217 protein-coding genes, 2 tRNA genes and 3 pseudogenes (2 of these 222 only partly in view) are annotated in these 221,795 nt (G+C 67.0%); 114 read left to right on the top strand and 108 right to left on the bottom strand.

Annotation, left to right across the window (positions count from 1 at the left end; translation table 11 throughout):
• The 3 genes from QF040_RS18250 to QF040_RS18240 all read left to right on the top strand — a co-directional run.
• Nucleotides 1–389, top strand: the 3' portion of a protein-coding gene (locus QF040_RS18250; RefSeq protein WP_429612231.1) for a hypothetical protein. The gene continues 208 nt to the left of window position 1, outside the view; the window shows 389 of its 597 coding nt (coding positions 209–597); its start codon lies off the left edge, out of view; it ends in the stop codon at nt 387–389.
• Between the two features lie 41 nt (nt 390–430).
• Nucleotides 431–946: a MarR family winged helix-turn-helix transcriptional regulator gene (locus QF040_RS18245; protein ID WP_429612230.1), complete on the top strand. Its 516-nt coding sequence runs from the start codon at nt 431–433 to the stop codon at nt 944–946.
• 131 nt (nt 947–1,077) lie between these two features.
• Complete coding sequence (locus QF040_RS18240; protein WP_429612229.1) at nt 1,078–2,322, top strand: acyl-CoA dehydrogenase family protein; 1,245 nt, start codon at nt 1,078–1,080, stop codon at nt 2,320–2,322.
• A 30-nt stretch (nt 2,323–2,352) separates the two neighbouring features.
• Here the strand turns inward: QF040_RS18240 and QF040_RS18235 are convergent, their stop codons facing one another.
• Together QF040_RS18235 and QF040_RS18230 are read right to left on the bottom strand one after the other, a co-directional pair.
• A complete protein-coding gene (locus QF040_RS18235; RefSeq protein WP_429612228.1) occupies nt 2,353–4,491 on the bottom strand; it encodes a LamG-like jellyroll fold domain-containing protein in 2,139 nt (712 codons plus the stop codon).
• A 227-nt stretch (nt 4,492–4,718) separates the two neighbouring features.
• Nucleotides 4,719–5,648, bottom strand: coding sequence for an amino acid ABC transporter substrate-binding protein (locus QF040_RS18230; RefSeq protein ID WP_429612227.1), 930 nt, complete (start codon nt 5,646–5,648; stop codon nt 4,719–4,721).
• A 361-nt stretch (nt 5,649–6,009) separates the two neighbouring features.
• On the opposite strand from QF040_RS18230, the gene QF040_RS18225 reads away from it, so the two are divergent.
• The gene (locus QF040_RS18225; protein WP_429612226.1) at nt 6,010–7,251 is read left to right on the top strand and encodes a hypothetical protein; all 1,242 of its coding nucleotides are present in this window, start codon (nt 6,010–6,012) and stop codon (nt 7,249–7,251) included.
• Nucleotides 7,252–7,277: 26 nt separating this feature from the next.
• On the opposite strand, the gene QF040_RS18220 is transcribed toward QF040_RS18225, so the two are convergent.
• Nucleotides 7,278–7,835, bottom strand: coding sequence for a MarR family winged helix-turn-helix transcriptional regulator (locus QF040_RS18220; RefSeq protein WP_429612225.1), 558 nt, complete (start codon nt 7,833–7,835; stop codon nt 7,278–7,280).
• A gap of 316 nt (nt 7,836–8,151) precedes the next feature.
• Here QF040_RS18220 and QF040_RS18215 point away from each other — a divergent pair, with 316 nt between their 5' ends.
• The 13 genes from QF040_RS18215 to QF040_RS18155 all read left to right on the top strand — a co-directional run bounded on the left by QF040_RS18215 (nt 8,152) and on the right by QF040_RS18155 (nt 20,514).
• Nucleotides 8,152–9,066 (top strand): LysR family transcriptional regulator, encoded by a 915-nt coding sequence (locus QF040_RS18215; RefSeq protein ID WP_429612224.1) that lies wholly within the window; start codon nt 8,152–8,154, stop codon nt 9,064–9,066.
• A gap of 147 nt (nt 9,067–9,213) precedes the next feature.
• Nucleotides 9,214–9,723, top strand: a complete 510-nt coding sequence (locus tag QF040_RS18210) for a type IV pilin protein (protein WP_429612223.1) — start codon at nt 9,214–9,216, stop codon at nt 9,721–9,723.
• Nucleotides 9,720–10,307 carry a pilus assembly FimT family protein gene (locus QF040_RS18205; RefSeq protein WP_429612222.1) on the top strand — a complete coding sequence of 196 codons (588 nt, stop codon included), beginning with the start codon at nt 9,720–9,722 and terminating at the stop codon, nt 10,305–10,307. Before QF040_RS18210 ends, QF040_RS18205 begins: the two co-directional genes overlap by 4 nt.
• Before the next feature lie 11 nt (nt 10,308–10,318).
• The gene (gene pilV, locus QF040_RS18200) at nt 10,319–10,732 is read left to right on the top strand and encodes a type IV pilus modification protein PilV (RefSeq protein WP_429612221.1); all 414 of its coding nucleotides are present in this window, start codon (nt 10,319–10,321) and stop codon (nt 10,730–10,732) included.
• Nucleotides 10,729–11,853: a PilW family protein gene (locus tag QF040_RS18195; RefSeq protein ID WP_429612220.1), complete on the top strand. Its 1,125-nt coding sequence runs from the start codon at nt 10,729–10,731 to the stop codon at nt 11,851–11,853. Before pilV ends, QF040_RS18195 begins: the two co-directional genes overlap by 4 nt.
• Nucleotides 11,854–11,964: 111 nt before the next feature.
• A complete protein-coding gene (locus tag QF040_RS18190) occupies nt 11,965–12,471 on the top strand; it encodes a pilus assembly PilX family protein (protein WP_429612219.1) in 507 nt (168 codons plus the stop codon).
• Nucleotides 12,468–16,232: a pilus assembly protein gene (locus QF040_RS18185; protein WP_429612218.1), complete on the top strand. Its 3,765-nt coding sequence runs from the start codon at nt 12,468–12,470 to the stop codon at nt 16,230–16,232. The genes QF040_RS18190 and QF040_RS18185 overlap by 4 nt, the downstream gene beginning before the upstream one ends.
• A gap of 31 nt (nt 16,233–16,263) precedes the next feature.
• Nucleotides 16,264–16,962: a hypothetical protein gene (locus QF040_RS18180; protein ID WP_429612217.1), complete on the top strand. Its 699-nt coding sequence runs from the start codon at nt 16,264–16,266 to the stop codon at nt 16,960–16,962.
• Nucleotides 16,959–17,501, top strand: a complete 543-nt coding sequence (locus QF040_RS18175; RefSeq protein WP_429612216.1) for a GTP-binding protein — start codon at nt 16,959–16,961, stop codon at nt 17,499–17,501. The genes QF040_RS18180 and QF040_RS18175 overlap by 4 nt, the downstream gene beginning before the upstream one ends.
• On the top strand, nt 17,498–17,908 hold the full coding sequence (locus QF040_RS18170; protein WP_429612215.1) for a roadblock/LC7 domain-containing protein: 411 nt from the start codon (nt 17,498–17,500) through the stop codon (nt 17,906–17,908). Before QF040_RS18175 ends, QF040_RS18170 begins: the two co-directional genes overlap by 4 nt.
• Before the next feature lie 47 nt (nt 17,909–17,955).
• Nucleotides 17,956–18,315, top strand: coding sequence for a hypothetical protein (locus tag QF040_RS18165; protein ID WP_429612214.1), 360 nt, complete (start codon nt 17,956–17,958; stop codon nt 18,313–18,315).
• Between the two features lie 220 nt (nt 18,316–18,535).
• Entirely contained in the window at nt 18,536–19,657 is a 1,122-nt protein-coding gene (locus QF040_RS18160) for an ABC transporter substrate-binding protein (RefSeq protein ID WP_429612213.1), read from the top strand.
• 107 nt (nt 19,658–19,764) lie between these two features.
• Nucleotides 19,765–20,514, top strand: coding sequence for a TerC family protein (locus QF040_RS18155; protein ID WP_429612212.1), 750 nt, complete (start codon nt 19,765–19,767; stop codon nt 20,512–20,514).
• Nucleotides 20,515–20,562: 48 nt separating this feature from the next.
• On the opposite strand, the gene QF040_RS18150 is transcribed toward QF040_RS18155, so the two are convergent.
• Entirely contained in the window at nt 20,563–21,570 is a 1,008-nt protein-coding gene (locus tag QF040_RS18150; protein ID WP_429612211.1) for an AraC family transcriptional regulator, read from the bottom strand.
• A gap of 186 nt (nt 21,571–21,756) precedes the next feature.
• On the opposite strand from QF040_RS18150, the gene QF040_RS18145 reads away from it, so the two are divergent.
• From QF040_RS18145 to QF040_RS18125, 5 genes and pseudogenes are all read left to right on the top strand, one after another.
• Nucleotides 21,757–22,548 carry an SDR family oxidoreductase gene (locus QF040_RS18145; protein WP_429612210.1) on the top strand — a complete coding sequence of 264 codons (792 nt, stop codon included), beginning with the start codon at nt 21,757–21,759 and terminating at the stop codon, nt 22,546–22,548.
• Between the two features lie 33 nt (nt 22,549–22,581).
• Nucleotides 22,582–23,820: a styrene monooxygenase/indole monooxygenase family protein gene (locus QF040_RS18140; protein ID WP_429612209.1), complete on the top strand. Its 1,239-nt coding sequence runs from the start codon at nt 22,582–22,584 to the stop codon at nt 23,818–23,820.
• Between the two features lie 14 nt (nt 23,821–23,834).
• Nucleotides 23,835–25,067: pseudogene (locus tag QF040_RS18135) on the top strand (styrene monooxygenase/indole monooxygenase family protein); the annotation flags it as partial.
• Nucleotides 25,044–25,571 (top strand): flavin reductase family protein, encoded by a 528-nt coding sequence (locus QF040_RS18130; protein WP_306881795.1) that lies wholly within the window; start codon nt 25,044–25,046, stop codon nt 25,569–25,571. The pseudogene QF040_RS18135 and the gene QF040_RS18130, both read left to right, overlap by 24 nt.
• A gap of 50 nt (nt 25,572–25,621) precedes the next feature.
• Complete coding sequence (locus tag QF040_RS18125; RefSeq protein ID WP_429612208.1) at nt 25,622–26,842, top strand: dienelactone hydrolase family protein; 1,221 nt, start codon at nt 25,622–25,624, stop codon at nt 26,840–26,842.
• 24 nt (nt 26,843–26,866) lie between these two features.
• Here QF040_RS18125 and QF040_RS18120 read toward each other — a convergent pair whose 3' ends face one another.
• Complete coding sequence (locus QF040_RS18120; RefSeq protein ID WP_429612207.1) at nt 26,867–27,898, bottom strand: LacI family DNA-binding transcriptional regulator; 1,032 nt, start codon at nt 27,896–27,898, stop codon at nt 26,867–26,869.
• Nucleotides 27,899–28,089: 191 nt separating this feature from the next.
• On the opposite strand from QF040_RS18120, the gene QF040_RS18115 reads away from it, so the two are divergent.
• The 3 genes from QF040_RS18115 to QF040_RS18105 are packed head-to-tail and all read left to right on the top strand — an operon-like array spanning nt 28,090 to nt 32,099.
• Nucleotides 28,090–29,442: a GntP family permease gene (locus QF040_RS18115; RefSeq protein WP_307645190.1), complete on the top strand. Its 1,353-nt coding sequence runs from the start codon at nt 28,090–28,092 to the stop codon at nt 29,440–29,442.
• 39 nt (nt 29,443–29,481) lie between these two features.
• Nucleotides 29,482–31,041 (top strand): gluconokinase, encoded by a 1,560-nt coding sequence (gntK, locus tag QF040_RS18110; RefSeq protein WP_429612206.1) that lies wholly within the window; start codon nt 29,482–29,484, stop codon nt 31,039–31,041.
• Between the two features lie 47 nt (nt 31,042–31,088).
• Nucleotides 31,089–32,099: a helix-turn-helix domain-containing protein gene (locus QF040_RS18105; RefSeq protein WP_429612205.1), complete on the top strand. Its 1,011-nt coding sequence runs from the start codon at nt 31,089–31,091 to the stop codon at nt 32,097–32,099.
• Nucleotides 32,100–32,119: 20 nt separating this feature from the next.
• Here QF040_RS18105 and QF040_RS18100 read toward each other — a convergent pair whose 3' ends face one another.
• Nucleotides 32,120–32,545, bottom strand: a complete 426-nt coding sequence (locus QF040_RS18100) for a low affinity iron permease family protein (protein WP_429612204.1) — start codon at nt 32,543–32,545, stop codon at nt 32,120–32,122.
• Between the two features lie 203 nt (nt 32,546–32,748).
• On the opposite strand from QF040_RS18100, the gene QF040_RS18095 reads away from it, so the two are divergent.
• Together QF040_RS18095 and map are read left to right on the top strand one after the other, a co-directional pair.
• Nucleotides 32,749–33,009: a ParD-like family protein gene (locus tag QF040_RS18095; RefSeq protein ID WP_307502368.1), complete on the top strand. Its 261-nt coding sequence runs from the start codon at nt 32,749–32,751 to the stop codon at nt 33,007–33,009.
• Nucleotides 33,009–33,800, top strand: coding sequence for a type I methionyl aminopeptidase (gene map, locus QF040_RS18090; RefSeq protein WP_429612203.1), 792 nt, complete (start codon nt 33,009–33,011; stop codon nt 33,798–33,800). Before QF040_RS18095 ends, map begins: the two co-directional genes overlap by 1 nt.
• A gap of 49 nt (nt 33,801–33,849) precedes the next feature.
• Here the strand turns inward: map and QF040_RS18085 are convergent, their stop codons facing one another.
• The 3 genes from QF040_RS18085 to QF040_RS18075 all read right to left on the bottom strand — a co-directional run bounded on the left by QF040_RS18085 (nt 33,850) and on the right by QF040_RS18075 (nt 36,864).
• On the bottom strand, nt 33,850–34,974 hold the full coding sequence (locus QF040_RS18085; protein ID WP_306881668.1) for a 3-deoxy-7-phosphoheptulonate synthase: 1,125 nt from the start codon (nt 34,972–34,974) through the stop codon (nt 33,850–33,852).
• Nucleotides 34,975–35,060: 86 nt separating this feature from the next.
• The gene (locus tag QF040_RS18080) at nt 35,061–35,780 is read right to left on the bottom strand and encodes a nitroreductase (RefSeq protein WP_429612202.1); all 720 of its coding nucleotides are present in this window, start codon (nt 35,778–35,780) and stop codon (nt 35,061–35,063) included.
• 82 nt (nt 35,781–35,862) lie between these two features.
• Nucleotides 35,863–36,864: a LysR substrate-binding domain-containing protein gene (locus QF040_RS18075; RefSeq protein ID WP_429612201.1), complete on the bottom strand. Its 1,002-nt coding sequence runs from the start codon at nt 36,862–36,864 to the stop codon at nt 35,863–35,865.
• Between the two features lie 137 nt (nt 36,865–37,001).
• Between QF040_RS18075 and QF040_RS18070 the strand changes: the two genes are divergently transcribed.
• Together QF040_RS18070 and QF040_RS18065 are read left to right on the top strand one after the other, a co-directional pair.
• A complete protein-coding gene (locus QF040_RS18070) occupies nt 37,002–37,997 on the top strand; it encodes a tripartite tricarboxylate transporter substrate-binding protein (RefSeq protein ID WP_429612200.1) in 996 nt (331 codons plus the stop codon).
• A 44-nt stretch (nt 37,998–38,041) separates the two neighbouring features.
• The gene (locus QF040_RS18065; protein WP_429612199.1) at nt 38,042–38,581 is read left to right on the top strand and encodes a DUF4863 family protein; all 540 of its coding nucleotides are present in this window, start codon (nt 38,042–38,044) and stop codon (nt 38,579–38,581) included.
• A gap of 10 nt (nt 38,582–38,591) precedes the next feature.
• Here QF040_RS18065 and gcvA read toward each other — a convergent pair whose 3' ends face one another.
• The gene (gene gcvA / locus QF040_RS18060; RefSeq protein ID WP_429612198.1) at nt 38,592–39,491 is read right to left on the bottom strand and encodes a transcriptional regulator GcvA; all 900 of its coding nucleotides are present in this window, start codon (nt 39,489–39,491) and stop codon (nt 38,592–38,594) included.
• Between the two features lie 101 nt (nt 39,492–39,592).
• Here gcvA and QF040_RS18055 point away from each other — a divergent pair, with 101 nt between their 5' ends.
• The 4 genes from QF040_RS18055 to leuB are packed head-to-tail and all read left to right on the top strand — an operon-like array spanning nt 39,593 to nt 43,771.
• Complete coding sequence (locus QF040_RS18055) at nt 39,593–40,591, top strand: Bug family tripartite tricarboxylate transporter substrate binding protein (protein WP_307645181.1); 999 nt, start codon at nt 39,593–39,595, stop codon at nt 40,589–40,591.
• A gap of 26 nt (nt 40,592–40,617) precedes the next feature.
• Entirely contained in the window at nt 40,618–42,036 is a 1,419-nt protein-coding gene (gene leuC, locus QF040_RS18050; RefSeq protein WP_429612197.1) for a 3-isopropylmalate dehydratase large subunit, read from the top strand.
• Nucleotides 42,037–42,061: 25 nt separating this feature from the next.
• Nucleotides 42,062–42,667, top strand: a complete 606-nt coding sequence (gene leuD, locus QF040_RS18045) for a 3-isopropylmalate dehydratase small subunit (protein WP_429612196.1) — start codon at nt 42,062–42,064, stop codon at nt 42,665–42,667.
• A gap of 24 nt (nt 42,668–42,691) precedes the next feature.
• Nucleotides 42,692–43,771, top strand: coding sequence for a 3-isopropylmalate dehydrogenase (gene leuB, locus QF040_RS18040; protein WP_429612195.1), 1,080 nt, complete (start codon nt 42,692–42,694; stop codon nt 43,769–43,771).
• Between the two features lie 84 nt (nt 43,772–43,855).
• On the opposite strand, the gene QF040_RS18035 is transcribed toward leuB, so the two are convergent.
• Nucleotides 43,856–44,401, bottom strand: a complete 546-nt coding sequence (locus QF040_RS18035; protein WP_429612194.1) for a MarR family winged helix-turn-helix transcriptional regulator — start codon at nt 44,399–44,401, stop codon at nt 43,856–43,858.
• 126 nt (nt 44,402–44,527) lie between these two features.
• Between QF040_RS18035 and QF040_RS18030 the strand changes: the two genes are divergently transcribed.
• Nucleotides 44,528–45,517, top strand: a complete 990-nt coding sequence (locus QF040_RS18030; protein ID WP_429612193.1) for a tripartite tricarboxylate transporter substrate-binding protein — start codon at nt 44,528–44,530, stop codon at nt 45,515–45,517.
• A 27-nt stretch (nt 45,518–45,544) separates the two neighbouring features.
• Here QF040_RS18030 and QF040_RS18025 read toward each other — a convergent pair whose 3' ends face one another.
• Nucleotides 45,545–46,003 (bottom strand): Lrp/AsnC family transcriptional regulator, encoded by a 459-nt coding sequence (locus QF040_RS18025; protein ID WP_306881680.1) that lies wholly within the window; start codon nt 46,001–46,003, stop codon nt 45,545–45,547.
• 110 nt (nt 46,004–46,113) lie between these two features.
• Here QF040_RS18025 and QF040_RS18020 point away from each other — a divergent pair.
• A pseudogene (locus QF040_RS18020) lies at nt 46,114–47,017 on the top strand (DMT family transporter).
• Nucleotides 47,018–47,051: 34 nt separating this feature from the next.
• Here the strand turns inward: QF040_RS18020 and QF040_RS18015 are convergent.
• From QF040_RS18015 to QF040_RS17980, 8 genes are all read right to left on the bottom strand, one after another.
• Nucleotides 47,052–50,180 (bottom strand): efflux RND transporter permease subunit, encoded by a 3,129-nt coding sequence (locus QF040_RS18015; RefSeq protein ID WP_429612192.1) that lies wholly within the window; start codon nt 50,178–50,180, stop codon nt 47,052–47,054.
• Nucleotides 50,181–50,202: 22 nt separating this feature from the next.
• Nucleotides 50,203–51,357, bottom strand: a complete 1,155-nt coding sequence (locus tag QF040_RS18010; protein WP_429612191.1) for an efflux RND transporter periplasmic adaptor subunit — start codon at nt 51,355–51,357, stop codon at nt 50,203–50,205.
• 277 nt (nt 51,358–51,634) lie between these two features.
• Nucleotides 51,635–52,180 carry an Rrf2 family transcriptional regulator gene (locus tag QF040_RS18005; RefSeq protein ID WP_013543247.1) on the bottom strand — a complete coding sequence of 182 codons (546 nt, stop codon included), beginning with the start codon at nt 52,178–52,180 and terminating at the stop codon, nt 51,635–51,637.
• A gap of 20 nt (nt 52,181–52,200) precedes the next feature.
• Nucleotides 52,201–52,899, bottom strand: a complete 699-nt coding sequence (locus tag QF040_RS18000; protein WP_307606710.1) for a Bax inhibitor-1/YccA family protein — start codon at nt 52,897–52,899, stop codon at nt 52,201–52,203.
• Nucleotides 52,900–53,056: 157 nt separating this feature from the next.
• Entirely contained in the window at nt 53,057–53,422 is a 366-nt protein-coding gene (locus QF040_RS17995) for a hypothetical protein (protein WP_429612190.1), read from the bottom strand.
• A 75-nt stretch (nt 53,423–53,497) separates the two neighbouring features.
• The gene (gene yccS / locus QF040_RS17990; protein WP_429612189.1) at nt 53,498–55,708 is read right to left on the bottom strand and encodes a YccS family putative transporter; all 2,211 of its coding nucleotides are present in this window, start codon (nt 55,706–55,708) and stop codon (nt 53,498–53,500) included.
• A 55-nt stretch (nt 55,709–55,763) separates the two neighbouring features.
• Entirely contained in the window at nt 55,764–56,459 is a 696-nt protein-coding gene (locus tag QF040_RS17985; RefSeq protein ID WP_429612188.1) for a response regulator, read from the bottom strand.
• On the bottom strand, nt 56,456–58,048 hold the full coding sequence (locus tag QF040_RS17980) for an ATP-binding protein (protein ID WP_429612187.1): 1,593 nt from the start codon (nt 58,046–58,048) through the stop codon (nt 56,456–56,458). The genes QF040_RS17985 and QF040_RS17980 overlap by 4 nt, the downstream gene beginning before the upstream one ends.
• Nucleotides 58,049–58,222: 174 nt before the next feature.
• Between QF040_RS17980 and QF040_RS17975 the strand changes: the two genes are divergently transcribed.
• Nucleotides 58,223–58,498 (top strand): hypothetical protein, encoded by a 276-nt coding sequence (locus QF040_RS17975; protein WP_429612186.1) that lies wholly within the window; start codon nt 58,223–58,225, stop codon nt 58,496–58,498.
• Nucleotides 58,499–58,542: 44 nt separating this feature from the next.
• A complete protein-coding gene (locus QF040_RS17970) occupies nt 58,543–58,827 on the top strand; it encodes a hypothetical protein (protein WP_429612185.1) in 285 nt (94 codons plus the stop codon).
• Here the strand turns inward: QF040_RS17970 and QF040_RS17965 are convergent.
• From QF040_RS17965 to QF040_RS17955, 3 genes are all read right to left on the bottom strand, one after another.
• A complete protein-coding gene (locus QF040_RS17965) occupies nt 58,788–59,471 on the bottom strand; it encodes a response regulator (RefSeq protein WP_429612184.1) in 684 nt (227 codons plus the stop codon). The two genes, QF040_RS17970 and QF040_RS17965, sit on opposite strands and share 40 nt — an antisense overlap.
• Before the next feature lie 19 nt (nt 59,472–59,490).
• Nucleotides 59,491–61,893: an outer membrane protein assembly factor BamA gene (gene bamA, locus QF040_RS17960; protein ID WP_429612183.1), complete on the bottom strand. Its 2,403-nt coding sequence runs from the start codon at nt 61,891–61,893 to the stop codon at nt 59,491–59,493.
• A 75-nt stretch (nt 61,894–61,968) separates the two neighbouring features.
• Complete coding sequence (locus QF040_RS17955; RefSeq protein WP_429612182.1) at nt 61,969–62,625, bottom strand: nuclease-related domain-containing protein; 657 nt, start codon at nt 62,623–62,625, stop codon at nt 61,969–61,971.
• 424 nt (nt 62,626–63,049) lie between these two features.
• Here QF040_RS17955 and QF040_RS17950 point away from each other — a divergent pair, with 424 nt between their 5' ends.
• From QF040_RS17950 to QF040_RS17940, 3 genes are all read left to right on the top strand, one after another.
• Nucleotides 63,050–64,207, top strand: coding sequence for a porin (locus QF040_RS17950; protein WP_429612181.1), 1,158 nt, complete (start codon nt 63,050–63,052; stop codon nt 64,205–64,207).
• 394 nt (nt 64,208–64,601) lie between these two features.
• Nucleotides 64,602–65,195, top strand: coding sequence for an ATP-binding protein (locus QF040_RS17945; RefSeq protein WP_429612180.1), 594 nt, complete (start codon nt 64,602–64,604; stop codon nt 65,193–65,195).
• A 73-nt stretch (nt 65,196–65,268) separates the two neighbouring features.
• Complete coding sequence (locus QF040_RS17940) at nt 65,269–65,796, top strand: hypothetical protein (protein WP_429612179.1); 528 nt, start codon at nt 65,269–65,271, stop codon at nt 65,794–65,796.
• Nucleotides 65,797–65,812: 16 nt separating this feature from the next.
• On the opposite strand, the gene ureG is transcribed toward QF040_RS17940, so the two are convergent.
• From ureG to QF040_RS17905, 7 genes are all read right to left on the bottom strand, one after another.
• Nucleotides 65,813–66,463: an urease accessory protein UreG gene (ureG, locus tag QF040_RS17935; RefSeq protein WP_013543232.1), complete on the bottom strand. Its 651-nt coding sequence runs from the start codon at nt 66,461–66,463 to the stop codon at nt 65,813–65,815.
• An 18-nt stretch (nt 66,464–66,481) separates the two neighbouring features.
• Nucleotides 66,482–67,162 (bottom strand): urease accessory protein UreF, encoded by a 681-nt coding sequence (locus QF040_RS17930; protein WP_429614668.1) that lies wholly within the window; start codon nt 67,160–67,162, stop codon nt 66,482–66,484.
• A 1-nt stretch (nt 67,163) separates the two neighbouring features.
• On the bottom strand, nt 67,164–67,781 hold the full coding sequence (gene ureE / locus QF040_RS17925) for an urease accessory protein UreE (RefSeq protein WP_429612178.1): 618 nt from the start codon (nt 67,779–67,781) through the stop codon (nt 67,164–67,166).
• Nucleotides 67,782–67,871: 90 nt separating this feature from the next.
• On the bottom strand, nt 67,872–69,590 hold the full coding sequence (gene ureC / locus QF040_RS17920; RefSeq protein WP_429612177.1) for an urease subunit alpha: 1,719 nt from the start codon (nt 69,588–69,590) through the stop codon (nt 67,872–67,874).
• A gap of 3 nt (nt 69,591–69,593) precedes the next feature.
• The gene (locus QF040_RS17915; protein ID WP_307648519.1) at nt 69,594–69,899 is read right to left on the bottom strand and encodes an urease subunit beta; all 306 of its coding nucleotides are present in this window, start codon (nt 69,897–69,899) and stop codon (nt 69,594–69,596) included.
• 5 nt (nt 69,900–69,904) lie between these two features.
• Nucleotides 69,905–70,504 (bottom strand): HupE/UreJ family protein, encoded by a 600-nt coding sequence (locus QF040_RS17910; protein ID WP_429612176.1) that lies wholly within the window; start codon nt 70,502–70,504, stop codon nt 69,905–69,907.
• A 24-nt stretch (nt 70,505–70,528) separates the two neighbouring features.
• Nucleotides 70,529–70,831 carry an urease subunit gamma gene (locus QF040_RS17905; protein WP_013543224.1) on the bottom strand — a complete coding sequence of 101 codons (303 nt, stop codon included), beginning with the start codon at nt 70,829–70,831 and terminating at the stop codon, nt 70,529–70,531.
• A 196-nt stretch (nt 70,832–71,027) separates the two neighbouring features.
• Here QF040_RS17905 and QF040_RS17900 point away from each other — a divergent pair, with 196 nt between their 5' ends.
• The 3 genes from QF040_RS17900 (at nt 71,028) to QF040_RS17890 (ending at nt 76,453) form a co-directional block, all read left to right on the top strand.
• Entirely contained in the window at nt 71,028–74,621 is a 3,594-nt protein-coding gene (locus QF040_RS17900; protein WP_429612175.1) for a hybrid sensor histidine kinase/response regulator, read from the top strand.
• Nucleotides 74,618–75,640 (top strand): response regulator transcription factor, encoded by a 1,023-nt coding sequence (locus tag QF040_RS17895; protein ID WP_013543222.1) that lies wholly within the window; start codon nt 74,618–74,620, stop codon nt 75,638–75,640. The genes QF040_RS17900 and QF040_RS17895 overlap by 4 nt, the downstream gene beginning before the upstream one ends.
• Before the next feature lie 144 nt (nt 75,641–75,784).
• Nucleotides 75,785–76,453, top strand: a complete 669-nt coding sequence (locus tag QF040_RS17890; RefSeq protein ID WP_429612174.1) for a hypothetical protein — start codon at nt 75,785–75,787, stop codon at nt 76,451–76,453.
• A 10-nt stretch (nt 76,454–76,463) separates the two neighbouring features.
• On the opposite strand, the gene QF040_RS17885 is transcribed toward QF040_RS17890, so the two are convergent.
• Entirely contained in the window at nt 76,464–77,384 is a 921-nt protein-coding gene (locus QF040_RS17885; protein ID WP_176659357.1) for a LysR substrate-binding domain-containing protein, read from the bottom strand.
• Nucleotides 77,385–77,487: 103 nt separating this feature from the next.
• Here QF040_RS17885 and QF040_RS17880 point away from each other — a divergent pair, with 103 nt between their 5' ends.
• Together QF040_RS17880 and QF040_RS17875 are read left to right on the top strand one after the other, a co-directional pair.
• Complete coding sequence (locus QF040_RS17880; RefSeq protein ID WP_429612173.1) at nt 77,488–78,744, top strand: threonine synthase; 1,257 nt, start codon at nt 77,488–77,490, stop codon at nt 78,742–78,744.
• A gap of 17 nt (nt 78,745–78,761) precedes the next feature.
• Entirely contained in the window at nt 78,762–79,742 is a 981-nt protein-coding gene (locus QF040_RS17875) for a Bug family tripartite tricarboxylate transporter substrate binding protein (protein ID WP_429612172.1), read from the top strand.
• Between the two features lie 18 nt (nt 79,743–79,760).
• Here QF040_RS17875 and QF040_RS17870 read toward each other — a convergent pair whose 3' ends face one another.
• Nucleotides 79,761–80,387: a helix-turn-helix transcriptional regulator gene (locus tag QF040_RS17870; protein WP_429612171.1), complete on the bottom strand. Its 627-nt coding sequence runs from the start codon at nt 80,385–80,387 to the stop codon at nt 79,761–79,763.
• 103 nt (nt 80,388–80,490) lie between these two features.
• Here QF040_RS17870 and QF040_RS17865 point away from each other — a divergent pair, with 103 nt between their 5' ends.
• The gene (locus tag QF040_RS17865; RefSeq protein WP_429612170.1) at nt 80,491–81,639 is read left to right on the top strand and encodes a threonine synthase; all 1,149 of its coding nucleotides are present in this window, start codon (nt 80,491–80,493) and stop codon (nt 81,637–81,639) included.
• A 24-nt stretch (nt 81,640–81,663) separates the two neighbouring features.
• On the opposite strand, the gene QF040_RS17860 is transcribed toward QF040_RS17865, so the two are convergent.
• On the bottom strand, nt 81,664–82,650 hold the full coding sequence (locus QF040_RS17860; RefSeq protein WP_429612169.1) for an ornithine cyclodeaminase family protein: 987 nt from the start codon (nt 82,648–82,650) through the stop codon (nt 81,664–81,666).
• A gap of 56 nt (nt 82,651–82,706) precedes the next feature.
• On the bottom strand, nt 82,707–83,015 hold the full coding sequence (locus QF040_RS17855; RefSeq protein WP_013543214.1) for a hypothetical protein: 309 nt from the start codon (nt 83,013–83,015) through the stop codon (nt 82,707–82,709).
• Between the two features lie 182 nt (nt 83,016–83,197).
• Between QF040_RS17855 and secA the strand changes: the two genes are divergently transcribed.
• The 5 genes from secA to QF040_RS17830 are packed head-to-tail and all read left to right on the top strand — an operon-like array spanning nt 83,198 to nt 90,576.
• Complete coding sequence (gene secA, locus QF040_RS17850) at nt 83,198–85,984, top strand: preprotein translocase subunit SecA (protein WP_429612168.1); 2,787 nt, start codon at nt 83,198–83,200, stop codon at nt 85,982–85,984.
• A 30-nt stretch (nt 85,985–86,014) separates the two neighbouring features.
• A complete protein-coding gene (argJ, locus tag QF040_RS17845; RefSeq protein ID WP_307597816.1) occupies nt 86,015–87,244 on the top strand; it encodes a bifunctional glutamate N-acetyltransferase/amino-acid acetyltransferase ArgJ in 1,230 nt (409 codons plus the stop codon).
• Nucleotides 87,241–88,116, top strand: coding sequence for an ATP-binding protein (locus tag QF040_RS17840; RefSeq protein ID WP_429612167.1), 876 nt, complete (start codon nt 87,241–87,243; stop codon nt 88,114–88,116). Before argJ ends, QF040_RS17840 begins: the two co-directional genes overlap by 4 nt.
• On the top strand, nt 88,113–88,574 hold the full coding sequence (locus QF040_RS17835) for a (deoxy)nucleoside triphosphate pyrophosphohydrolase (protein WP_429612166.1): 462 nt from the start codon (nt 88,113–88,115) through the stop codon (nt 88,572–88,574). Before QF040_RS17840 ends, QF040_RS17835 begins: the two co-directional genes overlap by 4 nt.
• A 55-nt stretch (nt 88,575–88,629) precedes the next feature.
• Entirely contained in the window at nt 88,630–90,576 is a 1,947-nt protein-coding gene (locus tag QF040_RS17830; RefSeq protein ID WP_429612165.1) for an acyltransferase family protein, read from the top strand.
• Nucleotides 90,577–90,596: 20 nt separating this feature from the next.
• On the opposite strand, the gene QF040_RS17825 is transcribed toward QF040_RS17830, so the two are convergent.
• The 10 genes from QF040_RS17825 to QF040_RS17780 all read right to left on the bottom strand — a co-directional run bounded on the left by QF040_RS17825 (nt 90,597) and on the right by QF040_RS17780 (nt 100,000).
• Nucleotides 90,597–90,809, bottom strand: coding sequence for a DNA gyrase inhibitor YacG (locus QF040_RS17825; protein ID WP_429612164.1), 213 nt, complete (start codon nt 90,807–90,809; stop codon nt 90,597–90,599).
• Complete coding sequence (gene zapD / locus QF040_RS17820) at nt 90,806–91,561, bottom strand: cell division protein ZapD (protein WP_306881716.1); 756 nt, start codon at nt 91,559–91,561, stop codon at nt 90,806–90,808. The genes QF040_RS17825 and zapD overlap by 4 nt, the downstream gene beginning before the upstream one ends.
• A 36-nt stretch (nt 91,562–91,597) precedes the next feature.
• Nucleotides 91,598–92,404, bottom strand: coding sequence for a hypothetical protein (locus QF040_RS17815; RefSeq protein ID WP_429612163.1), 807 nt, complete (start codon nt 92,402–92,404; stop codon nt 91,598–91,600).
• Between the two features lie 220 nt (nt 92,405–92,624).
• Nucleotides 92,625–94,118 carry an MBOAT family O-acyltransferase gene (locus QF040_RS17810; protein ID WP_429612162.1) on the bottom strand — a complete coding sequence of 498 codons (1,494 nt, stop codon included), beginning with the start codon at nt 94,116–94,118 and terminating at the stop codon, nt 92,625–92,627.
• 73 nt (nt 94,119–94,191) lie between these two features.
• Nucleotides 94,192–94,800: a dephospho-CoA kinase gene (gene coaE, locus QF040_RS17805; RefSeq protein ID WP_429612161.1), complete on the bottom strand. Its 609-nt coding sequence runs from the start codon at nt 94,798–94,800 to the stop codon at nt 94,192–94,194.
• Nucleotides 94,801–94,810: 10 nt separating this feature from the next.
• Entirely contained in the window at nt 94,811–95,776 is a 966-nt protein-coding gene (locus tag QF040_RS17800; protein ID WP_307597831.1) for a prepilin peptidase, read from the bottom strand.
• On the bottom strand, nt 95,776–97,008 hold the full coding sequence (locus QF040_RS17795; protein ID WP_306881721.1) for a type II secretion system F family protein: 1,233 nt from the start codon (nt 97,006–97,008) through the stop codon (nt 95,776–95,778). The genes QF040_RS17800 and QF040_RS17795 overlap by 1 nt, the downstream gene beginning before the upstream one ends.
• A 24-nt stretch (nt 97,009–97,032) precedes the next feature.
• Complete coding sequence (gene pilB, locus QF040_RS17790; RefSeq protein WP_429612160.1) at nt 97,033–98,766, bottom strand: type IV-A pilus assembly ATPase PilB; 1,734 nt, start codon at nt 98,764–98,766, stop codon at nt 97,033–97,035.
• Between the two features lie 113 nt (nt 98,767–98,879).
• Nucleotides 98,880–98,956 (bottom strand) — tRNA-Pro (locus tag QF040_RS17785).
• A gap of 51 nt (nt 98,957–99,007) precedes the next feature.
• On the bottom strand, nt 99,008–100,000 hold the full coding sequence (locus tag QF040_RS17780; protein ID WP_429612159.1) for a polyprenyl synthetase family protein: 993 nt from the start codon (nt 99,998–100,000) through the stop codon (nt 99,008–99,010).
• Nucleotides 100,001–100,183: 183 nt separating this feature from the next.
• Here QF040_RS17780 and rplU point away from each other — a divergent pair, with 183 nt between their 5' ends.
• From rplU to proB, 4 genes are all read left to right on the top strand, one after another.
• On the top strand, nt 100,184–100,495 hold the full coding sequence (gene rplU / locus QF040_RS17775; RefSeq protein ID WP_042578903.1) for a 50S ribosomal protein L21: 312 nt from the start codon (nt 100,184–100,186) through the stop codon (nt 100,493–100,495).
• A gap of 12 nt (nt 100,496–100,507) precedes the next feature.
• Nucleotides 100,508–100,768, top strand: a complete 261-nt coding sequence (gene rpmA, locus QF040_RS17770) for a 50S ribosomal protein L27 (protein WP_013543198.1) — start codon at nt 100,508–100,510, stop codon at nt 100,766–100,768.
• Nucleotides 100,769–100,839: 71 nt separating this feature from the next.
• Nucleotides 100,840–101,916 (top strand): Obg family GTPase CgtA, encoded by a 1,077-nt coding sequence (cgtA, locus tag QF040_RS17765; protein ID WP_429612158.1) that lies wholly within the window; start codon nt 100,840–100,842, stop codon nt 101,914–101,916.
• Nucleotides 101,917–101,994: 78 nt separating this feature from the next.
• Complete coding sequence (gene proB, locus QF040_RS17760) at nt 101,995–103,134, top strand: glutamate 5-kinase (protein WP_307597835.1); 1,140 nt, start codon at nt 101,995–101,997, stop codon at nt 103,132–103,134.
• A gap of 59 nt (nt 103,135–103,193) precedes the next feature.
• On the opposite strand, the gene QF040_RS17755 is transcribed toward proB, so the two are convergent.
• Together QF040_RS17755 and QF040_RS17750 are read right to left on the bottom strand one after the other, a co-directional pair.
• Nucleotides 103,194–103,796 carry a CNP1-like family protein gene (locus tag QF040_RS17755; protein ID WP_429612157.1) on the bottom strand — a complete coding sequence of 201 codons (603 nt, stop codon included), beginning with the start codon at nt 103,794–103,796 and terminating at the stop codon, nt 103,194–103,196.
• Nucleotides 103,735–104,412, bottom strand: coding sequence for an RNA pyrophosphohydrolase (locus QF040_RS17750; protein ID WP_429614667.1), 678 nt, complete (start codon nt 104,410–104,412; stop codon nt 103,735–103,737). Before QF040_RS17750 ends, QF040_RS17755 begins: the two co-directional genes overlap by 62 nt.
• A gap of 147 nt (nt 104,413–104,559) precedes the next feature.
• On the opposite strand from QF040_RS17750, the gene QF040_RS17745 reads away from it, so the two are divergent.
• Nucleotides 104,560–106,305 (top strand): proline--tRNA ligase, encoded by a 1,746-nt coding sequence (locus QF040_RS17745; RefSeq protein ID WP_429612156.1) that lies wholly within the window; start codon nt 104,560–104,562, stop codon nt 106,303–106,305.
• Between the two features lie 53 nt (nt 106,306–106,358).
• A complete protein-coding gene (locus tag QF040_RS17740; protein ID WP_429614666.1) occupies nt 106,359–107,039 on the top strand; it encodes a lytic transglycosylase domain-containing protein in 681 nt (226 codons plus the stop codon).
• A gap of 61 nt (nt 107,040–107,100) precedes the next feature.
• Here the strand turns inward: QF040_RS17740 and QF040_RS17735 are convergent, their stop codons facing one another.
• The 6 genes from QF040_RS17735 to hemA form a co-directional block, all read right to left on the bottom strand.
• Nucleotides 107,101–108,384: a hemolysin family protein gene (locus QF040_RS17735; protein WP_429612155.1), complete on the bottom strand. Its 1,284-nt coding sequence runs from the start codon at nt 108,382–108,384 to the stop codon at nt 107,101–107,103.
• A gap of 52 nt (nt 108,385–108,436) precedes the next feature.
• On the bottom strand, nt 108,437–108,946 hold the full coding sequence (locus tag QF040_RS17730) for a cupin domain-containing protein (RefSeq protein WP_429612154.1): 510 nt from the start codon (nt 108,944–108,946) through the stop codon (nt 108,437–108,439).
• A gap of 16 nt (nt 108,947–108,962) precedes the next feature.
• Entirely contained in the window at nt 108,963–109,289 is a 327-nt protein-coding gene (gene grxD / locus QF040_RS17725) for a Grx4 family monothiol glutaredoxin (protein ID WP_013543189.1), read from the bottom strand.
• 32 nt (nt 109,290–109,321) lie between these two features.
• Nucleotides 109,322–110,170, bottom strand: a complete 849-nt coding sequence (gene prmC, locus QF040_RS17720; protein WP_429612153.1) for a peptide chain release factor N(5)-glutamine methyltransferase — start codon at nt 110,168–110,170, stop codon at nt 109,322–109,324.
• A complete protein-coding gene (gene prfA, locus QF040_RS17715; RefSeq protein WP_429612152.1) occupies nt 110,170–111,258 on the bottom strand; it encodes a peptide chain release factor 1 in 1,089 nt (362 codons plus the stop codon). The genes prmC and prfA overlap by 1 nt, the downstream gene beginning before the upstream one ends.
• A 98-nt stretch (nt 111,259–111,356) precedes the next feature.
• Nucleotides 111,357–112,628 carry a glutamyl-tRNA reductase gene (gene hemA, locus QF040_RS17710; RefSeq protein WP_429612151.1) on the bottom strand — a complete coding sequence of 424 codons (1,272 nt, stop codon included), beginning with the start codon at nt 112,626–112,628 and terminating at the stop codon, nt 111,357–111,359.
• 112 nt (nt 112,629–112,740) lie between these two features.
• Here hemA and QF040_RS17705 point away from each other — a divergent pair, with 112 nt between their 5' ends.
• Nucleotides 112,741–113,019: a hypothetical protein gene (locus tag QF040_RS17705; protein WP_429612150.1), complete on the top strand. Its 279-nt coding sequence runs from the start codon at nt 112,741–112,743 to the stop codon at nt 113,017–113,019.
• Here QF040_RS17705 and QF040_RS17700 read toward each other — a convergent pair whose 3' ends face one another.
• Genes QF040_RS17700 through QF040_RS17685 form a run of 4 tightly spaced genes read right to left on the bottom strand, consistent with a single transcriptional unit; the run spans nt 113,020 to nt 116,218 of the window.
• On the bottom strand, nt 113,020–113,532 hold the full coding sequence (locus QF040_RS17700; RefSeq protein WP_429612149.1) for a GNAT family N-acetyltransferase: 513 nt from the start codon (nt 113,530–113,532) through the stop codon (nt 113,020–113,022). It lies immediately after the preceding gene.
• A complete protein-coding gene (locus QF040_RS17695; RefSeq protein WP_429612148.1) occupies nt 113,532–114,326 on the bottom strand; it encodes an ABC transporter ATP-binding protein in 795 nt (264 codons plus the stop codon). The genes QF040_RS17700 and QF040_RS17695 overlap by 1 nt, the downstream gene beginning before the upstream one ends.
• Complete coding sequence (locus QF040_RS17690) at nt 114,326–115,222, bottom strand: ABC transporter permease (RefSeq protein WP_306881734.1); 897 nt, start codon at nt 115,220–115,222, stop codon at nt 114,326–114,328. Before QF040_RS17690 ends, QF040_RS17695 begins: the two co-directional genes overlap by 1 nt.
• Nucleotides 115,223–115,237: 15 nt before the next feature.
• Complete coding sequence (locus QF040_RS17685; RefSeq protein WP_429612147.1) at nt 115,238–116,218, bottom strand: ABC transporter substrate-binding protein; 981 nt, start codon at nt 116,216–116,218, stop codon at nt 115,238–115,240.
• A 212-nt stretch (nt 116,219–116,430) separates the two neighbouring features.
• On the opposite strand from QF040_RS17685, the gene QF040_RS17680 reads away from it, so the two are divergent.
• A complete protein-coding gene (locus QF040_RS17680) occupies nt 116,431–116,901 on the top strand; it encodes an Lrp/AsnC family transcriptional regulator (RefSeq protein WP_176659845.1) in 471 nt (156 codons plus the stop codon).
• A 6-nt stretch (nt 116,902–116,907) separates the two neighbouring features.
• Here the strand turns inward: QF040_RS17680 and QF040_RS17675 are convergent, their stop codons facing one another.
• From QF040_RS17675 to ugpB, 6 genes are all read right to left on the bottom strand, one after another.
• Nucleotides 116,908–119,325, bottom strand: coding sequence for a DUF3772 domain-containing protein (locus tag QF040_RS17675; protein WP_429612146.1), 2,418 nt, complete (start codon nt 119,323–119,325; stop codon nt 116,908–116,910).
• Between the two features lie 62 nt (nt 119,326–119,387).
• A complete protein-coding gene (gene ugpQ / locus QF040_RS17670; RefSeq protein ID WP_429612145.1) occupies nt 119,388–120,134 on the bottom strand; it encodes a glycerophosphodiester phosphodiesterase in 747 nt (248 codons plus the stop codon).
• 3 nt (nt 120,135–120,137) lie between these two features.
• Nucleotides 120,138–121,145, bottom strand: a complete 1,008-nt coding sequence (ugpC, locus tag QF040_RS17665; protein WP_429612144.1) for a sn-glycerol-3-phosphate ABC transporter ATP-binding protein UgpC — start codon at nt 121,143–121,145, stop codon at nt 120,138–120,140.
• 3 nt (nt 121,146–121,148) lie between these two features.
• Nucleotides 121,149–122,000: a sn-glycerol-3-phosphate ABC transporter permease UgpE gene (ugpE, locus tag QF040_RS17660; RefSeq protein ID WP_429612143.1), complete on the bottom strand. Its 852-nt coding sequence runs from the start codon at nt 121,998–122,000 to the stop codon at nt 121,149–121,151.
• Nucleotides 122,001–122,039: 39 nt separating this feature from the next.
• Complete coding sequence (gene ugpA, locus QF040_RS17655) at nt 122,040–122,921, bottom strand: sn-glycerol-3-phosphate ABC transporter permease UgpA (RefSeq protein WP_429612142.1); 882 nt, start codon at nt 122,919–122,921, stop codon at nt 122,040–122,042.
• 98 nt (nt 122,922–123,019) lie between these two features.
• Nucleotides 123,020–124,333, bottom strand: coding sequence for a sn-glycerol-3-phosphate ABC transporter substrate-binding protein UgpB (ugpB, locus tag QF040_RS17650; RefSeq protein ID WP_429612141.1), 1,314 nt, complete (start codon nt 124,331–124,333; stop codon nt 123,020–123,022).
• 226 nt (nt 124,334–124,559) lie between these two features.
• Between ugpB and serA the strand changes: the two genes are divergently transcribed.
• The 3 genes from serA (at nt 124,560) to QF040_RS17635 (ending at nt 130,288) form a co-directional block, all read left to right on the top strand.
• Nucleotides 124,560–125,792, top strand: coding sequence for a phosphoglycerate dehydrogenase (gene serA, locus QF040_RS17645; protein ID WP_429612140.1), 1,233 nt, complete (start codon nt 124,560–124,562; stop codon nt 125,790–125,792).
• Between the two features lie 180 nt (nt 125,793–125,972).
• Nucleotides 125,973–129,851 carry a DUF3683 domain-containing protein gene (locus QF040_RS17640; RefSeq protein ID WP_429612139.1) on the top strand — a complete coding sequence of 1,293 codons (3,879 nt, stop codon included), beginning with the start codon at nt 125,973–125,975 and terminating at the stop codon, nt 129,849–129,851.
• Entirely contained in the window at nt 129,848–130,288 is a 441-nt protein-coding gene (locus QF040_RS17635) for an HIT family protein (protein ID WP_429612138.1), read from the top strand. Before QF040_RS17640 ends, QF040_RS17635 begins: the two co-directional genes overlap by 4 nt.
• Nucleotides 130,289–130,308: 20 nt before the next feature.
• On the opposite strand, the gene QF040_RS17630 is transcribed toward QF040_RS17635, so the two are convergent.
• Nucleotides 130,309–131,091, bottom strand: coding sequence for a hypothetical protein (locus tag QF040_RS17630; RefSeq protein WP_429612137.1), 783 nt, complete (start codon nt 131,089–131,091; stop codon nt 130,309–130,311).
• Between the two features lie 98 nt (nt 131,092–131,189).
• On the opposite strand from QF040_RS17630, the gene QF040_RS17625 reads away from it, so the two are divergent.
• The 19 genes from QF040_RS17625 to QF040_RS17535 all read left to right on the top strand — a co-directional run bounded on the left by QF040_RS17625 (nt 131,190) and on the right by QF040_RS17535 (nt 145,888).
• Nucleotides 131,190–131,603 carry a gamma-butyrobetaine hydroxylase-like domain-containing protein gene (locus tag QF040_RS17625; RefSeq protein WP_429612136.1) on the top strand — a complete coding sequence of 138 codons (414 nt, stop codon included), beginning with the start codon at nt 131,190–131,192 and terminating at the stop codon, nt 131,601–131,603.
• A gap of 158 nt (nt 131,604–131,761) precedes the next feature.
• Nucleotides 131,762–132,493 carry a bifunctional demethylmenaquinone methyltransferase/2-methoxy-6-polyprenyl-1,4-benzoquinol methylase UbiE gene (gene ubiE, locus QF040_RS17620; protein WP_093438975.1) on the top strand — a complete coding sequence of 244 codons (732 nt, stop codon included), beginning with the start codon at nt 131,762–131,764 and terminating at the stop codon, nt 132,491–132,493.
• Between the two features lie 33 nt (nt 132,494–132,526).
• Nucleotides 132,527–133,552: a Tim44 domain-containing protein gene (locus QF040_RS17615; protein WP_429612135.1), complete on the top strand. Its 1,026-nt coding sequence runs from the start codon at nt 132,527–132,529 to the stop codon at nt 133,550–133,552.
• 51 nt (nt 133,553–133,603) lie between these two features.
• Nucleotides 133,604–134,161 carry a ubiquinone biosynthesis accessory factor UbiJ gene (locus QF040_RS17610; RefSeq protein WP_013543166.1) on the top strand — a complete coding sequence of 186 codons (558 nt, stop codon included), beginning with the start codon at nt 133,604–133,606 and terminating at the stop codon, nt 134,159–134,161.
• On the top strand, nt 134,158–135,723 hold the full coding sequence (gene ubiB, locus QF040_RS17605; RefSeq protein ID WP_307502598.1) for a ubiquinone biosynthesis regulatory protein kinase UbiB: 1,566 nt from the start codon (nt 134,158–134,160) through the stop codon (nt 135,721–135,723). Before QF040_RS17610 ends, ubiB begins: the two co-directional genes overlap by 4 nt.
• 13 nt (nt 135,724–135,736) lie before the next feature.
• On the top strand, nt 135,737–137,185 hold the full coding sequence (locus tag QF040_RS17600; RefSeq protein WP_429612134.1) for a sodium:solute symporter family protein: 1,449 nt from the start codon (nt 135,737–135,739) through the stop codon (nt 137,183–137,185).
• 82 nt (nt 137,186–137,267) lie between these two features.
• Entirely contained in the window at nt 137,268–137,609 is a 342-nt protein-coding gene (locus tag QF040_RS17595) for an FmdB family zinc ribbon protein (protein ID WP_429612133.1), read from the top strand.
• Between the two features lie 10 nt (nt 137,610–137,619).
• Complete coding sequence (locus QF040_RS17590) at nt 137,620–138,252, top strand: DUF502 domain-containing protein (protein ID WP_429612132.1); 633 nt, start codon at nt 137,620–137,622, stop codon at nt 138,250–138,252.
• Between the two features lie 37 nt (nt 138,253–138,289).
• Nucleotides 138,290–140,098, top strand: a complete 1,809-nt coding sequence (gene aspS, locus QF040_RS17585) for an aspartate--tRNA ligase (protein WP_429612131.1) — start codon at nt 138,290–138,292, stop codon at nt 140,096–140,098.
• Between the two features lie 67 nt (nt 140,099–140,165).
• Entirely contained in the window at nt 140,166–140,447 is a 282-nt protein-coding gene (locus QF040_RS17580) for a type II toxin-antitoxin system prevent-host-death family antitoxin (protein ID WP_307502602.1), read from the top strand.
• Nucleotides 140,448–140,759, top strand: a complete 312-nt coding sequence (locus QF040_RS17575; protein ID WP_307698846.1) for a CcdB family protein — start codon at nt 140,448–140,450, stop codon at nt 140,757–140,759.
• On the top strand, nt 140,737–141,222 hold the full coding sequence (gene nudB, locus QF040_RS17570) for a dihydroneopterin triphosphate diphosphatase (protein WP_429612130.1): 486 nt from the start codon (nt 140,737–140,739) through the stop codon (nt 141,220–141,222). The genes QF040_RS17575 and nudB overlap by 23 nt, the downstream gene beginning before the upstream one ends.
• Complete coding sequence (locus QF040_RS17565) at nt 141,219–141,989, top strand: endonuclease/exonuclease/phosphatase family protein (RefSeq protein ID WP_429612129.1); 771 nt, start codon at nt 141,219–141,221, stop codon at nt 141,987–141,989. Before nudB ends, QF040_RS17565 begins: the two co-directional genes overlap by 4 nt.
• Before the next feature lie 73 nt (nt 141,990–142,062).
• Nucleotides 142,063–142,794, top strand: a complete 732-nt coding sequence (folE, locus tag QF040_RS17560; protein ID WP_429612128.1) for a GTP cyclohydrolase I — start codon at nt 142,063–142,065, stop codon at nt 142,792–142,794.
• Nucleotides 142,795–142,796: 2 nt separating this feature from the next.
• Nucleotides 142,797–143,219 carry a BLUF domain-containing protein gene (locus QF040_RS17555; protein ID WP_042579580.1) on the top strand — a complete coding sequence of 141 codons (423 nt, stop codon included), beginning with the start codon at nt 142,797–142,799 and terminating at the stop codon, nt 143,217–143,219.
• A gap of 15 nt (nt 143,220–143,234) precedes the next feature.
• On the top strand, nt 143,235–144,116 hold the full coding sequence (locus tag QF040_RS17550) for an EamA family transporter (protein ID WP_429612127.1): 882 nt from the start codon (nt 143,235–143,237) through the stop codon (nt 144,114–144,116).
• A gap of 12 nt (nt 144,117–144,128) precedes the next feature.
• Complete coding sequence (locus QF040_RS17545) at nt 144,129–144,950, top strand: DUF429 domain-containing protein (protein WP_429612126.1); 822 nt, start codon at nt 144,129–144,131, stop codon at nt 144,948–144,950.
• 133 nt (nt 144,951–145,083) lie between these two features.
• Nucleotides 145,084–145,281, top strand: coding sequence for a CsbD family protein (locus tag QF040_RS17540; RefSeq protein WP_206175166.1), 198 nt, complete (start codon nt 145,084–145,086; stop codon nt 145,279–145,281).
• Nucleotides 145,282–145,369: 88 nt separating this feature from the next.
• Nucleotides 145,370–145,888 carry a BON domain-containing protein gene (locus QF040_RS17535; protein WP_429612125.1) on the top strand — a complete coding sequence of 173 codons (519 nt, stop codon included), beginning with the start codon at nt 145,370–145,372 and terminating at the stop codon, nt 145,886–145,888.
• Nucleotides 145,889–145,982: 94 nt separating this feature from the next.
• Here QF040_RS17535 and QF040_RS17530 read toward each other — a convergent pair whose 3' ends face one another.
• The 6 genes from QF040_RS17530 to QF040_RS17505 all read right to left on the bottom strand — a co-directional run bounded on the left by QF040_RS17530 (nt 145,983) and on the right by QF040_RS17505 (nt 149,580).
• Nucleotides 145,983–146,546: a ferritin-like domain-containing protein gene (locus QF040_RS17530; protein WP_429612124.1), complete on the bottom strand. Its 564-nt coding sequence runs from the start codon at nt 146,544–146,546 to the stop codon at nt 145,983–145,985.
• Nucleotides 146,543–147,055, bottom strand: coding sequence for a hypothetical protein (locus tag QF040_RS17525; RefSeq protein ID WP_429612123.1), 513 nt, complete (start codon nt 147,053–147,055; stop codon nt 146,543–146,545). The genes QF040_RS17530 and QF040_RS17525 overlap by 4 nt, the downstream gene beginning before the upstream one ends.
• The gene (locus QF040_RS17520) at nt 147,045–147,425 is read right to left on the bottom strand and encodes a hypothetical protein (RefSeq protein WP_429612122.1); all 381 of its coding nucleotides are present in this window, start codon (nt 147,423–147,425) and stop codon (nt 147,045–147,047) included. The genes QF040_RS17525 and QF040_RS17520 overlap by 11 nt, the downstream gene beginning before the upstream one ends.
• 41 nt (nt 147,426–147,466) lie before the next feature.
• Nucleotides 147,467–147,844 carry a hypothetical protein gene (locus QF040_RS17515; protein WP_013543147.1) on the bottom strand — a complete coding sequence of 126 codons (378 nt, stop codon included), beginning with the start codon at nt 147,842–147,844 and terminating at the stop codon, nt 147,467–147,469.
• A gap of 54 nt (nt 147,845–147,898) precedes the next feature.
• Nucleotides 147,899–148,063 (bottom strand): DUF1328 domain-containing protein, encoded by a 165-nt coding sequence (locus tag QF040_RS17510; RefSeq protein ID WP_013543146.1) that lies wholly within the window; start codon nt 148,061–148,063, stop codon nt 147,899–147,901.
• Nucleotides 148,064–148,260: 197 nt separating this feature from the next.
• Complete coding sequence (locus tag QF040_RS17505; RefSeq protein WP_429612121.1) at nt 148,261–149,580, bottom strand: sensor histidine kinase; 1,320 nt, start codon at nt 149,578–149,580, stop codon at nt 148,261–148,263.
• Nucleotides 149,581–149,710: 130 nt separating this feature from the next.
• Between QF040_RS17505 and QF040_RS17500 the strand changes: the two genes are divergently transcribed.
• Complete coding sequence (locus tag QF040_RS17500) at nt 149,711–150,343, top strand: response regulator (RefSeq protein WP_007837167.1); 633 nt, start codon at nt 149,711–149,713, stop codon at nt 150,341–150,343.
• A 22-nt stretch (nt 150,344–150,365) separates the two neighbouring features.
• Here QF040_RS17500 and QF040_RS17495 read toward each other — a convergent pair whose 3' ends face one another.
• Nucleotides 150,366–150,761 carry a response regulator gene (locus tag QF040_RS17495; RefSeq protein ID WP_429612120.1) on the bottom strand — a complete coding sequence of 132 codons (396 nt, stop codon included), beginning with the start codon at nt 150,759–150,761 and terminating at the stop codon, nt 150,366–150,368.
• Between the two features lie 236 nt (nt 150,762–150,997).
• Between QF040_RS17495 and QF040_RS17490 the strand changes: the two genes are divergently transcribed.
• On the top strand, nt 150,998–153,010 hold the full coding sequence (locus tag QF040_RS17490) for an AsmA family protein (RefSeq protein ID WP_429612119.1): 2,013 nt from the start codon (nt 150,998–151,000) through the stop codon (nt 153,008–153,010).
• A gap of 4 nt (nt 153,011–153,014) precedes the next feature.
• Here QF040_RS17490 and QF040_RS17485 read toward each other — a convergent pair whose 3' ends face one another.
• The 3 genes from QF040_RS17485 to gpmA form a co-directional block, all read right to left on the bottom strand.
• Nucleotides 153,015–153,782, bottom strand: coding sequence for a HesA/MoeB/ThiF family protein (locus tag QF040_RS17485; RefSeq protein ID WP_429612118.1), 768 nt, complete (start codon nt 153,780–153,782; stop codon nt 153,015–153,017).
• 79 nt (nt 153,783–153,861) lie between these two features.
• On the bottom strand, nt 153,862–155,304 hold the full coding sequence (locus QF040_RS17480; RefSeq protein WP_041943962.1) for a S41 family peptidase: 1,443 nt from the start codon (nt 155,302–155,304) through the stop codon (nt 153,862–153,864).
• A gap of 105 nt (nt 155,305–155,409) precedes the next feature.
• The gene (gene gpmA, locus QF040_RS17475) at nt 155,410–156,153 is read right to left on the bottom strand and encodes a 2,3-diphosphoglycerate-dependent phosphoglycerate mutase (protein WP_013543140.1); all 744 of its coding nucleotides are present in this window, start codon (nt 156,151–156,153) and stop codon (nt 155,410–155,412) included.
• Nucleotides 156,154–156,258: 105 nt separating this feature from the next.
• Between gpmA and QF040_RS17470 the strand changes: the two genes are divergently transcribed.
• The 6 genes from QF040_RS17470 to nadA all read left to right on the top strand — a co-directional run bounded on the left by QF040_RS17470 (nt 156,259) and on the right by nadA (nt 160,605).
• The gene (locus tag QF040_RS17470; RefSeq protein WP_218104659.1) at nt 156,259–156,642 is read left to right on the top strand and encodes a rhodanese-like domain-containing protein; all 384 of its coding nucleotides are present in this window, start codon (nt 156,259–156,261) and stop codon (nt 156,640–156,642) included.
• Between the two features lie 21 nt (nt 156,643–156,663).
• A complete protein-coding gene (gene grxC, locus QF040_RS17465; protein WP_013543138.1) occupies nt 156,664–156,924 on the top strand; it encodes a glutaredoxin 3 in 261 nt (86 codons plus the stop codon).
• A 118-nt stretch (nt 156,925–157,042) separates the two neighbouring features.
• A complete protein-coding gene (gene secB / locus QF040_RS17460) occupies nt 157,043–157,507 on the top strand; it encodes a protein-export chaperone SecB (RefSeq protein WP_013543137.1) in 465 nt (154 codons plus the stop codon).
• A gap of 25 nt (nt 157,508–157,532) precedes the next feature.
• Nucleotides 157,533–158,567, top strand: coding sequence for an NAD(P)H-dependent glycerol-3-phosphate dehydrogenase (locus QF040_RS17455; protein WP_429612117.1), 1,035 nt, complete (start codon nt 157,533–157,535; stop codon nt 158,565–158,567).
• A gap of 21 nt (nt 158,568–158,588) precedes the next feature.
• Nucleotides 158,589–159,467: a carboxylating nicotinate-nucleotide diphosphorylase gene (nadC, locus tag QF040_RS17450; RefSeq protein ID WP_429612116.1), complete on the top strand. Its 879-nt coding sequence runs from the start codon at nt 158,589–158,591 to the stop codon at nt 159,465–159,467.
• Nucleotides 159,468–159,474: 7 nt separating this feature from the next.
• Nucleotides 159,475–160,605 (top strand): quinolinate synthase NadA, encoded by a 1,131-nt coding sequence (nadA, locus tag QF040_RS17445; protein ID WP_429612115.1) that lies wholly within the window; start codon nt 159,475–159,477, stop codon nt 160,603–160,605.
• 118 nt (nt 160,606–160,723) lie between these two features.
• On the opposite strand, the gene QF040_RS17440 is transcribed toward nadA, so the two are convergent.
• From QF040_RS17440 to QF040_RS17410, 7 genes are all read right to left on the bottom strand, one after another.
• Nucleotides 160,724–161,086: a 6-carboxytetrahydropterin synthase gene (locus QF040_RS17440; protein WP_306881764.1), complete on the bottom strand. Its 363-nt coding sequence runs from the start codon at nt 161,084–161,086 to the stop codon at nt 160,724–160,726.
• Between the two features lie 13 nt (nt 161,087–161,099).
• Nucleotides 161,100–161,738, bottom strand: a complete 639-nt coding sequence (gene queE, locus QF040_RS17435) for a 7-carboxy-7-deazaguanine synthase (protein ID WP_429612114.1) — start codon at nt 161,736–161,738, stop codon at nt 161,100–161,102.
• Nucleotides 161,735–162,583, bottom strand: a complete 849-nt coding sequence (gene panC, locus QF040_RS17430; protein WP_429612113.1) for a pantoate--beta-alanine ligase — start codon at nt 162,581–162,583, stop codon at nt 161,735–161,737. The genes queE and panC overlap by 4 nt, the downstream gene beginning before the upstream one ends.
• Nucleotides 162,584–162,604: 21 nt before the next feature.
• On the bottom strand, nt 162,605–163,501 hold the full coding sequence (gene panB, locus QF040_RS17425; protein WP_429612112.1) for a 3-methyl-2-oxobutanoate hydroxymethyltransferase: 897 nt from the start codon (nt 163,499–163,501) through the stop codon (nt 162,605–162,607).
• A 73-nt stretch (nt 163,502–163,574) separates the two neighbouring features.
• Nucleotides 163,575–165,146: an L-aspartate oxidase gene (nadB, locus tag QF040_RS17420; protein WP_429612111.1), complete on the bottom strand. Its 1,572-nt coding sequence runs from the start codon at nt 165,144–165,146 to the stop codon at nt 163,575–163,577.
• Between the two features lie 27 nt (nt 165,147–165,173).
• The gene (locus QF040_RS17415; protein WP_013543128.1) at nt 165,174–166,013 is read right to left on the bottom strand and encodes a segregation and condensation protein A; all 840 of its coding nucleotides are present in this window, start codon (nt 166,011–166,013) and stop codon (nt 165,174–165,176) included.
• A 71-nt stretch (nt 166,014–166,084) separates the two neighbouring features.
• Nucleotides 166,085–166,291, bottom strand: a complete 207-nt coding sequence (locus tag QF040_RS17410; RefSeq protein ID WP_013543127.1) for a DUF3460 family protein — start codon at nt 166,289–166,291, stop codon at nt 166,085–166,087.
• Nucleotides 166,292–166,360: 69 nt separating this feature from the next.
• Here QF040_RS17410 and QF040_RS17405 point away from each other — a divergent pair, with 69 nt between their 5' ends.
• A complete protein-coding gene (locus tag QF040_RS17405) occupies nt 166,361–166,837 on the top strand; it encodes an outer membrane protein assembly factor BamE (RefSeq protein ID WP_176659849.1) in 477 nt (158 codons plus the stop codon).
• Here QF040_RS17405 and QF040_RS17400 read toward each other — a convergent pair whose 3' ends face one another.
• Nucleotides 166,838–168,481: a SulP family inorganic anion transporter gene (locus tag QF040_RS17400; protein WP_429612110.1), complete on the bottom strand. Its 1,644-nt coding sequence runs from the start codon at nt 168,479–168,481 to the stop codon at nt 166,838–166,840.
• Between the two features lie 148 nt (nt 168,482–168,629).
• On the opposite strand from QF040_RS17400, the gene QF040_RS17395 reads away from it, so the two are divergent.
• The gene (locus tag QF040_RS17395; protein WP_429612109.1) at nt 168,630–170,351 is read left to right on the top strand and encodes an enoyl-CoA hydratase-related protein; all 1,722 of its coding nucleotides are present in this window, start codon (nt 168,630–168,632) and stop codon (nt 170,349–170,351) included.
• A 10-nt stretch (nt 170,352–170,361) separates the two neighbouring features.
• Here QF040_RS17395 and QF040_RS17390 read toward each other — a convergent pair whose 3' ends face one another.
• From QF040_RS17390 to QF040_RS17375, 4 genes are read right to left on the bottom strand one after another with little or no spacing between them, the layout of a single operon-like run.
• The gene (locus QF040_RS17390; protein ID WP_429612108.1) at nt 170,362–170,577 is read right to left on the bottom strand and encodes a hypothetical protein; all 216 of its coding nucleotides are present in this window, start codon (nt 170,575–170,577) and stop codon (nt 170,362–170,364) included.
• Between the two features lie 33 nt (nt 170,578–170,610).
• Nucleotides 170,611–171,762, bottom strand: a complete 1,152-nt coding sequence (locus QF040_RS17385) for a CaiB/BaiF CoA transferase family protein (RefSeq protein ID WP_429612107.1) — start codon at nt 171,760–171,762, stop codon at nt 170,611–170,613.
• Entirely contained in the window at nt 171,759–172,730 is a 972-nt protein-coding gene (locus tag QF040_RS17380; protein ID WP_429612106.1) for a Bug family tripartite tricarboxylate transporter substrate binding protein, read from the bottom strand. The genes QF040_RS17385 and QF040_RS17380 overlap by 4 nt, the downstream gene beginning before the upstream one ends.
• Before the next feature lie 38 nt (nt 172,731–172,768).
• Nucleotides 172,769–173,524, bottom strand: coding sequence for an enoyl-CoA hydratase/isomerase family protein (locus tag QF040_RS17375; RefSeq protein ID WP_429612105.1), 756 nt, complete (start codon nt 173,522–173,524; stop codon nt 172,769–172,771).
• 58 nt (nt 173,525–173,582) lie between these two features.
• Between QF040_RS17375 and QF040_RS17370 the strand changes: the two are divergent.
• Nucleotides 173,583–174,255, top strand: a pseudogene (locus QF040_RS17370) (GntR family transcriptional regulator).
• Between the two features lie 14 nt (nt 174,256–174,269).
• On the opposite strand, the gene metG reads toward QF040_RS17370, so the two are convergent.
• Nucleotides 174,270–176,369: a methionine--tRNA ligase gene (gene metG / locus QF040_RS17365; RefSeq protein ID WP_429612104.1), complete on the bottom strand. Its 2,100-nt coding sequence runs from the start codon at nt 176,367–176,369 to the stop codon at nt 174,270–174,272.
• 208 nt (nt 176,370–176,577) lie between these two features.
• On the opposite strand from metG, the gene QF040_RS17360 reads away from it, so the two are divergent.
• From QF040_RS17360 to QF040_RS17340, 5 genes are read left to right on the top strand one after another with little or no spacing between them, the layout of a single operon-like run.
• Nucleotides 176,578–177,609: an isocitrate/isopropylmalate dehydrogenase family protein gene (locus QF040_RS17360; protein ID WP_093438096.1), complete on the top strand. Its 1,032-nt coding sequence runs from the start codon at nt 176,578–176,580 to the stop codon at nt 177,607–177,609.
• 29 nt (nt 177,610–177,638) lie between these two features.
• Nucleotides 177,639–178,346, top strand: coding sequence for a phosphodiester glycosidase family protein (locus tag QF040_RS17355; protein WP_429612103.1), 708 nt, complete (start codon nt 177,639–177,641; stop codon nt 178,344–178,346).
• Between the two features lie 50 nt (nt 178,347–178,396).
• The gene (locus QF040_RS17350; RefSeq protein WP_429612102.1) at nt 178,397–179,083 is read left to right on the top strand and encodes a YceH family protein; all 687 of its coding nucleotides are present in this window, start codon (nt 178,397–178,399) and stop codon (nt 179,081–179,083) included.
• 48 nt (nt 179,084–179,131) lie between these two features.
• Nucleotides 179,132–179,374, top strand: a complete 243-nt coding sequence (locus tag QF040_RS17345; RefSeq protein ID WP_429612101.1) for a hypothetical protein — start codon at nt 179,132–179,134, stop codon at nt 179,372–179,374.
• Nucleotides 179,371–179,727, top strand: coding sequence for a hypothetical protein (locus QF040_RS17340; protein ID WP_429612100.1), 357 nt, complete (start codon nt 179,371–179,373; stop codon nt 179,725–179,727). Before QF040_RS17345 ends, QF040_RS17340 begins: the two co-directional genes overlap by 4 nt.
• Before the next feature lie 34 nt (nt 179,728–179,761).
• Here QF040_RS17340 and QF040_RS17335 read toward each other — a convergent pair whose 3' ends face one another.
• Entirely contained in the window at nt 179,762–180,247 is a 486-nt protein-coding gene (locus QF040_RS17335) for an Lrp/AsnC family transcriptional regulator (protein WP_429612099.1), read from the bottom strand.
• 82 nt (nt 180,248–180,329) lie between these two features.
• Between QF040_RS17335 and QF040_RS17330 the strand changes: the two genes are divergently transcribed.
• Together QF040_RS17330 and QF040_RS17325 are read left to right on the top strand one after the other, a co-directional pair.
• Entirely contained in the window at nt 180,330–181,499 is a 1,170-nt protein-coding gene (locus QF040_RS17330) for a M20 aminoacylase family protein (RefSeq protein ID WP_429612098.1), read from the top strand.
• Nucleotides 181,500–181,531: 32 nt separating this feature from the next.
• Nucleotides 181,532–182,737 (top strand): diaminopropionate ammonia-lyase, encoded by a 1,206-nt coding sequence (locus QF040_RS17325; protein ID WP_429612097.1) that lies wholly within the window; start codon nt 181,532–181,534, stop codon nt 182,735–182,737.
• A gap of 1 nt (nt 182,738) precedes the next feature.
• Here QF040_RS17325 and QF040_RS17320 read toward each other — a convergent pair whose 3' ends face one another.
• Nucleotides 182,739–183,932, bottom strand: a complete 1,194-nt coding sequence (locus QF040_RS17320) for a patatin-like phospholipase family protein (RefSeq protein WP_429612096.1) — start codon at nt 183,930–183,932, stop codon at nt 182,739–182,741.
• An 84-nt stretch (nt 183,933–184,016) separates the two neighbouring features.
• On the opposite strand from QF040_RS17320, the gene apbC reads away from it, so the two are divergent.
• From apbC to QF040_RS17300, 4 genes are all read left to right on the top strand, one after another.
• Nucleotides 184,017–185,108 carry an iron-sulfur cluster carrier protein ApbC gene (gene apbC / locus QF040_RS17315; RefSeq protein WP_429612095.1) on the top strand — a complete coding sequence of 364 codons (1,092 nt, stop codon included), beginning with the start codon at nt 184,017–184,019 and terminating at the stop codon, nt 185,106–185,108.
• Nucleotides 185,109–185,110: 2 nt separating this feature from the next.
• Nucleotides 185,111–186,058 carry a LysR family transcriptional regulator gene (locus QF040_RS17310; protein WP_429612094.1) on the top strand — a complete coding sequence of 316 codons (948 nt, stop codon included), beginning with the start codon at nt 185,111–185,113 and terminating at the stop codon, nt 186,056–186,058.
• A 141-nt stretch (nt 186,059–186,199) separates the two neighbouring features.
• Nucleotides 186,200–187,897 carry an OFA family MFS transporter gene (locus QF040_RS17305; protein ID WP_429612093.1) on the top strand — a complete coding sequence of 566 codons (1,698 nt, stop codon included), beginning with the start codon at nt 186,200–186,202 and terminating at the stop codon, nt 187,895–187,897.
• A 133-nt stretch (nt 187,898–188,030) separates the two neighbouring features.
• Entirely contained in the window at nt 188,031–188,378 is a 348-nt protein-coding gene (locus QF040_RS17300; protein WP_013543111.1) for a winged helix-turn-helix domain-containing protein, read from the top strand.
• A 13-nt stretch (nt 188,379–188,391) separates the two neighbouring features.
• On the opposite strand, the gene QF040_RS17295 is transcribed toward QF040_RS17300, so the two are convergent.
• On the bottom strand, nt 188,392–188,568 hold the full coding sequence (locus QF040_RS17295; protein WP_429612092.1) for a hypothetical protein: 177 nt from the start codon (nt 188,566–188,568) through the stop codon (nt 188,392–188,394).
• Nucleotides 188,569–188,744: 176 nt separating this feature from the next.
• Here QF040_RS17295 and modB point away from each other — a divergent pair, with 176 nt between their 5' ends.
• From modB to fdhD, 6 genes are all read left to right on the top strand, one after another.
• The gene (modB, locus tag QF040_RS17290) at nt 188,745–189,428 is read left to right on the top strand and encodes a molybdate ABC transporter permease subunit (RefSeq protein ID WP_429612091.1); all 684 of its coding nucleotides are present in this window, start codon (nt 188,745–188,747) and stop codon (nt 189,426–189,428) included.
• Nucleotides 189,429–189,460: 32 nt separating this feature from the next.
• Nucleotides 189,461–190,210: a molybdate ABC transporter substrate-binding protein gene (gene modA, locus QF040_RS17285; RefSeq protein ID WP_429612090.1), complete on the top strand. Its 750-nt coding sequence runs from the start codon at nt 189,461–189,463 to the stop codon at nt 190,208–190,210.
• The gene (locus QF040_RS17280) at nt 190,207–190,998 is read left to right on the top strand and encodes an ABC transporter ATP-binding protein (protein ID WP_429612089.1); all 792 of its coding nucleotides are present in this window, start codon (nt 190,207–190,209) and stop codon (nt 190,996–190,998) included. Before modA ends, QF040_RS17280 begins: the two co-directional genes overlap by 4 nt.
• A gap of 83 nt (nt 190,999–191,081) precedes the next feature.
• Nucleotides 191,082–193,433 carry an FdhF/YdeP family oxidoreductase gene (locus QF040_RS17275; RefSeq protein WP_429612088.1) on the top strand — a complete coding sequence of 784 codons (2,352 nt, stop codon included), beginning with the start codon at nt 191,082–191,084 and terminating at the stop codon, nt 193,431–193,433.
• The gene (locus QF040_RS17270) at nt 193,430–193,717 is read left to right on the top strand and encodes a hypothetical protein (protein WP_429612087.1); all 288 of its coding nucleotides are present in this window, start codon (nt 193,430–193,432) and stop codon (nt 193,715–193,717) included. Before QF040_RS17275 ends, QF040_RS17270 begins: the two co-directional genes overlap by 4 nt.
• Nucleotides 193,718–193,754: 37 nt before the next feature.
• Nucleotides 193,755–194,672 carry a formate dehydrogenase accessory sulfurtransferase FdhD gene (fdhD, locus tag QF040_RS17265; RefSeq protein ID WP_429612086.1) on the top strand — a complete coding sequence of 306 codons (918 nt, stop codon included), beginning with the start codon at nt 193,755–193,757 and terminating at the stop codon, nt 194,670–194,672.
• Here fdhD and mnmH read toward each other — a convergent pair.
• From mnmH to QF040_RS17240, 5 genes are all read right to left on the bottom strand, one after another.
• Complete coding sequence (gene mnmH / locus QF040_RS17260; RefSeq protein ID WP_429612085.1) at nt 194,606–195,676, bottom strand: tRNA 2-selenouridine(34) synthase MnmH; 1,071 nt, start codon at nt 195,674–195,676, stop codon at nt 194,606–194,608. The two genes, fdhD and mnmH, sit on opposite strands and share 67 nt — an antisense overlap.
• Nucleotides 195,677–195,713: 37 nt before the next feature.
• Nucleotides 195,714–196,511, bottom strand: a complete 798-nt coding sequence (phnE, locus tag QF040_RS17255; RefSeq protein ID WP_429612084.1) for a phosphonate ABC transporter, permease protein PhnE — start codon at nt 196,509–196,511, stop codon at nt 195,714–195,716.
• Nucleotides 196,508–197,299: a PhnE/PtxC family ABC transporter permease gene (locus tag QF040_RS17250; protein WP_429614665.1), complete on the bottom strand. Its 792-nt coding sequence runs from the start codon at nt 197,297–197,299 to the stop codon at nt 196,508–196,510. The genes phnE and QF040_RS17250 overlap by 4 nt, the downstream gene beginning before the upstream one ends.
• 32 nt (nt 197,300–197,331) lie before the next feature.
• Nucleotides 197,332–198,144, bottom strand: coding sequence for a phosphonate ABC transporter ATP-binding protein (locus QF040_RS17245; RefSeq protein WP_429612083.1), 813 nt, complete (start codon nt 198,142–198,144; stop codon nt 197,332–197,334).
• Between the two features lie 181 nt (nt 198,145–198,325).
• Nucleotides 198,326–199,180, bottom strand: a complete 855-nt coding sequence (locus tag QF040_RS17240) for a putative selenate ABC transporter substrate-binding protein (RefSeq protein WP_429612082.1) — start codon at nt 199,178–199,180, stop codon at nt 198,326–198,328.
• Nucleotides 199,181–199,290: 110 nt separating this feature from the next.
• On the opposite strand from QF040_RS17240, the gene selD reads away from it, so the two are divergent.
• Nucleotides 199,291–200,370, top strand: a complete 1,080-nt coding sequence (selD, locus tag QF040_RS17235; protein ID WP_429612081.1) for a selenide, water dikinase SelD — start codon at nt 199,291–199,293, stop codon at nt 200,368–200,370.
• A 150-nt stretch (nt 200,371–200,520) separates the two neighbouring features.
• Here the strand turns inward: selD and QF040_RS17230 are convergent.
• The 11 genes from QF040_RS17230 to QF040_RS17180 form a co-directional block, all read right to left on the bottom strand.
• Nucleotides 200,521–200,613 (bottom strand) — tRNA-Sec (locus QF040_RS17230).
• 11 nt (nt 200,614–200,624) lie between these two features.
• A complete protein-coding gene (selB, locus tag QF040_RS17225; RefSeq protein ID WP_429612080.1) occupies nt 200,625–202,520 on the bottom strand; it encodes a selenocysteine-specific translation elongation factor in 1,896 nt (631 codons plus the stop codon).
• A gap of 16 nt (nt 202,521–202,536) precedes the next feature.
• Nucleotides 202,537–203,751 carry a ferritin-like domain-containing protein gene (locus QF040_RS17220; protein WP_429612079.1) on the bottom strand — a complete coding sequence of 405 codons (1,215 nt, stop codon included), beginning with the start codon at nt 203,749–203,751 and terminating at the stop codon, nt 202,537–202,539.
• Entirely contained in the window at nt 203,717–204,577 is an 861-nt protein-coding gene (locus tag QF040_RS17215) for a phosphate/phosphite/phosphonate ABC transporter substrate-binding protein (RefSeq protein WP_429612078.1), read from the bottom strand. Before QF040_RS17215 ends, QF040_RS17220 begins: the two co-directional genes overlap by 35 nt.
• Nucleotides 204,578–204,589: 12 nt before the next feature.
• Complete coding sequence (locus QF040_RS17210) at nt 204,590–205,705, bottom strand: acyl-CoA dehydrogenase family protein (protein WP_429612077.1); 1,116 nt, start codon at nt 205,703–205,705, stop codon at nt 204,590–204,592.
• Nucleotides 205,706–205,747: 42 nt separating this feature from the next.
• Entirely contained in the window at nt 205,748–207,196 is a 1,449-nt protein-coding gene (gene selA, locus QF040_RS17205; RefSeq protein WP_429612076.1) for an L-seryl-tRNA(Sec) selenium transferase, read from the bottom strand.
• The gene (gene fdhE, locus QF040_RS17200; RefSeq protein WP_429612075.1) at nt 207,196–208,227 is read right to left on the bottom strand and encodes a formate dehydrogenase accessory protein FdhE; all 1,032 of its coding nucleotides are present in this window, start codon (nt 208,225–208,227) and stop codon (nt 207,196–207,198) included. The genes selA and fdhE overlap by 1 nt, the downstream gene beginning before the upstream one ends.
• A 10-nt stretch (nt 208,228–208,237) precedes the next feature.
• Nucleotides 208,238–208,861: a formate dehydrogenase subunit gamma gene (locus QF040_RS17195; protein WP_429612074.1), complete on the bottom strand. Its 624-nt coding sequence runs from the start codon at nt 208,859–208,861 to the stop codon at nt 208,238–208,240.
• A complete protein-coding gene (gene fdxH, locus QF040_RS17190) occupies nt 208,858–209,835 on the bottom strand; it encodes a formate dehydrogenase subunit beta (protein ID WP_429612073.1) in 978 nt (325 codons plus the stop codon). Before fdxH ends, QF040_RS17195 begins: the two co-directional genes overlap by 4 nt.
• A 3-nt stretch (nt 209,836–209,838) precedes the next feature.
• Nucleotides 209,839–212,916, bottom strand: a complete 3,078-nt coding sequence (gene fdnG, locus QF040_RS17185) for a formate dehydrogenase-N subunit alpha (RefSeq protein ID WP_429612072.1) — start codon at nt 212,914–212,916, stop codon at nt 209,839–209,841.
• A gap of 100 nt (nt 212,917–213,016) precedes the next feature.
• On the bottom strand, nt 213,017–213,307 hold the full coding sequence (locus tag QF040_RS17180; RefSeq protein ID WP_429612071.1) for a hypothetical protein: 291 nt from the start codon (nt 213,305–213,307) through the stop codon (nt 213,017–213,019).
• Nucleotides 213,308–213,499: 192 nt separating this feature from the next.
• Here QF040_RS17180 and QF040_RS17175 point away from each other — a divergent pair, with 192 nt between their 5' ends.
• Entirely contained in the window at nt 213,500–216,016 is a 2,517-nt protein-coding gene (locus QF040_RS17175; protein ID WP_429612070.1) for an ABC transporter permease, read from the top strand.
• A 107-nt stretch (nt 216,017–216,123) separates the two neighbouring features.
• Complete coding sequence (locus QF040_RS17170; RefSeq protein ID WP_429612069.1) at nt 216,124–217,605, top strand: AAA family ATPase; 1,482 nt, start codon at nt 216,124–216,126, stop codon at nt 217,603–217,605.
• On the opposite strand, the gene QF040_RS17165 is transcribed toward QF040_RS17170, so the two are convergent.
• Complete coding sequence (locus QF040_RS17165) at nt 217,577–218,473, bottom strand: LysR family transcriptional regulator (protein ID WP_429612068.1); 897 nt, start codon at nt 218,471–218,473, stop codon at nt 217,577–217,579. The genes QF040_RS17170 and QF040_RS17165 overlap by 29 nt on opposite strands.
• A gap of 109 nt (nt 218,474–218,582) precedes the next feature.
• On the opposite strand from QF040_RS17165, the gene QF040_RS17160 reads away from it, so the two are divergent.
• Together QF040_RS17160 and QF040_RS17155 are read left to right on the top strand one after the other, a co-directional pair.
• Nucleotides 218,583–220,115, top strand: coding sequence for an MFS transporter (locus QF040_RS17160; RefSeq protein WP_429612067.1), 1,533 nt, complete (start codon nt 218,583–218,585; stop codon nt 220,113–220,115).
• A 175-nt stretch (nt 220,116–220,290) separates the two neighbouring features.
• The gene (locus tag QF040_RS17155; protein WP_429612066.1) at nt 220,291–220,515 is read left to right on the top strand and encodes a SlyX family protein; all 225 of its coding nucleotides are present in this window, start codon (nt 220,291–220,293) and stop codon (nt 220,513–220,515) included.
• Nucleotides 220,516–220,532: 17 nt separating this feature from the next.
• Here the strand turns inward: QF040_RS17155 and trhA are convergent, their stop codons facing one another.
• Both trhA and QF040_RS17145 read right to left on the bottom strand, forming a co-directional pair.
• Nucleotides 220,533–221,219, bottom strand: coding sequence for a PAQR family membrane homeostasis protein TrhA (trhA, locus tag QF040_RS17150; protein ID WP_429612065.1), 687 nt, complete (start codon nt 221,217–221,219; stop codon nt 220,533–220,535).
• Between the two features lie 80 nt (nt 221,220–221,299).
• Nucleotides 221,300–221,795, bottom strand: the 3' portion of a protein-coding gene (locus tag QF040_RS17145; RefSeq protein ID WP_306880863.1) for a response regulator transcription factor. The gene runs 68 nt beyond the window's last position; the window shows 496 of its 564 coding nt (coding positions 69–564); the start codon falls outside the window, past its right edge; its stop codon occupies nt 221,300–221,302.

The raw sequence follows: 221,795 nt of genomic DNA, 5'->3' as shown, positions 1-221,795 counted from the left end.
AATCGGAAGGCATGGCGAACACGCTGGAGCGCCCGATCCGCGCCGAGAAGCTCCAGCAGTGGCTGCTGGACACAGGCCAGGAACTTCTCGAAGCGCGGCGATGGACGAGCCCGGCGGCGCTGGTGTCGGCGATGTCGCAGGAGCTTCTCGACTCGGCCCGCTTCTCGCTGTGCCGCTGGCCTCCGGCCGCCTTGATGGGGCGCAGCGAGTACAGCGACCGAATGGCGAATCTGCTCTGGCGGCGCCAGCTGAGTGCGAGCGAGTTGGCCGATCGCTGCGGGCAATCGGTTTCCCGCTGCGTGCGTTTCCTGCAGGCATTGCGCAACGCAGGCGTGCTGGAAGTGCATGCATCGCTGTCCGCGGGAAATTCCCAGCATCAACCCTTTTGATCCTTCTGATTCATATGCGCGCTTTTCCCGACGCGGCTGCCTTGCGCACCCCCCAATCACTGGACGACCTGCTCCTCTACCGGATATGGCGCGCGGCATGCGTGAGCAACGGCATGGTGACCCGCATGATCGAAGGCGGCTTCGGCATCACGCGCCGCGAGCTGGGAATGATCGGCGTGCTCGAGGAGCTGGGAGAGATCCCCGCCTCGAAGTTCGCCGAGCGCCTGCAGATGGACCGTGCGAGCGCTTCGCTGGCCCTGCGCAGCCTGACCGAGAAGAAGCTGGTGGAGCGGCGGCAGGACGCGGAAGACGGCCGCATCGTGCATGTGCGCCTGAGCTCCGCGGGCCAGCAACTCTTCGATGATCTGTTTCCACGTCTCTCGCAACTGAACGTCGATCTTCTCGATGGCATCGATGCCAGGCAACTCGAGGTCTTTCTCGACTGCCTGGAGGATCTCGAACTGCGCGGAAGCGAACTGAGCGAACGGGGCGTTGCGCGAAACAAGTACCGGCCGCCGATCGAGCGGCAGCACGCGTCGTTCGCGGCGCGGGCGTAGCGCCCGGAGACGCCGGCGCTTCCGTTGCGCTGAAGCTCCGTCATGCAGGAGACAGCCAGACGAGCCCGGGCCGGGCACCATGGCGCACGTCCATTCCTCGACACGCAACCCCGAACCCGGAAGACACCTGCATGGAATTCGCCTACACGCCCAAGGTCCAGGAACTGCGCACGCGCCTCGTCGCCTTCATGGACGCGCACATCTACCCGAACGAAAAGCGCCAGGCCGACGAAGCGCACCAGTCGTACCTGAACGCGCAGAAGAACGGCGGCTTCTACACCGGCCTGCCGCTCCTGGAAGAGCTCAAGGAGAAGGCCCGCGCGGCGGGCCTGTGGAACCTGTTCCTGCCCGAGACCGCGCATGGCGCCGGGCTCACGAACCTGGAATACGCACCCCTGTGCGAGATCATGGGCCGGCGCTACTGGAGCGCCGAGGCCTTCAACTGCAGCGCGCCGGACACGGGCAACACCGAGGTGATCGAGCGCTACGGCTCGGCCGCGCAGAAGGCGCGCTGGCTGCAGCCGCTGCTCGACGGAAAGATCCGTTCCGCGTTCGCGATGACCGAGCCCGCGGTCGCATCGTCTGACGCCACGAACATCTCGTGCAGCATCCGGCGCGAGGGCGACGAGTACGTCATCAACGGGCGCAAGTGGTACATCACCGGCGCGATGAACGAGCGCTGCAAGCTCTTCATCCTGATGGGCAAGTCCGACGCCGACAACGCCGATCGCCACCGCCAGCAGTCGATGATCATCGTGCCCGCGGACACGCCCGGCATCACGGTGCTGCGCGACATGGCGCTGGTCAACCACTACGACGCGCCCTTCGGCCACCCCGAGGTGCTGTTCGAGAACGTGCGCGTGCCGGTGGACAACATCCTGCTGGGCGAAGGCCGCGGCTTCGAGATCGCGCAGGGGCGTCTCGGGCCGGGGCGCATCCACCACTGCATGCGCATGATCGGCATGGCCGAGTCGGCGCTGGAGATGATGTGCGAGCGCGTGGTCTCGCGCGTGGCCTTCGGCAAGCCGCTGGCCGAGCAGGGCGTGTGGCGCGAGCGCATTGCCAAGAGCCGGATGCTCATCGACCAGACGCGCTGGATGGTGCTGCACGCGGCCTGGCGCATGGACACGGTGGGCAACAAGGTGGCGGCCAAGGAGATCGCGATGATCAAGGTGATCGCGCCCAACAACTGCATCCAGGTGATCGACGACGCGATGCAGGCCTTCGGCGCGATGGGCCTGAGCCAGGACACGCTGCTGGTGAATTTCTGGGCCTATGCCCGCCACCTGCGCATGGCCGACGGCCCGGACGAAGTGCACCGCAACGCGATCGCCAAGCACGAGCTCGCGGGGTATCGTCCGAAGCAAGAGGCCTGAGGCCCTCAGCCTCTCGCTGGCCCAGCCGCATCAGGCGCGGGCCAGCGCAGCAATCTCTGCCGCGCCGAGCGCGCCGCTGTAGAAGCGCAGATCGTCCACCCGTCCCTGCAGATCGGGGTCTTTGGCAAACTGCGAATGGCCGAGCCAGTTCTGCGTCGTCTCGCCCAGGTCGGCGGGCGTGAGCGTCATCGCTGCATTGGTACCGGCGACGGCGCCGTCCACGTACAGCGTCCCGAGCGTGACCGACAGGGTGACCGCGACGTGCACCCATCGTCCGGTGGCAAGCGCCGACGTGCCATCGATCACTTCCTCGTTGAAGCCGTGGACCGTGGAGATCCCGTAGCGGACCACGCCGCCGCCGTTGAGGACCGTGAGCATCATGTAGCGGCGCGTGCCGGAGCCGAAGTCGAACACGCGGGCCCACGTCGCGGCGCTGTCCAGGAAGACCCGGACCGAGACTGTGAAGTCGGCGGCGTTCTTCGCAAGGCCCGTCGGCAGGCGGACGGGCGTGCGCGCGCCGCCATCGGGCTTCCACTGCAGCAGCAGCTCGGGCGCCACGGACACCCGCGCTTCGGTGGACGGCGCGCTGTCGCCCGAGGCGGTGGCCGCGACGATCACGTAGTGGTAGACGCCAGTCGCGCTGAGCGCGGTGTCGTTGAACGTGAGCGCGTCGGTGATGCCCGATGCGATCACGCTGTAGGGGCCGCCCGCCCGCTCCGCGCGGCGCACCGAGTAGCTCTGCGCACCGGTGCAGCCCCACCACGACAGCACCACCTGCGTGCCGCGCAAGCGCGCGGTCAACCCGCTGGGGCGTCCGGCTGCCGGCAGCGGATCGCGCGTGAAGGTCAGCGTGCCGAAGCCCAGTTCGTCGCCTTTGCCGCCGTCTCCCTCGGGGCGCATCTGGATGGCTTGCAGGGCGGTGTAGGGCGTCGCGATGCCCAGGCGATTGGCATAGTGGTTGTGCACGCTTTCCCAGATGCCTCGCCGATGGCCCTGGGCTCCCGTCGACAGCTCGGCCTGCTTGCCTTGCTTGTTGATGTTGGTGAAGTAGGGCATCGTGTAGAAGGCGCCGGTGCCATCGCGAAGATTGGTCTTCGCCACGTACTCGGCGCCGGCCAGGAAGCGGTTGTTCTCGTAGCCGTAGATGTCGTCGCCCTGGTTCCAGGCCATCTCGCAGAAGGCGCCCGCGAGGCCGATGCCGAGCGTGCAGTGGCCCTGGTCGCGCCCGCTTTCCTGCCATTGGCCCAGGTAGCCGGGATGCACGTAGTAGACCGCCTGCAGGCCCGCACCGTTGCCCTGGCCGGCCTTGTAGTAGCTGATCGCCTCGTCGTAGATGTCCTGGCGGTCGCAGAGCACGCCGATGGCCAGTATCGAGGCCATGCTGCATTGGTCCCAGTTGGCCCAGTAGCTGCTGTACTGGGTGCCGTTGTGGATGGTGAGGAACTGGTGGTTGAGCGGATAGAAGATGTCCAGCATCATGGTCTGGAAGCGCGCGAAATCGGCCGGCGCCCAGCCTGGGTACGTGCGCATGATCTCGGCCGCGTTCGCGAACTCGTAGCCGTAGATGCCCGCCGCGAGAAAGCGGTCCGCATTGCCCGTGACCTCCTTGAGCGTGGAGGACCACTCGTTCAGGAAGACCACCGCAAGGTCGGCATAGCGCGTGTCCTGCGAGACCTTCCAGCGCAGCGCGAGTTGGTAGGCGCGCGCGACGTCGATGTAGAACTGCGCGAAGTTCTGGCCCGGGACGTCCCCCCGAATCACCGTGGCCAGCGGACGCGGCTTCGCACCGAGTTGCGCGCGGCCGTTGCCCGTCAATGCATTCCAGCCGGCGAGCCACGGTTGCGCCTGTTCCTTGACCTTCTGGCGCATGCGCTCGAAATCGCTCTCCGTGTGAAGAAGGCCGGGGTGGACGAACTTGCGTGCCTGAGGGGAAGAAGGCGGGGGCGGGGACACCGCCGGGTCGCCCGGATCGCTGGATGGATCGGCGGCGGCGGGAGGGGCCGGCGCAATCGTGGCCTCGGGTCCTGCGGCGACGCCGCCACCGACGAAACCGCTGCCGCCACTGCCGCCACCGCAAGCCGTTGCGCCGAGAGTGGCAAGACCGATCGCGCTGAGGCAGAAGATGCGGCGGTCCAGGGGCGTGCTGTTTTCGTTGTCGAATGAATTCATTGCGAAGAAGAATGTGTGATGCGTGTGGACCGCAACATGCGCGCCGTGCTTTTCTTCCTCATCGATCGCGTGCGCCTTTAAGGCGAAACGGTGCAAGGAGAACGCCCGGGCTGACAAGGCATGTCTTGCCGCTGACGTTTCGTGGCACATGGCACTGCCACACGCCGTGAAATGTCAGCCGGTGCCGAACCCGTGAAGCCGTCGGGCTGCTGCCCACTCACTCCCGCTCAGATCGAATGGCCGAGCACCATCGCAACGCCGGGCTGCTTGTTCGGCCGAACAAAGCTGTCGCGTGTGAGGCGTCCCATCTTGATGGTGAGCGTGCTGGTGTTGAACCACTTGTCGTAGAGCTTGTTGATCTCGCCGCTCGCATACAGCTGCGCGAGGCTGCGGTCGACGGCGGCCAGCAATGCGGTGTCGCCCTTGCGCGCCATCACGGCGTACGGCTCGACCGACAGCGCAAGCCTGCTCAGGCTGAGCGTGTCGATTGTCTTGTCGTTCGACACGAGGCCTTGAAGGAGCGAATCGTCCTGCGCGAACGCGCGCACCTTGCCTTCCTTCAGGGCCTTGAAGGCCTCGCCGTTGTTGTCGTAGGTGGTGAACTTCGCGTCGCGCAGCTCACCCTCGGCGAGTTGCCTGAAAAGCTTCTCCGAGGTCGTGCCCTTGGTCAGCGCCACCGGCTGCTTCTGCAGGTCCTTCACCGTGTCCACATGAAGGTTCTGGCTCGTCAGCACACGCATTCCGGCGACGAAGAAGGTGTAGCTGAAGTCCACCTTCTCCTGGCGCGCCATCGTGTTGGTGGTCGAGCCGCACTCGAGGTCGATTTCACCGGAAAGCAGCTTGGGAATGCGGTCCGGGCCGGACACGGGCTTGTACTGAACCTTGATGTCGGGAAGCTTGAGCTCGCGCTTGATCTCCTCGACGGCGTTCATGCACAGGTCCACCGAATAGCCCACGGATTGCTTTTGCGCATTGACGAAGGAAAAGGGTGCTGCCGCTTCGCGAACACCGAGCACGATCGTGCGTGTTTCGCGGATCTTGCTCATCGTGTCGACGGCAGCTTGCGCCGGGGTTGCCGACAGCGCCGCCAACGCCGCCAGCGCGAGGGAAAAAGGAATCAACGTGGCGCGCAGCAGATGCGCGGAAAGAGGGGACATGAGTTACGGCTCGCATGTGTCGCACAGGAACGTGAGCATCGATTGTTTGGAGAAGCGTGTACTTTTCACTAGCGATGAAAATGGAAATCAGACACTCAGTTTTCAGTGCAATAGGCGCGAATGCCGAGTGCCAAAGGCAGAAGCCGCCATTCAGCTTCCGCGTCATCCGCTCCGGGGAAGCAGCACCATTTCCCTGAAAAATGAGTGGCTGTATCTCATGCGGCCACCTAGTCGAAAGCACGCTCACCTCAAACAATCGTCACCCTCGGTGGCGCGGGTGGGTTGCTTGTGGCTGCGGCGGTCGGCCGATCGCAAGCGAGAGGTCCTGCGCCACATCTTTCAAACTAAAAAAACGATTTCCATGAACATGTGTATTCGGCGATGTGTTGCCGTGCTGATGCTTTCAGCGTTTCTGTCGAGCTGCGGTGGCGGTGGCAATCAAGGCGGTGGCTTCGCGGGCCTGCCAGTGCCGGGCGGCGGCAACGCCGGGGCCCAGGGCGGCGATGGGCAAAGCGGTGGCGGCAGCGGTGAAGGCAGCGCAGGCAATGAAGACGGCGGCGCCTCGTCCGTCGCGGCGACCACCGCACTCGTGACCAGGCTGGGCAAGCCGGCCCGGGTGCTGGTCGGACTCGGCTCGAGCAGCATCGAGCAGATGAAGCTTCAGGACATTCGCCCGGACATCGTGGACACCTACCTCGTGGGCGTCGGCGCAGGTGCGTGGCCCACGTGGAACAGCCCGGAGGGTGCATACCTCACGTTCACCGCGCAGGCCATCCGGGCCTACGGTGCGGTTCCCATGTACACGCTCTACCAGATGACGGCGGTCGGCGAGGGCAATCTGAGCGGCATCAACGATCCGGTGTTCATGGACAAGTACTGGGCGCAGGTCCGGCTCATGTACCAGCTCATTGCAAACCTCGGCGGGCCGGTTCTGATCAATCTGGAGCCGGACTTCTGGGGCTTTGTTGCATCGCAGGCGCCCGGTCGCGATGCGACGCGGCTGCCGGCCTCCGTGAACAACCAGCCCGAGTGTGCGGGGTTGCCCAACACCGCCGCGGGCATCGGCCAATGCCTCGTGCAGATGGGCAGGCAGATCGCGCCCAAGGCGCTGGTGGGGTTCCCGCCTTCCTTCTGGAGCGGCACCGCTGCCGAGATCGGCGCGCAGATGCGCGCGGTTGGGGCGGGCAAGGCGGATTTCATCGTGGCCCAGACCAGCGACCGCGATGCGGGCTGCAGAGAAGTTGCATCGCCGCCCGCAGAGTGCCAGAACGGAAGCGCTCCGTTTTATTGGGATGAAACCAGTTTCCGCGACTCCCAGAGGCAGATTTCGGACTACCGCGCAGTGCTGGGCAACGACCTCCCGATCCTGTGGTGGCAGACGTCGATGGGCGTGCCGTCCGACACGCCTGGCACCGACCAGCACTACCGCGACAACCACGTCGATTACATGCTGCGCAATGCCCAGGAATACGGCGACATCCACACCTTCGCCCTCGTCTTCAGCCCAGGTGGCAGCCATCAGACCTCGATCGCCACCGATGGCGGCCAGTTCGCCCGCCTCTCGGGCCAGTACCTCGCGCGAGGCGGTGCCGCCTTGAAGTAGCGGTCAGCTCTTTGCGGGACAGATCACTAGATCAGGCAGATGTCGATCTGCCTGGACCAGTGATGGCGCGTGCCGCCCGCGCGGCGATCGGCTTTCTCCGGCACGGCGCGCTGCGCATTCAATGCGTTGCCGCGCGACTCGAGCTGGTACAGGCACTGGAGAAGGATGTCGTGGTTTTCGGCATCGAGGCCTTCGAGAAGGTCGACGTTGAGACCGGCGATGCGCGGGAACAATTCTTCGAACAGCTGCTGGCCGGCGTCGCTCAATTGCACGTGGACTTCGCGGCCGTCATCGGCGTTCTGGCGCCGTTCGATCAGGCGCTTCTCGAAAAGGCTTCGCAGGCCGCGCGATGTGCGCACGCGGTCCAGCTGCAGATGCTCGGCGAGCGCCGAAGGCCTGATCTCTCCGACCTGCGCGAGCATGCCGATCATTCCCCACTCGCGATGCGTGATGCCAAAGCCTCCCTCCACGATGCGCGTCGCCATCGCCCTGCTTGTTCGCGTGGCGTTCCACAAGCGGTAAAGCAGGAGGTCGTCCAATGCGCGCGGCGCACGCAGTGCTGTCGTATCGGGAGGGGCTTGCATGTGGGTAAGGGCTCGTAATGAAGCTGCCGGTAGTTGATTAGGTCAATTGATCGTTATGTTTCTATAACAAGCAACGGACCACATGCTGCGGCAATTTGCTGCGAACGGCGAGCTTTTTCGCAAAGTACATCGCCCTTGCGGGGATGTCAGCTCCCGTTCAGCGTGTTGCGTGAGGGACGTACCTCAAATGAACCGCCTGGCATCTCTTTGATGCGCCGCGAATGCCCCTGATTGGTGCTTCCCGAGCCCTCAGGAAGTTGGAGACGTATCGAAAAAAAGCCGGCTCGAACCCGGCAACAACAACAGGAAGAATCCCATGCTCGATCTGAATGAAGTGGCGATGTTTGTGCAAGTGGCTCGCAGCGGCAGCTTCGCCGAGGCGGCGCGGCGGTTGAGCGTGCCTTCCGCCACGGTGAGCCGGCGCATCCAGCAACTCGAGGCGCGGCTGGGCACGCGGTTGATGCAGCGCTCGACCCGCAAGCTCACGCTGACGAGCGCAGGCGAATCCTTCCACGAGCGATGCGGCCCGGCGGTGGAGGAGCTCATCGAAGCCGGTCAACTGCATGTGGCGGACAACTCGGAGCCGTCCGGCACGGTGCGCGTGACCGCGCCGACCAGCTTCTTCGATTTCTTCCAGATGGAATGGGTGGACACGTTCCTCGCCGAGCATCCCCAGGTGCGCCTGGACTTCGTGCTCAGCGATCTGCTGGTCGACCTGATTGCCGATCGCATCGACATCGCATTCCGCGGCGGCCCGCTGCAGGACTCCTGCTATGTGGCCCGGCGCATCTTCGCGAGCTACGGCGAACTGACCGCCAGCCCGGCCTATCTGGCGGCGCATGGCGTGCCCATGTCCCTGGAGGACCTCGGCGAGCACGAGTGCGTGGTGCAGCCCGATGCCAGCGGCAGCGCCATCTGGCGTCTCCAGGACGCAGAAGGCGTGGAGAAGGACGTGCGCGTGAAAGGGCGCTTCAACAGCAACACGCAGTCGGTGCTGCGCCAAGCCGCATGCGCGGGCCTGGGCATCGCCGCGCTGCCCTCGATCCTCACGGCCCCCGAAATCGCCGCCGGCAGGCTGGTGCGGGTGCTGCCCGGGTACACGCGCGCCGGTCGCGGCCTGAGCGTTGTCTACCCCAGCCGCCAGCAGCGTCCGCTGGCCGTTTCGATGTTCGCCGACATGGCGGTGGAAAAGCTGAGCCAGCAGGGTTGGGCGCCCGCATCTGGTGCATAGCGCTCGGCCACGGCATTGCCCTGAAAACTGAGTGGCTGCATTTCATTCATCGATCTAGTCGAAAGCATTCGTTGCTGCAAACAATTGTCACATCAGTTTCTTGGTGACACCGACAAGAAGTCGGTTTTTTGTGGTTGGAAAACAGCAATGCAAATTCGAATCTTGGGGGCGGCGAGACAGCCACGTGCGGCCGTTGTTGCGGGACGGCGCATTGCCGGCTTCACGCTGATCGAGGTGATGATCACCGTGGCCATCGTGGCCGTCCTCGCGTCGATCGCGCTGCCCAGCTATCGCGACTACGTGCTGCGCGGCCAGCTCGTCGATGGCACCAATGGCCTGGCGGCCATGCGTGCGGACATGGAGCGCTACTACCAGGACAACCGGACCTATCTCAAGACCGGTGCGTTCGTGCCGCCTTGCACCGCCACCGCCAGCAGGGCCAACGTGTCGGGCACCTTCCAGTTGTCGTGCGCGGCGGCGCCTGCTGCCACATCGACCACCTACACATTGCAGGCTGTCGGCAGCGGACCGACCAAGGGGTTCACTTTCACGGTCGACCAACTCGGTCTTCAAGGCACCACGGTCGAGGGCGTCTCCGGTTGGACGGGTTGCGACAAGGCCTGGGTGACCAAGCGAGGCCAGGCGTGCCCGACATGAAAAACCACCGGCGCCATGCGTCCGGTTTCACGCTGATCGAGATGATGGTGACCGTCACGCTGCTCGGCATCCTGACGATGCTGGCCATGCCGTCGTTCACCACCTGGATCGCCAACAACAAGGTCCGCACGGTGAGCGACTCGCTGCAGAACGGCTTGCGCTTCGCGCAGTCCGAAGCGCTGCGCCGCAGCCGGCCGATGGTGTTCTCGCTCACCAACAGCGCCGCGCCGCAGAACGCGCTGACCGCCGTCGTCGACGGAAGCAACTGGTCGCTCAACGTTGCCAAGTCGAGCCTGGATGCCGGCAACGTGTTCGTGCAGGCCGGCGTGCTGTCGGATGTGGCGGCCGGCGTGCAGGTCAAGGGCCCGGCGGCCGTCTGCTTCAACGCCGTGGGCCGCCTCGTGGCGAACACCGACACCGGCGTGGACGGCGCGAGTTGCAACACCGGCTCGGCGGTCTTTGCCTACGACATCGCCGCGAATGGCTCGGACCGCCCGCTGCGCGTGCTGCTCGGCCTGGGCGGGCAGGTGCGCATGTGCGATCCGGCCCGAAAGCTTGCAGATTCTCCCGACGGTTGCCCATGAAGAAGTTTTGCTTGAAGAAGCCCTCCGGCGCGAGGCAGTCCGGCGTCGCCCTGCTGGAAGTGCTGGTCTCCGTCCTGTTGTTTTCGCTGGGCATCCTCGGGCTGATCGGCCTGCAGGCGCGCGCCATCAGCCTGTCGACGGATGCGCAGGACCGCAACCGCGCCGCCCTGCTGGCCAACGACATCGCCAGCGCGATGTGGCTGGGCAAGTCGGTCGCGGTGAACACGGGCACCGGATCGACCTGGCAGAAACGCGTGAGCGACGCCGCCAACGCAGGCCTGCCGAACGGCGCGGTGACCGTCACCGCGGTATCGGGCACCACCAACAGCGCCGACATCGCGATCACCTGGAAGGCGCCCGGCCGCTCGGGTGCGAAAGCCGAACAACAGAGCAGCACGCTCACCACGCGGGTGACGCTCCCATGAAGCAGCGCGGTCTCACACTGATCGAACTGCTGGTCGCGATGCTCATCGGCCTGATCGTGACGCTGGCGGTGGCCAGCATCGTCGTGGTGGGCGAGACGCACCGGCGCGTCACCACCTCCACCAACGACATGGAGCAGGCCGGTGCCTATGCGGCCTATGTGCTCGATCGTGCGCTGCGCAGTGCCGGATCGAGCCTGGTCCAGTCGGTCCAGCCGATCGACCGGGGCGTGTTCGGCTGCAAGCTCAACGCGGCGGCCCTGCTGCCCGCTGGCGCATTTCCCGCGCCGTTCAAGAAGGCCTTTCTGCCCGGCTCCACGTCCGACCTTCGGGTGGCGCCTGTGCTCATCGGCAAGAGCCAGTCCGACACCGGCTCCGACGTGCTGGTCGTCATGGGCGGCGATGCGGTGGCCGGCGGCGTGCCGCGCGGCCTCACGGACCCGGGCAGCGCGACGACGCTCGCGATGGACAACACGGTCGGCGTGTCCGCGGGCGACCTCGTGCTGGTCAGCCAGCAGGGCACGACGGACTGCCTGCTCGAACAGGTCTCGGGCACCACGGCGAAAGTGCTGACGTTGGGCGGCGCCTACTACACGGCCGGCAAGTCCACCTCGCTGGAGACATTGGCGGCCAGCACCTCCACCTACGTCACGCCGCTGGGCAATCCCGCGAACGGCAACGTGCAGTTCCAGCTCTTCGGCGTGGGCGACAACCGCACGCTGGTCGGCTACGACCTGCTGCTGGGCGCGGCCGGCGCGCCGCAGGCCCTGGCCGACGGCGTGGCCGAACTGCATGCCATCTACGGCGTGGACACCAACGGCGACGGCATTCTCGACAACTGGACGGACCCGGGCGCCGCGGGCTTCGACATCGCCACCGTCATGCAGACGCCCGAGACGATGCGAAAGATCGTCGCCGTTCGCGTGGCGCTGGTCATGCGCAGCGCGAACAGGGAAAAAGAGGCGGTGTCGCCCACCAGGCTGAAGCTCTTCGGCGACGACTTCCAGGACGCCGCGAAGAACCCGATCTCGCAGACCGTGACGCTGGGCGACGACGACCAGCACTACCGCCACCGGGTCGTCGAATTCACCATTCCGCTGCGCAACATGCTGCTGCTGCCATGAAGATTCCAAGCTCCTTTCCGCGGGCCCGGCACCAGCGCGGCGTCGTCCTGCTGCTGTGCCTCATCGTGCTCGTGATCCTCCTGGCCGGCGGGGGTCGCGGTGGTGCGGTCCATGAACACGTCGCTGACCTCCGCCGGCAACCTGGCGTTCCGGCGCGACCTGGTGAACCAGGGCGAGCGGGCGGTGTCCTTCGTGCTGGCCAACAAGCTGGCCAGCGGCGGTGCGCTCGCGAACGCGACCGACGATCTGCCGGGCGAGAACTTCAAGGCGACCAAGCTCGACACCAACACGCAGGGCGTACCGCTGGCGTTGCTGGACGACAAGGCCTTCGGCAGCGTCGGCAAGGCTTCCAACGACCTCACCGACGCGGTGGCGCAGGTCAGCATCCGCTACGTGATCGATCGCCTCTGCAGCAGCACCGGCCCGGCCACCAGCACCGGCTGCGTGCAGTCGTCCGCCGCTCCGGCCGGTGGCACGGCCAGTCCCACGCCGCCGCCGGCGCCACCCACCGCCACGATCTACCGGCTGAGCCTGCGCGTCAGCGGTCCGCGCGACACCCAGGTGTTCATGCAGTCGACGTTCACCAAGCCAGACCAGGAAGGCACCGCATCCCCATGACAAACGCTATTCGCCGTTCATCGACGGTGGCCTCCGGCCTCGGGGCGATCGCGGCCGTCTGTCTGGGCCTGGCGTCGTGCCCGGCCGCGCTGGCGGCGACCGCCAAGCTGTCGGACCAACCCGTGTTCGCCTCGTCCGACGTGCCGGGAAATCTTGCGCTGGCGCTGTCGGTGGAGTACCCCACCGCAATCAGCGTGGCGAACCTCAACGACTACGCGGATGCCACCGAGTACCTCGGCTACTTCGATCCGCGCAAGTGCTACACGTACACCTACGTCGAGCCGGCGGCGAAGAACGGCGCTGCATCCGCCAGCTACTTCCAGCCGGCCGGCGCGTCCACCGGCACCAACAAGCACAGTTGTTCGGGACAGTGGAGCGGCAACTTCATGAACTGGGCCACGATGCAGACCATCGACCCATTCCGCTGGGCGCTCTCGGGTGGTTATCGAAGCGTGGACACCACGAGCGAAACCATCCTGGAGAAGGGGTGGGGCTCCGCCCAGGGCAACATCACCAATTTCCCGCTGCGCGGCACCGATCAGGGAGGCGGGCACAAGCTGCCGAAGGCATCGATTTCCTCGGTCACGCCATTCGGCAACTGGAGCAACTTCAACACGAGCATCTGGTCGCGCGGCAACACCATGGTGTTCACCGGGACAGGCAACCCCAACGGCACGGGAGGCGACCTGAAGGATGTCGGCGCTGCCAACGACGCAAAGAAGACGGATGCCCTCTACCAGGTCTATGTGCGCGTCAAGGTCTGCGACACCTCGGCCGGTGCCGGCGGCGTGGAGGCCAACTGCGTCAAGTACGGCACCAACTACAAGCCCGAAGGCTTGCTGCAGCAGAACGCCAACAAGATCCGCTACGGCACCTTCTCGTTCCTGAACGCCGGCGGCATTGCGCAGCAGGGCGGCGTGATGCGTGCGCCGATGGGCTTCATCGGCCCGACGTATCCGCAGCCGCTGTCCACCGCGGTGGTCACCAACACGCGCGGCGAGTGGGATGCCACCACCGGCATCATGAACACCAACCCCGACGCGGTGTCGGCCACGGCGAGCGGCGTCGTGCAGAGCGGGGTGATGAACTACCTCAACAAGTTCGGCCAGTCCGCCAAGAACTACATGATGTACGACAACGTCAGCGAGCTTTACTACGCTGCCGTTCGGTACTTCGAGAACCTGGGCAACGTCCCCGAATGGACCAATTCGGTGGCGGCCAACGTGGAGGGCAGGGAGGCCAAGCTCGACGGTTTTCCCGCAGTGACCGACTGGAGCGGCAAGGACCCCATTTCCTATTCGTGCCAGAAGAATTTCATTCTGGGCATCGGCGACGACCACACCCACTACGACTACAACGTGGGCGGAAGCGCGGTGACGAGCTGGCGAGGCAATCCCGCGACGGTCGCCGCGGACTCGCTGAACAAGGCGGATGCCTGGACGAAGAACCTGCAGGTGATGGAAGGTTTCAAGGCGCCGACGCCGTGGTGGAAGGCCGGCGGCAGCGATACGACCTACTACATCGCCGGCCTGGCCTACGGCGCGCACGTGAACGACATCCGCCCCGACCTGGCCGGCATGCAGAACATCTCCACCTACTGGATGGACGTCATGGAGTACCAGCGGGCCGAAGACCTGAACCCGTACTACCTGGCGACCAAGTACGGCGGCTTCAGCGTGCCCGCGAACTACGACCCGGCCGCCACCGCGCCGCTCGCGCAGGAATGGTGGAACACCTCGGGCGACAGCATCGACATGAACGGCAAGAGGCGCCTTCGCCCCGACAACTATTTCCTGGCCGGCAATGCAGGGCAGATGGTGAGCGGCCTCAGGGCGGCATTCACCGACATCGCCAACGCCATCAAGGCCTACACCACGTCTTTCTCTCTTTCCACCGCGCAGGTCGCTTCCGCCGGCAGCGCCTCCTACGCATCGCAGTACGACTCCAAGGGATGGACGGGCGTGGTCACCGCCAGCAAGCTCACCTTCGCCAGCGATGGCACGCCGTCGGCCGCACCCGTCTGGACCACCAGCACCACGCTCGAAGCCCAGTTGGCCAACGGCGGCTGGGACACGGCGCGCCGCGTCGCGACATGGGACGGCCGCAAGGGCGTGGCATTCCGCGCCGGCAGCGTGACGTCGGCGCAGTTGGCCGCCCTCGCACCGGCCTACGCCACCACCACGAGCAGCACCGATTACCTCAACTACCTGCGTGGCGACCGCAAGAACGAAAGCGCCTCGACGGTGGCCGAAAGCACACGGGCGCTGCGCAGCCGGTCCCTGCTGCTGGGCGACATCGTCAATTCGAAGGTCATGCCCGTCGGGCCGCCCGCGACCGGCTTCTCGGAGAAGAGCAACCCGGGCTACACGGCATTCAAGACCAAGTGGGCCGCGCGTCCCACCATGGTCTACGTCGGCGCCAACGACGGCATGCTGCATGCGTTCAATGGCGCCCTCGACGGCACCAACCCCGGAACCGAGCAGTTCGCCTACGTGCCGAGCGCCTTGTTCCAGGGACCGAACGGCACGCCGCAGGTGGATGGGCTGGCGCAGCTTGGAAATCCCAGGTACGCCCACCGCTACTACGTGGATGCGACGCCACTGGCCTTCGACGTGGACCTGAACAGCGCCGGTGGCGCGTTCACCACCGCGAGCAGCGGCAACGGCGCCGATTGGCACAGCCTGCTGATCGGCGGGCTGGGCAAGGGCGGCAAGAGCTACTACGCCCTCGACGTGACCGACCCGGCAGGCATGGGCAGCGAAGCCGCGGTGGCCGGCAAGGTGAAATGGGAATTCACCGACGCCACCATGGGTTACAGCTATGGCGCGCCCATCGCCGTGAAGACGAAGAAGTACGGCTGGGTCGTGATCCTCACTTCGGGCTACAACAACAGCGACGGCAAGGGCTACCTGTACATCGTCGATCCGAAGACCGGCGCGCTGCTCGAGAAGATGGCAACGCCCACCGCCTCCAGCGGCCTCGCGCAGGCGTCCGCCTATGTCGCCGACCATGCCGACAACACGGCGGATGCCGTCTATGCGGCGGATCTGGACGGCCAGCTCTGGCGCTTCGATCTCACCGCCGCCAAGGGCAGCAGCGCCGCCTACCCCGCGCCGACCTTGCTGGCCACGCTGACCGACGGATCGGGCAACGCGCAACCGGTCACCATCGCGCCGCTGATCGAGATCAACCCCGTCACGCGCAAGCGCTTCGTGCTGCTCGGCACCGGCAAGCTGCTGGACGCCTCGGACGTGAATTCGAAGGCACCGCAGTCGTTCTACGCCATCGTCGACGGAACGGCCGGGAGCTTCAATGCAGTGACCGCGCCCATCACGCGCAGCCAGCTCACGAAGGTGGACGATGTGCTCAAGGGCATCAGCCTCTCGAACACGTCGCCGGGCTGGTATCTGGACCTGGGTGTCGACAGCAGCGTCGGCTGGCGCCTGGTTTCCAGCCCGGCGGCCTTCAACGGCATCGTGGCTTTCTCCAGCCTGCTGACCACCGGCGATGCCTGCAGTCCTTCGGGGCAGAGCCGGGTCTACGCCATCAACTACGGAACCGGGAGCTCGGTGCTGTTGCCCGCCGGAACCGCCTACCAGAGCTTCCCGAGCGCCGTCACCGACCTCAGATTCGTGAGCGTGGACGGCTCCACCCGCATCGTCGTCGGCACCGACGGGAAGCCGGTGCCCGTGAAAGCCGATCTGTCCAAGGGCGTCTCGCTGCGGCTCTTGAACTGGCGCGAAGTCCCGGCGGTGAACTGATGCGGATGTTCATGCAACCGGGAGGCAAGGCATGTCCGTTCTGAGAATGGGTGTCTACGGATTGCCGGCGGCCGAAACCGCCGTGATCCGGACCATCGTGCAGCTGTACGCGAGCGATCTTTCCTTTCCGTGGACCTTCGTCACCGCGCCGCCGTACGACGCGTTGCTCGTCGACGAGAGCGCGACGGCGGCCGAGCGCGCGGGCTTTGCCCGCATGGCCGGCTCGCTGCTCACGCTCACGCGCAGGAACTCCGGCAGCCATGCGCACACGCTGGAGCGGCCGATACGCGCCGACCGTCTGCAGCAATGGTTGAAGAGCACCGAGCGCACCCTGCTGGCGGGGCAGACCGTGCCATCGGACGAGCCGGAGCAGATGGCGCCGAAGATCGAGGTTTCCGAGTCGGTGCGCTTCACGCTGCGCCGCTGGCCCTCGGCCCTGCTGCTGCGCAACGACCCCGAAAAAGTGCGGATGGCCAGCCTGCTGGCGCGCCGTGCATTGAGTGCGACCGAGCTGTCCGATCTCGGCGAGCTCCCGCTGTCGCGCTGCGTCACCTTTCTTCAGACGCTGCGCTCGGCGGGCGTGCTGGAACTGCACGTGGTGCCCTCCAGCGCGCGGCCGCATGCGGACCATCTGCCGCGGGCCCAGGGGTTGTCCGCCCCGGTGCGCGGCGCGTTCGCGCGCGGCCTCATCAGCGGCATCCGCCGGCACCTGGGGCTGGGTGCGCCATGAGGGAATACAAGATTCTTTTCACCGGCACCGTGGGCGCCGGCAAGACCACGGCGATCGGGTGCGTGAGCGATGTGCCGCCGGTCATGACCGACGTGCGGAACTCCGACACGTCGATCGCCAAGGAGCGCACCACCGTCGGCCTGGATTTCGGCGAACTGACGCTGGACAACGGAGACCGCGTCCGCATGTTCGGCACGCCCGGGCAGGAGCGTTTCGCCTTCCTCTGGAAGATCCTCGTTCGCAACGCGCTGGGCCTCGTCGTCCTCATCGACAACTCGCGCCCCGATCCGCTGGCGGACCTGGCCCTCTACATGACTGGCTTTTCCGAGGCGCTGCGCACCATCCCCTGCGCCATCGGCGTGGGCCGCATGGAGACCCATCCGGTGCCCAGCCTGGACGACTACGCGCAGGCGATCGCAGGCACGGGCCGGGTGTTTCCGATCTTGAGCGTGGACGTGCGCAACAGGAGCGACGTGATCCTGCTGCTCGACACGCTGCTGATGCAACTCGAAGCCGATCTGGGAGGGGAGAACGAATGACTGTTTCACATGGCCTGTCGAAGACCGCGACCGCGCTCGCGCAGCGCGAGGCACGCAAGCTGGTCGACGAGCTGAACGGCGTGACGGCCGCGGTGATCGCCACCATCGACGGATTCAGCGTGGCCTCCGCGGTCACCGGCGACGTGGACCCCGCCCGCGTGGCGGCCATGGCCAGTTCCATCGTGGCGATCAGCGGAGTGGTCTCCGAAGAGGCGCGCCTCGGGCGCCAAAAGAGCGTGATCGTGCAGACCGAGTCTGGCTTCGCGGTTTTCTGCAGCGTGTACCGGCGCGACGTCGAACTGGTCATCAACGTGATCGCCCGCGACTCGGCCGTGCTGGCGCTGGTGTCGTACCGGGCCACGCAGCTCGCCAGGACGCTTGCCGACACGTCCCCCTTTCATGCCTGACACCTGATTTTTTTCTGACGCTTTCTTATTTTTTACTGGAGAACGAATTGGCATCCATCAAGCAAACCCTCGAAGACATCCTGTCGCTGGACGGCGCCATGTGCGCGGCCATCGTCGATTCCGCCAGCGGAATGATCCTGGGCTCCGCGGGCTCGGGCCTGGACCTGGAAATCGCCGCGGCCGGCAACACCGAGGTCGTGCGCACCAAGCTCAAGACGATGCGGGCCCTCGGGTTGAACGATGTCGTCGAAGACATGCTGATCACCCTCGGCAAGCAATACCACATCATCCGCCCCTCGATGTCCAAGGAAGGCGTGTTCATCTACGTCGTGCTGGACAAGCTGCGCGCCAACCTCGCGCTGGCGCGCCGCAAGACGCAGGACGCGGACAAGCAGCTGGATTTCTGAGCCCCGCCATCCCGCCGGCGCCGGCCAGGAACATGCCGCGAAGAATCCGCCTCCCGGGCGGCCTGTTGCTGGTAGCGCCGCATGCTGCATGCCGGCCCCACGCGCCATGGAGGCCGGTGGCTGAGTGCCTTTTCAAAAACCCAAGTGCCGCCTCATGCCTTCTCGCCAAATCCCCTTTCCTGTGAAGCCGTCTGCTTCACGGACCCGCCGTTTCCTCCTGGTGTCCGGCGTCGCCGCCTCGCTGGGGCTTGCCAGCCTGCCGGGCGTCGCCAAGGACAAGGCCGTGGAAGACGCGACCATCGTGATCGGCCAGTCGGCGCCGTTCAGCGGCCCTTCCGCGCAGCTGGGCACGGAGTTCAATGTGGGTGCGCGCGTCTACTTCCAGATGGTCAACGAGGCGGGCGGCGTCCACGGGCGAAAGATCGAGCTGCACGCCAAGGATGACGTCTACGACCCGAAGGTGACCGCAAGCAACACGGCCGACCTGCTGGAGCAGGACCGCGCCGTGGCGCTGTTCGGCTATGTCGGCACCTCCACCACCCTGGCGGCGCTGCCGCTGGCCGTGGCTGCGCAGGTGCCGTTCTTTGCACCGGTGACCGGTGCCGAGGCGCTGCGCCAGCCGTTCAATCGCGTCGTCTTCAACGTGAGGGCGAGCTATTTCGACGAGTCGGAATACATCCTCGAGCAGCTGGCGGTCACCGGTGCCAAGAACATCGCGGTGTTCCACCAGAACGATGCCTACGGCAAGGCGGGGCTCGAGGCGATGAGCAAGGCAGCGGCCAAGCGCGGCTTCCCGATCGTCGCCACCACCGCCATCGAGCGGCACAGCACCGAGGTGGCGGCCGCCGCCAAGGCGCTCCAGGCGGCGCATCCCGATGCGGTGGCGCTGATCAGCTCCTACGTGTCCAGCGCGGCACTCATCAAGGAAATGAAGAAGGCCGGGTACGCCGGGCGCTTCGTCAGCGTGTCCTTCGTCGGCGGCAAGGCACTGGCCGACGAGCTGGGCACCCTGGCCGCGGGTGTGATGGTTTCGGAAGTCGTTCCCTTTCCATGGGGCCGGGCGTCCGTGCTGCAGAACGAATATGCGCTGGCCATGCAGAAGGCCGGCGTGCCGCACATGAGCTTCGGATCGATGGAAGGATTCCTTGCCGCGAAGACGCTGGTCGAAGGGCTGCGCCGCACGGGCCGCGATCTCACGCGCGCGAGGCTTCTGGCCGCCCTGGAAACGATGAACAAGTGGGACGCGGGCGGCTTCTTCGTGTCCTTCACTCCCGACAACCACAGCGGCTCGCGCTTCGTCGAGATGACGATGATCGGCACCGGCGGGCGTTTCGTTCATTGATGGAATTACCCCGAAAACCTGCGGCCCTTCTTCGTTGCCGCATGCGCCCTCGCAGGTGAGAATCCGCGCAGCTTCGCTCTCCGGTGGGGCCGTCTGAAAGAACCCCGATGCTTGAACTCCTGACAGACCCGCAGGTCTGGATTGCCTTTGCCACCCTGACGGCGCTTGAGCTCGTGCTGGGCATCGACAACATCATCTTCATCTCCATCCTGGTTGACAAGCTGCCGCCCGACAAACGCGAGTTCGCGCGGCGGGTGGGGCTGTTCATGGCCATGTTCATGCGCATCGGGCTGCTGCTGGTGCTGGCCTGGATCGTCGGGCTGGTCGCGCCGCTGTTCTCTGTGTTCAGCCAGGAGATCTCGGGGCGGGACCTCATCCTGATCCTGGGCGGCCTGTTCCTCATCTGGAAGAGCACGACCGAGGTGCATCAGTCCCTGGAGGGTGCGCACGAGCAGAAGGCGAGCGTGGCCAAGGCGACCTTCACCTCCGTCATGCTCCAGATCATCGTGATCGATCTCGTGTTCTCGCTGGACTCGATCATCACCGCGGTCGGCATGGTGGACGACGTGCGCGTCATGATCGCCGCAGTGGTGGTCTCGGTGCTGCTGATGATGGTGTTCGCGGGCCCGATCGGGCGTTTTGTCTCGGCCCATCCCACCATCAAGATGCTGGCACTGGCCTTCCTCGTGGTCGTGGGTGTCGTGCTGGTCGCGGAGGGCTTCGACCACCATGTGCCCAAGGGCTACGTGTACTTCGCGATGGCTTTCTCGGTGGGCGTGGAGCTGCTCAACATCCGGATGCGCAAGAAGGCGTCCAAGACCGTGGAACTGCATCCGCCCCACATGCCCGGCTCCTGAATTCCGGATGCTGACCTGCCCCTCCGCCTGTGCGCAGGGGCGGGCGCATCAGGCGCCGCGCGGTCCCCGCGTCTCGGACGGCCGCTCCCCGAAGCGCGCACGGTACTGCGCCGCGAAGTGCCCTAAGTGAAGGAAGCCGTACTTCTGCGCCACCTCGCGCACGCCGGTTCCGGCGACGCCGGCCGACGACCGCAGTTCGGCCCGCACCCTGTCCAGCCGCATCTCCCGCAGGAACTCCATCGGCCCCTGCCCCGCATGCTGGCGAAACGCCAGTTGCAACGCACGCGCGCTGCATCCGACTTCCCGGCACACGTCGGCCAGCGACAGCGGCTCCTCTGCATGCGCGGCCATGTATTCCTGGGCCCTGCGCACCACGCGCGGCAATAGTCGCCGCTGCGCATCGCCAGCGAGCGCACGCGAGTGGTTGTGCCCCGCCGACATCAACAGGCTCGACATCAAGTAAGCCTCGGCATGCTCGGCCAGCGGGCTGCCAGCCTGCAGCGCATTTCCCGCATCGAGCGTCAGCCGCAAGTAGTCGATGAAATGCACCAGCGGCGCCAGCACAGGGTTGTCCAGCGGCACGCCCAGGTCGAACACCAGCGCCTGCCCGACGGGCGCCTGCAGCAGCGATTCGAGCCGCGAGAGCAGCGCGGAGCGCGCGAGCTGCACGATCAAATGCGGACTGTCGTCGGCCCAGCGCATCGAAAGCGGTTCGGTGGGCGAGGGCAGCGACGCGAGCCGCGGCGTGGCGTCCACCTGCTGCGCGCCGCAGCGGATCTCGGCGCCGCCGCGCAGCGGAATCTGCAGCAGGAAAAATTCCTGCAGGTACCCGGGGTCGATCTGCACGCCGGGCCCGTACTGCACGTAATTGAGGCTCACGTCCCGGTGCAGCCGCGCGCTGTGGTGGCAGGCGTCCAACTCGGTGCGCGGCTTGAGCATCACCAGCCCGTGCGGACAGAACACGCGGGCGACGCTTTCGCGTGCCTCGTCCATGTCGTGGCTCTCGAACAGCCGGTAGCGCTGCAGCGGCAACGAGGGGGTGGTGAGGGGTTCCATGGGGCGAAGGCACCGTAGCAAAAACCATCCCCGCCCACAATTCGGGCCACCCCTCGGAAAAACCTGCGCGGCAGGGACATCGCCTGCGTTTGCGGGATGCTCCCAAGGCCCGTCCCCTCGTAGCGTTCGCTCCACACACAGGCCCACAGGGTCTGCCCGATCGATCCACCGAGGAGAGCAAGCGTCATGTTCAACGGACTCGCAGGCAAGAGCGCCATCGTCACCGGTGGCGCCACATTGATAGGCGTGGGCGTGGTGCGTGCGCTGCACGCGGCCGGCGTGAAGGTCGTCGTCGCCGACATCGATGCCGGCAACGGCCAGGCGCTCGCCGATTCGCTCGGCGCCGGCGTGCGGTTCGTCCGCACCGACATCACCGACGACGCGCAGGTGCACGCCTGCGTCGCCGAAGCGGCCGAGCGGCACGGCGGCGTGCACTTTCTCGTCAACCTCGCCTGCTCGTATGTGGACGAGGGCTTCAAGTCGCCGCGCGCCGACTGGCTCACCTCGTTCAACGTGAACGTGGCGAGCGCGGTGGCGATGCTGCAGGCGGCGCACCCGCACATGGTGGCGGCCGGGGGCGGTGCGGTGGTCAATTTCACGAGCATCTCGTCGCGCGTGGCGCAGACGGGGCGCTGGCTCTATCCGGTGAGCAAGGCCGCGATGGCGCAGCTCACCCGCAACATGGCGATGGACCTCGCGCAGGACAACATCCGGGTGAACAGCGTGTCGCCGGGCTGGACCTGGTCGGCCGTGATGGCGCGCCTGAGCGGCAACGACCGCGCCAAGACCGACCGCGTGGCCGCGCCCTTCCATCTGCTCGGGCGCGTGGGCGATCCGGACGAGGTGGCGCAGGTGGTGCTGTTCCTGTGCTCCGACCACGCGAGCTTCGTGACCGGCGCCGACTACGCGGTGGACGGCGGCTATTCCGCCATGGGCCCCGAGCAGGCCGTGCCCGCCATTCCCCAGTTGATGGACTGACTAGCTCCTCGCGGAGCATCAAGGAGCAAAGCAATGAAGCGAATCGCCATCGTCGGCGCGGGCCAGTCGGGCCTGCAACTGGGACTCGGCCTGCTCGCGGCAGGCTACGAGGTCACCATGTTCAGCAATCGCACGGGAGAGGACATCCGCCGCGGCAAGGTCATGTCGAGCCAGTGCATGTTCGACACCTCGCTGCAGATCGAACGCGACCTGGGCCTGGACCACTGGGCGAGCGACTGCCCGACGGTGCACGGCATCGGCCTGGCCGTGCCGCACCCGGAGCAGAAAGGCGCCAAGGCCATCGACTGGGCCGCGCGGCTGAACGCGAGCGCGCAGTCGGTCGACCAGCGCGTGAAGATCCCGGCGTGGATGGACGAATTCCAGAAGAAGGGCGGCGAGCTCGTCTTCAAGGATGCGGGCATCGACGAGCTCGAAGCCTGCACGCAGAGCCACGACCTCACGCTGGTGGCGAGCGGCAAGGGCGAGATCTCGAAGCTCTTCGAGCGCGATGCGCACAGGTCGCCCTACGACAAGCCGCAGCGCGCATTGGCGCTCACCTATGTGAAGGGCATGGCGCCGCGCGAACCGTTCTCGGCGGTGTGCTTCAACCTGATTCCGGGCGTGGGCGAGTACTTCGTGTTCCCGGCGCTGACGACGACGGGGCCGTGCGAGATCATGGTGTTCGAAGGTGTGCCCGGCGGCCCGATGGACTGTTGGGCGGATGTGAAGACGCCCGCGGAGCACCTCGCGCGCAGCAAGTGGATTCTCGACACCTTCACGCCGTGGGAGGCCGAGCGCTGCAAGGACATCGAGCTGACGGACGACAACGGCATCCTCGCGGGCCGCTTCGCGCCGACGGTGCGCAAGCCCGTTGCGACATTGCCCTCCGGCCGCAAGGTGCTGGGCCTGGCCGACGTGGTGGTGCTCAACGATCCGATCACGGGGCAGGGCTCCAACAACGCGGCCAAGTGCGCCGACACGTACCTCCAGAGCATCCTCGCGCGCGGCGACGAGGCGGCCGATGCGGCCTGGATGCAGCAGACCTTCGACCGCTACTGGTTCGGCTATGCGCAGTGGGTCACGCAGTGGACCAACATGCTGCTCGCACCGCCGCCGCCCCATGTGCTCAACCTGCTCGGCAGTGCCGGCGCGGTGCCGCCGCTGGCGAGCGCCTTTGCCAACGGCTTCGACGATCCGCGCACCTTCTTCCCGTGGTTTGCGGACGCCGCGGAATCGGAGCGCTACATCGCCACCTGCGCGGCTGTCGCATAGCCCGGAGCGAAACCATGAAGCGACGCGTGGCCATCGTCGGCGCCGGACAGTCCGGCATGCAGCTCGCGCTCGGCCTGCAGCGCGCGGGGCACGAGGTGACGGTTTTTTCGAACCGCTCGGCGCGGGAGATCCTCGAAGGGCCGGTGATGTCCAGCCAGTGCATGTTCGAGACCGCGCTGCAGACCGAGCGCGAACTCGGCCTGGACGGGTGGGCGGACGAATGCCCCGCCATCGAAGGCATCGGCATCGCGGTGCGCAACCCCGAAGGCGGCAAGGCGATCGAATGGCGCGCGCGGCTCGACGGGCCGGCGCAGTCGGTCGACCAGCGGCTGAAGATTCCCGCGTGGATGGCCGAGTTCGAGAAACGTGGCGGCCAGCTGGTGCTGAAGGATGTGGGCCTCGACGACCTGGAGACCTGCGCGCAGACGCACGACCTCGTGGTCGTGGCGAGCGGCAAGGGCGAGATATCGAAGCTCTTCGAGCGCGACGAGGCGCGCTCCCCGTACGACCAGCCGCAGCGCGCGCTGGCGCTCACCTATGTGAAGGGCATGAAGCCCGCCGAGCCGCATGCGCGCGTGTGCTTCAACCTGATCCCGGGCGTGGGCGAGTACTTCGTGTTCCCGGCGCTGACCACCTCGGGGCCCTGCGAGATCATGGTGTTCGAAGGCGTGCCCGGTGGCCCGATGGATTGCTGGGCGGACGTGAAGACGCCCGAGGAACACCTCGCGCGCAGCAAATGGATTCTCGAGACCTTCCTGCCGTGGGAGGCCGAGCGCTGCACCCACATCGAGTTGACCGACGACAACGGCATCCTCACCGGTCGCTTCACGCCCACGGTGCGCCAGCCCGTCGCCACGCTGCCCTCGGGTCGCAAGGTGCTGGGCCTGGCCGATGCGGTGGTGCTCAACGACCCGATCACGGGGCAGGGCGCCAACAACGCGGCCAAATGCGCCGACATCTACCTCAAGCGCATCCTCGAACACGGCGACGCAACGTTCGACGCCGCATGGATGCAGGAGACCTTCGACCGCTATTGGGAAGGCTACGCGCGCTGGGCCACCGACTGGACGAACAGCCTGCTCGCACCGCCGAAGCCGCACCTCTTGAAGCTGCTGCAGAGCGCGACCCACATGCCCGCGGTCGCGAGCACCATCGTCAACGGCTTCGACGATCCGCGCGCCTTCGCGCCCTGGTGGTTCGATGCAGAGGAGGCCGATCGCTTCCTGGAAGCGCGGGCACGCGAAGCCGTGGTCGATCGTTTCGACCGGCGCGACTTCCGCAAGGCGCTCGGCCAGTTCAGCACCGGCGTGACCGTCATCACCACGCGAGCCATCGACGGCCGCCGCGTGGGCATGACCGCCAATTCGTTCTCGTCGGTGTCGCTCGATCCGCCGCTGGTGCTGTGGAGCCTCGCGCGGCAGGCGCCGAGCGTGGCCGACTTCACCGGTGCCAGCCACTTCGCGATCAATGTGCTCGCGGCGAACCAGCATCACCTGTCGCGGCAGTTCTCTACGCCGCAGGCCGACAAGTTCGGCGGCGTGGACTGCTGCGAGGGCACGGCCGGCGTGCCGCTGCTGGACGGCGTCATCGCCCGCTTCACATGCCGCAACGTGAAGCAGTACGACGGCGGAGACCATCTGATCTTCATTGGCGAGGTCGAGCGCTACGATCGCTTCGACGGCGAGCCGCTGGTCTTTCATTCAGGCTACTACCAGGTGACGACAAGGCACCCGGAATGCATGCAGCAGTGAGCAGCACGCGGCCCGCTTCACCACCCCACCTCATCCACGGAGCAGTTCACATGCAGCAAAAAATCCGCATCCAGGCCACCGACGGCAGCGGCAGTTTCAACGGCTACCTCGCATTGCCCAAGTCCGGCAGCGGTCCTGGCCTCGTGATCGCGCAGGAGATCTTCGGCATCAATTACACGATGCGCGAGGTGGCGGACTACTACGCGGAAGAAGGCTACGTGGTGCTGGTGCCCGATCTCTTCTGGCGCCAGGAGCCCGATGTCGAACTCGGCTACAGCGAGGCCGACTGGCAGCGCGCCTTCGCGCTCTACGGCGGCTTCGACGAGGCCAAAGGCATGGAAGACATGCAGGCCGCGATCACCGCATTGCGCCAGCGGCCCGAGGTGCAGGACAAGAAGGTCGGCGTGCTCGGCTTCTGCCTCGGCGGCAAGCTCGCGTACCTGGCGGCGTGCCGCACCGATGCGGACGTGGCCGTCGGCTACTACGGCGTGGGCATCGATGCCGCGCTAGGCGAAGCCGACCACATCAAGCGCCCGCTCACGCTGCACATCGCCGAGCTCGACAAGTTCTGCCCGCCCGAGGCGCGCGACCGCATCGTGCAGACGCTGCAGGGCCGCCCGGGTGTGTCGCTCTATGTGTACCCCGGCATGGACCACGCCTTCGCACGCAACGGCGGCGAGCACTTCCACAAGCCCTCCGCGCTGATGGCGCACGAGCGCAGCATCGCTGCGTTGAAGGGCGCGATCGGCCCGAACTACGACCTCTCGGCGCTCTGGGACAAGCACTGCGAGTACGAGTTCGGCACGCGCAACGTCGACGACACGATGGGCACCATGGTGGCCGAGCCGTATGTGAACCACATTCCGACCATGACCGGCGGCGTGGGCTACAAGGCGCTGCACGCGTTCTATACGAACCACTTCGTCAACAGCAACCCGCCCGACACCTCGCTGGTGCCGATCTCGCGCACCGTGGGCGCCTCGCAGGTGGTCGACGAGATGCTGTTCTGCTTCACGCACACGACCGAGATCCCGTGGATGCTTCCCGGCGTGGCGCCGACCGGCAAGCGCGTGGAGATTCCGCTGCTCGCGGTCATCAAGTTCCGCGGCGACAAGCTCTATCACGAGCACATCTACTGGGACCAGGCGAGCGTGCTGGTGCAGGTTGGCCTGCTCGATCCCAAGCTGCTGCCGGTTGCCGGCGTGGAGACGGCGCGCAAGCTGCTGGACGAGACGCTGCCGTCGAACACGTTGATGGAAAAAACGCGCTGACGCGGCGTCGCGTCGCCCTTCGCCTCAACTGCTGCGCCGCACCACCAGGTCGAAGCCCAGGTCGACGGTGCGCTCGGACACCGGCGCCGCGCGCATCAGCGCCAGCAGCATGCTGGCTGCGCGCCGGCCGATCTCGCGGCGCGGGGTGCGCACGGTGGTCAGCGGCGGCAGCATCTGGTCGCTGCCGCCCAGGTCGTTGAAGCCCGCAATGGCCACGCGTTGCGGCACCGGCACGCCGGTGCGCAGCGCGGCGAGCAGTGCGCCCTGGGCGAGGTCGTCGTTGCAATAGAAGATGGCGTCCACGTCGGGGTGGCGCGCGAGCAGTTCCTCGAACTGCCGGCCGCCCAGCGCGATGGAGGTCGGGCCGGGCACCAGCAGCTCGAGCGCCGGGTCGTGGCAGCCGGCCGCGCGCAATGCCTCGCGATAGCCCTCCAGCCGCATCATCACGCGCGGATCGAGCTGGCCGGCGGCATAGGCGATGCGCCGGCGGCCGCGCTGCAGCAGGTGCTCGACGATCGTGCGTCCCGCGTCCCGCTGCGAGAAGCCGACGCTGTAGACGCCGGGCGCGTCCGAGGTTTCCATCAGGTGCACGCAGGGCGTATTGCTGCGCTCGAGCATCCGCAAGGCCGCCTCGCTGCGGTCGAAGCCGGTCAGCAGCACGCCCGCCGGCCGCTGCGAGAGGTAGCTGCGCAGCAGTGCTTCTTCCTGCGCGGGGTCGTAGTGGGTCACGCCGATGAGCGACTGGAAACCATGCGGCGAGAGCGCGTCCTGCACCGCCTCCAGCAGTTCCACGAAGAGTTGGTTGGTCAGCGACGGGATCAGCACCGCCACATGCGAACTGCGCGCCGAAGCCAGCGCGCGGGCCGCCACGTTGGGCACGTAGCCGAGCTGGTCGACCGCCGCCTGCACGCGGGCCTGAAGCTCGGGCGCCACATTGCGCGCGCCGCGCAAGGCGCGCGACACCGTGATCGGGCTCACGCCGCAGGCGCGGGCCACGTCGTCGAGCGTCACCTGGCTGGAGGAACGGGGGCGGGGTCGGTCGGGGGCGTCGGCCATGGGCGATTTCTAAGGGTTATTACCAAGATTGAATTGGACAGCGCTGTCCTAGGATAGCGCTGTCCAGCCCTGCGCCGATTCGGGACAAACCCGGGCGCGCCCAGAGTGCTGTTTTTTTGGACCGCGCAGGATAGCGCTGTCCCACTCGCCGGCGGCCCCTGTTGCGGCAGCCGGTTTCAGGAGACACACACATGTTCGGAATGAGCAAAGAGGTTTTCCTGCTCGTCGACGCCCTGGTGGCGATCCTCGGGCTGATCCTTCTGATCACGCGCTGGCGCGTGCACCCCTTCATCGCGCTGACGCTGGCCGCCGGCTTCCTCGGCCTCACCTCGGGCATGCCGGTGGACCTGGTGATGAAGTCCTTCCAGGAGGGCTTCGGCGGCGTGCTCGGCTTCGTGGGCATCGTGCTCGGCCTGGGCACCATGCTCGGCAAGATGATGGCGGAGTCGGGCGGCGCCGACCGCATCGCGCGCACGCTCATCGACGCCTTCGGCAAGGAGCGCGTGCACTGGGCCATGATGTTCGCGGCCTTCCTCGTGGGCATTCCGCTCTTCTTCGAGATCGGCTTCGTGCTCCTGATTCCGCTGGTGTTCATCGTGGCGCGGCGCACCGGCGTGTCGCTGATCCGCATCGGCATTCCGCTCCTGGCGGGCCTGTCGGTGGTGCACGGGCTGGTGCCGCCGCATCCGGGGCCGCTGCTGGCCATCGGCGTGTTCGGCGCCGACATCGGCAAGACCATCTTCTACGGCCTGCTCGTCGGCCTGCCCACCGCGATGATCGCGGGCCCGATCTTCGGCAAGTACATCTCCAAGTACGTGCCGGGCGAGGCCTCGCCCGAACTGATGGAGCAACTGGCGCGCGAACCCGAGGCGCGCGAGCTGCCGGGCTTCGGCATCACGCTGGTCACGATCCTGCTGCCGGTCGCGCTGATGCTCTTGAAGACCTTTGCCGATGTGGCGCTCGACGACAAGAACATCGTGCGCCTGTGGCTGGACTTCATCGGCCACCCGATCACCGCGCTGCTGGCGGCGCTCTTGCTGTCGCTCTACACCTTCGGCTTTGCGCGCGGTTTCACCAGCAAGCAGATCATGAAGTTCGTGGACGACAGCCTCGCGCCGACCGCGGCCATCGTGCTGATCATCGGTGCGGGCGGCGGCTTCAAGCAGATGCTGGTGACCAGCGGCGTGGGCAACGCCATCGGGCACATGGCGCTGAATGCGCAGGTCTCGCCGATCCTCCTGGCCTGGCTGGTGGCGGGGCTGATCCGCATCGCGACGGGTTCGGCCACGGTCGCCACCATCACCGGCGCGGGCATCGTCGCGCCGCTCGCCACCCTGGTGCCGGGCGTGAACCTCGAATTGCTGGTGCTCGCCACGGGCGCGGGGTCGCTGATCCTCTCGCACGTGAACGACGCGGGTTTCTGGCTGGTCAAGCAATACTTCAACATGACGGTGGCCGAGACCTTCAAGACCTGGACGGTGATGGAAACGCTGATCTCGGTCGTGGCCCTCGCGTTCATCATGCTGCTGAGCATGTTCGTCTGATCGTGTTCGCCTGAATGTGATCACTTAAGGAGACAAGCCATGGGCCGCACCGTCATCGGCGTCGACATCGGAACCACCAGCACCAAGGCGGTGGCCTTCACGCCCGCGGGGCGTGTGCTGGCCCACCACGCGGTCGACTACCCGCTGCTGCAGCCCGAAGCCGGCGCCGCCGAGCAGGATCCCGAGCAGATCTTCCAGGCGGTGCTCGCGGCCATCGCGGGCTGCGTGCAGGAGAGCAAGGCCGCGCCCGCCGACGTGCTCGCCGTGTCCTTCAGCGCGGCCATGCACAGCCTGATCCTGGTCGACGGTGCGGGCGCGCCGCTGACCGCCAGCATCACCTGGGCCGACCAACGCGCTGCGCGTTGGGCCGAGCGCATCCGCGACGAATGGGACGGGCTGGCCATCTACCGCCGCACCGGCACGCCGATCCACCCGATGTCGCCGCTGGTCAAGCTGGTGTGGCTGCGCCACGAGCGCGCCGAACTCTTCGCGAGTGCGACGCGCTTCGTCGGCATCAAGGAATACGTGTTCTTCCGGCTCTTCGGCCAGTGGCAGGTCGACCATTCGATCGCCTCGGCCACGGGACTCTTCAACATCGAGCGGCTCGACTGGGACGAAGGCGCTCTCGCGCTGGCCGGCGTGCGCGCCGACCAGTTGTCGCGCCCGGTGCCGACCACCTGGCACATCGAAGGGCTCACTGCCGATGTCGCGGCGCAGTTGGGGCTTGCAACCGACACGCCCTTCGTCATCGGCGCCAACGACGGCGTGCTCTCCAACCTCGGCGTGAACGCGGTGGCGCCCGGCGAGGTGGCCGTGACCATCGGCACCAGCGGCGCGATGCGCACCGTGGTCGACCATCCGATGACCGACCCCGAGGGCCGCACCTTCTGCTATGCGCTCGCCGAGCGGCGCTGGGTGGTGGGCGGCCCGGTGAACAACGGCGGCATCATCCTGCGCTGGGTGCGCGACGAGTTCGCCTCCGCCGAGGCCGAGACCGCCAAGCGCCTGGGCATCGACACCTACGAAGTGCTCACGCGCATCGCCGAGCGCGTGTCGGCGGGCTCCGAAGGGCTGGTGTTCCATCCCTTCCTCACCGGCGAACGCGCGCCTTACTGGAACGCCGACCTGCGCGGCTCCTTCTTCGGGCTGGGCATCCACCACCGCAAGGAACACATGATCCGCGCGGTGCTCGAGGGCGTGATCTTCAATCTCTACAGCATCCTGCCGGCGGTCGAATCGATTGCCGGGCGCAGCGCGCACATCAAGGCCACGGGCGGCTTCGCACGCTCGGGCATGTGGCGCCAGATGATGGCCGACGTGTTCGACCGCGAGGTGGTGGTGCCCGAGAGCTTCGAGAGCTCGTGCCTGGGCGCCGCGGTGCTCGGGCTCTATGCGCTGGGCCATGTCGATTCGCTCGACGTGGTCGCGGGCATGGTGGGCGCCACGCACCGCCACACGCCCAATGCGAAGAACGCCGCGCTCTACCGGCAACTGCTGCCGGTGTACCTGTCGCTGCCGCGCAAGCTCGGCGAGGAATACCGGCTGCTCGCCGCGTTCCAGCAGCAGACGGCGATGCCGCCGCCGGCCCGCAAGAGCTGACGCCCGCCACCCACCGTTCATCGTTGTCGTCCGTTGGAGATTTGGTCTTGCCGAACACGATCCCGCCGGCCTCCGCCTCCCGAACGCATGCGGCCGCAGCGCGCCCGTACACCAACGCGCGCGCCCGCCCACTCGATGCGCGGCGCGGCGCGGCATCCGAGTCGGCAGTGCCTGCACCGGAGGAGACCCGGGTCACCATCCACTGCGAAACCTCCCCCGCGGCCTCGGTGCGCGGCAACGAGACGAACTGCCTGCACGAGCACGAGCTGCACCTGATCGGGGCCGCGCCGGCGCGCCTGCGCGTGGGCAGCGGCATCGACGAGGAAACCCATCGCTTTGCGCCTGGCACCGTGGTGCTGCTGGGCCCGCGGCTGCCGCACAGCCTCGTGTTCGAACACCGCCCGCTGCATGGCGCGGGCAATGCCGGCAGCCTGGTGCTGCGCTTCGGCGACGAGCCGCTGCGCCGCGGCATGGAACTGTTTCCCGAGCTTCGCGACGCGGCGCCGCTCCTGGCGCGCGCGCGCCAGGGCGTGCAGTTCGTGGGACTGAACGAAGGCATCGTTTCGCGGCTGCGGCGCATCGAGATGCTGCAAGGCCTTGCACGCTTCGCGGAATTCACCGTGCTGCTCAACGAGCTCTCGCAATGGTCCGAGTACCGGCTGCTGGCCGATGCCGCGTTCACCGACGATTCGCTGGGCGAGCACATGGCTGCAACGCGCATCCACAAGGCGCTCGACCACATCCGCGACAACTACGTGGACGAACTCTCGCTCGCCGAGGTCGGCGCGATCGTGGGCATGAGCGAGAACGCCTTCTCGCGCAGCTTCCGCCGTGCCACGGGCCAGACCTTCACCGACTTCGTGATCGGCCTGCGCGTGGCGCGTGCCTGCCGCCTGCTGGCATCGACGCGCCAGCAGGTGAGCAGCATCTGCTACGAGGTGGGCTTCAACAACATCTCGAACTTCAACCGGCACTTCAGGCGCATCAAGGGCATGACGCCGGGAGAGTTTCGCGCGGAGACTCAGAGGCCCGTCGCCTTCGCTGCCCCTGCACCATAGGCCATAGGCCGCATCCGGTCTCAGGCTTCGGTCGCGGCTTTCGTGTCATGACCGCGCCGGCGGCGCTCGGCGCTGGTGCGCTCCAGCGTGGCCTGGCTGCTCCTGGCCGCTGCTTCGCATTTCTCGTGCAGCGCGGTCAGCTCGCGGTCGGTGAGCTTCTCGATGCCCATGAATTCGTTCTGGGCGTTGGACGACCGGATCAGTTCGTCGAGCTTGGTTTGCAGCGCCACGCCGTCGCGGTTCTGGGTGTTCTGGATCAGGAACACCATGAGGAAGGTCACGATGGTGGTGCCGGTGTTGATGACCAGTTGCCAGGTTTCCGAGAAGCCGAAGAACGGTCCGGCAATCGCCCAGGCGACGACCACGGCCACGCACACCAGGAAGGTGAGCGGGCTGCCCGCGATATGTGCGGTCTTGCTGGCGAACAAGGCGAACAGGCGATCCATGAATGACGTTGCTCCTTCTTGCACGGAAGGTGCCCGCGGTGGTGCCTGGCGTGTGTCGTCCGGCGCCGCGAGAAGGTGTTCATGAAGATGCAATGGGTGTGTCGGCGCGCGCCCCTGTCGGCACAAAAAGCCCCGCTGTCTGGAGCACGCCAGGGATATACGAAGCATATATACTTTGCGTATATTTCATATAGAGGCCGCCGATGGGCATCGTAAAGATTTCAGACCTGATGCACGAGAACCTGCGCGTGGCCGGCAACGCCCTCAGCCGGTCCATCAACTCGCAGGCCGAGCACTGGATGCGCGTCGGCATGCTGACCGAGATGCACCCGGAGCTGGACTACCGCGAAGTCTGCCAACTGCTGATACAGGCTGAACTCGCGGGAGGGCTGGACATCGCCTCGGCCGTCACGGCCCAGGCCGGCAAGCCTCGCTCACCTGCGGCTGTGAACGGAAAACGCTGATGGCGCGCGACATCGTCATCAAGTCCGCCGAGGACATCGAGATGTCGCGGCGGGCGGCCCAGTTGGCCGCGGAAGTGCTCGCCATGATCGAGCCCCATGTCGTGCCGGGTGTGAGCACGGAAGCGCTCGACCGCATCTGCCACGACCACATCGTGAATGTGCAGGGCGCCATACCGGCCAACGTGGGCTACCAGGGGTATCCGAAGACCATCCTCACCTCGGTCAACCAGGTGGTCTGCCACGGCATTCCTTCGCCCGACAAGATCTTGAAGAAGGGCGACATCGTCAACATCGATGTCGCGGTCATCAAGGACGGCTGGTTCGGCGACACCAGCCGCATGTACTTCGTCGGCACCCCCAGCGTGCTGGCGCGGCGCCTGGTGGAAACGACCTACGAAGCCATGCTGGCCGGAATCCGCGCGGTCAAGCCCGGCGCGACGCTGGGCGATGTCGGCCATGCCATCCAGTCGGTCGCGCAGCGGGAGCATTTCAGCGTGGTGCGCGAATACTGCGGCCACGGCATCGGCCGGGTCTATCACGAGGACCTGCAGGTGCTGCACTACGGGCGGCGCGGGGAGGGGATCAAGCTGGAGCCGGGGATGGTCTTCACCATTGAACCGATGCTCAACGCGGGCCAGCGTGACGTCAGGCAATTGCCCGACGGGTGGACCGTCGTGACGAAGGACAGGTCCCTGTCCGCCCAGTGGGAACACATGGTGGCTGTAACGCCCGAGGGATACGACGTGCTGACGACCTGGCCCGGCGGCACGGGTAGCTACGCGCCGGTTTGAAGCCCGGCGCATGCGAAGCGCGCGGCACTCGCAAGCGCCTGCGCCAGCCTCAAGCCTTCGACAGCTTGCGCCGCGCCTTGACCGCCGAAGCCAGTCCCTCGAGCACCGGCACCGTCTGCGCAAAACCGATGCAGGCATCGGTGATCGATACGCCGTGCTTCAGCGCGACGCCGGGCTTCAAGTCTTGCCGCCCCTCTTCGAGATGGCTTTCGATCATGAGGCCCGTGATGCGATGCTCGCCGCCTGCGATCTGCGCCGCCACGTCTTCGGCGACCACGATCTGCCGCTGGTGCTGCTTGCTGCTGTTGCCGTGCGAGACGTCGATCATCACCTGCGGCCGCAGGCCGTTCGCCAGCAGCGCCTGGCAGCTGGACTCCACGTCCGCGGCCGAATAGTTGGGCGCCTTGCCGCCGCGCAGGATGACGTGGCAGTCGTCGTTGCCGCGCGTCTCGAAGATCGCGGCCATGCCCATCTTGGTCATGCCCATGAAGGCATGCGGCGCGCGGGCCGCGAGGATGGCATCGGCGGCCACCTTGACGCTGCCGTCCGTGCCGTTCTTGAAGCCGACCGGGCAGCTCAGGCCCGAGGCCAGTTGCCGATGGCTCTGGCTCTCGGTGGTGCGCGCGCCGATGGCGCCCCAGGCGATCAGGTCGGCAATGAACTGCGGGCTCAAGAGGTCGAGGAACTCGGTGCCGGTCGGCAGGCCCAGTGTGGTCAGCTCGAGCAGCAGGCGCCGCGCGCGCTCCAGCCCTTCGTTGATGGCGAAGCTGCCGTCCAGGTGCGGGTCGTTGATGTAGCCCTTCCAGCCGACGGTGGTGCGCGGCTTCTCGAAGTAGGCGCGCATCACGATCAAGAGGTCGTCCTGCAGCGAATCGGCGACCTTCTTCAGGCGCTGTGCGTATTCGATGGCCTGGTCGTGGTCATGGATGGAGCAGGGACCGACCACGACCACCAGCCGGTCGTCGCGGCCGTGCAGCACATCGGCGATCGCCGCGCGGCTGCTCTCGACCAGCGCCAGCGTGTTGTCGCGCACGGGCACACGCTCCTGCAGCAGCGCGGGGGTCATGAGCGGGCGAACGGCGCCGATGCGCACGTCGTCGATGCGGGTGGTGTCGAGCGTGCTGTCGCGGGAGCCGATTTCGGCGTCGTGGAGGGGGTCGTCGAGGCGGGGCATGGTCGTGGCTTTGATTTCGAATGGGGCTCCTGCGATTGTCCGTCCGAAGGCGGTCGCCCCAATCTCCACGCGTTTTCAGTCCCGATTCATGCCTCGGTTGCTCCGCCATCGAAGCCATGGAAGACGGTGAACGCTTCCACCGGCTCCCTCGGCATCGCGAGTTGGCGCAAGGCCGAACCCTCCTGCGCCCAGCCGAGCGACATGCCGCACACGACGGTCTGACCCTCGGGCAGCGGCAGGCATTCGCGGATGACCGGCTCGTGCCGCACGAACGACACCTGCGGACAGGTGTCGAGCCCGCGCGCTCTCGCGGCGAGCATGAATGTCTGCAGGAACATGCCGAAGTCGGCCCAGCTGTGCGGCATCAGCCGCGCATCGATCGTGAAGATGAGGCCCACCGGCGCATCGAAGAACAGGTAGTTCTGCGCCGTCTGCCGGTAGCGTGCCGCCGCATCCGCGCGGTCGATGCCCAGGGCTGCGTAGTAGCGCGCGCCGAAGTCCGCCTGCCGCGTTTTGCATGCGGCGGGCAACTCGGGTGGAAAGTGCTGCGAGGCGGGGAGTTCGTCGCGTTCGTGCGAGCGCAGCAGCGCCTCGCTGAACCGGCGCTTGGCGTCGCCTTCGAGCACGTGCACGAACCACGGCTGCGTGTTCGAGTTGCTCGGCGCGCAGCGCGCGACATCGAGCATTTCCACGATAAGCGCCTTGGGAACCGGCGTCGGCTGGAAGGCGCGAACCGCCGCGCGCGAGCGGATGACCGCGTCGACGGCGTCTCGCGCTGCGCCGTCCGTAGGGGATGCTTTCATCATGGCGCGATGCTCGCACGCAGGTGCGCGGCTGCCCATTGAAACTTGCGCAGCATGGGTATGCACGGCATCGGATTTGGGTGGGTCAGTCCTGACGCGCGCCTTGCTCGCCGCGCGTCGATTCCGCGGTTTCCGCGAGCTGTTCACGGAGCCAGACATGGGCCGGATCGTGCTCGTGCCGCCGGTGCCATATGGCGCGCAGGCTCACGTTCGCCACCTCGTAGGGCAGCGGCTTCGCATGCACGTCGCCGCGGCTTGCGAAGGCTTGTGCGAGGGGTGCCGGCACGATGGAAAGCATGTCGCTGTCCACGAGCAGATCCGGCACCGCGAGCGAATGCGGCACGGTGACGCGGTAGCGCGGACGCTGGCCAATGGCCGCGAGCGCATCTTCCAGCGCCTGCCGGTCGAACATCTCGGACTGCCGCGCCAAGCCGCGCTCGACGATGTAGCCGCTGACCGCGCCTTCCTCCTGCCCGCCGAGCGACACGGTCACCAGCGGAAATTCCGCGAGGTCCTCGACGCGCAGCCGGCGCCGCCGCAGCGGATGGCCCTTGCGCATGACCAGCACGTCTTCCTGCGTCCACACCGGGCCGCTCTGGAAGCGCGGCGGCACCTCCGCGAAGATGCCGATGGCCAGGTCGATGCGGCCCACGTCGATCTGCTCGGCGAGGTCCAGCCGGGTGGACGGCCGCACGACGAGGTCCACCGCCGGCGCGATGGCGGCCACGCGGCGGCTGAGGCCGACGAGCAGTACCGAGGTCACGTAGTCGTTCGCGGCCAGCACGAAGGTGCGCGAGGCTGTCGCGGGATCGAAGGGCTGCACGCCGAGCGTGTCGTGGATGCTGCGCAGGGCCTCCCGCAGTGGCGCGGCCATTGCGAGTGCGCGCGCGGTGGGTTCCATGCCGCGGGCGGTGCGGATGAAGAGTTCGTCCTGCAGCGCTTCGCGCAGTCGCGCCAGCGCATGGCTGATGGCGGACTGGCTCAGGTGCAGGCGCTTGCCCGCACGCAGGAGGTTCTGGTCCTCGAAGACGGCGTCGAACACGCGAAGCAGGTTGAGGTCCATGCGGTTCGGATTCACTGTGGCCATCTTTTTCTCCTCATGTTGCACGCGCTGCATTGTCGTGTTGCAGATTGATCGCTTCCAGTGACAGATGCGCGGTGGCACCGTTCGCCCATGCGTTCCTGGCGGGACATGGGCGAGACAAACAACTGGAGCAATCGATCATGGTGCATCACATTTCACGGCGGACTTTCGCAGCGCGCGCCGCGTGCCTCGTGCCGGGCGCGGCGCTGTTGCCGGCACTTGCAATCGCGCAGACCGATGCAGCGATCGGGCGGCTCTTCGTCGGCTATCCGCCCGGCGGCACACTCGACCAGACCGCGCGCCGCCTCACCGAATCGTGGCGCACGCAGGGCCGGCCGTACCTCGTGGACAACCGGCCCGGCGCCGCCGGACGCATCGCCAATGCGCAGCTCAAGCGCGAGAAGCCGGACGGCAGCGTGCTGCTGTGCACGCACACCTCGGCGATGACGATCTACCCGCACGTCTACGCCAACCTCGCGTACGACCCCGCGAAGGATTTCAGGCCCGTCGCATTGCTGGCCTCGGCGACCTGCGTGCTGGCCGTGAGCACGGCCGTGCCGCCTGAAGTGAAGACGCTGGCCGACTACGTGCGCTGGCTCAAGAAAACGGAGACGGGTCGCACCTACGCATCGCCCGCGGCCGGCTCGCTCGCGCAGTTCCTGGGCTATCGCTTCTCGCAGGCGGCCGGCGTGCCGCTCACGCACGTGGCCTATCGCGGTTCCGCGCCCGCGGTGCAGGACCTGCTCGGCGGTCAGATCCCCGCCTACATCGGTTTCGTGGGGGACTTTCTCCAGTACCTGGAGGGCGGCAAGCTGCGTCTCCTGGCCGCGAGCAGCGAGCGCCGCTCGCGCTTCTTGAAGAACGTGCCGACCTTTGCGGAGCAGGGCTTCGACAGCGTGACCGGGCTCGAGAGCTATGGCGTCTACGCGCCCGCCGCCACGCCGGAGAAAACCGTGGCGACGCTCGCCGAAGCCACGCAAACCGCATCGCGCGACAGCACGCTCATTGCAGGCCTGTCGCAGATCGGGCTGGAAGCCGCCTACCTTGGGCCGGCCGAATGCACTCGCCTCATCGCCACCGAGCGGGAGCGATGGAAGCCGGTGGTCGCGGCCTCCGGCTTCCGGGCCGACGAGTGAAGCAGCCAAGAAGAACTCTCGAAGCAAAAAAGGTAAAACCATCCATGACCGACCAGGAACAACTGATCGAAACCAGCCTCCCGTTTCTCGCGGAAATCCAGAACATGACCACGGGGACCGAGGTGGAGCAATGGCTCAACGCCACGTATCCACCGGGCTCGCCGCTTTATGACGAGCTGGCCAGGCTGGTGAAGGCCGGCGTGCGCGACGGCTGGGCTGCGAATGTCGAGATCCAGGGGCGCAAGTACCGGCGCGCGCGGCTGTGCGACCCGTCGGCGCGCACGTTCAACTTCAGCATCACCGCGGTCTACATGGACAGCGCCGACAACACGCAAGGCAACCCCGAAGAGAGCTTTCGCGGCGACTACCACGCGCACCCCTACGGCGAATTCAACATGGTGGTGCCGCTCAATGACGGCGCCGCGCTGGCGGGTCCCAACGGATGGTGCTACGGCGGATGGACCGCGCCCGCGCCGGGGAGCCATCACTATCCGGAGGCGAAGAACGGGGCTGTCATCGCGCTGTTCTATCTGCCGGCGGGTCGGATTTCCTACGACATGAAGGCGCCGGGCATCTCCTCGTAGCGCAGGTCGCTCAAGCCTCGCTGGTCGCGGCTTCCGCTGCGATCCAACTCTCGAAATCCCGCACCCGCTGCGGCACCGGCCGGTCCGCGCGCCAGGCCATGAAGTAGCCGCCCTCGGTGGGAACGCGCAGGTCGAAGGGCGCGATCAGCCGGCCGCTGGCGAGGTCGTCGCGCACGAAGGCGAGCAGCCCGACCATCACGCCCAGTTCCTCGGCGGCCGCCTGGTAGGCCATGGCGGCGTTCTCGAACTGCAGGCCTCGCCGCGTGTCGATGCCGGGCGCGCCGGCCGCCGCAAGCCAGGTCTGCCAGTCGTGCGGCCGGTTGAGCGAACTGAGCAGCGCCTGGTGCGCGAGGTCGCTCGGCTGCTCGAGCGGCGGTTCGCGGCGCAGCAGCGCCGGCGCGCACACCGGCAGCAGCGTTTCGCGGAACAGCAGCCGGTAGCCCGGGCCGACCGGCGGGCTCGGCTCCGAATGAATGCTCACGTCGATGTCGTCGCGGTCGAAGTCGGTCGGCTTGTGCGACGTGGTGATCTGCACATCGATGCGCGGATGCAGCGCATGAAAGCGCGCGAGCCGCGGAATCAGCCAACGGATCGCGAAGGTCGGCGGCAGCTTGATGCGCAGCAGCCATTCGTCGGGGCTTTGCTGCTGCAACTGACGGGTGCCGTGCTCGATCTGGTCGAGCGCCACCCGCATGCTCGCGAAATAGCGCTCGCCGGCGGGCGTGAGCCGGATGCCATGCCGTCCGCGCTCGAAGAGCTGCACGCCGAGCCAGTCTTCCAGCGTGGCGATGTGCCGGCTGACGGCGCCCTGCGTCACGAACAGTTCCTGCGCGGCGCGCGTGAAGTTGCCGCAGCGCGCCGCCGCCTCGAAGGCGCGCAGGGCGTTGAGCGGGGGGAGTTTGCGTGTCATGGGGTATGAAGTTTACTCATGCCTGCATGCCTTTATTGTGATTGCGAGGCGGGCAGGTCGAGGCATAGCATGCGCTCATTACAAAGACAGGAGACACCGCCATGACGATGAAGAAACTGCATGCCTGCATGCGTTCTTGCCTGATGACCGCCGTGCTGCTCGGCGCGCACGCCGCCGCCTCGGCCGACGACGCGGCCGTGAAGAACTATCCCTCGCAGCCCATCAAGCTGATGGTGCCGTGGCCCGCGGGCGGCGGCGTGGACACCACCGCGCGCATCGTGTCCGAGCTGCTCGGCCATCGCCTCGGCCAGCCCTTCGTGGTGGACAACCGCGCAGGGGCGGGCGGCAACATCGGCACCGAGCTCGCGGCGCGGCAGAAGCCCGATGGCTACAACCTGCTGATGTCCTCGATCAGCCCGAACGCGGTGAACATCAGCCTGTACACCAAGCTCGGCTTCGATCCGGTGAAGGACTTCGAGCCGATCGTCTACGTCTCGGCCGTGCCCAACATCCTCGTGGTGCCGGCCAACTCGCCGTTCAAGACCGTCAAGGACGTGATCGATGCGGCGCGCGCGAACCCGGGCAAGCTCAACTACGGCTCGGGCGGCATCGGCTCGTCGCAGCACCTGGCGGCGGTGCAGTTCGCCGCGGCCGCGAAGATCGACATCGTGCACGTGCCCTACAAGGGCACCGCGCCGGCCGAGGCCGACCTCGCGGCGGGCCATGTGTCGCTGATGCTCGACACCACGACCTGCCTGCCCTTCATCGCCGGCGGCCGCATGCGCGCGCTGGCCGTGGCCTCCAAGATGCGCAACCCCGCGCTGCCCGATGTGCCGACCTTCGACGAGGTGGGCCTCAAAGGCGTCTACGCCTCGTCGTGGTACGGCCTCTCGGCGCCGGCCGGCACGCCGCGTCCGATCATCGACAAGCTCAACGCCGAGGCCAATGCGGTGCTCAAGTCGCCCGAGCTGCACAAGCGCATGGCCGCCTTCGGCGCCGAGGTCGGCGGCGGCACGCCCGAGGACTTCGGGCGCTTCATGGCGAGCGAGACCAAGCGCTATGCGGAGATCGTGCGCATCTCCGGCGTGAAGCTCGACTGATCACTCCTTCATTTCTTTCTTTCCCCATGTCCCTCGCTCCCCGCACCCTCTTCGACAAGATCTGGCAGCCGCACGTGGTGATGCAGCGCGACGACGGCCAGAGCCTGCTGTACGTCGACCGCCACCTGGTGCAGGACGGCTCCGCGCCCGCCTTCGAGATGCTGCGCCAGCGCGGCCTTCCGGTGCGCCGCCCGGACCGCGCCTTCGCCACGCCCGACCACTACGTGCCCACCGGTTCGCGCGCGCTCGCCGACATCGCCGACCCCGAGAAGCGCGCGATGGCCGAGGCGCTGCGGGACGACAGCGCGGCCGCGGGCATCCGCTTCTTCGGCCTGGACGATCTGCGCCAGGGCATCGTGCACGTGGTGGGGCCGGAGCAGGGCCTGAGCCTGCCGGGCAGCGTGATCGTCTGTGGCGACAGCCACACCGCCACGCACGGCGCGCTGGGTGCGCTGGCCTTCGGCATCGGTGCCTCGGAAGTGGCGCATGTGCTCGCCACGCAGACGCTGTGGCAGCGCAAGCCCCGCACGCTGCGCGTGACGATCGATGGGCGCTTGTCCGAAGGCGTCTCGGCCAAGGACATCATCCTCGCGGTCATCGCGCGGCTCGGCGCCGCGGGCGGCACGGGGCACGTCATCGAATACGCGGGCGAGGCGATCCGCGCGCTCTCGATGGCCGGGCGCATGACGGTGTGCAACATGTCCATCGAGGCCGGCGCGCGCGCGGGCATGGTGGCGCCCGACGACACCACCTTCGAATGGCTGGCCGGCCGGCCCGAGGCGCCGCAGGGTGCCGCGTGGGACGAGGCGGTCGCGCGCTGGCGCCAGTTGCCGAGCGACGAGGGCGCGGTGTTCGATACCGAGTTGCGTCTTTCCGCCGACGACATCGCGCCGATGGTCACCTGGGGCAACAGCCCCGAGGATGCGCTGCCGATCACCGGCCGCGTGCCCGACCCCGCCGAAGCCGCCACCGCCGAGCGCCGCGCATCGATGCAGCGCACGCTCGCCTACATGGGCCTGGAGGCAGGGCAGATGCTCGACGAGGTGGCGGTCGATCGCGTCTTCATCGGCTCGTGCACCAACGGCCGCATCGAGGACATGCGCAGCGCCGCCGAGGTGGTGCGCGGGCGGCGCGTGGCCGAGGGTGTCGAAGCCTGGGTCGTGCCCGGCTCCGGCCTCGTGAAGCAGCAGGCCGAGGCCGAGGGGCTCGATGCCGTGTTCCGCGCGGCGGGCCTGCAGTGGCGCCATGCCGGCTGCTCGATGTGCCTGGGCACCAACGGCGACCAGGTGGCCGCGGGCCAGCGCTGCGCCTCGACCTCCAACCGCAACTTCGTCGGCCGGCAGGGGCCGGGTTCGCGCACGCACCTCATGAGCCCGGCGATGGCCGCGGCCGCCGCCATCACCGGACGGCTGACCGACGTGCGCAGCCTGCTCGCATCGCACTGACAGACAACACTGAACAGCAACTCCCATGGAAGCCTTCACACGACTCGACGCGCTGGCGGTGCCGCTGGCGCGCGCCAACATCGACACCGACCAGATCGTGCCCGCGCTCTACCTGCAGAAGCCGCGGTCCGACAACTTCGGCGACTATCTTTTCCACGACGTGCGGCATGACGCGCACGGCCGTCGCCGCGACGAATTCGTGCTCAACGCGCCGGTGTATGCCGATGCGCGCATCCTGGTGGCCGGGCCCAACTTCGGCTGCGGCTCGTCGCGTGAGCATGCGGTCTGGGCGTTGTACGACGGAGGCTTTCGCGCGGTGATCGCGCCGAGCTTCGGCGACATCTTCTTCAGCAACGCATTGAAGAACGGGCTCTTGCCGGTGCGCCTGCCCCAAGCCGTGGTGCAGCGGATGCTGGACGACCTGCTCGCGGCGCCGGGCACCCGCATGACCGTCGACTTGCGCACGCAGACCGTCGCCGGTCCGGGCGGCCGCGTCGAGCCCTTCCACATCGATCCGTTTCCGCGCCAGTGCCTGCTCGAAGGGCTGGACGAGATCGACTACACGCTGGCGCAGCACGCCGCCATCGACGCATTCGAGCAAGGCCGCGCACGCGGCGCGGCTCCTCTTTGAAGCAGTGATCCTGAAAGGTTTGAAATGAAGATTGCAGTGATGCCGGGCGACGGCATTGGCCGCGAAGTCACGGCGCAGGCCGTGAAGGTGCTCAAGGCGGTGGTGGGCCACGGCCAATCGCTGGAACTGGTGGAAGCGGCGATCGGACAGGCCGGCATCGATGCCGCCGGCGATCCGCTGCCCGCGGCCACGAGCGAGATTGCGCAGAAGGCCGACGCGATCTTGTTCGGCTCGGCGGGCATGCCCGGCGACGAGGAGATTCCGTTCATGATGCGGCCCGGTGCGAGCCTGCTGCGCCTGCGGAAGGAACTGGGTTTGTTCGCCAACTTCCGCCCGGCCTTCCTGTTCCCCGAACTGATCGGCGCCTCGACCCTCAAGCCCGAGGTGGTCGATGGGCTCGACCTGATGATCCTGCGCGAACTCACCGGCGACGTGTATTTCGGCGAGCCGCGCGGCAGCGGCCTCAATGCCAGCGGCGAACGCGAAGCCTTCAACACGATGCGCTATTCGGAACCCGAGGTGGAGCGCATCGCGCACGTCGCATTCCGCACCGCACGCACGCGCGGCCGGAAGCTCTGCTCGGTCGACAAGGCGAACGTGCTGGAGGTGATGCAGCTGTGGCGCGAGGTGGTCACGCGCGTGGGCAAGGAATATCCCGACGTCGAGCTCACGCATCTTTTCGTCGATGCGGCCGCGATGCAGTTGATGCGCGCGCCCAAGCAGTTCGACGTGATCGTCACCGGCAACATCTTCGGCGACATCCTCTCGGACGCCGCCGCGATGCTCACCGGCTCCATCGGCATGCTGCCCTCGGCGTCGATGGCGGCGGGCAGCTTCGGTTTGTACGAGCCGGTGCACGGCACCGCCCCTGACATCGCGGGAAAGAACCTCGCGAATCCGCTGGCCTCGATCCTGTCGATGGCGATGATGCTGCGCTTCTCGTTCGACCAGCCCGGCAATGCAGGGCGCGTGGAAGGCGCGGTGCGCCGCGTGCTGGCGGACGGCCTGCGCACCGGCGACATCTTCCAGCAGGGCTGCACCCGCGTGGGCACCGAGGAGATGGGCGATGCGGTGGTGGCGGCGCTTGGAAAGGCCGTCGCCTAAGGTCTGACGCAGCACCAGCACCAGCACCGGGATGTGCCGGTGCATGAGCAGGCGCGCGAGGCTTCGGGCGCGAACGCGCGCCGCTCAATTGCCGCGCTTGGGCCAGTGATGGCGCGTGCCGCCCGCGCGGCGGTCGGCCTTTTCGGGCACCACGCCTTGCGCGCTCAGTTCGGTGCCGCGCACTTCGAGCCGGCGCAGGCACTGGAGAAAGATATCGATGTGCGCGGCATCGATGCCGTCGAGCAGTTCGCTGTTGAGACTTGCGACGCGGGGAAACAGCTCGCCGAAGAGTTGCCGGCCCGAAGAGCTCAGGCGCACATGCACTTCGCGGCGGTCCTCGGTGTCCTGGCGGCGCTCGACCAGTTTCTTCTCGGTGAGGCTGCGCAGGCCCCGCGAGGTGCGCACGCGGTCCAGGTCTAGGCGCTGCGCGAGCGCCGAGGGCGTGATCTCGCCGACCTCCGCGAGCGTGCTGATCATTCCCCACTCGCGGCGCGTGATGCCGAAGCCGCCCTCGACCATGCGGGTCACCATGCCGCTGCCGGCGCGCGCCGCACGCGACAGCCGATAGAGCAGCAGGTCGTCCAGGGAACGGGGAGCGCGCAATGCGCCCGCATCGGGAAAAACTGACATGGGGGAGATCGCAAGGGGTTGTGGCTGCGCCGCCTCGGCGGCCGATGGTGGATTAGATCAACTATTTGTTACTTGCGTATAAACAAAGTAACAGAAACCGGTCTGTCGCCGGAAGCAGGACATCTCGTGGCCATTCTTTTTCCCCGGCGAAAAATCACCGCATGGTGCGTCGCCGCTCTTGCCTCTCTCGCGGCTTGCGGCGCCTTCGTGCCCGCGCATGCGGAAAACCTCGACGCACCGCTCGTGCTCGTCGTCGGCTATGCGCCCGGCGGCAGCACCGACCGCATGGCGCGGCTGATCGCGGAGCGCCTGAGCCCCAAGCTCGGCGTGCCCGTGACGGTCGAGAACCGCCCCGGCGAAGGCGGCCGGCTCGCGGCCAAGCAGATCAAGCGCGCACCCGCCGGCGAGAACGTGCTGATGCTCGGCAACCCCGCCGTGATGGTGGTGGCGCCCCTGGTGTTCAAGGACCTGGGCTACGACCCCGACAAGGACTTCGTGCCGGTCTCCCAGGTCAGCAGTTACGACTTCGCGCTGGCCGTGGGCAACAAGCTGCAGCTCGACCGCGCGATGTTCCTGGTGGGCCGGCTCTGGGCGCATCCGGAAGAAGCGGTCTTCGGCGTGCCCGCGACCGGCAGCCTGCCGCACTTCTTCGGCCTCATGGTGGGCGATGCGCTGAGCGTGCAGCCGCAGATCAAGGGCTACGGCGGCTCGGCGCCGCTCGCGGCCGACCTGAGCGGCGGCTCGCTGCCGATCGCGATCGACACCATGGACTCGCTCTACGCGCAGCACGTGGCCGGCAAGATCCGCATCCTGGCCGTGTCGGGCAAGAAGCGCGCGAGCTTTGCGCCCAACGTGCCGACCTTTCGCGAGGCCGGCATGAAGATCGATGCCGACGGCTGGAACACCTTCTTCGCGCCGAGCACGATGCCGCAGCCGAAGGTGCAACTGCTGGCCACGAAGATCCGCGAAGTCATGCAGGACCCGGGCCTGCAGAAGGCGGCCGATGCGCTCTACATCACGCCCGTCGTGAGCACCGCCGCGGAGACCGCGCAAATGCTCAAGACCTACCGCCAGCAATGGGAGCCGGTGGTGCGCCGCTCGGGCTTCGCGCCCTGATGACCCTCGCCGCGGGCGCGGCGGCGTTCAGCGGCCGGAAATCTCCGGCGGCCTCAGCGGCGGCAGCCGCCTCGCAATGGTGTGCGCCTTCACGATCGCGGTGTTGGTCTCGGCCTTCGCCGCGATGTGGTCGAGGATGCCGTCGAGCTGCTCGATCGATTGCAGCAGGAGCCGCGCAATGAAGCAGTCTTCGCCCGTGACCTTGTCGCACTCGCAGAACTGCGGCGTATCCTCGATCAGCTTCTGCACCGCCTGCAACTGGCCCGGCAAAGGGCGGATGCGCACGATGGCCTGGAACTGGTAGCCGAGCGCCTTCGGATTCAGCGCCAGCGTGTAGCCGCGGATCACGTCGCGCTCTTCCAGCCGCCGCAGCCGCTCGGCCACGCTGGGGGAAGAAAGCCCGACCTGCAGCGCGAGCTCCTTGAGCGACATGCGGGCGTTGGTGCCGAGGGCTGCGAGGATGTTTTCGTCGATGTCGTCCAGCATGGGTCGATCTCCGTGGTTGGCGGGTTGTACCTAATTTTCGATGGCAACCGGCCGTCTTTGCCTTTTTAAAAGCATTCTCTTTCGACGCGGAAGCTGGCACGCTCGGCACCATGCAAACCAAGCTTCGCGGCGCGCTCGAGATGAGCGCCGCCATGGTGATTTCCGGAACCATCGGCTGGTTCGTGGTGCGCTTCAACCAACCGCTGGTCGACGTGCTGTTCTGGCGCTGCGTGTTCGGCGCCGCCACGCTCTTCGTCGCATGCGCCGCGCTGGGCGTGCTGCGCCGCGGCCTCACGCCGCGCACCTTCGCGCTGGCCGCGTTCGGCGGCGTGGCGCTGGTGGTCAACTGGCTGCTGATCTTCGCGTCGTTCTCGCGTGCATCGATCTCCATCGCCACCGCGGTCTACAACACGCAACCCTTCATGCTCGTCGCGCTCGGTGCGCTGCTGTTCTCCGAGCGGTTGACGGCGATGAAGGTGGCGTGGCTCTGCATCGCATTCGCCGGCGTCGTGCTGGTGGCGCAGGCGAAGGGCGGCGGGAGCGCCGACGGCTCGGCCTATCTCACGGGCGTGCTGATGGCTTTGGGCGCCGCCTTCTGCTACGCGGTGGCCGCGATCGTCGCGAAGAAGCTCGGCGACATGGCACCGCATCTCATCGCGCTGATCCAGGTCTGTGTCGGCATCCTCATGCTCGCGCCGTTCGCGAACCTGCGGGCGCTGCCCACCGACGCGGGCACCTGGGGCGTGCATCTCACGATGGGCGTGATCTATACCGGGCTCGTGTTCATCCTCTTGTACGGCGCGATCCAGAAGCTGCCGACGACGGTGGCCGGCGCGCTGTCGTTCATCTATCCGCTGGTCGCGATCGGTGTGGACTTTGTGGCCTTCGGCCAGCGGCTGACGCCGGCGCAGCTTGTCGGCGCGGCGGCGATTCTGGTCGCGGGCGGCGGGCATGACGTTCGGATGGCAACTGCCCGGGCTGTCGCGCGGCGCCGCCGCGGCCCGGCCGCGCTGAGACCGCGCCGACCCGCGCCGACCTGCGCAGTTGATCAGCCCGCAGGCACCGCCTTCGTCTTCGGTCCGCCCCATCGCACAGCCGCCCGCTTCACCAGCAGATAGAACAGCGGCACGAAGAAGATCCCCAGCGCCGTTGCCGCGAGCACCCCGCCGAACACGCCGGTGCCGATCGCCGTCTGGCTGCCCGAACCCGCACCGGTGGCGAGCGCCAGCGGAATCACGCCGGCCAGGAAGGCGAGCGATGTCATCAGGATGGGCCGCAGCCGCAGGCGCGCGCCTTCGGCCACCGCGTCGAGCAGCGGCACGCCGCGCCGCAGCGCCGCTTCCGCGAACTCGATGATCAAAATCGCGTTCTTGGCCGACAGCCCGATGGTCGCGAGCAGCCCGACCTGGAAGTAGATGTCGTTCGACAGCCCACGCAGTGCCGCAGCGATCACCGCGCCGAGCACGCCCAGCGGAATGACCAGCATCACCGAGAACGGCACCGACCAGCTCTCGTACAACGCCGCGAGGCACAGGAACACCACGAGGATCGACAGCGCGAACAGCAGCGGCGCCTGCCCGCCCGACAGGCGCTCCTGGTAGGAGAGCCCGCTCCATGCGTAGCCCGTGCCACTCTGCTTCTTCGCGACCGTCTCGATGGCGGCCATGGCCGTGCCCGAGCTCACGCCCCGCGCGGCGGCGCCCTGGATCTGCACGGCCGGCACGCCGTTGTAGCGCTCCAGCTGCGAAGCGCCCTGGCTCCAGCGCGTGGTGGCGAAGGCGGAGAACGGCGTCATCGCGCCGGTCGCGCCGCGCACCGACCACTGGCGGATGTCTTCCGGCGCCGAGCGATAGGGCGCATCGGCCTGCACGTACACGCGCTTCACGCGGCCGCGGTCGATGAAGTCGTTCACGTAGTTGCCGCCCCAGGCCGTGCCCAGCGTGGTGTTCACATCGTCCAGCGAGAGCCGCAGCGCCGAAGCCTTCAACTGGTCGATGTCGACCTGCAGCTGCGGCGTGTTGGCGATGCTGTTGGCGCGCACGGACTGCAGGCGCGTGTCTTTCTTCGCGTCGCGCACGAGCTTCTCGCGCGCCTGCACGAGCCGCGTGGCGCCCATGCCGGAGGTGTCCTGCAGCCAGAACTCGAAGCCGTTGGATTCGCCCAGCCCTTCGATGGGCGGCGGCACCATGCCATGGACCTCGGCGTCGCGCTGCTGCGCCGAGAGCGCGGTGCCGGCGCGTTCGCTGATGGCCTGTGCGCGCTTGTCCGCACCGCGCCGTTCCGACCAGTCCTTGAGCGAGACGAAAGCCATGCCCTGGTTCTGCCCCGAGCCACCGTAGCTCCAGCCCGAGATGGTGAAGATCGTGTCGGTGGTGTCCTTCTCGGTCTCGAGAAAGTGCTTCTCGACGGCCCGGTTCACTGCGTCGGTGCGGCCCTGGGTGGCGCCCGCCGGCAGCGTGAGCTGCACCATCACGCTGCCCTGGTCTTCCTCGGGCAGGAAGCCGCCGGGCAGGCTGAGGTAGAGCACGCCCATGCCGGCCACGATGGCCAGGTAGATGGCGGCAAAGCGCCAGGGCTTGCCGAGCATGCGGCCCAAGAGGCCGACGTAGCGCCCCTGCGCCGCATCGAAGCGGCGGTTGAACGCACCGAGAAAGCCGCGTGTGCGCGGCGCCGTGCCCGCCTTCAGGAAGCGCGCGCACAGCGCGGGAATCAGCACGATGGCGACCACCACCGACAGCGCCATCGACGCGATGATCGTCACCGAGAACTGCCGGTAGATCACGCCCACCGAACCGCCGAAGAACGTCATCGGCAGGAACACCGCCGACACCACCACCGCGATGCCGATCAGCGCACCGGTGATCTCGCCCATCGACTTGATCGTGGCGGCCTTGGCGTCGAGCCCTTCCTCATGCATCACGCGCTCGACGTTCTCCACCACCACGATGGCGTCGTCCACCAGAAGGCCGATGGCCAGCACCATGCCGAACAGCGTCAGCACGTTGATCGAATAGCCGAAGCCCGCGAGCACGCCGAAGGTGCCGAGCAGCACCACCGGCACGGTGATCGCGGGAATCACCGTGGCGCGCCAGTTCTGCAGGAAAAGGAACATCACGACCACCACCAGCGCGATGGCTTCGAGCAGCGTCTTGATGACCGACTGGATCGAGATCTTCACGAAGCGCGTCGTGTCTTCCGCATAGGCCACGCGCAGGCCCGCGGGCAGCGAGGCTTCGAGTTCGGCGATGCGCGCCTTCACCGCATTCGCGGTGGTGAGCGCATTGGCGCCCGGCGCCAGCATCACGGCCGAGCCTGCGGCCGGATGGCCGTTCAGGCGCGTGGTCTCGCCATACGACTCGCTGCCGATCTCCACGCGCGCCACGTCGCCCAGCCGCACCACGGCGCCATCGGCCTGCGTCTTGAGCACGATGTCGCGAAACTGTTCGGGCGTCTGCAGCCGCGAGAGCGCGGTGACCGTGGCGTTGAGCTGCTGCTTCGCCGACGAGGGCCGCGCGCCGATCTCGCCGACCGACACCTGCGTGTTCTGCGCGGCCACCGCGGCCGTCACGTCCGAGGGCATGAGCTGGTAGCTCGCGAGCCGGTGCGGATCGAGCCAGATGCGCATCGCATACGCCGCGCCGAAAGCCTGCACCGAGCCCACGCCGTCCACGCGGCTGATCGCATCGCGCAGATTGCTGGCCATCCAGTCGGCGATGTCGGTGTCGGTGCGCTGGTCGGTCTGGTCGTAGAGCGCCACGATCAAGAGGAAGTTGTTCTGCGACTTCGCGACCGTCAGGCCCTGCTGCTGCACCGCCTGCGGCAGGCGGCTCGCGGCCTGGTTGACCTTGTTCTGCACCTGCACCTGCGCGGTGTCGGGATCGATGCCCTGGCGGAAGGTGACGCTGATCTCGGCCCAGCCGGCGGAACTGCTCGTCGACTTGAAGTACAGCAGGCCGTCGATGCCCTTCAACTGCTGCTCGATGACCTGCGTGACGCTGGTCTCGAGCGCCTGCGCCGAGGCGCCGGGGTAGTTGGCGGAGACGACGACGGTGGGCGGTGCGATGTCCGGGTACTGCGACACCGGCAGCGTGCGAATGGCCACGCCGCCGGCCAGCATGATGAGGATGGCAATGACCCAGGCGAACACCGGACGCTGGATGAAGAAATTCGCGATCACTGCTGTCTTCTTGTCTTGTGTTTCATTCGGCGGCCGTGGTGGCAGCGGTGGCCGCCTCGAGGGACACCGGCACCGGCTTCACCTTCTCGCCGGGGTGCGCGCGCTGCAGGCCGTCGACCACGAGGCGGTCGCCTTCGCGCAGGCCCTTGCTCACGATCCACTGGTCGCCCGCCGCGCCGCGCACTTCGAGCGGCCGCAGCTCGACCTTGTCGTCCGCGCCGACGACCAGCGCGGTCGGCTCGCCTTTTTCGTCGCGGCTCACGCCGCGCTGGGGCGCGAGGACGGCGTGGCGTTCCACGCCGGCCTCCACCTGCGCGCGCACGTACATGCCGGGCAGCAGCAGCCCTTGAGGGTTCGGAAATTCCGCGCGCAGCGTGACCGAGCCCGTCTCGGCATCGACGCCGACCTCGGTGAACTTCAGCGTGCCTTCGTGCGGATAGGGCAGGCCGTCTTCCATGCGCAGCGTCACGCGCGTGCTGGCCGGCGCCATGTCGCCCGAGATGAAGCGGCGCTTGAGCTTCGTGAGTTCCAGGCTCGACTGGATGACGTCGACGTAGATCGGATCGAGCCGCTGGATCGTCGCCAGCGCCGTCGCCTGACCCGGCGCGACGAGCGCGCCTTCGGTGATCGCCGAGCGCCCGATGCGCCCCGCGATGGGCGCGGTGATGCGCGTGAATTCGAGGTTGATGCGCGCCGCCTTCACCGCCGCCTGCGCGGCCTTCACGCCCGCCTGGGCCTGCGCGAGCGCGGCCTGGGCTTCATCGTGCTCCTGCCGGCTGACTGCGTTGGCCTTGACGAGTTCGCCATGGCGCTCGGCCTTGCTGCGCAGGCTCGCGATGCTGGCCTGCGCGGTGGCCAGCGAGGCCTCGGCCTGCTCGTGCGCGGCCTCGAACGGGCCGGGCTCGATCTCGTAGAGCACCTGCCCCGCGCGGACCATGCCGCCTTCCTCGAAGAGGCGCTTGCGGACGATCCCGTTGACCTGTGGCCGTACCTCCGACACGCGGAATGCCGCAGTGCGGCCGGCCAGTTCGGTGAGCACCGGCACGTCGCCGGCGTGCAGCGTCACCACGCCGACTTCGCCCGGTGCGTCGGCGGCGGCGGGGGCCGGCTTGCCGCCGCAGGCCGCGAGCGCGAGAGAGGCGAGCAGGGAAAGAGAAAGCAGCAGCTTGGAGGTCATGAGTGTCTGTAATCGCAGTGCGAGGCTGTCCGGCGCAGCCCGGGAAAACCCCGGTTGCGCATCGATTTCGCACCTGAATGGTGCATTCTGCCTGGGGCGCTGCGGCGCGAGACGGCGCATGGCACGGCTTTCTGTAGGGGCAAGCAAACGAAAAAAAGCCAACGCTGGCACAGCCTTGCGGCTGCCCGGATCGTTGGCGGGGCGTCGGCGCGGTGGCCGGCGATCTGGCTGGGGAGAATCTCCGCCTCGCCGCTTGCGCAGTGAGGCGGAACCGGTGCTAACCGGCGCGTTGCTGGCGCCGGCCCAGTGCGAACACCGAGTTCGGCGCGTCCACGACGAACGGCTTGCGCACCGGCGTGCCGACCACGGTGGTTCGCCTGCTGCCGGCCACGCTGGTGGCGGCCTGCACGCCCTTGGCTTTCTGCTCGTCGACCAGGCTCTGCAGCGAGATCGATTTCAGGAACTCGACCGCCCGCAGGTTGACCGAGGCCCAGAGCTCCTCGACCTCGCAGCGGCCGCTGTCGTCCACATCCGCGCCGGCACGGCGGCGCGTGGTCTCGTTGCCGTGGTCCTCGATGGACAGCACGATGTCCGCCACGCTGATGAGCGCGGCCTTGCGGCTGAGCGAATAGCCGCCGCCCGGACCGCGCGTCGATTCGACCAGGTCGTTGCGGCGCAGCTTGGCGAACAGCAGTTCCAGGTACGACAGCGAGACCCGTTGGCGCAGGCTGATCGAGGCCAGCGTGACCGGGCCCGAGCGGCCGTGCAGGGCGATGTCGATCATCGCGGTGACCGCGAAGCGGCCCTTGGTGGTGAGGCGCATGGAAGGCTCCCTTCTTGACGTTACTCGTCCCGGCCGCCGCCCATGCCCAAGAGGGCCAGCAGTGCCTGGAACACGTTGTAGATGCTGAGATAGACGCCCAGCGTGGCGGAGATGTAGTTGGTCTCCAGGCCGTCCTTCACGCGCTTGAGGTCATGCAGGATGAAGGCCGAGAAGATGCCGATGGCGGCGACCGCCAGCGTCATCATCAGCGCGCTCGACTGGATGAAGAAGTTGGCGATGCCCGCCACCAGCAGCAGCACGGCGCCGATGAAGAGCCACTTGCCCATGGCCGACAGGTCGCGCTTGATGACCGACGACAGCGTCGCCATGCCCAGGAAGATCGCGCCGGTGCCGGCAAAGGCCGTCATCACCAGGTTCGCGCCGTTCGAGAGGCCCAGCACCGAGCCCACGAGACGCGACAGCATCAGCCCCATGAAGAAGGTGAAGGCCAGCAGCACCGGCACGCCGGCGGCCGAGTTCTTGGTCTTCTCGATGGCGTACATGAAGCCGAAGGCGCCGCCGAGGAACACCATGAGGCCGATGCCCGGCGACATGGCGCGCGCGAGGCCGGTGGTAACGCCGATCCAGGCGCCGAGCACGGTGGGCACCATCGACAGCGCGAGCAGCCAGTAGGTGTTGCGAAGAACGCGGTTGCGTTCCTGGGCCGACGCGATCGGTGCGTCGAAGCCGGGGTGGTAAGTGGGTTGTCCGTTGTTCATTCTGATTCCTTGATCGGGCGTCCCGACGAAGCGGGGACGCGGTAAATGGCACGAGAGGGGGCGGTGTTCGCGATGCGGGTGCGCTTGCCGGAATGCGGCGACGCGGTCGGATCGAGAAGAAGGCGGGAGCCGCAAAGGCTCCCATCGCGGCGAAGCCTTAGGCGACGACCAGGGCGGCGGCGCGGGGTGGCCGCTTGGGCCGATCGAGGAGCGGCGAGAGCGCGGGCGTCAGGGCGAGGCCGCGCGGTTGCTCGGAGAGAAAAAGCGGCACCGCCAAGGGGTGGCGGGCGTCGACCAGTTCGACGTGTTCGGAGCCTGCCTCCTCATGCGAGGGCAACTCGTCCGACAGGTCCATGGCATCGCTCACGAGTGCGTCGGCGAGCGCCGTGCTGGTGGTGCAGATCTGCATGTCGGCCGTGGCATGCGCGGGATGACCGGCGCCCACCAACCCCTGCGCGAACACGGCGAAGCCGTAGAGCGACAGCATGAGGGTGAGAACGGTAGCGGCGAACCAGCGTGACATGAACCGCCATTTTACCCGTCGCCCCTTGCCGGGCTTTTGGGCGGGTTGTTTCACCGACCGGGGCGGTCGGACGTTTCAGGCGCCTTCGGTCGCCGGCGCCGCGTCGTCGTCCGGCTGCAGCCACTCGCGCGCATGGATGCGCAGCGCATCGATCTGAAGCCAGACCAGGGCCAGTTCGGTGTGGATGGTGCGTTCCGCCGCGCCGGCATCGCCGGCCGGGGCCACAGCCGCCGCAAGGGCCGCGCGGACGGCGGGTTCGGTGGCGGGACCGTCCCCGATCGCGCCGCCCTGCAACCCGCCGGCCAGCGCATCGAGCGCCGCAGCCGCAGCTTCGGCCGCGTCGCGCAGCACCGCCATGTGCGGCGAATCGGGCAGCGCGGCGCGGTGCGCGCCGAGCGCCGACAGATAGCTCAGGAGCGTGTGCGAGCGGATCAGAAAGCGCAGCGCGATGCCCGCGCGCGGCCGCACGTAGCCCGGCTCGCGGAACATGTCCGACACCGCCGTCGACAGCGCCGCATCGGCGTTGTGGTCGTTGCGCCGCGCGAGGCGGTAGTCCAGATGGTCGCGCGGACCTGTGCCGTATTGCTCGACGATCCGGCGCAGGTACCCCGCATGGCTGCGCATCGCCGTGGCCGCCAGCTCGTTGATGCGCCGCGCCTGCCAGTGCGGCAGCACCAGCAGCACCGCGAGGCCGGCGATGACACTGCCGATGGCGGTATCGACCAGCCGCGGCACGAGCAGCAAGCCGCTGTCGCCCACCTGGTTGAAGCACATCAGCACCAGCAGCGTCATCGCGGCCGTCGCGAGCAGGTAGCGCGTGGCGCGCGTCGCGAAGAACAGCACGCCGGCCACCACCGCGATCACCGACTGCACCAGCGGCTGCGGAAAGAGCTGCAGCAACGCCCAGCCCGCGACAACCCCCAGCGCCGTGCCGGTGATGCGCTGGCCCATGCGCGAGACGGTGTCGCCGAAGGTCTGCTGGCAGACGAACAGCGTGGTCAGCAGGATCCAGTAGCCCTGCGCGGGATGGATCAGGTGCATCACGCCATAGCCCACGGCGAGCGCAATCGCCAGCCGCAGCGCATGGCGGAACAGCGGCGAGCGCGGCGTGAGCTGCCGCCGCACGCGCTCCACCGCATCGCGCCACGAACGCGGCGAGCGGTTGAAGAGGCCCATCTCGGTCCGTCCGGCGCGGGCGGATGGCTGGCTTGCTCCAGCGAGTTGCCCGTCGAGTTGCGCGAGGTTGCGCGCCAGCGCTTCCACTGATGCAAGCAGCGCGAGGCGCTCCGGCGTGATCGCCCGCGTCCGCTCGTGTTCGATGGCGCCGCGCAGGTCGGCCAGCGCCTGCACGGTTTCCTCGCCCACCTCGAAAGGCTCACGCCGCGCGATCGAGCTTGCCAGCCGCTGGCAGGCCAACCCCTGCAGGCCGAGCACGCGCTGGCAGCGGTAGAGCAGATCGCTGTGGAAGAAGGCGTCGGCCAGCGCGTTGTAGTCGTCGTGCGAGGAGCTTGCGCGCTCGTGCACGTCCTGTGCGATCAGGTAGAGCCCGCGGTAGCGCGAGATGCGACCGGTCGGCGCCCGCGCGCCGATGCGGCGGAAGATGCTTTCCTTCGCGGCGTTCAGTTCGGTCACCACCTCGGCGTTGAGCTGCGCGAGCGAGAGCCGCTTCTGTTCGATGTCGATGCCGCGCAGCGGCTCGAACAGCGACGCCTTGAAGCGCAAGAAGTTGCCGAGCACGGTGAACAGCGTCACCAGCCGCGCCTGCACCGGCTGCGCTGGAAAGGCCGCGCACCAGAGCACCGAGAAAACGCCGTACCAGGCGGCACCGGCCAGCAGCAACAAGGATTCGCGCCCGCGATCATGGCCGTGCGCGCTCTGGTTCTCGATGCCGAGCGTCGCGTACATCGCAAGGATCAGCGTCGCGTAGGCGATGGCCTTGTAGCGCGCTTCCACCGCGCCCAGCATCGTGAGCCAGAAGGCCGCGAACGCCAGGCCAGCGATGAAGAGCACCGGCCGGCCGAACAGCGCCTCGACCGAGAACGACAGCACCGCGAAGCAGGCGAGCGTCACGAGCTGCGCCCGAAGGCGGCCGCGCCAGCTGTCGTCGGTTTCGGCGAGCGCACTGGCGATGGCGCCGAGAAACAAGGGGATCACCGCATCGGTGTGGCCGGTGTAGCTGCACACCGCCATCAGGCTGCCAAGGGTGAGAAGAATGCGCAGCGGCTGCGCGCGGGAAGCAAAGGAACGCAGGCGCTGGCGCAGCGCATCGGAAGACAAGGGGAGCATGGCTGCGATCTTGCACGATGCATGCCACGAGGCCGCGAACCTTCAGGCCGTCAAGTCAGGCCTGCGGCGGCGCCTCCCACGCGAACCCGACGCCATACACCGACCGGATCCAGTCGTGCGCGGGCGACACCGCGCCCAGCTTGCGACGCAGGTTCTTCACATGGCTGTCGATGGCACGCTCGGTCACGTCCACCGTGTCGTCGTAGGCAAGCTCCAGCAGCCGCGCACGCGAGAAGATGCGCCCCGGGTGCCGCGACAACACCTGCAGCAGCCCGAACTCGCGGCGCGTGAGGTTCAGCGGCGTGCCTTCGAGCGATGCGCGCCAGTGCACATCGTCGAGCACGAGGCCCGGCGCATCGCACTGCGGGGCTTGTCCGGGCCCGCTGCCGGGTGCTGTGCGCCGCAGCACGGCACGCACGCGCGCCACCAGCTCGCGCGGCGAGAAGGGCTTGCACACGTAATCGTCCGCGCCGAGCTCCAGGCCGAGCAGGCGGTCCACCTCCTCGATGCGCGCGGTGAGCATGATGATCGGATGCGCCGTGTGCTCGCGCGCGCGGCGCAGCACCTCGATGCCGTCCAGCCGCGGCAGCATGATGTCCAGCAGCGTCAGGTCGGGCGGCGAGGCCACGATGCTTTCGAGCGCGCTCTGCCCATCGGCGAAGTGCGCGGTCTCGTAGCCGCTGTGGCGGAGGTAGTCCTGCACCACAGAGGCGATGTCGATCTCGTCCTCGACGATGACGATGCGTGTCATGCGGATGCCGCCAGTGGAAGGGTGAGGGTCATGCGCAGTCCGCCGAGCGGCGACGGGGCGGCCTCGATGCTGCCGCCATGCGCCTCGATGGTCGCGCGACAGATCGAGAGTCCGAGGCCCGAGCCGCCGAGCGCGCGGCTGCGCGAGGTTTCGCCGCGGAACAGGCGGTCGAAGAGCCGCGGGATTTCTTCTTCGGACACGCCCGGCGCGCTGTCGTCGAACAGCAGCGTGAGGCAGTTGCCGGTCCACGCGCCTTCGATGGTCACGTCGAGGCGCAGCCGGCCGCCCGCATCGGTGTAGGCCAGCGTGTTCTCCAGCAGGTTCATGAAGACCTGGTGCAGCCGGTGCGCGTCGCCATCGATCACCGGCTGGGCCGATGCGGCGATGCGGTCGATCGCTTCCCGGTCGACCGCGATGCCGCGCTGCGCGAAGCGGTCGCGCGTGTGGTCCAGCGCCTCCTTCAGCAGCGTGAGCGGAAACACGGCGGTGGTGAGCAGATCGTTCTGCGGCTCGCGCATGCTGCTGCGCAGGTCATCGACCAGCTGGCCGAGGCGGATCACCTGCCGGTGCATGCGCAGCGCGGTGCGTTCGTCGAAGGTGCGCACCCCGTCCTGCAGCGCCTCGATCTCGGCGCGCATCGCCGCGAGCGGCGTGCGCAGCTCGTGCGCCGCGTCGGCCAGCCAGGCGCGCCGCGAGGCCTCGACCTTGTCCAGGCGCTGCGCCATGTCGTTGAAGGTCTTGCCCAGCAGCGCGAGTTCGTCGGAACCATGCACGGCCACGCGCGTGGAGAGCCGCCCGCGCGCCACGTCCTGCGCGGCCTGCGTCAGCGCGTCGATGGGCTTGAACCAGCGGCGCGCGAGCAGCCACGACAGCACGAGCGCGAACGCGAGTCCGCACAGGCCGGTGAGCGCGATCACGCCGGACTGGCGCGCGATGAAGGCGCGGTCGGCCTCGCTCTCGAGGCCTTCCATTGGCGCAAGCGCGAGATAGCCGACCACCGAGCGCCCGCGCCGGATCGGCATGCGCGCGGCGTTCTCCAGGTCGATGGTGGCGCCGACCACCAATGCGCCTTGCGCATCGAGCACGGCCAGGCGCTGGTAGATCGAATCGGCCGCACCGCGCGGATCGGGAAAGAACCAGGGCGGCGGCGGCATCGAGAAGCGCCGCGGCAGCAGGTCCAGTTGCGGCGAGCCGGCGGGCGACGAGGAAGGCGGAGCCGGCGGCGGTGCGCCGTTGTCGGTATCGCCTTCGAGCCTGCCCGTGCCTGGCGCGCGGCGCTCGTACCAGGGCGGAAGCCGCCGGTCGTCGGGGCTGGCTGCGCCGTCGAGCACGCCCGCCAACTGGCCCATGCGGAGGCGATGCCAGGCCTCGTCGTTGTCGCGCAGTTTCTTCCAGTCGCCGTTGGCAGCGTAGTGCTTCAAGAGAAGTTGCGAGAGCCAGTCCATGCGCCGGATCTCGATCTCGGCGACGTAGGCCCCCAGGCCCCGCTGCAGCGCGATGATGGAAAAGCCCACGAAGCTGAGCAGCAACACGACCAGCAAGGCGGCCAGCGCCAGGAAGATCTTGCGGGAGAGTGTCAGACGCGGCATGGGCTCTGGGCAGGCATGGCCGCATTCTGCGACATGCGTTTCGGGCAGGCGGGCGTCATAGGCAAGCGGCGGATCATGACGGCCAAATGGGGAGAAATCTGGGAGGAATCCGGATGGAATCCGGTGGGCGGCCCTCCCACATTTCTCCCGATTCGAAACGCACGATGCGGGCCCATGAACCCGGCCACCTTTAGCTCACCGAAAAAGTTCCTCTCCGCCTTCGTGGCCGCCGTGCTGGCCTGGGCCAGTCCGGCGCACTGCGCGCCGACGCGCCCCGCCTGGTCGTGGGCCGATGCCTGGTCCGAGGACGGCATGGGCTTGGTCCTGTTGTGGCTCACGGCGGTCTTCTGGGTGGTCACCCATGTGTGGACGCTGCTGGTCGTCTGGGCGGAGGCGCGCGCCACCCGGGCCAGGGAGCCGGGCGTCGAAGCCGAGAAGGAAAGCGCATGAGCGGCGTCGCGCAATTCACCGAAGACTGAGCGTTGCAGACCGCGATGCCATCTCACAGCGAAACCGCCTGGGTGCATCCCGTGGCGACACCATCGACCGGCGGGTTGCCGCCGATGCAGCGCCTCATGGGCCTGCTGGCCTTCGGCGGCCTGGCGCTGGGCGCCTGCATCGCCGCGCGTGGGGGATGCGGCGAGCGCCATCCAGCCGAGGGACGCAGCGCAAGCCTCTCGACCCTGGCGCCGATCATGCGCACGGGCCCGGCCACGCAACGCGACGCCGTGTGCCGTGCTCAGGCCGGCCGCTCCGCGAAGCTGAAGCCCACGCCATAGATCGAGCGAATCCAGCCGTGCGAAGGCGCCGCGGCCGTGAGCTTCTTGCGCAGGTTCTTGATGTGCCCGTCGACCGCGCGCTCGTTCACATCGAGCGCTTCCGGAAACGCCGCCTCCAGCAGCTTGGAGCGCGTGAACACCCGACCCGGATCGCGCGACAGCGTGCGCAGCAGCAGGAACTCGCGGCGCGTGAGATCGAGCGCGTGCCCCTCCAGGTGCGCGCCGCCGTGCGCGTCCCGGAAAGACACCGACTTCGACGGCGCCCCGCAAGCACCATCGCGCTGCGCATGCCGGCGCAGCACCGTGTGCACGCGCGCCACCACTTCGCGCGGCGAGAACGGCTTGCAGACATAGTCGTCGGCGCCCAGGTCGAGCCCGCGCAGGCGGTCGACCTCGCGCGTGCGCGCCGTGAGCATGATGATCGGATGATCGCTGTGCGAGCGCACCTTCTGCAGCACCTCGAGGCCGTCGATCCGAGGCAGCACCACGTCGAGCAGCGTGAGCGCGGGCGGCGAGCTCAGGATGCGGTCCAGCGCCGCCGCGCCGTCGCCGATGTGCTCGACCTCGTGGCCCGCGTTGCAGAGGTGGTCCAGCAGCGCAAAGGCGCTGTCGCGCCCGTCTTCGACCATCAGGATGCGGCTCATGGCGTTGTCCTTTCTTTCTTCAGAAGGAGGTGCCGATCTGGAACTGGAAGCGCTGCGTGCGGTCCGCCGCGATGCCGTTGGCGGTGTCCGCCTTCTGGTAGGCCAGCGGCACCGCATACGCGAGCCGCAGCGGGCCCAGCGGCGAGATCCAGCTGATGCCCAGGCCCGCCGAGGCGCGGATGCGGTTCTGCGCTTTCCACTGCGCATCGGTCATGCTGGCCGTGCGGTCGGCGAACACGTTGCCCGCATCGAAGAAGGTGTAGAGCCTGAGCGACCGGTCGTTGCCCGCGCCGGGGAAGGGCGTGCTGAACTCCATGTTGAAGATCGCCTTGCGCGTGCCGCCGAGCGAACCGCCCGTGACCGCATCGACCGGCCCGAGCGAGTTCTGCTCGAAGCCGCGGATCGAGCCGAGCCCGCCCGCATAGAAGTTCTTGAAGATCGGGAAGGTGCTGCCGCCCAGCGCCTTTGCATAGCCGAGTTGGCCGTTGATGGCCAGCGTGTATTGCTTGGAGAGCGCGAAGTACTGCTGGTACTGGTAGTCGGTCTTCAGGTAGCGCAGTGCGCTGCCCACGCCCACTTCGAGGTTCGCGCGCTGCAGGCGCCCGGTGGTCGGCACCAGCGCGCTGTCGCGGTCGTCGCGCGACCAGCCCACCGTCGCGGGAATGCCCAGCACGTTGCTGCCGGTGCACATCACGCTCGGCGCGGTGCCCGTGCACTTGAAGTAGTCGAGATAAGCCTGCGGCGTGCCGGTGTAGACGTAGGAGCCATCGACCAGCGTGTACGAACCGTTGGTGCCGGGCGTGAACGAATAGCGCTCCACGCCGATGCCGAGGAACACCGTGTCCAGCTCGCCCACCGGCAGCCCGAAGCGCACCGAGCCGCCGTCGCTCGCGAGCTTGTAGTTGCCGTCGGCCTCGTAGTAGGGCCGCGTGGTGGTGTGAAAGACGTTGAGCGTGCGCGAGATGCCGTCCTTCGTGAAGTACGGATCGGTCGCGGTGAGCGAGATCGTGCGGTTGTACGAACTGGTATTGACCTGTAGCCCGAGGTAGTTGCCCGAGCCGAACACGTTCTCCTGCGTGATGCCGAAGGTGAGCGAGACCTTGTCGGTCGAGGAATAACCCGCGCCCAGCTGCAGCGAGCCGGTGGGTTTCTCGGCCACGTTCACCGTGAGGTCGATCTGGTCGTTGCTGCCCGGCACCTCGGTGGTCTCCACGTTCACCTCGGTGAAGTAGCCGAGGCGGTCGACGCGGTCGCGCGAGAGCTTGATCTTGTTGCCGTCGTACCAGGCGCCTTCGAACTGGCGGAACTCGCGACGGATCACCTCGTCACGCGTGCGGGCGTTGCCGCCGATGTTCAGGCGCCGCACGTACACGCGGCGCGCGGGTTCGGCCTTCAGCACCATCGTCACGCGGTTGTTGGCCCGGTCGATCTCGGGCTCGGCCTTCACGCGCGCAAACGCGTAGCCGAAGGTGCCGAAGTAGTCGGTGAAGGCCTTGGTGGTGGCGGCCACGTCCTCGCCGTTGTAGGGCGCGCCGGGGCGCACCGTCACGAGGGTCTTGAACTCGTCTTCGCGGCCGAAGTAGTTGCCTTCGAGCCGCACGCCGGCGACTGCGAACTTCTCGCCCTCGGTGATGTTGAGCGTGAGGTCCAGCGACCGCCGGTCCGGCGAGATGGCGACCTGTGTGGAGTCGATGCGGAACTCCAGATACCCGCGCGTGAGGTAGTAGGAGCGCAGCGTTTCCTGGTCGGCGGCGAGCTTGCTGCGCGCGTACTGGTTCGACTTGGTGTACCAGGCGAGCCAGCCGCCGCTGTCCTGGTCGAACAGGTCGAGCAGCGTGCTTTCGCCGAAGGCCTTGTTGCCGACGACGCGCACGCTCTTGATGCGTGCCGAGTCGCCTTCGACGACGGTGAAGGTGAGGTTGACGCGGTTGCGCTCCAGCGGCGTGACGGTGGTCACGACCTCGGCGTTGTAGAGGCTGCGGCTCACGTACTGGCGCTTGAGCTCCTGCTCGGCGCGGTCGGCGAGGGCCTTGTCGAAGGGGCGGCCTTCGGCGAGGCCGATTTCGCGCAATGCCCTCTGAAGTGCGGACTTCTCGAATTCCTTGGTGCCGACGAAATCGACATCGGCGACGGTGGGTCGCTCTTCCACGATGACGACGAGCACGTTGCCATCGGTATCGATGCGCACGTCCTTGAACAGGCCCAGCTCGAACAGCGCGCGAATGGCTGCGCTGCCGCGCTCGTCGCTGTAGTTGTCGCCGGCCTTGATGCCGAGGGTGGTGAAAACGGTGCCGGGTTCGACACGCTGAAGGCCTTCGAGCCGGATGTCGCGAACGGTGAACGGGTCGGCGGCCCATGCGGGAGGGGCGGCCATCGAAACGAGCAGTGCAGCGATGGCCGCGACGGACTTGGGGAGATGCATCGCCGCATGGTCTTCGCCAATGTCGGAGAAATATGGGACGCTCTCCAGGGCCTTTGGTAAAGCCTGTAAAGGCTATTACTGCAATCCCATGGCACGCATGACGGGCCACCGCATGGGCGGTTGCTGCTCGCTTCTTTCGCGGCAGTTCTGCAGATGCGTCTCCATCGACAGGTCGCCCTGGATGTCGAGCAGGCGCTGCACGGTGCGTTCGACGGCATGGGCATCGAGCAGCGGATAGGTGCGTGCTGTGCGTCCGTTGTTGCGCACGAGGCGTGCGATGTAGGGCAGGTCTTGCTGCGTGATGACGGCGGCGGGCATGACGCCCTCGAGCTCCACGCCTTCGCAGGGCAGGAGCACGAAGTACTGCAGGCGCAGGTCGTCGGGCAGCAGGCTGCGCAGTTGCGTCGTCTTGCGGCCGCCTTGCCATGCGGGGTCTTTCACTTCGCGTGCTCTTGTGCATCCGTTGAGTCGAAGGAACCAGCGCGGCGGGGCTTCGTCGGACTTCTTTCGGTAGACGAAGGCGTTGCGCCACGCCTTGATCTCGAACAGGTACACGCCGGTCTCGCACACGATGACGGCGTCGATGCGCGCCGTGGGAACCGCGCATCCCGAAGGCATCGGGATGATGAGGTTGCGAAGAATGCGCAGGTGGGAGAAGGCGGGTGTGAATGCATTCGCCAACTGCTGAATGCCTAGCGATGCGGCGACGGTGCTTTGCAAAACAATGGTCATTTCGGACTCCTTCGGAAGGCCGAGCATTGCTTGGCTTTTGGGAGACTTTTAGTACGTGCTTGTTTTGGAGAGGCGCACGGTCTGCGCTGCGGCGCTGCGAACCCCGCTGTGCCGGCCGCTTCGCGGCTTCCCTGCGGTGCTCGCGTTTCGCGGGGGCTCGCAGAACTCGCTGCGCTCAGACAGCTGCGAGCCCTGATCCGCGAAACGCTGCGCTCCTCGGCGGCACAGAGGGGTTCGCAGCGCCGCAGCGCAGACCGCGCGCCTGTCGTGGCGTTGATGCTGTCTGCCGCTTGCGTCGCGGCGAGTGCGCTCAAAACAACACCGCATGCAAAGCATGCGGCGTCCACCAGATTCCTCCAAATTTGGACGAGACCATCCGTTCAGCCGCTCGATGTAGAGCAGCTGAAAACCCGGAGAAACCTGAATGAAGAAATCCCTCACGGCACTCGCCGCGCTGGCCGTCACCGGCCTGGCCTCTGCCCAATCGACCGTTACCTTGTTCGGCGTCATCGATGCCGGCGTGAGCTACCAGAGCGCCACGTCGCGCGACCCGGTCACGGGTGCGAGCAGCAAGCAGAGCCAATGGAGTCTTGCCAACTCCGGCTACAACTCCAGCCGCATCGGCTTTCGCGGCACCGAAGACCTGGGTGGTGGCCTGGCCGCCAGCTTCTGGCTCGAATCGCCGATCAGCAACGACGACGGCGCCACCGGCATCGCGAGCTTCAACCGCCGCTCCACCGTCAGCCTCTCCGGTGGCTTCGGCGAGCTGCGGCTGGGCCGCGATTACACGGCCACCTTCTGGAACGACACGGTGTTCGATCCGTTCGGCACCAACGGTTCGGGCTCCAGCGCGATCTATTCGGTGAGCAGCAGCGCGGGCCTTGCCAACTCGAACTATGTGCGCGCGAGCAACATGGTCGGCTACTTCCTGCCGCCGAACCTCGGTGGCTTCTATGGCCAGGTCCAGTACAGCCTGAACGAGAACACAAAGACCAGCGCCACGGACACGACCGCCGAGATCAGCAGCAGCGCGGGCCGCTACGTCGGTGGCCGTTTCGGCTACGCGAACGGGCCGCTCGACGTCGCGTTGGCGGTGGGCCAGAACGTCGCGATCGACACCGCCTCGCTCACGCGCAAGGTGCAGACGATCAACCTCGGCGCGTCGTACGACTTCGGGCCGGTCAAGCTCTTCGGCGAACTCTCGAACGTGAAGAACAAGTTCGACCTCGCCGTCGGCAACAGCCACGACAGCTACAACGGCTACCTGGTCGGCGCGAGCATGCCGGTGGGCGCTGGCTTGATCCGCGCGTCGTACTCCACGGTGCGCTACAACGAAGGCGCCGTCGGCATCACCGGCGAAGACCCGCGCGTCAACAAGTTCGCGATCGGCTATGTGCACAACCTCTCCAAGCGCACCGCGCTGTACGCCACCGTTGCACGCGTGAACAACCGCAACGACGCGGCCTACACCGGCAGCCTGACGGCCGCGGCCACCACGGGCTACGGCAGCACGGGCGTGGGCTACACGGGCCTGCCACGTTCGTCTACGGGCTACGACTTCGGCATCCGCCACGCTTTCTGACGACGAGCCCGGCCGGTGCGACGGGGCACTCGCCCCGTCGCATGCGGACGGGCGGCCAATGCTTTGAATCGATTCAACAAATGACGCGACGAATCCCTCACTTCGCGGGCGTGCTTGCAGCCGCCGGCCTGTCGGGCTGCATCATGCTGCCGCCGCCCATGCCACCCCGTCCCTCACCGATGTTTCGCGGCGGACCGCCGCCTTTCCCGATGTCCTTAGAGCATCACGGGTCGCCGATGGCGCGATGGGATCTGTGCGAAGGCCAGCCCGAAGGTGCGCGGCCTGCGCTGCCGGGGCCGCGTGCGGATGCACTGTCGGGCAGCTGCGAGCGCGGTGTTTCGGGGGCGCTGGAATTCCGTACGCCCGGGCCGCGTTGAGGAAAGGCCGCACACACATGTATTCCGGCAGTCTTGGGTTCTTCATTGCGGTGGCCATTGCGCTGGGCCTTGCCGGCGTGGTCGCGATGATGGGTTCTCTCTTCGTCGTGAACATGCGGGCGGGCGCATCGGCCCGCACCATGGCGCAGCAGGCGCGCGACGATGCGAGGCAGAAGCTGCTGGCCAGCAGCGTGCAGGACCTGCGGCCGCTGCTCGGTGTGGCGCCGCACATGACGGGCATTCGCGTCGACATCAAGCTTCCGCCTGAGGCCGTGCACGTCTTCGCCATCAAGGCGGAACTGTGCGAACTGCTGTCCAAGGTCGCGGCGCATGCGGCGAGCGTGATGCGTGCCGGTGCGACGCTGCAGGTTTCCGCGCGCGTGGAGCGAGGGCATGCCGTCATCCATTGGCGCGATCTCGATGCAGACGATGTGCGTCCGCCGCTCGCGCGGTTCTTCGATGCGCTCGACGCCGCTTCGCAAGCCAGTGCGCGTGTCTGCGAGCGCATTGCGAGCCGCCATGGCGGGCGCATCTATTCGGCGCCGCATGCCGATGGCGCGCTGGGCCTGACGCTCCGGCTGCCGTTGCACGAGTTCATCGCCGGGGCTTGAAGGGCGTGCGCTGCCGCGCCGTGGAACTCCGCGTCATACTCGCGGTCCCACGGTGCCGCCGCTTTTCCTTCCGATGCCGAACGTGCGAATTTCAGCCTCTTCTTCCATTCTTCGTGTGCTCGCCGCGAGCGCGGTTTTTCTTGCTGCCGGTGCGCTGCATGCGCAAGCCTTGCCGCCGGGCGTGCGGCTCGGCATGACGGCCGATGAATTGCAGGCTGCACTGCCTGCCGCCGAGCGTGTGCACCGCCCACAGCGGCTGACTGGTGGCCTGCTCGGAAGCTGGCGCGCAGCGCCCGTGGAGATGGCGGGGTTGATGTTCGAACCGACCTTCTTCTTTGCGGCATCGGAATTGCGGCGCGTCGAATACGTGGCCACGGCGCAGTCCGCGCCGGACAGCGGCGCATCGGCATTCGGACAGCTCGTGCAATGGGGTCGCGGCGTGTTCGGCAACGAACTCGCGTCGCGCGATCCGGGCAGCGCTTATGCCGCGTGGACGAGCGGCGATGCCGATGTCTATGTGCAGCAAGTCAGCGACCCGCGCCGTGCGAGCGTGCGGCTCGTCTACAAGGCGCGGCAGTTGCGGGACGGCAGCGAACTCTGAGCGCTGAAAGAGCCTGTCAGCCTTCGGTGAGCATGCCGCGCTGCTCGATGAAAGCCACCACCTCGGCCACGCCGGTGTGGGTCTTGAGGTTCGTCATCACATAGGGCCGCTGGCGGCGCATGCGTTGCGTGTCCTGCTCCATCACTTCCAGGCTTGCGCCGACGTAGGGTGCAAGGTCGATCTTGTTGATCACGAAAAGATCGCTCTTGGTGATGCCGGGACCGCCCTTGCGCGGAATCTTCTCGCCGGCCGCCACGTCGATCACGTAGATCGTGAGGTCCGACAGCTCGGGGCTGAAGGTGGCCGCGAGGTTGTCGCCGCCGGATTCGACGAACACCACGTCGGCATCCGGAAAGTCCTCGAGCATGCGATCGATGGCTTCGAGGTTGATCGATGCGTCTTCGCGGATCGCGGTGTGCGGGCAGCCGCCGGTTTCCACGCCCATGATGCGTTCGGCGGGCAGTGCGCCGGCCACGGTGAGGAGGCGCTGGTCTTCCTTGGTGTAGATGTCGTTGGTGATCGCGACGAGGTCGTACTTGTCGCGCATCGCCTTGCAGAGCATTTCGAGCAGCGTGGTCTTGCCCGAGCCGACGGGGCCGCCGATGCCCACGCGCAGCGGGGGCAGTCTCTTGGTGCGGTGGGGGATGTGGTGCAGGGCGGAGGTCATGGGCGTTGTCCGGTTCGGTCAGCTTCGAAAGAGGCGGGAATATTGTGTTTCATGGCGGGCCGACAGCACGGCCAGGAGGGGCGCGAAGGCCTGGCGTTCGTCGTCGCCCAGTTGCATCGCACGGTCGACGGCCGCGGGGATTTCGTTTGCCAGCCGCGCGAGGATGCGCTGGCCCGCGCTCTGGCCGAGCGGCACGGCCTTGACGGCGGCGGCCACCATGTTCTCGGCCCAGCCGAAGGCGAAGGCCAGGCACCCGTCGTGCACCGTGGCGCCGCTGCGGCTGAGCGCGAAGGCGAAGGCCACGGGGTAGCTCGCGGGCAGGTCTTTGAAGACCTCGGCCGTGTCGGCGTGATGCAGCTTGAGCCACTCGACGAAGGAGCGGCCCATCTGTTCGGTCTGCAGAAAGAACTCGGCCGATTCGCGGGTGGTCATGACCCACGCGTTGAGTTGGCGGATGCGGGGCGCGTCGTTCGCCTGCCAGGCGGGGATGGCCTGCGCGACCAGTGCGAGGTCGCCGCGCGCGAAGCTCAGGTGCAACTGGTCGGCGAGCCATTCGGTGGCCTTGGCCTCTGAATCGATGCCGGCCCATTCGACCGCTGCCTCGACGCCCTCGGAGTACGAGAAACCGCCCACGGGCAGGGCGGGGGAGGCCAGCCAGATGAGTTGCAGGAGGCTGTGGGCGCTGGCCGGCTCGGGCATGTCAGTGGGAGTGGCCGTGGTGGCCGTGGTCGTGACCGTGCGGATGGTCGGCATGGTCGTCGAGCAATTCCGGCGCGAGCACGAGTGGCTTCGGGCCTTTGCTGCTGCCGTGCGAATGGCCGTGATCGTGGGCATGGTCATGACCGCCGCCATGCGAATGCGCGTGCGAGCCATAGGCGCCGCCCTCGGGCTCGAAGGCTTCTTCCGCCGCGACGACGATCAGGTGCATCGAGCGCAGCATGTCGGCCAGCACGTGGTCGGGTTCGATCTTGAGGTGGTCGGGCTTGAGTTCGATCGGCACATGCCGATTGCCCAGGTGATAGGCCGCGCGCGTCAGGTCGAAGGGCGTGCCGTGGGCCGTGCAATGGGTGATGCGAAGCACGGGCTGCGGTGCCGCGATGACGCGGATCAGCGAGCCGTCTTCGGCCACCAGCACGTCGCCGCCGCGCACCGCGGTGCCGCGTGGCAGAAAGATGCCGATTTGCCGGCCCTGCGAGTCGGTGGCGTCGAAGCGGCTTTTCTGGCGGACGTCCCAGTCGAGCTCGATGGTGGCGGCGCGCTTGAGCAGCACGGGCGCGAGGCCCCGGCCCTGCGGCATGAGTTTGTTGGCGGTGAGCATGGTGCGAAAAGGGAGCGCCCGGAGGCGCCCGTTGGCTGGATGAATACCTTCGAGGATACGCAGCCTGTCAAGCGGGCGAATGCCCCGGCGTCAGAACAGGAAATACCGCTGCGCCATCGGCAGCAGCTTCGCCGGCTCGCAGGTCAGCAGATGCCCGTCGGCGCGCACCGCGTAGGTCTGCGCATCGATTTCCATCTTCGGCGTGTAGCCGTTGTGGATCAGGTCGCTTTTGCGCACGTTGCGGATGTTCTTCACCGCGCAGAGGTGCTTGGCCAAACCGTAGCGTTCCTTGATGCCCGAGGCCAGCCCGGCTTGCGAGACGAAGGTGAGCGAACTCTTCGCAAGCGAACCGCCGTACGCGCCGAACATCGGGCGGAAGTGCACCGGCTGCGGCGTCGGGATCGATGCGCTCGGGTCGCCCATCGCGGCCATCGCAATCGTGCCGCCCTTCAGGATGGTGAAGGGCTTCACGCCAAAGAAGGCGGGCTTCCAGATCACGATGTCGGCCCACTTGCCGACTTCCAGCGAGCCGACTTCGTGCGCGATGCCGTGCGCAATCGCCGGGTTGATCGTGTACTTGGCGACGTAGCGCTTTGCGCGGAAGTTGTCGTTGCGTTCGCTGTCTTCGGGAAGCGTGCCGCGCTGCACCTTCATCTTGTGCGCGGTCTGCCAGGTGCGGATGATCACCTCGCCGACGCGGCCCATGGCCTGGCTGTCGGAGCTGAACATGCTGATCGCGCCCAGGTCGTGCAGCACGTCCTCGGCGGCGATGGTTTCCTTGCGGATGCGCGACTCGGCGAAGGCCAGGTCTTCGGCGATGCCGGCGTCCAGGTGGTGGCACACCATGAGCATGTCGACGTGCTCGTCGAGTGTGTTCACGGTGTAGGGCATCGTGGGGTTGGTGGACGATGGCAGGAAGTTCGCCTCGCCCACCACGCGCAGGATGTCCGGCGCATGGCCGCCGCCCGCGCCTTCGGTGTGAAAGGCGCAGATCGCGCGGCCGCCCACGGCCGCGATGGTGTTCTCGACGAAGCCCGATTCGTTGAGCGTGTCGCTGTGGATCGCCACCTGCGTGTCGGTGGCGTCGGCCACGTCGAGGCAATTGCTGATGGCCGCGGGCGTGGTGCCCCAGTCTTCGTGCAGCTTCAGGCCGATGACACCCGCGTCGATCTGCTCGTGCAGCGCATCCGGCAGGCTCGCATTGCCCTTGCCGAGAAAGCCGAGGTTCATCGGGAACGCGTCGGCCGCCTGCAGCATGCGCTCGATGTGCCAGGGGCCGGGGGTGGCGGTGGTCGCGAAGGTGCCGGTGGCGGGACCGGTGCCGCCGCCGAGCATCGTCGTCACGCCGGAAGACAGCGCCTCCTCGATCTGCTGCGGGCAGATGAAGTGGATATGGCTGTCGATGCCGCCCGCGGTGACGATGTTGCCTTCGCAGCTGATGATTTCGGTGCCCGGGCCGATGACGATGTCCACGCCCGGTTGCACGTCGGGGTTGCCGGCCTTGCCGATGGCGGCGATGCGGCCGTCCTTCAGGCCGATGTCGGCTTTCACGATGCCCCAGTGGTCGAGGATGAGCGCGTTGGTGAGTACGGTATCGACGGCGCCTTGCGCGCGGGTGCGCTGCGATTGCGCCATGCCGTCGCGGATCGTCTTGCCGCCGCCGAACTTCACCTCTTCGCCGTAGCCGCCGGCACGCAGCGTGTAGTCGGCCTCGACTTCGATCAGCAGTTCGGTGTCTGCCAGGCGGACCCGGTCGCCCACGGTGGGGCCGAAGATTTCTGCATAGGCGCGTCGCCCGATGGTGGCCATGTTTTAGAGCTTTCCTTGAACCAGGCCGCGAAAGCCGTAGACGATGCGATCGCCCGAGTAATCGACCAGTTCGACCGTGCGCTGCTGCCCTGGCTCGAAGCGCACCGCGGCGCCCGAGGCGATGTTCAGCCGCATGCCGCGCGCGGCTTCGCGGTCGAAGCCGAGGGCGCCGTTGGTCTCGGCGAAGTGATAGTGCGAGCCGACCTGGATCGGCCGGTCGGCGGTGTTCTGCACCACCAGCGTGAGGGTGCGGCGGCCGGGGTTGAGCGTGTGGTCGCCGTCGTCGGTGAGGAGTTCGCCGGGGATCATGGCGATCAGACGGCTTGTGCCAGGAGCGTTGCGCCAAGCACTACAACTGCGGCGCCGGCCACGCGGGGCAGCCAGGCGTTGGCGTGGCGCAAGGCCCAGCCGAACGCGATGCCTGCGAGGTGCAGCAGCACGGTCGCGCTGACCATGCCGGCCAGCGTGAGTGCGGCGCCTTGTTCGCTCGCAAGTTCATGGCCGTGGGCCACGCCGTGGAAGACAGCGAACATGCCCACCACCGCCATCGCAACAGCCGCCGGGAGGTGCACGCGTGTGACCACCAGCAGGCCCAGCACCAGCAGCGAGGCCGCGATCATCGGTTCGACGGCCGGCAGTTGAATGCCGGCGAGGCCCATCAAGGCACCCACGAGCAGCATGCCGGCGAAGGCCAGCGGCGCCCACAGCAGGTCGGGCCAGGCGCGGCGCGCGGCCAGTGCGCTCCAGAAGCCGACCGCGACCATGGCGGCCAGGTGGTCGGCGCCGGTCAGCGGGTGCAGGAAGCCGGTGGTGAAGCCGTGGTGCAGGCCGCCGTCGACGCCGGTGTGGGCGCTGGCCGCGAGCGGCAGGAGGAGGGCGAGCAGGGCGAGGGTCTTGGAAGTGGTTTGGCGCATGACGGTTCTTTTTTTGCGATCGGGTCAGACGATGGGCTGGTGGACGGTGACCAGCTTGGTCCCGTCGGGAAAGGTGGCTTCGACCTGGATGTCCGGAATCATCTCGGCGATGCCGTCCATGACGTCGGCGCGGGTGAGCACCGAGCGCCCGTCGCTCATCAGTTCGGCAACGCTCTTGCCGTCGCGGGCGCCCTCCATCACGGCGGCGGAGATGAGGGCGATGGCTTCGGGGTAGTTGAGCTTCAGGCCACGGGCCTTGCGGCGTTCGGCGAGCAGCGCCGCGGTGAAGATCAGCAGCTTGTCTTTTTCGCGCGGGGTCAGTTCCATGGGAGCGGCATCGGGTGGCTGGGGAAGGGTCGGCCATTATGGGCAAGCCTTCTTCTTTGCAACAGTCGTGCCGGTGAAGGCCCAGGGGCCGCCGCGCACGGCCGCCCGAAGCGGCCGGCCCGCCCCCGGTAGGGGGTTGGCGAAGCGACACGAAGTGCGCGCAGCCTGGGGGCGAGCAACGATTCAGGCACGAAAGATGCACCGAAACGGTGTGAATCCAGACGCCCCGCCCATCCCCTCCGACGATGCCCCGCAGCGCATCGTCAAGGTCCGGCGCGACTACAACAGCTGGGTCGCGAGCGAAACGCTCGAAGACTACGCGCTGCGCTACACGCCGCAGCGCTTTCGAAAGTGGTCCGAATGGCGGGTGGCCAACACGGCTTTCGGGGCGGCGTCGTTCCTTATCCTCGAGGCGGTGGGCGCCACGCTGCTGGTGAAGTACGGCTTTGCCAATGCTTTCTGGGCGATCCTGGTCACCGGGCTCATCATTTTCCTGGCGGGGCTGCCGATCAGCGTGTATGCCGCGCGCTACGGCGTCGACATGGACCTGCTCACCCGCGGCGCCGGTTTCGGCTACATCGGCTCGACGCTCACCTCGCTGATCTACGCGAGCTTCACCTTCATCTTCTTCGCGCTCGAGGCGGCCGTGATGGCCTATGCGCTGGAGCTGGCGCTGGGCATTCCGCCGGTCTGGGGCTATCTGGTGTGCGCGCTGGTGGTCATTCCGCTGGTCACGCACGGGGTGTCGGCCATCAGCCGGCTGCAGTTGTGGACGCAGCCGCTCTGGCTGCTGATGCTGGTGGTGCCTTTTGTGTTCGTGCTCGTGCGCGATCCTGGTGCGTTCGCGGGCATCGTGCACTACAACGGGGTCAAGGCAGGTGCCAAAGGCTTCGATCTGCACCTGTTTGGCGCGGCCCTGACGGTTGGCATCGCGCTCATCACCCAGATGGGCGAGCAGGCCGACTACCTGCGCTTCATGCCCGCGCGCACCGCCACCACGGGGCGGCGCTGGTGGGCGGGCGTGCTGGCCGGCGGCCCGGGCTGGGTGGTGCTGGGCGTGTTCAAGATGCTGGGCGGGGCGCTGCTGGCGTACCTGGCCATCACGCACATGGTGCCGGTGGAGCGCGCGGTCGATCCGAACCAGATGTACCTCGCGGCCTACGAGTACGTGTTCCCGAACTACGGCTGGGCGGTGGCGGCCACGGCGCTGTTCGTGGTGATCTCGCAGCTCAAGATCAACGTGACCAACGCCTATGCGGGGTCGCTGGCCTGGAGCAATTTCTTCTCGCGCGTGGCGCACAGCCATCCGGGGCGGGTGGTGTGGGTGGTGTTCAACGCGCTCATCGCCTTCATGCTGATGGAGATGAACGTGTTCGAGGCGCTGGGCGATGTGCTCGGGCTCTTCGCCAACATCGCCATCGCCTGGATGATGTCGGTGGTGGCCGACCTGGTCATCAACAAGCCGCTGGGGCTCTCGCCGCCGGGCATCGAGTTCAAGCGCGCGCACCTGTGGGACATCAACCCGGTGGGCGTGGGCGCGATGGCGCTGGCTTCGGTGCTGTCGATCACCGCGCACCTCGGGGTGTTCGGGCCGCTGGCGCAGGCGTTCTCGGCGCTGATCGCGCTGGGCACCGCGCTCATCGCCTCGCCGCTGCTGGCGTGGGCGACCGGCGGCAAGTACTACCTGGCGCGGGCCTCCGATGCGACGGGTGCCGTGCCGTTCACCCCGGCAGCGGGTGGCCGCACGGTGCGCTGGGCGAAGGTCGAATCGGACGAGAGCGGCAGCTACCAGCGCCTGAAGGTGCAGCACTGCGTGATCTGCGAGCGCGAGTACGAAGGGCCGGACATGGCGCATTGCCCGGCCTACCAAGGCGCCATCTGCTCGCTGTGCTGCACGCTCGATGCGCGCTGCGGCGACCTGTGCAAGCCGCATGCGAGCCTGTCGTCGCAGTGGTCGGCCGCATTGCGCTGGCTGCTGCCGCGGCGCAGCTGGCGCTACCTGGACACGGGGCTCGGGCACTTCCTGCTGCTGATGCTGATCATCGTGCCGCTGCTGGCGGTGGTGTTCGGCGTGCTCTATCAGCAGGAGCTGCGGGCGCTGGCCGAAAGCGCGGTCGAGCTCGCGTCGCAGGCCGGCGTGTCCGAGGTTTGGGCAGGCGTGCAGCAGTCGGCGCTGCGCTCGGGGTTTCTCAAGGCGTACATGGCGCTGCTGGTCATCGCGGGCATCGTGGCGTGGTGGCTGGTGCTCGCGCATCAGAGCCGCAAGGTCGCGCAGGAAGAATCGAACCGGCAGACCCATTTGCTGTTGCGCGAGATCGAACTGCACCGCGAAACCGATCGCGCACTGCAGGCCGCCAAGCAAACGGCCGAAGAGGCGAGGGCGGTGGCCGAGCAGGCCCAGCGCGCCGCCGACCAGGCCAACCAGGCCAAGAGCCGCTACATCAGCGCCATCAGCCACGAGCTGCGCACGCCGCTCAACAGCATCCTGGGCTATGCGCAGCTCATGGGCGAAGACCACTCGGTGCCGCCGCATCGCCGGCAGGCGGTGGCGGTCATCAAGCGCGGCGGCGAGCATCTGTTGTCGCTCATCGAAGGCACGCTGGCGATCGCGCACATCGAGGCCGGCAAGCTCACGCTGCATGCGCGGCCGATGCGCTTTGCCGACACCATGCGCGAGTTGGCCGACATGTTCGAGCTGCAGGCGGCCGAGAAGGGTTTGCAGTTCCGCTTCGAGGCGGCAGGCGCCTTGCCCGAGGTGGTGCGCGCCGACGAGAAGCGGGTGGGGCAGATCCTCATCAACCTGCTGGGCAACGCGATCAAGTTCACCGTGGCGGGGCAGGTCACGCTGCGCCTGGCCTATGCGCGCGAGTTCGCGGCCATCGAAATCGAGGACACCGGCCCCGGCATGACGACCGAGGACATCGACCGCATCTTCGAGCCGTTCGCGCGCGGCAATGCGGCCGCCTCGTCGGCGCCGGGCGCGGGCCTGGGCCTCACCATCGCCAAGATGCTGACCGACCTGATGGGCGGCGAGATGAAGGTGCAGAGCACGCCGGGCGTGGGGTCGCTCTTCTGCGTGCGGCTCTTCCTGCCGCGCGTGCACGACACGGCGGTGGGCGCAAGCCGGCCGGTGCCGGTGGCACGCGCGCGCCGCGGCTATGAAGGTGCGCGCCGCCGCCTTCTTGTGGTCGACAACGAAGAGGCCGACCGCGACTTGCTCGAGCACGTGCTCGCGCCGCTCGGCTTCGAGTTGCGCACGGCAGCCAGCGGCCACGATGCGCTCGACCTCATCGCCGCGGGCTACCGGCCTGATGCGATGTTCGTGGACCTCGCGATGCCCGGCATCGACGGCTGGGAAACGATCCGCCGCGCGCGCAAGCTCGGGCTGACCGACGAGGCCGTGGCCATCGTCTCGGCCAACGCCTTCGACAAGGGCCTGGACAACGACGTGGGCATCGCGCCCGAAGACTTCTTCGTGAAGCCTGTGCGCCACACCGAACTGCTCGACTGGCTCGAACGCCGGCTCGGCCTCAAGTGGACCGACACCGCCGCCGCGTTGCCCGCGCCGGCCGCGCCGAAGACGATGCAGCCGCCCTCGCGCGAGCGACTGCGCGCACTCGAAGACGCGGTGAGCCTCGGCTACTTCCGCGGCATCATGAACCATCTCGACGACATCGACACCGAACAGCCCGAGTGCATGGCATGGACCGAGGCGCAGCGCGTGCTGGCGCGCCAGTTCCAGTTCGAGGCCATGAGCCGGGCGCTGGCCGAAGCAGTGAGTGCGCCATGACAACCACCCCGCCTCCCGAACCATCGCCCCTCGCACGAAGCTTGCGCGACGAGGGCGTCAACGCCGACCTCGTGCTCATCGTGGACGACGTGCCAGACAACCTCGCGGTGCTGCACGACGCGCTCGATGAATCGGGGTACACCGTGCTCATCGCCACCAACGGCGAGCAGGCGCTGCAGCGCGCCGCACAGGCGCGGCCCGACATCGTGCTGCTCGACGCGATGATGCCGGGCATCGACGGTTTCGAAGTCGCGCGCCGGCTCAAGGCCGATGCCGCCACCGCGCACATTCCGATCGTGTTCATGACGGGGCTTACCGAAACCGAGCACCTCGTGGCCGCGCTCGAGGCGGGCGGCGTGGACTACGTCACCAAACCCATCAAGCCCAAGGAAGTGCTCGCGCGCATGAACGTGCACCTGCAGGGCGCGCGCCGCGCGCGGCAGGACGCGCGGCAGGCCGGGCAGGCCCGCAATGCGCTCGATGCCTTCGGGTACGCGAGCATCACCGTGCGGCTGCCCGAGGGACGCCTCATCTGGCAGACGGCGCTCGCGCGCGACCTGCTGCACCGCTACTGCGAGACGCGCGCGCCCGAGACGCCGCCTGCGGTGCTCGAATGGCTGCTGCGCCACACGCCCGATGCGCGCCAGCGCGGCATCGAACCGCCGGCGCTCTCGATCGCGCAGGGCGCGAACAGCCTCACGCTGCGCCTGCATCAGCAGACCGGCCAGGACGACGACGGCGACGAGTGGATGATCATCATGCGCGAGGTGTCCGACACCGGGGTGATCGAAGCGATGAGCCTGAGCCTGAAGCTCACCGCGCGCGAGGCCGAGGTGCTGTACTGGGTGGTCAAGGGCAAGACCAACAAGGACATCGGCGAGATCCTCGGCAGCAGCCCGGCCACGGCCAAGAAGCACCTGGAGCGGGTGTACGTGAAGCTGGGCGTGGAAACGCGCACCGCCGCGGCCGGCGTGGCGATCAAGCGCATCCGCGAGTTGCAGCCGCAGTTCGAAATCTGAACGCACCCTGCTGCGGCGCGTCACCGCGCCGACTTTCCGCCTCCCTAGAATGGTCCGAGGGCCTTGGGATGCGCGATGAAGAACAACAGGCAGAGAACAACAATCCGTCGATCGAACCACTGCTGGCATCCCGGCTGGCTGTGGATGGCTTCCTGCGCGATGGCGAGCCTGGGCGCGGAGGCCGCAGGGCATTTCGACGTAGACGACGCGGGCACGCTCGATCCTGGCCAGTGCCAGTACGAGACCTGGTGGGGCCGCACCGGCGTCGAGCCGGTCACGGGCTTTCACATCGGGCCGTCGTGCCGCGTCGGGCCTGTCGAACTGGGGCTGAACGTCGACCGGCTCTCGATTCAGGACGTACAGCGCGTTCATTCGATCACCGCCGGGCCGCAACTCAAGTGGACCTTCCTCGGACAAGCCGGCGACGCGCCGCTCAGCGCGGCCGTGTCGGCGGGCACCGTGTCCGATCTCCGCCGCGGTGGCCGCATGGGCGGGCAGTTCGTGGTGCCAGTGACCTGGCGGCCGGTCGACAGCCTGCAATTGCACGCGAACCTCGGTGCCGATTGGGCGCTCGGCACGGGCGTGCGCACGCCGCGCGGTGGCCTGGCCGCCGAGTGGGCGCTCGACGATGCCGTGTCGCTGATCGCCGAGCGCAGTCGCGCCTCGGGCATCTGGACCTCGCGCATCGGCGGGCGCTTCAGCCTCACGCCGCTGATCAGCGTGGACATCAGCGCCTCGCGCAGCCGCCCGCTCGGCGGGCGAAGCGTCACGGGCTTCGTGGTCGGCCTGAACCACGAGTTCAGCTGGAAGTGAATCGATCGGCCTAGCGCAGATAGCGCTGCATGCGCTTCTCGTCCTCGGCCAGCTGCAGGCGCATGAGCGAAAGAAAGTCGCGCGCCGTGGCCGACAGCACCTTGCCCGCCGGCAGCGCCAGGATGCAGGTGAAGTGCACGTCGATCGACAGCCGGCGCACTACCAGCCCGCGCTCCGCGTAGTCGAGCGCGGTGATCGGATTGACCAGTCCCACGCCCAGGCCGCGCAGCGCCATCTCGCACACGCTGGCCGCGTAGGGCGTCTGCACCAGCACGCGCAGCGCCACGCCGTAGGGCGCAAGCGCTGCTTCGAGCCGCTGGTGCGAAGGGTCCTCGGGATTGAGCGCGAGAAAGGGCGCTTCCGCCAGCTGCTCCGGCTTGATGGTCTTGAAGCGCGCGAGCGCATGGCCTTCGGGCATCACCACCACGCCGGGAAAGCGCGAGAAGGTCGAGTGGTCGATGCCTTCGAGCGAGAGCTCGTCGGCCATGAGCCCGAAGTCGGAGATGCCCATCGCCACCCGGTCGCGCACATCCTTGGAACTGAGCACCTGCAGCGACACCTGCGGCCAGGGGCTGGCGCCGCGGTGCGCCTTCAGACGGGCGAGGGCGCGCGGCATGAAGCCGAGGCCGTAGGCGGGAAAGCAACTGAGTTCCAGTTGGGTGAGGCCGAAGTCGCGCAGGCTGCGCACGCGGTGCTCGATGGCGTCCATGCCGATGAACACGCGCTCCACCTCGATCCACAGCGCGCGCGCCTCGGGCGTGGGCACCAGCCGCCCGCCCGTGCGCTGGAACAGCAGCATGCCCGCCTGCGCTTCGAGCCGCTTGAGCGACTGGCTGATGGCGGGTTGTGTCACATGCAGCAAGGCCGCAGCCTTGCGGGTGGAGCTGCCGCGCATCAGGGCCCGGAAGGTCTCGATTTCAGCGAATCGCATCGATGGCCACCGATAAGTTTATTTATCGATTGAGTATCTAGGGGTGCGTAATTTTATTTCCGATTGCATAAGATTTGGGCACAACTCCTACACCTCCTTCCCCGTGACGCCTTCGCCAGTACTGGACTTCAAGTTCGCCGCCTTGCCAGCGGAACCCTCGGCCCATCGTTCGGGGAATCCCGCCGCCTCCGCCCTGGCCCGCACGCTCAAGCCGGTGCGCAATCCGCGCCTGCGGGGCCTGCAGTGCCTGCGCTGCGATGCGGTCTACCCGGTCACGCTGACGCACGACGGCTGCCCCGCCTGCAAGAAGGCGGGCTTTCACGTCGCACTGCGCGCGAGCTACCTGCCTGACCTCGGAGACGCGACAGAGCGAGCAGAAGGCCACGATGCGATTCCCATGCCTTACACGTCGGGCTTCACCCTCGGCGAGGGCCAGACGCCGATGCTGGAGATGACGGAACTGGCGCGGCATTTCGACGTCGCGCGGCTCGGCCTCAAGGACGAATCGAGCAATCCCACCGGCTCCCACAAGGACCGGATGACGGCGGTGGGCGTGGCGCAGGCGCTGGACTTCGGCGCCCACACGCTGGTGCTCGCGTCGTCGGGCAATGCGGCGGTGTCGGCGGCGCACTATGCGTGGGCGGCGGGCCTGCGCTGTGAGGTGGCGACCTACGAAGGCATGCCGGCGACCTATTCGCGCCAACTCGATGCGCTGGGCGCGCGGCGCTATGTGTTCGCCGACAACGCCGGCCGCTGGGCCTTCGTGCGCGAGCGCTCGCAGTACCCCGGTTACTTCGCGCTGACCAATTACCGCCTGCCCGCGCTCGGCAGCGCGCCGCTGGCCATCGAGGGCTACAAGACCATCGCCCCCGAGTGCGTGGCCGACGCCGGCCTGCCGGACCACATCGTCATTCCCACCGCGCGCGGCGACCTCGCGTGGGGCATCTACGCGGGCTTTCGCGACCTGCTGGCCGCGGGGCGCATTCCGCGTCTGCCGCGGCTCTGGCTGGTGGAGCCGTTCCCGCGCCTGGCGCGTGTGTTTGCGGGCGGCGCGATCAACGGCAGCTACCCCGGCCACACCGCGCAGTTTTCGACGGCGGGCGCCACCGTGACCTACCTGCAGTGGCAGGCCGCCAGCGCCACGGGCGGCGGCGCGGTGGTGGTGAGCGACGACGAGGCGCGCGCGGCGCGGCGGCTGCTCACGGCTGCCGGCGTGAGCGCCGAACTGTGCGCGGCCGGCGGCCTGGCCGCGCTGCGGCAACTGCGCGAGAGCGGTGCCATCGCCGCCGACGCGCATGTGGTGCTGATGCTCACTGCGAACGCCTCGAGCGATCCGAGCTGGCCCGATCCGGCCGTCTGACCCCTAAAGGAACCCTCATGCCGACGATTCATCGCCGGGCCTTTCTGGCCGCCGGCTGCACAACCCTGCTCGCCGCCGCGCAACCCGCGTGGGCGGGCTACCCCGAACGGCCCATCAAGCTCGTCGTGCCATGGGCCGCCGGCGGCAGCACCGATGCCATCGCCCGCGCCATGGCGCAGCGCATGGGCCAGACCATCGGCAGCCCGGTGATCGTCGACAACCGGCCCGGCGCGGCCGGGATGATCGGCACCGACGCGGCCGCCAAGGCGGCGCCCGACGGCTACACCATCGCCATCGTCGAGCTGCCGCACGCGATCGCGCCGGCGGTGACGGCCAAGCTGCCCTATGACTTGCTGCGCGACTTCACGCCCGTGACCATGATCGGCACCTCGCCACTGGTGTTCTTCGCGGGCATGGACGAAGACAGCAAGGACTTCAAGACCTTCATCAAGTCGGCCGCGGCCAAGTCATCGCCACCGGCCATGGCGCACAGCGGCGCGGGCACCGTGAGCCATCTCGCGGCCGAGATGCTCGCGAGGCGCACGAACATCCGTTTCAACATGGTGCCGTACAAGGGCTCGGCGCCGGCGCTGACCGACGTGGCGGCCGGCACGGTGGCCGGCCACTTCGCGACGCTGGCCAGCGGCTCCAGCCTCGCGGGCGGCAACAGGATCCGGCCGCTGCTCGTCACGAGCACGCAGCGCGTGAACATCGCCGGCCTGCAGAACGTGCCCGCGCTCGCGGAGAACAACCTCAAGGGCATGGAGATCGACCAGTGGTGGGCCATGGTGGCGCCGGCCACGACGCCGCTCGAGGTGATCGAAAAACTGCGCCGCGAAGCCATCGCGGCACTCGAGCATCCCTCGATGAAGGAGCGGATGGCGGTGCTGGGCGTGCAGATGAAGGGCTCGACGCCGGGCGAGCTGCGCGCGTTTCTCCGCTCGGAAGCCGAGCGCTGGCAGAAGGTGGCGCACGAGGTCGGCTTGCAGCCGCAGTAGACCCCGACCCGCTGCTGCTTACTTCGCGTCGCTGTACACGGTGGCGCGCGAGACGCCCATGTGCGCCGCTGCAATCTCGGCGCCGCGGCGAATCTCGAGGAAGCCGGCTTTCTTCAGCTCCTGCACGAGTTGCTTCCGATCCGCCGGCTTGAGTGACCGCGAACTCGTGGCGCGCGACGCGGCGAATTCGTCGATGCGCGCATGGATGCGCTCCGAATGGCCAGCGCCGGTGTCCAGGCTCTCGTGCACCTCGCGGTCGTCGATGCGCGTGAACTGCGAGATCGCGCCCTGGAAGCTCTGGAACAGCGTCAGGTCGACGTTCAGGCACAGCGCGGCCACGTACTCGCCGCTCTCGTCCTTCACGCCGATGGAGGTGCTCTTGACCTTGCGGCCGTCGGAAAAGGTGTTGGCGTAGTTCGTGATCACCGCCGGGTACTCGGGGTCGCGGATGCGCGCGAGGCCGAGTTCGGTGACTGCCTGGCCTACCTCGCGGCCGCTCAGGTTGTTCTCGATCGCGTAGATCGCATTCTTCGGATTGCTGAGGTCGTGCACCACGACCTCGCAGAAGGGCGCGAAGGTTTCGCCGAGGCCTTCGGCAATGTTGCGCAGCATCTCCAGGAGCTGCTTGTTGGACTTCTTCTTCATGGCGGGAATGTATCCAGTTCTGGACGAAGAATCCAAGTTGTACAGAAAGTCCATATCTGGATGTATTATCCAAATCCAGAAAGATCCTCCAGGAGAACCGCGCATGACACGCCAGGAACCCGCACGCTATATCGATCCGCGCACCGGTCGGTATTACGACCTTTCGGAACGCCGTTGGCGCTCCGACGACGGCAATCCGATGATGGTGACGCCGCTGCCGGGCATCACGCGCGACGACATCGATGCGCGCGAGCGCTCGGTGTGGCGCTATCGCGCGGCGCTGCCGGTCGTGATCGACAAGCCCGCGAGCATGGGCGAGGGCTGCACGCCGCTGGTACAGAAGCGCTGGGGCGCATTCGAGCCCCACTTCAAGCTCGAATGGTTCAACCCGACCTGCAGCTTCAAGGACCGTGGCGCGTCCGTGATGATTTCGTTCCTGCGCCAACTGGGCATCGACGCGGTGCTGGAAGACAGTTCCGGCAATGGCGGTGCGGCCATTGCTGCCGCGGGCGCGGCGGCGGGCATCAAGGTGAAGGTGCTCGCGCCCAGCTACACGCCGGCGCCGAAGGTGGCGCAAATCCGTGCCTTCGGCGCCGAGGTGCAACTGGTGCCGGGACCGCGCGAGGAGTCCGAATACGAAGCGGTGCGCCAATCCGAATCGATCTTCTACGCGAGCCACAACTGGCATCCGTTCTTCCTGCAGGGCACGAAGACGCTGGCTTATGAATTGTGGGAAGACCTGGGCTTCGTCGCGCCCGACAACGTGGTGATTCCGGCCGGCGCGGGCAGCAATGTGCTCGGGTGCTGGATCGGCTTCAAGGAGCTGCTGGCCGCGGGGCAGATCGCGAAGCTGCCGCGGATCTTCGTGGCGCAGCCGCTGAATTGCTCACCGGTGGATGCGAGCTTTGTCGCGGGTGTGGACACGCTGGTCGAACGCATCGTGAAGCCGACGATCGCTGAAGGCACGGCGATCAAGCGGCCCGTGCGCCTGCAGGAAATTCTTCAGGCGCTGCGGGAGACGAACGGCAAGACGGTGGCGCTGACCGAAGAGCAGATCGCGGCGGCGGTGCGCCGGTTGGCTTCGACGGGGCTGTATGCCGAGCCGACGTCCGCGACGGCGGCTGCGGCCATCGATGTGCTGGCGGAGCGGGGTGAGATCCAAGCCAGCGAAACGACGGTCGTGCTTCTGACCGGCACCGGCTTGAAGTCGACGCAGTTCATGACCGAGCTCTTCGGCGGCGCTGCCGCCTGATCTTCGGCGGCGCTGCCGCCTGAATTACCAGGGCCAGGCGAGGCGTGTGCCTGTGCCCGTGGCGGCCGCGCGTTCGTGAAGCAGGCGCGCGACCGTCAGATCCTGGAGCGCGAGGCCGGTCATGTCGAAGACGGTGATGTCGCCTGGGGCGCGCTCGAATGAAGTCTTGCCGCTCAGCAAATCGCCCAGTTCTGTGCTCGGCGTATCGGGCGCCCATTGGGTTTCGCCGATCTGCTGCGCCTGGGTGCGGTCGTCGACGAAAAGGCGCACGCGCGGCAACAGGCCTTCAGGGAGTTCGCGCTTGCCTCGCGTGTCCGCGCCGACGCAGTTCAGGTGCGTGCCGGGCTGAACCGCGTCCAGGTCGAACAGTGCGCCGCCGCCCGGTGTCGCTGTGATCACGATGTCGCTCTCTGCGACTGCGGCGTTGCGGTCGGCGGCGGGCGCGATGCTGCAGCGGGCTGTGAAGTTGTCTTCGAACGCGGTGTTGCGCTGTCCATTGGCGCTTACATAGCGCACCTCGCGCAGGGAGGGCAGCAGACGCAGCGCGAAGTCGAGTTGGATGCGCGCCTGCACGCCGGTGCCGAAGATGCAAAGCCGCGTGCTGTCGGGCCGCGCGAGTTGCTGCAGGCCGAGCCCGCCCGCCGCGCCGGTGCGCACGGTCGTGATCGCGTTGCCGTCGATCACGCAGAGCGGCCGGCCCGTGGCGGGGTCGATCAAAAGGATCGTCGCCTGGTGCGGCTCGCCCCCGCGCTGCCGGTTGGCGGGCCAGAAGCCGGCGGCCTTGAAGCCGAGCAGGCCCTGCGTCTGTACGTCGCCCGACTTGATGCCGAAAACGCCGCCCGTGGCGAGCGGTTCGCGCACGACCGGGAAGACGCGGCCTTCGCGGTCGCTGTGGAGCACGAAGGCCTCGCGCACGGCCTGGAGCACGTCGTCGGGAGAGAGGAGGGCATTGACCTGGTGCTTGTCGAGCAGCAGGAGGAGTGCGTCGGCGGGCGACGTCAAGGGTGTCATCTGGAAATATTATCTACTTTCAGACGAAAAATCAATTCAAAGCGCCGGCCGGTCGATCAGCGGCCCGTGTGCACCTTGATGCGGATCGTCGCCACATCCCAACCCCTGTTCTTGAGCCGCGTGACAAGCATCGGCGCGAGCTGGCGCAGCTTGGCGGCCGCGGCGCTGCCTTTGACCAGCAGGCACCACACGTCGCCCTCGGCAGGGCCGGCCTGCACGGCGCCGCGCATGGCGGGTGGAATCAGTCCTTCCACGGCTTTCAGGCGCTCGGCGCTGTCGCGCGCGCGCGCCATCAGGCCGCCCAGCGTGGGCGAGCCTTCTGCAGCCTGGTGCAGGCTGATGGCGGGGGCGAGGCGGCGATACATGAGTAATCCTGAGGACAGAAACAAGACAGCTAAAATGCCCGGTTTGCCGGCGTTCGCGCCGGGAAAAAGGCTGCTCGAGGCCGAACTTGATTTCGAAACGAGCGCGCCCAACTGCTTTCACCATATCTTAGGGAATCCGGTCGCAGTGCCTGTCGTGTCAGGCGCCCGCCCATCTCCACCCAATGGCAACCAACTTCCTGACCCAGATCTTCGGCAGCCGCAACGACCGGCTCCTCAAGCAGTATCGCAAGACGGTGGAACGCATCAATGCGCTCGAACCCGAGTTCGAGAAGCTCAGTGACGACGCGCTGCGCGCGAAGACGCAGGAGTTCAAGGACCGCGCGGCCAAGGGCGAATCGCTCGACGCCCTGCTGCCGGAAGCCTTTGCCACGGTGCGCGAAGGCTCCAAGCGCATCATGAAGATGCGCCACTTCGACGTCCAGCTGCTCGGCGGCATGGCGCTGCACAACGGCAAGATCTCCGAAATGCGAACCGGCGAAGGCAAGACGCTGACCGCCACGCTGCCGGTGTACCTGAATGCGCTGTCCGGCAAGGGCGTGCACGTGGTCACGGTGAACGACTACCTCGCCAGCCGCGACGCCAAGTGGATGGGCCGGCTCTACAACTTCCTGGGCCTCACGGTGGGCATCAACCTGCCGCAGATGCCGCGGGAAGAAAAGCAGGAAGCCTACGGCAGCGACATCACGTACGGCACGAACAACGAGTACGGCTTCGACTACCTGCGCGACAACATGGTGTACGAGCCGGGCGACCGGGTCCAGCGCGAGCTGAATTACGCGATCGTCGACGAGGTGGACTCGATCCTGATCGACGAAGCCCGCACGCCGCTCATCATCAGCGGCCAGGCCGAAGACCACACCGACCTCTATCTGGCCATCAACAAGGTGGTGCCGCTGCTCAAGAAGCAGGAAGGCGAAGCCGACCCGCGCACGGGCGAAGGCGTCACGGTGCCCGGCGACTTCACGGTCGACGAGAAGACGCACCAGGTCTTCCTGACCGAAGACGGCCATGAAAACGCCGAGCGCATCCTGGGCGAGTTGAAGCTGATTCCCGAAGGCGCGTCGCTTTACGACCCGGCCAACATCACGCTGATGCATCACCTGAATGCGGCGCTGCGTGCTCGTCACCTCTACCACCGCGACCAGCACTACGTGGTGCAGCAGGGCGAAGTGACCATCGTCGACGAATTCACCGGCCGCCTCATGACGGGCCGCCGCTGGAGCGACGGCCTGCACCAGGCGGTGGAAGCCAAGGAAGGCGTCGAGATCCAGGCCGAGAACCAGACGATGGCCTCGATCACCTTCCAGAACTACTTCCGCCTGTACGGCAAGCTGGCCGGCATGACCGGCACGGCCGACACCGAGGCCTACGAGTTCCAGGAAATCTACGGTCTCGAGACGGTCATCATTCCGCCCAACCGCATCAGCAAGCGCGAAGACCAGCTCGACCGCGTCTACAAGACGACGCGCGAGAAGTACGAGGCAGCGATCCAGGACATCCGCGAGTGCTACGAGCGCGGCCAGCCGGTGCTGGTGGGCACCTCGTCCATCGAGAACTCCGAAATCATCGACGGCCTGCTCACGCAGGCGGGCTTGCCGCACCAGGTCCTGAACGCCAAGCAGCATGCGCGCGAAGCGGACATCGTGGCGCAGGCCGGTCGCACGAAGATGATCACCATCGCGACCAACATGGCTGGCCGCGGTACCGACATCGTGCTGGGCGGCAACATCGAGAAGATGATCGAGGCCATCGAGAACGACGAAGGCCGCGACGAAGCGACCAAGCAGGCCGACATCGCGCACGTGCGTGCCGAGTGGACCAAGGACCATGAATTCGTCAAGTCGCTCGGCGGCCTGCGCATCATTGCCACCGAGCGCCACGAGTCGCGCCGCATCGACAACCAGCTGCGCGGCCGTTCGGGCCGTCAGGGCGACCCCGGTTCTTCGCGCTTCTACCTGAGCCTGGACGATCCGCTGATGCGCATCTTCGCGGGCGACCGCGTGAAGGCGATCATGGATCGCCTGAAGATGCCCGATGGCGAAGCCATCGAAGCGGGCATCGTCACCCGCAGCATCGAGAGCGCGCAGCGCAAGGTCGAGGCGCGCAACTTCGATATCCGCAAGCAATTGCTCGAGTACGACGACGTGTCGAACGACCAGCGCAAGGTGATCTACCAGCAGCGCAACGACATCCTCGATGCCACCGACCTCACGGCGCAGATCGCCGCGCTGCGCGAAGGCTGCTTCATGGACGTGGTGCGGCAGTACGTGCCGGCCGAATCGGTCGAGGAGCAGTGGGACCTGGAAGGCCTCGAGAAGGCGCTCTTCAACGAGTGGGGCCTGGACATGCCGATCAAGAAGGAGGTCGAGGCCTCCGACGCGATCTCCGACGAAGACGTGCTCGAGAAGGTGGTCAAGGCCGCCAACGAAGCCTTCGACGCCAAGGTGGCGCTGATCGGCCAGGAAAACTTCACCCAGTTCGAGCGCATGGTGCTGCTGCAGAGCATCGACACCCACTGGCGCGAACACCTGGCCTCGCTCGACTACCTGCGCCAGGGCATTCACCTGCGCGGCTATGCGCAAAAGCAGCCCAAGCAGGAATACAAGCGCGAAGCCTTCGAGCTCTTCGGCCAGTTGCTCGATTCGGTGAAGAACGAAGTCACGCGCCAACTCATGACGGTGCGCGTGCAGTCGGGCGAGCAGCTCGAGGAAGCCGCCGAAGCCATGGAAAGCCGTGGCGAGAACGTGGCCAACATCACCTACTCCGCGCCGACCGAGACCGGTGAGGTCGAGGTGCGCGTCGACGAGGACAACCAGCGCCGCCTCGCGGCCATCGGTGCGGGCGCCCTGAGCGCCGAAGCCGCCGCCTTCGCGCGCGTCGGCCGCAACGACCCGTGCCCTTGCGGCAGCGGAAAAAAATACAAGCAGTGCCACGGCAAGCTGAGCTGACGTCCCGAACCTTTCATTGAGAGAACCCCCATGCCCGTGAACCTGTCCGCCCCTGATCCCGCCGCCTTGTTCGCGGTGCCTGGCGTCCGCATCGGCGTGGCCGAAGCGGGCGTGCGAAAGGCCAATCGCAAGGACCTGACGGTCGTGCTGATCGACGAGGGCTCGGCGGTCGGTGGGGTGTTCACCCAGAACCGCTTTTGCGCGGCGCCGGTGCAGGTCTGCCGCGATCACCTGGCTGCCAACTACGGCATCCGCGCGATGGTGATCAACACCGGCAACGCCAACGCAGGCACGGGCGAAGACGGCCTGATGCGCACGCGTTCCACCTGCATCGCGCTCGCGCGCAAGCTGGAGATCGCGCCCGAGCAGATCCTGCCGTTCTCGACGGGCGTGATCATGGAGCCGCTGCCGGTGGACCGCATCGAAGCGGGCCTGCCCGCAGCGCTCGCCGACGCTTCGGAAAACCATTGGGCACGTGCCGCCGAAGGCATCATGACCACCGACACGATCCCCAAGGCGTTCAGCCAGAAGGTCCAGATCGGCGGCGCCACCGTCACCATCACCGGCATCAGCAAGGGCGCCGGCATGATCCGCCCGAACATGGCGACCATGCTCGGCTTCATGGCGACCGACGCGAAGATCGATCCGTCGCTGATCCAGCCGCTGGCCAAGCTGCTGGCCGATGGCTCGTTCAACCGCGTGACCATCGACGGCGACACCTCGACCAACGATTCGTTCGTCGTCATTGCCACGCAGAAGGCGGCGCACGCGACCATCACCTCGCTCGAATCCGCTGACGGCCAAGCGCTCGTGGCAGCCATGCAGAACGTGGCGCGCCTGCTGGCGCAGGCCATCGTGCGCGACGGCGAAGGCGCGACCAAGTTCATCACCATCCAGGTCGAAGGCGGCCGTGACGCTGCCGAGTGCAAGCAGGTGGCCTACGCGATCGCGCATTCGCCGCTGGTGAAGACCGCCTTCTACGCCAGCGACCCGAACCTGGGCCGCATCCTGGCAGCAGTCGGCTATGCGGGCATCGCCGACCTCGACCAGACCGGCATCGACCTGTTCCTGGACGACGTGCACGTGGCGGTCAAGGGCGGGCGCAACCCCTCGTACCGCGAGGAAGACGGCCAGCGCGTGATGAAGCAGAGCGAGATCACGGTGCGCGTCGGCCTCGGCCGCGGCAACGCCAGCGAAACGGTCTGGACCTGCGATTTCAGCCACGAATACGTGACCATCAACGCCGATTACCGGTCATGAACGAGCAGTTCCAGAAGCTGATCGAGCGCGCCGAGCAGCTCATTACCCGCATCGAATCGATCCTGCCGCAGCCGCTGGCGGCACCGGCGGACTGGAACGCCTCCATTGCCTGGCGCTACCGCCGCCGCAACTCCGGCCACGGCGTGCTGGAGCCGGTGAAGCACGTGGCTGCGATGGCGCTCGATTCGCTCAAGGAAATCGACGTCCAGAAGGAAAAGATCGAGCGCAACACGCGCCAGTTCGTCGAGGGCAAGCCGGCCAACAACGTGCTGCTGACCGGCGCGCGCGGTACGGGCAAGTCGTCGCTGATTCGCGCCTGCCTGCAGGCCTATGCGCCACAGGGGCTGCGCCTCATCGAGGTCGACAAGGCCGAACTGGTCGACCTGCCCGACATCGTCGAGGTGGTCTCGCAGCGGCCCGAGAAGTTCATCGTGTTCAGCGACGACCTGAGCTTCGACGAGGGCGAGCCGGGCTACAAGGCGCTGAAGTCGATCCTGGACGGATCGATTGCGGCATCCACGCCCAATGTGCTGATCTACGCGACCAGCAACCGGCGCCACCTGCTGCCCGAGTACATGAAGGACAACCTCAGCTACACCCACACCGAGGACGGCGAAGTCCACCCGGGCGAGGTGATCGAGGAGAAGATTTCTCTGTCCGAGCGCTTCGGCCTCTGGGTGAGCTTCTATCCCTTCAGCCAGAACGAATACCTGACGATCGTGGGGCAGTGGCTCTCGTCGTTCGGCGTGGACAAGGCCGCCATCGAGGCGGCGCGGCCCGAAGCGCTGGTCTGGGCGCTCGAGCGCGGTTCGCGCAGCGGCCGCGTGGCTTATCAGTTCGCCCGCGACTACGCGGGCCGGGGGGCCGCGTGAGCGCAGGGGAACAGAACGGCGCGCGCAAGCACACCGAGGTCGCGGTCGGCGTGCTGATCCGCCTGAGTGACGATGCCTTGCTGCTCTCGACCCGCCCCGAAGGCAAGGCCTACGCGGGCTACTGGGAGTTTCCGGGCGGCAAGATCGAAGCCGGGGAAACCGTCGAAGAGGCGCTGCGCCGCGAGCTGCAGGAAGAGCTCGGCATCACCATCGAAGGCGCTTCGGTCTGGAAGGTCACGGAGCACGACTATCCGCATGCGCTGGTGCGCCTGCACTGGTGCAAGGTGACCGCCTGGACCGGCGAGTTCGAGATGCGCGAAGGCCAGGCGATGGCGTGGCAGCAACTGCCGCTCGATGTGGCGCCGGTGCTGCCGGGTGCGCTGCCGGTGCTCGAATGGCTGGTGCAGGAGCGTGGCCTGCCCGCTTCGGCGGCGTTGGCCGTTTCGACGCTGGCCTGATGCGCGCGACCGGTCGGCACGACGGCCGCGCGTTGCCCGAGGCCTGACCCCGAAGATGCATCCCAAGTACCGCCCCGACATCGACGGCCTGCGCGCCGTCGCCGTCGCGTCGGTGCTGGCGTTCCACGCGTTTCCCGATGCGCTGCCCGGCGGCTTCATCGGGGTCGACATCTTCTTCGTGATCTCGGGCTTCCTGATCACGACGATCCTCATGCAGAGCCACGCGGCGAGCGACTTCAGCTACCGCGACTTCTATGCGCGGCGCATCCGGCGGATTTTTCCGGCGCTGATGCTGGTGCTGGCGGCCACGCTGGCCTTCGGCTGGTATGCGCTCTTGCCACGGGAGTTTGCCGAGCTCGGCAAGCAGGCGGCGGGCGGTGCCGCCTTCGTGGCCAACTTCATCTTCTGGGGCGAGTCGGGGTACTTCGATACGGCGGCCGAGACCAAGCCATTGCTGCATCTCTGGTCACTGGGCATCGAGGAGCAGTTCTATATTTTCTGGCCGCTGCTGCTGGGCGTGGCGTGGCGTCGGCGCTGGCCGATGGTGCGGCTGCTGTGGGTGATCGCAGTGGCGTCGTTCCTGGTCAACGTGACGACGATCCATCCATTCCGCGAGGCGGCGTTCTACTCGCCGCTGTCGCGCTTCTGGGAGCTGATGGTGGGCGGCATCCTGGCGTGCATGCGCCTGAAGCCTGTCGCGCCGAACGTGTGGCGCAGCCATCTGCAGTCGGTGCTCGGCGTAGGCCTGATCGCGCTGGGGCTCGTGCTGACGCGCAGCGACAAGGCCTTCCCGGGCTGGTGGGCGCTGCTGCCGACGCTGGGGGCCGTGAGCTGCATCGCGGCAGGTCCGACCGGGCTGCTGAACAGGTACCTGCTCTCGAACCGGGTGATGGTGTGGATCGGCCTCATCAGCTATCCGCTCTACCTGTGGCACTGGCCGTTGCTGGTGTACGCGCGGATCGTGGAGGAGGGCCATCCGTCGGCGTGGGTGCGTGCGGGCGCGGTGGTCGCGAGCGTCTTGCTGGCGTGGGCCACCTATCGCTTTCTCGAGCGTTTCACCCGTGCGCGCACGGGCGTCGGCATGCTGCGCGTGCTGGCGGGTTCCGGCGTGGCGGTGGCGCTGGTCGGCGTGCTGGCGTTGGGCGGCATGCCGCCGCGCAACGGCAGCGACCTGCTGCGCAAGGTGACCGATGCCACGGTGGACGACAACTACTACGACGGCTTCAAGCAGGAAAAGCTGGGCGCGCACAAGGTCGAGCGCACCGGCAACGGCGCGCGCAAGGTGCTGCTGATCGGCGACAGCCACGTGCAGCAGTACGCGCCCCGCGCCTTGGAACTCGCACGCAGCGCGCCCGGGCAGATGGCCACGGCGTACTTCGCGACCTACGGCGCCTGCCCGCCTGTGCCGGGCGTGCTGTCCGATGGCAACGAAGGCTGCGACAAGGCGCGCACCGGCATGCTCGAACTGGCGCTCGATCCGCAGATCGACGCGGTCGTGGTCGGCGCTTGCTGGAACTGCTACTTCACCGGGAATTTCCCGCTGGCTTTCTACTTCCAGGACGGCGCCTCGGCCTATCCGATCAACAACGGTGGCCCGGGGCTCGGGCGTTCGCTCGACGCGCTCGAGAAGCTGCTGACCACGCTGGTCCAGAGCAAGAAGAGGGTTTATCTGCTGCTGGACAACGCGCGCAGCGTGGAGTTCGAGCCGCGACGCCTGATCGAAGGCAGCCGCATGGGGCAGATGACGGCGCTGACCAGCACCACCACCGGCCCCTTGCCGCTCGAGCAGGCGCAACTCAACGGGCAGTTGAAGCGCATTGCCGCATCGAGCGGCGCGGAGGCCATCGACGTGCTGGCGCAGCTTTGCAAGTCGGGCGAGTGCGTGCGGTCCATGCCGGACGGCACGCCGGTCTACAAGGACCGCGAGCACCTGCGGCCCTTCTACGTGCGGGAGCACGCGGGCTATCTGGACAAGGTGTTTCTTGGGGACGGCGGCCGCTGAAGCGGCGGCGCTCTGCCTACTTACTGGAGCTTGGGGTCGCCGAACGGATCGTCGTCGGGCGGTGCTTCGGCGGGCATCCGGAATTCCTCGCTGGCCCAGGCACCGAGATCGACGCCCTTGCAGCGCGCGCTGCAGAACGGCCGGTAGGCATTCGAGGGTGCGTAGACGCTGTCGCCGCCGCACGAGGGGCAGCGGACGATCCGCTCGCCTTTGTCGTTCACCTTCCCGGTCATGCGCAAAGCGTCAGTTCGAAGGGCGCGTCTTCGGTGCTCTGGTGCAACCGGTCGTCGGCCTCGTGCCGCATGAGCCGGACCGACACCATGAGTCGGTTGCCGCTGATTTCGGGGACCAGGCCCAGCCGGGGATCGATGCGCAGGCGCAGCAACTGAAAGCTGCGCCCCTGCGGCAGGTTCTGCTGGAACTGCCCGTGTGTGGCGATGACCTTGTAGGGCACATCCGCGTCGCGCAGCAGCTTGAGCAAGAGGTAGATGGAGGAGGCCAGCGGCGAGAGCGTGTTCGACCAGCGCTCCAGGTCCGCGCGGCGGCTGGCCGGCGTGCGGTGCTGCCAGGCGTAGTAGGCGGGGAGGTCGAACTCGCAGGTGCCGCCCGGAATGCCGGCACGGCTGCGGATGCTCATGAGCCACTCGTTCTCCGTCAGCGACTGGCCGGCCTTGCCAGTGACGCCGTTGAGGGCGGCGAAGTTGCCTTCGAGCTGGCCGACCACCTGGTCGAGCACGGTTTCAGCGATGGCCGGATTGCCCCGGTAGCTGTTGAAGACGTTCTTGTGCTTGTCGAGATCACGCAGCACATCGGCTTTGAGATCGGCGCGCGCCGCCACGTCCATGATCTCGAAGATCGTGACCAGGGCGTAGTGATGGGACAGCGGCGATTCCGAGGGCACCAGTTCCCCGAGGCGACGGAACAGGTGTTCCAGCCTCAGGTAGGTGCGGATGCGCTCGTTGAAGGGGTACTCGTAAAGGATCACGCGTGTTTGCCGGTTTCCTGTCGCGGGATCATAACTTCAGGGTGATTTGGAAGGGGGCGTCGGAAGCACCTCGCGCACGGCGGCCAGCATGCGGTCGCCGAGCAGGAGCTGTCCGTGCATCGACATGTGAGTGTCGTTCGAGAAATAGAAATCGCGAACCTGAGAGTGTTTCTCACGTGTAAAAGCGAAGAGGTCAGGTCCCGTCAGCTTCGATTCACGGAAGGCCGTTTCGAAATCCTTCGAGTAGTCGGGCTTCAGGTACACGGTGGTCTTGTTGGGAATCACCATCCAAATGATCGGGATGGCCGTGTGCGCCGCTGTGAAGTTCTTCATCCACTCCAAGTGCGCGAGGGTCAGCGGACCGTTGTCCTCGTCCTCGGCGAAGAAGGGCATCTTGTCGCATGCGTGGTGCGAGAAATACTTGCAGCCGTTGGGCACCGGGCGCACCCAGGTGTTCCAGTCGAAGTAGGTGTCGGTTGCAGACTTTTTCGCTTTCCACGTGTTGTAGTACGTGGTGATGCCGGTCATGAACTGCACGTTCCAGTTGGGCGCGGGGTCGGGCACAGTCTCGTCCGGCTTGACGAGCGGATGCAGCATCGCGTCGTAGGGCATGCGCATCTTCTGGCACTTCGCGCTGTCTTTGGTGCGGTCGCCCAGCAGGCGCTCGACGCTCTCGATGATGATCAGCTTGCCCTTGAAGCCCGAGCGCTGGATCCATTGGTCGAAGTCGCCGCACAGCGCGTTTTCGTACTGGCCCCAGTAGCTGGTCGAGACGCGGTAGCCGGCCGCAACCAGTTTGGACTGCCAGCGGAAGGTCATGGAGAAGCTGTCGCCGATGACCATGATGTCGGCCTGATCGACTGGCGTGCCCTTGAGCAGCGCGGGGGTCGACCTTCGGTGGGGGGGCGGTCCAGCCGAATTCACGTTCGGACAGGCGGCCGATCCGCGTCAGGTCGCCGTAGGGAATGGGGCTGGTCAGCGAAACGATCCACAGACCCATCAGCACGATGTAGCCGATGAAGAAGAACCGCAGCCAGACTTTCGCGGGCATCGTCATGTCGAATCAGAATTGGAAGTAGAGGAACGGGCTGTAGTTGCCCAGCTTCGAGACGCACCAGGCGAACAGCGCGAAGGTGCCGATGGCCAGGACCGCGGTGCAGAGCCACGCCATGACCGGGCGGCCTGCCACGGCCTTCGGATGCGGAATCCAGCGCTCCAGCGTGATTGTGGGCGGCAGCGCCAGGCAGATGACGATGCCCACCAGCAGCGTCTGGAAGAACTCGGGCTTGCGGAACGGCACCGGACCCAACTCGCTGAACGCCGACGGCGGCGCACCGTGCAGGCCGAGCATGCCCTTGTAGATGGCCATGGCCGTGTGCATGCCGTCGGCGCGGAAGACGATCCAGGCCACCACCACGCACAGGAAGGTCAGGAACCAGCCGAGCACGCGGGCGATGCGGCCGGGCGTCGCGTTGCGCCGCACCTTGGCGTTCCAGAGGTGGTTGATCATGAGGAAGATGCCGTGCAGGGCGCCCCAGATCACGAAGGTCCACGCGGCACCGTGCCAGAGGCCGCCCAGGAGCATCGTGAGGAACAGGTTCAGGTAGCGCCGCGCCGGGCCCTTGCGGTTGCCGCCGAGCGGCACGTAGAGGTAGTCGCGCAGGAACGTCGACAGCGAGATGTGCCAGCGGCGCCAGAACTCGATGATGTTGGTCGATTTGTAGGGCGAGCGGAAGTTGAGCGGGAGCTGCACGCCCAGGCACAGCGACAGGCCCACCGCCATGTCCGAATAGCCCGAGAAGTCGAAATAGATCTGCAGCGTGTAGGCCAGCGCACCGAACCACGCGGTGTAGAGCGTGGGCTCGATGCCCTTGTGCACGCCGTTGAACATCATGTCGGCGTACTGGCCCAGCGGGTCGGCGATCAGGAGCTTCTTGGCGAGGCCGAAGACGAAGATCGCGATGCCGATCGCCACTTTGTTCGGGTCGAGCCGGTAGGTGGCGCTGTTCGCGAACTGCGGCATCATCTGCGCGTGATGCAGCACCGGGCCCGCGATCAGGTGCGGGAAGTAGGTCACGAACAGCAGGTAGTGCACGAAGCTGCGCTCGTGCACCTTGCCCTGCCAGCAGTCGACCAGGAAGGCGATCTGCGTGAAGGTATAGAACGAGATGCCGATCGGCAGCACGATGTGCACCAGCTCGATCGGCGTGAGGCCCGCCGCGACCAGCCCGGCGTCGACGTTTTCCAGGAAGAAATTGGCGTACTTGAAGACGGCCAGAACGCCCAGGTTGACCACCAGTGCTGCAATCAGCAGCGTCTTGCGCTTGCGGTCGTCGCGGCCCGGCGCGGGCGACAGGTGCAGGCCGAACCAGTAGTTGACGCAGATCGAGGCCAAGAGCAGCGGCAGGGCCTGCACGCTCCACCAGCCGTAGAAGAAGAGCGAAGCCAGTGCGAGGAAGCCGGCTGCGGCGCGGGCGTTGCGCTTGCCGATCAGAAAGAACCCGATCAGGACCAGCGGGAAAAAGACAAAAATGAAGGGATACGAGTTGAAAAGCATCTCGGGGAGGGCACTGCGGCGAGCGCCTTTTTGTCGTAATCGTTATGCAGCCGCGGCGGCGGCAGGTCTCGGATTATCGCGTGGTGGCCGCAGCCCACTGCTTCCAGAGACCCTGCACTTCGGTTTCGAGTTCCGCGAGCGTCAATGACTCGTTGAAGATGACCGCGTCCGCGGCAGCCCGGCGCAAACGGCGCGGGGCCTGCTGGGCGATCACCGCATCGACCGCTTCGGGCGTCCAGCCCGAGCGCGCGACGACGCGCAGGCGCTGGGTGGCTTCGGTGGCGTCGACGACCAGCACCCGGTCCACGATCGCGCGCCAGCGGCCGGATTCGACGAGCAGCGGTACATCGAACACCACCACGGCGTTTTCGCCCGCGGCTGCGGCTTGGCGCTGGGTTTCGGTGCCGATCAGTGGGTGCAGGATGGACTCGAGGCGGCGCTTGGCGTCCGCATCGGCGAACACGATCTGGCGCATGGCGGCCCTATCAAGGCCCCCGTCCGCGGCAATGACGCTGCGGCCGAATGCGGCCTCCAGAGCTGGCATTGCGATGCCGCCAGCTTGCGCGATGCTGCGCGCGATCGCGTCGGTGTCGACCAGCACGGCGCCTTGAGCGACCAGCAGCCCGGCCACAGTGCTCTTGCCGCTGCCGATGCCGCCCGTCAGGCCTATTCGCCGAACCATGCCCGGCCTCTCAATGGAGGAGCGCGCCGAGCGGGAACGCGAAGGGGACCCATTGCCTCACGAGTTCGGGACCGATCACCAGGCAGACGAGGCCCGCACCGGCCAGGAAGGGCCCGAAGGCGATCGGGATGTCCTTGTGCGCCAGCTTGCCGACGAAACGCAGAGTGAGACCGATCACCGCGCCCACCAGCGAAGAGACAAGGATGATGGCGATGAGGTAGTCGGCCCCGAGCCAGACACCCAATGCCGCAAGCAGTTTGAAGTCCCCATAACCCATGCCTTCCTTGCCCGTGACGAGGCGGTAGGCATGGTACACAAGCCAGAGGCTCAGGTAACCGAACACGGCGCCCCACACGGCCGAGCTCAGGGGCACGCCGGTCCAGCCCATGGCTGCGCCGATGAGGCCGAGCCAGAGCAGGGTGTAGTTCAGCGAATCGGGCAGGAACTGGGTGTCGAAGTCGATCAGGAACTGGCAGATCAACAGCGCGGCGAACGCCGCCCACAGCGCGCCGGTCGGCGTAATGCCGAAGCGCCAGCCACACAGGGCGAAGAGGGCACCGGTGACCAGCTCGACCAATGGATAGCGCGGGCTGATCGAGGTCTTGCACGATGCACAGCGGCCGCGAAGGAACAAGTAGCTCAGGACCGGGATGTTCTGGTACCAGCGGATCTTGTGGCCGCAGGCGCCGCAGCGCGAGGCGGGGCGGGTGAGGTCGAACGGCGGAAGCTTCTCGATGGCAACGGCGGCCTTGTCTGCTGCCGCCTCGAGTCCCTCGGGCGGTGTGGCCTTCGGGCCGAAGACCAGCGACCAGAGCGAGGGCACATCCTTCGACGTCATCAGGTTGGCCACGGCATCGGACAGCCACTCGCGATACATCATGACCGGCGTTCGGTAGATCACGACATTCAGGAAGCTGCCGATCAATAGCCCCAGGACGCCGGCCAGGACGGCGTCGAACCCTTGCGAAACCGGCATCAGACGACTTGGCCGAGCTTGAAGATGGGCAGGTACATCGAGACCACGATGCCGCCGATGATGGTGCCGAGGAACACGATGATGATGGGTTCCATCAGGCTGGAGAGGCCGGCGACCATGTCGTCCACTTCGGATTCGTAGAAGTCCGCAGCCTTGCCCAGCATGTGGTCGATGGAGCCGGACTCCTCGCCGATCGCGGTCATCTGGATCACCATCGAGGGGAAAAGATTGACGTTGGTCATGGCCGCGGTGAGGCTGGTGCCGGTCGAGACTTCCTGCTGGATCTTGGCCGTTGCATCGCCGTAGACGGAGTTGCCGGAAGCGCCTCCCACCGAATCCAGGGCTTCGACCAAGGGCACGCCGGCAGCAAACATCGTGGCAAGCGTTCGCGTCCAACGTGCGATGCAGGATTTTTCAATCAGCGTGCCAAAAATCGGAATGCGCAGAACCAGGCGGTCCATGAATTTCTGCATGCGCTCGTTGCGTTTCCACGCCTGCATGAAAAAGTAGAGCCCGCCGCCAATGCCCCCGAAGATCAGCCACCAGTAAGACACGAAAAATTCGCTCATGGCCATCACGAACAGCGTTGGCGCCGGCAGATCAGCGCCGAACGAAGTGAATACCTGCTTGAAGGCTGGAATCACGAAGATCATGATGATCGCGACCACCACGAACGCGACGACGACAACGGAAGTCGGATACATCAATGCCGACTTGATCTTGGACTTGATCGCTTCGGTCTTTTCCATGTAAGTGGCAAGACGGTCCAGCAGATCCTCCAGGATGCCGGCCGCCTCGCCTGCTTCCACCAGATTGCAGTACAGGTTATCGAAATACTTCGGGAACTTGCGGAAGGCTGCCGAAAGCGATGTGCCGGTTTCCACATCGCTGCGGATGTCGTTGAGCAGCTTCGCAACGCTGGCATTCGCATTGCCGCGTCCAACGATGTCAAAGGATTGAAGCAACGGCACGCCAGCCTTCATCATCGTCGCCAATTGGCGCGTGAAGATCGCGATGTCCTTGGGCTTGATGGCCTTGCCTGAGCGCATGCGGCGCTTCTTGATCTTGCTGGCGAGCACCCCCTGGCGTCGCAACGCAGCCTGCACCTGGTTTTCGCCTGCGGCCCGAAGTTCGCCGCGCACCAGCTTGCCGTTGCGGTCCTTGCCTTCCCACTCGAAGACAAATTCCTTGTGCGTGACCTGGGAGGAGCGGGAGGATGCCACTGTTGCCATTCGATCTCCGGTATTCAGTGTTCGTTATTCATTGGTGCAGGCCACCACTTCTTCGAGTGAAGTGAGACCCTGCTTGACTTTTGCGAGGCCCGACTGGCGCAGCGAACGCACGCCCTCGGCTTCGGATTGCTGCGCGATGTCGAGCGCGCTGCCATCGCGCAGGATGATTTCCTGGATGGCCTCAGTGATCGGCATGACCTGATAGATGCCGACCCGGCCCTTGTAGCCGCTGCTGCACGCAGAGCAACCGACTGGGCGGTAGGGCTTCCAGGTGCCGTCCAGGTCCGCTTCCTTGAAGCCGGCATCGAGCAGCGCTTCACGCGGAATGTCTATAGGCACGCGGCACACGGTGCACAGCCGCCGTGCCAATCGCTGCGCAGTGATGAGGATCACGCTCGATGCGATATTGAACGGCGCGATGCCCATGTTGCGCATGCGCGTGAGCGTGGTCGGCGCATCGTTGGTGTGCAGTGTCGAGAGCACCAGGTGACCAGTCTGCGCGGCCTTGATCGAGATGTCGGCTGTTTCCAGGTCGCGGATTTCGCCGACCATGATGATGTCCGGATCCTGGCGCAGGAAGGCGCGTAGCGCTGCGGCGAAGGTCAGCCCGGCCCGTTCGTTGACGTTGACCTGGTTGACGCCCGGCAGGTTGATTTCGGATGGGTCTTCAGCGGTTGCGATGTTGACGCCCGGCTGGTTCAGCAGATTCAGGCAGGTATAGAGCGACACCGTTTTGCCCGAGCCCGTGGGACCGGTCACGAGCACCATGCCGTAGGGACGGCCGATCGCATAAAGGAGCCGTTCCTTCTCGACGGCGTCGTAACCCAGCGCATCGATGCCCATCCGCGCGCTGCTCGGGTCAAGAATACGAACCACGATCTTCTCGCCGAACAACGTGGGCAACGTGCTCACGCGAAAGTCGATCACGCGGTCCGGACCGATCTTGAGCTTCATGCGACCGTCTTGCGGCACGCGCTTTTCGGAGATGTCGAGCCGGGAAATAACCTTGATGCGGGACGCCAGCTTGTCCTTGATGACCGTGGGTGGGCTGGCAATTTCGCGCAGCTCGCCGTCGACCCGAAAGCGCACGCGGTAGTGATGCTCGTAAGGCTCGAAGTGAATGTCCGAAGCCCGCATGCTGACAGCGTCGAGCAGCATCTTGTGCAGAAAGCGCACGACCGGCGCATCTTCGACTTCGGCGACAGCCTGCTCGCTGACATCGCCCGATGTATCCGCACTGACGTCATCGAATTCGAATTCGCTGCCGACGATGCTGTTGATGCTCTCCGCCGCAGTTGCCGCGGCGGCTTCGATCATTCGCGAGAGCTTGTCGTATTCCGCGATGACCCAGTCGACCCCCATCTGGGAGGCGAACTTGATCTTTTCGGCCGCCTGCTGGTCCGACGGGTCGGCCGTCGCAACGATGAGGCGGTTATTGCGTTTGCTGAGGACGACGATGCGGTATGCGAGGCACAGCTTCGGATCGAGCAGGTCCTTGGGCAGGCGCTGGTGATCGATCGCATCGAGATCGAGCAGCGGGGCGCCGAATGCGGTGGAAAGCGTGTGGGCGAGGTCCGCAGCCGAGACGGCGCCGGTGCCGGTCAACTCGGCGATGAAACTCGTGCGGCCGCTCAGGGACTTTTGATAAATGTCCTCTGCGATCTTTGCGGGCAGCTTGCCTGCCGAAACGAGAGCGCGCGCCAAGCCCGGGAGGGCGATTTGCGAGAGTTCTTTAACTGGAAGTTCGGCAGCGGCCATTCAGCGAATGCAAAAGATGTGAGAAAGTGCTTCACGATCATCGCTCATCGCTCCTGTGCTGTAAATCGCTACACAGCAACAGGCATGGCCATTTATTTGTGCCAGCCAAAGGCTGGTCGGGGTGAGAGGATTCGAACCTCCGGCCTCTACGTCCCGAACGTAGCGCTCTACCAGGCTAAGCTACACCCCGATTGGTTGCAAGAAAAAAACTCGTCCTAGATGCCAACTCTTGTGAGGTGTTTCAGGCACGTCGCTCAAGCAACTGAGCCGCTAATTGTAGCAAACCGGAGGCATGCGAATTGGACGGAAAGTCGCGCAAAGCATCGATTGCGCGTTTTGCCTCGGCTGCTGCTGCTGCACGGGACGCATCCAGCGCGCCAGTTTCTCGAACTATCTCTACCACCTTGCCCAGCTGAGCTGTGTCGCCGGCCTCGATGGCGGCGCGCACCAACCCGCTTTGCGCCGGAGTACCGCGCTGCATGGCAAAAATGAGCGGAAGCGTTGTCTTGCCCTCGCGCAGATCGTCGCCGACGTTCTTCCCAGTTTCATGGGCGTCCCCTGCGTAATCAAGAACATCGTCGATCACTTGGAACGCAGTGCCCAGCGCCTGTCCATAAGTGGCGCAGGCTTCCTCGACTTCCGGTGCCGCACCGGCCAGCACGGCGGCGAGCCGGGTGCTGGCTTCGAAAAGCTTGGCGGTCTTTGATCGAATCACGCGCAAGTAGGCTGTTTCGTCCAGCGATGCGTCATGCATGTTCATCAACTGAAGTACCTCGCCCTCGGCGATCACGTTGGTTGCTTCGGCCAGGATTTCCATGACGCGAATGTTGTTTGCGTCCAACATCATCTGAAACGCGCGCGAGTACAGAAAATCGCCGACCAGAACACTGGCCGGATTGCCGAACGATTCGTTGGCGGTTGCACGGCCACGCCGCAGCGTCGATTCATCGACCACATCGTCGTGCAGCAATGTGGCGGTGTGAATGAACTCCACAACGGCTGCGAGATTAAAGCGCTGCTCGCCCGTATAACCCAGTGCGCCCGACATCAGGAGCAGCAGCGCAGGCCGGAGGCGCTTACCGCCGGCAGAGATGATGTATTGGGAGACTTGGCTGACCAGCGGCACGCCCGTATCGAGGCGACGCGCGATCACGCGGTCGACTTCGACCATGTCGCCGGCAATCAGGTCCAGCACGGTGGCGGTGGGGGAGGTGTCGGCGGCGGGGACTGGCAAAGCGGAGGCGCGGGGCGCTGCTGAAGGGGAGGGCGGCCCAGGGGCCGGAAGGCGCAAATTATAGGGAGGGTCGTCTGCTTGCCTGTGCTCGGCGGAGGCGATGGGTGTTAGCGGGCACAAACCGCGCTATAATCTTGGGCTCTGCGGAATTCGCCGCGGAGACTCATTTCTAAGAGGTTATACATGTACGCGGTCATAAAAACCGGTGGCAAGCAGTATCGCGTTGCTTCCGGCGAAAAAATTAAAGTAGAACAGATTGCTGCGGACGTAGGCCAGGAAATCGTGATCGACCAGGTTCTGGCCGTCGGAAACGGCGCTGAAATCAAGGTTGGCACGCCCCTGGTGTCCGGCGCAACGGTGACAGTCACGGTACTGTCGCACGGCAAGCACGACAAGGTCGGCATCTTCAAGATGCGCCGTCGCAAGCACTATCAGAAACGTCAAGGCCATCGCCAGCAGTTCACCGAACTGCAAATCGGCGCGATCGCCGGCTAAGGAGCACATTCCATGGCACAGAAAAAAGGCGGCGGCTCAACGCGAAACGGGCGCGATTCCAAGCCCAAGATGCTCGGCGTGAAGGCGTTCGGCGGCGAACTGATCAGCGCAGGCTCGATCATCGTGCGCCAGCGCGGCACCCAGTTCCACCCCGGCGTGAACGTCGGCGTGGGCAAGGACCACACGCTCTTCGCCCTGGTCGACGGCCACGTGTCGTTCGGTCACAAGGGTGCGCTCAACAAGCACATGGTCAACGTGACTCCCGCGGCGTAAGCCTCGCGTCACTTCGATCAGCCCGAGGCCCCGCTTTGCCGGGGCTTCTTCATTTGTAAACTGGACATCCCATGAAGTTCGTCGACGAAGCCTTCATCGACATCGCTGCCGGCGATGGCGGCAACGGCTGCGTGTCGTTCCGTCATGAGAAGTACAAGGAATTCGGCGGCCCCAACGGCGGCGACGGCGGCCGCGGCGGCCACGTGTTCGCGGTGGCCGACTCGAACCTCAATACCCTGGTCGATTTCCGCTATTCGCGCCGGCACGAAGCCAAGCGCGGCGAGCACGGCATGGGCTCCGACATGTTCGGCGCTGCGGGCGACGACATCACACTCAAGGTGCCGGTCGGCACGATCATCAGCGACGCCGAAACGGGCGAAGTGCTGTATGAGCTCCTGACCGAAGGCGAGGTCATCACCATCGCCAAGGGCGGCGACGGCGGCTTCGGCAACATGCGCTTCAAGAGCGCCATCAACCGTGCGCCGCGCCAGAAGACGCCCGGCTGGCCTGGTGAAAAGAAGAGCCTGAAGCTCGAACTGAAGGTGCTTGCCGACGTCGGCTTGCTCGGCATGCCGAATGCGGGCAAGTCGACGCTGATCAGCGCCATCTCGAATGCGCGGCCCCGCATCGCGGACTATCCCTTCACCACGCTGCATCCGAATCTCGGCGTTGTGCGCGTTGGTCCGGAGCAAAGCTTCGTGGTGGCCGACTTGCCCGGCTTGATCGAAGGCGCATCAGAGGGGGCCGGCCTCGGCCACCTCTTCCTGCGCCATCTTCAACGCACGCGGCTGCTGCTGCATGTGGTCGACATGGCACCGTTCGACGACGCCGTCGATCCGGTCGCCCAGGCCAAGGCCATCGTGGGCGAACTGAAAAAGTACGACGCGGCGCTGTACGACAAGCCGCGCTGGCTGGTGCTGAACAAGCTCGACATGGTGCCCGGCGACGAGCGCGCGGCGCTGGTCAAGGACTTCGTCAAGCGCCTGCGCTTCAAGGGCCCTGTGTTCGAAATCTCCGCGCTCACGCGCGAGGGCTGCGAGCATCTGGTGCAGGCCGTCTATCAGCAGGTCAAGGCCCAGCAGGTGGCGGAACAGGAGCCGGTCGAGATCGATCCGCGCTTTGTCCCGCTGCCGCCCGATCCGGCCTGAGTGCGGCATGGCATCGAAATCGATGCCCTTCCATAGATAGCAAAATCAGCAGCAGCATTCACGACCGCGACACGCTCAATGACCTCGAATTCCGGATCCACTGCCTTGCGGGATGCCCGCCGTATCGTCGTCAAGGTGGGCTCCAGCCTCGTGACCAACGAGGGGCGCGGTCTCGACGAGGCGGCCATCGGTGAGTGGTGCCGGCAGCTCGCGCAACTGGTGCGCGACGGGCGAGAGGTCGTGATGGTGTCCAGCGGTGCCATCGCCGAAGGCATGAAGCGCCTCGGCTGGCGCACCCGGCCACACGAAATCCACGAACTCCAGGCCGCTGCGGCCGTCGGCCAGATGGGCCTGGCCCAGATGTACGAAACCAAGCTGCGCGAAAACGAAATCGGCAGCGCCCAGGTCCTGCTGACCCATGCCGACCTGGCCGATCGCGAGCGCTACCTCAATGCGCGCTCGACGCTCGTCACGCTGCTGCGCTTGGGCGTGGTGCCGGTCATCAATGAAAACGACACCGTCGTCAACGACGAGATCAAGTTCGGCGACAACGACACGCTGGGCGCGCTTGTGGCCAATCTGGTCGAGGCCGATGCACTGATCATCCTGACGGACCAGAAGGGCCTCTATACGGCCGATCCGCGCAAGGACCCGGACGCGAAGTTCGTGCACGAAGCGGCAGCCGGCGATCCGGCGCTCGAGGCCATGGCCGGCGGCGCGGGCTCCAGCATCGGCCGCGGCGGGATGATCACCAAAATCTTGGCCGCCAAGCGAGCTGCCGGCTCGGGCGCGTCGACGGTGATCGCCTGGGGTCGCGAGGCCGATGCGCTGCTGCGCCTGACGCGCGGCGAATCCATCGGCACGCTGCTGGTGGCGCAGACGGCCAAGCACCAGGCGCGCAAGCGCTGGATGGCGGATCACCTGCAACTGCGTGGCGCTGTCGTTGTCGATGCGGGCGCCGCCGCCAAGGTGCGCGCCGAAGGCAAGAGCCTGCTGCCCATCGGCATGACTGGCGTGTCGGGCGAGTTTTCGCGCGGCGACGTGATCGCAGTGCGCGATGCAGAGGGCGTCGAACTGGCCCGGGGGCTGGCCAACTATTCGAGCGTCGAGGCGCGGCTGTTGTGCCGCAAGCCGTCTGCCGAATTCGAGCGCCTGCTGGGCTACGTCGCTGAACCGGAGATGGTCCACCGTGACAACATGGTGCTGATGCCTAGCTGATCGGCAAAAGAAAACGGGGCCCATGGCCCCGTTCGTTTATCTCGGAATTGCTTTGCTGCTTATTGCACTTCGCGAATCGGATTGCGGATGTTCTGCACCATTTCCCCGACCGAACTGCGCGGCGCATTGCCGCGGCAGATGCCTTGCCTGGACAGTGCCATCGTGTAGCGCGAGTTCAGGTCGTTGATGCGCTTCCACTCCTGCTTCGTCACTTCCTGCCATACGCCGCTGTTGTAGCGCGCGTAGCTCTTCATCTCGGCGGTCGAGCAACGCACGCCTTCGTAGAAGGCATTGACGGCACCGCCGCTGCGGTTGCTGGCCACCACCACGTAGCGAACGATGCCGTCGGGCGTGATCGTGATGGTTCCCGGATCGATGCCGAACTTCAGGCTCATGTACGGAGGCATCTCGATCGGCAGCAGACGGCTTTCGCTGAAGGCCGGCGGCGGCGGGGCCACGGATTCTTCCCACTCCTTGTCCGTTTCCGACCGCTTTGGAGGAGGGGGCGAACCCGCCTGTGCCCAGTCGGGGTTGTCGGTGTCGTGCTTGCCAGAGGCGCAGCCGGCGAGGATGCCGAAGCACGCAAGCAGCAGGATGCGCTCAGCGTTGCGTCGGAAAGAAGGGCGCTTTGCCGTGCGTGTCGTTGGGAAGAGGAGGTTCATCGCTCGCAGAAGGAATGTCGGGATGCGGATCGAAACTGCCGCCGGGCGGCAGGTCCAGACCCGCGGGCGCTCCGGCGTCCAGCGAATGGCGCTCGAATTCTCGGGCGCGCACGTTGCTGCGCAGGAAGCGGTTGCGGAAGTCCTGCCGTGGCAGGTAGCGAGCAAGCTCGGTGAGCGCCATCTCGTAGACGCCGCGCTTGAACTCGACGACAACGTCGAGCGGCACCCAGTAGTCATGCCAGCGCCAAGCGTCGAATTCGGGATGGTCGGTTGCACGCAGGTTGAGATCCCAGTCGTGGCCGACGAGTTGCAGCAGATACCAGATTTGTTTCTGGCCCTTGTAGTGGCCCCGTGCGTCACGGCGGATGAACCGATCCGGCACCTCGTAGCGCAACCAGTCGCGGGTACGGGCCACGATGCGCACATGCTCCGGATGGAGCCCCACTTCCTCGTGCAGTTCCCGGAACATGGCTTGCTCGGGACTTTCGCCGCGGTCTATGCCGCCTTGCGGAAACTGCCAGGAATGCGTGCGTATGCGTTTGCCCCAGAAAACCTGGTTTCTCTGGTTGAGCAGGATGATGCCGACGTTGGGCCTGAAGCCGTCCCGGTCGAGCATAATCAAACCCCAATTTTTGAACTGAGTCGATTATGCATGCCGGGTTGCCCTCGGCAAGCGCGATGCCAGTCTCTCAGGGTCTCTCCGGGGGAGCAGTTCCCCACTTCCGAACCTCGAATCCAGCGAATCCATCACCCACCGATCCCGATGAAAGCTTCCCGATTTTTTGTCTCCACCCTCAAGGAAGCGCCCGCCGATGCAGAGGTGGCGAGCCACCGGCTGATGATGCGGGCCGGCATGATCAAGAAGCTCGGCACGGGCATCTACACCTACATGCCCATGGGCCTGCGCGTGATCCGCAAGGTCGAGGCGATCGTTCGGGAAGAAATGAACCGTGCCGGTGCCGTCGAGCTCACGATGCCGGTGGTCCAGCCGGCCGAGTTCTGGCAGGAGACCGGCCGCTTCGACAAGATGGGCCCCGAGCTCTTGCGCATCAAGGACCGGCATGACCGCGACTTCGTGATCCAGCCGACCAGCGAAGAGGTGGTGACCGACATCGCGCGCCAGGAGATCCGCAGCTACAAGCAGCTGCCGAAGAATTTCTACCAGATCCAGACCAAGTTCCGCGATGAGCGGCGTCCCCGCTTCGGCCTGATGCGCGGGCGCGAATTCATCATGAAGGACGCCTACAGCTTCGACCGCGACCTCGACGCGGCCAAGGCCAGCTACCAGATCATGGCGCAGGCCTATCGCAACATCTTCGACCGTTTCGGCCTGCGCTACCGCGCCGTGGCGGCCGACAGCGGTGCCATCGGCGGCGACCTGAGCGAAGAGTTCCAGGTGATCGCCGCGACGGGCGAGGACGCCATCGTCTACTGCCCCGACAGCAATTACGCTGCCAACCTGGAAAAGGCCGAAGCGCTCGCTCCGGCCGGCCCGCGCCCCGCGGCCGCCAAGGCGCTCGAGAAGACGCCGACCCCCGGCAAGAGCACCTGCGCCGACGTGGCCGAGCTGCTCGGCGTGCCGCTCGCAACCACCATCAAGTCGCTGGTGCTGGCCACCGACATCCTCGACCAGGCCGGCAACCCGAAGGGTTCGCAGGTCTGGCTGCTGCTGCTGCGCGGCGACCACGACATGAACGAGATCAAGGTCAGCAAGGTGCCGGGCCTGGACCAGGGCTTCCGCTTTGCGACGCTCGCCGAGATCGACGAGCACTTCGGCTGCAAGCCCGGCTACCTCGGCCCGCTGAACCTCAAGAAGCCCGTCAAGCTCGTCGCCGACCGCGAGGCTGCCGTGCTGGCCGACTGGATCACTGGCGCCAACGAAGTCGACTTCCACATGACCGGCGTCAACTGGGGTCGCGACCTGCCCGAGCCGGAAATCGTGGCGGACCTGCGCAACGTGGTGGCGGGCGATGCCTCGCCCGACGGCAAGGGCGTGCTGGCGATCGAGCGCGGCATCGAGGTGGGCCACGTCTTCGTGCTCGGCACCAAGTACAGCAAGGACATGAACGCCACCTATCTCGACGAAGGCGGCAAGCCGCAGTTCCTCGAGATGGGCTGCTACGGCATCGGCATCACGCGCCTGCCCGCCGCCGCCATCGAACAGAACCACGACGAGCGCGGGATCATCTGGCCCGACGCGCTGGCGCCGTTCACCGTGGTGGTCTGCCCGATCGGCATGGACCGCAGCCCCGAGGTCAAGGTGGCCGCCGAAGCGCTCTACGAAGAACTGCTCGCCAAGGGCGTCGACGTGCTGCTGGACGACCGCGGCGAGCGCCCCGGCGCGATGTTCGCCGACTGGGAACTGATCGGCGTGCCGCACCGCGTGGTCATTTCCGACCGTGGCCTGAAGGAAGGCCAGCTCGAATACCAGCATCGCCGCGACACCGCTGCGACGAAGGTGCCGTCGGCCGGCATCGCCGACTTCATCGCCGGCAAGCTCGCCGCATGAGCTTCACCGGCCGTCGCAACGACGACCCAGGGGCAGCCGCCGCGGCGGATGGCATGCCCATCTCGCGGCGCAGGTGCATCGGCGTTGCCGCGGCTTCGGGCGTTCTGTCGCTGACGGCGTTGCCGCAGACCGCTTTCGCCGGCGCACAGATCGAAGAGCCCTTGATCGACTCGGTGCGCACCGCGCTGAGTTCGGCGATCCACAACAAGGCGCCGCCGGTGCCCGAGTTCACGACCACCGAGGCGCGCCTGGCCTACCTGCGCTGGCTCGGCGAAATGAGCGAGCGGCTCAAGAAGAAGATCGCCGACTGGCCCTCGCGCAAGGAATTCCTGCAGACCGCCTGGTACGAGGCCAAGCGCTCGGGGCTCGACGTGAGCCTGGTGCTCGGGCTGGTGCAGGTCGAGAGCAACTTCCGCAAGTTCGCGGTGTCGAGCGCCGGTGCGCGTGGCTACATGCAGGTGATGCCGTTCTGGACACGCGTGATCGGCGACAGCGACTCGGCCAAGCTGTTCCACATGCAGACCAACCTGCGCTTCGGCTGCGTGATCCTGCGCCACTACCTCGACCGCGAGAACGGTGACCTGTACATGACCCTCGGCCGCTACAACGGCAGCCGCGGCAAGTCGCCGTATCCGAACGCCGTGTTCGCGAACCAGCGGCTCTGGGCCTACGACGACAAGGCGCGAGAACGCGAAAGAGACCGCGAGCGCGAGAAGGACCGTTCGGCAGCTTGAATCTCACTTTCGCGAATAGGCGAAAGCGGCCCTGCCCAGCGGGGCGCGCCAGGACTTCGCGCTAGGTTTTTGTGACCATCACCTGGTCGATGCGGTAGCTGTCGACGTCCATCACCTCGAAGGTGTAGCCGCCCCAGGCGACGCTGTCCGTCCGCTTCGGCACGCGGCGCAACATCACCATCAAAAAACCCGCGAGCGTTTCGTACTCTTCCGAATGCGGCAGCTCGTCGATGTGCAGCGCACGCTGCACATCCTGGATCGGCGTGATGCCGTCGATCAGCCACGAGTTCTCGTCGCGCTTCACGATCTGCTCCTCGTCGGGCATCGAGACGAGGTCGCCCATCACCGTGCTCATCACATCGTTGAGCGTGATCACGCCGACCACCAGGCTGTATTCGTTGACGATGATCGCGAAGTCTTCATGCGCCTGCTGGAACTGCTCGAGCACCTCGGTCAGCGAGAGCCGGTCGGGAATCACCAGCGCCTTGTGCAGCGTGAGGCCCTGGTCGAAGGCGAGCGGCTGGCCGCTGAGCACGCGCTGGAACATCTCCTTGGCATCGACATAGCCGAGCACATGGTCGATATCGCCATCGCACACCGGGTAGGCCGAAAACGGCTCGGCCACGATGCGCGCGCGCAGCACCGATTCGGGGTCGTCGTGCAGGAACCAGGCGATGCTCTCGCGCGCCGTCATCACGCTGCTCACGAGGCGCGTGTCGAGCTCGAACACGTTGGCGATCACTTGCTGCTCGCGCACCGCGAGCACGCCGGCCCGTGCGCCGGCCTCCGTCATTGCGAGGATGTCGGCGGAGGTGATCTTGTCGTCGCGCGCCATCGGCATGCCGAGCACCTTGAACAGCAGATCGGTGCAGCGCGTGAAGAACCACACCAGCGGCTTGAAGGTGGTGATCAGCACCAGCATCGGCCCGACCATGCGGACAGCGATGCGCTCCGGGTCGCTCATGCCGAGGCGCTTGGGGAACAGGTCGGCGAACACCAGGAACACCGCGATCACGATCACGAACGAGCACAGAAAGGCCACGTTGGCAGACGCTTCCACGCTCAGCCAGCTCTCGAAGAATCGCGCGAAATACGGGCTGAGCGAGCCCTCACCGACCACGCCGCCGAGGATCGCCACCGCGTTGAGGCCGATCTGCACCACGGTGAAGTAATGGCCCGGCTGCTCCTGCACGCGCAGCACGCGTTCGGCGCGCGCATCGCCCTCGTCGGCCATCTGGCGAAGGCGAAGACGCCGCGAGGCGGCCAGGGTGATTTCGGCAAGGGAGAAGAACGCGCTCATCGCGATCAGCAAGACGATGATGAGCAGGCTTTGGGTGAGGTTCATGGTGGCACAGCGAAGAGTGCCATGGTGCCATGACTCGGCCCGCGAAAGACCCTCAGACGCCGCCGTGCGGATGGGTCGGATCGACCCACAGGACCGATTCGGGTTTCTCTACAGGTTCGATGTCGAGATTGACGGCCACCGCCTCGCCGTCGCTGCGGCACAGCACGCACTCGAGCGTCTCGGTCGCGCTGGCGTTGATTTCCTGGTGCGGCACAAAAGGCGGTACGTAGATGAAGTCGCCCGGCCCCGCCTCCGCGGTGAACTCGAGCTTCTCGCCCCATCGCATGCGGGCCCGGCCGCGCACGACGTAGATCACCGATTCGAGGTGCCCGTGGTGATGGGCGCCGGTCTTGGCATCGGCATGGATGGTCACCGTGCCGGCCCAGAGTTTCTGCGCGCCCACGCGGGCGAAGTTGATGGCGGCGGCCCGGTTCATGCCGGGCGTCTGCGCCGTGTTGACGTCGAGCTGGTTGGCGCCGATCACGCGCACGCCGTCGTGCTTCCAGGCCGGGGTTTCATCGCCCTCATGCGAGTGGCCGTGGCCCGCGTGATCGTGGCTCATGGCAAGCCTCGGGGAATCAGGCGGGATTGCCGTTCAGCACCTGTTGCAGCTCGCCCGACTCGTACATCTCCATCATGATGTCCGAGCCGCCGACGAATTCGCCCTTCACGTAGAGCTGGGGAATCGTGGGCCAGTTGCTGTATTCCTTGATGCCCTGGCGGATGCCATCGTCTTCGAGCACGTTGACGGTCTTGAGCGTCTTGGTGTCGACGCCGACGGCCTTGAGGATCTGGATGGCGCGGCCGGAGAAACCGCACATCGGGAAGCTGGCATTGCCCTTCATGAAGAGCACGAGTTCGTTGGTTTTGACGAGGTCGTCGATGCGTTGCTGGGCGTCGGACATGGGAACTCCTGAAAAGTGGGGGCTGAAGGGGATTATTTCACCGCGCGCCAGATTCCGCCCGAGCAGCGCTGGATGCCTGCCAGGTCGTCCCGGCTTTGGACTTCTGCGAAGCCGAGGGTTTCGAGCAGTTGGCGCACGGCGGCGGCCTGGTCATGGCCGTGTTCGAGCAGCAGCCAGCCGCCCTCGGCGAGGTGATCGGGCGCGTTCTGGACGATCTGGCGGATGTCGTCAAGCCCGTCGGCGCCCGCGACCAGCGCGGACGAGGGCTCGTGCTTCAGCGCAGGCAGATGCGGGTCGTCGGCGGCGATGTACGGGGGGTTGCTGGCGATGACCGTGTAGCCGTCGGCGGCGCCGGCGAGCCAGTGAGCCTGGGCAAAGCGAACCGGGAGGCCGAGGCGCCGGGCGTTGGCTTGCGCGACGGCCAGCGCGTCGGCGCTGGCATCGACCGCATCGACCTGCGCATCCGGGCGCGCATGCTGCAGCGCCAGCGCGATAGCGCCGCTGCCTGTGCCGAGGTCGAGCACGCGGGGTGCGTCGCGGCCTTCGAGGCATTGCAGGGCCCAGTCGACCAGCGTCTCGGTGTCCGGGCGAGGCACCAGCACCCGCGCGTCCACCTGCAAGTCGAGGCCGTGGAATTCCTTCGTGCCGAGCAGATAGGCCACCGGCTCGCCCGCGAGGCGGCGCGACAGCTGCGCCGCGAGCGAAGCCCAGGCGGCATCGGACATGGCATCGGTGTCGTGCGCGAGCAGCCAGGCGCGGTCGTGCGGCGCACGGCCCAGCGCATGCAGCAGCAGCAACTGCGCATCGAGTCGATCGACGCCCAGCGCCACGGCCGCGGCCAGCGCCTGCGCCACGGTCGACGGTGCGGTGGATTCGGTCATCACGCGGGAAGGCTCGATTCCAGCTCGGCCAACTGCTCGGCCTCGCGCGCGGCACGCAGCGCCTCCAGCACGTCGCCGAGGTCGCCTTCCATGATCGCCAGCAGCTTGTAGAGCGTGAGGTTGATCCGGTGATCCGTGAGCCGCCCCTGCGGAAAGTTGTAGGTGCGGATGCGGTCCGAACGGTCGCCGCTGCCGATCAGGCCCTTGCGCATCGCCGCATCCTTGGCGGCGCGCTCGCTGCGGTCCTTTTCCTGGATGCGCGCCGACAGCACCTGCAGCGCCTTGGCCTTGTTGCGGTGCTGGCTGCGGTCGTCCTGGCACTCGGCCACGATGCCGGTCGGGATATGCGTGATGCGCACGGCCGAGTCGGTCTTGTTGATGTGCTGGCCGCCGGCGCCGCTCGCACGGTAGGTGTCGATGCGAAGGTCGGCCGGGTTGATCTGCACCGCCACGGTTTCGTCGGGCTCGGCCAGCACGGCGACCGTGCAGGCGCTGGTGTGGATGCGGCCCTGCGTCTCGGTGGCCGGCACGCGCTGCACGCGGTGGCCGCCCGATTCGAAGCGCAGCTTGCCGAAGACCTCGTCGCCCACGATGCGGATCACCACTTCCTTGTAGCCGCCGAGTTCGCTCGCGCTCTCGCTCACAATTTCGCAGCGCAGGCCGGCGCGCTCGCAGTAGCGCGTGTACATGCGCAGCAGGTCGCCCGCGAACAGGGCCGATTCGTCGCCCCCCGTGCCGGCGCGGATTTCCATGAAAGCGTTGCGTGCGTCGTCGGGGTCCTTGGGGAGCAAGAGGCGCTGCAGCTCTTCCTCGAGCTGCACCAGCTCGGCCTCGGCGCCGGCGATTTCGTCGCGCGCCATCTCGGCCATGTCCGGATCGTCGAGCATTTCCTTCGCACCGGCGATGTCGGCCTCGCGCTGCTTGTAGCGCTCGTAGCGGCCGGCGATCTGCGTGATCTCGGCGTGCTCACGCGAGATGGTGCGGTACTGCGCCATGTCGCTCATGATGTCTTCGCGCGAGAGCAGGAAGTCGAGCTCGCCGAGGCGCTGGACGTAGCGTTCGAGTTGATGGCGAAGAAAGGATTTCACGGAAGAAGGAGCTCGGGAAAATGGGAGATGAATGCCGCGTGCAGCGGCAGGGCGCAGGGAGGCCGCGGCACGCAGGACCGGGCCACTGACGAGCGTCGCTAACGCTCTTTGCGCAGGAACAGGCGCGAGATGGTCTGCGCGGTCTGCTCGCGCGATGCGGCATCGCCCGAATGCAGCTCGGCCATGGCGCCGTGCATCATCTTTTGCGTGAGCCCGCGCGACATCGCCTCGAGCACCGCATCGACCGATTCGCCCTTGGCCAGGAGCTTGCGGGCGCGCGTCATCTCGGCGGAGCGCCACTCGTCGGCCTGTGCATTGAGCTGCTGGATCAGCGGCACCGTGCTGCGCTGGCCGAGCCAGTGCATGAAGCTCTGCACGCCGGCATCGATGATGACTTCGGCCTGCGCCACCGCGGCCTGGCGATTGGCCTGGCCCTGCTGCACCACGTGCGCGAGGTCGTCCACGGTGTAAAGGTAGACGTCTTCCAGCGCCTTCACTTCGGGCTCGATATCGCGCGGCACGGCCAGGTCGACCATGAAGATCGGGCGGTGCTTGCGTGCCTTGAGTGCGCGCTCGACGGCGCCCAGGCCGATGATCGGCAGCGTGCTCGCGGTGCAGCTCACCACGATGTCGAATTCGGCGAGCCGCGCCGGCAGGTCGGCCAGCCGCATCGCCTCGCCGCCGAAGCGCGTGGCGAGCTTTTCGCCACGCTCCAGCGTGCGGTTGGCGATGGCGATGGACTTCGGCTCCTTGGCCGCGAAGTGGGTGACCGCGAGATCGATCATTTCGCCCGCGCCGACGAACAGCACGCGCGTCTTGCGCAGGTCTTCGAAGAGTTGCCCGGCCAGCCGCACGGCCGCGGCTGCCATGCTGATGGAATGCGCGCCGATCTCGGTGGCGGTGCGCACTTCCTTCGCGACGGCGAACGAGCGCTGGAACAACTGGTTGAGCGTGGTGCCAAGGGCGCCGACGTTCTCGGCCGCGCGCACCGCGTCTTTCATCTGGCCGAGGATCTGGGCCTCGCCGAGCACCATCGAATCGAGCCCGCTGGCCACGCGGAAGACGTGGCGCGCAGCCTCGTCGTCGTGCAGGGTGTAGGCGTGGGAGCGCAGCAGCGTGGGCGCCACGCCGCCGCTCTCGGCCAGCCAGCCGAAGGTGTGGTCGAGGGCGATGTGTTCGGAGGCGCAGTAGATCTCGGTGCGGTTGCAGGTCGAGATGATCGCGGCTTCCACCTGAGGGTGGCGGCTGCTGGGGAAGGAACTGCGCAGGCTCTGCAGCGTCGGGGCGATCTGATCGAGCGCAAACGCAAAACGACCGCGCAGATCGAGCGGCGCGGTCGTGTGGTTCAAGCCGAGAGCCCAGACAGACATGGGCGTGATTATAAAATCAGCAGCGGCCCGGGGCTTGCCGAGGGACAAATGGCTTTCCCTATAACAGCCATAACCTTCGCCACATGGTGGCGCCCCCTCCCAACCCTCTCCGATGGACCTGCTGGCCCTCCTCAATCACCTGCTTAATTTTGTGGCACCCGCGGCCTTCGTCGCGCTGGTGCTGGCCCTGGTGGGGCGGTTCCTGGGCGGGCGCCGGGCCGGCGTTCCGCGCTGGTGGGTGCAATGGGCGATCACCTTCGGGGCCGGCGTCGGCGTCCTTGTCGTCGGGCTGATGGTGTTCGGGCGTGACGGCGTGATGACGACCTATGCCGCGCTCGTGGCGGTCTGCGGCACCGTGCAATGGCTCGCGATGCAGGGCTGGCGCCGCTGATCAGTCCAGCCGGCGGGCCATGTAGACAGAAGTGCCGGGGTAGGTCGCGAGCCGGGCCTGCTGCGCCGGATCCGCCGGCTGCATCACCGCATAGCCCTGCCGCTCCCAGAAGCCGACGGACGCCTGCACCGACACCAGCGTCGATTGCCGCCAGCCGGCCTTCGCCGCGTGCGCCCACGCATGGCGCACCAGCCGCGGCCCGAGGCCCAGTCCCGAAGCGGCCGGGTGCACCGCGAGGTCGTGCAGGTACAGCGTGTCGGCGTCCGGCGCGACCTCGAATTCGCCATGCAGCGCCGTGAGCTTGCCCGCGACCGAGGGGTAGGCCGCCAGATAGGCCTTGACCTCCCCCGCGTGCCCAGCCACCCAACCCGTCCCCGGCGCCGCAGCCAACCGCCGCGCAATCAACGTACCGTCTTCCACGAAGCCCGCGCCGTAGCAGGCGAACTGGATCGCGAGCACCGCGTCCAGATCGTCCGCGCGCATCGCACGCACGAAGACGGCATCTGTCGCCATCAGGCCAGCAGCAGCTTGTCGTCGTCGAGCTTTTCGCCGCGCGTCTGCTCGAACATCCGCAAGAGGTCGGGCACATCGAGCCCCGAGCGTTCCGGCCCGGCCACATCGAGGATCACCTGACCCTCATGCAGCATGACGGTACGCGAACCGTAGTCCAGCGCCTGCCGCATGCTGTGCGTCACCATCATCGCGGTGAGCTGGCTGCCTTCGACGATCTTGGCGGTCAGCTCCAGCACGAAGGCGGCGGTCTTCGGGTCCAGCGCGGCGGTGTGTTCGTCCAGCAGCAGGATGCGCGAGGGCTTGAGCGACGCCATCAAGAGGCTCACCGCCTGCCGCTGCCCGCCCGAGAGCAGGCCGATGCGGTCGGCCAGCCGGTTTTCCAGGCCCAGCTTCAGGATCGACAGCTTCTCCCGGAACAGCTCGCGCAGACTCCGGTTGAGCGAAAAGCCGAAGCCGCGCCGCTCGCCGCGCTTCCACGCCAGCGCCATGTTCTCCTCGATGGTCAGCGCCTCGCAGGTGCCGGCCATCGGGTCTTGGAACACGCGGGCCACCATGCCCGAGCGCCGCCAGGCGTTCATGCGGGTCACGTCCTTGCCGTCGATCTCGATGCTGCCCTTGTCGACGATCAGATCGCCGCTCACCGCATTCAAGAAAGTCGATTTGCCCGCGCCGTTCGAGCCGATCACGGTGACGAACTGGCCGGTCGGAATTTCCAGGCTGAGCCCGCGCAGCACGCGGTTCTCGATCGGCGTGCCCGGGTTGAAGGTCATCTCCAGGTTTTGAGCGCGCAGCATCAGTTCTTCCCCTTGAAGAGGCCGCGCAGCTTGCGCTTGTAAGCAGGGATCAGCAGCGCGACCGCGACCAGCACGGCGGTCACCAGGTTCAGGTCCTGCGCCTGCAGCCCCATGAAATCGGTGTTGAGCGCCATCGCGATGAAGAAGCGGTAGAGCAGCGCACCCAGCACGCAGGCCAGCGTGGTGATCACCATGCTGCGCGCCGGCAGCAGCGTCTCGCCGATGATCACCGCCGCGAGGCCGATCACGATCGTGCCCACGCCCATCGAGATGTCGGCCGTGCCCTGGCTCTGCGCGAACAGCGCGCCGGCCAGCGCCACCAGCGCGTTGGAGAGCGCCAGGCCCGCCATCGTGTGGAAGTCGGTCGAGATGCCTTGTGCGCGCGCCATTCGGGCGTTGCCGCCGGTGGCGCGCATCGCGAGGCCCGCTTCGGAGGCGAAGAACATGTCGACCACGATCTTCGCGACGATCACGATGAAGAGCAGCAACAGCGGCTTGGCCCACTGCTCGGGCATGCCGCCGAAGTCGACCATGGTGAACACGGTCGGCTCGGTGATCAGCGCCACGTTGGGCTTGCCCATCACGCGCAGGTTGATGGAGTACAGCGCGATCATCACCAGGATGCTCGCGAGCAACTGCATGATCTTCAGCTTGACGTTGAGCCACGCCGTGACCCAGCCCGCAGCGGCGCCGGCCACGCAGGCGACCGCGGTGGCGGCCACCGGATTCCAGCCCAGGACGATCAGCGTCGCGGCCACGGCGGCGCCCAGCGGAAAGCTCCCGTCCACCGTGAGGTCGGGGAAGTTGATGATGCGAAACGACATGAAGACGCCCAACGCGACCAGTCCGAATATCAGACCGATCTCGATGGCGCCCAGCGAAGCGATGAGCGACATAAAGAAGCGCGCTTCTTACTTCGTGGCCACGACCTTGGCGCTCTTCAAGAGCGATTCGGACAGCGTCGCGCCCTGCGCTTTCGCGGCCGCGGGGTTCACCACCAGCTCGAAGTTCGTGCTGGTCTGCGAGGCGATGGTGCCGGGCTTCTCGCCCTTCAGGATGCGCACGACGATCTTGCCGGTCTGGCGGCCGATGTCGCTGTAATTCAGGCCGAGGGCCGCCACGGCGCCGCGCTCGACGGTGGCCGTGTCGGCGGCCACCACCGGCAGCTTGGCTTGCTGGGCGACCTTCACGATGCCTTCGAAGGCCGAGACCACGTTGTTGTCGGTCGGCGTGTAGATCACGTCGGCCTTGCCCACGAGGCTCTGGGCGGCGGTCGGCACGTCCACGGTGCGGGCAGCGGCGGCTTCGACGACGGTCATGCCGGCATCGGCGGCGGCCTTCTTCAGCGAGGCGACGATCACCACCGAATTGGCTTCACCGGGGCTGTAGATCACGCCGATGCGCTTGGCGTTCGGCACCACCTGCTTGATGAGGCCGATGTGCTTCTCGAGCGGCGAGAGGTCCGACACGCCGGTCACATTGGTGCCGGTGGCGTCCCAGTTCTTCACCAGCTTGGCCGCCACCGGGTCGGTGATGGCCGAGTACACGACCGGAATCGTCTTGGTGGAGGCCACCACGGCCTGCGCCGACGGCGTGGCGATGGCGACGATCACGTCCGGCGCATCGCCCACGTACTTGCGGGCGATCTGGGCGGCGGTGCCCACGTTGCCCTGTGCGCTCTGGTAGGTGAACTTGAGGTTCTTGCCTTCTTCGTAGCCCGCCGCCTTGAGCTCGGCCTTCACGCCGTCGCGCACCGCATCGAGTGCCGGGTGCTCGACGATGGCGGTCACCGCCACCGACTTGGTCTCTGCCGCGAACGAAGGCGCGGCGGCCAGCATGCCGAGGGCCAGGGCGACAGCGCTGAAGGGGGTGCGAAGCAGGGCGTTTTTCACGTGAGGGTCTCCGGGTGGGGATGGGAATGTCTGAGGTGGAGGCCGCGGCGTGCGCCGGGGCGGGGAATTCAGCGGCGTCGGGAACTGCGTGTGCAGTCCCGGCAGCTTCGAAGTCTAGATCGTACTTTGCACAATTAAGGTGCATGGACGGCTAGTGCTTACCCCGCTTTAAGAAACATAATTGCATCCAATGGAGGATGTAAGAGATGAAATTGCATGAGATCGAACTCGACCGCATTGACCGGCGGATTCTTGAGCATTTGCAGGCGAATGGCCGCGCATCGAACCTGGAACTCTCTGAAATCGCCAATCTCTCGCCCGCCCAGTGCCTGCGGCGGCACCGGCGGCTCGAAGAACTGGGGCTGATCAGCGGCTATGCGGCGCGGCTGAACGCGCGCCACGTCGGCCTCGGCGTGATCGCCTTCATCCACGTGACCATGGCGCGGGGCCACGTCGACGAGCTGCCCAAGTTCCAGGACCTGATCGCCGACCTCAAGCAGATCCTGGAGTGCTACTCGGTGACCGGCGACTTCGACTACGTGTTGAAGGTGGTCGCGCGCGACCTGGAGTCGCTCTCGCAGTTCCTGATGCACACGCTGATGCACATGCCCGGGGTGTCGGCCGTGCGGTCCAGCGTGTGCCTGAATGAGATCAAGTGCACCACGGCGCTGCCGCTGGAGTGATGAGCCTCAGGTCGGCATGCCGGGGATCGGCGAGTTCTGCGTCGCGGGCGCCGGCGCGGCCGCGGCGGGCTCCGTCGGCGCCATCATGAAGGTGGTCGGCGTCGCCATCGGCAGCCCGGCTTTCTTCAGCTCGTCGAGGATCACGAACAGCAAATCGCTGCGCACGCCGCCCGCCAGCCGCGGGCTCGCCACGTAGGCGATGGCCTGGAAGATCAAGAGCCCGTTCTCGATGCCCTCCAGCGTGAGCGACGGCGCCGGCGTTTCCAGCACCCCTTCGTGCGCGCGGCAGGCTTCGAGGATCAGCTCGCGCACCCGCTGCGCATCGGTCGTCAGCGGCATCGGCAGGCGAATCAGCACGCGGCCCTCGGCATTGGAGAGCGTCATGTTGCGCACGGTCTTGGTGATGAACTCCGAGTTCGGCACGATCAGCGTGGAGCGGTCGCCCAGCACGATCTCGGTGGCGCGCACGTTGATGCGCCGCACGTCGCCCTCGGCCGTGCCCAGCACCACCCAGTCGCCCACCTTCACCGGCTGCTCGGCCAGGAGGATCAGCCCCGAGATGAAGTTCTGCACGATCGCCTGCAGCCCGAAGCCGATGCCCACCGACAGCGCGCTCGCCACCCACGCGATGCGCTCGATGCCGATGCCCAGGGCCGAGAGCGCGAACGCGATCACCAAAATTCCGCCCACGTAGCCCAGCAGCGTGGTGATCGAGCTCTGCATGCCCGGCTCGAGTTGCGTGTTGGGCAGGTAGCTGCGTTCGAGCCAGCGCTTGAACACCCGCATCACGATGAAGCCGACCACCGCCACCGCGATGGCGCTCAAGATGGCGCCCGGCACCAGCTGGAACTCGCCCACCTTCACGCCGGTGCCGAACTTGCCGCTGCGCTGGAACACCTCGCCCGGCCCCGTGCCCAGCGGCGCGGCGAGCGCGATCAACATATAGAAGAACAGCCCGACCCGGCTCAGCCCCGAAAGCACCGTGGCCGCCTGGTCCAGCGTCTGCGGCGCGAGGTTGAAGCTCTTCTGCAGCCGCTGGCCGAAGGTGCTGCGCGACGACACCAGCGCCATGAACACGTCGTCGGCGAACTTGAACAGCACATAGAAGGCCGCGGCCACGATGCCGCTCCAGGTGAGCTGCGAGGCCAGGAAGCTCGCGAGCGCCACGTAGCCCACGGCAACCAGCACCCAGATCGCGATCATCAGCACGGCGATCAGCGCCACCAGCAGGCCGACCCACATCGGCCGTTCGGGCAGGCCGGCATCGGGCGCGTCGGCGCGCAGCGGCTTCACCAGGTAGAGCACCGCGCCCACCAGCGTGGTGAGCACCAGTGCCGTGAGCACGTGCGTGGCGATCACGGCCGCGAAGCTGGCGTCGATCAGCGCGTTGACCTCGGCGGGTGTCCAGGCCAGCGCCGCGACCAGCGCGACCAGCCAGGGCAGCGCGGCCAGGCGGGTGGCCATCGCATCGGGGATCGGCGGCAGCCGCCACGAGGGGCGGCGGGTGGCGAGCAGGCCGCGGCCTAGCCCGATCACGAAGGCCATGAACACCAGCGCCTGCGCCGACGACTGCAACGCCTTGCGCGCCTGCGGCTCCCAGGTGGCGTATGCCTTGAGCACTTCCACGAAGCCGTGCGCCGCGATCGCGACCAGGAGCACGTGGCTGCCCACGATGGCGATCACCAGCACCGAACGCCGCAGGCGCCCGGCCGGCAGCCACCGCGCGGCGAGGCGGGTGAGCAGGTGTTCGGCCGCCCAGTTGCCGAACACCGCGAGCAGCAGCGCGGCAATCAGCGCGGCGATCACCCGGGTGCGGGTCTCGGGCTGGAGCGCGGTCTGCAGGCCGTCGTTCAGGGCGGCCGTCATCGTCTTCAGGCGCTCCAGGTCGTCGGGCCAGGCCTCGCGCAGGTCGTTCCAGAACTCGCCGCCGAGCGGCGAGGCCGCGCGCTCGGTGAGTTGCGCCTCGAACAGGGCGCGGCGCTGGGTGACGAGGTCGGTGCCGCGCTGGCGCACGTCGACAGACAGGAGCCGAGCGAGGCGGATGTCGGCATCGAGCGCATTGCGCTCCTTGGTCAGGCGCGCGCGCTGGCGGGTGATGTCGGGGTCTTCGGTGGCGCCCGCGGCAGGCGGGTTGCCCAGTTCGCCGAGCCGGGCGTTCAGGTCGGCCAGCTCGCCGGTGCGGGCGGCGACGAACTTGTCGGCCTGCGTGCCGATCGCGTTGATCTGCGCAAGCTGCTTGCGCACGTCATCGTCGGTGTCCGCCGTGGCGGTGATCTTGGTGAACTGGTCGCGCAGCTCGGCCACCGTGGGGGCCGGCGCGGGCAGCGAGGTGGCGCTGCCCCCGAGGTCTGGCTGCGCCATGGCGCTACCGCACATCAGCAGGGCGGCAAGGCAAAAGGTCGCTAGGCGGGGGATCCAATTCATGGCTGCATCATAGGAGCGGCCCCCGCGGCGATTTTCGTAAGAGCGAGTAAGCGTCGCGAGGCTCAGCCGGCGGGGCTGAACAGGTCCACCCGGTCCGTGATGATGCCGTCGGTGCCCAGCGCAATCAGCCGTTGCGCGGCCCAGTCGTCGTTGACGGTGTAGTTCAGCGAGCGCATGCCCGCGCCATGCACCTCTGCGACGGTGGCGGCGTCCCACAGCGCGTGGTTGCAGACAATGGCCTGGCAGCCGAGGTCGAGCGCCGTGTCGAGCCAGCCCTTTCGGAGCGAATCGAGCAGCAGGCCGCGCGGCAGCTCGGGCTGCACCGCGGCCGCGCCGCGCAGCGACTCGACCTGAAACGAGGTGAGCAATGGAGGAATCGCAGCGCCTTGCCAGAGGCGCGCTGCTTCCCGCGCCACGACCTCGCCGGTTACGCGCTCGGTACCGGGCGTCGGCTTGATCTCGATGTTGAGCAGGTAATCGTTGGCCAGGCAGAAGCGCGCCAGGTTCTCCAGCGTGGGCAGCGGCTCGCCGGCGAAGGCGCGCGAATGCCAGCCGCCCGCGTCGAGCTGCGACAGCGCGCTCCACGTCTGTTCGCCGCCGATGCCGCGGCCGTTGGTGGTGCGCTCCAGCGTGGCGTCGTGCATGAGGAAGGGCACGCCGTCGGCGCTCAGCTTGGCGTCGCACTCGAACATGCGGTAGCCATGCGCCGCGCCGAAGCGGAAGGCTGCGAGCGTGTTTTCAGGGGCCAGCTTCCCGGCGCCGCGATGCGCGACCCAGCGGGGATAGGGCCAGGGACTGCGTTCGGCCATCGCTCAATCCGCCCGCTTGCCCGATCCGGCGTCGAACCAGTGCAGCTTGTCTTCGCGCGCTGCGATCTTCACCGTGTCGCCCGCGACCGGCGGATGGTCGCCTTCATCGGTCCGCATGATGATCTGCTCGTCGCCGATGCGGCCGTACACCAGGCGCTCGGCGCCCAGCAGTTCGACCTGCTCGACCTGCACCGTCCAGCCGCTTTCGTCGAGCTTCATGTGCTCGGGGCGAATGCCCAGGATCTGGCCCGCGCGCACGCCCGGGGCGTGCTTGAGCAGGTTCATCGGCGGCGAGCCGATGAAGCTCGCCACGAACGTGGTGGCCGGGCGCGAGTACACCTCTTCGGGCGTAGCGAACTGGTCCATCACGCCGCCGTTCATCACGATGATGCGCTGCGCGAGCGTCATCGCCTCGACCTGGTCGTGCGTCACGAAGAGCGAGGTGATGCCCAGCTCGCGGTGCAGCTTCTGGATTTCGAGGCGGGTCTGCGCGCGCAGCTTGGCGTCGAGGTTCGACAGAGGTTCGTCGAACAAAAACACCTGCGGCTGCCGCACGATCGCACGGCCCATGGCCACGCGCTGGCGCTGGCCGCCCGAAAGCTCGCGTGGCTTGCGCTCGAGCAGGTGGCCGAGTTCGAGGATCTTGGCGGCCTTGTCGACGCGCACCTTGATCTCGGGCACCGGCACCTTGGCGATCTTCAGGCCGTAGGCCATGTTCGCGAACACGCTCATGTGCGGGTAGAGCGCGTAGTTCTGGAACACCATCGCGATGTCGCGCTCGGAGGGTTCGAGTTCGTTCACCACGCGGCCGCCGATGGCGATTTCGCCGGCCGAGATTTCCTCCAGGCCCGCGACCATGCGCAACAGCGTGGACTTGCCGCAACCCGAGGGCCCGACGATCACGATGAACTCATGGTCGGCGATCTCGGCGCTCACGCCGTGGATGACCTGGTTGGCTTTCGGCCCGTGGCCGTAGCGCTTGATGACGTTGCGTAAGGAGAGAGCTGCCATTTGTTATTTCTCGGTATCCACAAGGCCCTTGACGAACCATTTCTGCATGAGCACCACCACCAGCGCGGGCGGCAGCATCGCGAGGATGGCGGTGGCCATCACGACGTTCCATTCGTTCTGCCCGTCGCCGCCGGCAATCATTCGCTTGATGCCGACCACCACGGGGTACATGTCTTCGCTCGTGGTCGCCAGCAGCGGCCAGAGGTACTGGTTCCAGCCGTAGATGAACTGGATCACGAACAGCGCCGCAATCGAGGTTTTCGACAACGGCAGCAGCACGTCGAAGAAAAAGCGCATCGGGCTCGCGCCGTCCATGCGCGAGGCCTCGGTGAGCTCGTCGGGTACCGTGAGGAAGAACTGGCGGAACAGGAAGGTCGCCGTGGCTGACGCGATCAGCGGCACCGTGAGGCCCGCGTACGTGTTCAGCATGTTCAGGTCCGACAGCACCTTGTAGGTGGGCAGGATGCGCACCTCCACCGGCAGCATCAGCGTCACGAAAATGGCCCAGAAGCAGATCTTCTTGAACGGGAAGCGAAAGTACACGATGGCAAAGGCCGACAGCAGCGAGATGGAAATCTTGCCGATGGCAATGACCATCGCCGTCACGAAGCTCACCCACATCATGTGTGCCACCGGCGCGTTGGAGCCCGCGCTGTTCTCGCGCCCGAAGAGCGCGCCCTTGTAGCTGTCGACGATGTTGGCGCCGGGCAAAAGCGGCATCGGCGCCTGCACGATTTCCTGCGCGGTGTGGGTAGAGGCCACGAACGCCAGGTAGAGCGGGAAGGCGACGATGAAGACGCCCAGGATCATGATGACGTGGGCCAGGATGCCGTGGGTTCCGCGCTTCTCAACCATGCCGTGCTCCGCCGGATTTGTCTTGTTGTTGCTTCATCATCAGTACTGCACTTTCTTCTCGACGTAGCGGAACTGGATCACCGTCAGCGCCACCACGATCACCATCAGCACCACCGACTGCGCGGCCGAGCCGCCGAGGTCCAGGCCCTTGAAACCGTCGTGGTAGACCTTGTAGACCAGGATGGTCGTGTCCTTGCCCGGGCCGCCCTGCGTGGCCGCATCGACAATCGCGAAGGTGTCGAAGAAGGCGTAGACCACGTTGATCACCAAGAGGAAGAACGTGGTGGGCGAGAGCAGCGGGAACTGCACCGTCCAGAAGCGGCGCCACGGGCGCGCACCGTCGATGGCCGCGGCCTCGATCAGCGACTTCGGAATGGACTGCAGCCCGGCCAGGAAGAACAGGAAGTTGTAGGAAATCTGCTTCCACACCGAGGCCATCACGATCAGCGTCATGGCGTGGCCGGAGTCCAGCAGGTGGTTCCAGTTGATGCCGATCTTGCCCAGCGCATAGGCCACCACGCCCAGCGAGGGCGAGAACATGAAGACCCACAGCACCGCCGCCACGGCGGGCGCCACGGCGTAGGGCAGGATCAGCATGGTCTTGTAGAACATGCCGCCGCGCACGATGCGGTCGGCGAACACGGCGAGCATCAGCGACAGGCTGATGCCGATGCCGGCCACCAGCACCGAGAAGAGCGCCGTGGTCTTGAACGACTCGCCATAGGCCGGGTCGTTGAACAGTTCCCTGAAGTTCTGCAGCCCGACGAATTCGACCGAGGTGCCGAATGCATCCTGCTGCTGCAGCGACTGCAGGAGGGCCTGCCCCGCCGGCCAGAAGAAAAACACGAGGATCACCGCCATTTGCGGCGTCAGCAGCAGCCAGGGCAGCCAGCCCGAGCGAAAGAAAACGCGTTTTTCCATGATCCCTCTGAATAAAAAATCCCGCCCGGCCCGCCCTTGTGCAAGAGCGAACGGGGGCGGGCGATATTAGCCGGACGCAAAGGCCCGGCCATCAATCGTTAGCTTTTGTTCGCCTTCTGGAAACGTTCCAGTTGCTCGTTGCCGCGGGTCACGATGGCGTCCAGGGCTTCCTTGGCGGTCTTCTTGCCGTTCCAGACCTGTTCGAGCTCTTCGTCCTCGATGGCGCGGATCTGCACGTAGTTGCCCAGGCGGATGCCGCGGCTCTTGTCGGTGACCTTGCGGATCATCTGCGTCACGGCCACGTCGGTGCCGGGGTTCTGCTTGTAGAAGCCCGAGTCCTCGGTGAGCTTGTACGAGGCGGTGGTCACCGGCAGGTAGCCGGTGCGCTTGTGGCTGGCGGACTGCACTTCAGGCGTCGAGATGAAGCTGAAGAACTTGGCCACGCCCTTGTACTCGGCCGGCTTCTTGCCCGACATGACCCACAGGCTCGCGCCGCCGATCACCGTGTTCTGCGGTGCGCCGGGCACGTCCGGGTAGTAGGGCAGGGGGGCCAGGCCATAGGCGAACTTGGCGTTCTTGGCCACGTTGCCGTAGAAGCCCGACGACGTGTTGATCATGGCGCACTCGCCCGAGACGAACGAGGCCTCGGGCACGTTGCCGCGGCCCTTGTAGATGAAGAGGCCCTGCTTGGCCATGCTGGCCAGGTTCTCGATGTGGCGCTGATGCAGCGGCGAGTTCACCTTCAGGCGGGCGTCCAGGCCCTGCAGGCCGTTGGCCTTGCTCGCGAACTCCACGTTGTGCCAGGCCGAGAAGCTCTCGACCTGCGTCCAGTTCTGCCAGGCGGTGGTGAACGGGCACTTGTGGCCGCTCGCCTTGAGCTTGGCCGCTGCGGCCACCACTTCGGGCCAGGTCGACGGTGCCTTGTCGGTCGGGAGGCCGGCCGCCTTGAAAGCATCCTTGTTGAAATAGAAGATGGTGGTCGAGCTGTTGAACGGGAAGCTCAGCATCTGGCCGTTGGGGGCCGTGTAGTAACCGGCCACGGCGGGGATGTAGGCGGCCGGATCGAACTTCTCGCCCGCGTCCTTCATGACCTGTCCGACCGGAATGACGGCGCCCTTGCTGGCCATCATGGTGGCGGTGCCCACTTCGAACACCTGCAGGATGTGCGGTGCGTTGCCCGAGCGGAAGGCCGCGATGGAGGCCGTCATGGATTCGTCGTACGTGCCCTTGAAGGTCGGCACGATCTTGTATTCCTTCTGGCTCTCGTTGAACTGCTTGGCCAGGTCGTTGACCCACTCGTTGTTGACGGCGGTCATGGAATGCCACCACTGGATCTCGGTCTGGGCCTGCGCCATGTTGAACAGCGTGGTCGCGGCCAGCGCCGATGCCAGCGCGAGCGTCTTGAATCGCATGAAGACTCCTGAAGGGAAAATGAAAGCGCGGATGCTAGGGCATGTGAATGACACAGCCGCGTCACATTGGCGCACGGACCGCCGTCATCTTCCAATCGGGAAAACCCCTTTGGCACCAAGCTCTGCGCGGGTTGCGGGCCTGCATGCTGCGCCGCAGCATGCTAGCATCGCCCTCCCTTTTTTGGCCCAGCTTGTCGCCACGGCCAGGGCCCTTTGCGAGACCGCCATGAGCAGCAAAACCTCCCTCGACAAAAGCAGGATCAAGTTCCTCTTGCTCGAGGGCATCCACCCTTCGGCCGTGGAGGTGCTGCGCGCCGCCGGCTACACCAACATCGAGTCGCTGCCGGGTGCGCTGCCCGACGCCGAGCTCAAGGCGAAGATCGCCGACGTTCATTTCCTGGGCATCCGCTCGCGCACGCAACTGACGGCCGAAGTGTTCGCCGCCGCCCACAAGCTGGTGGCCGCCGGGTGCTTCTGCATCGGCACCAACCAGGTCGACCTGGAAGCCGCCCGCGAACACGGCGTGGCGGTGTTCAACGCTCCCTATTCGAATACACGCTCGGTGGCCGAACTGGTGCTGGCCGAGGCGATCCTCTTGCTGCGCGGCGTGCCCGAGAAGAGCGCTGTCGCGCACCGCGGGGGCTGGCTCAAGTCGGCCGACAACGCCTTCGAGATCCGCGGCAAGACGCTGGGCATCGTGGGCTACGGCTCCATCGGCGCGCAGCTGTCGGTGCTGGCCGAGGCGCTGGGCATGCACGTGGCCTTCTTCGACGTGGTCACCAAGCTGCCGCTGGGCAACGCGCGCCAAGTGCGCGACCTGCACCAGTTGCTGGGTCAGAGCGACATCGTCACGCTGCACGTGCCCGAGACGCAGGCCACGCAATGGATGATCGGCGCGGCCGAGATCGCGGCCATGAAGCCGGGTTCTATCCTCATCAACGCCTCGCGCGGCACGGTGGTCGAGATCGACGCGCTGGCCGGCGCGCTGAAGGAAAAGAAGCTCCTGGGCGCCGCGATCGACGTGTTCCCGGTGGAGCCGCGCAGCAACAAGGACGAGTTCCAGTCGCCGCTGCGAGGCCTGGACAACGTGATCCTCACGCCGCACATCGGCGGCTCGACCATGGAGGCGCAGGCCAACATCGGGCTCGAAGTGGCCGAGAAGCTGGTGAAGTACAGCGACAACGGCACCTCGACCTCGTCGGTCAACTTCCCCGAGGTGGCGCTGCCCGCGCACCCGGGCAAGCACCGGCTGCTGCACATCCACCGCAACGTGCCGGGCGTGTTGTCGGAGATCAACAAGATCTTCTCGGACAACCACATCAACATCTCCTCGCAGTTCCTGCAGACGAACGAGAAGATCGGCTACGTGGTGATGGACATCGACGCGGCTTCTTCCGACCTGGCGCTGGAGAAGCTCGCGAAGGTTGCCGGGACGATCCGCAGCCGCGTGTTGTTCTGAACTTCTGACTTGCTCCCTCTTCCCTCGGGGAGAGGGTTGGGGTGAGGGCTGCGGCATCAAACCCCGCTGGGGTCCTAGCACAAGGACAAGCGGCGCGCCACGCGGCAAGACCCCAAGCCCTGTCCTAAAATCCCCAGCCCGGCTATGGGCGCGCAGCGCCCGGCCGAGGCGCCCCACCCGATGAATGCTCCGACTGCGTTGAACACGCTGTTGGCACAGGCCGCAGAGCCTGTCCGACTGCGCGAGATCCCGTACAACTACACCAGCTTCTCCGATCGCGAGATCGTGATTCGCCTGCTGGGCGAACGTGGCTGGGAACTGCTCCAGACCCTGCGCGCCGAGCGCCGCACCGGCCGATCGGCGCGCATGCTCTACGAAGTGCTCGGCGACATCTGGGTGGTGCAGCGCAACCCCTACCTCGTCGACGACCTGCTGGACAATCCGCGCCGCCGCGGCCAACTGGTCGAGGCGCTCAAGCACCGCCTGGCCGAAGTCCAGAAGCGCCGCACCCCCGACAGCGACATGCCGCGCGACCAACTGGTCGGCGAACTCACCGCGCTGGTCGGCGATGCGGTCGCCGCCTTCGACACCAAGTTCCGCGACGTCGCGGCGCTGCGCCGCAAGGCCACGCGCGTGCTGGGCCGGCTCACCGCCAAGGACAACATCAAGTTCGACGGGCTTTCCCGCGTGTCGCACGTGACCGATGCGACCGACTGGCGCGTGGAGTACCCGTTCGTCGTGCTGTGCCCCGACACCGAGGCCGAGATGGCGCTTCTGGTCAAGGGCTGCATCGAGCTGGGCCTGACGATCATTCCGCGCGGGGGCGGCACCGGTTACACCGGCGGCGCGATTCCGCTGACCTGGAACAGCGTCGTCATCAACACCGAGAAGCTTGAGGCGATGACCGAGGTCGAGCACATGCCGCTGCCCGGCCTTGCCGACCCCGTGCCGACCATCTGGACCGAAGCCGGCGTCGTCACGCAGCGCGTGGCCGATGCGGCCGAGCGCGCGGGTTTCGTGTTCGCGGTCGACCCGACCTCCGCCGAAGCCTCGTGCGTCGGCGGCAACGTCGCGATGAACGCCGGCGGCAAGAAGGCCGTGCTCTGGGGCACGGCGCTGGACAACCTCGCCTCGTGGCGCATGGTCACGCCGCAGGCCGAATGGCTCGAAGTCACGCGCATCGGCCACAACCTGGGCAAGATCCACGACGCCGAGAGCGCCCTGTTCGAGCTGCAGTACTTTGCGGCCGACGGCAAGACCAAACTGCGCACCGAGCGCCTCGACATCCCCGGCCGCACCTTCCGCAAGGAAGGTCTCGGCAAGGACGTGACCGACAAGTTCCTCTCGGGCCTGCCGGGCATCCAGAAGGAAGGCTGCGACGGCCTCATCACCAGTTGCCGCTGGGTGGTGCACAAGATGCCGTCGCACACGCGCACCGTGTGCCTCGAATTCTTCGGCAACGCGAAGGACGCGGTGCCCAGCATCGTCGAGATCAAGGATTTCATGTTCGCCGAGCAGAAGCGCTCGGGCGTGCTGCTGGCCGGCCTGGAGCACCTGGACGACCGCTACCTCAAGGCTGTGGGCTACGCCACGAAATCGAAGAAGCACGGCGGCCTGCCGAAGATGGTGCTGTTCGGCGACATCGCGGGCGACGATGCCGATGCGGTGGCGCGCGTCACTTCGGAAGTGGTGCGCATCGCCAACTCGCGCAGCGGCGAAGGCTTCATCGCCATCAGCCCCGAGGCGCGCAAGAAATTCTGGCTCGACCGCAAGCGCACGGCCGCCATCAGCAAGCACACCAACGCCTTCAAGATCAACGAAGACGTGGTGATCCCGCTGCCGCGCATGGCCGAGTACAGCGACGGCATCGAGCGCATCAACATCGAGCTGTCGCTGCAGAACAAGCTCGCGTTGACCGACGAGCTCGAAACCTTCCTCACGCGCGGCAACCTGCCGCTGGGCAAGACCGACGACGCGCACGAGATCCCGGCCGCCGAGCTGCTCGAAGACCGCGTGGCGCAGGCCGTGGCGCTGGTGCACGAGGTGCGTGCGCTGTGGGCGAGTTGGCTCGAGAACGTCGATTCGCTGTTCCCGCAACTGCAGGACCACAGCCTGCGCGCGAGCTGGAAGACGCAACTGCGCCAGCCGCTGCAGGAAATTTTCTCGGGTGCCGAGTTCGCGCCGATCCTGGCCGAATGCACGGCCATCCACAAGCGCGTGCTCAAGGGTCGCGTGTGGGTCGCGCTGCACATGCACGCGGGCGACGGCAACGTGCACACCAACATCCCCGTGAACAGCGACAACTACGACATGCTGCAGACCGCGCATGCGGCGGTGGTGCGCATCATGGCGCTGGCGCGCAGCCTCGACGGCGTGATCTCGGGCGAGCACGGCATCGGCATCACGAAGCTCGAGTTCCTGAGCGACGAAGAGCTGCGTCCCTTCACCGAATACAAGGCCCGCGTCGACCCCGAGGGCCGTTTCAACAAGGGCAAGCTGCTGCGCGCGCCGGCGGGCGAGGCGGTCACGCTGCACGCCGACCTGACCAACGCCTACACACCGAGCTTCGGCCTCATGGGGCACGAGTCGCTGATCATGCAGCAGAGCGATATCGGCGCCATCGCCGACAGCGTGAAGGACTGCCTGCGTTGCGGCAAGTGCAAGCCGGTGTGCGCCACGCACGTGCCGCGCGCCAACCTGCTCTACAGCCCGCGCAACAAGATCCTCGCGACCTCGCTGCTGGTCGAGGCCTTCCTCTACGAGGAGCAGACCCGGCGCGGCATCAGCATCAAGCATTGGGAAGAGTTCGAGGACGTGGCCGACCACTGCACCGTGTGCCACAAGTGCCTGACGCCGTGCCCTGTGAAGATCGACTTCGGCGACGTGTCGATGAACATGCGCAACCTGCTGCGCAAGATGGGGCAGAAGAGCTTCCGTCCCGGCAACGCGGCCGCGATGTTCTTTCTCAACGCGACGAATCCGCAGACCATCAAGGCGGTGCGCGCGGGCATGGTGGGCATCGGCTTCAAGGCGCAGCGCCTGGCCAACGACCTGCTGCGCGGCCTCGCGAAGAAGCAGACCGCGGCGCCCCCGGCCACGCTGGGCCCGGCACCGGTCAAGGAGCAGGTGATCCACTTCATCAACAAGAAGATGCCGGGCAACCTGCCGAAGAAGACGGCGCGCGCGCTGCTCGACATCGAGGATGCGGACTACGTGCCGATCATCCGCAACCCGAAGGCGACCACCTCGGAAACCGAGGCGGTCTTCTACTTCCCGGGGTGCGGCTCGGAGCGCCTGTTCTCGCAGGTGGGCCTGGCCACACAGGCGATGCTCTGGCACGCCGGCGTGCAGACAGTGCTGCCGCCGGGCTACCTGTGCTGCGGCTATCCGCAACGCGGCAGCGGCCAGTTCGACAAGGCCGAGAAGATGATCACGGATAACCGCGTGCTCTTCCATCGCGTGGCCAACACGCTCAACTACCTGGACATCAAGACGGTGGTGGTGAGCTGCGGCACCTGCTACGACCAGCTGCAGGGCTACCAGTTCGACAAGATCTTCCCGGGCTGCCGGATCATCGATATCCACGAGTACCTGCTTGAGAAGGGCATCACGTTGGCTGGTGCGGGCGGTGGCGGTTACCTCTATCACGACCCCTGCCACTCGCCGATGAAGCTGCAGGACCCGATGAAGACGGTGAAGGCGCTGGTCGGCGACAACGTCCTCAAGAACGACCGCTGCTGCGGCGAGTCGGGCACGCTGGGCGTGTCGCGGCCGGACATTTCGACGCAGATCCGCTTCCGCAAGGAAGAAGAACTGAAGAAGGGTGAGGCTGAGCTGCGCGAGAGCGGAGCCGTCGGCGCCAAGGACAACGTCAAGATTCTCACCAGCTGCCCGAGCTGCCTGCAGGGCCTCTCGCGCTACGGCAACGACCTGAACAACGGCCTGCTCGAAGCCGACTACATCGTGGTCGAGATGGCCAACAAGATCCTGGGCGACGACTGGATGCCGAACTACGTGGCCGCGGCCAACCAGGGCGGCATCGAGCGGGTATTGGTATGACGGCGCAACAAGGCTGCCCCTTCTGCGAAGGCCCTGGTGGCCGCGTCGTGTTCGAGGGCGCGAAGCTGCGCGTGATTCATGCGGAGGAGGCGGGCTTCCCGGCTTTCTATCGCGTGATCTGGCGCGAGCATGCGCCGGAATTTTCCGATCTCGATGTCGCGGACCGCGTGCTGTGCATGGAGGCGGTGACCGCGGTCGAGCAGTGCATGCGCGAGCAGTTGAAGCCGACCAAGATCAACCTCGCCGCGCTCGGCAACATGGTGCCGCACCTGCACTGGCACGTGATCGCGCGGTTTGAGTGGGACAGCCACTTTCCTTCGCCGTTCTGGGCGGCTGCGCAACGCGCGGCGCCGGTCGATCGCGTGGCGGAACTGCAGGCGCTGCTGCCGGAGCTCGAGGCCGAAATGGTCCGCCGGCTGGTGCTGCTGCCGGGCTGAACGCGGGGGGCGATGGCGCCTCAGCGCGCGGCGGCCGTGCGCGTCGTCGCCAGCTTGCGGTTCGCGCAGGTCTCCTTGAATTCCGGCGTGGCGCGCATCTCCTTCGAGAAGCGCTTCGATGCGACGCTGCCATCGCGGCACACACGGTCCAGTTCGGCCTGCGCGTCGCGGTTGCCCGCTTGCGATGCATGGGCCAGCACGCGCAGTGCGTGGATGGGCAGCGCGGACGGCAGGCCGCTCGATGCGGTCGTCGCTTCGGTTTTCGCCGGGGATGTGGCCGGCCTTGCCGTCTCGTTCACCGGCAGTGTGCGGCCCGAGCCCGCCGATGTGGGCAGGCGCTCGACCGCGGTGAAGTCGCCGCTCTTGCCCGCGCGTTCGACCATCTGGCGGTAGCTGTCCATCATTCGTGACGTATCCTTGGGCGTCAGGTCCTTCGCGGGCTTTGCGAGATAGGCCGCGACCTCGGGCGGCAGCGCGGCGTTCACTGCGCTGAATTCGGGGCCCGCAGTCCGCGTCCCGAACTGTGCGGCATGCGCCGCGTCGTCGCCCAGCGCTGCTGCGCCTTTGCCGGCAACACCCGCCACGCCTGTTGCGCTCTCCGCTGCGACGGCGCCTGCACCTACCGCCGCACCCTTGCCAGCCGTACCCGCCGCCTTGCCGGCGGTTGCGGCCTTGCCTGCTGCCTTTCCGAGCAAGCCCAAGAAGGCATGCGCCGGCACGACGGTGCCTGCCGCCAGCGCGGCGCAGAGGACAAGTGCTGCCCAGTTCGGGCGCGATGATCGATGGCGTTGAAGTGTCTGCATGCCGCAATGCTAAGCGCTGGTATTCGTGGGCCCAGGCGCATGCAAGCGCAGCCGCGCGGCATACTGCGCGCCTCCCGAAAATTTCCGAACGGAATCCCATGGCAGGCTTGAAACCAGGCGCCCCGACGCCGCAATCGATCACCGTGCACGGCCAGTCGCGCGTGCTCGAAGTGGGCTTCTCGGACGGCGCGACCTTCCGCATTCCGTTCGAGCTCATGCGCATCTACTCGCCCTCGGCCGAAGTGCAGGGCCACGGCCCGGGCCAGGAAGTGCTGCAGACAGGCAAGCGCGACGTGGAGCTGGGCGACCTCGAACCGGTCGGCAACTACGCCGTGCAGCCGACTTTCAGCGATGGTCACAACACCGGCATCTATTCATGGGACCTGCTCTACGAACTCGGCGCGAACCAGGCCGACCTGTGGGCGCAGTACGAGCGAAGGCTGGCCGAGGCGGGCGTCGATCGCGATGCGCCGATGATCGACAAGGGCGGGTCTGCGTGCAGCAGCCACTGACGCCCCAAATTTCGTTGGGTGCTATTGAAAAGATAGCTCTGTAGACAGCAGGGACGGGCGTTGCAGCGCCTCTTCATTTGAAGAAAAAGCAACAAATGCCCGCCGTGGGTGCGGGGTCGTCGGCTTGATGTGTAGGCTTCCGGCCTAACATCGGTTGCATGAGTACAACCCACTTCGGCTTCGAGAAAGTCGACGAAAGCGAGAAGGCGCAACGTGTCCGCGGCGTCTTCGATTCGGTGGCGTCGCGCTACGACGTCATGAACGACCTGATGTCCGTAGGCCTGCACCGCGCGTGGAAGGCCTATACCGTGATGGTGGCGAACGTGGGCGAAGGCTCGCGCGTCCTCGACATCGCGGGCGGCACCGGCGACCTCGCGCTCGCCTTCTCGAAGAAGGTCGGCGCCACCGGCCAGGTGGTTCACACCGACATCAACGAAGCCATGCTGAGCACCGGCCGCGACCGTCTGCTCGATGCCGGCGTCGCACTGCCCACGCTGGTTTGCGATGCCGAGAAGCTGCCGTTTCCCGATGACCATTTCGACGTCGTGACCGTGGCCTTCGGCCTTCGCAACATGACGCACAAGGACATCGCGCTCAAGGAAATGAACCGCGTGCTCAAGCCGCGCGGCAAGCTCCTCGTGCTCGAGTTCTCCAAGATCGCCAAGCCGCTCACCAAGGCTTACGACTGGTACTCCTTCAACGTGCTGCCACGCCTTGGCAAGCTCGTGGCCGGCGACGACGCGAGCTATCGCTACCTGGCCGAATCCATCCGCATGCATCCCTCGCAAGAGGAGCTCAAGACCCTCATGAAAGAGGGCGGTTTCGGACATGTGGACTATCACAACATGACGGGTGGCATTGCTGCCCTGCATGTTGGAATCAAGTGTTGATTGAAGCGAATTTTTCGCTCTAGAGGAGACGACATGAAAAGTTTGAGTTCTTTGTTTTTGGCGGCTGCGTTGGTGCTCGTGAGCGTGCAGGCCGATGCCGCCCGTGTGGGCGGCGGCAAGTCCCTCGGCCGCCAATCGTCCAACGTGACGCAGCGCCAGTCCACGCCGCCTGCCGCCCCTGCGCAGCAGAACGCGACCAACTCGGCAGCCAAGCCCGCAACGCCTGCGCCCGCCGCTGCTGCACCGAAGCGTCCTTGGGGCGCGATGCTCGGCGGTCTCGCCGCCGGCCTTGGCCTCGCATGGCTCGCGAGTTCGCTCGGCCTGGGCGCCGGCTTCGCCAACATCCTGCTGATCGGTCTGCTGATCTTCGCGGCGCTCGCCGTGTGGCGCATCTTCAAGGCGCGCTCGGCCGCGTCGGGCGGTGCCAACCGCCAGGGCGGCTTCGCATTCCAGGGCGCGGGCGCCAGCCCCTCCAACGCCAGCGCGCCGGCGCAGTACAGCCCGAACAACGTCGGCAACGATGCCTCGGCGCGGCCATGGGAGCGTTCGGCCACGGCTTTCGACGCCACTCCGGCCGACGGTGATCGCCATGGCAGCAGCCTCTCTGCAGCAGGCGCCGCAGCCGGCGGCAGCATGATCGGTTCCGCGCTGGGCGGTTCGCAATCCTGGGGCATCCCCACGGGCTTCGATGTCGACGGTTTCCTCGGGGCCGCCAAGCGCAACTTCGTGACGCTGCAGGACGCATGGGACCGCGCCGACGTGTCGATGCTGCGTTCGATGATGACCGACGAGATGGTCGAGGAAATCCGCACGCAGCTGGCCGACCGTGCAAGCCACACCGGTGGTTCGTCGAACAAGACCGAAGTCGTGATGCTCGATGCCAAGCTGCTCGGCATCGAAGAACTGCCTGACGCCTACATGGCGAGCGTGGAGTTCTCCGGCATGATCCGCGAGGACGCCTCGGCAGGCCCGGGCCCGTTCCGCGAAGTGTGGAACATGACCAAGCCGACCAGCGGCGGTGGCGGCTGGCTGGTTGCCGGCGTGCAAGCGCTGCAGTAAACGGCAGACGTTCGCGGCCGCCGGGCCGCGTACAGAAACGATAATGGGGACATGGCCACACCATCGTCCCCTTTTTCTTTTCTCGGCGACCTCTTCAACCGCATCGGCGAGCGTCTGCAGCCGCCGGACTGGGCGGTCCACGAGATCCAGCACCGCGCGGTCCTGTTCCTCAACCACGTGCTGCAGCAGGAGCCCGAAGCCCAGCAGCGGCTGCTGCGCCAGCAGGGCAGGGTGGTGCGATTCCAGTGGCGCTTCGTGACCATGGAACTGGTCGCCACGCCGGCCGGCCTGCTCGACCTGGCACCCGCAGGTTCCACACCTGAACTCACCCTCACCGTTACCGACGATTCCCCCTTCGAGATCGCCCGCGCCACGCTGCGCGGCGACAAGCCGTCGGTGCAGATCGTCGGCGACGTGCAACTGGCCGCCGAAGTCAACTGGCTGGTCGACCATGTGCGCTGGGACGTCGAGGACGACCTCGCACGCGTGATCGGCGATGTGCCCGCGCACACCCTGGGCAATGGCGTGCGGCGCGTGGTGACGGCGCTTCGCCAGTTCGTCGGCGACCGCACGGCCAAGGCCGGCGGTTCGGCGGGCCAGGCCGAATGAGGCGCTTCTACCGCGGCCTGTTCATCGTCTGGGTCGCGCTGCGCTACGGCCTGGACGAGCTCGTGCTTACGAGTTTCCAGAAGCCGTGGCTGCGCGTGGTGGCCCGTGTGATTTCCATCGGACGCGACCTCGATGCGCCGCGCGGCCAGCGGCTGCGCGAGGCGCTCGAGCGCCTCGGCCCCATCTTCGTGAAGTTCGGCCAGGTGCTGTCGACACGGCGCGACCTGCTGCCGCCCGATATCGCCGACGAACTCGCCTTCCTTCAGGACCGCGTGCCGCCGTTCCCCTCGGCAGTGGCCATTGCCACCATCGAGCGCGCGTTCCGCCGGCCGGTGGGCGATGTGTTCGTGCAATTCGACGAGACGCCGATCGCGAGCGCATCGATCGCCCAGGTGCACTTCGCGACCATCCGGACCAACGACGGCGAGATCCGCGATGTGGCGGTGAAGGTGCTGCGCCCGAGCATGCGCGGCATCATCGAGAAGGACCTGGCGCTCATGGCCATGATGGCCGGCTGGGTCGAGAAGCTCTCGCCCGACGGCAAGCGCCTGAAGCCGCGCGAGGTGGTCGGTGAGTTCGACAAGTACCTGCATGACGAGCTTGACCTGGTGCGGGAGGCCGCCAACGCGGCCCAGCTGCGCCGCAACATGGCCGAGCTCGATCTGGTGCTGATTCCCGAGATGTTCTGGGACTTCTGCCACCCCGAGGTGATCGTGATGGAGCGCATGAACGGCGTGCCCATTGCCCAGCTCGACCGCCTGCGCGCGGCCGGCGTCGACATTCCCAAGCTCGCGCGCGACGGCGTCACGATCTTCTTCACCCAGGTGTTTCGCGACGGCTTCTTCCACGCCGACATGCACCCGGGCAACATCCAAGTGAGCCTGGCGCCCGAGACCTTCGGGCGCTACATCTCGCTGGATTTCGGGATCATCGGCACCCTCACCGAATCGGACAAGGAATACCTCGCGCAGAACTTCGTGGCCTTCTTCCGGCGCGACTACAAGCGCGTGGCCGAGCTGCACCTGGAAAGCGGCTGGGTGCCCGAGGGCACACGCATCGACGAGCTGGAGGCGGCGATCCGCACCGTCTGCGAGCCGTACTTCGACCGGCCGCTGAAGGAAATCTCGCTCGGCATGGTGCTGATGCGTCTGTTCCAGACCTCGCGCCGCTTCCACGTGGAAATCCAGCCGCAGTTGGTATTGCTGCAGAAGACGCTGCTCAACATCGAGGGCCTGGGCCGCCAGCTCGATCCCGAACTCGACCTCTGGCACACGGCCAAGCCTTTCCTCGAAAAGTGGATGGTCGACCAGATCGGGCCGAAGAAGCTGCTGCAGCAACTCAAGGCCGAAGCGCCGCGCTACGCAAAATTGCTGCCGCAATTACCTCGATTGCTTCACGATTTCCTGGAAAATCGGCCGCCCGATCATCGCCGCGAGTTGCTCGAACTGCTGGCCGCTCAAAAGCGCACCAACAGGCTGCTCCAGACCATCATTTACGGTGGCATAGGTTTTGTATTGGGGTTGCTCGCCATGCAATTGCTGGTGCGTGTGAAGTTGTTCTAGAGGAGATTCCCCCGTGCTGCTGACGTTGGTTGTCGTCTATCTGCTGGTCACCATCGCCATCGGGCTCTATGCCGCCAAGCGGGTGAAGAACACCACCGACTTCGCCATCGCCGGGCGGCACCTGCCGCTCTTCATGATCGTGACGACCACCTTCGCGACCTGGTTCGGGTCCGAAACGGTGCTCGGCATCCCGGCCAAGTTCATCGAGGGCGGGCTGAACGGCGTGGTGGAAGACCCGTTCGGCGCCGGCACCTGCCTGATCCTGGTGGGCCTGTTCTTCGCGGGCAAGCTCTACCGCATGACGCTGCTGACCATCAGCGACTACTACCGCGAGCGCTACGGCCGCACCGTGGAAGTGGCCTGCACGCTGATCATCATGCTGAGCTACCTGGGCTGGGTCTCGGCGCAGGTCACGGCGCTGGGGCTGGTGTTCAACGTGCTGTCGGCGGGCGCCATCAGCATTCCGCTGGGCATGGTGATCGGGGTGGTCTCGATCCTGGCCTACACGCTCTTCGGCGGCATGTGGTCGGTGGCGGTGACCGACTTCATCCAGATGATCATCCTGGTCGCCGGCCTCGCGATCATCGCGATGTTCGCGGGCAACATGGCCGGCGGCGCTGACAAGGTGGTGGCCTTCGCGGTCAGCAAGGACCTCTTCAAGTTCTGGCCCGAACCCAACTGGCACGACATGGTGTTCTTCTTCGCGGCCGCCATCACGATGATGCTGGGCTCCATTCCGCAGCAGGACGTGTTCCAGCGCGTGATGTCGGCCAACAGCGTGAAGGCCGCGACCCGCGGGCCGGTGATCGGCGGCGTGGCGTACATCCTCTTCGCCTTCGTGCCGATGTTCCTCGTGGCCAGTGCGCTCCTGATCATGCCGGACGAGGTGGCCGTGCTGCTGAAGGAAGATCCGCAGAAGGTGCTGCCCACGCTGGTGCTGCAGAAGATGCCGTTCGTGATGCAGGTGCTGTTCTTCGGTGCGCTGCTGTCGGCCATCAAGTCGACCGCCTCGGCCACGCTGCTGGCCCCGAGCGTCACCTTCACCGAGAACATCTGGCGCCAGTTCCGCCCCTCGGGCACCGACCGCCAGAACCTGATGACGATGCGCATCACGGTGCTGGTGTTCAGCGCGGCCGTGCTGGCCTACGCGATCCGCATGCAGGGCACGCCGATTTACGAACTGGTGTCGGACGCCTACCAGGTGCCGCTGGTGGGGGCCTTCGTGCCGCTGGTGTGCGGGCTGTACTGGCGCCGTGCCACCACGCAGGGGGCGGTGGCGTCGATCCTGCTGGGCATCGGCACCTGGCTGTTGTTCCTGGCGTTGCCCTGGGGCGCCGTTTTTCCTGCGCAGTTGGCGGGCGTTCTGGCCTCGTTCACCGGCATGGTGACCGGCTCGCTGCTGCCGCAGTGGGTAGCGAACACTCACACGCCGCATCGGCCGCTGGCCACCGAAGCGGCCTGAGAGCGCCCCGGCGGCGGGGTGGGCCCTTATAATCGAGGGCTTTGCGAGCGGCAGCTGCGCCGCTTCTGGACCCTATTTCCCCATGCCCATCTACGCCTACAAGTGCAGCGCCTGCGGCTTTGCCAAGGACGCTTTGCAGAAGATGTCCGACGCGCCCCTCACGGTGTGCCCGGCGTGCGGCGCCAGCGCTTTCGAAAAGCAGGTGACGGCCGCCGGTTTCCAGCTCAAGGGATCGGGCTGGTACGTGACCGATTTCCGCGAAGGCGGCGGCAAGAAGGCCGAGCCGGCCACTGCTCCCGCAGCGAGCGAGGGCGCCAAGTCCGCCGACTCTTCATCTTCTTCCTCCAGCGCCGCCGCGCCGAGCCCTGCTCCTGCCCCGGCGCCCGCTCCCGCCCCGGCTCCTGCCGCCAAGAGCGGCGACTGAGACCCCGTCCATGCTCGCCCTGCGCAAATGGTTGTTCTCCGGCTTGCTGGTGATTGTTCCGCTGTTCATCACCTTGGCGGTGCTGAAGTGGATCATCGACACGCTGGACCAGACGCTCTGGGTGCTGCCGGCCGTCTGGCAGAAGTGGCTGTTCGAGAACAACATCCGCGGCCTGGGCGTGCTGCTCACGCTGGCGATCCTGCTGGTGGTCGGCGCCATCGCGAGCAACTTCGTCGGCAAGCGCCTGCTCGGCTGGGGCGATGCTGTGGTGCGGCGCATTCCGGTCGTGCGCTCGATCTATTCGAGCGTCAAGCAGGTGTCGGACACGCTGTTCTCCGAGAACGGCAATGCATTCCGCACAGCGGTGCTGATCCAGTGGCCGCGCGAAAACGTGTGGACCATCGCCTTCGTGACCGGCGCGCCGGGCAACGAAGTGGCCGAGCACCTGAGCACCGAGGAATTCCTCAGCGTCTACGTGCCGACCACGCCCAATCCCACGGGCGGCTACTTCGTCATGCTCCGCCGCAGCGACTGCGTCGAACTGAAGATGAGCGTGGACGAAGCGCTCAAGTACATCGTCTCGATGGGGGTGGTCGTTCCAGGCGGCCCCGCCACGGTGGCGATCAAGCCATCCAACTCATAAAAACGAACGCGCCACGACGGCGCCGGAAGTCATCCCTATGGCCATGCGTACTCACTATTGCGGTCTTGTGACCGAAGCCCTGTTGGGCCAGACCGTCACCCTGTGCGGGTGGGTCAACCGTCGCCGCGACCACGGCGGCGTGATCTTCATCGACGTGCGCGACCGCGAAGGTTACGTGCAGGTCGTGTGCGACCCCGATCGCGCCTCCACCTTCGCCGTGGCCGAGAACCTGCGCAACGAGTTCTGCGTGCAGATCACCGGCCTCGTGCGCTCGCGCCCCGAGGGCACGACCAACGACAGCCTCAAGAGCGGCAAGATCGAAGTGCTGTGCCACGAGCTGAAGGTGCTCAACCCGTCGGTCACGCCGCCGTTCCTGCTGGACGACGACAACCTCTCGGAAACCACCCGCCTCACGCACCGCGTGCTCGACCTGCGCCGTCCGGCCATGCAGCGCAACATGATGCTGCGCTACAAGGTGACGATGGAAACGCGCAAGTTCCTCGATGCCAACGGCTTCATCGACATCGAGACGCCGATGCTCGGCAAGTCCACGCCCGAAGGCGCGCGCGACTACCTCGTGCCCAGCCGCGTGCACGACGGCAGTTTCTTCGCGCTGCCGCAGTCGCCCCAGCTCTTCAAGCAACTCTTGATGGTGGCCGGCTACGACCGCTATTACCAGATCGTGAAGTGCTTCCGCGACGAAGACCTGCGCGCCGACCGCCAGCCCGAATTCACGCAGATCGACATCGAGACCTCGTTCCTCGCCGAAGAGGAAATCCGCGAGATGTTCGAAGGAATGATCCGCAACGTGTTCCGCAACGCCGCGGGCATCGACCTGCCGGTGTTCCCGACCATGACGTACGGCGATGCGATGTTCAAGTACGGCTCGGACAAGCCCGATCTGCGCGTGAAGCTCGAATTCACCGAACTCACCGAACTCATGAAGCGCGTGGAATTCAAGGTGTTCTCGAACGCCGCGACGCAAAAGGACGGCCGCGTGGTCGCATTGCGCGTGCCCGGTGGCGGTGGCGAGGGCGGCCTGTCGCGCGGTGAAATCGACGCGTATCAAGAGTTCGTCAAGATCTACGGCGCCAAGGGCCTGGCCTACATCAAGGTGAACGACGCGCAAGCCGGCCGCGAAGGCCTGCAGAGCCCGATCGTGAAGAACCTGGACGACAACACGCTGGCCGAGATCATCGCCCGCACGGGTGCGCGCAACGGCGACATCCTGTTCTTCGGCGCCGACAAGGAAAAGGTCGTCAACGACGCCATCGGCGCGCTGCGCGTGAAGATCGGCCACAGCGCCTTCGGCAAGAAGAGCGGCCTGTTCGACGACCGGTGGGCGCCGCTCTGGGTGGTCGACTTCCCGATGTTCGAGTTCGACGAGGAAGGCCAGCGCTGGAGCGCCGTGCACCACCCGTTCACCGCGCCGAAGGACGGCCATGAAGACCTCATGGACACCGCGCCCGAGAAGTGCATTGCCAAGGCCTACGACATGGTGCTCAACGGCATCGAGATGGGCGGCGGCTCGGTGCGTATCCACCGCGAGGAAGTGCAGAGCAAGGTGTTCCGTGCGCTGAAGATCAGCGCTGAGGACGCACAGCTCAAGTTCGGCTTCCTGCTCGACGCGCTGCAGTACGGCGCCCCACCGCACGGCGGCATCGCCATCGGCCTGGACCGCCTGGTCATGCTGATGACCGGCGCCGAGTCGATCCGCGACGTGATCGCCTTCCCCAAGACCCAGCGCGCGCAAGACCTGCTGACGCAGGCGCCGAGCCCGGTCGACGAGAAGCAACTGCGCGAACTGCACATCAAACTGCGCAACACGCCGCAAGCCGCAGCCTGAGGCCGGCGGCAGGTTGGAGCGGGCAGGGTAATTGGCTAAAATGGCTAATTACTCCCCGGAGCCAGCCATGCAGATCACCGCCACCGAAGCCAAGAACCGATTCGGCTACTACCTCGGCCAAGCCGAGCGCGAACCGGTGCATGTGATGAAGAACGACCGCGTGGCGGTCGTTCTTGTTTCCGCTGCGCGTTTTGCGGAACTCGAAGCGCTGGAGCAAAAGAAATCGATGGCTCAGCGCAAGCGCGAGTTCAATGCGCAATACAAGGAATGGATCGCCGCACAGAACGAACTGGTGGAGAAACACGGGCTGTGGTGCGAGGGCATGGTTGCCTGGCAGGATGCACCTTGAATGGCACAGTTCGACATCTACGAGAATCCTCGGCTCGAAGCGCGCCGGACGGTTCCCTACGTCGTTGACGTACAAAGCGGCCTGCTAGATCATCTATCGACGCGCCTTGTCGTTCCCGTATTTCGCGTCGGTGCGCGCCAGGCGCCGGGCAACCTGTGCCCGACCGTGGAAATGGACGGAGAGACTTTGTCTTTGATGCCGCACTTGGCTGCCCCTCTGTCAGCAAGACTTCTCAAGCAACCAGTCGCCTCGCTTGCGCCCCGCGCTAGTGAGGTGGCAGCCGCATTGGATGCTGTGCTCAGTGGGTTCTGACACGCGCCCCTTCAAGATCCCTGAATCGGTGCTGGTCGTGATCCACACGCCGGCGCTCGACGTGCTGCTGATCCGGCGTGCCGATGCCCACGAGTTCTGGCAATCGGTCACCGGCAGCAAGGATGCGGTCGATGAGCCTCTCGCGCTCACCGCTGTCCGCGAGGTGGCCGAGGAAACCGGCATCGAATGCGGCGAGGGCACCGCGCTGGCTTCGAAGCTGATCGACTGGCAACTGAGCAACATCTACGAGATTTATCCAGGCTGGCGCGCGCGTTATGAGCCCGGTGTCACGCATAACACCGAGCACCTGTTCGGCCTCTGCGTGCCTGAGCGCCTGACGCCCCGTCTCGCGCCGCGCGAGCACACCGACTGGCAATGGCTGCCGTACCGCGAGGCGGCCGATGCATGCTTTTCCCCATCGAACGCCGAAGCCATTCTGTTGCTGCCAGAATTTGTGCGATGAACCAGCCGCCAGCCGCATCCGCAGCCAACAACCTCCGGGTCGCGACCTACAACATCCATAAAGGTGTGCAGGGCATCGGGCCCGCCCGGCGGCTCGAGATCCACAACCTCGGCCACGCCATCGAGCAGCTCGACGCCGACATCGTCTGCCTGCAGGAAGTGCGCAAGATGAACCGCCAGGCCGCCGCCCGCTTCGCGCGCTGGCCCGAGCTGCCGCAGGCCGACTTCCTCGCGCCTGAGGGCTACACCGCCGTCTACGAAACCAACGCCGTCACGCGCCATGGCGAGCACGGCAATGCGCTGCTCACGCGCTGGCCGGTGATTCGCACCGGCCACCAGGACATCTCGGACCACCGCTTCGAACAGCGCGGACTGCTGCACGTGGTGATCGAAGTCGAGGGGCAGCCGGTGCATGCGATCGTGGTGCACCTGGGCCTCATCAAGGGCAGCCGCGTGCGGCAGATCGCGCGCCTACGCGAATTCATCGATCGCGAAGTGCCGGCCCATGAGGCCGTGGTCGTGGCTGGCGATTTCAACGACTGGGGCGCGCGCATGCGCTACGCCATGAACGCGATGGGCCTGCGCGATGCCAGCGACCTGCGCGGCCCGCGCACGCTCACCTATCCTTCGCGGCTGCCGGTGGCGCAGCTCGATTTCGTCTACGGCCGCAAGCTCGAGCCGCTTTCCTGCACTGTCCCGCGCGGCCCGATCTGGGCGCGGATGTCCGATCACCTCCCGTTGGTAGCTGACTTCACGCTACCTAATTGATAGCATTGCTCCAAGAAGGGACGGGCGTTACAGCCCGAATGTCCTGGAGCCATTCACTGGTACGATCCCCGCCATGCTGAGGAAAACCGACGTCGAACCGCTCCCCGATCGAAAAGACGATGACGAGGGCACGCCCGTCTCCGTCAAGATCCGCGAGCGCCTGAATGCAGCGCGAAAGCGCTTCAATGCCAACGACAACATCGCCGAGTTCATCCAGCCGGGTGAACTTGAGTCGCTGCTCGACGAGGTCGAGGTCAAGATGAAGGCCGTGCTCGAGAGCCTCGTCATCGACGTGGCGAACGACCACAACACCGACAACACCGCGCGCCGCGTCGCCAAGATGTACCTGAACGAGGTGTTCCGCGGCCGCTACGTACCGCCGCCTCCGCTCACCGAGTTCCCCAACGCCGAGCATCTGAACGAGCTGATGATCGTCGGCCCGATCACCGTGCGCAGCGCCTGCTCGCACCACTTCTGCCCGATCATCGGCAAGCTCTGGATCGGCGTGATGCCCAACGAGCACACGAACGTGATCGGCCTGTCGAAGTACGCGCGCCTGGCCGAATGGGTCATGGGCCGTCCGCAGATCCAGGAAGAGGCGGTGGTGCAACTGGCCGACCTGATCCAGGAAAAGACGCAACCCGACGGCCTCGCGCTCGTCATGGAAGCCGAGCACTTCTGCATGGCCTGGCGCGGCGTGAAGGAGATGGACAGCAAGATGATCAACTCCGTCATGCGCGGCGTATTCCTCAAGGACCCGAGCCTGCGCCGCGAATTCCTTTCCCTCTTGCCCCGAAAGAGCTGAACATGCTGGTCCGTCTTCTCTACGCAAGCCGCGCCGTCGACACCAGCCCCGCGGCCATCGAGGCGATCCTCACGAAATCGCGCACGCACAACCCGGCGTGTGGCATCACCGGCATCCTCTGCTACGGTGCCGGCACCTTCCTGCAGGCGATCGAAGGTGGGCGCGACGCCATCAGCGATCTGTACGGCCACATTCAGCGCGATGCGCGCCACAAGGACGTGGTGCTGCTGCATTACGAAGAAATCTCCGAGCGCCGTTTCGGCGGCTGGACGATGGGGCAGGTCAACCTCTCGAAGCTCAATGCCTCGACGCTGCTCAAGTACTCCGAGAAGCCCGAACTCGACCCGTACAAGGTCTCGGGCAAGGTCTCGCTGGCACTGCTCGAAGAACTGATGGCCACCGCCGCCATCGTCGGCCGCCACTGATCCCGGTTCCACCGGGTGCCACTCTCCGCCTTCGCACTGATCCTGCTGGCCGGGGTCATTCACGCCAGCTGGAACATCGCCGCCAAGAAGGCGAACGGCGACGCGCGCTTCGCGTTCCAGAGCGGTGTGTTCATGGCCGTGGTGTGGGCGCCCGTGGGCATCACGCTCGGCTGGAGCGTCGTGCCGACCTGGGGCGTGAAGGAGTGGGGCTTCATCGCGCTGAGCGGCGTGCTGCACGTCTTCTATTACGTCATTCTTCTGCGCGGCTACCGCAAATCCGATCTCACCGTGGTCTATCCGCTGGCGCGCGGCTCGGGGCCGCTGCTGTCGTCGCTGGTCGCGATCCTGTTCCTCGGCGAGAAGATCAGCTTGGTCGGCGTGGCCGGCATCTTCGGCGTGGTGCTCGGCGTGTTCCTCGTGGCCGGCGGCCCGCGCCTCTTTCACAGGAAGCATGACCCTGTGCAGCGCGAGCGCGTGCAGAAAGGCATCCGCTACGGCGTGCTGACCGGCGCCTTCATCGCCGCCTACACCGTGACCGACAGCTATGCGGTCAAGTTCCTCGCGATGTCGCCGATCCTGCTCGATTACATGAGCAACTTCGTGCGTCTCGCACTGCTGCTTCCCGCCGCGCTGCAGGACCGTGCCACAACCGCGCGCATGTGGCGCGAGCAATGGAAGTACGCGCTGCTGGTGGCGGCGATCAGCCCGGTGTCCTATGTGCTCGTGCTGTATGCGGTGCAGCAGGCGCCGATCTCGCACGTCGCGCCGGCGCGCGAGGTGTCGATGCTGTTCGCCGCATTGATCGGCGGGCACCTGCTGCGCGAAGGCGACCGGCTGCTGCGGCTGTTGGGCGCGCTCTTCATTGCTGCCGGCGTCGTGGCGCTCGCGCTGGGCTGAAGGAAGACGGCCATGCTCTTCGGCTGCGATTTTTCGAGCGCACCGACTACACGCAAACCGATCGTGGTGGCCATCGGTGAGATGGCTGGCGCAGACAGCGTCGCGCTGACCGGCCTGCAGCGCTTCGCGACGCTCGAAGCCTGGGGCCAATGGCTGCTTGATACGCCTTCGTGGGTCGGCGGCTTCGACTTTCCATTCAGCCTGCCGCGCGAACTTGTCGAGCACCTGAAATGGCCGCTCGAATGGGCGCCGCTGATGGCGCACTACGCGAGCCTCGGCCGCGCCGAGATCCGCGATACCTTCGCTGCCTTCTGCGCGGCACGGCCCATTGGCGGCAAGTTCGCGCATCGCGCGGCCGATGCCCCCGCGGGGTCGAGCACGTCGATGAAGTGGGTCAATCCGCCGGTGGCCTTCATGCTGCACGCCGGCGTGCCGCCGCTGCTGGCAGCCGGTGCCAACCTGCCGGGCCTGCATGTGGGCAGCCGCGAGGACCGCATCGCGCTGGAGGCCTACCCGGGCCTGCTGGCGCGCGAGCTGATCGGCCGCCGCAGCTACAAGAGCGACGACCTTGCGAAGCAGACGCCCGAGCGCCTTGCGGCCCGCACCGACCTGCTCGCCGCACTCGAGGCGGGCACGACGCGGCTCGGCCTGCGGCTTCAGCTCGATGCCGATCAGCGCGCCGAATTGCTGGCCGACGCGCGCGGCGATCACATCGATGCGGTGCTGTGTCTCCTGCAGGCCGCCTGGGGCCTGCAGCGCGCCGCAAGCCCCGGTCCGGGCTACGGATTGCCCGTGCAGTTCGATCCGCTGGAGGGATGGATCGTCACGGCTTGAGCTTTGTTGTCCTACACCGCTTCGGGGTGCCGGCGATACCCCGCGGCTTGTAGGTGGCGACTAGATTGAAATGAGTGGACCATCCCGGTCCACCTGTCTCGATTTATCGATATCTACTCAGGAAGGAAACGACATGAACAAGGACCAAGTGGCAGGCCGCGTCGAAGAAGCCAAGGGCAAGCTCAAGGAAGTGACCGGCAAGGTTGTCGGCAACGAGAAGCTCGAAGGCGAAGGCGTCGCCGACCAGGCCGCCGGCAAGGTGCAAAAGACTTATGGCGACGTGAAGGAAAAGGCCAAGGACGCCATCAAGTCGGGCGCCGACAAGTTGTGACCGACCCAGGTTGCGCCTCCAAGGTGCAACCTGTTTTTCTCGTTCCATTTCCATGCGAAGCATGCGAGCGATCGACTGGAGGATTTCAATGAAAAAAACCCAACAACCCATGGCCATGCCGCATTCGCGCGCATGGCTAGCCGTGCTCGTGGCCGGTGCCGCGCTGACGCTGGCGGCCTGCGACAAGTCCGATAACCGCACGGCCGGCGAAAAGCTCGACAGCGCGGTGGCCAAGACCGAGCAGGCGGCCGAAACCGCCGCCGCCAAGACCGGCGAAGCCGTGAAGGACGCCAAGGCGAAGTTCGATGCCTCCGGCACCACTTCCGAGATGAAGGAAGGCATGGCCAACGTCAAGGAGGCTGCCAAGGACGCCGGCGCCGCAGTGAGCGCGACGGTGGACGATGCGGCCATCACCGCGTCGGTGTCCGCGAGCCTCGCGAAGGACCCGGACCTGAGCGCGATCAAGATCAATGTCGACACCAAGGGTGGCGCGGTGAGCCTGAAGGGCCCGGCACCGACAGCAGCCGCGAAGGCGCGCGCCGAGGAAATCGCCAAGGGCGTGCAGGGTGTGACCTCGGTAAGCAACGAGCTGGAAGTGAAGGGCTGATCGTTCTTCTTTCTTTCGGCCCCCATGAAAAAGCCCGGTTCGTCCGGGCTTTTTCATGGGGGCCGGGCCGCTCGGACCCGGATCTTTCTGACGCTCAGTGGCCGAGCCAGTCCTTCAGCTCATCGGCGTGTTCTTCCTCGTCGGAAAGAATGTCTTCGAGCATGCGGCGGGTGGTCGGGTCCTTGTCGCCGATCAGCACGATCATCTGGCGGTACGACTCCACCGCGATGCGTTCGGCCACGAGGTTGGCGCGCACCATGGCCTGCAGGTCGGTCGATTCGTCGTAGCCGGCATGGCTGCGCTCCAGCAGGTGCGTCGGGGCGAAATCGGGTTCGCCGCCCAGTTGCACGATGCGCTCGGCAATGCGGTCGGCGTGGGCCGATTCTTCGTTGGCGTGCACCAGGAATTCTTCGGCAATCGCCGGGGACTCGACGCCGTTGGCGGTGAAGTAGTGCCGCTTGTAGCGCAGCACGCACACGAGTTCGGTGGCGAGCGCGTCGTTCAGCAGCTTGACGACGTCGTCGCGCCATGGGCCATAGCTGGGCGTCACGGCGCCTTCGTCCAGGCTCTTGCCGGCAGCGTCGATGGCGGCCTGGTCGAGCACCAAGTGCTCGTACGGCTGCGCCGCGCTGCGGGAGGAGGAAGCATCTGCATTCATGGAGGGTCCTTTCGTGGGGGGCTTGGGGTCTTCTGCATCAACGTGTTGACGACGTCGGCCACGTCGGATGTCTTCAGGACCGCTGCCAGCACGGCAGTGAGCGACAGCAGTCGCCACGGCTTCACGAGCACCAGCAATGCACCGGTGGCCGCGGCCGCGGCCATGAGCTTGGCCGGCTCCTTGCGCGCGTAGTGCTCCAGCAAGGGGCGAGCGAGCTGGCCCATTGCATGGGCCGGATGGCGGCGCCACCAGCGCTGCACGACGCTGCGGGCCACGCCGCCCCAGATGTTGTTGCCACCGCCACCTCTGCGGGAAGCGTGCCGTTCATGCGCCGGCTCGCCCGATGCGTCGTGGTGCGCGTATTCGAGTTCGTCGTCGGTATCGCCATCGAGCGCCGGACGATCGTGGTCGCGAGCCTCGCCGCCTTGGAGTTGCCGCACCAGCGCGCGGCGCGAATTGGCCAGGCGCTGCTGCGGAGTCAACGAGGAGCGTTCGGTATTACCGGTCATGGTCGGCTCCAGCAGTGCGCAAGGCCTGGAGGTCGGCCTCCAGTTGCGTGCGAAGGTCGTCGAAACCGTAGCTCTGGCTGGGGCGCGTTGCATACCAACCGCACACAGCCGCGATCACCACGGCCACCGCCGGCACAGCCACCAGCACCCAGTGAAAGCTGCCATGAAGCACGCCCAGCAGCACGGCCACGCCGATCAGCCCGAGGGCCAGCATGACGCTGGCTGCCGCGAGCACGCCCGCGACGATGCGGGCGACGAGGCCGCGTCCCGCCTCTGCGGATTCCTGGCGGACGAGGGCGGCGTAATTGGCGAGGTGTTCAGCGACGAGGTCCGGATGCCCGAGCACCGTGGAGAAAATCGGATGAAGCATGGTGCCGGGGATCGAGGGAACGAAGAAAAAAACTCAAGCGATCAGTAGTCGTCCCGGCTGCGGCGGCTGGCCAGCACGATGAGCGCGGTGATGGCAGCGCCTGCAGCGGCGGCCAGCAGCACCGAGCGAACGGGCTGGTCGGAGATGTAGCGGCCGGTGACGTCGGCAGCGGCCTCGAGGCGGCGCTGCGCACGTGCGCTGGTGGTCGATGCGGCGTCCAGGCCGCGCTGAACGGCCTGCTGCACGCGGGCTGCGAGCTGCTCGACGGCAGGCTCGGTGTCGCGGCGCAATTCGCGGACCTTTTCGCCCGCCGCATTCACCGCGTTCTGTGCGTAGGCGCGGGTCGATTCGACCGCGTCGTTGGCGGTCTGGCGCGCCTCGTCGGCGAGTTGCGAAGGGGTCTTGGTCGTCGTGTTCATGGGAGAGTCCTTTCCGGGAAGATGAAATGCGGGAGCCTGTTGATCGTAACTACGCTACTTGCGTCGTAGCAAGCCAGCCAGGAAGCTCGCGATGGCGAGCACGGCGAAGATCACGAAAAGAATCTTGGCGATCCCGACTGCGCTGGCTGCAATCCCACCGAAGCCGAACAGGGCGGCAATGAGTGCGATGACCAGAAACACCACGGCGTAATGCAACATGTGGAACTCCTTCGAGGCTTCCCTCGTTGTTTTTGAGAACGGCGCATCCGGTCTTCATGGGAAGCATCGGATGGCACAGGAGCAACCTTAAGTGGGGCCTCTTCGGCACCCTGTCAGCGACCGGGGGCGGGGAGCGTAGGAGACGACCGAGTCCGCCCGCGCGGGGGTGTGACGCAATGCCGTTCTGCGGATCGCACTCAGGCCGGCTTGACCGCCGGCAGCATCGCGCTCAGGCGCGTGCCCCGGCCGGGCGTCGACGAAATCGTGAGCTTGCCGCGCGCCGCTTCCACCCGGTGGCGCATGCCCGCCAGGCCGTGCGTGGACGGGCGCATGCGCTGCGTGTCGAAGCCCTTGCCGTTGTCCGAAACCTCCACGATCACGTGGTTCTCGTAGTTCTTCATCACGATCGTCGCTTCGCCGGCCTCGGCGTACTTGCCGATGTTGGTCAGGCTCTCCTGCACCATGCGGTAGATCGTGAGCTGGCGAGATTCGTCCAGCGTCACCGGCTCCAGCGCCATCTCGACCTGGAGCCCCGAGCGCTCGGCGAACTCGCGCCCCAGGATCTCCAGCGATGCGACCAGCCCGAGGTTCGACAGCGACGAGGGTCGCAGGTCCTCGATGATGCGGCGCTTGAGCGCGATGCCGCTGTTGAGCAGTTCGGTCAGATGCTGCAGGCGCGTGGTGGCGTCGGGCGACTCCACCAGGCGCGACTTGAGCCGCGCGACGTCCAGCTTGGCGGCGGTGAGCAGCGAGCCGAGCTCGTCGTGCAGCTCGCGCGCGAGATAGCCGCGCTCGGTTTCCCGCACGTCCTGCAGATGGGTGGCCAGCTCCGCCAGCGAGGCGGTGCGCTCGCGCACCTCGTCTTCGAGCGCGTTGCGCTCGCGCTGCAGGGCTTCCTGCTGGCGCTCGCCGATGGAGCGCAGCGCATGGGTCTGCCGAAGGTAGAGAAAGAAGGCGATCAGCGCCGCGAGCGCCACCACGGCCGTGCCGATGCGCGCGAGCTGCAGTGACCGCAGCACCTGCGTCTGGCCGTCGTGCAGGGTCTTGTTGCTCACCTTGACCAGCTGGAGCGCGGTGGCGCGGATCGCCTCCATTTCCTCCCGCCCCACATCGGTCGTGATGACGAATTTCCAGGCGTCTTCCTTGCCGTCCTGGCGCAGCCGCACGCTCATGTCCATTTCGGCGACCTTGCGCAGCACGTGCTTCGAGAGTTCGGCGATCTGGGTCATTTCGGCCGGCCGTTCGGCGTACAGCTGCCGCAGGGTTGCGAGGTTGCCGTCGACCTCCTTGATCGCCGTGTCGTAGGGCTGCCGGTAGCTGGCCTCGCCCGTCAGCAGGTAGCCCCGCTGGCCGGTTTCGGCGTCCAGCATGTTCTGCAGGATCTGGTTGACCACGCCGCGCCCCCTCTGCGCCTCGTCGATGTCCGCCAGGGCGCGGGTGGACTGGCGAAATCCGGCCTCATTGATGCCGACGAGGGCCAGCGCGGCCAGCGCCGCGAGCAGCAGGCTCAAGGCCATTCTTGGAGGGGCTAGCCAGTGCATGAAACTTTCAAAGCTGAGTTCAAGGCAAGTTCGTCAATAATTGACGACATTCAGGGACCGGCATGTTGCGGCCGAGATGCGCGCAACACAACGACGAAAGTAACAGATGATCAAAATTGGAATTGTGGACGACCACGCCATCGTGCGATCTGGGCTCCGGCAGTTCTTCTCCGAGCACGTGGACCTGCGCGTGGCGGGCGAAGCTGCCAGCGGGCGCGAAGCCATTGAACTCGTACGCACCACCGAGCTCGACGTGCTGGTGATGGACCTCTCCATGCCCGGGCAGAGCGGCATCGACGCCCTTGCCATGATCCGCGCCAAGGCGCCGGATGTCGGCATTCTGATCCTGAGCGGCTACCCCGAGGAGCACTACGCGATGAACCTGATCCGTCAGGGCGCGAGCGGCTACCTGAACAAGGAATGCGATCCGATCGAGATCGTGAACGCCATCCGCACCATTTCGCTGGGCCGCCGCTACATCACGCCCGCCGTGGCCGAACTGCTCGCACGCCAGCTCGACCGCAAGGACGACGCCGCGCCGCACGAACAGCTCTCGGAGCGCGAGTTCCAGGTGTTCCTGAAGCTGGCCAAGGGCGAGACCGCGGGCGATATCGCCAAGACGCTGTCGCTGTCGGTGAAGACGGTGAGCACCTACCGCACGCGCCTGATGGAGAAGATGAATCTCTCCTCCAACAGCGACCTCACGTACTACGCGCTGAAGAACAAGCTCATCGACTGAGCTTTCAGGCCTCGGGCTGGTTTCAGGGCGAAGCGCGCAATGCCTTCGCCTGCCCGATGCAGAAATCGACCAGTGCGTCGATCTCGTTCGATTTGTCGAACACCGCGTCCACACCGAATTCGGCGCAGCGCCGCCGGATGTCGGGTGTCGCGTAGTTGCTGAGCACGACAACCTTCTGCGTCGGCTTCCGTGACTGGCAGGCCTGCAGGACGCCCAGCCCGCTTCCCTGCTTGAGAAAAAGATCGACGATGGCAAGGTCCCACTCGTTGTCGGTACCGAGCAGCCAGGCACGCGCGTGGTCTTCGGTCTCGGCGAATCCGACGACCGTGGTGCAGGTGAGTTCTTCCAGAGTGCCAATGAGGTTTTCACGGATCGTGAGGTTGTCTTCGACGACGTATGTCTGCAATCTGGAGTCCATGCCGAGCCGCGCTTCCTCTCACGTTGGCGGATGCATCCCTAGCGTCCCGCTGACGGGAATGCCTGCGCAGGAAGCTTGGGGCTTTGCCGAAGCGCATCATGCAGGGTTCATGGACCGGGCGTTGTAGGCGTGTTCCGACGAGGCAGGTCGCGGTGCGCTGCCCGTAGGCAATACCGCACGGTTGTTGCGGTTCGTTGCCGACCCGGCGACCGACTCAGGAAGGTTATTCAGACGATATGGCTACGAACATCCTTCGCACTCGCCCGCTGTGGCAAAAACTGCTGGCTTCGCTCGTGCTGCTGTTCGTCGCCTTGCTGCTTGTCCTCATGTTCTTTCCGTGGGACGCGCTGCGCGAGCCGGTCAACCGCTACGTGAGCGAGAAGACGGGGCGCAAGTTCGAGATCACGCGGCGGCTCGACGTCGATCTCGGCTGGCGCGCCGCGACGGTGAAATTCGATGGCATCGAATTCGCCAATCCTTCGTGGGCGCGCGATCCCTATCTCGTGAAGGCGGACCGCGCCGAGTTCGACATCCGGATCTGGCCGCTGGTCACAAGCAAGATCGTCATTCCGCGTCTTGCGCTGTTCTCGCCCACGCTCGGGCTGCAGATGGAGCAGGACGGGCGCCGCACCTGGGCGTTCGGCAAGGACACTTCCGACGGCGGCACCGTGCCGAGCATCGGCCTCATGCAGATCGACAGCGGGGCCATCGATTTCCTCGCCAAGCACCTGGGCGTCGACCTGCACGCCGACGTCAAATACGACACGAGCCTGGGCGCGATGCCTCTCAGCTACCGCATCAAGGGCCGCTACAAGGGCCAGCCGCTGACGGCCGACGGCCGCACGGGCAACGTGCTGCAGATCAACGCGGCGGGCGCGCCGCCGTTTCCGCTCGAGATCAACGCGGCGGCGGGCCAAACCAAGCTCAAGGCGTCCGGCACCGTGGCCGAACTGGCGAGCCTCGACGGCGTCGACGCCAAGTTCCAACTCAAGGGCCAGACGCTGGGCGCGCTGTTCCCGTTGCTGGGCATCGCGCTGCCGCAAACCTCGCCCTATGCGCTGAGCGGCGACCTGAGCAAGCGCGGAACGCTCTGGCAGGTGGCCGGGCTCAAGGGCAAGCTGGGCCTGTCCGACATCGCCGGCGACATGCGCTTCGACCAGGCCACCCAAGTGCCCTACCTCGCTGGCGACCTGCGCTCGAAGGTGATGGACATGGACGATCTCGGCCCGCTCATCGGCCTGCCGCCTACGTCGCGATCGGCCACTGCGGTCGAAGGCGTGGCGCCGCCGCCGAGCATCACGCAGGTCAGGCGCCCGGCCGGCGCCAAGGTGCTGCCGACGGCGCCACTGGATTTCGAGCGCCTGCGCGCCATGAACGCCGACGTCAAATACACGGCCGACCGCATCCAGAACGTGCGCGAGATTCCCCTCGACCGCGGCAGCGTGCAGGTGAAGCTCAAAGACGGCGTGCTGACGCTCGATCCGCTCGACCTGGGCGTGGGCGGCGGCAAGCTGGCCGGCGTGATCCGCATCGACGCGGCGAAGAACCCGGCGGACATCCGCGCCTCGCTCGACCTGCGCGGCATGCAGCTCGCGCGCCTGTTCCCCAAGCTGGAAACCACGGGCAACAGCGTCGGGCGGATCGATGGGCGTCTCAACCTCTCGGGCTCTGGCAACTCGGTGGCCACGTGGCTCGGCGGCTCCTCGGGCGATGTGGCGGTGCTGGCGGGGCGCGGCCAGTTCGGCAACCTGCTGCCGGTGTTCGCAACGCTGGTGGGCGGCGACATCATCAAGTTCCTGCTGCGTGGCGACCGCAATGTCGAGCTGAGATGCGCGGCCGTGGCGTTCGACGTGAACAAGGGGCTGATGACGGGCCGCACGCTCGTGGTGGACACGACCAATGCCTTGTTCACCGCCACCGGGCAGGCCAGCCTCGCGAACGAGACGCTGAACTTCGAGGTGCACCCGGAGCCCAAGTCGAAGAACATCCTTTCGCTGCGCACGCCGCTGGTGGTCCGCGGCACCTTCGGCGATCCCTCGGGTGGCGTCGCGGTGGGTCCGCTGGCCGGACGCGGGCTGGCCGCGCTCGCGCTGGGCGCGGTCAATCCGCTGCTGGCGCTGGCCGCGACCATCGAGACCGGGCCGGGGCAGGATGCCGATTGCAAGGATGTGGTGGCGGGCGCCAACAAGCCCACCGCTGGTGCCGCGGCTCAGGGTGCAGCCCGGGCCAAGGGCGCGAAGCAGCCTTGAGTCTTTAAAGGAGCGGGCCGGCGGCGCGCTGCGCGCAGACGCTGCAGTGCGGATCGCGCGCCACGCGCAGGGTGTCGAAGCTGGTGCTGCGCCCGTCGAACATCAACAGCTTGCCCGCAAGCGATGGGCCGATGCCCGCGAGCAGCTTCAAGGCTTCGCTGGCCTGCAGCGTGCCGATTGTGCCGACCACGGGACCGAACACACCCAGCACCGCACAACGCGTTTCCTCGAACGCCGCATCGGGCGGGAAGAGGCAGGCGTAGCAGGGGAAGGCCGCGTCGCGGGTGTCGTACACGCTCAACTGGCCGTCGAAGCGGATGGCGGCGCCCGCCACCAGGGGCTTGCCGTGCGTCACGCAGGCGCGGTTGACGGCATGGCGGGTCGCGAAGTTGTCGCAGCAATCGACCACCACGTCAGCCGCTGCAACGAGGCGCGACAGCAGGGCCTCATCGGCGCGCAGGGCGTGCGTTTCGATGGCAATGTCGGGATTGATGTCGCGCATCGCCTGCGCGGCGGATTCGACCTTGGGGCTGCCCACGCGGGCGTGGGTGTGTGCGACCTGGCGCTGGAGGTTGGTGAGGTCGACCTCGTCGTCGTCCACCAGGGTGATGTGGCCGACGCCGGCCGCTGCCAGATAGAGCGCTACCGGAGAACCCAATCCACCCGCACCGATGACCAATGCGCGGCCGGCACTGACGCGCGCCTGGCCGTCGATGCCGAACTCTTCCAGAAGAATGTGCCGCGAATAGCGCAGCAGGTCGTGATCGTCCATGCGCGCCCGGGTCTTCGCGAATGAAGAAGCCGCCGCCGGGTCGAACCGCACCTTTTTGCGTGCGGTTCGGTCACCGGCTTCAGTTTTCCTTCTTCTCGTCCTTGTTTTCCACGATGACCTGTGTCTTGCTCACGAGCACAGGCTGGCCCTTGAGGCGGTTGAGCGCCTGCACCAGCGGGAAGTCCTTGTCGGTGCCGAATTCGGGCGTCTTGCGGTCCTGCGGCGGCTTCTTGGCTTCTTCCTCGAGGCGCTTGCGGGCTTCGTCGCGGGCCTTTTCGCGTTCCGGGTCCTTGGTCTCGGGGCCCTGGCCGCTGGCCAGGTGCTTCTCGAGGTCGGCTTCTCGCATGCGGAGAGCCGCGAACGGGCTGCCCTCGGCGCTCTCGTCGACCAGCACGTTGGGCACGATCCCCTTGGCTTGGATCGAGGTGCCGCTCGGCGTGTAGTAGCGCGCCGTGGTGATCTTGAGGCCGGTGTCCGGACCGAGCGGGCGCACGGTTTGCACCGAGCCCTTGCCGAAGGTCTGGCTGCCCATGACGATCGCACGCTTGTGGTCCTGCAGTGCACCGGCCACGATTTCGCTCGCGGAGGCCGAGCCTTCGTTCACCAGCACCACCAGCGGCACGTTCTTCAGGGCCGCGGGCAGGTTGCGCAGCGGGTCGCTGCCGGAGCGGCGCTGGTAGAACTCGGGCGCCGCCTTGTAGACCGACTTGCTCTCGGCCAGCTGGCCGTCGGTGGTCACCACCGTCACGTTCTCGGGCAGGAAGGCCGAAGACACCGCCACCGCCGCGTCGAGCAGGCCGCCCGGGTCGTTGCGCAGGTCGAGCACCAGGCCCTTGAGGTTCGGCTCTTCCTTGTACAGGTCTTCGACCTTCTTCACGAAGTCGTCGACGGTGCGTTCCTGGAACTGCGACAGGCGGATCCACCCGTAGCCCGGCTCCATGATCTTGCCGCGCACCGACTGGGTACGGATTTCTTCGCGCGTGATCGTGACCGGGAAGGTGCGGCTCTCGTCCTTGCGGAAGATGGTGAGCAGCACCTTGGTGTTGGCCTCGCCGCGCATGCGCTTGACCGCCTCGTTGAGCGAGAGGCCGCGCACTGCCGTGTCGTCGATCTTGGTGATCAGGTCGTTGGGCTTCAAGCCTGCACGGAAGGCCGGGGAGCCTTCGATGGGCGAGACCACCTTGATGAGGCCGTCTTCCTGGGAGATCTCGATGCCGACGCCGACGAAGCGGCCGGTCGTGCCTTCCCTGAATTCCTTGAAGGACTTCTTGTCGAAGTACTGGGAATGCGGATCGAGCCCGGCGACCATGCCGGAAATGGCGTCGGAGATGAGCTTCTTCTCGTCGACCGGTTCGACATAGTCACTCTTGACCATGCCGAACACGGCAGCGAGCTGCTGCAATTCCTCGAGCGGGAGCGGCGCAAGCGATCCGCGTGCGACCGTCTGCAGGGAGACGGTGGTCAGGACGCCAGCTACGGCGCCGGCGGCGACCCAGCCGGTGATCTTCAGTTTCTGGCCCATCATGAGTGGTTGTCCTTGTCGGCGGCTGTCGAACCAATATACACAGCTTGGAAGCAATTTGTTTGCCGGGGTTCCACGGGGGACCGGCACGCGGGGGTTTTCTTTTCAGCCCTTGCCTTGCGAAGCCACGGCGGCGGCGGCCTTTTCGGCAGCGGCTGCATCGCCGAGGTAATAGTGGCGCAGGGGCTTCAAGTCGTCGTCCAGTTCGTAGACCAGCGGAATGCCGTTCGGGATGTTCAGCCCGACGATGGCGTCGTCCGAGATGCCGTCCAGATACTTCACCAGCGCCCGGATCGAGTTGCCGTGGGCCGCCACGACCAGGCGGCGCCCGGTGCGGATGGCCGGCGCCATCGATTCGTTCCAGAACGGCAGCACGCGTGCGACCGTGTCCTTGAGGCATTCGGTCAGCGGAATCTGCTCGGGCGAGAGCTTGGCGTAGCGCACGTCGCTGCGTTCGCTGCGCGGATCGTCCGCTTCCAGCGGCGGCGGCGGGGTGCTGTAGCTGCGGCGCCAGACCAGCACCTGCTCGTCGCCGTACTTCTTGGCGGTTTCGGCCTTGTTCAGGCCCTGCAGGCCGCCGTAGTGGCGCTCGTTCAGGCGCCAGGAATGCACCACGGGCAGCCAGGTGCGGTCGAGTTCGTCCAGCGTGTGCCAGAGCGTGCGGGTGGCGCGCTTCAGGACGCTGGTGTAGGCCACGTCGAAGTCGTAGCCCTCGGCCTTGAGCAGCCGGCCGGCCTGCTTGGCTTGCTCCACGCCGGTCTCGGTCAGGTCGACGTCGGTCCAACCGGTGAAGCGGTTTTCGAGATTCCAGGTCGATTCGCCGTGGCGGATCAGTACCAGTTTGTGCATGTCGGAGGCCTTTGGATGCGCTTGGGAAAACCAGCATTCTAAAATCCCGGGTTTGCCATCCAAGGAACCCCCGTGAAATTGATCGAATTCGTCACCGCGAACTGGATGCTGATCCTGATCGCACTCAGCTCGGGCGGCATGCTGGCCTGGCCGCTGATCCGGGGTTCTGGCGGCGGAACGCTCACGGCCCAGGGCGCCGTGCAGCTCATCAACCGCGAACGCGCCGTGCTGGTCGACGTGCGCGAGCCTGAAGAATTCGCCACCGGCCACATGATCGGCGCCAAGAACGTGCCCCTGAACCAGCTCGACGAGAAGCTGGCCAGCACGGTCAAGAACAAGAACGTGCCGCTCCTCCTGGTGTGCGCCACCGGCGCCCGCGCGCAGCGCGCCGTGGCCATGGCCAAGAAACTCGGCTACGAGCAGGCCCAAGCGGTGGCCGGCGGGCTCAAGGCCTGGAAAGAAGCTAATCTGCCTGTTGAAAAGGCCTGAAACTTCCCCGAGATAGAGCGTATGCAAGCCGTCAAGATGTACACCACCGCCGTCTGCCCCTACTGCATTCGCGCGAAGCAGATCCTCAAGTCCAAAGGCGTCGAGCAGATCGAAGAGATCCGCATCGACACCGACCCGGAGGCCCGCAACACCATGATGGAGATCACCCAGCGCCGCACGGTGCCGCAGATCTTCATCGGAGACACGCACGTGGGCGGCTGCGACGACCTGATGGCCCTGGACAGCCGCGGCGGCCTCGTTCCGCTGCTCCAGTCAGCCTGAAACAGGGCGTAGCCAAAGCCGTCTTGCGGGCGGGCGATAATCGCCTGCTCATCCATCTGCAGCCCGCTGCGGGAACCTCTCCCCGGCGGGCATTGTTTTGATCCTCGAAAGTTCAGCCATGGCCGACCAGCAAGCCCAAGATCCCATCTTCCAGATCCAGCGCGTCTACCTCAAGGACCTGTCGCTCGAGCAACCCAATTCGCCCGCCATCCTGCTGGAGCAGGAACAACCCACCGTCGACATCCAGCTCGGCGTGGACGCCCAGCCCGTGGCCGAAGGCATCTTCGAGATCACCGTGTCGGCCACCGTGCAGACCAAGATCCAGGACAAGACCGTGTTCCTGGTCGAAGCCAAGCAAGCCGGCATCTTCGAGATCCGCAACCTGCCCGAAGACCAGATGGGCGCCATCCTCGGCATCGCTTGCCCGCAGATCGTCTACCCGTACCTGCGCGGCAACGTGGCCGACGTGATCCAGCGCGGCGGCTTCCCGCCCGTGCACTTGGCTGAAATCAACTTCCAGGCCATGTACGAGCAGCAGCAGGCACAGGCCGCCGGCCAACCTGCGCCGACCCTCGCGCAGTAAACACGGCACAACGCCGCCAACGCCGATGAAGATCTGCGTTCATGGCGCCGGTGCCTGGGGCACGGCAGTGGCCGTCAACGCCGCTGCCCGGCACGAGGTCACGCTCTGGGCGCGCGATACGGCCCAGGCCGATGCCATCTCGAAGGCGCGCGAGAACACCCGCTACCTGCCGGGGCTGGCGCTGCCTGCCTCGCTCGCGGTGCGGGCGGGCGATATCGGCCAGGCGCATGCCGGTGCCGACCTTGTCATCGTGGCCACACCGATGGCCGCCTTGCGTGAACAGCTCGTCGCGCTGCGCGGCTGCACCGCGCCGGTCGCATGGCTGTGCAAGGGCGTCGAGCCCGCGCGCGATGCCACATCTTTTGGCCTGCTCGCCCACGAAATATGGGCGCAGGTTGCTCCCGATTTGATAGCTGGCGTTCTCAGCGGTCCGAGCTTCGCGCAGGAAGTCGCCGAAGGCCGTCCGACCGCGCTGGTCGCCGCCAGCCCGCATGCCGCGGTGCGCGATGCGCTCGTCGGTGCCTTCCACGGGCCGGCGCTGCGCGTTTACGCCAACGAGGACATCGTGGGCGTCGAGGTCGGCGGCGCGGTCAAGAACGTGCTCGCCATCGCCACGGGCCTGTGCGACGGCCTCGCGCTCGGACTCAACGCCCGCGCGGCGCTCATCACGCGCGGCTTGGCCGAAATGACCCGCTTCGGCCTCGCGCTCGGCGCCCGCGCCGAAACCTTCATGGGCCTCTCGGGCCTCGGCGATCTCGTGCTGACTTCCACCGGCGACCTGTCGCGCAACCGCAAGGTCGGCCTGCTGCTGGCCCAGGGCCGCACGCTGGCACAGGCGGTCGATTCGCTGGGCCACGTGGCCGAAGGTGTGTACTGCGCGCGCACCGTGGTGCAGCGCGCCCGGGGCTTGGGGCTGGAGATGCCCATTGCTGAAGGCGTGGTCGCGCTGCTCGACGGCCGCGTGAGTCCCCAGGACGCGGTCGCCGCGCTCACGGGGCGCGACCCGGTGCCCGAATCGGTCCAGCCCGGCGCCGCGGCTTCCCCTCGTCAATCCTCTTAAAAAACGCAGAGACAAAGAGCCATGAGCCTTCGCTTCGATTTTTCAGCGTCGGCCGTGGCCGCGCTGGCCCTGTCCGACGCCACGCGCGCATTGCAGGAAGACGTCGCCGATGGCGACCTCACCGCTTCGCTGGTCGATCCCGCCCGCAAGGCGCGAGCCCGCGTGCTGGCGCGCGAAGCCGCCGTGGTGTGTGGCGCGCCCTGGGTCGAGGCGACGATCAGGCAGCTCGATCCCGAGGCCCGCATCACCTGGCTCTGCGCCGAAGGCGAACGCTGCGCGGCCGACCAGACCGTGCTGGAAATCGAAGGCGCCGCCCGCGCGCTGCTGACGGCCGAGCGCACCTCGCTCAACTTCCTGCAACTGCTGAGCGCCGTCGCCACCAAGACCGCGCTGTACGCCGATGCCATCGAGGGCACGCGGGCCCGCATCGTCGACACCCGCAAGACCTTGCCTGGCCTGCGCCTCGCGCAGAAGTACGCGGTGCGCACCGGCGGGGGCCTCAACCACCGCATCGGCCTCTACGACGCGGTGCTCATCAAGGAAAACCACATCGCCGCGGCCGGCGGTGTTGCCGCCGCGCTGCGCGCGGTGGCGCCGGTGGCCTCGCAGGCCGACTTCGTCGAAGTCGAGGTCGAGACGCTGGCCCAGTTGCGCGAGGCGCTGGGTGCCGGCGCGCGCATGGTGCTGCTCGACAACATGGACCTGCCCACGCTGCGCGAGGCCGTCCGCATCAACGACGAGGCGGGCGCCGACGGCAAGGCCGTGCTGGAGATTTCGGGCGGCGTCACGCTCGAGGGCCTGCGCGCCCTGGCCGAGACCGGTGTCGACCGCATCTCGGTCGGCGCGTTGACCAAGGATGTCAAAGCCATCGATTTCTCGATGCGGTTCCAGGAAAGCTGATCCGCCCATGTCGTCCCCGGTCATCGACGTCGACTACGAGCAACCCGCCGCAAAAAACGGCACCGGTACTGGCGCCGCCTGCGACACGCGCCACGCCTGGGCACGCGTGCCCGCCGAGCCTTCACCCGACCAGCGCGTCGCACTCAAGGAACGCATCCGCCGCCTGCTGCGCGAGCGCAATGCGGTGATGGTGTCGCACTTCTACGTGCATCCCGACCTGCAGGACCTCGCCGAGGAAACCGGCGGCATCGTGAGCGATTCGCTCGAGATGGCGCGCTTCGGCCGCGATCACGCGGCCACCACGCTGGTGGTGTCGGGCGTGCGCTTCATGGGCGAGACCTCCAAGATCCTCTCGCCCGAAAAGCGCGTGCTGATGCCCGACCTGGACGCGAACTGCTCGCTCGACCTGGGCTGCCCGGTCGACGAATTCAGCGCCTTCTGCGACCAGCATCCCGACCGCACCGTGGTCGTCTACGCCAACACCAGCGCGGCCGTGAAGGCGCGCGCCGACTGGCTGGTCACCTCGAGCTGCGCGCTCGACGTGGTGAGCGCACTGCATGCACAGGGGCGCAAGATTCTCTGGGGCCCGGACCGCCATCTGGGCGACTACATCCAGCGGCAGACGGGTGCCGACATGGTGAGCTGGAACGGCGCCTGCATCGTGCATGACGAGTTCAAGGCGCTGGAGCTGGAACTGCTCATCAAGGAACACCCGTCGGCCAAAGTGCTGGTGCATCCGGAGTCGCCGGCCGACGTGATTGCGCTGGCTGATGCGGTGGGCTCGACCTCCGCGATCCTGAACGCGGCGCAGCGCATGGACGCGAAGGAGTTCATCGTCGCGACGGACACCGGCATGCTGCACAAGCTGCGCACGCTGAACCCCGGCAAGACCTTCATCGAGGCGCCCACCGCCGGCAACGGCGGCACGTGCAAGAGCTGCGCGCATTGCCCCTGGATGGCGATGAACGGGCTCGCCGAACTGGCGAATGCGCTGGAAACGGGTGCTGGAGAAATCCATGTCGACCCGAGGCTGGGCCTGCGTGCGCGGCTGCCGATCGACCGGATGCTGGCGTTTACCGCCGGCCTGAAGAATGGCCAAGCGCCCGGCAGCTTGATCGCCGGCATCGGCGCCGCCTGATCCCGTATTGCTCCTTCCCCCTCTGGGGGGAAGGTTGGGATGGGGCGGGCAGAGCGCTCGATGGATACGCCGCTTGCCCCCACCCCAGCCCTCCCCCGGAAGGGGAGGGAGCAAAAACCTAGAACTCCAGCGTGCAGGAATCGCCCAGCGCCTCGCGCCACACGCGCACCCGCGCAAGCGACGCCCGCAACTCCGGCAGCGCATCCGCAATGAACAGGCAGAGGTTTTCGAGCGTCGGCGGGTGCAGCCCCGCTACATCGTCCAGCAGGTGATGGTCGAGCAGCTCGCGCACATCGTCGAGCCGCCGCCTCAGCAACCCGAGGTCGATCACCATGCCCGTGACCGGATCGCGTTCCCCCGCAAGCCAGACCTCCGCGTGATACGTATGGCCGTGGATACGGCGGCTGCCTTCCACTTCGATCTCGCGTTTCAGCGTGTGAGCGGCGTCGAAGAAAAAGCGTTGACTGATGGTGAAGCGCATAAAAGGCGGCCGGCTATCGGATTCCGGTGATCTTGTGGGTCTGCACGCTGAGGCGCCAGACGGGCTGGCGCATGCATTCGGCAATGCAGAGTTCGGTATTGGCCACGCGGTCGGGGCCATCCATCGGTTGCAGAAAGCGGTGCGTGAATTCGCCGGTGCGCGCCATCGCGTCGAGGTCGAACGCGGTCTGTGGCCACACCAGCTTGAGCTCCTGCCCGCGCTGCTGCACCCACGGCGCGCCGGCCTTGGGGCTGATGCAGAGCCAGTCGATGCCTTCGGGCGCGGCGACCGTGCCGTTGCTCTCGACCGCAATGCGAAAGCGCCGCGCATGCAGCGCATCGACCAGCGCGGCGTCCACCTGCAAGAGCGGCTCGCCGCCGGTCAGCACCACCAGCCGGTGCTCGGCATCGGTGGCGGGCCACTGCGCGGCGATGGTGTCGGCGAGCTGGTCGGCGGTCTTGAACTTGCCGCCCAGCGTGCCGTCGGTGCCGACGAAATCGGTGTCGCAGAAACGGCAGACGGCACTGGCGCGGTCTTCCTCGCGGCCCGTCCAGAGGTTGCACCCGGCGAAGCGGCAGAACACGGCCGGCATGCCCGCCTGGCCGCCTTCGCCCTGCAGTGTGTAGAAGATTTCCTTGACGCTGTAGGTCATGCGGCCGGCGCCTCGATCTCGAGTTTGTCGATCAGTCGCGTGCTGCCCAGCCGCGCCGCGGCCAGCGCCACCAGCGGTTCGCCGTGCAGGCCGAAGGAGGGCGCCTGCAGGTCGGTGCGCCGACGCAGCACCAGGTAATCGGGTTGCCAGCCGCGCTGCACCAGCGTCTGCATGGCCTTCGCTTCGATCGCGGCCAAGTCGCGTTCGCCCGATTGCACTGCGGCGGCCATCGCCTTCAGCGCCTTCGACAACTGCACCGCCTCTGCGCGCTCGGTCTCGCTCAGGTAGCCGTTGCGCGACGACAGCGCGAGCCCGTCGTCGGCGCGGAAGGTCTCGCTGCCCACGATCTCGATGGGCAACGCGAACTGCCGCACCATGTGGCGGATCATCATCAGCTGCTGGTAGTCCTTCTTGCCGAACACGGCCACGCGCGGCTGCACGCAGGTGAAGAGCTTCATCACCACGGTGCACACGCCGATGAAGAAGCCAGGGCGGAAATGCCCTTCGAGGATGTCCGCCAGCGCCGGATCGGGGTGCACCTTGCAGGTCTGCGGCTCGGGGTAGAGCGCCTTCTCGTCGGGCGCAAACAGCACGTCGCAGCCGGCGTCGCGCAGCTTTGCGCAATCGCTTTCCCAGGTGCGCGGGTAGGTGTCGAAGTCTTCGTGCGGCAGGAACTGCAGGCGGTTGACGAAGATGCTCGCGACCGTCACGTCACCCAGCGGCTTGGCCTGCGTGATGAGCGCGATGTGGCCGTCGTGCAGGTTGCCCATCGTCGGGACGAACGCGGGGCGCTTGAAAGCCGAGAGATGGTCGCGCAGCTCGGCGATGGTGTGTGCGATGTACATGGAGTCGGTCCCCTTTTTTCTTTACCAGGCGTGGAGTTGATCGTCGGGAAAGCTGCCGTCCTTGACGGCCTGCACGTAAGCCTTGAGCGCGGGCAGCACGCCCGGCGCATCGGCCATGAAGTTGCGCACGAACTTCGGCATCTTCCCGAGGTTGATGCCCAGCATGTCGTGCAACACCAGCACCTGGCCGGCGGTGGCCTTGCCCGCGCCGATGCCGATGGTGGCGCAGTGCTTCAGCTCGGCGGTGAGTTCGGCGGCGAGCGCGGCCGGCATCATTTCGAGCACCAGCATCGCGGCGCCCGCGTCCTGCAGCGCATGCGCATGTTGCTTGAGCAGCGCGCCCGCATCGCCCTTGCCCTGCACGCGGTAGCCGCCGAGCGCATGCACGGTCTGCGGCGTGAGGCCCAGGTGCGCGCACACCGGAATGCCGCGCTCGACCAGGAAGCGCACCGTCTCGGTCGTCCAGCCGCCGCCTTCCAGCTTGACCATGTGCGCGCCCGCCTGCATCAGCACCGTCGCGCTGCGCAGCGCCTGCTCGCGCGATTCCTGGTAGCTGCCGAAGGGCAGGTCGGCGATCAACCAGGCCGTGCCCTGCACGCGGCGCAGGCCCCGCGAGACGCTGTCGGTGTGATAGCGCATGGTCTCCAGGCTCACGCCCACCGTGCTGTTCAGGCCCTGGCAGACCATGCCGAGCGAGTCGCCGACCAGCAGGCAGTCGACACCCGCCGTATCGGCCATCGCCGCGAAGGTGGCGTCGTAGGCGGTGAGCATCGAGATCTTTTCGCCGCGCGCGTGCATGTCGGCCAGGCGCGGCAGGCTCACGGGCTTGCGGGAAGCGGGCGTCGAGGCCGGAGGCAGCGTGCCGTAGGGGGATGCTGGCGTGGTGTCTGGCGATGGGGTGGTGGTGCTGTTCGACATGGTTGGGTTTCTCCCTGCGGGCGTCGGTGGCCGGGCATCCTTGAGTGAAGACAAACGCGAGATGGGTGGGTCGTCAGTCCGCCCGTGGGATCAGCACGGTGGGGGCCGTCGGTTCGGCGAGCGAAGGATAGTCGCGGCTGAAATGCAGCCCGCGGCTCTCGTGGCGGGCCTGGGCCGATCGCACGATCAGCTCGGCCACCTGGACCAGGTTGCGCAGCTCCAGCAGGTCGCGCGTGACATGGAAGTTCGCATAGAACTCCTGGATCTCGGCCTGCAGCAGCGCGATGCGGTGGCTCGCGCGCTCCAGGCGCTTGTTGGTGCGCACGATGCCCACGTAGTCCCACATGAAGCGGCGCAGCTCGTCCCAGTTGTGCGAGATGACGATGGCCTCGTCGGCATCGGTGACGCGGCTCTCGTCCCACGCGGGGATGGCGGCGCTGTCGTGCGTGGGCGCATCGGCGATGGCGCCCGCCGCGGCGCGCGCGAACACCATGCACTCGACCAGCGAATTGCTTGCGAGCCGGTTGGCGCCGTGCAGGCCGGTGCAGGCGGTCTCGCCGATGGCGTAGAGGCCCGGCACGTCGGTGCGGCCGGCAAGGTCGCTGAGCACCCCGCCGCACGTGTAGTGCGCGGCCGGCACCACGGGAATCGGCTCGCGTGTGATGTCGATGCCCAGCTCCGCGCAGCGCGCGAGGATGTTGGGGAAGTGTTCTTTCAGGAACGCGGTGGGCTGGTGCGAGATGTCGAGGTAGACGCAATCGAGGCCGTGCTTCTTCATCTCGAAATCGATGGCGCGCGCCACCACGTCGCGCGGGGCGAGTTCGGCGCGCTCGTCGTGTTTCGGCATGAAGCGTGTGCCGTCGGGCAACTTCAGCAAGCCGCCTTCACCGCGCACCGCCTCGCTGATCAGGAAGGACTTGGCATGCGGGTGGTACAGGCAGGTCGGGTGGAACTGGATGAACTCCATGTTCGACACCCGGCAGCCCGCGCGCCACGCGGCGGCGATGCCGTCGCCCGTGGCGGTGTCGGGGTTGGTCGTGTAGAGGTAGACCTTGCCCGCGCCGCCCGTCGCCAGGATGGTGTGCGGCGCGCGGAAGGCAAGCACCTCGTCGGTGGCGTCGTCCAGCGCGTAGAGGCCGACGCAGGCCGGGTCTTTCAGTCCGAGCTTGGTGCCGGTGACCAGGTCGACCAGCGTGTGGTGTTCGAAAAGCGTGATGTTCGGCGTGCGGCGCACCCGCTCGATCAGTACCTGCTGCACGGCCGCGCCAGTGGCGTCGGTCACATGCACGATGCGGCGCTGGCTGTGGCCGCCTTCGCGGGTCAGGTGCAGGTCGCCGCCTTCTTCGGAAAACGGCACGCCCAGCTCGCGCAACCAGCCGATGGCCTCGGGCGCGTGTTCGACGACGAAGCGCGTTGCCTCGGGATCGCACAGGCCCGCACCGGCGACCAGCGTGTCTTCCACATGCGCATCGAAGCTGTCGCCCGCGGCCAGCACCGCGGCGATGCCGCCCTGCGCCCAGGCGCTGGAGCCGTCGTTCAGCGCGCGCTTGGTGAGCACCGCCACGCGGTGCGTGGGTGCCAGGTGCAGCGCGGCGGAAAGGCCTGCGAGGCCGCTGCCGACGATGAGGACGTCGAAATCGAGCACTGCGGAATCCTCGGTGGTGGGGCGGTGTCAGGCCGGCGAATACGCCAGGCGAACGTAGATCGGCGCGAAGGCTTCGGCCTGCGTGATGTCGATCAGCGTTTCCTTCGCGAGCTCGAGCATCGCGATGAAGGTGACGATCAGCACGGGCGCGCCGCGCGACACGTCGAAGAGTTTTTCGAACTCCACGAAGCGCTGCCCCTGCAGGTGGCGCAGCACGATGCTCATGTGCTCGCGCACGTTGAGCTCTTCGCGCGAGATCTTGTGGTGCTGCACGAGCTTGGCGCGCTTCATGATGTCTGCCCACGCATCGCGCAGGTCAATCACGTTCACGTCCGGAAAGCGCGGCTTGAGCGACTGCTCGATGTAGACCTGCCCCTTCCAGAAGTCGCGGCCGTAGGTCGGCATCGCGCTGATGGCGGCGGCCTGCAGCTTGGTCTGCTCGTACTCGAGCAGGCGGCGCACGAGTTCGGCGCGCGGGTCTTCGGCCTCTTCGCCGTCGGCCACCTTCTTGGGCGGCAGCAGCATGCGCGACTTGATCTCGATCAGCATCGCGGCCATCAGCAAATACTCGGCCGCGAGTTCGAGGTTCGTCTGGCGGATCTCGTCGACGTAGCTCAGGTACTGCCGCGTGAGGCCCGCCATCGGGATGTCGAGGATGTTGAAGTTCTGCTTCCTGATCAGGTAAAGCAGCAGGTCGAGTGGACCTTCGAAGGCTTCGAGAAAGACCTGCAGCGCCTCGGGCGGGATGTACAGGTCCTTCGGCATCGCGAACAGCGGCTCGCCATAGAGCCTGGCGAGCGCGACCTGGTCGACCACCTCGGGCATGGCCATCACCGGCGTGTCGTTGTCCTCGTCTCTGCTGCTCATGGGGCGATCGCTATCAATTCAATAGCTATCGGCGCAATGCGGACGAGGGCTGGATGCCGAACCGGCACCATTTACTTGGATTGGGTCTGGTAGACGTACGGCTGCATCGGCACGCGGGCTTCGCTGTACTCCTCGAGCAGGCTGCGGTCGAGGTGCTTGTCCCAGAGGAGGGCGCGGCCGGCGCGCTGTTCGGCTTCCAGCGTCGGCTTCTTTTCTTTCATCTCCTCGATGAAATTGGTGATCTCGGAAGAGTAGTGGGGGCGGCGGAAGATGGACATAGACTGGACCTTTGTAGCCTGAATTTTACCGGGGACGGCATGGGACATCGGCAACAGTGGCAGATCGGCATGGCAACGGCGTTGCTGGCGGTGGTGATCGGGCTTGCGGGCTGCGACAACCAGCGCATCGCCGAACTCGAAGAAGGCGTCGCCACCGAAGCCGACGTGCGCACCAAATTCGGCCAGCCGGAGAACATCTGGGACGCACCCGACGGCGGCCGCGTCTTCGAATACAACCGCCAGCCCCAGGGCCAGAAGAACTACATGATCACCATCGGCCGCGACGGCAAGATGAGCGCGCTGCGCCAGGTGCTCACGCCCGAGAACTTCGCCAAGGTGCAGCCCGGGATGATGATGGAAGACCTGCGCAAGCTGCTCGGCAAGCCCGCCAAGGTCACACCCTATGCGCTCAAGCGCGAGACCGAATGGGAATGGCGCTGGGTGCAGCCGCCGAATTCGCCGATGGTGTTCACCGCGACGCTGAACGACGACCAGCGCGTGGTGCGCAGCGGCTCGTCGCCGGACCGGGCGACCGAAGCCAACTGATCAGCCTTCGGGCGTGTGCGGCCTTCCGGCCACCAGTTCCTCCGCGAACCCGGAGCGCTCGATCACCTCGCGCGGCTGCGGCTGCAGCGATTCGATCCGCAACACCCCGTCGCGCGCCAGCACCGCGCGATGCAACTGACGCAGCGCATCGATGCCGGTGGCATCCAGGTAGATGAGGTGTGTGGCGTCGAGCACCACCGTCATGCCGCGCGGCGCGCGCTCGGCCGCATTCACCGCCTCGTCGAGCTTGGCCGCCGCGCCGAAGAACAGCGCGCCGTAGATGCGGTAGGTGAGCACCGGCGGCTGCAGCGTCTCGAGCTCGACGCTGAAGAGCCCGGTCATGCGCCGGATGAAAAGCGCGCACGCGAGCACGATGCCCACCTGCACCGCCACCGTGAGATCGAACACGACGGTGAGAAAGAACGTGCCGAGCATCAGCAGCCGGTAGTGACGGCTGAAATGCCGCAACTGGCCCGGCGTGAACTCGCGCCACTCGCCCATGTTGAGGCCCACAAACACCAGGATGCCCGCCAGCACCGCAAGCGGCACATGGCGCGCGAGCGGTGCGGCCAGCAGCACCACGATCATCAGCGTCACCGCATGCACGATGCCCGCGATGGGCGAGTTGCCGCCCGAACGGATGTTCGTCACCGTGCGCGCGATGGTGCCGGTGGCCGGCATCCCTCCGAAGAAGGGCGTGACGATGTTCGCGATGCCCTGCGCCATCAGTTCCTGGTTCGGGTCGTGGCGCGGCTGGCCGCTCAGTTGGTCGGCCACGCGCGCGCACAGCAGCGACTCGATGGCGCCGAGCAGCGCGATGGTCAGCGTCGGCGTGACCAGTTGCTTGACCGTCTCCCACGAGAAATCGGGCAGCGCGAAGCCCGGAACGCCCTCGGGAATGCCGCCGAAGCGCGTGCCGATGGTCTCCACCGGCAGCGCGAAACCCCATGACACCAGCGTGAGCGTGACCAGCGCGACGATCGGCCCCGGCACGCGGGAGGCCATCTGCACCGCGCGCGTTTGCGCCAGATGCAGCGGCAGACGAGGCAGCCGCGGCCACAGCACCAGCCCTGCCACGCAGACGACGCCGAGCGCGAAGGCATACGGATTGAAGGTGCCGATCCGCAGCGCCATCGCATGGAGTTGCGAGAACACGTCGGCCGGCATCTTCTCGACCGAAAGGCCGAGCAGATCTTTCAGTTGCGACAGCAGGATCAGCACCGCGATGCCGTTGGTGAAGCCCACCACGATCGACAGCGGCACGAAACGCACCAGCCGCCCGAGCCCGAAGAGTCCCGCCGCGAACAGCAGGACGCCGGCGCAGGCGGTCGCGATGAGCAGGTTAGCCACGCCATAGCGCTCGACGATGCCGTAGACGATCACGATGAAAGCGCCGGCCGGCCCGCCGATCTGCACCGCCGAGCCGCCCAGGAGCGAGATCAAGAAGCCCGCGATGATCGCCGTCCAGATGCCGGCCTCGGGCTTGAGCCCCGACGCGATGGCGAAGGCCATGGCCAGCGGCAGCGCCACGATGCCGACCGTCGCGCCCGCGCCCAGGTCCTTGAGGAAACGCTCCCGGTTGTAGTCCGCCATTGCGTCCAGCAGGCGGGGGCGAAAGCGGGTGAGGTTCAGCGGGGATTGCATGGATGACCGATTGTGGCCCGCGTGCCCCGCCGAGAGGGCCGCAGGCCCCCATGCGTACTTTCGATGAACTTATCCGGAACGAAGGATGCAGATACAGTTTTCACATTAATTGACATTTAAAACTGGCATCACAGAGGGAGCCGGGCCCATGCACATCCTGCTTGTCGCAAGCGCGTTCAACAGCCTGACGCAGAGGGTTTTGGCCGAACTCCAGGACCGCGGCCACACCGTCGGCGTCGAGCTGGCCCTCGGCAACGACGACGCCTTGCGCGATGCGGTCCGCACGCATGCGCCTCAACTCATCGTGGCGCCGATGCTCACCACCGCGATCCCCGAGGACATCTGGCGCGCTCACACCTGCCTGATCGTCCACCCCGGCCCGCCGGGCGACCGCGGCCCGTCCTCGCTCGACTGGACGCTGCGGGAAGGCGCCGAAAGCTGGGGCGTCACCGTGCTCGAGGCCGTCGCCGAGATGGACGCGGGCGATGTCTGGGCCTGGTCGCCGCTGAAGGTGCCGCCGCTGGCCGGCAAGAGCGATCTCTACCGCGGCGAGGTGGCCGATGCGGCCATCGATGCGGTGCTGCTCGCGGTCGAGCGCTTCGCCTCGGGCACGTACAAGCCGAAGCGGCAGAAGGCGGCCGATCTCGCGGCGGGTTGGCGTCCGTTCCTGAAGCAGGCGGAGCGCCGCATCGACTGGACCACGGCGTCGACCGAGTCGGTGCTGCGCGAACTGCGCGCCGCCGACTCGCAACCCGGCGTGCTCGACGAACTGCTCGGCACGCAGTGGTACCTGCACGGCGCGTACCCCGAAGACGAGTTGCGCGGCACGCCCGGCGAACTGATCGCCACCCGCGCCGGCGCCATCTGCCGCGCCACGACGGACGGCGCGGTCTGGATCGTGCAACTGCGCCCCTGGCGCGCGCCGGGCTCGGGGCTCGCCAGCTTCAAGCTGCCGGCCGTCGATGCGCTCAGCGACCTGCTCCCCGCCGGCCTGCCCGAAGTGTCCGCGCCGCTGCAACTGCCGGCTGCGCGCCGCACCTGGACCGACATGCGCTACAGCGAGCACGGCGAGCATGGCGCGGTGGGCGTGCTGAACTTCTCGTTCCCCGGCGGCGCGATGAGCAGCGTGCAATGCCGCCGTCTGCTGGAGGCCTATCGCTTCGCCTGCACCCGACCGACGTCGGTGCTGGTGCTTGGCGGGCTGCGCGACTTTTTCTCGAACGGCATCCACCTCAACGTGATCGAGGCCGCGCCCGATCCGGCCGAGGAGTCGTGGGCCAACATCCACGCGATGAACGACCTGGTCGAGGCGGTGATCACCACCACGGACCGGCTCACCGTTGCGGCACCCGGCGGCAACGCCGCGGCCGGCGGCGTGATGCTCGCGCTCGCGGCGGACGAGGTGTGGTGCAGGGACGGCGCCATCCTCAACCCGCACTACAAACTCATGGGCCTCTACGGTTCCGAGTACTGGACCTACACCCTGCCGCGCCGCGTGGGCGGGGCCGAGGCCGAGCGGCTCACCCAATCGGCGCTGCCGGTGAGCGCGAAGCGCGCGGTCGAACTCGGCATGGCCGAGCGCGTTCTGCAGGCCGCGCCGGAAGAACTGGGCGATGAAGTGATGCGGCTCGCCACGCAGCTCGCGGCCTCGCCCGACCTGGCCGCCCGCATCGCGAAGAAGCAGGCGAAGCGCGCGGAAGACGAAGCGGTGAAGCCGCTGCAGCAGTACCGCGATGAAGAACTGACGCACATGCGCCGCAATTTCTTCGATCGCAGCGAGCCGCACGCGGCCTTGCGCTCGGCGTTCGTCCGCAAGGAAAAGGCGCAGCACACGCCCGCGCACGTCGCACGGCTGGGCCTGCCGCGCTGAATCCAGTGGCTTACTTGCTGTCCGGAATGACCGCGTCGGCCGCGGCGCCGACGGCCTTGCCGGTGATGCGCGCGGTGCCGATGGCTGCGTCGGCGGCCAGACCGACCGCGCCGGCACCTACGCTCACGGCGGTGCTGGCGACGGTGACCACCGCACAGCCGCTCGACAGCATGGCGCCGAGCAGCGCAAGAACCAGAAGTCGGGAGCGGGAACGGAGGCTTTGCATGCGCGGATTTTGCACCCGGCCCGGCGTTCGAACCTAGCCCTGCTCCAGCCCCGCCAGGATCGCCTCCCGGTCCTGGTCCAGCCGTGGTGGCTGCCGCAGCAACTGGGTGCGGTGTTCGCCGACGTGCACCGGATTGCCCGCGACCGTGAGGGAGCGGCCGCCCTGCGTCTTCACCTGCACCAGCATCTCGCGCGCCCGCACCTGCGGGTCTTTCACCACCGCGGCGACGTCGTTGTACTCGCCGGTCGGAATGTTGTGCGCCATCAGCAGCGCCTGCCAGTGTGCGCAGGGCGCGCAGGCCAGGCGCTGCTCCAGCAACTGCTTCAGCGTTTCGTGGTGCTGGCAGCGCGCGGGGTTGGTGGCAAAGCGCGCATCGTCCAGCAGCGCCGGCAGTTCGAGCGCAGCGCACAGGCGCTGGAACAACGCATCGTTGCCCGCCGCGATCACGAACCAGCCGTCCGCCGCGCGGAACACATCGAACGGCGTGATCGATGGATGCCGCGAGCCGATCGGGCCCGGTGCGCGCCCGTCGGCTTCCATGCGCGAGATCGCGTTCTCGAGCAGCGCGACCTGGCAATCGAGCATCGCCACGTCCACCCGGTCGCCGAGACCGGTGCGCCCGCGCTGCAGCAGCGCGGCTTGCGTGCCGATGGCTGCGTACAGGCCGGCGCCCAGGTCGCCGATCGACACGCCCACCCGCGTCGGCGGCGCACCCGGGTGGCCGGTGAGGCTCATGATGCCGCCCATCGCCTGCACCACCATGTCGTAGGCGGGGCGCTTGCTGTAGGGGCCCGTCTGGCCAAAACCCGAGACCGAGGTGAACACCAGTTTCGGAAAGCGCGCATGCAGCGTCGGCCAGTCGTAGCCGAGCTTCTCCATCGTGCCGGGCCGGAAGTTCTCGACCAGCACGTCGGCCGTGGCCAGCAGCCGTTCGAAGATGACTCGGTCGGTCGGCGCCTTCAGGTCCAACGCGATCGACTCCTTGTTGCGATTGACCGACATGAAGTAGGCCGAGTCGCCCTCCACGAACGGGCCGATCTGCCGCGCATCGTCGCCGAGGCCGGGCTGCTCCACCTTGATGACGCGCGCACCGAGGTCGGCGAGCAGCAGCGTGCAATAAGGCCCCGCGAGCACGCGCGTGAGGTCGACGACGGTGAAGCCCTGCAGCGGGCCGCCCGGCGTCATTCGACGGTCGCGCCGGAGCGCTCGGTGAGTTCCTTCGATTTCGCGCCTTCGGCCAGTGCCCAGGTGCGGAATTCGGCGAGCGACTTCGACGGCGCCGATTCGTTGCCCGACTTCTCCAGCCGCGCCTTCACATCAGGGTCGTTGAGCGCCGCCACGCTCGCGTCGAAGAGCTTCTGCGCCATCTCCGGCGGCAGGCCCGCGGGTGCGAAGAGGCCAAACCAGAAGGTGTAGTCGTAGCCTTTCACGCCCGCCTCGGCGACGCTCGGCACATCGGGAAAGAGCGGCGAGCGCTGGCCCGAGGTGACGGCCAGCACGCGCAGCTTCTGGCCCTGCGCCATCGGCAGCACCGAGGGCGGCGTGCCGAAGGTCAGTTGCACGTCGCCGGCGGCAACCGCCTGGATCGACGGGGCGCCGCCCTTGTACGGCACGTGGAGCATGGTCACGCCGGCTGCCTTCTCGAACGACAGGCCCGCCAGATGCGTGACCACGCCCGTGCCCGACGAGGAATACGCGAGCTTGCCGGGGTTCTGCCGCGCTTCGGCGATCAGCGCCTGCACGGTCTTGGCGCTCATGTCCTTGTTGACCGCGAGCAACATCGGCGCCGAGCTCCAGCGCGAGATCGGCACGAAGCTTTTCGCCCCGTCGTACTTCACGGCCTTGTAGAGCAGCTTGTCGCTGCCGTAGAGATTGCCGCTGCCCAGCAGCAGCGTGTAGCCGTCGGGTGCCGCGCGCGCGACCTGGTCCGATGCGATGGTGGTGCCCGCGCCGGGCTTGTTGTCGATGACGATGGGCTGCCCGAGAACCTTGGCGAGCTTGTCGCTCACGATGCGCGCCACGGTGTCGGCACCGCCGCCGGCGGGGAAGCCGACCACCAGGGTGATCGGGCGCGAGGGGTAGGTGTCCGCAAGGGCGCCGGCCGAGGTGAGCAGGGCAACGGCTGCAAAGGAAATGGTTCGAAGGGTGTTCACTTGTTGTCTCCTGTGTCGGGTCGAAGGGGAGGCCGCGCTCAGCGGCCCTTGAAGACCGGCGGGCGCTTCTCGCGCCAGGCACGGCCGCCCTCGGCCAGGTCTTCGGAGGCGACGGTGCGCTGCACCTCCCGCGAGATCGAAGCGGCATCGGCGGTGCCGCGCGCGATCTGGTTCAGGTGCTTCTTCATGCCGAGCAGCGCGAGCGGCGCCATGCCGGCGAGCGTGGTGCGAAGGCGCAGCACTTCGGCGTCGAGCGCCAGCGCGTTGTCGACCAGTTGCGTGAGAAATCCGCAGTCGAGCATCGCGGGGCCGTCGAGTTTTTCGGCAGTCAGGAAGAGGCGCTTGGCCGTGTCGAGCCCGAGCCGCGACACATAGCGCTCCATGCCGCTCTGGTAGTAGTGCAGGCCGAGCCGGGCCGCGGGCATGAACATCTCGGCGCTGCGCACCCCCACACGGAAATCGCAGGCCAGCACCAGGTCGGTGGCGCCGCCGAAAACGCCGCCATGCACCGCGGCGATGGTGACGGCACGGCAGTTTTCCAGCGCATCGACCATGTCACCGAAGCTGCTGCCCTCGGTCTGGCTGCTGGCGGCCACCTCTGATATATCGTAGCCGCTGCAAAAGTACTTGCCTTCGGAACGCAGGATCAGCACAAGCACCTCGGGCGAGCGATTCACCGTCTCCACGTGGCGAACGAGCTCGGGTAGATCCGCCGGCGTCAGCTTGTTGGCGGCGCTGGGGCGCCGCAGCGTCAGGTAGGCGACGTGGCCGTCGATCTCAAGTGAGGGAAGCATTGATGTACCAAACGAATGAATTGATATATCTGCAAGGTTAGCTAATATCCCGACTCCCATGCAACCCGCGAAAACCCTCGACACCAGCAGCCTGCAGGACCAGATCCGCAGCCGCCTCGAACACGACATCCTCGGAGGCACGTTGTCCCCCGGCATGCCCATCGATGAAAAGGCGCTCGCCCTGAGCTTCAACACCTCGCGAACGCCGGTGCGCGAGGCGCTGCTGTTGCTCAGCGCGCGGGGGTTGGTCGACATCGTTCCGCGCACCGGCATCTATGTGCGCCAGCTGCGCGCGAACGAACTCGTCGCGATGATGGAAGCGCTCGGCGAACTCGAAGGCGTGCTGGCGCGGCTGGCGGCCCTGCGCATCGGGCCGGCGCTGCGAGCCGAACTGCAACTTGCGCTCGACGGCACGGCGGCCCATGGCAGAGGCGGACGACGCTGAGGGCTACCAGCGCGCCAACGCCGCGCTGCACGACGTGATCTATCGCGCGAGCGGCAATCCGTTCATCGTCGAGCAGGCGCAGACGGTGCGCCTGCGCATCGCGGCCTACCGGGGGCGGATGTTCGAGAAGCCCGGCCGGCTCGCCGCTTCACAGCGGGAGCACGAGCGGGTGGTGGAGTGGATCCTCAAGGGCCATGCCGACAACGCCGCGGAGGCGATGCGGGACCACATCTCGGTCGGTGGCAAGGTGTTTGCCGACCTCGTGCTGAACAACAAGTTCAGCTAGTTCCTGGTTCGTGGTCAGCGAACCCGCATGCCCGGCGTTGCGCCCGGCCACGGTTCGAGCACGTGGATGCCCGGGTTGGCTTTTTCGTCGCCATGGCTCGCGGCCAGCACCATGCCTTCGCTGATGCCGAATTTCATCTTGCGCGGCGCGAGGTTCGCGACCAGCACCGTGAGCTTGCCCACGAGCTGCTCGGGCTGGTAGGCCGAGGCGATGCCGCTGAAGACGTTGCGGGTCTTGCCTTCGCCCGCGTCGAGCGTCAGGCGCAGCAGCTTGGTCGAGCCCTCGACCTTCTCGCAGGCCACGATCTTGGCGATGCGCAGGTCGATCTTCACGAAGTCGTCGATGGTGATCGTCGGCGCGATGGCTTCGCCGCCGGGCAGCGCATCTGCTGCGGCTTCCACGACAGCGGCGGCCACGGGTTCAGGCGCATCGAACAGCTTGTCGACGACCTTCGCATCGGCACGCTGCATCAGGTGCTTGTAGTCGCCGATCGCATGGCCTGCGGGCAGAGGCTGCGCGGCATCGGACCAGACCAGCGGCGAAATCTTCAGGAACGCCTCGACGTTCACCGCAAGCGCCGGCAGCACCGGCTTCAGGTACAGCGTGAGCAGGCGGAAGGCCTCGATGCACACGGTGCACACATCGTGCAGGCGCGCCTCGGCGCCTTCCTTCTTGGCCAGCTCCCAGGGCTTGTTCTGGTCGACGTATTCGTTCACCTTGTCGGCCAGTGCCATCACCTCGCGCAGCGCACGGGCGTAGTCGCGGCCGTCGTACAGCGAATGGATCTGGCCGGCCGCCTCGCGCAGCGCGAACAGCAGCGCATCGCCATCGGCCGACACGTCGCCCAGCTTGCCGCCGAAGCGCTTGCCGATGAAGCCCGCCGCGCGGCTCGCGATGTTGATGTACTTGCCCACGAGGTCGCTGTTGACGCGCGCGACGAAGTCCTCGGGGTTGAAGTCGATGTCTTCGTTGCGGCCGTTGAGCTTGGCCGCGATGTAGTAGCGCAGCCACTCGGGGTCCAGGCCGATCGAGAGGTACTTGAGCGGATCGATGCCGGTGCCGCGGCTCTTGCTCATCTTCTCGCCGTCTTTCAGCGTGAGATGGCCGTGCACATACACCGCATCAGGCGCCTTGCGGCCGCTGAAGTGCAGCATCGCGGGCCAAAACAGCGTGTGGAAGGTGATGATGTCCTTGCCGATGAAGTGCACCTGCTCCAGGTCCGGGTCGGCCATGTACTCGGTGTACGAGATGCCGTCGCCGCCCAGTTCGATGCAGCGCTTGTCCAGCAGGTTCTTGAGCGACGCCAGGTAGCCCACGGGCGCGTCGAGCCACACGTAGAAGTACTTGCCCGGCGCATCGGGGATCTCGATGCCGAAGTAGGGCGCGTCGCGGCTGATGTCCCAGTCGCCCAGGCCTCCCTTGCCTTCGTCGTCCTTGTAGAGCCATTCGCGGATCTTGTTCTGCACCTCGATCTGCACATGGCCCGGGGCGGCGGTCCATTCCTTCAGGTAAGCCTCGCAGCGCGGGTCCGAGAGCTTGAAGAAGAAGTGGTCCGAGCTGCGCAGCTCGGGCTTGGCGCCCGAGAGGGCCGAGTAGGGGTTGATCAGCTCGGTGGGCGCGTACACGGCGCCGCACACTTCGCAGTTGTCGCCGTACTGGTCCTTCGAATGGCAGTTCGGGCACTCGCCCTTGATGAAGCGGTCGGCCAGGAACATGCCCTTTTCAGGGTCGTAGAACTGCTCGACGCTCTTGGTCTCGATGAGGCCGTTGGCGCGCAGGTCGCGGTAGATGTCCTGCGCGAGCTGGTGGTTTTCTGGCGCGTCGGTCGAGTGCCAGTTGTCGAAGGAGATGTAGTAGCCGTCGAGGTAGGGCTTGCGGCCCGCGGCGATCTCGGCCACGAAGGCCTGCGGCGTCACGCCGGCCTTGTCGGCCGCGATGGTGATGGCCGCGCCGTGCGCGTCGTCGGCGCAGACGAAGTTGACCTCGGCGCCATTCATTCGCTGGTTCCGCACCCAGATGTCGGCCTGGATGTATTCCATCATGTGGCCGATATGGAACTTGCCGTTGGCATACGGCAGGGCGGTGGTGACGAAGAGCTTGCGCGGGGCGGACATCGGGGAGGGCGCTTTCGGGGAGTGACGAACTGGCATCGGAGGCGGCGAGCGCCGCGCATCCGGGAACCGGGCATTTTAGGTGGGCGCGTGCAGCCTGTGCCCGACCCCGTGTTTGAGGGCGCGAGTGACCCACGAAACCGCGGGGTGTCTCGCGCGCGACGTATGCTTCGACCCCCGATACAGAACGCCAGAAAGCGAGCCGCAGCCGATGACCACCCCCATTCCCGCAACCCTCATTCCCGGCGATGGCATCGGCCCCGAAATCGTCGACGCCACCCTCGCCGCGCTCGATGCGCTGAAGGCGCCCTTCACCTGGGACACCCAGATCGCTGGCCTCGGCGGCGTGAAGGCTTCGGGCGATCCGCTGCCCAAGGCCACGCTCGACAGCATCCGCACCACCCGCCTTGCGCTCAAGGGCCCGCTCGAAACGCCGTCGGGCGGCGGCTACCGCTCGTCGAACGTGCGGCTGCGGGAGGAATTCCAGCTCTACGCCAACCTGCGTCCCGCGCGCACCATCATTCCGGGTGGCCGCTTCGACAAGATCGATCTGATGATCGTGCGAGAGAACCTCGAGGGCCTCTACATCGGCCACGAGCACTACGTGCGCATCGACGGCGACCCGCATGCCGTGGGCATGGCCACCGGCATCAACACGCGGCAGGGCTGCCGCCGGGTGCTCGAGTACGCGTTCGAGACCGCCATCGCCACCGGCCGCAAGAAGGTCACGCTGGTGCACAAGGCCAACATCATGAAGGTGCTGACCGGCCTGTTCCTGGAGACGGGCGAGCAGCTCTACGCGGAGAAGTACAAGGGCAAATTCGAACTCGACTCGATCATCGTGGACGCCTGCGCGATGAAGCTGGTGCTCAACCCCTGGCAGTTCGACATGCTGGTGACGACCAACCTGTTCGGCGACATCCTCTCGGACCTCGTGGCCGGCCTTGTCGGCGGCCTGGGCATGGCGCCGGGCGCCAACATCGGCACCGATGCGGCGATCTTCGAAGCGGTGCACGGCTCGGCGCCCGACATCGCCGGCAAGGGCATCGCCAATCCCACCGCGCTGCTGCTGGCCGCCGCGATGATGCTCGACCACACGAAGATGCCCGAGTTGGCCACGCGCCTGCGCACGGCGATCGACCAGACGCTGAACATCGACAACGTGCGCACCGGCGACCTGGGCGGCACTGCGAACACCGCCGCGTTCACGAAGGCGCTGGTCAGCCGCATCAACGGCGGTTGATCGGAACGCAGGCGAAGGCGCAGCCGGCCATGAGAAAGCTTCTGCTTCTGCTGGCCGTCGTCCTTGCGAGCTGCGCGTCCGTTGCGGCAGACCCGCGCTACACGGTGGTGAAGGTCGACCTTCGCACCGAGAAGCTCGCGCTGTTACTGAACGATGAAACCGGCGTGGCGTTCAAGCGCTTCGACCGCCTCGATGCCTGGCTGAAGGCGCACGGCCGGCAGCTCGTCTTCGCGGTCAATGCCGGCATGTATCACGCCGATTTTTCGCCGGTCGGGCTCTTCGTGCGCGATGGCCGCGAAGAGGCGCCGCTCAACCTCGCGAGCGGCACCGGCAACTTCTTCCTGAAGCCGAACGGCGTGTTCCTCGTCACCGACGACGGCCCCCGCGTGATCGAGTCTTCGGAGTACCCGGCGCTCGCCAAGCGCGGCGGCGTGCGGCTGGCCACTCAATCCGGCCCGCTGCTGCTGCGCCACGGCGCGCTGCACCCAGCGCTCATTCCGAATTCGGACTCGCGCAAGATCCGCAACGGCGTCTGCGCGATCGGCCACACGGCGATCTTCGTGATGAGCGAGACGCCGGTGAACTTCCACGATTTCGCGCTGTACTTTCGCGACGTGCTGCACTGCCGCGATGCCCTGTACCTCGATGGCACTGTCTCGGCGCTGTACTCGAAGGCATTGGGGCGCAGCGACTTCGTGCGCGACCTGGGGCCGATACTCGGCGTGGTGTCGCCATGAACCCGTCGGCGGCCCCTTGTGTCTTCACTTTCGAATCCTGCCTCTGAGCCATGTCCACACCGCTGCCCATCCTGTCCCTCCTTGAAACCCGCGTGCTCGGCGTGCTCGCCGAAAAGCAGCGCACCGTGCCCGACAGCTATCCGCTCACGCTCAATTCGCTGGTGTCGGGCTGCAACCAGAAGACCAGCCGCAACCCGGTGCTCGAACTCACCGAATCGCAGATCCAGTCCGCCATCGACAGTCTGAAGGGCTACAGCCTTGTCGCGGAAAGCAGCGGCGGCCGCGCGTTCCGCTACGAGCACAACATCGACCGTGTGCTGCGCATTCCCTCGCAGTCGGTGATCCTGCTCACTGTGCTGATGCTGCGCGGGCCGCAAACGGCCGGCGAACTGCGCATCGCCTGCGACCGCATGCACAACTTCGCGGACATCTCCTCGGTCGAGGGTTTCCTCGACGAGCTTGCGGAGCGGCCTGCCGGTGCGCTGGTGGTGAAGCTGGCGCGTCTGCCGGGCGCGCGCGAAAGCCGCTGGGCGCATCTTCTGAGTGGGCAGCCTGCGGAAGAAGTGGCGGGCCCGGCCGGCGCTTCGGGCGACGGGGCCTATGCCTCGCACGACGCATCGCTCGGCGAGGTCGCGGCGCTCAAAGCCAATGTGGCGCGGCTCGAAGCCGAGTTGGCATCGCTGAAGGCGCTGGTGGCGAGGGTGTGCTCGGAACTCGGGATTTCCGAGGCGGGCTGACCGCGCTGATTTCGCGTTGCGGCGGACCTGCGTTATCTTGCGCAGCACATGAAACCTCCGGTCTCGCTCATCCTCACCTGCGTCGCGGCTTTCCTGGCCATGGGCGTCGGGCTCATCGTGATCTCGTTGGTCGCTGCTGCCGTGCTGCCCCGGGGAAATCGCGTGGCCGACCACCTCCGGGAATTTGCAGGACGGGTCCCGCTGTTCATGCTCGGCGGCCTCGCGCGGCTGAGTGACCTCATTCCACTGGCCATCATCCTGACGGTGATCGTGGCGTGGCTCTTCCTGTGAAGCACGCCTGTCCACGTTGCCGGAAGCCGGGCATCGACGGCCTCGCGAAGCGCTGGTCCAGCCGCGGCTCCCCTGCGAAGTGCGAAGCCTGCGGCGGTCTTTGCCATGTGCTCGCAAGCACATCCAGCGGTATCTGGGCGGCAGGCGTCCTGACCGTCCTGGTATCGCTGATCGCCGCTGTCGGTCTGCATTCACCCTTGTTCGTCCCCAGCGGCCTGGTGCTGGCCTTGGCCTGCAACCTCTGGGCATGGAAGCGCGCCAAGCTGTGGCCGATCTCCAAGGAAAGCGCGGCCAGTGCGACGACCGCGAACTGGTTCATCACGGGCATTGCGGTGCTCCTCGGGCTTTCCTGAGGCGAATCCACCGCCCGCGCAGCCCGTGCGCTGCCTACCCCACCGGTTCCGGCCGCACCGGCACATCCAGGCTGACCTTCACCGGGTCCATGGTGACCAGCGTGCGAAATCGCTTCACGTTGTTGCTCTGGAAAAAAAGCTGCCGGCTCAGCGCGGTGTACTGCGCCATGTCCTGCACGACGAGGATGAGGATGAAGTCCCACTCGCCCGTCACGTAGTAGCACTGCTGCACCTGCGGGCAGGCCCTGAAACTCTGTTTCATCGCATCGAGCAGATCGATGCGCTCGCTCTCGACTTCCACCTCGGCCACGATGGACAACGGGTGGCCCAGCGTCGCAGGGGCCAGCACCGCGCCGTAGCGCCGGATCACGCCGTCGTCGCGCATGCGCTTGAGCCGCCGGTTGACGGCCGCCGTCGACAGGTGGACGCGCTCGCCCAGTTCGCTTTGCGACATGCGGCTGTCGATCTGGATCAATTCCAGCAGGCGAAGGTCGAGGGCATCGAGGGGAGAGGAGGTCATGCAGGCCGTGCACGCAAAAACGTTGCGTCTGAGGGGCCGATTTTGCGTGCCCGTATCGCTGCATTGTCAATAGCATCGCGTCATGAAATTCCCCGACGAGCCCCTGCGCGACCAGCTCTCCGGCTGGCGCCGCCAGTTGCATGCGATGCCCGAGACCGGCTTCGAGGAGGCGAAGACCTCGGCTTTCGTCGCCAGCGTGCTGAAGGCGCTGGGCCTGGAGGTGCATACCGGCATTGGCGGCACCGGGCTCGTCGCGAACCTGAAGGTCGGCCATGGCAAGGGCGTGATCGGCCTGCGCGCCGAGATGGACGCGCTCAACATCACCGAGGTGCCCACCGACCGCGCCTACGCCTCGGCCACGCCCGGAAAGATGCACGCCTGCGGTCACGACGGCCACATGTCGATCGTGCTCGGCGCGGCGCGCCTCTTGCGGGAGCGGCAGGATTTCGACGGCACCGTGCGCTTTATCTTCCAGCCCGCCGAAGAACACGGCCGCGGCGCGAAAGCCATGATGGACGACGGGCTCTTCGCGCGCTTTCCGGTCGACGAGATCTACGGCCTGCACAACATGCCCGGCATGCGCGCCGGCACGATCGCCACGCGCACGGGCGGCCTCATGGCGAGCGAGGACAACTTCGTCATCCATGTGAAGGGCCGCGGCACGCATGCCGCGCGGCCGCACATGGGAATCGACCCCATCGTCATCGGCGCGCAGATCGTGCTCGCGCTGCAGACCATCGTTTCGCGCACGCTCGATCCGGGCGCGCAGGCGGTGGTCTCGTGCACCGAGTTCATCACCGATGGCATCCGCAACGCGATTCCGTCGAACGTGGTCATCAAGGGCGACACGCGCAGCTACGACCCCGAGGTGCAGAAAATGCTGGCCGCGCGCATGCGCGAGATCAGCGAGGGCATCTGCCGCATGCACGGCGCCGAATGCGAGTTCAGCTACACGCACGAATTCGCGCCCACGGTGAACTGGGCCGAATGCGTGCCCGTCGCGGTGGCGGCGGCCACGGCCGTGGTGGGGGCGGAGAACGTCGATGCCAACGTGGCGCCGATGATGATTTCCGAGGACTTCGGCGCGTTCCTCAAGGTGGTGCCGGGCGCCTTCGTGTTCCTGGGCAACGGCGCCGAGGGCGCACCCGGCAGCACGCCGCTGCACAACGGCAGCTACGACTTCAACGACGAGGTGCTCGCGACGGGCGCCCGTTACTTCGCGGAAATCGTCCGCCTGCGCCTTCCGCGCTGACCGACAACGCACAACCCTTTTCTTTTCTCCCCATGCTGGTCATCAACAAGAACGCCATTCGCAGCGCCTACCCCGGCGAGCTTCGCGACATCCTCAGCATCGCCGAGGCGAAGCGCACGCGCGGCTGGCTCTCGCGCTGGTCGCAGCTCGCGCCCGAACCGACGCCGCTCTGGCAGTTGCCCGATCTGGCGGAAGAACTGGGCGTGGCCGGCATCTTCGTGAAGGACGAGTCGAAGCGCTCGTCGCTCGGCAGCTTCAAGGCACTCGGCGCGCCGGCCGCGCTGGTGCGGCTCATCCTGCGGGCCCATGCCGCATGGGACCCGGTGGCGGTGCTGCGTGGCGCTCACGCGGCGCAACTGGAGTCGCTGGTCGTCATCAGCGCCACCGACGGCAACCACGGGCGCGCGCTCGCGGCCGCGGCGCAAAGCATCGGCGTGCGCTGCGTGATCGTGCTGCACAAGCATGTGAGCGTGGAGCGTGAAACGGCCATTGCGGCCTTCGGCGCGGAGATCGTGCGCATCGAGGGCAACTACGACGCCTCGGTCGCGCACGCGGCCGCGCTGGCGCAGGCGCACGGTTGGCAGGTGGTGTCCGACACCTCCTATGCCGGCTACGAAGACATTCCGCGCGACGTGATGCAGGGCTACGGCATCCTGGCCGACGAGGTGATGGAGCAGCAGGAGGGCACGGCGATGTTCACGCACGTGATCCTGCAGGGCGGTGTCGGCGGGCTGGCCGCGGGCGTGGCGAGCTACCTGTGGGAGCAGTACGGCGAGAAGCGGCCGACGCTCATCGTCATCGAGCCGCGCCAGGCCGATTGCCTGCTGCAGAGCGCGATCAACGGCCATGCGTCGAATGCCACCGGCAGCGTCGACTCGGTGATGGCCGGCCTTGCGTGCGGCGAAACATCGCCGCTGGCCTGGCGTTTTCTGGCGCCCTCGGTCGATGCCTTCCTCACCATCGAGGACGGCGACGCGGTCGAGGCGATGCGCCTGCTGGCGCGGGGCTCGGCGCACGACAGCCCCATCGTGAGCGGCGAGTCGGGCGCGGCGGGCATCGCGGCATTGCGCGTGCTCACGCTGTCAGACGATCTGTGGCGAAAGGTGCGCCTCGATGTGCGCTCGAAGGTGCTGCTGATCAGCACCGAAGGCGCGACCGCACCGTCGGTGTACCGCAATCTTGTTGGGCTGGATGCGGACGATGTCCTGCGCAGGCAGCGTGCGCCAGTGCGGTTCTAGCTCAGACCGCGTTCCAACCGAAGAACCGCAGCACCTCGTCGCGCTGCTTCATCGCATCGGCCCGCCCGAGCGCCATCAGCTCGCGCGTGTAGCCCGACTCGAACAGCAGATAACTTGCCAGCGCGCCGCCCTTCACGTCGGCCGCGACTTTCGAGCCGCCCAGCAGGTGCCGCACCGCGCCGGGAAGCGAATCCACATGGCGCGCAGCGATCACGTCCAGCCGCTCCGAAGGCGAGATCACCAGCAGGTCGAGCGGGCGCAGCGAGCTCGATGCGCGCACCTCCTCGGGAATCAGCCCCAGCGTGTGATTGATGCGGCGCAGCCGTTCGATGTCCACTGCCAGCGCATCGAGAAAGATGCTCGAGAGCGCATGGCCCGCGATCTGCGCCATCGTCGGATAGCCGCTGTGCGTATTGGGCGCATCGGTCTCGCGGGGCTCGTGCATGCGGCCCGCGCCGATCACCAGGATGCGCTCGGCGCCCAGGTGGATCGCAGCCGCGATGGGCGCCGACTGGCGCATCGAGCCGTCGCCGAAGTACTCGGTGTGCCCCTGCATCGGCAGCGCGGTCGCCGGAAACACGAAGGGAATCGCCGAAGACGCGAGCAGGTGGTGGTGCGTGATGCGGTCGCGCACCGCCAGGCGCTGCGAGCGCACCCACGGCTCCATCGGCACCGCGGCCTCGAAGAAGGTGACGTGCTCGCCCGAGCTGTAGCTCGATGCGGTCACGGCCAGCGCCTTGACGTGTCCCTCGTGCATGAGCTGCGGCAGCCGATCGAGCGGCACCATGCGCTGCAGCAGGTCGGCCAGCGGGGCGTTGTCCAGCAGTGACTTGGGCTTGACTCGCATCCAGTTGGCCGCAAAGCGCCCGAACCCCAGCAGCATGCGCCAGCGCGCGCCGCTGCCGATGACCGAGAGCGAATCGGCGCGGTACACCTGCTCGGCGCGAAAGCTGCTCCACACCTGGGCGATGTGCGCCACCACGTGGTCGAAGTCGTCCGCGCCGCAGGCCAGCGCCGCGGCATTGATGGCGCCGGCCGAGGTGCCGGTGATGACGGGAAAGGGGTTGCCGGTGCCGGCGGCCGGCCCGGCGGCGCGGCGCATTTCGGCAATGGCTTCGAGCACGCCGACCTGGTAGGCCGCCCGTGCGCCGCCTCCGGTGAGCAGGAGGCCGGTGGCGGGGCTTGTCTCTGTCATTTTTTGGTTTTCTGGTCTATTGCGAGCGGGCCGGTGAGGGCTTGGAGAGCGCACTAGACTACCCGCCATTCAGGAGTTTGATCAATGGCCATCACCCAAGACGCGATCATGGGCGCCCTCAAGAGCGTCACGGACCCCAACACCCACAAAGAATTCGCGGCGACCCGCTCGCTCAAGAACCTGCAGATTGCCGACGGCGACGTGTCGTTCGACCTCGAACTCGGCTACCCCGCCAAGAGCCAGCACGCGGCGATCCGCAAGGCGCTGGTGGCGGCCGCCAAGACCGTGCCGGGCGTGGAGAACGTGTCGGTCAACATCGTCACCAAGGTCATCAGCCACGCGGTGCAGCGCGGCGTGCAGCTGATGCCCAACGTCAAGAACATCATTGCCGTGGCCTCGGGCAAGGGCGGCGTGGGCAAGAGCACCACGGCCGCCAACCTGGCGCTCGCACTGGCCGCGGAAGGCGCGAGCGTCGGCCTGCTGGACGCCGACATCTACGGCCCCAGCCAGCCCATGATGATGGGTATCGAAGGCCGCCCCGACAGCGCCGACGGCAAGACCATGGAACCCATGCAGCGCCACGGCGTGCAGGTGATGTCCATCGGCTTCCTGGTCGACCAGGACCAGGCCATGATCTGGCGCGGCCCGATGGCCACGCAAGCGCTGGAGCAGCTCCTGCGCCAGACCAACTGGAAAGACCTCGACTACCTGATCGTCGACATGCCCCCCGGCACCGGCGACATCCAGCTCACGCTGAGCCAGCGCGTGCCGATGACCGGCGCGGTGATCGTCACCACGCCGCAGGACATCGCGCTGCTCGATGCCAAGAAGGGCATCAAGATGTTCGAGAAGGTCGGCGTGCCGATCCTGGGCATCGTCGAAAACATGGCGGTGCACATCTGCTCGAACTGCGGCCATGCCGAACACATCTTCGGCAGCGAGGGCGGCAAGAAGATGGCGGCCGAGTACCAGATGGAATACCTCGGTGCGCTGCCACTGGACATCAAGATCCGCCTGCAGGCCGACAGTGGTGCCCCCACGGTGGTGGCCGACCCCGAAGGCGAAGTGGCCGGCATCTACAAGGCGGTCGCGCGCCAGGTGGCCGTGGGCATCTCGGAGAAGGCGAAGGATTTCTCGTCGAAATTCCCCACCATCTCGATCAGCAAGAACACCTGAAGATGAACCTGCTCGCTTCGATGCGATATCTGGTCGCGCTGAGCGAGCACAAGCATTTCGGCCGCGCCGCCCAGGCCTGCCACATCACCCAGCCCGCGTTGTCGAATGCGCTGCGCGCGCTGGAAACCGAATTCGGCGTCGTCATCGTCAAGCGCGCCCGCGTCTACGTCGGCCTCACGCACGAGGGCGAGCGCGTGCTGGCCACGGCGCAGCGCATGCTGCGCGACAACGAGGTGCTGCTGCAGGAACTGCGCAGCGACGTGGACAACCCCCACGGCCGGCTGCGCATGGCCGCGGTGCCCACCGCCATCCCGATCCTCTCGCGCTTCGCGGCCATGCTGCACCAGCGCCACCCGGGCATCCTGCCCGCCGTGCTGTCCATGAGTTCGCAAGAGTTGGAGACCGGCCTGGAGAGCCTCTCGATCGACCTCGCCCTCGGCTACACCGAGCGCATGCACATGCCGGGCATCAAGCTCAAGGCCTGGCCGCAAAGCATCGAGCACTACTTCCTGCTGCGGCGCGCCGAGACGCCTTCGGCAGACGAATTGCGCATCGGCCAGCCCATCACCTGGGCCGAGGCCGGCAAGCTGCCGCTGTGCCTGCTCACCACCGACATGCACAACCGGGCGATCATGGACCAGTCCCTGCGCGAGGCCGGCGTGCCGGTGTCGCCGGCCATCGAGACCAACTCGGTGCTCACGCTCACCCTCGCCGTGAGCGCGGGCACCGTCAGCAGCGTGCTGCCGGGTGCGATGGTCGCGGCCGTGCGCACGCACCGCGAACTCGAGGCATTGCCGCTGGTGGCGCCCGAGGTGCGCACGCCCATCGGCTTCATGACGCAGGACGGCGTGCGCGCTTCGCGCGCGCTCGATGCGGCACTGGCCTTCCTGCAGACGCCCGAATGGGCCGAGCAGGTGCGCCTGCACAGCGGGACGCTCGGCAGCGATTGAGCGGCCAGCCCCCGGAGCCGGGCATTTAATTATTGAATCGGCCCATGCGCCGATCGAATTTGACGGCGTGTAAAACGTTCGGACACACTCCGCGGCCCGGATCCAACACAAAAGTTACTCGTCCGGTCAATTAGGAGAAATATGGCAGGCTCAACTGCGGGCGTTCTCGATGGAGAACGCCTGGCTGGAGAAGGGGTGCAAGCGCAGCCCGGCTTCCTCGATAAAGAACGCATCATTGCGGGCCGCGGTTTCAACCGCTGGCTGGTTCCTCCGGCCGCCCTGGCCATTCACCTGTGCATCGGCATGGCCTATGGCTTCTCGGTGTTCTGGCTGCCTCTGTCGAAGGCGCTGGGCACCGCTGGCACTGGCGCGCAGGCCTGCGCGAAGGAGATGAGCTTCTTCGCCGAGCTCTTCGCCACGAACTGCGACTGGCGCGTGGCCACGCTCGGCTGGATGTACACGCTGTTCTTCGTCTTCCTCGGCTGCTCGGCGGCCCTGTGGGGCGGCTGGCTCGAACGCGCGGGTCCGCGCAAGGCCGGCGTGGTGTCGGCCGTGTGCTGGTGCGGCGGCATGCTGCTCTCGGCGCTGGGCATTCACCTGCACCAGTTCTGGCTGATGATCCTCGGCTCGGGCGTGATCGGCGGCATCGGCCTTGGCCTCGGCTACATCTCGCCGGTGAGCACGCTGATCAAGTGGTTCCCCGATCGCCGCGGCATGGCCACCGGCATGGCGATCATGGGCTTCGGCGGCGGCGCGATGATCGGTTCGCCACTGGCGGTCGACCTGATGAAGCGCTTCTCCACGGCCACCGACGTCGGCGTGATGCAGACCTTCGTCGTGATGGCGCTGGGCTACTTCGTCTTCATGATGGCCGGCGCGCTCGGCTACCGCGTGCCGCCCTCGGGCTGGAAGCCCGAAGGCTGGACGCCGCCCCCGGCGCAGACCAGCAACGCCATGATCACGCAGCGCCATGTGCACGTGAAAAAGGTCTGGGGCATTCCGCAGTTCTGGCTCGTGTGGCTGGTGCTGTGCATGAACGTGAGCGCCGGCATCGGCGTGATCGGCATCTCCTCGCCGATGCTGCAGGAAGTGTTCGGCGGCGCGCTGATCGGTGTGTCGCAGAAATTCGGCGGGCTCGACAAGGCGCAGCTCGCGGCGATTGCCGTGGTGGCCGGCGGCTTCACCGCGCTGCTGTCCCTGTTCAACATCGGCGGGCGCTTCGTATGGGCCAGCTTGTCGGACAAGCTCGGCCGAAAGCTCACCTACACGGTGTTCTTCGTGCTCGGCGCGATCCTGTACGCGAGCATTCCGTCGTCGGCGGGCGCGGGCAGCAAGCTCCTGTTCGTGGGTGCGTGCTGCATCATCGTGTCGATGTACGGCGGCGGCTTCGCCACGGTGCCGGCCTATCTGGCCGACCTGTTCGGCACGCAGTTCGTGGGCGCCATCCATGGCCGCCTGCTCACCGCGTGGGCCACGGCCGGCATCCTCGGCCCGGTGGTGGTGAACTACATGCGCGAATACCAGCTGGGCCTCGGCCTCCCGCGCGAGCAGGTCTACAACCAGACCATGTACATCCTCGTGGGCATGCTGGCGATCGGCTTCATCGCCAACCTCTTGGTGCGGCCGGTGGCCGACAAGCACTTCATGACCGAGGCCGAGCTGGCCGTCGAGAAGAAGCTCGCGCACGAAAAGGCCTCGGCCGCCGAAGTGGGCAGCGGCTCGGGCCGCGCCGACACGGTGAGCCCGGCGGTCGTGGTGCTGGCCTGGGCTGCAGTGGGCATTCCGCTCGCCTGGGGCGTCTACAAGACGCTGGGCAGCGCGGCGAAGTTCTTCCACTGAGCTTCTACCGAGTCGCAGACGCACGGCGTTTCGATGACGATGCGGCCGGCCGGGTTCACCCCCGCCGGCCGCATCGCCGTTTCCGGCGCGACATAACGCCGGTGGCCGCGGATGGTTTACCCTTCGCGCCAAGATGAAATCCAAAGTCCAGTTCCGTCTGCGCGTCTACAGGGACGACGCCATCGCCATCGGCCCCGGCAAGATCGCGGTGCTCGAGGCCGTGGCCGAGACGGGTTCGATTTCCGCGGCGGCCCGTTTGCTCGGCATGTCGTACCGCCGGGCCTGGATGCTGGTCGACGAGATGAACAAGGCCCTGGTCTCGCCCGCGGTGAATACCGCAGCCGGCGGCTCGCGCGGCGGCGGCACGGCGCTCACGCCGGTGGGCGAAGAAATCGTCAAGCACTACCGTGCCATCGAGAACGCCGCGAAGCTGGCCACGTCTGCCGACATTCGCGCGCTGACGCGGCTGCTGGCGCCGTAGCCCGGCACACGCGTTAACGCTCGCCGGGCTCTGCCCACGCCGCCCTGCGGCGCAGGACCTCGCCGATGTCATGCGCATCGGCCTGCGCCACCAGGAACGACTGGCTCTCGCCGCCGGGAGCGACGATGGAAATCACGAGGCTGTCGGAATCGAGGGTCCGCTCGATGCGCCACTCCTGCACCTGTGTCACATGGCGAAGCTCCGGCCTGCCGGAGATCGATCGGACGACGGTGTCGTGGACGGGTGGGCGCATGGAACTTTGCGGACGGGGCAACGCTATGTCGGCCAGTATATGGAGGCCGGGCATTTTGCGCACCTCCTGCAAGAGCGAATTCGCCCGTCGTGCAACAATCCCGCCGTATTCAAATGAACACGACGAGCTCACTCATCGCCTCGACCGACTGGTCGCCCCTGGTCCTGTCGCTCAAGGTCGCGGCGGTGGCGACGGTGCTCGCGCTCGTCGTGGGCGTGGCGCTGGGCTGGGTGTTCGCGCGCAAGCGCTTCTTCGGCCGCAGCGTGCTGGAAGCCGTTTTCATGCTGCCGCTGGTGCTGCCGCCCACGGTGATCGGCTACGCGATCCTGGTCGCGGCCGGTCGCCGCAGCCCGCTGGGCGCGTGGCTGCGCGAGCACCTCGACTACACCATCATCTTCAGTTGGCACGGCGCCGTGGTGGCCTCGGCCGTGGTCGCGCTGCCGCTGGTGCTCAAGTCGGCGAGCGCCGCCTTCGAGAACGTCGACCGCTCGCTCGAAGCCGCGGCCAGCACGTTGCGCCAGTCGCCGTTCTCGGTGTTCCTGCGCGTGACACTGCCGCTCGCCTGGCCCGGCATCCTGGCCGGCACGCTGCTCGCGTTCGCGCGGGCGATGGGCGAGTTCGGCGCTTCGCTGATGGTGGCGGGCTCGATCCCCAAGCAGACCCAGACGCTCTCGATGGCCATCTACGACGCGGTGCAGGCCGGGCACGACGACCTCGCGCTGCTGCTGGTGATCGTGACCTCGGTGCTGTCGATCGTCGTGCTCGTGCTGTCTAACCGGTTTTTTTCTCTTCGCTGATTTCGCTCTTCCGTCATTCCCAGGAGTTGCCCATGCGTCCGTTCCGTCTCTTGCCCGTCGTGCTTGCACTGGCCCTGCCGCTGGCCGCCGCCGCGCAGCAGATCACCGTGTCCGCGGCCGCGAGCCTGACCGATGCGTTCAAGGAAATTGGTCCCAAGTTCGAGGCCGCCAGGCCCGGTGCCACGGTGCGCTTCAACTTCGCCGCTTCGGGCGTGCTGCTGCAGCAGATCGGGCAGGGCGCGCCGGTCGATGTGTTCGCGAGCGCCGACCAGGAAACCATGAACCGCGGCGCCGAGCAGAAGCTCATCGACACCGCCACCCGCAAGAATTTCGTGAGCAACAGCCTCGTGCTGATCGAGCCCGCGAAAGACGGCGCGGGCGTCAAGTCGGTGCAGGACCTCGCCGGCGCCAGCGTGAAGAAGATCGCCGTCGGCAAGACCGCCACCGTGCCCGTCGGCCGCTACACCAAGCAGGTGCTCGACGGCGCCAATCTCTGGACCGCGCTCGAGCCGAAGTTCGTGCAGGCCGACAGCGTGCGCCAGGTGCTCGACTACGTGAGCCGCGGAGAGGTCGAGGCCGGTTTTGTCTACCGCACCGATGCGGCCGTGGCGGGCGACAAGGTGAAGATCGTGCTCTCGCCCTCGGGCAGCAGCCCCGTCACGTATCCGATCGCGGTGGTGGCCGAGAGCAGGCAGAAGGCGCTGGCCGGCGACTTCCTCAAGTTCCTCGCGAGCGATGCTGCGCAGGAGGTGCTGACCCGCTACGGATTCGGCAAGCCATGATCGACGTCGATCTGAAGCTCACGGTCGAGGACGGGGCGCGCCGCTTCGACCTGGCCGCGCGCTTTCAGACCGACGTTCCATTTGCCGCGCTCTATGGCCCGTCGGGCGCGGGCAAGTCGCTCACGCTGCAGGCCATCGCGGGGCTGCTGCATCCTTCGTCGGGCCATGTGCGGCTGGATGGCCGCACGCTCTACGACTCGGCGCAGCGCATCGATGTGCCCGCACCTGAGCGGCGTATCGGCTATCTGTTCCAGAACTACGCGCTGTTCCCGCACCTCACGGTGCGCCAGAACGTGTCCTTCGGCCTCACCTCGTGGCGCCGCCGCCGCTTGCCGCCGAAGGAGGCGGAGACGGTGCAGGCCCTGCTCGAAGGCTTCGGCCTCGCGGCGCTGGCCGACAGTCGGCCGCAGAAGCTCTCCGGCGGCCAGCAGCAGCGCGTGGCGCTCGCGCGCGCGTTGGCCTGCCAGCCGCAGGTGCTGCTGCTCGACGAGCCCTTCGCCGCCCTCAACCCGATGCTGCGCAGCGAACTGCGCAACGAACTCGCGCAGGTGCGTCGCCAGTGGGGCATTCCGGTGCTGATGATCACGCACGACATCGAGGACGTGCTCGCGCTCGCTGACGTCGCCTTCGTCTACAAGGACGGCCAGGTGGTGCGCGAAATCGACCTGCACACCGCCGAGAGCCGGGACATCGCGCTGCGCGAGGTGGCGGGCGTGCCGGTGGTCGAAGAGACGCCGCTGCGCAGCAAGCTGCGTGGTCTGCTGACGCAGGACACCCGGGATACATAGGGCTGCTTTCATTTCCTTTTTGAATCGCCGCATGTCCCGATTCAATTTGACGCTCCTCATGCCCGCGGCGAACACTCGCCCGCATGAGCAGTGAGCAGAAGATCGAGTTTTACAAGGGCCCCGCGGGCGGCTGGGGCGCACTTCGCAGCGTGACGAACGCGCTGCTGCGGCAGGACATTCCCCTCAAGGGCGCCAAGACGCTGCTCTCGGCCAATCAGCCCGACGGCTTCGACTGCCCCGGCTGCGCATGGCCCGACCGCAACCACGCCTCGACCTTCGAGTTCTGCGAGAACGGCGTGAAGGCCGTGGCCGCCGAGGCCACTGCGCGCCGCGCCGGCCCCGAGCTGTTCGCCAAGCACACCGTGGCCCAGTTGGCCGAACAGAGCGACTTCTGGCTTGAAGACCAGGGCCGCCTCACGCACCCGATGGCCTACGACGCGGCGAGCGACAAGTACGTGCCCATCGATTGGGACGATGCCTTCGCATTGATCGCGCGCCACCTCAACGCGCTGCCCGATCCGAACCAAGCCATCTTCTACACCTCGGGCCGCGCGAGCAACGAGGCCGCGTTCCTGTACCAGCTCTTCGTGCGCGAGTACGGCACCAACAATTTCCCCGACTGCTCGAACATGTGCCATGAGCCGAGCGGCAGCGGCATGCGTCCGCAGATCGGCGTGGGCAAGGGCACGGTCACGCTCGAGGATTTCGAGAAGGCCGACGCCATCTTCATCTTCGGCCAGAACCCCGGCACCAACCATCCGCGCATGCTCGGCGAGCTGCGCGCGGCGTCCAAGCGCGGCGCGCGCATCGTGAGCTTTAACCCGTTGCGCGAGCGCGGGCTGGAGCGCTTTGCCGACCCGCAGGACAAGCTGGAGATGGCCACCATGGGCTCCACGCCCATCAGCACGCACTACTTCCAGCTGCGCGTGGGCGGCGACTTCGCGGCGGTCAAGGGGATGATGAAGCACGTCATCGAGCGCGAAGACGCGCTCGTCGCGCGCGGCGAAGCCTCGGTGCTCGACCACGCCTTCATCGCCACGCACACCACCGGCTTCGAATCGCTCGCCGACGACCTGCGCGCCGAGTCGTGGGACGTGCTGGTGCAGGAGTCGGGCCTCACGCAGGAACAGCTGCGCGCCGCGGCCGAGGTGTACCTCGGTGCGAAGAAGGTCATCGCCTGCTGGGGCATGGGCATCACGCAGCACCAGCACTCGGTGGCGACGATCCAGATGATCGTCAACTGGCTCATGCTGTGCGGCCACATGGGCCGCGAAGGCGCGGGCGCCTGCCCGGTGCGCGGCCACAGCAATGTGCAAGGCGACCGCACCATGGGCATCTGGGAGAAGCCGCCGGTGGCGCTGCTCGACCGGCTGCAGCAGGTGTTCGGCTTCGAGCCGCCGCGCCAGAACGGGCTCGATACGGTCGAGGCGATCCAGGCGATGCTCGACGGCAAGGGCCGCGTGTTCTTCGCGCTCGGCGGCAACTTCGCGGCCGCAACGCCCGACACCTACCAGACCTGGAAGGGCCTGCGGCAGTGCGACCTCACGGTGCACGTGACCACCAAGCTCAACCGCAGCCACATCGTGCACGGGCGCGAGGCGCTGATCCTGCCGTGCCTGGGCCGCACCGAGATCGACATGCAGGCCGCCGGCCCGCAGGGCGTGACGGTGGAAGATTCGATGAGCATGGTGCACATCTCGATGGGCATCAACCCGCCCGCGTCGGAGCATCTGCTGTCGGAGCCGGCGATCGTGGCGCGGCTCGCGGCCGCGACCATCGGCGCGCGCAGCAAGACGCCGTGGCTCTGGCTCGTCGAGGACTACGCGCGCATCCGCGACAAGATCGAAGCGGTGTTCGACGACTTCAAGGATTTCAACGCACGCGTCGCCAAGCCCGGCGGTTTTCGTCTTCGCAACACCGCGAGCGAACGCGTGTGGGCCACCGAATCGAAGAAGGCCGTGTTCTTCACGCACGCCGTGCCGCGCGACACGCCTTCGCACCGGGCGCGCGCACGCATCCGCGACACGCAGGTCTTCACGCTCTTCACCACGCGTTCGCACGACCAGTACAACACCACCATCTACGGCATGGACGACCGCTACCGCGGCGTGTTCGGCCAGCGCCGCGTGGTCTTCATCAATGCCGAAGACATACGCGCGCTCGGAATGAAGGACGGCGACTGGGTCGACCTGCAGACCGTGTGGAACGACGGCCAGGAACGCCGCGCCGATCGCTTCAAGCTGGTGGCTTACGACATCCCGCGCGGGAACATCGCGGCCTACTACCCCGAAACCAATCCGCTGGTGCCGCTGTCGGCGGTGGCCGAGAACGCGGGGACGCCCACGTCCAAGTCCATTCCGGTGGTGCTGGTGCCGCATGAACTGCCGATCCAGAAGCTGTCGGAGGACGAAGCAGGCGGAGTGGTGGCTGCATGAGTGCGCTGCTGGAAGACAGTCTTTCCGTGGCCATCCTGCGCATGCTCGCGCAGGAACCGGCGGGCAGCGGCGTCTCGCTGCCGCGCCTTGGCAAACGGCTGGGCCAGGGCGCGAGCGTCTTGATGCGCCGGCTCACGCTGATGGGCGATGCCGCCATCGGCGGCGTGCGCGGCCCCGGCTGGGTGCGCGTGGAGCAGCACGACGACCGCTGGGTCGCGCACCTCGAAGCCCCCGGCCGCGCGCAGGTTCAAACGCTGCCCCCGGCTGACGAAACCGGCGGCTGAGCGGACAATGGCCGGCCGACCCGGAGCCACCGCCACCATGTCCCAGCCAGACCTCGCCGATTCCGAAGACACCCTGCCATCGCTTTCACGACACGCCGTGCATGTGTTCGGCGAACGCGGCATGGGGCCCGAAGGCGCATTGCGCGATGACACGCTGGCGGCCGAGGTGCCGGTCGCGCTGGTCTTCAACGGCGTCTCGCACGCGGTGATGATGGCCACGCCGCTCGACCTCGAAGACTTCGCGCTCGGCTTCGCGCTGAGCGAAGGCATCCTCGACAGCGCCGCCGATTGCCGCGGCATCGAGGTGAAGACCATCGATGCGATTTCGGCCGGCCTTCCCGAAGGCATGCCCGGCATCGAAGTGCAGCTCGATATTTCCACCCGCAGCTTCGAGCGCCTGAAGGGCCGCCGCCGCAGCCTCGCCGGCCGCACGGGCTGCGGCGTGTGCGGCGTCGAAAGTTTCGCGGGCCTCGACATCACGCCGCAGCCCGTGCCGCCGCGCGCCTGGATCGAACGCGTCGACCTCGCCACCGTGCTGCGCGCCTTCGCCGCGCTGCCCGCGCGCCAGGTGCTGAATGCCGAAGCTGGCGCCATCCATGCCGCGGGCTGGGCCACGGTGGACGGCGAACTCACCGACGTGATGGAAGACGTGGGCCGGCACAACGCGCTCGACAAGCTGCTCGGCCGGCTCGCGCGGGCAGGGCGTCTCGAAGAGCCGGGTTTCGTGCTGATGTCCAGCCGCGGCAGCCACGAGCTCGTGCGCAAGTGCGGGCGCCTCGGCATCGCGGCGATGGCGACCATCTCGGCGCCCACTGCCATGGGCGTGCGCATGGCCGAGCTCAGCGGCCTGCGCTTCTGGGGACTGTGCCGAGCGCCGCGCGGCGTGCTCTATGCCGACGGGCTGCCGCCGCCTTCGAACGCGCGCACCGCATCGGCCACCGCCTCGATGCCCTGATCGCTGAGATCAGCCGTCGCCACGCTGCGGCGGCGCTCCCAGGCCTTGAAGTGCAGCTCCTGCGACTTCTGGTAATGCGGGTCGTAATGCAGCGCCATCAGCTCGGCGAAGAGCTTCGGCAGGTTCGCTTCGTGCGCCCATTGCTGCCACCGCGTCACTGTCTCCTTGCCCTGCATTTCCTTGAGCACGCCGAGCTTGTCGGCGAGCGCCTCGCGGTCGTCGCCGAGGTAGGCATAGTCGCGCAGCAGGTAATCGAGCCGGGCCTCGGGCGTGGCCGCCACTTCGATGCAGGGCGCCGCACGCATCTGCGCCACCAGCGACAGCGGCAGCGAGAGCCGGCCGATGCGGATGCTCTCGCCTTCGACGTACAGCGGGCGCTTCAGGTCGATGGCTTCGAGCACGGTGGCGATGCGCGTCTCGAAATGCTTTTGCGAAGGCTGCGGCACGCCGGGCAGCGAACCGAGCAGCGAGCCTTTGTGGCTCGCGAAATCTTCGAGGTCGAGCACCTGCTCGCCGCGCTCGGCCAGCGCATGCAGCACGCGCGTCTTGGCACTGCCGGTGGCGCCGCAGATCACGCGCAGGTCGAGATGCGGCGTCAGCGAATCGATCTGGGTGATGACATGGCGGCGAAAGCTCTTGTAGCCGCCGGCGAGCTGCTGCGCGTCCCAGCCGACGAGCCGCAGCCACGTCACCATCGAGCCACTGCGCATGCCGCCGCGCCAGCAATAGACCAGCGGCTTCCACTTCTCGGGCCGGTCGGCCAGCGTCTCGCGCAGGTGCTTCGCGATATTGGCCGCGACCATCGCGCCGCCGATGCGCCGCGCCTCGAAGGCACCGGTCTGCACGTAGACGGTGCCCACGATGTGGCGCTCCTCGTCGTCGAGCACCGGGCAGTTGATGGCGCCGGGAATGTGGTCGAGCGCGAACTCGGCCGGCGAGCGGGCGTCGATGATCGTGTCGAAGGCGTGGCGGTCGCCGACCCGCACGGGCTGGCGATGACTCATGGCAGGAACCTCATGCCCCCGATTGTCGCCGGAGGCCTCAGGCGTAGGCCGGCCCTAAGCCTCTGCGCAAGCGAGCGCTCGCAAAGTCCACCAGCGTGACCAGAACAAACATCGCGATCAGCACCGTCATCGCCTGCTGCTGCTGAAAGATCGACAGGTGGAAGTACAGCAACTGTCCCAGCCCGCCGCCGCCTACGAAGCCGAGCACCGCGGCCATGCGGATGTTCATCTCCCAGCGGTAGAGCGTGTAGGCGACCCACTGCGGCAGCACGATCGGCAGGCTCGCGTAGCTGAAGGCGGCGACCGGGCCGGCGCCGGACAGCGTGAGCGCGTGCTTGGGTTCGCGCGGGGCGTTTTCCAGCGCCTCGGCAAAAAGGCGCCCGAGCACGCCGGTGGTGTGCAGCGACAGAGCCAGCGCGCCTGCGAACGGGCCGATGCCGGCGGCCAGCACCATCAGCGCGGCCCAGACCAGCTCGGGCACGCTGCGCAAGAAGTTGAGGACGAAGCGCGCCACATGCCGCGGCAGCCAGCCGGCGCGTCCCGACGCCGGTAGCGCGAGCACGGCGCCCGCGATGGCGGCCAGCACCGTCCCGAGGGCAGATACCGCCAGCGTCTGCAGCGCACCGCTGCCGACCTTCGCGAGAAAGTCCGGCGACACATCGGGCGGGAAGAACTCGGCGATGAACTTGCCCATCAGCCGCAGCGATTCGGCCGAGCCGAGCGCGCGGTAGTCGATGCCGAGGTAGACGAAGCTTGCGACCACTGCCACCGCGATCAGCCCCACGGCGAACCAGCAGCGAATGCACGGAGGCGGGCGGGGTGGGAGGTTCTTCATGCGAGCAGCTTCCGCAGCGCGTTGCTCATCACATCGGCCAGCAGCACGAGCACGAGGAACACGAGCAGGATGCTGCTCGCCTCGCCGCCATTGAGCATCTTCATCGACTGGTCCATCAACTGGCCGAGGCCGCCCGCGCCGACGAAGCCCATCACCACCGAGGCGCGCACCGCGCATTCCCAGCGGTAGACGGTGTACGAGGCCAGCTCCTGCGCCGTGTGGGGCAGCAGGCCGTAGCAGAGCGCCGCTAGCCGGCTGCTGCCGCTCTCGAGCAGCGCACGCGCGGGTCGCGTGTCGGTCGATTCGAGAATTTCGGCGTAGACCTTGCCGAGCATGCCGCCGTAGGTGATCGCCAGCGCCAGCACGCCAGCGGCAGGCCCGAGCCCGAGCGCGCGCACGAAGAGCAGTGCCCAGACGATTTCCGGAATGGCGCGCAGCACCATCAGCAGCCAGCGCGCCGCCTGCCGCACGATGCCGGCCTGCACGCGCCCTGGCCCCGGGCCGATGCGGGAGATGGAAAGGGCGTGCGTCGTGACGAACGCGAGCGGCGCGCCGATCAGCAACGCGAGTGCGGTGCCGGCCGTGGCCATGGCCAGCGTCTCCAGCGTGGCCTTGGCGAGCAGCGCCAGGAAGGCGGGCGAGCCATCGGGCGGAAAGAAGCCCGCAAGAAATCCGCCGATCACCGCGAGGTTGCCGCTGCCGAACAGCGCCCACGGCTTGAACTCCGAGAGCGCCAGCATCGGCCAGGCGATGACGAGCGCGGCGAGCCAGCCGGCCAGCCGTCGCATCGCCTGGGGATCGCGATGGGCGACGGTGGTATTCACGGGCAGTCCGGCCGCTGGAAGGCCATCTCGGCAGCGACGGGCTGCGGCGCACGCTGCACCGCCACGCCGCCTTCGCTCGCATAGAGCGCATCGAGCATCGCGGGCGTGACCTCGGCGGTCGGCAGGTCGAACATCACCTGCCCGCTGCGCATGCCGACGACGCGGGGAAACCAGCGCAGCGCGAGGTCCACCGCATGCAGCGAGGCGACCAGCGTGGCGCCTGTGGCTTCGCTCTGCGCGACGAGCTGGCCGATGGCGGCGTCGGCCAGCGTCGGGTCGAGCGCGGAGACGGGCTCGTCGGCCAGCAGCAGGGCGGGCCGCTGGTACAGCACGCGTGCGATGCCCACGCGCTGCAGCTGCCCGCCCGAGAGGCGGTCGCAGCGATCGAACAGGCGGTCTTCGAGCGAGAGGCGCGACAGCACCTCGTGCGCGCCCGCGATATCGGAAGGATGGAAGAGCGAACCCAGCGCGCGCAGTACAGACCACTCGCCGAGCCGCCCCGCGAGCACCGCGGTGACCACGCGCAGCCGCGGCGCGATCGGCGGCGCCTGGTGCACGGTGCCGATGCGGGCGCGCAGCTTCTTCAGCGCACCGGCGGGCAGTTGCCAGGGCCGCGCACCGAGCGTCTGCACCTCGCCCTCGCCGGGCCGCAATGCGGCGCCGAGCACGCGCAGCAGCGTTGTCTTGCCTGCGCCCGAAGGACCGATGACGGCGATGCGCTCGCCATCGCGCGCGGCCAGCGCCACCCCGGCCAGCGCACGCTGGCCGTTGGGATGGACTACGCCGATGGCATCGAGGGAGAAGCTCACGCTGCGGGACTTTCCTGTGCCGTTCCCTCACCCCAACCCTCTCCCGCAAGCGGGAGAGGGGGCCAACACCCGGGCCCCGAATTGCTCCCTCTCCCGCCCACGGGAGAGGGCTGGGGTGAGGGTGCCCCCCACCTGCTCATCAAAGTCACTTGTGAGGGCGAACCCCCCACGCCCAACAAAGTCACTTGATCAGCCCAGCCGACTTGCCCGCCGTCTCGATGCCGTCGTAGTTCGACGACTTCGTCGGGATGAACTTGCTCGCGCGCTGCAGCGCCATGATTTCCTTGTGCGCCGGGTTGGCCGGATCGAGCTTCAGGAACGCATCCGTCAGCTTCTTCTGCAGCGCCGGGTCCATGCCCGGGCGCACCGTCCAGTTGTAGTCGTAGTAGGTCGGCGTGGTCGCGAGCACGCGCACCTTGGCGGCGTTCGGGTTCTTGGATTCGACCAGCTTGTCCCACACCGACGCGTTGAGCACGCCTGCTTCGGCGCGCGAGGCGGCGACGAAGGCCACGGTGGCGTCGTGTGCGCCGGAGAACGCGACGGTCTTAAAGTCCTTCTCGGGGTTGATGCCGGCCTGCAGCAGGAAGTAGCGCGGCATCAGGCTGCCCGAGGTGGAGGAGGGCGCGCCGAACGCGAAGGTCTTGCCCTTCAGGTCGGCCAAGGTCTTGGCGGTGCTGTCCACCGGCACGATGAACTTGCTGGTGAACACCTCGTCTTCCGCGCGCTGAACGATCGGCACCGCGCCGCCGTTGGTGCGGATGCGCGCCTGCACGAAGGTGAATCCTCCCAGCCAGGCCATGTCTATCTTGTTCGTCGCCAGGCCCTCGACCACGGCGGCGTAGTCGGTCACGGGCGTGAACTGCACGTCCATGCCGGTTTCCTTCTTGAGGTAGTCGCCCAGCGGCGTGAACTTGCGCTGCAACTCGGTGGGCGCTTCGTCGGGAATGGCCGAGACGCGCAGCACGCCCTGGGCAAGCGCGCCGAAGCTGGCGAGGGAGACGGTGAGCGCAAGCGCGAGCCGGGAGAGCGTGTTCATGAAAGGATGCCTGTGAGGGTGATGAAAAAAGGGGTGTATCGACGGCGGCGGGCGTGGCGTGGGCGGGGCTTCGATAATCGCGGCTTGTCTCATCCGACCCGATAGCCGCCATGACCGATGCCGCATCCTCCAAGCTCCTGAACCCGCTGGCGCCGCTGCGGCTCACCAGCTTCTCACATGGCGGCGGCTGCGGCTGCAAGATCGCGCCCGGCGTGCTGTCGCAGATTCTCAAGAACCACGCGGGGGGAATGATCCCGCCCGAGCTCATGGTGGGCATCGAGACCGCCGACGACGCGGCAGTCTACAGGCTCAACGACCAGCAGGCGCTGATCGCGACCACCGACTTCTTCATGCCCATCGTGGACGATCCCTACGAGTTCGGGCGCATCGCCGCCACCAATGCCATCAGCGACGTGTACGCGATGGGCGGCCGTCCGATCATGGCGCTGGCGCTCGTGGCCATGCCGATCAACCAGCTGCCGGTCGAAGTGATCGCCGAGATCGTGCGCGGCGGGCAGGACGTGTGCCGCGCGGCCGGCATCCCGATTGCGGGTGGCCACACCATCGATTCGGTCGAGCCCATCTATGGTCTCGTCGCGATGGGGCTGGTGCATCCGGACCGCGTGCGCCGCAATGCCGATGCGAAGGCCGGCGACGTGCTGGTGCTGGGCAAGCCGCTCGGCGTGGGCGTGCTGTCGGCGGCGCTCAAGAAGGAACAGCTCTCGGAAGCCGGCTACCGGCAGCTGATCGAGAACACCACCAAGCTCAACACGCCCGGCATCGCGCTGGCCGCGCTCGAAGGCGTCCATGCGCTGACCGACGTGACCGGCTTCGGCCTCGCCGGCCACACGCTCGAACTGGCGCGCGGCGCGAAGCTCTCCGCCGTGGTCGAGTGGTCGAAGGTGCCGTTGCTCGACGACGTGGCCGCGATGGCCGCCGAAGGCTTCGTCACCGGCGCCTCGGGCCGCAACTGGGCGGGTTACGGCACCGACGTGGAGCTGGCCGCGGGCTTGCCGCCCACCGCGCAGAACCTGTTGAGCGATCCGCAGACATCGGGCGGCCTGCTCGTGAGCTGCTCGTCTGAAGCGGTCGATGCGGTGCTGGAGATCTTCCGCAAGGAAGGGTTTGCGCAAGCGGCTGTGATCGGCCGTGTCGAAGCCGGAAGGCCCGCGCTGCGCGTCGTGTTCTGAATCGAGGGCGTTCACACGCCGGCGCGTCGAGTGGGCAGTCGCCGTCGCGAGCGGTTCGAGCTTGTGCCGAGAAGCGCAGACGTACATAAGTACGTCGAGCATCGCAGGTGCAAGATCGGACCGCGCAGCAGGCGAATGCCCGCTCGACGGCGGAAGGGGGAAGGAGTCGAACCTTCCCGGCGACGCATGGCGCCACCCACTGGGTTTGAAGCCCAGCCGCCCCACCAGGGACGATCCCCTCCCATAAGCGCTGTTCACGGGTTCGCCCCGAACAGCGACGTATCGGGCCGCAGCAGGTGCGTGTCTTTCACGCGCCGCGTATAGCCCACACGATCGAAGAATTCCAGCAGCTGGATCGCCCGCTTGCGCCCCAGCCCCGTCGCGTCGCGAAAACTCGCGGCCTGCAAACCCTCGGGCTGCGCGAGGCAATCGTGTGCCAGTGCAGCCAGCCGCTCGACAGTCGCCAGCGGATAGTACAAGTCCTTCACCACCTGGAAGGTCTCGCCGCGTCGCGCAAGGCTTGCGAGCGTCTGCCGCACCATCGCCTCGCTCGCGCCGCTGTCCTTGGCGAGGTCGCGCACCCAGGGCGGATCGAAGCCGCCGTCGGCGAGTTTGGGCAGCAGCTTCTGCGCGAGCTTCTGCTCCACTTCGTTGAGCCGCGCCGCATGGTCGGGCAGGTGCAGCCAGGTGCCGCTGCGCATCAGCGCGCCGCGCGCGACCAGCGCATCGAGCGCATGGCGCCACAGCGCATCGTCGGTGCGCGGCGCGGCGAGGCGCTTGAGGCGGCGCGCGTCAGGGCCGACCTCATCGGGCGCCGTGCGATGGAATTCCGCGAGGCGCTCGGTGATCTGCGTTTCCAGCGCAGCCAGGTGTTCCTGCGCGATGGCTGTGTGCACGATGCGCACCGCGTCGTCGGGCAACGGCAGCGCAGCTTCGTCCGCCAGCGAGAGCGCACGCGCGAGCTGCGCGACATCGACACCGAGCGGCGCGTTGTGCAGCAGCGCCGCCACGCGCGGCGCACGGTCGTCGATGGCCCAGGCCGCGAGTGTGCGCAGCCGCTCCGGCGTGCGCCGGTAGCGCACCGGCGCGAAGGGATCGAGCACGCGCACGCCCGCCACCGTGCGTGTGGCCGAGGCATCGCGCAGCACGCCGCGGTCGCCATGCCATGCGCCGACCTTCTCGCGCAACACCAGCTGGGCCAGTGCCGTTTCTCCCGGCGCGAGCGCATCGCGGTCGAGCAGCGCGACCGAAGCCATCACGTCGCTCGCGCCGAGGTGCGCATGCACGATGAAGCCCGAGCGCAGCGGCTTGGCCTCGTCGGGCCACAGCGTGAGCAGCACGTCGATGCGGTCGGTCGCGAGCGCAATGGCCGGCGTGCAGACCCAGTCGCCGCGGTGCGCCTCGTCCTTCGTGACACCGGCCAGTGCGAGCGCGCAGCGTTGACCCGCATGGGCCGTTTCGGCCTGCTGGTTCTGCGCGTGAATGCCGCGCACCCGCACTGTGTGCTCACCGGGCCCGAGCCGCAGTTCGTCGCCGATGCGCACCGTGCCGCTGAAGACCGTGCCGGTCACGACGGTGCCGACGCCCGCGAGCGTGAAGGCGCGGTCGATGGCAAGGCGGAAGGCGAGGCCGTCTTCGCGCGCACGCTCCTCGCGTGCGACGTCGAGCAGCCGCGCGCGCAGCGCGTCGATGCCGTCGCCGGTGGTGGCCGACACCGCGAGCATCGGCGCGCCCGCGAGCGGCGTGGGCGCGAGCAGCGACTCGACTTCCGCCCGTACCTCAGCGATCCTCGCCGCATCGACGCGATCTACTTTCGTGATCGCCACTGTCGCATCGCGCACGCCGAGCAGCGCCACCACCGCGAGATGCTCGCGCGTCTGCGGCATCACGCCGTCGTCGGCTGCCACCACGAGCAGCGCATGGTCGATACCGGTCGCGCCGGCCAGCATGGTGTGCAGCAGGCGCTCGTGGCCGGGCACGTCGACGAAGCCGAGCGACACGCCATCGGGCGCGTGCAGGTACGCGTAGCCCAGCTCGATGGAAATGCCGCGCCGCTTTTCCTCGGGCAGCCGGTCGGTGTCGACGCCGGTGAGCGCGCGCACCAGCGTGGTCTTGCCGTGGTCGATGTGGCCTGCGGTGCCGATGATCATCGTGGTGCCGGCCTCATCACATGAAGTTGCGCGTGTGCAGCGCGGAGAGCCGCTCCGCCTCGTCGCGCTCGAAGCCCAGCCGCGCGAGGCGTGCACGCCGGCCCGCGGCCATGTCGCGCTGCAGTTGCTGCACGGCCGCGTGGCCGCGCGCGATGGCGCCTGGCGACAGCTCGCCCGCCGCGAGCAGCACGATTGCATCGAACACTTCCTCGTTGAGCCCCGCGGTGCTGGCAAGGGCGTCGTAGCGCACTTCGATCGCGTTGCGCAGCTTCGATTGGTAGTCGGGCTGCACCGAGAGCCGGTATTCCAGGTGCGCCATGCCGAAGGCCACATGCCGCGCCTCGTCGCGCGCGGTGAGCCGCGCGATCTGCCGCGTCACGGGGTCGGGCGCGTTCGCCTGCAGGAAGTTCAGCAGGTTCACGAAGCTGCCCTCGCCCAGCACGGCGAGCAGGAAGGTGGCGACCGAGAAATCCGGCGCATCGAACAGCGTGCGCAGCGATGCTTGCCCGCCAGCAGTCGAGAGCGCCGGCTCGTGGCCGCGTAGCGTGGCACGTCGTGTGAACACCTCGACATGCCGCGCCTCGTCGGCGCACTGCAGCGCCAGCAGCTGCAGCACTTCGCGAAAGTGCGGGTGGATCTGCCCGAGGTGACGCGCAGGCACCAGCAGCGCGGCGTTCTCGTTCTCGATGAGGTACGTCATCACCTGCACCACGGCGGCTTCGATGGCGGGCGGCAGTTCGAACGCGGCGTCCCATTCGATGGCGGTGCCCGGGTCCCACTGGGCAGCCGCGGCCTGCCGGTAGAGCTCGCCCGCCGTCGCGGCCCAGAGTTCGTGGCGGCGGTGCAATGCAAAGAAGAAGTTCGGACTGCCCGCCTCGACGGTGGCGCCGCGCGCGGCCAGGCCCCAGCCGGCTTCGGCATCGTCGGCGGGCGCACCGTTGATGTCGCCGAGCGCGGTGCCCGTCGCCTGCGCATCGCGCCACCGGCCTTCGGCATGCGGGCCGCGCGTGATGCGGGCTTGCGGCTGTCCCTCCACGGTGTCGAAGCGCAGTGGATGCCCCTGGCTGCGGCACCAGGCCTCCAGGTGCATCTCCCAGTCCGGCGAGCGCCCGCGCACCTGCAGCTCGCCCCCCACCGGCCGTTCGGCCAGCGCGCGGCGAATGAGCAGCAGGGCGCCCTGGTCGAGGCCCAGCGACTCAATATCGATAGTCGGGGTTGAGGATGGCGCCATCGCGGCTGTAGAAGTTCTCGTCGTCCACCGCGCGCTCCAGCAGCGCGTAGCCGCTGGTGCGGCCGGCGCGCCATTCGCGCAGGCCCTCGAGTTCGAGCAGCGGCCGCACCTGTGGGTCGTCCCAGCGCATCGCCATCAGCAGCGAGACGAAGCGCTCGATCAACTCCGCGGGCGCGCCGGGGCTGGTGGTGAAGTTGCAGTGGTCGTAGGCACCGGTGCGCGCGATGACGCGGGTGCTGCCCGAAGGCAGCGTGCCGTCCAGGCCGAAGGCCAGGTGGTTGCCGTCGATGAGGCAGCAGGCATCGATCTCGCCCGCCATCAGCGCCAGCGCCGCATCGCGCTCGCCGCCGATGTGGTCGCCGTGCTTGCCGCCGAGCACATCGAAGCAGCGCAGCAGGAAGTCGCGCGGCTTCACGAGGCCTTTGCTGCGCAGGTGGTCGAGCGGGATCAGCGTGGCCTGCGGCGAATCGAGCGCGCCCATGCCGACTGTCTTGCCGCGCAGGTCGGCCAGCGTCTGCACGGGGCTGTCGGCGCGCACGACGATGGCCGAGCGCAGGTCGCAGTCGGTGTCGCGCATCGCCACGGCCTGCACCTGCTGGCCGCGGCTGCGCGCGATGCGGTCGGCGCGCACCCAGGCCAGCGGCGAGTTCCATGCCAGATGCAGCGTGCCGTCGAACTGCGCCTCGACCTGGCGCTCGTAGTTCGAATACAGCACGTAGTCGAAGGGCAGGCCGTTCTTCACGAAGAAGGCCTTGAAGCCCTCCCAGATGGTGACGACCTTGGGCGCGTAGGCGACCGCGCCCATGATCAACGTAGGTTCGGACATCGGGGGAATCCTTCAGAACAATGGCAGGCCGGTGATGGCCTTGCCGATGAAGTCGTAGAGCACGTCGGAGGTGGGCGCCATCACGCTCGAGGCACGCGCATCGCGGAACAGCCGCTCGATGCCGGCCTCCTTGCGGAAGGCCGCGCCGCCACACACGCGCATGGCGATGTCGGTCACTTCGAGCGCGGTCTCTGCCGCCGCCGCTTTCACTTCGAGCACGCGCAGCATGGTGTCGGCACGACCCGCGCCGATGGCAGCCACGGTGTCGTCGAGCAGCGTCTGCACCATGTCGGTCTTGATGCGGCCGCGTGCGAGATAAGCGCGGATCGTGGGCAGGTCGGCCAGCGACGAATCGAGGTGCACATGCTTCGTCTGGCTCACATGACCGATGGCGCGGCTCAAGGCGCCTTCCATGAGGCCGACGGAGCAGGCGGCGCTGAGAACGGAGAACCAGGGCAGCACCACGCCCATCATCGTGTCGAAGCCCTTGCCGTCTTCGCCCAGGCGCGCGTCGGCACCGATGCGAACGTTCGTCGCGGTGATCGGTGTGGAGGCGTTGCCGCGCAGGCCCAGGCCGTCGAAGCGGCCGGGCTGGGTGAGGCCGTCGGACTTCGCATCGACCAGCCACAGCGTGCTCGCGCCTTCGGCCGCGAGCGGCTTGCTCGACCACACATAGCTGTCGGCCTCGAAGGCCGAGGTGACCCAGCTCTTGCGCGCATCGAGCACCACGTTCGCGCCATCCGCGCGCGCGGTGCCGGTGGGCGCCCAGAAGTGGCTGCGCGAATCGGCTTCGGAAAAAGCGAGGGTGCCCAGGTGCTTGCCTTGGGCGATGGCCTTGCGCACGGCCTCCGGACCCTGCTGCTCCAGCACGGCCGTGGCGCAGTAGTGCATGCACACCACCATCGCGGTGGAAGGGCAGGTCTGCGCGATGCGCGAGACCACCTGCGCCGCTTCTTTCAAGCCGAGTCCCTGGCCGCCGACCGAGGTGGCCGAGACCAGCCCGAGCAGCCCCGCCTTGCCCAACGCCTGGATCGTCTCTCGGGGAAAACGTGCCTCGCTGTCGGTGCGCAGCGCCAAGGGCTGCAGCGTTTCCGTTTCGATACCGGCGAGCACGTCGAGGGGATTCATCGCTTTTCCTGAGGGGTTGAGGGTTGAGGTTGGGGAAGGGAACTACACCAGCCGCTCGCGCAGTTCGGCGAGCTGGGCCGTGAAAGGGGCGCTGTCTTCGAGGCAGCGCAGGTCGAGAAGGAGGCGGTCTTCCGCTATGCGGCCGATCACCGGCAGCGGCAGTCCGCGCAAGGCGGTGGCGAGCTTGTCGAGCGCCGTGCCCAGGCCCTTCTTCGCGGTGCCGGCCGGTGCGAGCGCAAGGCCGGCGGAGGGCAGGCGCTCGACCGGCAGCGAGCCCGAGCCGATCTGGCCCAGCAGCGGCACCACCTCGACGGTGAAGCGCGGCGTCACAGCGGCTTGCACGGCAGGCAGCAGCGCCTCGGCCATCTCGCGGATCGCATCGGCCGGGCGCGTGAGCAGGCGCAGCGTCGGCAGGTCTTTCGCGAGCCGCTCGGGCCGCAGGTACAGCGAGAGCGTGGCTTCGAGCGCCGCCAGTGGCAGCTTGCTCATGCGCAGCGCGCGCTTCATCGGGAACTTGCGGATGCGGCCCACGGCCTCCTTGCTGCCGACGATGAGCCCGGCCTGCGGACCGCCCAGCAGCTTGTCGCCCGAGAAGGTGACCACGTCGCAGCCGGCCGCGAGCATCTCCTGCGGCAGCGGCTCGCGCGGCAGGCCGTAGTGCGCGAGGTCGATGAGCGAGCCGCTCCCCAGGTCCGTGGCCAGCGGCACGCCGCGCGCGTGCGCGATGCCGGCGAGCGTGGCCTCGTCCACGGCGGCGGTGAAGCCCTGCACCGCGTAGTTGCTGGTGTGCACCTTCATCACGAGCGCGGTCTGCGCATTGATCGCGCGCTCGTAATCCTGCGGATGCGTGCGGTTGGTGGTGCCCACCTCGACCATGCGCGCGCCGGCGCTGGCCATCACGTCGGGCATGCGGAAGGCGCCGCCGATCTCGACCAGCTCGCCGCGCGAGACGATCACTTCGCGGTCGCGCGCGAGCGCCGCGATGGTGAGCAGCACCGCGGCCGCGTTGTTGTTGACCACCGTCACGGCTTCGGCGCCGGTGATGGTGCACAGCAGCTCCTCGACCAGCGAGTCGCGGTCGCCGCGGCTGCCGGTGGCGAGGTCGTATTCGAGGTTGTTCGGCGAGGTCATCACCGCGAGCAGCCGCTGCAGTGCCGCATCGGCCAGCAGCGCGCGGCCGAGGTTGGTGTGGATGACGGTGCCGGTGAGGTTCAGCACGGCGCGCATGCGCGGTGCGAGGCGGTCTTGCACGCGGGCGGCCAGGGCAACGCTCAGCGCTTGCGGCTGCACATCCGCGGTGGAGAGCTTGCCGGCCACGGCCCGCGCGCGAAGCCCTTCGAGGAGCGCGCGCGCTTCACCGACAACAAGGGTGCGGCCATGCTCGGCCAAGAGGGCGCGCGGCGCATCGGCGCGCAGCAGTTGATCGACAGAAGGCAGATCCTGGGGCCTTGCCGTCGAGCCGTGGACCACGGACTCTTCGGGCGCTGCCATCAGCCGCCTCCGCCGTCGTCGAGGATTTCTTCGGGGTCGCCGAACAGCAGCATCAGGTTGTGGCCGCTGCGTTGATGTCCGGCTTCGGAAACGAGCAGGTCGAGGGTGACGCTGGCGAGGTCATCGGCGACGGGTTCGACCTCGGGGTCCCGCTCCATCGCGATCTGCTTGAGGTAGTGGCCGCAGCTGTCGCAGCACTCGGCCTTCACCGCGCCTTCGCGCGCGCCGGTGGCGGGCAGCTCGATGCCTGGCTCGGGCGCGAGCGATTCGAAATGGATGCCCTTGGTGCTCTCGCAGTGCGTGCACTTGATGCGCACGTAGTGCCACTCGGTGCTGCACAGCGAGCAGTGCAGGTAGCGAAAGCCCGCCTCGTCCGCGCCGATGCGCGTGATGCTCGCGGTGGGCGCGCTGCCGCAGCACGGGCACTCGTTGCCGGGGTCGGTGCGGCCGTAGATGTTCTCGCCGTTGCGCTCGGCCACCTGCAGCACGAGCTGCGTCCAGTAGGCCTGGAGGCCAGAGGCGATCAACGGTGCCGCGGCGAGGTCGAGCCCGAACATGATGCGGCGCGAGAGCAGGTCGGCCTGCTGGTCGAGCCAGGCGTCGTCGGCGGCCGCCACGCGGTCGAGCGTGTCGCGCGCCGGGCCTTCGTGCAGGCGCACGCGAAAGAGGCCGAGCAGGCGCCGCAGCTGCGCGCGCCACACCGCATCGCGCGTCCAGCCGAAGGCGGGCATCGGCGGCTTGAGCACCTTCGCGGCGGCTTCGAGCGCTTCGGATTCGGGGAGGGCGACGGCCGGGTAGTCCTGCAGCACCTGGTGCTGCGCCTGCGCGAGGTCGGCGATGAAGATCAGGTACTCGCGCATCGGATGCGAGGCCGCGAGCTGGCGCAGCCGAAGCTGCCGATCGGAGAACACCGCGGCGCGCACCGGCAGGCGCAGGAACGGCATCTGCCGCCCGGCCTGCATCGCGATCTGCTCGGGATCGAGAACGCGCGTGGTCCGGATCGGCGGTGGGGTGCCGGTGGAACTCGTCATCGGCGCAGTATCACTCACCGCGCGTCATTTTGCGATGCCAAAGCGGGTGGTTTAGCTTGGCCCATCCTTCGGTGACGGTTCCGCGCGTCATGGCGCGCATGCTGCCCTTGACCCACAGCGCGGCGTAGATGTGCGTGATGACCGAGAGGATCAGCACCACGGCCGAAGCCGCATGCACCACCACAGCGATGCGCCGCACGACGATCGGGAAGAAGCCGACGAACCACGGGCTCCAGAACATGAAGCCCGTCACCAGCAGCAACAGGAGGCTGATGCCGAAGGCCCAGAACACCAGCTTCTGCCCGGCGTTGTACTTGCCCACCGCCGGCATGCTCGACTTGTCGCCCTTGAGCATCTTCGGCGCGTTGGCGAGCCAGTCGCGGTCGCTGCGGTCCAGCAGGTTCTCGCGCCACATCGTGAAGAACAGGAACACGAAGCCCAGCACCATCAAGAGGCCGAGAAAGGGGTGCAGGATGCGCGTCCACGGCCCGCCGCCGAAGAGCGTGCTGAAGAAGTAGAGGCTCGGGTGGAAGAAGGCCAGGCCCGAGAGCGCGGCCGCGAAGAACATGATCGCGACGAACCAGTGGTTCATGCGGGTGGCATCGCGGTAGCGGCGAAGGTAGTAGCGGGTCATCGCGTGTCTCCTCGGGCTTCGGTCGCGCGGGGTGCTGCCGTCGTGGCCGGCGGCTCTTCGATCACCACCACGTCGTCGGGCTTGCCGTCGGCATCGGCATCGGGGTGCTCGTCCTTCGGCTCGATCGGCCCGGTCTTCATGTAGTGGAAGAAGCTGCCGACCACCGCGCCGATCATCGCGACCACCGCGAGCGGCTTGGCCACGCCCTTCCACAGCGACACCAGCGGGCTGATGTGCGGGTCCTTCGGCAGGTTGGCATAGAGGCCCGGGCGGTCGGCATGCTGCAGCACGTACATGACGTGCGTGCCGCCGACGCCGGCCGGGTCGTACACGCCGGCGTTGGCAAAGCCCCGGTCCTTCAGGTCGACGATGCGCTCCGAGGCGTACTCGTGCATGTCTTCCTTGGTGCCGAAGTGCAGCGCGCCGGTGGGGCAGGCCTTCACGCAGGCCGGTTCCAGGCCCACGCCCACCCGGTCGGAGCACAGCGAGCACTTGTAGGCCTTGTTGTCGCCCTTGCTGATGCGCGGCACGTCGAACGGGCAGCCGGTCACGCAGTTGCCGCAGCCCACGCAATGCTCGCTGATGAAGTCGACGATGCCGTTGCTGTACTTCACGATCGCGCCCGGCGCCGGGCAGGCCTTCAGGCAGCCGGGGTCGTCGCAGTGCATGCAGCCGTCCTTGCGGATCAGCCATTCGAGCTTGCCGGCCTCGGGCTCGACCTCCGAGAAACGCATCACGGTCCAGGAGGCGGGTGTGAGGTCGTTCGGGTTGTCGTAGGTGCCGTGCGTGGTGCCGACCTCGTCGCGCAGGTCGTTCCACTGCATGCACGCGACCTGGCAGGCCTTGCAGCCGATGCAGGTCGACACGTCGATCAGCTTGGCCACCTCCTGCACCTGCGGGCGATGGCGGATGTCGGGCGACGGCGTGGTCGTGGCCGAGCGCGCGGCGATGTCCAGGGTTTGGAGGGATGACATCGCTTATGCCTTCTCGATATTCACGGTGAACGACTTGTACTCGGGCGTCTGCGTGTTCGCATCGCCCACGAACGGCGTGAGCGTGTTCACCAGGTACCCGGGCTTGGCGATGCCGACAAACCCCCAGTGGTTCGGCAGCCCCACCGTGTGCACCGTGCGCCCATCGACCTGCAGCCCGACGATGCGCTTGGTCACCAGCGCCACCGCCTTGATGAAGCCGCGCTTGCTCGACACCTTCACCATGTCGCCGTTGGCGATGCCCTTGTCCTTCGCGAGCTCCTCGCCGATCTCGACGAACTGCTGCGGCTGGATGATGGCCGAGGTGCGCACGTTCTTCGTCCAGTAGTGGAAGTGCTCGGTGAGCCGGTAGCTGGTCGCCACGTACGGGAAGTCCTTCGGCACGCCCAGCCGCTCGAGGTCGCCCTTGAAGATGCGTGCCGCGGGGTTGGCGCGCGCCTTCGGGTTGTTCGGGTGCATCAGGTTGTTGACCAGCGGCGACTCGAAGGGCTCGTAGTGCTCGGGCAGCGGACCCTCGGCCATGCCGGTGGGTGCAAAGAGCCGCGCCACGCCTTCGGCCGTCATGATGAAGGGGCGCACCGCCTCGGCCTCCATCGGGTTCGCATCGGGCCGGATGTCGGGCACGTCGGCACCTGTCCACGCCTTGCCGTTCCACGCGACGAGACTGCGTTTCGCAATCCACGCCTTGCCGGTGGCCGGGTCGGTGGAGGCGCCGTTGTAGAGGATGCGCCGGTTCGCCGGCCACGCCCACGCCCAGTTCTGCACCATGCCGATGCCGAACGGATCGGCGTTGTCGCGCCGCGCCATCTGGTTGCCGGCCTGCGTCCAGGCGCCGGTGTAGATCCAGCAGCCCGCGGCGGTGGAGCCGTCGTCCCGCAGGAGCCCGAAGCCCGAGAGCTGTTCGCCGGCCTTGGCCGTCGGCGGCTTGGTCGGGTCCTTCGGATCGAGCAGGTCGGTGAGCGCGCGGCCGTTGTATTCCATCGCCAGCTCTTGTGCCGAGGGCGAATGCGGAATCTTGTAGGGCCACGTCAGCTTGACGATCGGATCGGGGAAGGCGCCGCCGTCCTTGATGTAGGCCTGGCGCATGCGGTTGTAGATGCCCGCCACGATCTCGATGTCGCCCTTGGCCTCGCCCGGCGGCTCCGCGCCCTTCCAGTGCCACTGCAGCCAGCGGCTGGAGTTGGTGAGCGAGCCGTCTTCCTCCGCGAAGCAGGTCGACGGCAGGCGGAACACCGTGGTCTGGATGTCGGTGGTCTTGACGTCGTTGAACTCGCCGAAGTTGCGCCAGAACTCGCTGGTCTCGGTCTGCAGCGGATCGATGGTGACCAGGAACTTGAGCTTGGAGAGCCCGTCGATGATCTTCTTCTTGTCGGGGAAGGAGCCCACCGGGTTGAAGCCCTGGCAGATGTAGCCGTTGAGCTTGCCCTGGTTCATGAGCTCGAAAGCCTGCAGCACGTCGTAGAGCTTGTCGATCTTGGGCAGGTAGTGGAAGGCCCACTCGTTCTCGGCCGTGGCCGCGTCGCCCCACCACGATTTCTGCATGCTGACGAAGAACTTGGGGTAGTTCTGCCAGTAGCTCATCTGGTTGGGACGCAGCGCCTTGAGCGCGCGGGTCTTGTAGTAGTCGGGCAGGTTCTGCTCGCCGTCCCGCGCGAGCGACATGTAGCCGGGCAGCGAGTTCGACAGCAGGCCCAGGTCCGTCAAGCCCTGGATGTTGCTGTGACCGCGCAGCGCGTTCATGCCGCCGCCGGGCACGCCGATGTTGCCGAGCAGCAGCTGCACGATGGCGCCGGTGCGGATCATCTGCGAGCCCTGGCTGTGCTGTGTCCAGCCGAGCGCGTACATGATCGTCATGGTGCGCGTGGGCACGCTGGTGCTCGCGATGTACTCGCAGACCTTCACGAACTTGTCCTGCGGCGTGCCCGTGATGCGGCTCACCAGCTCGGGCGTGTAGCGCGCGTAATGCCGCTTCATCACCTGCAGCACGCAGTTCGGGTCCTGCATGGTCATGTCGACCTTGGCCATGCCGGCTTCGTCGAGCGCATAGCCCCACGACTTGGGGTCGTAGTTGCGCTTCTCGGCGTTGTAGCCGCTGAAGAGGCCGTCCTCGAACTTGTAGTCAGGCCCGACGATGAACGGCGCGTTGGTGTAGTTGCGCACGTACTCCGTCTGGATCTTGTCGTTGCTCAAGAGGAAGTTGATGACCCCCGCGAGGAACGCGATGTCCGACCCGGCGCGCACCGGCGCGTAGTAGTCGGCCATGGCGGCCGAGCGCGTGAAGCGCGGGTCGACCACGACAAGGCGCGCCTTGTTCTGCTTCTTGGCCTCGATGACCCACTTGAAGCCGCACGGATGCGCCTCCGCGGCATTGCCGCCCATGATCAGCACGACATCCGCGTTCTGGATGTCCTGCCAATGGTTGGTCATCGCACCGCGTCCGAACGTCGGGGCCAGACTGGCCACCGTAGGTCCGTGTCAAACGCGTGCCTGGTTGTCGAACACCAGCATCCCGGTCGAGCGGAATGCCTTGTGCGTGATGTATCCGGTTTCGTTGGACGAGGCCGAGGCGCAGAGCATGCCCGAGCTGGTCCAGCGGTTGACGGTCTTGCCGTCGGCGTTGGTGGTCTGGAAGTTGGCGTCGCGGTCGGCCTTGAGCAGCTTGGCGATGCGGTCCAGCGCCTCGTTCCAGCCGATGCGCTTCCACTCGGTGCTGCCGGCCTCGCGCACTTCGGGGTACTTCAGCCGCATCGGACTGTGCACGAAGTCCAGCAGGCCCGCGCCCTTGGGGCACAGCGTGCCGCGATTCACCGGGTGGTCGGCGTCGCCCTCGATGTGGAGGATGTCGGACACCACGTTCTTGGCCTTGTCGCCCAGGCTGTACATGATGAGCCCGCAGCCCACCGAGCAGTACGGGCAGGTGTTGCGCGTCTCGGTGGTGCGCGCGAGCTTGAAGTTGCGCGCCTCGGCCAGCGCAGCGGTCGGCGAGAAGCCGAGCGCGACGATGCTCGAGCCGATCAGGCCCGCGCTGCTGACACGGAAGAATTGCCGGCGGCTTATGTCCATGACATCACCTCCTGCACAACTGAAGTGGGTTGTTTCATCGGGGTCTTCTTCTGTTTTGCGTGGGAAAAGGAAACGGGGCTGTCTGCTCGCTATCTGCTCGTTATTTGGGCGCAGTGCCATCGCCGCCGCTCGGCGCAGGCGCACCTCCGGTCGAGGCGCCGCCCTGGCCGCTCATGCCGCCCACGGCTGCGCCGCCTTCGGACGGGCCTTTGTGGGCGGAGGAGGGATCGATCTTGTCGCCGGAGTCGGCGGGCTTGACGCCGCTGGGGCTGGCCCCGGACGAAGAGGATGCGCCCGCTGCCGACGCAGTCGGCTTGGGATCGCAGGCACTCAAGAGCAAACTCAGGGCCAGGCACAGGCCGACGGTTTGCAAGCGCTGACATCGTGACATCGACACTCCTTGTGGGGGAAGGCGGTCCGGCTGGTTTTTTGGCTTCCGTTGTTGCCGGCGGGGTAGTCCCGGCGCGGTAACTGGATGCTTTTTTCGCATCATGCGACAGCATGCCGCCGCGATCAAGGGCCCGGAGGGCGCAATAACCCTTGAATCCGTCCGTCGCCTTAGGCGTCGGCTATCGTTCGCGCCATGACCGACTCCCTCCGCCTTGGCTGGCGCACCCTCTGGCGCGACTTGCGCGCCGGCGAGCTGCGCCTCTTGATCGTTGCCGTGCTGCTGGCCGTGGCCGCACTCACGGCGGTCGGCTTCTTTGCCGACCGGCTGCAGGGCGGGCTGAAGCGCGATGCGCGGCAACTGCTGGGCGGCGATGCGGTGATCGTGAGCGACAACCCGACGCCCGATGCCTTCGTGGCGCAGGCGAAGTCGCTGGGCCTGGAAGGCACCGCCACCTATGGCTTTCCCACCATGGCGCGGGCCGACGACGTGCAGGGCGGCGCGAGCAAGCTGGTGGCGCTGAAGGCGGTGACGGCGGGCTATCCATTGCGGGGCAACCTGCAGACCTCGACCAGCTTCGCCGGCCCCGGCGAGATCACCCGCGACATCCCGCCGGCCGGCGAGGTGTGGGTCGATGCCTCGCTGCTCGATTCGCTCGGCCTGAAGATCGGCGACCCGCTGCTCCTGGGCGACACCAGCCTGCGCGTGGGCCGCATCATCACGCTGGAGCCCGACCGCGGCGCCGGCTTCATGAGCTTCTCGCCGCGCGTGATGCTCAATCAGGCCGACGTCGCCCGCACCGGGCTCGTGCAGCCGGCCAGCCGCGTGGGCTACCGCTATGCGGTGGCGGGCAGCGATGCGGCGGTCAAGCGTTTCACCGAATGGGCCGAGGCCACCATCAAGAAGGGCGAGCTGCGCGGCGTGCGGCTCGACTCGTTCGAAGGCGGCCGGCCTGAGATGCGCCAGACGCTTGAGCGCGCCGAGAAATTCCTGAGCCTCGTCGCGCTGCTCGCGGCGCTGCTCTCGGCCGTGGCCGTGGCGCTCGCCGCGCGCGGCTTCGCGGCCAGCCACCTGGACGACTGCGCGATGCTGCGCGTGCTCGGCCAGAGCCAGCGCACCATCGCGATGGCCTATGCCTTCGAGTTCGCGGTGATCGGCCTCGTGGCGAGCGGCCTTGGCGTGGCCATCGGCTTCGCGGTGCACTATGTGTTCGTGCTGCTGCTGGCCGGGCTGGTCGAGACCGCGCTGCCCGCCGCCACGCTGTGGCCCGTGGCCTTCGGCCTTGGCATGGGGCTCACGCTGCTGTTCGCCTTCGGCCTGCCTCCCGTGCTTCAGCTCGCGCGCGTGCCGCCGCTGCGCGTGATCCGGCGCGATGTGGGTGGGCTCAAGCCAGCCTCGCTCGCGGTGCTGGGCATCGGCGTGGCGGGCTTCGCCGCGCTGTTGATGGCGGCGAGCAGCGACATCAAGCTCGGCCTGATCGCGGTCGGCGGCTTCGCGGGTGCGGTGGCCGTGTTCGCACTCCTGAGCTGGCTCGCGGTGAAGGTGCTGCGCCGAAGCGTCAACGAAACGACCGCGCCGCGCTGGCTGGTGCTCGCCACGCGGCAGATTTCGGCGCGGCCCGCCTATGCCGTGGTGCAGGTCAGCGCGCTCGCGGTGGGCCTCCTGGCGCTGGTGCTGCTCGTGCTGCTGCGCACCGACCTCGTCGCGAGCTGGCGCCAGGCCACGCCGCCCGATGCGCCGAACCGCTTCGTCATCAACGTGATGCCGGACCAGAGCGATGCCTTCCAGAAGTCGCTGCGCGATGCGGGCGTGGGCAAGTTCGATTGGTATCCGATGATCCGCGGCCGCCTCGTCGCCATCAACGACAAGCCGGTGACTCCCGACGATTACGTCGAAGACCGCGCCAAGCGCCTGGTGGACCGTGAGTTCAACCTCAGCAATGCGATGGAAGCGCCCGCGCACAACAGCATCACGGCCGGGGCATGGAAGCCCGGCGCCGCAGGCGAGGTGAGCGTGGAAGAGGGCCTGGCCGAGACGCTGGGCCTGAAGCTCGGCGACACGCTGCGCTTCGACATCGGCGGCATGCAGAACGACGCGCGCATCACCTCGCTGCGCAAGGTCGACTGGGGCTCGATGCACGCCAACTTCTTCGTGATGTACACGGTAGCCTCGCTGCCCGACGTGCCCGTGACTTACATGGGGGCCTTCCGCGCGCCCGAGACGCGCGGCTTCGACAACGCGCTGGTGCGCAGCTACCCCAACGTGACCAACGTGGACATGAGCGCGACCATCAACCAGGTGCAGCGTGTGCTCGACCAGGTGATCCGCGCGGTCGAATTCCTGTTCGGCTTCACGCTCGCGGCGGGACTCGTGGTGCTGTTCGCCGCGGTCACGGCCACGCGCGAGGAGCGGGCGCGCGAGTTCGCGGTGATGCGTGCCGTCGGCGCACGCGCGAGCCTCTTGCGGCAGGTGCAGCGCGCCGAGCTGATCGGCGTCGGCCTGCTCGCGGGCTTTCTCGCGAGCATCGTGGCCTCGGTGATCGGCTGGGGGCTCGCACGCTACGTGTTCGAGTTCACCTGGACTGCATCGCCGATCGTTCCCGTTGCGGGTGCGCTGGCCGGTGCGGTGCTCGCGCTGGCGGCGGGGTGGTGGGGCCTGCGCGATGTGCTGCGCCGGCCGGTGGTCGACACACTGCGGCGCGCGGCCGAATAGGAACCGACGACGCCGTACAGTTTTTTTCTTTCGCGATCGGCAGGACGGGGCCGGGGATGCAATACATTCCCCGGCCCCGTATCCATTTCAAGAAGAGAAATTCCTGCATGCGCTTGGCGTCATTCCAGATCACCAACTTTCGCTCGATCAACGACAGCGGCTCCATCGACTCCACGCAGATCACCGCGATCCTCGGCCGAAACGACAGCGGCAAATCGAACCTGCTGCGCGCGCTTCACAGCCTGAACCCGGCCGAAGGCCTTGTCGAACTCAGTCCGATCAAGGACTTTCCGCGGCACCGCCGTCTTGAAGAGTGCCAGGGCGACACGCCCGTCGTTTCCACGCGCTGGGCGCTCGACGACAGCGAACGCGCCGAGCTGAAGGCGATTCTTCCGCGCGCATCCGAGGTGCGCCACGTCACCGCGGGCCGGGGCTACGCCGCGACCCGCTGGACCGGCCTCGAAGGCCTCGGCGAACTCTCGCTCGACGTGTCCGACATCAAGGGCAAGGTCCGCAAGATCGTGCCCGCCGTCAAAGCTGCGGCCGAGAAGGTCGCCGAAGCCGCCCGCGCCACGCTGGAGCAGGAGGCCGACGCTTTCGACGCCGCGATGATTCCGAGCCCCGACTACATCCGGTGGTCCGAAGGCGCGGTGAAGGCGTTGCAGGCCTTGCGCAAGGCGATGGCCACCGCGGATGCCGAACTCAGCGACAAGCAGGAGCAGATGCTGGTCGAACTCGAGGACATGGCGCACGCCATCGCCAACGACACGCCCGCGCTCGCGAAGGCGAAGCAATGGGTGCTCGGAAAGCTGCCGCGTTTTGTCTACGTGGATGAATACCCCGCGCTGCCCGGCCGCCAGAACATCGCCGACTACCTCGTGCGCAAGGGCTGGGGCCAGGCGACGCCCGAGCAACGCAGCTTCGAGAAGCTCTGCAAGGTCGCAGGGCTCGACCCGCAGCAGTTGCAGGACTTGCTGGAGAAGAACGACCAGGCCACGCGCAACCAGCTCGTGAACCGCGCCGGCTCGGTCGTCACGTCGGAAATCCGCCGCGTGTGGAAAGACCGCGAACTGAAGGTCCGCTTCAACCTCGACGGGCCATACATGGACACGCTGGTCTCCGACCCGAACGGCGCCTACGAGGTCGAAGTGAATCTCGACGAACGCAGCCGCGGCTTCCAGTGGTTCTTCTCGTTCTACATCACGTTCTTTGCGGATACGCGGGGCGCGGGCGATGCGATCCTGCTGCTGGACGAGCCCGGCCTTCACCTGCATGCGCATTCGCAGGCCGACCTGCTCGCGCACTTCGAACACGACTTCGGCAACCAGATCGTCTACACGACGCATTCGCCGTTCATGGTGCCCACGCATCGGCTGGACGCGGTGCGCACGGCCAGCATGAGCGAGGGCGCGGGGACGACGGTGAGCAACAAGGCCGAAGGGGATGCGCGGACGCTTTATCCGTTGCAGGCGGCGATTGCGCTGAGCCGGATGGGGAGTGAGCCGGTGAAGGCGCAGCCCAAGGAGAGCGTGCCGCGCGTCGAGGCGCCACCCCGCGAGGTCAGCGAGTTGGCGGCAGCGCTTCCCTGAACATGTGCTCCCCCGCAAAGTCCACAAACGCCCTGACCTTCGGCGACAACTGCCGGCTCGATGACCACAGCGCCGAGAACTGCCCCTGGCGCACGAGGTGCGTCTCCAGCACGCGCTGCAGTTCGCCGCGGCAGAGCGAATCGCGCGCGAGGAAGTCGGGCATGTAGGCCACGCCGAGGCCGGCGACGGCCGCGCCGAGCATGGCTTCCATGTTGTTGCACAGAAGCCCGGGCGGCAGTTGCGTGGGCAGGCCGGGCAGGTCCCAGTCCTCGATCTTTCCGCCGGTCACGAACTTGTAGCGGAGGCAACTGTGCCGCGCGAGGTCGGCCGGCACCTGCGGCACGCCGTGCTCGGCCAGGTAGGCAGGCGAGGCGACGAGCACGAAATTGAACGGGCCGAGCCGGCGCGCCACGAGCTGCGAGTCGCCGAGCTCGCCGCTGCGGATCGCCACGTCCACGCCTTCGGCGATCACGTCGACCAAGCGGTCGTTGAAGTCGAGGTCGAGTTCGATCTCGGGAAAGCGTGCCTTGAAGGCCGGCAGGATCGGCAGCAGGAAGCGATAGCCGATGGTCGGCAGGCTCACGCGAACGCGGCCGCGCGGGGCTGCGACCGCGTCCTGCATCATGGCCCGCGCATCGTCGAGCTCGTCGAGGATGCGCCGGCAGCGCTCGTGGAACATCGCGCCTTCCTCGGTCAGCCGTACATGCCGCGTGGTGCGGTTGAAGAGCCGCAGGCCCAGCTGCTGTTCGAGCCGCGCGACGTTCTTGCCCACGGCCGAGGCCGAGATGCCGAGCAACCGCCCGGCCTTGGCAAAGCTCAGCAGGTCGGCCGCCCGCACGAAGGATTCGAGTCCGCTGAAGCTGTCCATGGATTAACAACCCTGGGTTGGGAGTGTGAGGATCAATGGCGCCATTTTCATTCCATTGATTCCTTTCTATCTTCGGTGCTCCTTCTTCCCTTCGGCGTGAAAGCCCTCGATGTCTTCGCCTTCCTCGCTTTCCGACAACAAGAACTGGCTGCTCGCCGCCGTCTGCCTCGCGGCGCTGGGCATGCCGCTCAGCTTCACCGGCCCGGCGGTGGTGCTGCCCGCGATCCGCGATGCGCTGGGCGGCAGCCCGGTGCAGCTCAACTGGGTGACCAACGCCTTCATGCTGAGCTTCGGCGCGACGCTGATGGCCGCCGGCGCGCTCGCCGATGCCTATGGCCGCAAGCGCGTCTTCCTCATGGGGCTTGCGGTGGTGGCACTCAGCAGTTCGCTGCTGACGCTCGCGCCCGGCATCGTCGCTTTCGACCTCGCGCGTGCCCTGCAGGGGCTGGGCTCTGCGGCCGCGTTCGCATCGGGCACAGCGGCGCTGGCGCAGGTGTTCGACGGCCCAGCGCGCACGCGGGCGTTCAGCTTCATCGGCACTTCGTTCGGCGTGGGGCTGTCGTGCGGGTCGATCCTCTCGGGCGGGCTCGCCGAGAGCTTCGGCTGGCAGTCGGTGATGCTGAGCCCGGGCGCGATCAGCCTCGTGGCGCTGTGCATCGCCTCGCTGAGCATGCGCGAGTCGCGCAACCCGCATGCGATGGGGCTCGATGTGCCGGGCACGCTCACCTTCACCGCCGCGCTGACGCTGCTCACGCTCGGCGTGCTGCAGGCGCCCGACAGCGGCTGGGGCAGCCCGTGGGTGATCGGTGCGCTGGCAAGCGCGGCGCTCATGGGCGCGGCCTTCATCGCCATCGAGCGGCGCGTGGCGCATCCGATGCTCGACCTGACGCTGTTCCGCTTTCCGCGCTTCGTCGGCGTACAACTGCTGGCCGCGGCGCCGGCCTATGGCTTTGTCGTGCTGCTGGTGCTGCTGCCGATCCGCTTCGTCGGACTGGAAGGGCGCAGCGCGATGGAGGCGGGCGTGTTCATGTTCGCGCTCTCGGGACCGATCCTCGTGGTGCCGACGCTCGCGGCGTCGCTCGCGCACCGGTTCTCGGCCGGCGTGATCTCGGCCGTGGGGCTGCTGGTGTGCGCGGTGGGGTTGCTCTGGCTCAGTTACTGCGCGCCGGGCACGCCGCTGCACGCGATCGTGTGGCCGCTGCTGCTGATCGGCGCGGGCATCGGCCTTCCCTGGGGCCTGATGGACGGGCTCGCGGTGAGCGTGGTGCCGCGCGAGCGGGCGGGCATGGCGTCGGGCATCTTCAACACGGTGCGGGTGGCGGGGGAAGGGGTTGCGCTTGCGTTGGTCGGGGCGGGGCTGACGGCATTGGTTTCGCTGCAACTGTCGCGGCTGCCGGCGCATCCCGGAGCGACATCGCAGGCTGCGCAGCGGGTGACGACGGGCGATCTGTCGCAGGCGCTCGCGCTGCTGCCCGGCGTGGACCGCGCTGCCCTGCTGCACGCCTACGGCGCGGCGTTCGGCACCTTGCTGTGCGTGCTGGCCGGCGTGACCGTGTTGACGGCGCTGGTGGTGTTCGTGTTCCTGCGCGGCGAGACGCACGTCGAAGCGGGCGCGGTGGCGTTGGAATCGTCTGCCTGTTGAACGCGCGTCTTGCTCCTTCCCCTTCCGGGGGAAGGCTGGGATGGGGGCACGCGGCCTTCGCAACGCCGCTGGTGCTTGATGCGCCGCCAGCCCCTACCCCAGCCCTCCCCCGGAAGGGGAGGGAGCAAGGCAAGGCGTCACAAAGAACAAGCAAGTCTTCCTGTCCAATAGCGGCATGGAACACCTACCGAACGACGTGACCGAGCGGCTGACCGAACTAGAGATCAAGTCGAGCTACGCCGACGACCTGCTGGAGCAACTGAACATGACGATCTACCGGCAACAGCAGCAGATCGACGGCCTGATCCAGCAGGTGGCGCACCTGCGGCAACTGAGCCAGAACGCGGGGCAGGATGGAGCGGCGCGCAATCTTCGCGACGAGCTACCGCCGCACTACTGATTGCTGAAAGAGAAAGCTCAGCCGTGCGAGTGCCAGAGCACGGCAAAGAAATGGCAGGTGCTGCCGGCCAGCACGAACAAGTGCCACACCGAATGCGCGAAGCGGATCTTGTTGTCGAACAGGAAGACGACGGCGCCCGCCGTGTAGAACAAACCGCCCGCCACGAGCCAACCCAGCCCCGCCGGTGACATGCGCTCATACAGCGGCACCGCCGCCATCAGCGCCATCCAGCCCATCGCCACATAGAGCCCGGTCGACCACAGCGGATGCTGCAGCCGGTTGAACAGCTTGGCGCCCACGCCCAGCGCGGCCGCCGCGCAAATGGCACCGAACAGCGTCCAGCCCCACGGCCCGCGCAGCACGCCGAACAGAAAGGGCATGTAGCTGCCCGCGATGAAGAGATAGATGGCCGCGTGGTCCAACCGGTTGAACCAGGCCTTGGCGCGGCCGATCGGCAACGCGTGGTACAGCGTGGAGATGAGATACAGCACGATGGCCGTGCCCGCGAAGAGCGAGACGCCGACCACGCTCGCGGCCTGGCCCTTCTGGGCTGCGCTGTAGATCAGGATGGGCAGCGAGGCAATCGCCAGCACCAGGCCGAGGCCGTGGCTCAGCGCATTGAAGAGTTCTTCCATCCCGGTCTGGTCGCGGGCGGCAACGGGCGCCGGCTTCTTCGGACCGGCGGAAAGGGGCTGCGGCTGCATGGGTGGGCTATTCGTCATCAGGAACAGAACCTCGAGAATCGGTTTGGTTCCGCGCGAATTCGCGAAACCGGCAGATCATGTTACTTGACCTGCTGTTTGCCGAGTTTGCGTGCCAATGTGCGCCGATGCATGCCAAGACGCCGCGCGGTCTCGGAGATGTTGAAGCCGGTCTCGGCCAGCATCTCGTGGATGCGCTCCCACTCCAGCGTCTTGATCGAGGTCGAACGGTTGGTCAGCTCCACCTCGGTGGTGCCGTTCGCGCGGCCGAAGGCGGCCTCGATGTCGTCGGTGTTCGAGGGCTTGGCCAGGTAGTGGCAGGCGCCCAGCTTGATGGCCTCCACTGCGGTGGCGATGCTCGCAAAGCCAGTGAGCACCACGATCAGTGTCTTCGGGTTGTGACGGTGCAGCATCTGCACGCAGGCCAGGCCCGAGGCCTCGCCGTTGAGTTTCAGGTCGACCACCGCATAGCCCGGCGATTGCTCCGGCGAGCGAGTCTCCAGCAGCGCCTCGACTTCCTCGGCATTGCTCGCGTGCATCACTGTGTAGCCGCGGCGCTCGAAGGAGCGGCTGAGCGTG

This window comes from Variovorax sp. W2I14, assembly GCF_050435205.1.
GTDB classification, from domain to species: domain Bacteria; phylum Pseudomonadota; class Gammaproteobacteria; order Burkholderiales; family Burkholderiaceae_C; genus Variovorax; species Variovorax paradoxus_C.
The sequence above is the reverse complement of the archived record's forward strand: the minus strand, read 5'-3'. Positions and strand labels throughout refer to the sequence as shown.

Bases quoted from the DNA above. Each gene is read 5' to 3' on its own strand.
- QF040_RS18240 (WP_429612229.1), top strand. From the start codon at position 1,078: ATGGAATTCGCCTACACGCCCAAGGTCCAGGAACTGCGCACGCGCCTC.
- QF040_RS18235 (WP_429612228.1), bottom strand. From the start codon at position 4,491: ATGAATTCATTCGACAACGAAAACAGCACGCCCCTGGACCGCCGCATC.
- QF040_RS18230 (WP_429612227.1), bottom strand. From the start codon at position 5,648: ATGTCCCCTCTTTCCGCGCATCTGCTGCGCGCCACGTTGATTCCTTTT.
- QF040_RS18225 (WP_429612226.1), top strand. From the start codon at position 6,010: ATGAACATGTGTATTCGGCGATGTGTTGCCGTGCTGATGCTTTCAGCG.
- QF040_RS18220 (WP_429612225.1), bottom strand. From the start codon at position 7,835: ATGCAAGCCCCTCCCGATACGACAGCACTGCGTGCGCCGCGCGCATTG.
- QF040_RS18215 (WP_429612224.1), top strand. From the start codon at position 8,152: ATGCTCGATCTGAATGAAGTGGCGATGTTTGTGCAAGTGGCTCGCAGC.
- QF040_RS18210 (WP_429612223.1), top strand. From the start codon at position 9,214: ATGCAAATTCGAATCTTGGGGGCGGCGAGACAGCCACGTGCGGCCGTT.
- QF040_RS18205 (WP_429612222.1), top strand. From the start codon at position 9,720: ATGAAAAACCACCGGCGCCATGCGTCCGGTTTCACGCTGATCGAGATG.
- QF040_RS18195 (WP_429612220.1), top strand. From the start codon at position 10,729: ATGAAGCAGCGCGGTCTCACACTGATCGAACTGCTGGTCGCGATGCTC.
- QF040_RS18190 (WP_429612219.1), top strand. From the start codon at position 11,965: ATGAACACGTCGCTGACCTCCGCCGGCAACCTGGCGTTCCGGCGCGAC.
- QF040_RS18185 (WP_429612218.1), top strand. From the start codon at position 12,468: ATGACAAACGCTATTCGCCGTTCATCGACGGTGGCCTCCGGCCTCGGG.
- QF040_RS18180 (WP_429612217.1), top strand. From the start codon at position 16,264: ATGTCCGTTCTGAGAATGGGTGTCTACGGATTGCCGGCGGCCGAAACC.
- QF040_RS18175 (WP_429612216.1), top strand. From the start codon at position 16,959: ATGAGGGAATACAAGATTCTTTTCACCGGCACCGTGGGCGCCGGCAAG.
- QF040_RS18170 (WP_429612215.1), top strand. From the start codon at position 17,498: ATGACTGTTTCACATGGCCTGTCGAAGACCGCGACCGCGCTCGCGCAG.
- QF040_RS18155 (WP_429612212.1), top strand. From the start codon at position 19,765: ATGCTTGAACTCCTGACAGACCCGCAGGTCTGGATTGCCTTTGCCACC.
- QF040_RS18150 (WP_429612211.1), bottom strand. From the start codon at position 21,570: ATGGAACCCCTCACCACCCCCTCGTTGCCGCTGCAGCGCTACCGGCTG.
- QF040_RS18145 (WP_429612210.1), top strand. From the start codon at position 21,757: ATGTTCAACGGACTCGCAGGCAAGAGCGCCATCGTCACCGGTGGCGCC.
- QF040_RS18140 (WP_429612209.1), top strand. From the start codon at position 22,582: ATGAAGCGAATCGCCATCGTCGGCGCGGGCCAGTCGGGCCTGCAACTG.
- QF040_RS18125 (WP_429612208.1), top strand. From the start codon at position 25,622: ATGCAGCAAAAAATCCGCATCCAGGCCACCGACGGCAGCGGCAGTTTC.
- QF040_RS18120 (WP_429612207.1), bottom strand. From the start codon at position 27,898: ATGGCCGACGCCCCCGACCGACCCCGCCCCCGTTCCTCCAGCCAGGTG.
- QF040_RS18115 (WP_307645190.1), top strand. From the start codon at position 28,090: ATGTTCGGAATGAGCAAAGAGGTTTTCCTGCTCGTCGACGCCCTGGTG.
- gntK (WP_429612206.1), top strand. From the start codon at position 29,482: ATGGGCCGCACCGTCATCGGCGTCGACATCGGAACCACCAGCACCAAG.
- QF040_RS18100 (WP_429612204.1), bottom strand. From the start codon at position 32,545: ATGGATCGCCTGTTCGCCTTGTTCGCCAGCAAGACCGCACATATCGCG.
- QF040_RS18095 (WP_307502368.1), top strand. From the start codon at position 32,749: ATGGGCATCGTAAAGATTTCAGACCTGATGCACGAGAACCTGCGCGTG.
- map (WP_429612203.1), top strand. From the start codon at position 33,009: ATGGCGCGCGACATCGTCATCAAGTCCGCCGAGGACATCGAGATGTCG.
- QF040_RS18085 (WP_306881668.1), bottom strand. From the start codon at position 34,974: ATGCCCCGCCTCGACGACCCCCTCCACGACGCCGAAATCGGCTCCCGC.
- QF040_RS18080 (WP_429612202.1), bottom strand. From the start codon at position 35,780: ATGATGAAAGCATCCCCTACGGACGGCGCAGCGCGAGACGCCGTCGAC.
- QF040_RS18075 (WP_429612201.1), bottom strand. From the start codon at position 36,864: ATGGCCACAGTGAATCCGAACCGCATGGACCTCAACCTGCTTCGCGTG.
- QF040_RS18070 (WP_429612200.1), top strand. From the start codon at position 37,002: ATGGTGCATCACATTTCACGGCGGACTTTCGCAGCGCGCGCCGCGTGC.
- QF040_RS18065 (WP_429612199.1), top strand. From the start codon at position 38,042: ATGACCGACCAGGAACAACTGATCGAAACCAGCCTCCCGTTTCTCGCG.
- gcvA (WP_429612198.1), bottom strand. From the start codon at position 39,491: ATGACACGCAAACTCCCCCCGCTCAACGCCCTGCGCGCCTTCGAGGCG.
- QF040_RS18055 (WP_307645181.1), top strand. From the start codon at position 39,593: ATGACGATGAAGAAACTGCATGCCTGCATGCGTTCTTGCCTGATGACC.
- leuC (WP_429612197.1), top strand. From the start codon at position 40,618: ATGTCCCTCGCTCCCCGCACCCTCTTCGACAAGATCTGGCAGCCGCAC.
- leuD (WP_429612196.1), top strand. From the start codon at position 42,062: ATGGAAGCCTTCACACGACTCGACGCGCTGGCGGTGCCGCTGGCGCGC.
- leuB (WP_429612195.1), top strand. From the start codon at position 42,692: ATGAAGATTGCAGTGATGCCGGGCGACGGCATTGGCCGCGAAGTCACG.
- QF040_RS18035 (WP_429612194.1), bottom strand. From the start codon at position 44,401: ATGTCAGTTTTTCCCGATGCGGGCGCATTGCGCGCTCCCCGTTCCCTG.
- QF040_RS18025 (WP_306881680.1), bottom strand. From the start codon at position 46,003: ATGCTGGACGACATCGACGAAAACATCCTCGCAGCCCTCGGCACCAAC.
- QF040_RS18010 (WP_429612191.1), bottom strand. From the start codon at position 51,357: ATGACCTCCAAGCTGCTGCTTTCTCTTTCCCTGCTCGCCTCTCTCGCG.
- QF040_RS18005 (WP_013543247.1), bottom strand. From the start codon at position 52,180: ATGCGCCTCACCACCAAGGGCCGCTTCGCGGTCACCGCGATGATCGAC.
- QF040_RS18000 (WP_307606710.1), bottom strand. From the start codon at position 52,899: ATGAACAACGGACAACCCACTTACCACCCCGGCTTCGACGCACCGATC.
- QF040_RS17995 (WP_429612190.1), bottom strand. From the start codon at position 53,422: ATGTCACGCTGGTTCGCCGCTACCGTTCTCACCCTCATGCTGTCGCTC.
- yccS (WP_429612189.1), bottom strand. From the start codon at position 55,708: ATGCTCCCCTTGTCTTCCGATGCGCTGCGCCAGCGCCTGCGTTCCTTT.
- QF040_RS17985 (WP_429612188.1), bottom strand. From the start codon at position 56,459: ATGACACGCATCGTCATCGTCGAGGACGAGATCGACATCGCCTCTGTG.
- QF040_RS17980 (WP_429612187.1), bottom strand. From the start codon at position 58,048: ATGCCGCGTCTGACACTCTCCCGCAAGATCTTCCTGGCGCTGGCCGCC.
- QF040_RS17975 (WP_429612186.1), top strand. From the start codon at position 58,223: ATGAACCCGGCCACCTTTAGCTCACCGAAAAAGTTCCTCTCCGCCTTC.
- QF040_RS17970 (WP_429612185.1), top strand. From the start codon at position 58,543: ATGCCATCTCACAGCGAAACCGCCTGGGTGCATCCCGTGGCGACACCA.
- QF040_RS17965 (WP_429612184.1), bottom strand. From the start codon at position 59,471: ATGAGCCGCATCCTGATGGTCGAAGACGGGCGCGACAGCGCCTTTGCG.
- bamA (WP_429612183.1), bottom strand. From the start codon at position 61,893: ATGCATCTCCCCAAGTCCGTCGCGGCCATCGCTGCACTGCTCGTTTCG.
- QF040_RS17955 (WP_429612182.1), bottom strand. From the start codon at position 62,625: ATGACCATTGTTTTGCAAAGCACCGTCGCCGCATCGCTAGGCATTCAG.
- QF040_RS17950 (WP_429612181.1), top strand. From the start codon at position 63,050: ATGAAGAAATCCCTCACGGCACTCGCCGCGCTGGCCGTCACCGGCCTG.
- QF040_RS17945 (WP_429612180.1), top strand. From the start codon at position 64,602: ATGTATTCCGGCAGTCTTGGGTTCTTCATTGCGGTGGCCATTGCGCTG.
- QF040_RS17940 (WP_429612179.1), top strand. From the start codon at position 65,269: ATGCCGAACGTGCGAATTTCAGCCTCTTCTTCCATTCTTCGTGTGCTC.
- ureG (WP_013543232.1), bottom strand. From the start codon at position 66,463: ATGACCTCCGCCCTGCACCACATCCCCCACCGCACCAAGAGACTGCCC.
- QF040_RS17930 (WP_429614668.1), bottom strand. From the start codon at position 67,162: ATGCCCGAGCCGGCCAGCGCCCACAGCCTCCTGCAACTCATCTGGCTG.
- ureE (WP_429612178.1), bottom strand. From the start codon at position 67,781: ATGCTCACCGCCAACAAACTCATGCCGCAGGGCCGGGGCCTCGCGCCC.
- ureC (WP_429612177.1), bottom strand. From the start codon at position 69,590: ATGGCCACCATCGGGCGACGCGCCTATGCAGAAATCTTCGGCCCCACC.
- QF040_RS17915 (WP_307648519.1), bottom strand. From the start codon at position 69,899: ATGATCCCCGGCGAACTCCTCACCGACGACGGCGACCACACGCTCAAC.
- QF040_RS17910 (WP_429612176.1), bottom strand. From the start codon at position 70,504: ATGCGCCAAACCACTTCCAAGACCCTCGCCCTGCTCGCCCTCCTCCTG.
- QF040_RS17905 (WP_013543224.1), bottom strand. From the start codon at position 70,831: ATGGAACTGACCCCGCGCGAAAAAGACAAGCTGCTGATCTTCACCGCG.
- QF040_RS17900 (WP_429612175.1), top strand. From the start codon at position 71,028: ATGCACCGAAACGGTGTGAATCCAGACGCCCCGCCCATCCCCTCCGAC.
- QF040_RS17895 (WP_013543222.1), top strand. From the start codon at position 74,618: ATGACAACCACCCCGCCTCCCGAACCATCGCCCCTCGCACGAAGCTTG.
- QF040_RS17890 (WP_429612174.1), top strand. From the start codon at position 75,785: ATGGCTTCCTGCGCGATGGCGAGCCTGGGCGCGGAGGCCGCAGGGCAT.
- QF040_RS17885 (WP_176659357.1), bottom strand. From the start codon at position 77,384: ATGCGATTCGCTGAAATCGAGACCTTCCGGGCCCTGATGCGCGGCAGC.
- QF040_RS17875 (WP_429612172.1), top strand. From the start codon at position 78,762: ATGCCGACGATTCATCGCCGGGCCTTTCTGGCCGCCGGCTGCACAACC.
- QF040_RS17870 (WP_429612171.1), bottom strand. From the start codon at position 80,387: ATGAAGAAGAAGTCCAACAAGCAGCTCCTGGAGATGCTGCGCAACATT.
- QF040_RS17865 (WP_429612170.1), top strand. From the start codon at position 80,491: ATGACACGCCAGGAACCCGCACGCTATATCGATCCGCGCACCGGTCGG.
- QF040_RS17860 (WP_429612169.1), bottom strand. From the start codon at position 82,650: ATGACACCCTTGACGTCGCCCGCCGACGCACTCCTCCTGCTGCTCGAC.
- QF040_RS17855 (WP_013543214.1), bottom strand. From the start codon at position 83,015: ATGTATCGCCGCCTCGCCCCCGCCATCAGCCTGCACCAGGCTGCAGAA.
- secA (WP_429612168.1), top strand. From the start codon at position 83,198: ATGGCAACCAACTTCCTGACCCAGATCTTCGGCAGCCGCAACGACCGG.
- argJ (WP_307597816.1), top strand. From the start codon at position 86,015: ATGCCCGTGAACCTGTCCGCCCCTGATCCCGCCGCCTTGTTCGCGGTG.
- QF040_RS17840 (WP_429612167.1), top strand. From the start codon at position 87,241: ATGAACGAGCAGTTCCAGAAGCTGATCGAGCGCGCCGAGCAGCTCATT.
- QF040_RS17830 (WP_429612165.1), top strand. From the start codon at position 88,630: ATGCATCCCAAGTACCGCCCCGACATCGACGGCCTGCGCGCCGTCGCC.
- QF040_RS17825 (WP_429612164.1), bottom strand. From the start codon at position 90,809: ATGACCGGGAAGGTGAACGACAAAGGCGAGCGGATCGTCCGCTGCCCC.
- QF040_RS17815 (WP_429612163.1), bottom strand. From the start codon at position 92,404: ATGGTCATCGGCGACAGCTTCTCCATGACCTTCCGCTGGCAGTCCAAA.
- QF040_RS17810 (WP_429612162.1), bottom strand. From the start codon at position 94,118: ATGCTTTTCAACTCGTATCCCTTCATTTTTGTCTTTTTCCCGCTGGTC.
- coaE (WP_429612161.1), bottom strand. From the start codon at position 94,800: ATGGTTCGGCGAATAGGCCTGACGGGCGGCATCGGCAGCGGCAAGAGC.
- QF040_RS17800 (WP_307597831.1), bottom strand. From the start codon at position 95,776: ATGCCGGTTTCGCAAGGGTTCGACGCCGTCCTGGCCGGCGTCCTGGGG.
- QF040_RS17795 (WP_306881721.1), bottom strand. From the start codon at position 97,008: ATGGCAACAGTGGCATCCTCCCGCTCCTCCCAGGTCACGCACAAGGAA.
- pilB (WP_429612160.1), bottom strand. From the start codon at position 98,766: ATGGCCGCTGCCGAACTTCCAGTTAAAGAACTCTCGCAAATCGCCCTC.
- rplU (WP_042578903.1), top strand. From the start codon at position 100,184: ATGTACGCGGTCATAAAAACCGGTGGCAAGCAGTATCGCGTTGCTTCC.
- rpmA (WP_013543198.1), top strand. From the start codon at position 100,508: ATGGCACAGAAAAAAGGCGGCGGCTCAACGCGAAACGGGCGCGATTCC.
- cgtA (WP_429612158.1), top strand. From the start codon at position 100,840: ATGAAGTTCGTCGACGAAGCCTTCATCGACATCGCTGCCGGCGATGGC.
- proB (WP_307597835.1), top strand. From the start codon at position 101,995: ATGACCTCGAATTCCGGATCCACTGCCTTGCGGGATGCCCGCCGTATC.
- QF040_RS17755 (WP_429612157.1), bottom strand. From the start codon at position 103,796: ATGAACCTCCTCTTCCCAACGACACGCACGGCAAAGCGCCCTTCTTTC.
- QF040_RS17750 (WP_429614667.1), bottom strand. From the start codon at position 104,412: ATGCTCGACCGGGACGGCTTCAGGCCCAACGTCGGCATCATCCTGCTC.
- QF040_RS17745 (WP_429612156.1), top strand. From the start codon at position 104,560: ATGAAAGCTTCCCGATTTTTTGTCTCCACCCTCAAGGAAGCGCCCGCC.
- QF040_RS17740 (WP_429614666.1), top strand. From the start codon at position 106,359: ATGCCCATCTCGCGGCGCAGGTGCATCGGCGTTGCCGCGGCTTCGGGC.
- QF040_RS17735 (WP_429612155.1), bottom strand. From the start codon at position 108,384: ATGAACCTCACCCAAAGCCTGCTCATCATCGTCTTGCTGATCGCGATG.
- QF040_RS17730 (WP_429612154.1), bottom strand. From the start codon at position 108,946: ATGAGCCACGATCACGCGGGCCACGGCCACTCGCATGAGGGCGATGAA.
- grxD (WP_013543189.1), bottom strand. From the start codon at position 109,289: ATGTCCGACGCCCAGCAACGCATCGACGACCTCGTCAAAACCAACGAA.
- prmC (WP_429612153.1), bottom strand. From the start codon at position 110,170: ATGACCGAATCCACCGCACCGTCGACCGTGGCGCAGGCGCTGGCCGCG.
- hemA (WP_429612151.1), bottom strand. From the start codon at position 112,628: ATGTCTGTCTGGGCTCTCGGCTTGAACCACACGACCGCGCCGCTCGAT.
- QF040_RS17705 (WP_429612150.1), top strand. From the start codon at position 112,741: ATGGACCTGCTGGCCCTCCTCAATCACCTGCTTAATTTTGTGGCACCC.
- QF040_RS17700 (WP_429612149.1), bottom strand. From the start codon at position 113,532: ATGGCGACAGATGCCGTCTTCGTGCGTGCGATGCGCGCGGACGATCTG.
- QF040_RS17695 (WP_429612148.1), bottom strand. From the start codon at position 114,326: ATGCTGCGCGCTCAAAACCTGGAGATGACCTTCAACCCGGGCACGCCG.
- QF040_RS17690 (WP_306881734.1), bottom strand. From the start codon at position 115,222: ATGTCGCTCATCGCTTCGCTGGGCGCCATCGAGATCGGTCTGATATTC.
- QF040_RS17675 (WP_429612146.1), bottom strand. From the start codon at position 119,325: ATGAATTGGATCCCCCGCCTAGCGACCTTTTGCCTTGCCGCCCTGCTG.
- ugpQ (WP_429612145.1), bottom strand. From the start codon at position 120,134: ATGGCCGAACGCAGTCCCTGGCCCTATCCCCGCTGGGTCGCGCATCGC.
- ugpC (WP_429612144.1), bottom strand. From the start codon at position 121,145: ATGGCAGCTCTCTCCTTACGCAACGTCATCAAGCGCTACGGCCACGGG.
- ugpE (WP_429612143.1), bottom strand. From the start codon at position 122,000: ATGGTTGAGAAGCGCGGAACCCACGGCATCCTGGCCCACGTCATCATG.
- ugpA (WP_429612142.1), bottom strand. From the start codon at position 122,921: ATGGAAAAACGCGTTTTCTTTCGCTCGGGCTGGCTGCCCTGGCTGCTG.
- ugpB (WP_429612141.1), bottom strand. From the start codon at position 124,333: ATGCGATTCAAGACGCTCGCGCTGGCATCGGCGCTGGCCGCGACCACG.
- serA (WP_429612140.1), top strand. From the start codon at position 124,560: ATGAGCAGCAAAACCTCCCTCGACAAAAGCAGGATCAAGTTCCTCTTG.
- QF040_RS17640 (WP_429612139.1), top strand. From the start codon at position 125,973: ATGAATGCTCCGACTGCGTTGAACACGCTGTTGGCACAGGCCGCAGAG.
- QF040_RS17635 (WP_429612138.1), top strand. From the start codon at position 129,848: ATGACGGCGCAACAAGGCTGCCCCTTCTGCGAAGGCCCTGGTGGCCGC.
- QF040_RS17630 (WP_429612137.1), bottom strand. From the start codon at position 131,091: ATGCAGACACTTCAACGCCATCGATCATCGCGCCCGAACTGGGCAGCA.
- QF040_RS17625 (WP_429612136.1), top strand. From the start codon at position 131,190: ATGGCAGGCTTGAAACCAGGCGCCCCGACGCCGCAATCGATCACCGTG.
- ubiE (WP_093438975.1), top strand. From the start codon at position 131,762: ATGAGTACAACCCACTTCGGCTTCGAGAAAGTCGACGAAAGCGAGAAG.
- QF040_RS17615 (WP_429612135.1), top strand. From the start codon at position 132,527: ATGAAAAGTTTGAGTTCTTTGTTTTTGGCGGCTGCGTTGGTGCTCGTG.
- QF040_RS17610 (WP_013543166.1), top strand. From the start codon at position 133,604: ATGGCCACACCATCGTCCCCTTTTTCTTTTCTCGGCGACCTCTTCAAC.
- ubiB (WP_307502598.1), top strand. From the start codon at position 134,158: ATGAGGCGCTTCTACCGCGGCCTGTTCATCGTCTGGGTCGCGCTGCGC.
- QF040_RS17595 (WP_429612133.1), top strand. From the start codon at position 137,268: ATGCCCATCTACGCCTACAAGTGCAGCGCCTGCGGCTTTGCCAAGGAC.
- QF040_RS17590 (WP_429612132.1), top strand. From the start codon at position 137,620: ATGCTCGCCCTGCGCAAATGGTTGTTCTCCGGCTTGCTGGTGATTGTT.
- aspS (WP_429612131.1), top strand. From the start codon at position 138,290: ATGGCCATGCGTACTCACTATTGCGGTCTTGTGACCGAAGCCCTGTTG.
- QF040_RS17580 (WP_307502602.1), top strand. From the start codon at position 140,166: ATGCAGATCACCGCCACCGAAGCCAAGAACCGATTCGGCTACTACCTC.
- QF040_RS17575 (WP_307698846.1), top strand. From the start codon at position 140,448: ATGGCACAGTTCGACATCTACGAGAATCCTCGGCTCGAAGCGCGCCGG.
- nudB (WP_429612130.1), top strand. From the start codon at position 140,737: ATGCTGTGCTCAGTGGGTTCTGACACGCGCCCCTTCAAGATCCCTGAA.
- QF040_RS17565 (WP_429612129.1), top strand. From the start codon at position 141,219: ATGAACCAGCCGCCAGCCGCATCCGCAGCCAACAACCTCCGGGTCGCG.
- folE (WP_429612128.1), top strand. From the start codon at position 142,063: ATGCTGAGGAAAACCGACGTCGAACCGCTCCCCGATCGAAAAGACGAT.
- QF040_RS17555 (WP_042579580.1), top strand. From the start codon at position 142,797: ATGCTGGTCCGTCTTCTCTACGCAAGCCGCGCCGTCGACACCAGCCCC.
- QF040_RS17545 (WP_429612126.1), top strand. From the start codon at position 144,129: ATGCTCTTCGGCTGCGATTTTTCGAGCGCACCGACTACACGCAAACCG.
- QF040_RS17540 (WP_206175166.1), top strand. From the start codon at position 145,084: ATGAACAAGGACCAAGTGGCAGGCCGCGTCGAAGAAGCCAAGGGCAAG.
- QF040_RS17535 (WP_429612125.1), top strand. From the start codon at position 145,370: ATGAAAAAAACCCAACAACCCATGGCCATGCCGCATTCGCGCGCATGG.
- QF040_RS17530 (WP_429612124.1), bottom strand. From the start codon at position 146,546: ATGAATGCAGATGCTTCCTCCTCCCGCAGCGCGGCGCAGCCGTACGAG.
- QF040_RS17525 (WP_429612123.1), bottom strand. From the start codon at position 147,055: ATGACCGGTAATACCGAACGCTCCTCGTTGACTCCGCAGCAGCGCCTG.
- QF040_RS17520 (WP_429612122.1), bottom strand. From the start codon at position 147,425: ATGCTTCATCCGATTTTCTCCACGGTGCTCGGGCATCCGGACCTCGTC.
- QF040_RS17515 (WP_013543147.1), bottom strand. From the start codon at position 147,844: ATGAACACGACGACCAAGACCCCTTCGCAACTCGCCGACGAGGCGCGC.
- QF040_RS17510 (WP_013543146.1), bottom strand. From the start codon at position 148,063: ATGTTGCATTACGCCGTGGTGTTTCTGGTCATCGCACTCATTGCCGCC.
- QF040_RS17505 (WP_429612121.1), bottom strand. From the start codon at position 149,580: ATGGCCTTGAGCCTGCTGCTCGCGGCGCTGGCCGCGCTGGCCCTCGTC.
- QF040_RS17500 (WP_007837167.1), top strand. From the start codon at position 149,711: ATGATCAAAATTGGAATTGTGGACGACCACGCCATCGTGCGATCTGGG.
- QF040_RS17495 (WP_429612120.1), bottom strand. From the start codon at position 150,761: ATGGACTCCAGATTGCAGACATACGTCGTCGAAGACAACCTCACGATC.
- QF040_RS17490 (WP_429612119.1), top strand. From the start codon at position 150,998: ATGGCTACGAACATCCTTCGCACTCGCCCGCTGTGGCAAAAACTGCTG.
- QF040_RS17485 (WP_429612118.1), bottom strand. From the start codon at position 153,782: ATGGACGATCACGACCTGCTGCGCTATTCGCGGCACATTCTTCTGGAA.
- QF040_RS17480 (WP_041943962.1), bottom strand. From the start codon at position 155,304: ATGGGCCAGAAACTGAAGATCACCGGCTGGGTCGCCGCCGGCGCCGTA.
- gpmA (WP_013543140.1), bottom strand. From the start codon at position 156,153: ATGCACAAACTGGTACTGATCCGCCACGGCGAATCGACCTGGAATCTC.
- QF040_RS17470 (WP_218104659.1), top strand. From the start codon at position 156,259: ATGCTGATCCTGATCGCACTCAGCTCGGGCGGCATGCTGGCCTGGCCG.
- grxC (WP_013543138.1), top strand. From the start codon at position 156,664: ATGCAAGCCGTCAAGATGTACACCACCGCCGTCTGCCCCTACTGCATT.
- secB (WP_013543137.1), top strand. From the start codon at position 157,043: ATGGCCGACCAGCAAGCCCAAGATCCCATCTTCCAGATCCAGCGCGTC.
- QF040_RS17455 (WP_429612117.1), top strand. From the start codon at position 157,533: ATGAAGATCTGCGTTCATGGCGCCGGTGCCTGGGGCACGGCAGTGGCC.
- nadC (WP_429612116.1), top strand. From the start codon at position 158,589: ATGAGCCTTCGCTTCGATTTTTCAGCGTCGGCCGTGGCCGCGCTGGCC.
- nadA (WP_429612115.1), top strand. From the start codon at position 159,475: ATGTCGTCCCCGGTCATCGACGTCGACTACGAGCAACCCGCCGCAAAA.
- QF040_RS17440 (WP_306881764.1), bottom strand. From the start codon at position 161,086: ATGCGCTTCACCATCAGTCAACGCTTTTTCTTCGACGCCGCTCACACG.
- queE (WP_429612114.1), bottom strand. From the start codon at position 161,738: ATGACCTACAGCGTCAAGGAAATCTTCTACACACTGCAGGGCGAAGGC.
- panC (WP_429612113.1), bottom strand. From the start codon at position 162,583: ATGTACATCGCACACACCATCGCCGAGCTGCGCGACCATCTCTCGGCT.
- panB (WP_429612112.1), bottom strand. From the start codon at position 163,501: ATGTCGAACAGCACCACCACCCCATCGCCAGACACCACGCCAGCATCC.
- QF040_RS17415 (WP_013543128.1), bottom strand. From the start codon at position 166,013: ATGAGCAGCAGAGACGAGGACAACGACACGCCGGTGATGGCCATGCCC.
- QF040_RS17410 (WP_013543127.1), bottom strand. From the start codon at position 166,291: ATGTCCATCTTCCGCCGCCCCCACTACTCTTCCGAGATCACCAATTTC.
- QF040_RS17405 (WP_176659849.1), top strand. From the start codon at position 166,361: ATGGCAACGGCGTTGCTGGCGGTGGTGATCGGGCTTGCGGGCTGCGAC.
- QF040_RS17400 (WP_429612110.1), bottom strand. From the start codon at position 168,481: ATGCAATCCCCGCTGAACCTCACCCGCTTTCGCCCCCGCCTGCTGGAC.
- QF040_RS17395 (WP_429612109.1), top strand. From the start codon at position 168,630: ATGCACATCCTGCTTGTCGCAAGCGCGTTCAACAGCCTGACGCAGAGG.
- QF040_RS17390 (WP_429612108.1), bottom strand. From the start codon at position 170,577: ATGCAAAGCCTCCGTTCCCGCTCCCGACTTCTGGTTCTTGCGCTGCTC.
- QF040_RS17385 (WP_429612107.1), bottom strand. From the start codon at position 171,762: ATGACGCCGGGCGGCCCGCTGCAGGGCTTCACCGTCGTCGACCTCACG.
- QF040_RS17375 (WP_429612105.1), bottom strand. From the start codon at position 173,524: ATGCTTCCCTCACTTGAGATCGACGGCCACGTCGCCTACCTGACGCTG.
- metG (WP_429612104.1), bottom strand. From the start codon at position 176,369: ATGTCCGCCCCGCGCAAGCTCTTCGTCACCACCGCCCTGCCGTATGCC.
- QF040_RS17360 (WP_093438096.1), top strand. From the start codon at position 176,578: ATGACCACCCCCATTCCCGCAACCCTCATTCCCGGCGATGGCATCGGC.
- QF040_RS17355 (WP_429612103.1), top strand. From the start codon at position 177,639: ATGAGAAAGCTTCTGCTTCTGCTGGCCGTCGTCCTTGCGAGCTGCGCG.
- QF040_RS17350 (WP_429612102.1), top strand. From the start codon at position 178,397: ATGTCCACACCGCTGCCCATCCTGTCCCTCCTTGAAACCCGCGTGCTC.
- QF040_RS17345 (WP_429612101.1), top strand. From the start codon at position 179,132: ATGAAACCTCCGGTCTCGCTCATCCTCACCTGCGTCGCGGCTTTCCTG.
- QF040_RS17335 (WP_429612099.1), bottom strand. From the start codon at position 180,247: ATGACCTCCTCTCCCCTCGATGCCCTCGACCTTCGCCTGCTGGAATTG.
- QF040_RS17330 (WP_429612098.1), top strand. From the start codon at position 180,330: ATGAAATTCCCCGACGAGCCCCTGCGCGACCAGCTCTCCGGCTGGCGC.
- QF040_RS17325 (WP_429612097.1), top strand. From the start codon at position 181,532: ATGCTGGTCATCAACAAGAACGCCATTCGCAGCGCCTACCCCGGCGAG.
- QF040_RS17320 (WP_429612096.1), bottom strand. From the start codon at position 183,932: ATGACAGAGACAAGCCCCGCCACCGGCCTCCTGCTCACCGGAGGCGGC.
- apbC (WP_429612095.1), top strand. From the start codon at position 184,017: ATGGCCATCACCCAAGACGCGATCATGGGCGCCCTCAAGAGCGTCACG.
- QF040_RS17310 (WP_429612094.1), top strand. From the start codon at position 185,111: ATGAACCTGCTCGCTTCGATGCGATATCTGGTCGCGCTGAGCGAGCAC.
- QF040_RS17305 (WP_429612093.1), top strand. From the start codon at position 186,200: ATGGCAGGCTCAACTGCGGGCGTTCTCGATGGAGAACGCCTGGCTGGA.
- QF040_RS17300 (WP_013543111.1), top strand. From the start codon at position 188,031: ATGAAATCCAAAGTCCAGTTCCGTCTGCGCGTCTACAGGGACGACGCC.
- modB (WP_429612091.1), top strand. From the start codon at position 188,745: ATGAACACGACGAGCTCACTCATCGCCTCGACCGACTGGTCGCCCCTG.
- modA (WP_429612090.1), top strand. From the start codon at position 189,461: ATGCGTCCGTTCCGTCTCTTGCCCGTCGTGCTTGCACTGGCCCTGCCG.
- QF040_RS17280 (WP_429612089.1), top strand. From the start codon at position 190,207: ATGATCGACGTCGATCTGAAGCTCACGGTCGAGGACGGGGCGCGCCGC.
- QF040_RS17275 (WP_429612088.1), top strand. From the start codon at position 191,082: ATGAGCAGTGAGCAGAAGATCGAGTTTTACAAGGGCCCCGCGGGCGGC.
- QF040_RS17270 (WP_429612087.1), top strand. From the start codon at position 193,430: ATGAGTGCGCTGCTGGAAGACAGTCTTTCCGTGGCCATCCTGCGCATG.
- fdhD (WP_429612086.1), top strand. From the start codon at position 193,755: ATGTCCCAGCCAGACCTCGCCGATTCCGAAGACACCCTGCCATCGCTT.
- mnmH (WP_429612085.1), bottom strand. From the start codon at position 195,676: ATGAGTCATCGCCAGCCCGTGCGGGTCGGCGACCGCCACGCCTTCGAC.
- phnE (WP_429612084.1), bottom strand. From the start codon at position 196,511: ATGAAGAACCTCCCACCCCGCCCGCCTCCGTGCATTCGCTGCTGGTTC.
- QF040_RS17250 (WP_429614665.1), bottom strand. From the start codon at position 197,299: ATGCGACGGCTGGCCGGCTGGCTCGCCGCGCTCGTCATCGCCTGGCCG.
- QF040_RS17240 (WP_429612082.1), bottom strand. From the start codon at position 199,180: ATGAACACGCTCTCCCGGCTCGCGCTTGCGCTCACCGTCTCCCTCGCC.
- selD (WP_429612081.1), top strand. From the start codon at position 199,291: ATGACCGATGCCGCATCCTCCAAGCTCCTGAACCCGCTGGCGCCGCTG.
- selB (WP_429612080.1), bottom strand. From the start codon at position 202,520: ATGATCATCGGCACCGCAGGCCACATCGACCACGGCAAGACCACGCTG.
- QF040_RS17220 (WP_429612079.1), bottom strand. From the start codon at position 203,751: ATGGCGCCATCCTCAACCCCGACTATCGATATTGAGTCGCTGGGCCTC.
- QF040_RS17215 (WP_429612078.1), bottom strand. From the start codon at position 204,577: ATGTCCGAACCTACGTTGATCATGGGCGCGGTCGCCTACGCGCCCAAG.
- QF040_RS17210 (WP_429612077.1), bottom strand. From the start codon at position 205,705: ATGAATCCCCTCGACGTGCTCGCCGGTATCGAAACGGAAACGCTGCAG.
- selA (WP_429612076.1), bottom strand. From the start codon at position 207,196: ATGGCAGCGCCCGAAGAGTCCGTGGTCCACGGCTCGACGGCAAGGCCC.
- fdhE (WP_429612075.1), bottom strand. From the start codon at position 208,227: ATGACGAGTTCCACCGGCACCCCACCGCCGATCCGGACCACGCGCGTT.
- QF040_RS17195 (WP_429612074.1), bottom strand. From the start codon at position 208,861: ATGACCCGCTACTACCTTCGCCGCTACCGCGATGCCACCCGCATGAAC.
- fdxH (WP_429612073.1), bottom strand. From the start codon at position 209,835: ATGTCATCCCTCCAAACCCTGGACATCGCCGCGCGCTCGGCCACGACC.
- QF040_RS17180 (WP_429612071.1), bottom strand. From the start codon at position 213,307: ATGTCACGATGTCAGCGCTTGCAAACCGTCGGCCTGTGCCTGGCCCTG.
- QF040_RS17175 (WP_429612070.1), top strand. From the start codon at position 213,500: ATGACCGACTCCCTCCGCCTTGGCTGGCGCACCCTCTGGCGCGACTTG.
- QF040_RS17170 (WP_429612069.1), top strand. From the start codon at position 216,124: ATGCGCTTGGCGTCATTCCAGATCACCAACTTTCGCTCGATCAACGAC.
- QF040_RS17165 (WP_429612068.1), bottom strand. From the start codon at position 218,473: ATGGACAGCTTCAGCGGACTCGAATCCTTCGTGCGGGCGGCCGACCTG.
- QF040_RS17160 (WP_429612067.1), top strand. From the start codon at position 218,583: ATGTCTTCGCCTTCCTCGCTTTCCGACAACAAGAACTGGCTGCTCGCC.
- QF040_RS17155 (WP_429612066.1), top strand. From the start codon at position 220,291: ATGGAACACCTACCGAACGACGTGACCGAGCGGCTGACCGAACTAGAG.
- trhA (WP_429612065.1), bottom strand. From the start codon at position 221,219: ATGCAGCCGCAGCCCCTTTCCGCCGGTCCGAAGAAGCCGGCGCCCGTT.